This is a genomic window from Nonomuraea aurantiaca, assembly GCF_020215705.1.
In the GTDB taxonomy this organism is placed as follows: domain Bacteria; phylum Actinomycetota; class Actinomycetes; order Streptosporangiales; family Streptosporangiaceae; genus Nonomuraea; species Nonomuraea aurantiaca.
This window is the reverse complement of record NZ_JAIWNB010000009.1, coordinates 1-223,491: the sequence shown is the minus strand read 5'-3', so window position 1 is coordinate 223,491 and position 223,491 is coordinate 1. Positions and strand designations below refer to the sequence as shown.

At 70.1% G+C, this 223,491-nt stretch carries 214 protein-coding genes and 2 pseudogenes; 110 read left to right on the top strand and 106 right to left on the bottom strand.

Annotated elements, in window-relative coordinates; genetic code table 11:
* The first annotated feature begins 168 nt into the window (after positions 1-168).
* Complete coding sequence (locus LDL49_RS23040) at positions 169-648, top strand: ATP-binding protein (RefSeq protein ID WP_225293204.1); 480 nt, start codon at positions 169-171, stop codon at positions 646-648.
* Between the two features lie 141 nt (positions 649-789).
* Positions 790-1,614 carry a hypothetical protein gene (locus tag LDL49_RS23035; protein ID WP_225293203.1) on the top strand — a complete coding sequence of 275 codons (825 nt, stop codon included), beginning with the start codon at positions 790-792 and terminating at the stop codon, positions 1,612-1,614.
* A gap of 24 nt (positions 1,615-1,638) precedes the next feature.
* On the opposite strand, the gene LDL49_RS23030 is transcribed toward LDL49_RS23035, so the two are convergent.
* Positions 1,639-2,043 (bottom strand): STAS domain-containing protein, encoded by a 405-nt coding sequence (locus LDL49_RS23030; protein ID WP_225293202.1) that lies wholly within the window; start codon positions 2,041-2,043, stop codon positions 1,639-1,641.
* A 306-nt stretch (positions 2,044-2,349) separates the two neighbouring features.
* Between LDL49_RS23030 and LDL49_RS23025 the strand changes: the two genes are divergently transcribed.
* The gene (locus LDL49_RS23025; RefSeq protein ID WP_225293201.1) at positions 2,350-3,033 is read left to right on the top strand and encodes a PRC-barrel domain-containing protein; all 684 of its coding nucleotides are present in this window, start codon (positions 2,350-2,352) and stop codon (positions 3,031-3,033) included.
* Between the two features lie 151 nt (positions 3,034-3,184).
* Here the strand turns inward: LDL49_RS23025 and LDL49_RS58445 are convergent, their stop codons facing one another.
* Positions 3,185-5,533, bottom strand: coding sequence for a glycoside hydrolase family 6 protein (locus LDL49_RS58445; protein WP_308016174.1), 2,349 nt, complete (start codon positions 5,531-5,533; stop codon positions 3,185-3,187).
* 274 nt (positions 5,534-5,807) lie between these two features.
* Here LDL49_RS58445 and LDL49_RS23010 point away from each other — a divergent pair, with 274 nt between their 5' ends.
* Positions 5,808-8,735 carry a glycoside hydrolase family 48 protein gene (locus LDL49_RS23010; RefSeq protein WP_225293200.1) on the top strand — a complete coding sequence of 976 codons (2,928 nt, stop codon included), beginning with the start codon at positions 5,808-5,810 and terminating at the stop codon, positions 8,733-8,735.
* 233 nt (positions 8,736-8,968) lie between these two features.
* Complete coding sequence (locus LDL49_RS23005) at positions 8,969-9,226, top strand: cellulose binding domain-containing protein (protein ID WP_225293199.1); 258 nt, start codon at positions 8,969-8,971, stop codon at positions 9,224-9,226.
* A gap of 231 nt (positions 9,227-9,457) precedes the next feature.
* On the opposite strand, the gene LDL49_RS23000 is transcribed toward LDL49_RS23005, so the two are convergent.
* Both LDL49_RS23000 and LDL49_RS22995 read right to left on the bottom strand, forming a co-directional pair.
* Complete coding sequence (locus LDL49_RS23000; protein WP_225293198.1) at positions 9,458-9,982, bottom strand: hypothetical protein; 525 nt, start codon at positions 9,980-9,982, stop codon at positions 9,458-9,460.
* A gap of 21 nt (positions 9,983-10,003) precedes the next feature.
* The gene (locus LDL49_RS22995; protein WP_225293197.1) at positions 10,004-11,062 is read right to left on the bottom strand and encodes a lytic polysaccharide monooxygenase; all 1,059 of its coding nucleotides are present in this window, start codon (positions 11,060-11,062) and stop codon (positions 10,004-10,006) included.
* 259 nt (positions 11,063-11,321) lie between these two features.
* On the opposite strand from LDL49_RS22995, the gene LDL49_RS22990 reads away from it, so the two are divergent.
* Positions 11,322-12,704 carry a GH12 family glycosyl hydrolase domain-containing protein gene (locus tag LDL49_RS22990; RefSeq protein ID WP_225293196.1) on the top strand — a complete coding sequence of 461 codons (1,383 nt, stop codon included), beginning with the start codon at positions 11,322-11,324 and terminating at the stop codon, positions 12,702-12,704.
* Between the two features lie 323 nt (positions 12,705-13,027).
* Here the strand turns inward: LDL49_RS22990 and LDL49_RS22985 are convergent, their stop codons facing one another.
* From LDL49_RS22985 to LDL49_RS22975, 3 genes are all read right to left on the bottom strand, one after another.
* A complete protein-coding gene (locus LDL49_RS22985) occupies positions 13,028-14,446 on the bottom strand; it encodes a serine/threonine-protein kinase (protein WP_225293195.1) in 1,419 nt (472 codons plus the stop codon).
* Entirely contained in the window at positions 14,433-15,404 is a 972-nt protein-coding gene (locus tag LDL49_RS22980) for a LacI family DNA-binding transcriptional regulator (protein ID WP_225293194.1), read from the bottom strand. Before LDL49_RS22980 ends, LDL49_RS22985 begins: the two co-directional genes overlap by 14 nt.
* A gap of 141 nt (positions 15,405-15,545) precedes the next feature.
* A complete protein-coding gene (locus LDL49_RS22975) occupies positions 15,546-17,693 on the bottom strand; it encodes a transglycosylase domain-containing protein (protein ID WP_225293193.1) in 2,148 nt (715 codons plus the stop codon).
* Between the two features lie 61 nt (positions 17,694-17,754).
* Here LDL49_RS22975 and LDL49_RS22970 point away from each other — a divergent pair, with 61 nt between their 5' ends.
* From LDL49_RS22970 to LDL49_RS22960, 3 genes are all read left to right on the top strand, one after another.
* Entirely contained in the window at positions 17,755-18,372 is a 618-nt protein-coding gene (locus tag LDL49_RS22970) for a TetR/AcrR family transcriptional regulator (RefSeq protein WP_225293192.1), read from the top strand.
* Between the two features lie 243 nt (positions 18,373-18,615).
* Entirely contained in the window at positions 18,616-19,497 is an 882-nt protein-coding gene (gene folP, locus LDL49_RS22965; protein WP_225293191.1) for a dihydropteroate synthase, read from the top strand.
* A 15-nt stretch (positions 19,498-19,512) separates the two neighbouring features.
* Complete coding sequence (locus LDL49_RS22960) at positions 19,513-19,917, top strand: DnaJ family domain-containing protein (protein ID WP_225293190.1); 405 nt, start codon at positions 19,513-19,515, stop codon at positions 19,915-19,917.
* A gap of 25 nt (positions 19,918-19,942) precedes the next feature.
* Here the strand turns inward: LDL49_RS22960 and LDL49_RS22955 are convergent, their stop codons facing one another.
* Together LDL49_RS22955 and LDL49_RS22950 are read right to left on the bottom strand one after the other, a co-directional pair.
* Complete coding sequence (locus tag LDL49_RS22955; RefSeq protein WP_225293189.1) at positions 19,943-21,115, bottom strand: glycosyltransferase family 4 protein; 1,173 nt, start codon at positions 21,113-21,115, stop codon at positions 19,943-19,945.
* Entirely contained in the window at positions 21,112-21,942 is an 831-nt protein-coding gene (locus tag LDL49_RS22950) for a sulfotransferase family protein (protein ID WP_225293188.1), read from the bottom strand. Before LDL49_RS22950 ends, LDL49_RS22955 begins: the two co-directional genes overlap by 4 nt.
* Before the next feature lie 187 nt (positions 21,943-22,129).
* Between LDL49_RS22950 and LDL49_RS22945 the strand changes: the two genes are divergently transcribed.
* On the top strand, positions 22,130-23,227 hold the full coding sequence (locus tag LDL49_RS22945) for a sialidase family protein (protein WP_225293187.1): 1,098 nt from the start codon (positions 22,130-22,132) through the stop codon (positions 23,225-23,227).
* Here LDL49_RS22945 and LDL49_RS22940 read toward each other — a convergent pair.
* Positions 23,220-24,080, bottom strand: a complete 861-nt coding sequence (locus LDL49_RS22940) for an alpha/beta fold hydrolase (protein ID WP_225293186.1) — start codon at positions 24,078-24,080, stop codon at positions 23,220-23,222. The two genes, LDL49_RS22945 and LDL49_RS22940, sit on opposite strands and share 8 nt — an antisense overlap.
* A 141-nt stretch (positions 24,081-24,221) precedes the next feature.
* Here LDL49_RS22940 and LDL49_RS22935 point away from each other — a divergent pair, with 141 nt between their 5' ends.
* Positions 24,222-24,980 carry an IclR family transcriptional regulator gene (locus LDL49_RS22935; RefSeq protein WP_225293185.1) on the top strand — a complete coding sequence of 253 codons (759 nt, stop codon included), beginning with the start codon at positions 24,222-24,224 and terminating at the stop codon, positions 24,978-24,980.
* Positions 24,981-25,011: 31 nt separating this feature from the next.
* Here LDL49_RS22935 and LDL49_RS22930 read toward each other — a convergent pair whose 3' ends face one another.
* The 4 genes from LDL49_RS22930 to LDL49_RS22915 are packed head-to-tail and all read right to left on the bottom strand — an operon-like array spanning position 25,012 to position 29,373.
* Positions 25,012-25,830, bottom strand: a complete 819-nt coding sequence (locus tag LDL49_RS22930) for a carbohydrate ABC transporter permease (protein ID WP_225293184.1) — start codon at positions 25,828-25,830, stop codon at positions 25,012-25,014.
* Between the two features lie 41 nt (positions 25,831-25,871).
* Positions 25,872-26,804 carry a carbohydrate ABC transporter permease gene (locus LDL49_RS22925; protein WP_225293183.1) on the bottom strand — a complete coding sequence of 311 codons (933 nt, stop codon included), beginning with the start codon at positions 26,802-26,804 and terminating at the stop codon, positions 25,872-25,874.
* Positions 26,801-28,087 carry an ABC transporter substrate-binding protein gene (locus LDL49_RS22920; RefSeq protein ID WP_225293182.1) on the bottom strand — a complete coding sequence of 429 codons (1,287 nt, stop codon included), beginning with the start codon at positions 28,085-28,087 and terminating at the stop codon, positions 26,801-26,803. Before LDL49_RS22920 ends, LDL49_RS22925 begins: the two co-directional genes overlap by 4 nt.
* A complete protein-coding gene (locus LDL49_RS22915) occupies positions 28,084-29,373 on the bottom strand; it encodes an alpha-glucosidase/alpha-galactosidase (RefSeq protein WP_225293181.1) in 1,290 nt (429 codons plus the stop codon). The genes LDL49_RS22920 and LDL49_RS22915 overlap by 4 nt, the downstream gene beginning before the upstream one ends.
* 245 nt (positions 29,374-29,618) lie before the next feature.
* On the opposite strand from LDL49_RS22915, the gene LDL49_RS22910 reads away from it, so the two are divergent.
* From LDL49_RS22910 to LDL49_RS22895, 4 genes are all read left to right on the top strand, one after another.
* Positions 29,619-30,620 (top strand): endo alpha-1,4 polygalactosaminidase, encoded by a 1,002-nt coding sequence (locus LDL49_RS22910; RefSeq protein WP_225293180.1) that lies wholly within the window; start codon positions 29,619-29,621, stop codon positions 30,618-30,620.
* Positions 30,621-30,831: 211 nt separating this feature from the next.
* Entirely contained in the window at positions 30,832-31,596 is a 765-nt protein-coding gene (locus tag LDL49_RS22905) for an SDR family NAD(P)-dependent oxidoreductase (RefSeq protein WP_225293179.1), read from the top strand.
* A gap of 109 nt (positions 31,597-31,705) precedes the next feature.
* Entirely contained in the window at positions 31,706-32,851 is a 1,146-nt protein-coding gene (locus LDL49_RS22900) for an esterase-like activity of phytase family protein (protein WP_225293178.1), read from the top strand.
* Between the two features lie 64 nt (positions 32,852-32,915).
* A complete protein-coding gene (locus tag LDL49_RS22895; RefSeq protein ID WP_225293177.1) occupies positions 32,916-33,599 on the top strand; it encodes a hypothetical protein in 684 nt (227 codons plus the stop codon).
* 67 nt (positions 33,600-33,666) lie between these two features.
* On the opposite strand, the gene LDL49_RS22890 is transcribed toward LDL49_RS22895, so the two are convergent.
* From LDL49_RS22890 to LDL49_RS22860, 7 genes are all read right to left on the bottom strand, one after another.
* Positions 33,667-34,485 (bottom strand): ABC transporter permease, encoded by an 819-nt coding sequence (locus LDL49_RS22890; protein WP_225293176.1) that lies wholly within the window; start codon positions 34,483-34,485, stop codon positions 33,667-33,669.
* A complete protein-coding gene (locus tag LDL49_RS22885) occupies positions 34,482-35,429 on the bottom strand; it encodes an ABC transporter ATP-binding protein (protein WP_225293175.1) in 948 nt (315 codons plus the stop codon). Before LDL49_RS22885 ends, LDL49_RS22890 begins: the two co-directional genes overlap by 4 nt.
* Positions 35,426-35,794, bottom strand: a complete 369-nt coding sequence (locus LDL49_RS22880) for a lasso peptide biosynthesis B2 protein (protein ID WP_308016173.1) — start codon at positions 35,792-35,794, stop codon at positions 35,426-35,428. The genes LDL49_RS22885 and LDL49_RS22880 overlap by 4 nt, the downstream gene beginning before the upstream one ends.
* 53 nt (positions 35,795-35,847) lie before the next feature.
* The gene (locus tag LDL49_RS22875) at positions 35,848-36,108 is read right to left on the bottom strand and encodes a lasso peptide biosynthesis PqqD family chaperone (RefSeq protein WP_225293174.1); all 261 of its coding nucleotides are present in this window, start codon (positions 36,106-36,108) and stop codon (positions 35,848-35,850) included.
* Positions 36,108-37,940, bottom strand: coding sequence for an asparagine synthase-related protein (locus LDL49_RS22870; protein WP_225293173.1), 1,833 nt, complete (start codon positions 37,938-37,940; stop codon positions 36,108-36,110). The genes LDL49_RS22875 and LDL49_RS22870 overlap by 1 nt, the downstream gene beginning before the upstream one ends.
* 15 nt (positions 37,941-37,955) lie before the next feature.
* Positions 37,956-38,087 carry a lasso RiPP family leader peptide-containing protein gene (locus LDL49_RS22865; protein ID WP_225293172.1) on the bottom strand — a complete coding sequence of 44 codons (132 nt, stop codon included), beginning with the start codon at positions 38,085-38,087 and terminating at the stop codon, positions 37,956-37,958.
* A gap of 161 nt (positions 38,088-38,248) precedes the next feature.
* Positions 38,249-39,979, bottom strand: coding sequence for an IucA/IucC family protein (locus tag LDL49_RS22860; protein ID WP_225293171.1), 1,731 nt, complete (start codon positions 39,977-39,979; stop codon positions 38,249-38,251).
* A gap of 53 nt (positions 39,980-40,032) precedes the next feature.
* Here LDL49_RS22860 and LDL49_RS22855 point away from each other — a divergent pair, with 53 nt between their 5' ends.
* Positions 40,033-41,775 (top strand): IucA/IucC family protein, encoded by a 1,743-nt coding sequence (locus LDL49_RS22855; protein ID WP_225293170.1) that lies wholly within the window; start codon positions 40,033-40,035, stop codon positions 41,773-41,775.
* A gap of 12 nt (positions 41,776-41,787) precedes the next feature.
* On the opposite strand, the gene LDL49_RS22850 is transcribed toward LDL49_RS22855, so the two are convergent.
* Positions 41,788-42,828 (bottom strand): Gfo/Idh/MocA family protein, encoded by a 1,041-nt coding sequence (locus LDL49_RS22850; protein ID WP_225293169.1) that lies wholly within the window; start codon positions 42,826-42,828, stop codon positions 41,788-41,790.
* A 7-nt stretch (positions 42,829-42,835) separates the two neighbouring features.
* Positions 42,836-43,561 carry a ThuA domain-containing protein gene (locus tag LDL49_RS22845; RefSeq protein ID WP_225293168.1) on the bottom strand — a complete coding sequence of 242 codons (726 nt, stop codon included), beginning with the start codon at positions 43,559-43,561 and terminating at the stop codon, positions 42,836-42,838.
* 264 nt (positions 43,562-43,825) lie between these two features.
* Here LDL49_RS22845 and LDL49_RS22840 point away from each other — a divergent pair, with 264 nt between their 5' ends.
* Positions 43,826-44,479 (top strand): hypothetical protein, encoded by a 654-nt coding sequence (locus LDL49_RS22840; RefSeq protein ID WP_225293167.1) that lies wholly within the window; start codon positions 43,826-43,828, stop codon positions 44,477-44,479.
* 42 nt (positions 44,480-44,521) lie between these two features.
* Here the strand turns inward: LDL49_RS22840 and LDL49_RS22835 are convergent, their stop codons facing one another.
* Positions 44,522-45,484 carry a GlxA family transcriptional regulator gene (locus tag LDL49_RS22835; protein ID WP_225293166.1) on the bottom strand — a complete coding sequence of 321 codons (963 nt, stop codon included), beginning with the start codon at positions 45,482-45,484 and terminating at the stop codon, positions 44,522-44,524.
* Positions 45,485-45,582: 98 nt separating this feature from the next.
* On the opposite strand from LDL49_RS22835, the gene LDL49_RS22830 reads away from it, so the two are divergent.
* Complete coding sequence (locus tag LDL49_RS22830; RefSeq protein ID WP_225293165.1) at positions 45,583-45,969, top strand: hypothetical protein; 387 nt, start codon at positions 45,583-45,585, stop codon at positions 45,967-45,969.
* A 41-nt stretch (positions 45,970-46,010) separates the two neighbouring features.
* Positions 46,011-46,442 (top strand): nuclear transport factor 2 family protein, encoded by a 432-nt coding sequence (locus LDL49_RS22825; protein WP_225293164.1) that lies wholly within the window; start codon positions 46,011-46,013, stop codon positions 46,440-46,442.
* A 30-nt stretch (positions 46,443-46,472) separates the two neighbouring features.
* Here the strand turns inward: LDL49_RS22825 and LDL49_RS22820 are convergent, their stop codons facing one another.
* Positions 46,473-47,492, bottom strand: coding sequence for a LacI family DNA-binding transcriptional regulator (locus tag LDL49_RS22820; RefSeq protein ID WP_225293163.1), 1,020 nt, complete (start codon positions 47,490-47,492; stop codon positions 46,473-46,475).
* A gap of 167 nt (positions 47,493-47,659) precedes the next feature.
* Between LDL49_RS22820 and LDL49_RS22815 the strand changes: the two genes are divergently transcribed.
* Both LDL49_RS22815 and LDL49_RS22810 read left to right on the top strand, forming a co-directional pair.
* Positions 47,660-48,169: a SigE family RNA polymerase sigma factor gene (locus tag LDL49_RS22815; protein ID WP_225293162.1), complete on the top strand. Its 510-nt coding sequence runs from the start codon at positions 47,660-47,662 to the stop codon at positions 48,167-48,169.
* Entirely contained in the window at positions 48,166-49,359 is a 1,194-nt protein-coding gene (locus LDL49_RS22810; RefSeq protein ID WP_225293161.1) for a hypothetical protein, read from the top strand. Before LDL49_RS22815 ends, LDL49_RS22810 begins: the two co-directional genes overlap by 4 nt.
* A gap of 25 nt (positions 49,360-49,384) precedes the next feature.
* Here the strand turns inward: LDL49_RS22810 and LDL49_RS22805 are convergent, their stop codons facing one another.
* The 4 genes from LDL49_RS22805 to LDL49_RS22790 form a co-directional block, all read right to left on the bottom strand.
* Positions 49,385-50,338, bottom strand: a complete 954-nt coding sequence (locus LDL49_RS22805; protein ID WP_225293160.1) for a substrate-binding domain-containing protein — start codon at positions 50,336-50,338, stop codon at positions 49,385-49,387.
* A 14-nt stretch (positions 50,339-50,352) separates the two neighbouring features.
* Positions 50,353-51,303 carry an ABC transporter permease gene (locus LDL49_RS22800; protein WP_225293159.1) on the bottom strand — a complete coding sequence of 317 codons (951 nt, stop codon included), beginning with the start codon at positions 51,301-51,303 and terminating at the stop codon, positions 50,353-50,355.
* On the bottom strand, positions 51,293-52,789 hold the full coding sequence (locus LDL49_RS22795; protein WP_225293158.1) for a sugar ABC transporter ATP-binding protein: 1,497 nt from the start codon (positions 52,787-52,789) through the stop codon (positions 51,293-51,295). Before LDL49_RS22795 ends, LDL49_RS22800 begins: the two co-directional genes overlap by 11 nt.
* A 145-nt stretch (positions 52,790-52,934) precedes the next feature.
* Positions 52,935-53,867, bottom strand: a complete 933-nt coding sequence (locus tag LDL49_RS22790) for an alcohol dehydrogenase catalytic domain-containing protein (protein ID WP_225293157.1) — start codon at positions 53,865-53,867, stop codon at positions 52,935-52,937.
* 187 nt (positions 53,868-54,054) lie between these two features.
* Between LDL49_RS22790 and LDL49_RS22785 the strand changes: the two genes are divergently transcribed.
* Complete coding sequence (locus LDL49_RS22785; protein WP_225293156.1) at positions 54,055-55,086, top strand: LacI family DNA-binding transcriptional regulator; 1,032 nt, start codon at positions 54,055-54,057, stop codon at positions 55,084-55,086.
* Here the strand turns inward: LDL49_RS22785 and arfA are convergent, their stop codons facing one another.
* Positions 55,087-56,577, bottom strand: a complete 1,491-nt coding sequence (arfA, locus tag LDL49_RS22780; protein WP_225293155.1) for an arabinosylfuranosidase ArfA — start codon at positions 56,575-56,577, stop codon at positions 55,087-55,089.
* A gap of 117 nt (positions 56,578-56,694) precedes the next feature.
* Here arfA and LDL49_RS22775 point away from each other — a divergent pair, with 117 nt between their 5' ends.
* From LDL49_RS22775 to LDL49_RS22740, 8 genes are all read left to right on the top strand, one after another.
* Entirely contained in the window at positions 56,695-58,026 is a 1,332-nt protein-coding gene (locus LDL49_RS22775; protein ID WP_225293154.1) for an extracellular solute-binding protein, read from the top strand.
* Positions 58,023-58,946: a carbohydrate ABC transporter permease gene (locus tag LDL49_RS22770; protein ID WP_225293153.1), complete on the top strand. Its 924-nt coding sequence runs from the start codon at positions 58,023-58,025 to the stop codon at positions 58,944-58,946. Before LDL49_RS22775 ends, LDL49_RS22770 begins: the two co-directional genes overlap by 4 nt.
* On the top strand, positions 58,943-59,776 hold the full coding sequence (locus tag LDL49_RS22765; RefSeq protein ID WP_225293152.1) for a carbohydrate ABC transporter permease: 834 nt from the start codon (positions 58,943-58,945) through the stop codon (positions 59,774-59,776). The genes LDL49_RS22770 and LDL49_RS22765 overlap by 4 nt, the downstream gene beginning before the upstream one ends.
* 64 nt (positions 59,777-59,840) lie before the next feature.
* Positions 59,841-60,971: a sensor histidine kinase gene (locus tag LDL49_RS22760; protein WP_225293151.1), complete on the top strand. Its 1,131-nt coding sequence runs from the start codon at positions 59,841-59,843 to the stop codon at positions 60,969-60,971.
* On the top strand, positions 60,964-61,665 hold the full coding sequence (locus LDL49_RS22755) for a response regulator (RefSeq protein WP_225293150.1): 702 nt from the start codon (positions 60,964-60,966) through the stop codon (positions 61,663-61,665). Before LDL49_RS22760 ends, LDL49_RS22755 begins: the two co-directional genes overlap by 8 nt.
* Before the next feature lie 87 nt (positions 61,666-61,752).
* Entirely contained in the window at positions 61,753-62,481 is a 729-nt protein-coding gene (locus tag LDL49_RS22750) for an ABC transporter ATP-binding protein (RefSeq protein ID WP_225293149.1), read from the top strand.
* The gene (locus LDL49_RS22745; RefSeq protein WP_225293148.1) at positions 62,478-63,269 is read left to right on the top strand and encodes an ABC transporter permease; all 792 of its coding nucleotides are present in this window, start codon (positions 62,478-62,480) and stop codon (positions 63,267-63,269) included. Before LDL49_RS22750 ends, LDL49_RS22745 begins: the two co-directional genes overlap by 4 nt.
* Before the next feature lie 13 nt (positions 63,270-63,282).
* Complete coding sequence (locus LDL49_RS22740; RefSeq protein WP_225293147.1) at positions 63,283-64,008, top strand: ABC transporter permease; 726 nt, start codon at positions 63,283-63,285, stop codon at positions 64,006-64,008.
* Between the two features lie 47 nt (positions 64,009-64,055).
* Here LDL49_RS22740 and LDL49_RS22735 read toward each other — a convergent pair whose 3' ends face one another.
* The 3 genes from LDL49_RS22735 to LDL49_RS22725 are packed head-to-tail and all read right to left on the bottom strand — an operon-like array spanning position 64,056 to position 67,830.
* The gene (locus LDL49_RS22735; protein ID WP_225293146.1) at positions 64,056-66,356 is read right to left on the bottom strand and encodes a xanthine dehydrogenase family protein molybdopterin-binding subunit; all 2,301 of its coding nucleotides are present in this window, start codon (positions 66,354-66,356) and stop codon (positions 64,056-64,058) included.
* Positions 66,353-67,369 carry an FAD binding domain-containing protein gene (locus LDL49_RS22730; protein WP_225293145.1) on the bottom strand — a complete coding sequence of 339 codons (1,017 nt, stop codon included), beginning with the start codon at positions 67,367-67,369 and terminating at the stop codon, positions 66,353-66,355. Before LDL49_RS22730 ends, LDL49_RS22735 begins: the two co-directional genes overlap by 4 nt.
* On the bottom strand, positions 67,366-67,830 hold the full coding sequence (locus tag LDL49_RS22725) for a (2Fe-2S)-binding protein (RefSeq protein WP_225293383.1): 465 nt from the start codon (positions 67,828-67,830) through the stop codon (positions 67,366-67,368). Before LDL49_RS22725 ends, LDL49_RS22730 begins: the two co-directional genes overlap by 4 nt.
* Positions 67,831-67,953: 123 nt before the next feature.
* Here LDL49_RS22725 and LDL49_RS22720 point away from each other — a divergent pair, with 123 nt between their 5' ends.
* The gene (locus LDL49_RS22720) at positions 67,954-68,607 is read left to right on the top strand and encodes a TetR/AcrR family transcriptional regulator (protein WP_225293144.1); all 654 of its coding nucleotides are present in this window, start codon (positions 67,954-67,956) and stop codon (positions 68,605-68,607) included.
* Positions 68,608-68,609: 2 nt separating this feature from the next.
* On the opposite strand, the gene LDL49_RS22715 is transcribed toward LDL49_RS22720, so the two are convergent.
* Genes LDL49_RS22715 through LDL49_RS22700 form a run of 4 tightly spaced genes read right to left on the bottom strand, consistent with a single transcriptional unit; the run spans position 68,610 to position 72,167 of the window.
* Positions 68,610-69,836 carry an ABC transporter permease gene (locus LDL49_RS22715; RefSeq protein ID WP_225293143.1) on the bottom strand — a complete coding sequence of 409 codons (1,227 nt, stop codon included), beginning with the start codon at positions 69,834-69,836 and terminating at the stop codon, positions 68,610-68,612.
* On the bottom strand, positions 69,836-70,516 hold the full coding sequence (locus LDL49_RS22710) for an ABC transporter ATP-binding protein (protein WP_225293142.1): 681 nt from the start codon (positions 70,514-70,516) through the stop codon (positions 69,836-69,838). Before LDL49_RS22710 ends, LDL49_RS22715 begins: the two co-directional genes overlap by 1 nt.
* Positions 70,513-71,640 carry a peptidoglycan-binding protein gene (locus LDL49_RS22705; RefSeq protein WP_225293141.1) on the bottom strand — a complete coding sequence of 376 codons (1,128 nt, stop codon included), beginning with the start codon at positions 71,638-71,640 and terminating at the stop codon, positions 70,513-70,515. The genes LDL49_RS22710 and LDL49_RS22705 overlap by 4 nt, the downstream gene beginning before the upstream one ends.
* On the bottom strand, positions 71,640-72,167 hold the full coding sequence (locus LDL49_RS22700; protein WP_225293140.1) for a hypothetical protein: 528 nt from the start codon (positions 72,165-72,167) through the stop codon (positions 71,640-71,642). Before LDL49_RS22700 ends, LDL49_RS22705 begins: the two co-directional genes overlap by 1 nt.
* Positions 72,168-72,309: 142 nt before the next feature.
* Here LDL49_RS22700 and LDL49_RS22695 point away from each other — a divergent pair, with 142 nt between their 5' ends.
* Both LDL49_RS22695 and LDL49_RS22690 read left to right on the top strand, forming a co-directional pair.
* A complete protein-coding gene (locus LDL49_RS22695) occupies positions 72,310-72,966 on the top strand; it encodes a response regulator transcription factor (RefSeq protein WP_225293139.1) in 657 nt (218 codons plus the stop codon).
* On the top strand, positions 72,963-74,165 hold the full coding sequence (locus tag LDL49_RS22690; protein WP_225293138.1) for a sensor histidine kinase: 1,203 nt from the start codon (positions 72,963-72,965) through the stop codon (positions 74,163-74,165). The genes LDL49_RS22695 and LDL49_RS22690 overlap by 4 nt, the downstream gene beginning before the upstream one ends.
* Positions 74,166-74,229: 64 nt before the next feature.
* Here LDL49_RS22690 and LDL49_RS22685 read toward each other — a convergent pair whose 3' ends face one another.
* The 5 genes from LDL49_RS22685 to LDL49_RS22665 all read right to left on the bottom strand — a co-directional run bounded on the left by LDL49_RS22685 (position 74,230) and on the right by LDL49_RS22665 (position 78,159).
* The gene (locus LDL49_RS22685) at positions 74,230-74,748 is read right to left on the bottom strand and encodes a type II toxin-antitoxin system RelE family toxin (protein ID WP_225293137.1); all 519 of its coding nucleotides are present in this window, start codon (positions 74,746-74,748) and stop codon (positions 74,230-74,232) included.
* Positions 74,749-74,751: 3 nt separating this feature from the next.
* On the bottom strand, positions 74,752-75,060 hold the full coding sequence (locus LDL49_RS22680; protein WP_225293136.1) for a type II toxin-antitoxin system prevent-host-death family antitoxin: 309 nt from the start codon (positions 75,058-75,060) through the stop codon (positions 74,752-74,754).
* Positions 75,061-75,260: 200 nt separating this feature from the next.
* A complete protein-coding gene (locus LDL49_RS22675) occupies positions 75,261-76,313 on the bottom strand; it encodes a hypothetical protein (RefSeq protein ID WP_225293135.1) in 1,053 nt (350 codons plus the stop codon).
* A 257-nt stretch (positions 76,314-76,570) separates the two neighbouring features.
* Positions 76,571-77,548 carry a WD40 repeat domain-containing protein gene (locus LDL49_RS22670; RefSeq protein ID WP_225293134.1) on the bottom strand — a complete coding sequence of 326 codons (978 nt, stop codon included), beginning with the start codon at positions 77,546-77,548 and terminating at the stop codon, positions 76,571-76,573.
* A gap of 365 nt (positions 77,549-77,913) precedes the next feature.
* A complete protein-coding gene (locus tag LDL49_RS22665; protein WP_225293133.1) occupies positions 77,914-78,159 on the bottom strand; it encodes a GntR family transcriptional regulator in 246 nt (81 codons plus the stop codon).
* Positions 78,160-78,995: 836 nt separating this feature from the next.
* On the opposite strand from LDL49_RS22665, the gene LDL49_RS22660 reads away from it, so the two are divergent.
* From LDL49_RS22660 to LDL49_RS22640, 5 genes are all read left to right on the top strand, one after another.
* Entirely contained in the window at positions 78,996-79,466 is a 471-nt protein-coding gene (locus LDL49_RS22660) for a hypothetical protein (RefSeq protein WP_225293132.1), read from the top strand.
* Positions 79,463-79,816 carry a hypothetical protein gene (locus LDL49_RS22655; RefSeq protein ID WP_225293131.1) on the top strand — a complete coding sequence of 118 codons (354 nt, stop codon included), beginning with the start codon at positions 79,463-79,465 and terminating at the stop codon, positions 79,814-79,816. Before LDL49_RS22660 ends, LDL49_RS22655 begins: the two co-directional genes overlap by 4 nt.
* A 164-nt stretch (positions 79,817-79,980) precedes the next feature.
* Entirely contained in the window at positions 79,981-80,556 is a 576-nt protein-coding gene (locus LDL49_RS22650) for an HD domain-containing protein (protein WP_225293130.1), read from the top strand.
* A 147-nt stretch (positions 80,557-80,703) separates the two neighbouring features.
* Positions 80,704-81,171 carry an NUDIX domain-containing protein gene (locus tag LDL49_RS22645; RefSeq protein ID WP_225293129.1) on the top strand — a complete coding sequence of 156 codons (468 nt, stop codon included), beginning with the start codon at positions 80,704-80,706 and terminating at the stop codon, positions 81,169-81,171.
* Between the two features lie 151 nt (positions 81,172-81,322).
* A complete protein-coding gene (locus LDL49_RS22640) occupies positions 81,323-81,925 on the top strand; it encodes a hypothetical protein (RefSeq protein WP_225293128.1) in 603 nt (200 codons plus the stop codon).
* A gap of 248 nt (positions 81,926-82,173) precedes the next feature.
* On the opposite strand, the gene LDL49_RS22635 is transcribed toward LDL49_RS22640, so the two are convergent.
* The 8 genes and pseudogenes from LDL49_RS22635 to LDL49_RS22600 all read right to left on the bottom strand — a co-directional run bounded on the left by LDL49_RS22635 (position 82,174) and on the right by LDL49_RS22600 (position 88,564).
* Complete coding sequence (locus LDL49_RS22635) at positions 82,174-82,623, bottom strand: DUF1931 family protein (protein WP_225293127.1); 450 nt, start codon at positions 82,621-82,623, stop codon at positions 82,174-82,176.
* 5 nt (positions 82,624-82,628) lie between these two features.
* A complete protein-coding gene (locus tag LDL49_RS22630) occupies positions 82,629-84,284 on the bottom strand; it encodes an FAD-dependent oxidoreductase (RefSeq protein ID WP_225293126.1) in 1,656 nt (551 codons plus the stop codon).
* Positions 84,281-84,715, bottom strand: a complete 435-nt coding sequence (gene trxA, locus LDL49_RS22625; protein ID WP_225293125.1) for a thioredoxin — start codon at positions 84,713-84,715, stop codon at positions 84,281-84,283. Before trxA ends, LDL49_RS22630 begins: the two co-directional genes overlap by 4 nt.
* Before the next feature lies 1 nt (position 84,716).
* Positions 84,717-85,082, bottom strand: coding sequence for a ClpB D2-like domain containing protein (locus LDL49_RS22620; protein ID WP_225293124.1), 366 nt, complete (start codon positions 85,080-85,082; stop codon positions 84,717-84,719).
* A gap of 373 nt (positions 85,083-85,455) precedes the next feature.
* Positions 85,456-85,644: pseudogene (locus LDL49_RS22615) on the bottom strand (DnaJ domain-containing protein); the annotation flags it as partial.
* Positions 85,644-85,826 carry a nucleotide exchange factor GrpE gene (locus LDL49_RS22610; RefSeq protein ID WP_225293123.1) on the bottom strand — a complete coding sequence of 61 codons (183 nt, stop codon included), beginning with the start codon at positions 85,824-85,826 and terminating at the stop codon, positions 85,644-85,646. The pseudogene LDL49_RS22615 and the gene LDL49_RS22610, both read right to left, overlap by 1 nt.
* Positions 85,827-85,851: 25 nt before the next feature.
* Positions 85,852-85,992: a hypothetical protein gene (locus LDL49_RS22605; protein ID WP_225293122.1), complete on the bottom strand. Its 141-nt coding sequence runs from the start codon at positions 85,990-85,992 to the stop codon at positions 85,852-85,854.
* A gap of 79 nt (positions 85,993-86,071) precedes the next feature.
* On the bottom strand, positions 86,072-88,564 hold the full coding sequence (locus LDL49_RS22600; RefSeq protein ID WP_225293121.1) for a helix-turn-helix transcriptional regulator: 2,493 nt from the start codon (positions 88,562-88,564) through the stop codon (positions 86,072-86,074).
* A 169-nt stretch (positions 88,565-88,733) separates the two neighbouring features.
* On the opposite strand from LDL49_RS22600, the gene LDL49_RS22595 reads away from it, so the two are divergent.
* Together LDL49_RS22595 and LDL49_RS22590 are read left to right on the top strand one after the other, a co-directional pair.
* On the top strand, positions 88,734-89,162 hold the full coding sequence (locus tag LDL49_RS22595) for a DUF2267 domain-containing protein (protein ID WP_225293120.1): 429 nt from the start codon (positions 88,734-88,736) through the stop codon (positions 89,160-89,162).
* A 325-nt stretch (positions 89,163-89,487) separates the two neighbouring features.
* On the top strand, positions 89,488-91,275 hold the full coding sequence (locus LDL49_RS22590) for an MFS transporter (RefSeq protein WP_225293119.1): 1,788 nt from the start codon (positions 89,488-89,490) through the stop codon (positions 91,273-91,275).
* A 131-nt stretch (positions 91,276-91,406) separates the two neighbouring features.
* Here LDL49_RS22590 and LDL49_RS22585 read toward each other — a convergent pair whose 3' ends face one another.
* Positions 91,407-92,162, bottom strand: a complete 756-nt coding sequence (locus tag LDL49_RS22585; RefSeq protein WP_225293118.1) for an alpha/beta hydrolase — start codon at positions 92,160-92,162, stop codon at positions 91,407-91,409.
* Positions 92,163-92,247: 85 nt separating this feature from the next.
* Here LDL49_RS22585 and LDL49_RS22580 point away from each other — a divergent pair, with 85 nt between their 5' ends.
* Complete coding sequence (locus LDL49_RS22580; RefSeq protein WP_225293117.1) at positions 92,248-93,399, top strand: alginate lyase family protein; 1,152 nt, start codon at positions 92,248-92,250, stop codon at positions 93,397-93,399.
* A gap of 258 nt (positions 93,400-93,657) precedes the next feature.
* On the opposite strand, the gene LDL49_RS22575 is transcribed toward LDL49_RS22580, so the two are convergent.
* The 5 genes from LDL49_RS22575 to LDL49_RS22555 form a co-directional block, all read right to left on the bottom strand.
* The gene (locus LDL49_RS22575) at positions 93,658-94,665 is read right to left on the bottom strand and encodes a DUF8094 domain-containing protein (protein ID WP_225293116.1); all 1,008 of its coding nucleotides are present in this window, start codon (positions 94,663-94,665) and stop codon (positions 93,658-93,660) included.
* A gap of 107 nt (positions 94,666-94,772) precedes the next feature.
* Positions 94,773-95,438 carry a sensor domain-containing protein gene (locus tag LDL49_RS22570; protein WP_225293115.1) on the bottom strand — a complete coding sequence of 222 codons (666 nt, stop codon included), beginning with the start codon at positions 95,436-95,438 and terminating at the stop codon, positions 94,773-94,775.
* Between the two features lie 84 nt (positions 95,439-95,522).
* Positions 95,523-96,218, bottom strand: coding sequence for a GntR family transcriptional regulator (locus LDL49_RS22565; RefSeq protein ID WP_225293114.1), 696 nt, complete (start codon positions 96,216-96,218; stop codon positions 95,523-95,525).
* A 138-nt stretch (positions 96,219-96,356) separates the two neighbouring features.
* Positions 96,357-97,178: an SAM-dependent methyltransferase gene (locus LDL49_RS22560; RefSeq protein WP_225293113.1), complete on the bottom strand. Its 822-nt coding sequence runs from the start codon at positions 97,176-97,178 to the stop codon at positions 96,357-96,359.
* 62 nt (positions 97,179-97,240) lie between these two features.
* Complete coding sequence (locus LDL49_RS22555; protein WP_225293112.1) at positions 97,241-97,657, bottom strand: efflux RND transporter permease subunit; 417 nt, start codon at positions 97,655-97,657, stop codon at positions 97,241-97,243.
* Positions 97,658-97,858: 201 nt separating this feature from the next.
* Here LDL49_RS22555 and LDL49_RS22550 point away from each other — a divergent pair, with 201 nt between their 5' ends.
* Both LDL49_RS22550 and LDL49_RS22545 read left to right on the top strand, forming a co-directional pair.
* Complete coding sequence (locus LDL49_RS22550) at positions 97,859-98,149, top strand: hypothetical protein (RefSeq protein WP_225293111.1); 291 nt, start codon at positions 97,859-97,861, stop codon at positions 98,147-98,149.
* 14 nt (positions 98,150-98,163) lie between these two features.
* On the top strand, positions 98,164-99,297 hold the full coding sequence (locus tag LDL49_RS22545; RefSeq protein WP_225293110.1) for a bifunctional WXG100 family type VII secretion target/C40 family peptidase: 1,134 nt from the start codon (positions 98,164-98,166) through the stop codon (positions 99,295-99,297).
* 113 nt (positions 99,298-99,410) lie between these two features.
* Here the strand turns inward: LDL49_RS22545 and LDL49_RS22540 are convergent, their stop codons facing one another.
* Positions 99,411-99,614, bottom strand: coding sequence for a cold-shock protein (locus LDL49_RS22540; RefSeq protein ID WP_214640926.1), 204 nt, complete (start codon positions 99,612-99,614; stop codon positions 99,411-99,413).
* Between the two features lie 467 nt (positions 99,615-100,081).
* On the opposite strand from LDL49_RS22540, the gene LDL49_RS22535 reads away from it, so the two are divergent.
* Positions 100,082-100,651, top strand: coding sequence for a hypothetical protein (locus LDL49_RS22535; RefSeq protein ID WP_225293109.1), 570 nt, complete (start codon positions 100,082-100,084; stop codon positions 100,649-100,651).
* A gap of 171 nt (positions 100,652-100,822) precedes the next feature.
* On the opposite strand, the gene LDL49_RS22530 is transcribed toward LDL49_RS22535, so the two are convergent.
* The gene (locus LDL49_RS22530; protein ID WP_225293108.1) at positions 100,823-101,353 is read right to left on the bottom strand and encodes a GNAT family N-acetyltransferase; all 531 of its coding nucleotides are present in this window, start codon (positions 101,351-101,353) and stop codon (positions 100,823-100,825) included.
* Here LDL49_RS22530 and LDL49_RS22525 point away from each other — a divergent pair.
* The 6 genes from LDL49_RS22525 to LDL49_RS22500 all read left to right on the top strand — a co-directional run bounded on the left by LDL49_RS22525 (position 101,277) and on the right by LDL49_RS22500 (position 105,600).
* Entirely contained in the window at positions 101,277-101,825 is a 549-nt protein-coding gene (locus tag LDL49_RS22525; RefSeq protein ID WP_308016172.1) for a carbohydrate ABC transporter permease, read from the top strand. The two genes, LDL49_RS22530 and LDL49_RS22525, sit on opposite strands and share 77 nt — an antisense overlap.
* A 135-nt stretch (positions 101,826-101,960) precedes the next feature.
* Positions 101,961-102,710 (top strand): SDR family NAD(P)-dependent oxidoreductase, encoded by a 750-nt coding sequence (locus tag LDL49_RS22520; protein ID WP_225293106.1) that lies wholly within the window; start codon positions 101,961-101,963, stop codon positions 102,708-102,710.
* Positions 102,710-103,084 carry a carboxymuconolactone decarboxylase family protein gene (locus LDL49_RS22515; RefSeq protein ID WP_225293105.1) on the top strand — a complete coding sequence of 125 codons (375 nt, stop codon included), beginning with the start codon at positions 102,710-102,712 and terminating at the stop codon, positions 103,082-103,084. The genes LDL49_RS22520 and LDL49_RS22515 overlap by 1 nt, the downstream gene beginning before the upstream one ends.
* A 1-nt stretch (position 103,085) precedes the next feature.
* On the top strand, positions 103,086-104,315 hold the full coding sequence (locus tag LDL49_RS22510) for a Tm-1-like ATP-binding domain-containing protein (protein WP_225293104.1): 1,230 nt from the start codon (positions 103,086-103,088) through the stop codon (positions 104,313-104,315).
* 46 nt (positions 104,316-104,361) lie between these two features.
* On the top strand, positions 104,362-105,183 hold the full coding sequence (locus LDL49_RS22505; protein ID WP_225293103.1) for a phosphoenolpyruvate hydrolase family protein: 822 nt from the start codon (positions 104,362-104,364) through the stop codon (positions 105,181-105,183).
* A gap of 9 nt (positions 105,184-105,192) precedes the next feature.
* On the top strand, positions 105,193-105,600 hold the full coding sequence (locus LDL49_RS22500; RefSeq protein ID WP_225293102.1) for a cupin domain-containing protein: 408 nt from the start codon (positions 105,193-105,195) through the stop codon (positions 105,598-105,600).
* A 95-nt stretch (positions 105,601-105,695) separates the two neighbouring features.
* Here LDL49_RS22500 and LDL49_RS22495 read toward each other — a convergent pair whose 3' ends face one another.
* Positions 105,696-106,583: a CAP domain-containing protein gene (locus LDL49_RS22495; protein ID WP_225293101.1), complete on the bottom strand. Its 888-nt coding sequence runs from the start codon at positions 106,581-106,583 to the stop codon at positions 105,696-105,698.
* A gap of 426 nt (positions 106,584-107,009) precedes the next feature.
* Here LDL49_RS22495 and LDL49_RS22490 point away from each other — a divergent pair, with 426 nt between their 5' ends.
* A complete protein-coding gene (locus LDL49_RS22490) occupies positions 107,010-107,375 on the top strand; it encodes an ArsC/Spx/MgsR family protein (protein WP_225293100.1) in 366 nt (121 codons plus the stop codon).
* Between the two features lie 28 nt (positions 107,376-107,403).
* Here LDL49_RS22490 and LDL49_RS22485 read toward each other — a convergent pair whose 3' ends face one another.
* The 3 genes from LDL49_RS22485 to LDL49_RS22475 are packed head-to-tail and all read right to left on the bottom strand — an operon-like array spanning position 107,404 to position 109,256.
* Positions 107,404-107,973 carry a LysM peptidoglycan-binding domain-containing protein gene (locus tag LDL49_RS22485; RefSeq protein ID WP_225293099.1) on the bottom strand — a complete coding sequence of 190 codons (570 nt, stop codon included), beginning with the start codon at positions 107,971-107,973 and terminating at the stop codon, positions 107,404-107,406.
* Positions 107,974-107,976: 3 nt separating this feature from the next.
* Positions 107,977-108,879: a WXG100-like domain-containing protein gene (locus LDL49_RS22480; RefSeq protein WP_225293098.1), complete on the bottom strand. Its 903-nt coding sequence runs from the start codon at positions 108,877-108,879 to the stop codon at positions 107,977-107,979.
* 14 nt (positions 108,880-108,893) lie between these two features.
* On the bottom strand, positions 108,894-109,256 hold the full coding sequence (locus LDL49_RS22475; protein WP_225293097.1) for a YbaB/EbfC family nucleoid-associated protein: 363 nt from the start codon (positions 109,254-109,256) through the stop codon (positions 108,894-108,896).
* A 294-nt stretch (positions 109,257-109,550) separates the two neighbouring features.
* Here LDL49_RS22475 and LDL49_RS22470 point away from each other — a divergent pair, with 294 nt between their 5' ends.
* The 3 genes from LDL49_RS22470 to LDL49_RS22460 are packed head-to-tail and all read left to right on the top strand — an operon-like array spanning position 109,551 to position 112,412.
* Positions 109,551-110,693, top strand: a complete 1,143-nt coding sequence (locus LDL49_RS22470; protein WP_225293096.1) for a sugar ABC transporter substrate-binding protein — start codon at positions 109,551-109,553, stop codon at positions 110,691-110,693.
* Positions 110,686-111,654: an ABC transporter permease gene (locus LDL49_RS22465; RefSeq protein WP_225293095.1), complete on the top strand. Its 969-nt coding sequence runs from the start codon at positions 110,686-110,688 to the stop codon at positions 111,652-111,654. The genes LDL49_RS22470 and LDL49_RS22465 overlap by 8 nt, the downstream gene beginning before the upstream one ends.
* The gene (locus tag LDL49_RS22460) at positions 111,651-112,412 is read left to right on the top strand and encodes an ATP-binding cassette domain-containing protein (RefSeq protein WP_225293094.1); all 762 of its coding nucleotides are present in this window, start codon (positions 111,651-111,653) and stop codon (positions 112,410-112,412) included. The genes LDL49_RS22465 and LDL49_RS22460 overlap by 4 nt, the downstream gene beginning before the upstream one ends.
* 1 nt (position 112,413) lies before the next feature.
* On the opposite strand, the gene LDL49_RS22455 is transcribed toward LDL49_RS22460, so the two are convergent.
* Genes LDL49_RS22455 through LDL49_RS22445 form a run of 3 tightly spaced genes read right to left on the bottom strand, consistent with a single transcriptional unit; the run spans position 112,414 to position 114,305 of the window.
* Positions 112,414-113,196, bottom strand: a complete 783-nt coding sequence (locus LDL49_RS22455; protein ID WP_225293093.1) for a CPBP family intramembrane glutamic endopeptidase — start codon at positions 113,194-113,196, stop codon at positions 112,414-112,416.
* The gene (locus tag LDL49_RS22450; protein ID WP_225293092.1) at positions 113,193-113,786 is read right to left on the bottom strand and encodes a YciI family protein; all 594 of its coding nucleotides are present in this window, start codon (positions 113,784-113,786) and stop codon (positions 113,193-113,195) included. Before LDL49_RS22450 ends, LDL49_RS22455 begins: the two co-directional genes overlap by 4 nt.
* Positions 113,787-113,834: 48 nt before the next feature.
* Positions 113,835-114,305, bottom strand: a complete 471-nt coding sequence (locus LDL49_RS22445) for a VOC family protein (RefSeq protein WP_225293091.1) — start codon at positions 114,303-114,305, stop codon at positions 113,835-113,837.
* Between the two features lie 82 nt (positions 114,306-114,387).
* Here LDL49_RS22445 and LDL49_RS22440 point away from each other — a divergent pair, with 82 nt between their 5' ends.
* From LDL49_RS22440 to mmsB, 4 genes are all read left to right on the top strand, one after another.
* On the top strand, positions 114,388-115,356 hold the full coding sequence (locus LDL49_RS22440) for a helix-turn-helix transcriptional regulator (protein WP_225293090.1): 969 nt from the start codon (positions 114,388-114,390) through the stop codon (positions 115,354-115,356).
* A 120-nt stretch (positions 115,357-115,476) separates the two neighbouring features.
* A complete protein-coding gene (chvE, locus tag LDL49_RS22435; RefSeq protein WP_308016171.1) occupies positions 115,477-116,613 on the top strand; it encodes a multiple monosaccharide ABC transporter substrate-binding protein in 1,137 nt (378 codons plus the stop codon).
* Between the two features lie 4 nt (positions 116,614-116,617).
* Positions 116,618-118,156, top strand: coding sequence for a multiple monosaccharide ABC transporter ATP-binding protein (mmsA, locus tag LDL49_RS22430; RefSeq protein ID WP_225293089.1), 1,539 nt, complete (start codon positions 116,618-116,620; stop codon positions 118,154-118,156).
* Positions 118,153-119,415, top strand: coding sequence for a multiple monosaccharide ABC transporter permease (mmsB, locus tag LDL49_RS22425; protein WP_225293088.1), 1,263 nt, complete (start codon positions 118,153-118,155; stop codon positions 119,413-119,415). Before mmsA ends, mmsB begins: the two co-directional genes overlap by 4 nt.
* A gap of 46 nt (positions 119,416-119,461) precedes the next feature.
* On the opposite strand, the gene LDL49_RS22420 is transcribed toward mmsB, so the two are convergent.
* A complete protein-coding gene (locus LDL49_RS22420) occupies positions 119,462-120,319 on the bottom strand; it encodes a PaaX family transcriptional regulator (RefSeq protein WP_225293381.1) in 858 nt (285 codons plus the stop codon).
* Positions 120,320-120,447: 128 nt separating this feature from the next.
* Here LDL49_RS22420 and LDL49_RS22415 point away from each other — a divergent pair, with 128 nt between their 5' ends.
* Both LDL49_RS22415 and LDL49_RS22410 read left to right on the top strand, forming a co-directional pair.
* Positions 120,448-121,947: an acyl-CoA synthetase gene (locus LDL49_RS22415; RefSeq protein ID WP_225293087.1), complete on the top strand. Its 1,500-nt coding sequence runs from the start codon at positions 120,448-120,450 to the stop codon at positions 121,945-121,947.
* Positions 121,948-121,993: 46 nt separating this feature from the next.
* The gene (locus LDL49_RS22410) at positions 121,994-122,296 is read left to right on the top strand and encodes an ArsR/SmtB family transcription factor (protein WP_225293086.1); all 303 of its coding nucleotides are present in this window, start codon (positions 121,994-121,996) and stop codon (positions 122,294-122,296) included.
* 87 nt (positions 122,297-122,383) lie between these two features.
* On the opposite strand, the gene LDL49_RS22405 is transcribed toward LDL49_RS22410, so the two are convergent.
* Positions 122,384-123,286: a hypothetical protein gene (locus tag LDL49_RS22405; RefSeq protein WP_225293085.1), complete on the bottom strand. Its 903-nt coding sequence runs from the start codon at positions 123,284-123,286 to the stop codon at positions 122,384-122,386.
* Positions 123,287-123,425: 139 nt separating this feature from the next.
* Between LDL49_RS22405 and LDL49_RS22400 the strand changes: the two genes are divergently transcribed.
* Entirely contained in the window at positions 123,426-124,313 is an 888-nt protein-coding gene (locus LDL49_RS22400; protein ID WP_225293084.1) for an AfsR/SARP family transcriptional regulator, read from the top strand.
* A 34-nt stretch (positions 124,314-124,347) separates the two neighbouring features.
* Here the strand turns inward: LDL49_RS22400 and LDL49_RS22395 are convergent, their stop codons facing one another.
* Entirely contained in the window at positions 124,348-125,340 is a 993-nt protein-coding gene (locus tag LDL49_RS22395) for a GlxA family transcriptional regulator (RefSeq protein WP_225293083.1), read from the bottom strand.
* A 71-nt stretch (positions 125,341-125,411) separates the two neighbouring features.
* On the opposite strand from LDL49_RS22395, the gene LDL49_RS22390 reads away from it, so the two are divergent.
* Positions 125,412-125,726: a cupin domain-containing protein gene (locus tag LDL49_RS22390; RefSeq protein WP_225293082.1), complete on the top strand. Its 315-nt coding sequence runs from the start codon at positions 125,412-125,414 to the stop codon at positions 125,724-125,726.
* A gap of 16 nt (positions 125,727-125,742) precedes the next feature.
* On the opposite strand, the gene LDL49_RS22385 is transcribed toward LDL49_RS22390, so the two are convergent.
* The 3 genes from LDL49_RS22385 to LDL49_RS22375 form a co-directional block, all read right to left on the bottom strand.
* Positions 125,743-126,336: a DUF305 domain-containing protein gene (locus tag LDL49_RS22385; protein WP_225293378.1), complete on the bottom strand. Its 594-nt coding sequence runs from the start codon at positions 126,334-126,336 to the stop codon at positions 125,743-125,745.
* A 110-nt stretch (positions 126,337-126,446) separates the two neighbouring features.
* Positions 126,447-127,610 carry a pyridoxal phosphate-dependent aminotransferase gene (locus tag LDL49_RS22380; protein ID WP_225293081.1) on the bottom strand — a complete coding sequence of 388 codons (1,164 nt, stop codon included), beginning with the start codon at positions 127,608-127,610 and terminating at the stop codon, positions 126,447-126,449.
* Positions 127,611-127,725: 115 nt separating this feature from the next.
* Entirely contained in the window at positions 127,726-129,117 is a 1,392-nt protein-coding gene (locus tag LDL49_RS22375) for an FG-GAP-like repeat-containing protein (protein WP_225293080.1), read from the bottom strand.
* Between the two features lie 120 nt (positions 129,118-129,237).
* On the opposite strand from LDL49_RS22375, the gene LDL49_RS22370 reads away from it, so the two are divergent.
* From LDL49_RS22370 to LDL49_RS22325, 10 genes are read left to right on the top strand one after another with little or no spacing between them, the layout of a single operon-like run.
* Positions 129,238-130,005, top strand: coding sequence for a GntR family transcriptional regulator (locus tag LDL49_RS22370; RefSeq protein WP_225293079.1), 768 nt, complete (start codon positions 129,238-129,240; stop codon positions 130,003-130,005).
* A gap of 53 nt (positions 130,006-130,058) precedes the next feature.
* Positions 130,059-131,348, top strand: a complete 1,290-nt coding sequence (locus tag LDL49_RS22365) for a substrate-binding domain-containing protein (RefSeq protein WP_225293078.1) — start codon at positions 130,059-130,061, stop codon at positions 131,346-131,348.
* Between the two features lie 2 nt (positions 131,349-131,350).
* Entirely contained in the window at positions 131,351-132,262 is a 912-nt protein-coding gene (locus LDL49_RS22360; RefSeq protein WP_225293077.1) for a carbohydrate ABC transporter permease, read from the top strand.
* On the top strand, positions 132,259-133,059 hold the full coding sequence (locus tag LDL49_RS22355; RefSeq protein ID WP_225293076.1) for a carbohydrate ABC transporter permease: 801 nt from the start codon (positions 132,259-132,261) through the stop codon (positions 133,057-133,059). The genes LDL49_RS22360 and LDL49_RS22355 overlap by 4 nt, the downstream gene beginning before the upstream one ends.
* Complete coding sequence (locus LDL49_RS22350) at positions 133,056-135,074, top strand: GH36-type glycosyl hydrolase domain-containing protein (protein WP_225293075.1); 2,019 nt, start codon at positions 133,056-133,058, stop codon at positions 135,072-135,074. The genes LDL49_RS22355 and LDL49_RS22350 overlap by 4 nt, the downstream gene beginning before the upstream one ends.
* Positions 135,071-135,925, top strand: a complete 855-nt coding sequence (locus tag LDL49_RS22345; protein ID WP_225293074.1) for an ROK family protein — start codon at positions 135,071-135,073, stop codon at positions 135,923-135,925. The genes LDL49_RS22350 and LDL49_RS22345 overlap by 4 nt, the downstream gene beginning before the upstream one ends.
* Positions 135,922-136,686 carry a sugar isomerase domain-containing protein gene (locus LDL49_RS22340; RefSeq protein ID WP_225293073.1) on the top strand — a complete coding sequence of 255 codons (765 nt, stop codon included), beginning with the start codon at positions 135,922-135,924 and terminating at the stop codon, positions 136,684-136,686. The genes LDL49_RS22345 and LDL49_RS22340 overlap by 4 nt, the downstream gene beginning before the upstream one ends.
* A complete protein-coding gene (locus LDL49_RS22335) occupies positions 136,683-137,375 on the top strand; it encodes an SDR family NAD(P)-dependent oxidoreductase (protein ID WP_225293072.1) in 693 nt (230 codons plus the stop codon). Before LDL49_RS22340 ends, LDL49_RS22335 begins: the two co-directional genes overlap by 4 nt.
* Positions 137,372-138,589 (top strand): FAD-dependent oxidoreductase, encoded by a 1,218-nt coding sequence (locus LDL49_RS22330; protein ID WP_225293071.1) that lies wholly within the window; start codon positions 137,372-137,374, stop codon positions 138,587-138,589. The genes LDL49_RS22335 and LDL49_RS22330 overlap by 4 nt, the downstream gene beginning before the upstream one ends.
* Positions 138,586-139,530, top strand: coding sequence for a phosphotriesterase family protein (locus LDL49_RS22325; RefSeq protein ID WP_225293070.1), 945 nt, complete (start codon positions 138,586-138,588; stop codon positions 139,528-139,530). The genes LDL49_RS22330 and LDL49_RS22325 overlap by 4 nt, the downstream gene beginning before the upstream one ends.
* On the opposite strand, the gene LDL49_RS22320 is transcribed toward LDL49_RS22325, so the two are convergent.
* Positions 139,527-140,354, bottom strand: a complete 828-nt coding sequence (locus LDL49_RS22320) for an alpha/beta hydrolase family protein (protein WP_225293069.1) — start codon at positions 140,352-140,354, stop codon at positions 139,527-139,529. The two genes, LDL49_RS22325 and LDL49_RS22320, sit on opposite strands and share 4 nt — an antisense overlap.
* 75 nt (positions 140,355-140,429) lie before the next feature.
* On the opposite strand from LDL49_RS22320, the gene LDL49_RS22315 reads away from it, so the two are divergent.
* Positions 140,430-141,728, top strand: a complete 1,299-nt coding sequence (locus LDL49_RS22315) for a M28 family peptidase (protein WP_225293068.1) — start codon at positions 140,430-140,432, stop codon at positions 141,726-141,728.
* On the opposite strand, the gene LDL49_RS22310 is transcribed toward LDL49_RS22315, so the two are convergent.
* Complete coding sequence (locus LDL49_RS22310) at positions 141,716-142,345, bottom strand: TetR/AcrR family transcriptional regulator (protein WP_225293067.1); 630 nt, start codon at positions 142,343-142,345, stop codon at positions 141,716-141,718. The genes LDL49_RS22315 and LDL49_RS22310 overlap by 13 nt on opposite strands.
* Positions 142,346-142,475: 130 nt before the next feature.
* Here LDL49_RS22310 and LDL49_RS22305 point away from each other — a divergent pair, with 130 nt between their 5' ends.
* Positions 142,476-143,435 (top strand): YihY/virulence factor BrkB family protein, encoded by a 960-nt coding sequence (locus tag LDL49_RS22305; protein ID WP_225293066.1) that lies wholly within the window; start codon positions 142,476-142,478, stop codon positions 143,433-143,435.
* Here LDL49_RS22305 and rph read toward each other — a convergent pair.
* On the bottom strand, positions 143,414-146,047 hold the full coding sequence (gene rph, locus LDL49_RS22300; RefSeq protein WP_225293065.1) for a rifamycin-inactivating phosphotransferase: 2,634 nt from the start codon (positions 146,045-146,047) through the stop codon (positions 143,414-143,416). The two genes, LDL49_RS22305 and rph, sit on opposite strands and share 22 nt — an antisense overlap.
* A 219-nt stretch (positions 146,048-146,266) precedes the next feature.
* Here rph and LDL49_RS22295 point away from each other — a divergent pair, with 219 nt between their 5' ends.
* The 5 genes and pseudogenes from LDL49_RS22295 (at position 146,267) to LDL49_RS22275 (ending at position 150,719) form a co-directional block, all read left to right on the top strand.
* Complete coding sequence (locus LDL49_RS22295) at positions 146,267-146,860, top strand: TetR/AcrR family transcriptional regulator (RefSeq protein WP_225293064.1); 594 nt, start codon at positions 146,267-146,269, stop codon at positions 146,858-146,860.
* Between the two features lie 229 nt (positions 146,861-147,089).
* A complete protein-coding gene (locus tag LDL49_RS22290; protein WP_225293063.1) occupies positions 147,090-147,677 on the top strand; it encodes a PadR family transcriptional regulator in 588 nt (195 codons plus the stop codon).
* Between the two features lie 7 nt (positions 147,678-147,684).
* Positions 147,685-149,007 carry an FAD-dependent oxidoreductase gene (locus LDL49_RS22285; RefSeq protein WP_225293062.1) on the top strand — a complete coding sequence of 441 codons (1,323 nt, stop codon included), beginning with the start codon at positions 147,685-147,687 and terminating at the stop codon, positions 149,005-149,007.
* 328 nt (positions 149,008-149,335) lie between these two features.
* Positions 149,336-149,662 (top strand): annotated as a pseudogene (locus LDL49_RS59245) (glycosyltransferase family 2 protein); the annotation flags it as partial.
* Between the two features lie 190 nt (positions 149,663-149,852).
* Entirely contained in the window at positions 149,853-150,719 is an 867-nt protein-coding gene (locus LDL49_RS22275) for a lanthionine synthetase LanC family protein (protein WP_225293061.1), read from the top strand.
* A 4-nt stretch (positions 150,720-150,723) separates the two neighbouring features.
* On the opposite strand, the gene LDL49_RS22270 is transcribed toward LDL49_RS22275, so the two are convergent.
* Entirely contained in the window at positions 150,724-151,494 is a 771-nt protein-coding gene (locus LDL49_RS22270) for a sulfite exporter TauE/SafE family protein (protein ID WP_225293060.1), read from the bottom strand.
* A 151-nt stretch (positions 151,495-151,645) separates the two neighbouring features.
* Positions 151,646-152,608: a patatin-like phospholipase family protein gene (locus tag LDL49_RS22265; protein ID WP_225293059.1), complete on the bottom strand. Its 963-nt coding sequence runs from the start codon at positions 152,606-152,608 to the stop codon at positions 151,646-151,648.
* Positions 152,609-152,757: 149 nt separating this feature from the next.
* Here LDL49_RS22265 and LDL49_RS22260 point away from each other — a divergent pair, with 149 nt between their 5' ends.
* Entirely contained in the window at positions 152,758-153,540 is a 783-nt protein-coding gene (locus LDL49_RS22260; protein ID WP_225293058.1) for a DeoR/GlpR family DNA-binding transcription regulator, read from the top strand.
* Here the strand turns inward: LDL49_RS22260 and LDL49_RS22255 are convergent, their stop codons facing one another.
* On the bottom strand, positions 153,541-154,860 hold the full coding sequence (locus LDL49_RS22255) for a hypothetical protein (protein ID WP_225293057.1): 1,320 nt from the start codon (positions 154,858-154,860) through the stop codon (positions 153,541-153,543).
* 149 nt (positions 154,861-155,009) lie between these two features.
* Between LDL49_RS22255 and LDL49_RS22250 the strand changes: the two genes are divergently transcribed.
* On the top strand, positions 155,010-155,891 hold the full coding sequence (locus LDL49_RS22250) for an AraC family transcriptional regulator (RefSeq protein ID WP_225293056.1): 882 nt from the start codon (positions 155,010-155,012) through the stop codon (positions 155,889-155,891).
* A 155-nt stretch (positions 155,892-156,046) separates the two neighbouring features.
* Here the strand turns inward: LDL49_RS22250 and LDL49_RS22245 are convergent, their stop codons facing one another.
* The gene (locus LDL49_RS22245; protein ID WP_225293055.1) at positions 156,047-159,643 is read right to left on the bottom strand and encodes a glycosylhydrolase-like jelly roll fold domain-containing protein; all 3,597 of its coding nucleotides are present in this window, start codon (positions 159,641-159,643) and stop codon (positions 156,047-156,049) included.
* 306 nt (positions 159,644-159,949) lie between these two features.
* On the opposite strand from LDL49_RS22245, the gene LDL49_RS22240 reads away from it, so the two are divergent.
* Complete coding sequence (locus LDL49_RS22240; protein WP_225293054.1) at positions 159,950-161,860, top strand: APC family permease; 1,911 nt, start codon at positions 159,950-159,952, stop codon at positions 161,858-161,860.
* Positions 161,861-161,885: 25 nt separating this feature from the next.
* On the opposite strand, the gene LDL49_RS22235 is transcribed toward LDL49_RS22240, so the two are convergent.
* Positions 161,886-162,479, bottom strand: a complete 594-nt coding sequence (locus LDL49_RS22235) for a TetR/AcrR family transcriptional regulator (RefSeq protein ID WP_225293053.1) — start codon at positions 162,477-162,479, stop codon at positions 161,886-161,888.
* A 120-nt stretch (positions 162,480-162,599) separates the two neighbouring features.
* Here LDL49_RS22235 and LDL49_RS22230 point away from each other — a divergent pair, with 120 nt between their 5' ends.
* Both LDL49_RS22230 and LDL49_RS22225 read left to right on the top strand, forming a co-directional pair.
* Positions 162,600-163,424: an SDR family NAD(P)-dependent oxidoreductase gene (locus tag LDL49_RS22230; RefSeq protein ID WP_225293052.1), complete on the top strand. Its 825-nt coding sequence runs from the start codon at positions 162,600-162,602 to the stop codon at positions 163,422-163,424.
* Between the two features lie 86 nt (positions 163,425-163,510).
* Positions 163,511-165,238 (top strand): serine/threonine-protein kinase, encoded by a 1,728-nt coding sequence (locus tag LDL49_RS22225; RefSeq protein WP_225293051.1) that lies wholly within the window; start codon positions 163,511-163,513, stop codon positions 165,236-165,238.
* On the opposite strand, the gene LDL49_RS22220 is transcribed toward LDL49_RS22225, so the two are convergent.
* Both LDL49_RS22220 and LDL49_RS22215 read right to left on the bottom strand, forming a co-directional pair.
* A complete protein-coding gene (locus LDL49_RS22220; RefSeq protein ID WP_225293050.1) occupies positions 165,219-165,416 on the bottom strand; it encodes a hypothetical protein in 198 nt (65 codons plus the stop codon). The two genes, LDL49_RS22225 and LDL49_RS22220, sit on opposite strands and share 20 nt — an antisense overlap.
* A complete protein-coding gene (locus tag LDL49_RS22215) occupies positions 165,413-165,763 on the bottom strand; it encodes an MFS transporter (RefSeq protein WP_225293049.1) in 351 nt (116 codons plus the stop codon). The genes LDL49_RS22220 and LDL49_RS22215 overlap by 4 nt, the downstream gene beginning before the upstream one ends.
* A 227-nt stretch (positions 165,764-165,990) precedes the next feature.
* Between LDL49_RS22215 and LDL49_RS22210 the strand changes: the two genes are divergently transcribed.
* Together LDL49_RS22210 and LDL49_RS22205 are read left to right on the top strand one after the other, a co-directional pair.
* The gene (locus tag LDL49_RS22210; protein WP_225293048.1) at positions 165,991-167,202 is read left to right on the top strand and encodes a sensor histidine kinase; all 1,212 of its coding nucleotides are present in this window, start codon (positions 165,991-165,993) and stop codon (positions 167,200-167,202) included.
* A 103-nt stretch (positions 167,203-167,305) separates the two neighbouring features.
* Complete coding sequence (locus LDL49_RS22205) at positions 167,306-168,562, top strand: C39 family peptidase (protein WP_225293047.1); 1,257 nt, start codon at positions 167,306-167,308, stop codon at positions 168,560-168,562.
* Positions 168,563-168,565: 3 nt separating this feature from the next.
* Here the strand turns inward: LDL49_RS22205 and LDL49_RS22200 are convergent, their stop codons facing one another.
* Positions 168,566-169,582 carry an NAD(P)H-dependent flavin oxidoreductase gene (locus LDL49_RS22200; RefSeq protein WP_225293046.1) on the bottom strand — a complete coding sequence of 339 codons (1,017 nt, stop codon included), beginning with the start codon at positions 169,580-169,582 and terminating at the stop codon, positions 168,566-168,568.
* Positions 169,583-169,795: 213 nt separating this feature from the next.
* Between LDL49_RS22200 and LDL49_RS22195 the strand changes: the two genes are divergently transcribed.
* Positions 169,796-171,508 carry a CBM35 domain-containing protein gene (locus LDL49_RS22195; RefSeq protein ID WP_225293045.1) on the top strand — a complete coding sequence of 571 codons (1,713 nt, stop codon included), beginning with the start codon at positions 169,796-169,798 and terminating at the stop codon, positions 171,506-171,508.
* Between the two features lie 87 nt (positions 171,509-171,595).
* On the opposite strand, the gene LDL49_RS22190 is transcribed toward LDL49_RS22195, so the two are convergent.
* The 5 genes from LDL49_RS22190 to LDL49_RS22170 all read right to left on the bottom strand — a co-directional run bounded on the left by LDL49_RS22190 (position 171,596) and on the right by LDL49_RS22170 (position 176,133).
* Positions 171,596-172,504 (bottom strand): lytic polysaccharide monooxygenase auxiliary activity family 9 protein, encoded by a 909-nt coding sequence (locus tag LDL49_RS22190; RefSeq protein ID WP_225293044.1) that lies wholly within the window; start codon positions 172,502-172,504, stop codon positions 171,596-171,598.
* Positions 172,505-172,646: 142 nt separating this feature from the next.
* Entirely contained in the window at positions 172,647-173,033 is a 387-nt protein-coding gene (locus tag LDL49_RS22185) for a hypothetical protein (RefSeq protein ID WP_225293043.1), read from the bottom strand.
* A complete protein-coding gene (locus tag LDL49_RS22180; protein ID WP_225293042.1) occupies positions 173,030-175,432 on the bottom strand; it encodes a WXG100-like domain-containing protein in 2,403 nt (800 codons plus the stop codon). The genes LDL49_RS22185 and LDL49_RS22180 overlap by 4 nt, the downstream gene beginning before the upstream one ends.
* Before the next feature lie 3 nt (positions 175,433-175,435).
* Positions 175,436-175,738 (bottom strand): hypothetical protein, encoded by a 303-nt coding sequence (locus LDL49_RS22175; protein WP_225293041.1) that lies wholly within the window; start codon positions 175,736-175,738, stop codon positions 175,436-175,438.
* Positions 175,735-176,133 carry a YbaB/EbfC family nucleoid-associated protein gene (locus tag LDL49_RS22170; protein WP_225293040.1) on the bottom strand — a complete coding sequence of 133 codons (399 nt, stop codon included), beginning with the start codon at positions 176,131-176,133 and terminating at the stop codon, positions 175,735-175,737. The genes LDL49_RS22175 and LDL49_RS22170 overlap by 4 nt, the downstream gene beginning before the upstream one ends.
* Positions 176,134-176,290: 157 nt before the next feature.
* Here LDL49_RS22170 and LDL49_RS22165 point away from each other — a divergent pair, with 157 nt between their 5' ends.
* From LDL49_RS22165 to dgoD, 7 genes are all read left to right on the top strand, one after another.
* Positions 176,291-177,634 (top strand): ABC transporter substrate-binding protein, encoded by a 1,344-nt coding sequence (locus LDL49_RS22165; protein ID WP_225293039.1) that lies wholly within the window; start codon positions 176,291-176,293, stop codon positions 177,632-177,634.
* A gap of 65 nt (positions 177,635-177,699) precedes the next feature.
* A complete protein-coding gene (locus LDL49_RS22160) occupies positions 177,700-178,566 on the top strand; it encodes a carbohydrate ABC transporter permease (RefSeq protein WP_225293038.1) in 867 nt (288 codons plus the stop codon).
* Between the two features lie 29 nt (positions 178,567-178,595).
* A complete protein-coding gene (locus LDL49_RS22155) occupies positions 178,596-179,399 on the top strand; it encodes a carbohydrate ABC transporter permease (protein WP_225293037.1) in 804 nt (267 codons plus the stop codon).
* Positions 179,396-181,318, top strand: coding sequence for a beta-galactosidase (locus LDL49_RS22150; protein WP_225293036.1), 1,923 nt, complete (start codon positions 179,396-179,398; stop codon positions 181,316-181,318). Before LDL49_RS22155 ends, LDL49_RS22150 begins: the two co-directional genes overlap by 4 nt.
* Complete coding sequence (locus LDL49_RS22145) at positions 181,315-182,025, top strand: SDR family NAD(P)-dependent oxidoreductase (RefSeq protein WP_225293035.1); 711 nt, start codon at positions 181,315-181,317, stop codon at positions 182,023-182,025. Before LDL49_RS22150 ends, LDL49_RS22145 begins: the two co-directional genes overlap by 4 nt.
* Positions 182,025-182,705, top strand: a complete 681-nt coding sequence (locus LDL49_RS22140) for a FadR/GntR family transcriptional regulator (RefSeq protein WP_225293034.1) — start codon at positions 182,025-182,027, stop codon at positions 182,703-182,705. Before LDL49_RS22145 ends, LDL49_RS22140 begins: the two co-directional genes overlap by 1 nt.
* Positions 182,702-183,847, top strand: coding sequence for a galactonate dehydratase (gene dgoD / locus LDL49_RS22135; protein WP_225293033.1), 1,146 nt, complete (start codon positions 182,702-182,704; stop codon positions 183,845-183,847). Before LDL49_RS22140 ends, dgoD begins: the two co-directional genes overlap by 4 nt.
* Before the next feature lie 22 nt (positions 183,848-183,869).
* On the opposite strand, the gene LDL49_RS22130 is transcribed toward dgoD, so the two are convergent.
* Positions 183,870-185,918 carry a SufS family cysteine desulfurase gene (locus LDL49_RS22130; protein ID WP_225293032.1) on the bottom strand — a complete coding sequence of 683 codons (2,049 nt, stop codon included), beginning with the start codon at positions 185,916-185,918 and terminating at the stop codon, positions 183,870-183,872.
* Positions 185,919-186,113: 195 nt separating this feature from the next.
* Between LDL49_RS22130 and LDL49_RS22125 the strand changes: the two genes are divergently transcribed.
* Together LDL49_RS22125 and LDL49_RS22120 are read left to right on the top strand one after the other, a co-directional pair.
* The gene (locus tag LDL49_RS22125; RefSeq protein ID WP_225293031.1) at positions 186,114-187,253 is read left to right on the top strand and encodes a helix-turn-helix domain-containing protein; all 1,140 of its coding nucleotides are present in this window, start codon (positions 186,114-186,116) and stop codon (positions 187,251-187,253) included.
* A gap of 105 nt (positions 187,254-187,358) precedes the next feature.
* Positions 187,359-188,030: an alpha/beta fold hydrolase gene (locus tag LDL49_RS22120; protein ID WP_225293030.1), complete on the top strand. Its 672-nt coding sequence runs from the start codon at positions 187,359-187,361 to the stop codon at positions 188,028-188,030.
* On the opposite strand, the gene LDL49_RS22115 is transcribed toward LDL49_RS22120, so the two are convergent.
* The gene (locus tag LDL49_RS22115) at positions 188,027-189,202 is read right to left on the bottom strand and encodes an AI-2E family transporter (RefSeq protein WP_225293029.1); all 1,176 of its coding nucleotides are present in this window, start codon (positions 189,200-189,202) and stop codon (positions 188,027-188,029) included. The genes LDL49_RS22120 and LDL49_RS22115 overlap by 4 nt on opposite strands.
* A gap of 211 nt (positions 189,203-189,413) precedes the next feature.
* On the opposite strand from LDL49_RS22115, the gene LDL49_RS22110 reads away from it, so the two are divergent.
* Positions 189,414-190,244 (top strand): YihY/virulence factor BrkB family protein, encoded by an 831-nt coding sequence (locus tag LDL49_RS22110; protein ID WP_225293028.1) that lies wholly within the window; start codon positions 189,414-189,416, stop codon positions 190,242-190,244.
* A 105-nt stretch (positions 190,245-190,349) separates the two neighbouring features.
* Positions 190,350-190,526 (top strand): hypothetical protein, encoded by a 177-nt coding sequence (locus tag LDL49_RS22105; protein ID WP_225293027.1) that lies wholly within the window; start codon positions 190,350-190,352, stop codon positions 190,524-190,526.
* Between the two features lie 20 nt (positions 190,527-190,546).
* Here LDL49_RS22105 and LDL49_RS22100 read toward each other — a convergent pair whose 3' ends face one another.
* The 3 genes from LDL49_RS22100 to LDL49_RS22090 are packed head-to-tail and all read right to left on the bottom strand — an operon-like array spanning position 190,547 to position 193,933.
* The gene (locus LDL49_RS22100; RefSeq protein WP_225293026.1) at positions 190,547-191,206 is read right to left on the bottom strand and encodes a response regulator; all 660 of its coding nucleotides are present in this window, start codon (positions 191,204-191,206) and stop codon (positions 190,547-190,549) included.
* Positions 191,194-192,468 (bottom strand): sensor histidine kinase, encoded by a 1,275-nt coding sequence (locus LDL49_RS22095; protein WP_225293025.1) that lies wholly within the window; start codon positions 192,466-192,468, stop codon positions 191,194-191,196. Before LDL49_RS22095 ends, LDL49_RS22100 begins: the two co-directional genes overlap by 13 nt.
* A 16-nt stretch (positions 192,469-192,484) precedes the next feature.
* Positions 192,485-193,933: an RNA polymerase subunit sigma-70 gene (locus tag LDL49_RS22090; protein ID WP_225293024.1), complete on the bottom strand. Its 1,449-nt coding sequence runs from the start codon at positions 193,931-193,933 to the stop codon at positions 192,485-192,487.
* 73 nt (positions 193,934-194,006) lie between these two features.
* Here LDL49_RS22090 and LDL49_RS22085 point away from each other — a divergent pair, with 73 nt between their 5' ends.
* Positions 194,007-194,813: an alpha/beta fold hydrolase gene (locus tag LDL49_RS22085; RefSeq protein WP_225293023.1), complete on the top strand. Its 807-nt coding sequence runs from the start codon at positions 194,007-194,009 to the stop codon at positions 194,811-194,813.
* 8 nt (positions 194,814-194,821) lie between these two features.
* Here the strand turns inward: LDL49_RS22085 and LDL49_RS22080 are convergent, their stop codons facing one another.
* The 8 genes from LDL49_RS22080 to LDL49_RS22045 form a co-directional block, all read right to left on the bottom strand.
* A complete protein-coding gene (locus LDL49_RS22080) occupies positions 194,822-195,442 on the bottom strand; it encodes a YoaK family protein (RefSeq protein ID WP_225293022.1) in 621 nt (206 codons plus the stop codon).
* Positions 195,443-195,446: 4 nt separating this feature from the next.
* Positions 195,447-195,986: an RICIN domain-containing protein gene (locus tag LDL49_RS59240; RefSeq protein ID WP_372470405.1), complete on the bottom strand. Its 540-nt coding sequence runs from the start codon at positions 195,984-195,986 to the stop codon at positions 195,447-195,449.
* Positions 195,987-196,719: 733 nt separating this feature from the next.
* Positions 196,720-197,514, bottom strand: a complete 795-nt coding sequence (locus LDL49_RS22070) for a maleylpyruvate isomerase family mycothiol-dependent enzyme (protein WP_225293021.1) — start codon at positions 197,512-197,514, stop codon at positions 196,720-196,722.
* A 163-nt stretch (positions 197,515-197,677) separates the two neighbouring features.
* Complete coding sequence (locus LDL49_RS22065) at positions 197,678-198,244, bottom strand: carboxymuconolactone decarboxylase family protein (RefSeq protein WP_225293020.1); 567 nt, start codon at positions 198,242-198,244, stop codon at positions 197,678-197,680.
* A 65-nt stretch (positions 198,245-198,309) separates the two neighbouring features.
* Complete coding sequence (locus LDL49_RS22060; RefSeq protein WP_308016169.1) at positions 198,310-198,747, bottom strand: oligopeptide/dipeptide ABC transporter ATP-binding protein; 438 nt, start codon at positions 198,745-198,747, stop codon at positions 198,310-198,312.
* A complete protein-coding gene (locus tag LDL49_RS22055) occupies positions 198,740-198,955 on the bottom strand; it encodes an oligopeptide/dipeptide ABC transporter ATP-binding protein (protein ID WP_225293019.1) in 216 nt (71 codons plus the stop codon). The genes LDL49_RS22060 and LDL49_RS22055 overlap by 8 nt, the downstream gene beginning before the upstream one ends.
* Positions 198,956-198,995: 40 nt before the next feature.
* On the bottom strand, positions 198,996-201,083 hold the full coding sequence (locus tag LDL49_RS22050) for a beta-galactosidase (protein ID WP_225293018.1): 2,088 nt from the start codon (positions 201,081-201,083) through the stop codon (positions 198,996-198,998).
* Between the two features lie 76 nt (positions 201,084-201,159).
* Positions 201,160-202,203, bottom strand: a complete 1,044-nt coding sequence (locus LDL49_RS22045; protein WP_225293017.1) for a LacI family DNA-binding transcriptional regulator — start codon at positions 202,201-202,203, stop codon at positions 201,160-201,162.
* A gap of 353 nt (positions 202,204-202,556) precedes the next feature.
* Here LDL49_RS22045 and LDL49_RS22040 point away from each other — a divergent pair, with 353 nt between their 5' ends.
* The 3 genes from LDL49_RS22040 to LDL49_RS22030 are packed head-to-tail and all read left to right on the top strand — an operon-like array spanning position 202,557 to position 205,800.
* Positions 202,557-203,489: a carbohydrate ABC transporter permease gene (locus tag LDL49_RS22040; protein WP_225293016.1), complete on the top strand. Its 933-nt coding sequence runs from the start codon at positions 202,557-202,559 to the stop codon at positions 203,487-203,489.
* Complete coding sequence (locus LDL49_RS22035) at positions 203,486-204,406, top strand: carbohydrate ABC transporter permease (RefSeq protein ID WP_225293015.1); 921 nt, start codon at positions 203,486-203,488, stop codon at positions 204,404-204,406. Before LDL49_RS22040 ends, LDL49_RS22035 begins: the two co-directional genes overlap by 4 nt.
* Positions 204,407-204,420: 14 nt before the next feature.
* On the top strand, positions 204,421-205,800 hold the full coding sequence (locus LDL49_RS22030; RefSeq protein ID WP_225293014.1) for an ABC transporter substrate-binding protein: 1,380 nt from the start codon (positions 204,421-204,423) through the stop codon (positions 205,798-205,800).
* Here the strand turns inward: LDL49_RS22030 and LDL49_RS22025 are convergent.
* Positions 205,784-206,758, bottom strand: coding sequence for a diacylglycerol/lipid kinase family protein (locus LDL49_RS22025; RefSeq protein WP_225293013.1), 975 nt, complete (start codon positions 206,756-206,758; stop codon positions 205,784-205,786). The two genes, LDL49_RS22030 and LDL49_RS22025, sit on opposite strands and share 17 nt — an antisense overlap.
* Positions 206,715-207,038 carry a sensory rhodopsin transducer gene (locus LDL49_RS22020; RefSeq protein WP_225293012.1) on the bottom strand — a complete coding sequence of 108 codons (324 nt, stop codon included), beginning with the start codon at positions 207,036-207,038 and terminating at the stop codon, positions 206,715-206,717. Before LDL49_RS22020 ends, LDL49_RS22025 begins: the two co-directional genes overlap by 44 nt.
* Positions 207,039-207,189: 151 nt before the next feature.
* On the opposite strand from LDL49_RS22020, the gene LDL49_RS22015 reads away from it, so the two are divergent.
* On the top strand, positions 207,190-208,611 hold the full coding sequence (locus LDL49_RS22015; protein WP_225293011.1) for a PI-PLC domain-containing protein: 1,422 nt from the start codon (positions 207,190-207,192) through the stop codon (positions 208,609-208,611).
* On the opposite strand, the gene LDL49_RS22010 is transcribed toward LDL49_RS22015, so the two are convergent.
* Positions 208,612-209,967: an ATP-binding protein gene (locus LDL49_RS22010; protein WP_225293010.1), complete on the bottom strand. Its 1,356-nt coding sequence runs from the start codon at positions 209,965-209,967 to the stop codon at positions 208,612-208,614. It abuts the gene before it with no gap.
* 251 nt (positions 209,968-210,218) lie between these two features.
* Here LDL49_RS22010 and LDL49_RS22005 point away from each other — a divergent pair, with 251 nt between their 5' ends.
* From LDL49_RS22005 to LDL49_RS21990, 4 genes are all read left to right on the top strand, one after another.
* Entirely contained in the window at positions 210,219-213,812 is a 3,594-nt protein-coding gene (locus LDL49_RS22005) for a WD40 repeat domain-containing protein (RefSeq protein WP_225293009.1), read from the top strand.
* 78 nt (positions 213,813-213,890) lie between these two features.
* Positions 213,891-214,541: a hypothetical protein gene (locus LDL49_RS22000; RefSeq protein WP_225293008.1), complete on the top strand. Its 651-nt coding sequence runs from the start codon at positions 213,891-213,893 to the stop codon at positions 214,539-214,541.
* On the top strand, positions 214,541-217,219 hold the full coding sequence (locus LDL49_RS21995; RefSeq protein WP_225293007.1) for an NACHT domain-containing protein: 2,679 nt from the start codon (positions 214,541-214,543) through the stop codon (positions 217,217-217,219). Before LDL49_RS22000 ends, LDL49_RS21995 begins: the two co-directional genes overlap by 1 nt.
* A 147-nt stretch (positions 217,220-217,366) precedes the next feature.
* Positions 217,367-217,834: a hypothetical protein gene (locus tag LDL49_RS21990; protein WP_225293006.1), complete on the top strand. Its 468-nt coding sequence runs from the start codon at positions 217,367-217,369 to the stop codon at positions 217,832-217,834.
* A gap of 22 nt (positions 217,835-217,856) precedes the next feature.
* Here the strand turns inward: LDL49_RS21990 and LDL49_RS21985 are convergent, their stop codons facing one another.
* Together LDL49_RS21985 and LDL49_RS21980 are read right to left on the bottom strand one after the other, a co-directional pair.
* On the bottom strand, positions 217,857-219,242 hold the full coding sequence (locus LDL49_RS21985; RefSeq protein ID WP_225293005.1) for a serine hydrolase domain-containing protein: 1,386 nt from the start codon (positions 219,240-219,242) through the stop codon (positions 217,857-217,859).
* Between the two features lie 7 nt (positions 219,243-219,249).
* Positions 219,250-219,495 carry a hypothetical protein gene (locus LDL49_RS21980; protein WP_225293004.1) on the bottom strand — a complete coding sequence of 82 codons (246 nt, stop codon included), beginning with the start codon at positions 219,493-219,495 and terminating at the stop codon, positions 219,250-219,252.
* A gap of 235 nt (positions 219,496-219,730) precedes the next feature.
* Between LDL49_RS21980 and LDL49_RS21975 the strand changes: the two genes are divergently transcribed.
* A complete protein-coding gene (locus LDL49_RS21975) occupies positions 219,731-220,654 on the top strand; it encodes a GbsR/MarR family transcriptional regulator (RefSeq protein WP_225293003.1) in 924 nt (307 codons plus the stop codon).
* Positions 220,655-220,844: 190 nt separating this feature from the next.
* Positions 220,845-221,276 (top strand): hypothetical protein, encoded by a 432-nt coding sequence (locus LDL49_RS21970; protein ID WP_225293002.1) that lies wholly within the window; start codon positions 220,845-220,847, stop codon positions 221,274-221,276.
* A gap of 60 nt (positions 221,277-221,336) precedes the next feature.
* On the opposite strand, the gene LDL49_RS21965 is transcribed toward LDL49_RS21970, so the two are convergent.
* Positions 221,337-222,242 (bottom strand): RNA polymerase sigma-70 factor, encoded by a 906-nt coding sequence (locus LDL49_RS21965; protein ID WP_225293001.1) that lies wholly within the window; start codon positions 222,240-222,242, stop codon positions 221,337-221,339.
* Positions 222,243-222,508: 266 nt separating this feature from the next.
* Between LDL49_RS21965 and LDL49_RS21960 the strand changes: the two genes are divergently transcribed.
* Entirely contained in the window at positions 222,509-223,264 is a 756-nt protein-coding gene (locus LDL49_RS21960; protein WP_225293000.1) for an SDR family oxidoreductase, read from the top strand.
* Positions 223,265-223,491: the final 227 nt, after the last annotated feature.

The window sequence follows — 223,491 nt, the reverse complement described above, 5'->3', positions numbered from 1 at the left end:
CGCTCCTGGCCACAGGATGATCGAGGGAAACCCAGGCTGTTTCCTGGGGGAATGCCGGTTGACGGTGTAATGCCTGGAGCGACGGGCAGGGCGAAGGGTTGTCATGGGTCCTGAGCGAGGCCGGAGCGTCGACCTGGTCATACCCCCGACGGATACGAGGAGCTTGTCATGCGCACCCTGCTGGCCCAGTCCTTCACCCTCGATGAAGTGACCGGGCTACGCCAGTCCGTGGCGGAGCGGGCGGCGGACTGTGGGCTGAGTGGCGCGCGGCTGGAGGACTACGTCCTCGCCGTGCACGAGAGCGTCATCAACGCCGTGGAGCACGGCGGCGGGCGCGGCCACTTCACGCTGTGGACGGGTGACCGGATGCTCCACTCGGAGACCAGCGACGAGGGCTCGGGCATCCCTGACGAGTACGTCGACCAGCACCGGCGCCCGCCCGACATCGCCTACACCGGCCGGGGCATCTACCTCATCCGCACCCTGTGCGACGGCGCCAGCTTCCACACCGGCCCCACCGGCACCACGGTCCGGCTCATGATGTGGCTGCCGCGCCTGGCCCACAGCGCGCTGCAGCGCGTGCCGATCAGGCGGATCAGGGTGGCGGCCGCGAGCGCGAGGAAGCAGCACCACGGATTCCGGACGTAACTATTTATCCGATATCAACCAAAATTCAACCATGTCACAGCATGGTCATCCTCTGTGACTACGCAACAGCTCTCTCAGGAGCTTACTGATATCCCTCCTCGCCCTTCCGCGGAGGAGGAGGCGTCCGGCAGCGTCGTGGGGATGTTGGAGCTCATCGGCTCCGTGGTGGTACCGGTGGGCGTCGCGCTCTACGCGATGCTGTATCTGGGCATTCAGCAGATGTACTGGGTCTTCGACATCAATCCCGAACAAGCGGGGATCGACCAGTCCGTCCTGCTCGGGCGGCTCATGGGCACGCTGATCATGCTCCTGCTCATCCTGCTGCCCCTGATCGGGATCCTGGTGGCAGTGGGGTGGCTGCTCGACAAGGTGACGCGCGGCGCGGTGAACCGGCTCGTCCAGGCCGTCAGGCGGCGGCCGTGGATCGCGGCCGTCATCGCCGCCGCCTGGTGCGGGGTCACCTACCTCAGCACCTCCTACGTGCTCACGCTGGAGATCTCGCCGTTGCACGTGCTGGGCGCCTTGGTGCTCGGGGTTCTGGCCTTCGTGGTGCCGTTCCGGCTGCTGCGCCGCAAGCCGGTCGGGCGGGCCGGGATGAAGGTGCTCGTGGGCGCCCTCACCGGCATCGGGCTGGGCATGCTGCTCCTCATCGGGCTCATCATGGGCGCTGGGGACGTCCGTAACACCGGGCAGGCCAACGACCTGCTGAACATGGTGGGGTTCCAGGACCAATGGGTGGTGGTGAAGGACGGTGACGACAAGCCGCTGTACGACGGGCGCGACCTCATGCTGCTCGGCGAGAGCGACGGCACGTACGTCTTCTACGACTGCGACTACATGACCACGTTCCGGCGCCCGGCCGAGTCGACGAACCTGGGGGACATCCGCCTCGACCCCGAGCGGGAGCCGGGCTACACCTGCGGGAGCCTGGTCAAGGACGAGGAGGCCAAGCCCAAGAAGAGCTGACCCGTCCGGCCCCCGGCGCAGGCTTCAGGCCGCGCCGGAGCCGCCGTTGCCCGTGAGGGGGCGGCGGTGGGGCGGCTCGGGCGGGGACAGCGCGGCGGTGAGGGCGTCCTGGAGAGTGGCGTGGACCGGCAGGTGCTCGCCTATCCGGGTGACCTCGACGAGCCGGGCCGGCATGGGCTGCAGCGCCGCCAGGCGGACGCTGCCACCGTGCTGCCGGGAGAAGGTATAGGTGCTGAGCAGCAGCCGGAGCCCCGCGCTGTCCATGAAGTGCACTTCCGCGAGGTCGAACACCAGGTGGTCGCCGGGTCGCTGGCGGCACTCGCGGATGAAGGCGTCGAGCCTGCTCTCGTTCGTGGCGTCCAGCTCGCCGCCGACGGCGATCACCGTCGCGCCGGGCAGGTGCTGGCAGGCGTAGGTCAGCCAGGACATGGGGCGGTCCATCGGCCACGCATGGCAGCGAGCAGACGCGGCCGCATAGGGGGATAGCTCGCCATGCCTGCACGATAGCCCTTTCGTTGCGGGATATCGCCTTACTGACGGCTGAACGACTCCCTTTCTCTGAACAGTAATTAGCCCGTTCTTTAGCTATTTATCCATCCAAAGCACTGTCCAAGGTGGACCCAAACCTCGCGTAGAACGTGTGGTTTTGCGGGGTTTGGGGGTATTCGTTCACATTGAGCCCGGTCGGCGATGCCCGCCGGGCGACGGACGAGACTCGGAGGGATCGCCGTGGCCATGCAAACAGAGATCCGCAGCCTGCTCGGCAGCCGTGTCATTGGCGCGGACGGCGAGGAGATCGGAAAGGTGGGGCAGGTCTATCTCAGCGACAGCACGGGGGAACCCGAGTGGGTGACCGTGCGCACCGGGCTCTTCGGGGTGAAGCAGACATTCGTCCCCTTGATGAACGCCCGCCGGTCGGGAGAGGAGATCCGCGTTCCCTTCGACAAGGACACCATCAAGGACGCGCCCAACATCGACCTCGACGGCCGCCTCTCGCTGGAGGAAGAGGCCAGGCTCTACCGGCACTACGGCATCCGGCCCACGGGCGTGCCGTCGCAGCGCACGGCGGTCGAGCCCGGCACGGGGCTCAGTGGCCACGAGACGCACGACGAGGACGAGGGCGAGGGCGAGGGCGAGGACACGGCCGGGACGAGGACGGCCCGCGTACACATCTACAAGTACGTGGAGGTCGAGGTCACCGAGGAGACCGTGCCGCTCGAAGAGGACGAGACGGTGACCAGCCCCGTCGACTACCTGCGCAGCCTTCGCGGGAAGAAGCGGCCCGAGGAGACCGGCCCGGACCGCCGTGAGCGGATCGAGGCGGAGCGGATCGAGGCGGAGCGGCGCGAGCCGGAGCGCATGCCGCTCGACAGCGGCGACTACATGAACGAGCACGACGAGGACGTCCCGCCCCCATGACGGTGACGCGGGCAAAAGCGGAGAGTGAGCGAAGGCCCAGGCCGAAGATCGGCCTGGGCCTTCGTCATGGCCGCCGGGCGACGGACGGGCAGGCGTACGTCAGGGGACCGGCGGACGAGCGGCCGTCAGGAGACGGACGGGCAGGTGTTCATCAGGAGACGGGCGGATAGGCGTTCTGGAGCAGCTGGCGGAACTGGGCGGAGAACCACTGGCCGGACAGCGGCGCGTTGGGCAGCGCGCCCGTCAGGTTGTGGCCGTTGAGGTCGTTGCCGGTGTAGGTGGGGTCGCACATCCGGTCGAACTTCTTGCCTTCGTCGTTCGGGATGTCCGTGCTGGCGCCGTCCGACTCGCCGGGCGGCTTGACCCACACATACGCGTCCAGGCCGGCCTCGGGGCTGGCGGTCGGCCGCGCGCCGAGGCCCGCGCCGCTCTGGTTGCACCAGTTGCCGGCGTGGATGCGCCGGTCGATGCGTGACTGGTCGACGAAGGTGTTGACGTCCGTCGAGGTGCTCGGGCCGCTCGGGCGGGCGCTGCCGCCCCAGCCGTTGCGCGAGGTGTCGATCAGCATGCCGAGCCCCGGCTTGAAGCCCTTGCCGATCAGCGCGGTGCGCAGGCCCTGGGCGAAGGACAGCTCGTCCACGTACCAGTTCCAGTCGACCCACTTGGACTGCCGGACCGAGGTGCCGTTCACCGTGGTGTTGATGGTGAAGTACAGCTCCTTGGTCGCGGAGGTGTTGGCGGTGTTGACGATGAAACCGTCGACGCTGTCCACTCCGGCTGCGGCGCCGGCGACGGTGGAGTAGAAGAGGTTGACCGACGGGTTGAAGTTCGAGTCCCAGCCGAGCCACGCGTGGTGGGCGGCGTCGATGTAGGTGTAGACGTTCGACATCGCGTGCAGCTTGTTCAGCGCGTACTGGACGCCCTGGACGTAGGCGCCGGTGGAGTTGGCCTCGGCGCACTTGGGGAAGCTCAGGTTGGTGACCAGGTTGGGCAGCGAGTCGGGCTCGATGATCGTGACGATGCGCAGGTTCGCGTACTTCGAGTCGCTCATGATGGCGGCGATCGGGTCGATGTACTCGGTCTTGTAGCGGTTGAGCCCGTTCTCCGCGACGAGCAGCTCGCCGTTGGAGGCCAGCGCCGAGCAGTCGCGGTTGGGCAGGTCGTAGATGACGAACTGGACGGTCAGCGGCGCGGAGCCATTGGCGGCGTCCTGCGTGACGGCCGCGTCCAGATGCTCCCGCAGGCCCATGACCGACGAGCTGCCGGCGATGGCGGCGATGCGGTCCAGCCACACGGCGGTGGAGGTGTTGGCCACCGCGGCACCGCCCGGCTCGGCCGCGGCCCTGGCCTTCCAGTTGGGGTTGACGTAGCCGGTGGCGCCCGCGTACGGGTTGTCGACGTGCCCGGGGGTCGGCGTGCCGTCGTCATCCGCCTCGGTGGCGGTGACCGTCCGGCTGGTCAGACCGCTGGAGGCGACGGTGAAGGTACGCGTGCCGTTGGTGGTGTCGGAGTCCTGGGCCGCGCTCACGGTCACGGTCTGGGCGGTGTTCCAGTTGGCAGAGGTGAAGGTGAGCGAGCCGCCCGAGGTCACGGTGAGGTCGGCGTCGCCGCTGCCGGCCGTGGAGGTGACGGTCAGGTTCGCGGACGGCTGGATGGCCGGCTTGACCGTGTAGGTGGCGCTGCCGCCCTCCGGCACGGTCACCGCGGCCGGGGTCACGACCAGCGACTGCGTCTGCGTGGTGTCGTCGTCGACCTCGGTGGCGTTGACGGTGGCGGCGGTGACGCCGGTTCCGCCGACGCTGAAGGCCGCCGTGCCGTTGGTGGTGTCGGAGTCCTGGGCCGCCGCGAGGGTCACGGTCTGGGCGGTGTTCCAGTTGCTCGGGGTGAAGGTGAGCGAGCCGCCGGAGCTCACGGTCAGGTCCGTGTCGCCGCTGGAGCGGGTGGTGGCGACGGTCACGTTCGCGGTGGGCGCGGCCGACAGCTTGGCGGTGAAGGTCGCCGTGCCGCCCTCGTTGACGGACACCGAGCTCGCGGAGGTGACGACCGAGGGCGTCGTCGGATTGCCGCCGCCACAGGTCACGTTGTTGACGGTGAAGGCGGCCGGGTTCGGGTTGCTGCCGCTCCACGTGCCGTTGAAGCCGATGTTGGTCGAGGCGCCGGTGGCGAGATTGCCGTTGTAGGACAGGCTCTGCCCGGTGACGCGGGTCCCGCTCTGGCTCCAGGTGGCGCCCCAGCCGCTCGGGACGTACTTCTGCCCGGCGGTGGGGAAGTCGAAGGCCAGCGTCCAAGCGGTGAGTGGGTCACCGAGGTTCTTGAGTGTGATGTTCGCGGTGAAGCCGCCCTGCCCCGGACTCGTCGTCCACGTGTTGGGCGTGTAGGCGACGTCACAGGCGACCGCGGCCTGCGCGGCCGTGGTCTGGCCGGCGACGAGCCCTAAGGCCGCCAGGCCGGCGGCGGTCGCGGTCACGGCCCATCTGCGCAGGCCGCGGTGGAGTTTCACGAGCAATCATCTCCAGGAGCTAGAGCTGACGTTGTGGGAGCGCTCCCATACTGAGCCGTGCTCACGGGTGTGTACAGGGTGCGGTGAAGAGCGGCTGGGCCGCCGACCCGGCATGCTCGCTGTATGTCGTGGAACGGCCATGAAACTTTCATGCCACGCAGCCAGGTGGGAGGAAATATGCGGGACATCGGGACGGCATTCCGTTGACATCTCCATACGGCCACCCACAATCCATTTTGGGAGCGCTCCCACCCACTACTCCCATGGAGACCTCGTGTCGTACACAATGCTCGCGCGCCTGAGAAGGCGGCTCGCACCGGCTTTTGCGCTTGTCCTCATAGCCGGGGCGACCACCGCGCTGACGGCCACGCCCGCCAGCGCGGCCGTCGCCTGCGAGGTGACGTACACCACCAATGACTGGAGCCCCGGCTTCACCGCCAGCGTCACCATCAAGAACACCGGCGACCCGATCAACGGCTGGACGCTCGGCTTCAGCTTCCCCACGACCACGCAGAAGCTCAGCCAGGGCTGGAGCGCCACCTGGGCGCAGAACAACCAGGCCGTCACCGCCAAGAGCCTCGACTGGAACGGCAACCTGGCCACCGGCGCCTCCACCACCATCGGCTTCAACGGCACCTTCACCGGCAGCAATCCGAAGCCCACCGCCTTCACCGTCAACGGCGTCACCTGCGGGGGCGCCGGCGTCAATCAGCCGCCGACCGTGGCGCTGACCTCGCCGAGCGCCGGGCAGACGTTCGCGGCGCCCGCCACGGTGCCGATCGCCGCGACCGCGGCGGACTCCGACGGCACGATCGCCAAGGTCGACTTCTACCAGGGCACCACGCTGCTGAACAGCGACACCGTCGCCCCGTACGCCTACAGCTGGCCGAACGTGCCCGCCGGCAGCTACTCGATCACCGCCAGAGCCACGGACAACCTCGGCGCCACCACCACCTCCTCGCCCGTCGGGATCACCGTGACGGCCGACAACACGCCGGCGCTCGTGGTGAGCCCGACGAGCCTGGCCGTGCCGGAGAAGGGCACCGCGACGTTCGGTGTCCGGCTGTCGCGGGCGCCCACCGGCAACGTGACCGTCGCCACCGTGCGGACCAGCGGTGACACCGACCTCACGGTCAGTTCGGGCGGCAGCCTGACCTTCACCACCGCCAACTGGAACACCGCGCAGAACGTCACCCTGGCCGCCGCCGACGACGCCGACACGACCGCCGGCTCGGCCACCTTCACCGTGAGCGCCACTGGCTACAGCCCGATCACGGTCACCGCCACCGAGGCCGACGACGACCTGCCGGGTGGCGACAACGAGTACGTCAGGCGGTTCACCGAGCTCTACAACGAGCTGCACGACCCGGCCAACGGCTACTTCTCGCCCGAGGGCGTGCCGTACCACTCGCTGGAGACCTTCATGGTCGAGGCGCCCGACCAGGGGCACGAGACCACGTCGGAGGCGTTCAGCTACTACCTGTGGCTGGAGGCGGTCTACGGGCAGATCACCGGCGACTGGGCCAAGTTCAACACCGCCTGGGCGACGATGGAGAAGTACATCATCCCGGCCACGGCCGACCAGCCGACCAACTCCTTCTACTCCCCGTCGAAGCCGGCCACGTACGCCCCCGAGTCCACCTCGATCAACAACTACCCGTCACCGCTGGACACCAGCGTGAGCGTGGGCACCGACCCGATCGCCAACGAGCTGAAGAGCGCCTACGGCACCGGCGACATCTACGGCATGCACTGGCTGCTGGACGTCGACAACACCTACGGCTTCGGCCGCTGCGGCGACGGCACCACCAAGCCCGCCTACATCAACACCTACCAGCGCGGCCCCGAGGAGTCGGTCTTCGAGACGATCCCGCAGCCGTCCTGCGACCAGTTCAAGTTCGGCGGGCCCAACGGCTACCTCGACCTGTTCGTCAAGGACAACTCGTACGCCAAGCAGTGGAAGTACACCAACGCCCCCGACGCCGACGCGCGGGCCGTGCAGGCGGCGTACTGGGCGCAGACCTGGGCCAAGGCGCAGGGCAAGGAGTCGCAGATCTCGGCGTCGGTCGGCAAGGCCGCGAAGATGGGCGACTACCTGCGTTACGCGATGTACGACAAGTACTTCAAGAAGCCCGGCTGCACCAGCCCCTCCTGCGCGGCCGGCACCGGCAAGGACGCCTCCAACTACCTGCTGTCCTGGTATTACGCCTGGGGCGGCGCGACCGACACTAACGCAGGGTGGGCCTGGCGGATCGGCTCCAGCCACAACCACTCCGGCTACCAGAACCCGCTGGCCGCATGGGCCCTGTCGAACGTCGCCGAGCTCAAGCCCAAGAGCTCGACCGGCGTCACCGACTGGAGCACCAGCCTGACCCGGCAGTTGCAGTTCTACACCTGGCTGCAGTCGGCCGAAGGCGCCATCGCCGGTGGCGCGACCAACAGCTGGGAAGGCCACTACGGGACCCCGCCGGCCGGTCTGCCCAAGTTCTTCGGCATGACCTATGACTGGCAGCCCGTCTACCACGACCCGCCGTCCAACCAGTGGTTCGGCTTCCAGGCGTGGACGATGGAGCGGGTGGCCGAGTACTACTACGCCACCGGCAACGCCAGCGCCAAGACGCTGCTCGACAAGTGGGTCACCTGGGCGCTGGCCAACACCACGGTCAACGCGGACGGCAGCTACCAGATCCCGTCCACGCTGCACTGGACCGGTCAGCCCGCGAGCGACTTCAGCTCCGCGAGCGGCATGCCCGCCGCCAACCCGGGCCTGCACGTGTCGATCGTGGACTACACGCAGGACGTCGGCGTCGCCGGCGCCTACGCCAAGACCCTGATGTACTACGCCGCCAAGGCCAACCACACGGCCGCCAGGACCACGGCCAAGGCGCTGCTCGACGGCATCTGGAAGTACCGCGACGCCAAGGGTGTGTCGGTGCCGGAGACCAAGACGGACTACAAGCGCCTCGCCGACCCGGTCTACGTCCCGCCGGGCTGGAGCGGCACCATGCCGAACGGCGACCCGATCAACTCCAGCTCGACGTTCCTGTCGATCAGGTCCTTCTACAAGAACGACCCCGACTACGCGAAGGTCGACGCCTTCATCAAGGGCACGGGCCCGGCGCCGGTCTTCAACTATCACCGGTTCTGGGCGCAGGTGGACGTAGCCGTCGCCCTGGCCGAGTACGGACGGCTCTTCCCGTGATCCGTCCCTCATGATCGCCCCGCCCCGCCGCGTCCTGCCACGTCGGCGGGGCGGGTCACCATCGAAAGGCCGCCCATGAGAACCCGGCTCGCGGCGCTCGCCACGTTGTTGCTCCCGCTGCTCTTCCTCTCCGTGCCTGCGCACGCCGCCACCGGCATTCATGTAAGCGGTACGAAGTCACCCCTGACTGGACCACCGCCACCGCCAACGCGGTCAAGAGGAGCAGCGGGTACGTGGTGCAGCCCGTGACCTTGACCAACACCAGCGGCGCGGCCAGGACCAGCTGGACGGTGACGTTCACGCTGCCCGCCGGGCACGTGCTGACCGGCTCCTGGAACGCCGCGGTGACGGTGAGCGGGCAGACCGTGACGGCCAGGAACCTGAGCTACAACGGCGCGCTCGGGCCGGACGCGAGCACGGCCTTCGGTTTCCAGGCCGGCCGGCCGAACGGCCAGACCACCGTGCCGTCCGGCTACACCTGCGCGAACTGAACCCCCGGACCGGCCGGTGCGGCGACTACGCCACACCGGCCGGTCAACGCCACGAAGCAGCCGGATCGGTCGATCCGGCCGGTCTATGAGGAGGTGGTGCCGACAACCGTCACTGGTGCAACCGTTCCATGTCACCATCCCGCCCGGATGGCGTGGACGCGGCCGGCCGCGAGACCTCCCCCTCCTGCCGGCCGCGTCCGCATGCCGGGCGGCGGGTCGAACGCCACCAGGTCACCGGGCCGTCACCAGGGCGAACCTCTGGCGGGCCGCCTCGATCGCGTCCTGGTCGGCGAACTCGCCGAACGCCTCCTCCTGATACCGCTGGGGTATCACCTGCCGGACCCGCTCGGGATAACCGGCGCCCGGCGCGGGCACCCGTATCAGAGGTGGATCGCCGAGCCGGACGGCGAGCGGGCCCGAGGCGCGCACCGAGACGGCCCACCCGGCGCCCGGACCGGTGATGGCGCACATGTGGCGGGCGTAGACCCACTTCACCTGGGCCATCGTGGTCGCGGTCGGCGGGTCGTAGCCGAACGGGTCGACCGCGCACACGACGCGGCCGGCCTGCTCGCCGAAGTCGTGACCGTGGTCGTGGTGCTCGGCCGGCGTGGATCTCTCAAGGATGTCCGTGACTTGGGCGGCGAGCTGGTCGCGCAGGTCCGATCGCCCCGCCTGGTGCAGGCCCACGAACAGCGCCGCACCGGCGACGGGGATCAGGGCCACGACGGCGATCGCCGCGGCCCTTCTGGTCCTCATCTCTCCCAGAATGCGCATGACCTACGGGCTGGTGCAGGTCAGCGTGGGTGCGGGGGTGGGGGCGGTGCCCGTGGCGTTGAACCCGAACGAGGTGGACGCGTTCGGCGCGAGCTGCCCGTTGTAGGTGGCGTTCTTGACCGTGACGTTGGGCGGCTGCGCGCTCAGCACGCCGTTCCATGGCGATCCGTCCAGGCCCTGCCCGCCGCTGAAGGTCCACTTGACCGTCCAGCCGTTGAGCGAGGTGGTGCCGTTGTTCTTGACCGTCACGTCGGCCTGGAAGTGTCCCGGCCAGCCGGGGTTCTCGGTCGCGTGCCAGGTGGCGGAGCAGGCGCCGGGCGGTGCGGGAGTCGGGGTGACGGTGGGGTCGGGCGTGCTGCCGCCGGGTCCGACGCCGGTGACCTCGCCGTGGCCGCCGTCGAAGACGACGTCGGAGCAGCTGAAGAAGTTCTCGGCGCTGTCGGAGCGGACCCAGTCGACGTAGATCATGTGCCGGCCGCTCTTGCCGGACGGGAGCTGGACGTTCCAGTAGTAGTAGTTGAGCGCGCCGGGGCCACCGGTGGCCGGCGGGTTGGTGACGCTGCCGAACGACTCGAGGTCGGACCACTTGAGCGGGGCGTTCGGGTTCCAGCCGTTCTTGGTGATGTAGTAGACGAACGTGCCGGGGTGCTGGGCCCAGTTGCTGTGCCACATCTGGATGCTCGCGCCCGAGGTCAGGTGGGTGAGCGGCCAGTCGGAGCGGACGGCGTTGTAGGCGGTGAAGTCGTACGGGCCGCCGGTGCCGCCGCTGCAGAGCTGCCCATCGGGGATGAAGCCGCTGGTACGGCCGCCGGCGTCGGAGCGCAGCACGGCGAACCAGTTGTACAGCGGCGTGGCGCCGCTCTGCGCGACGGCCGCCGCGCAGGCCGGGTTATAGGGGATGATCTGCCCGTTGTCCCGCAGGCCGTCCTTCCAGCACAGGTAGGTACGGGCACCGGGGAACATCGTGACGCCATGCGCCTGCGCCTGGGGAGCCACCAGGGCGGAGGCGAGCAGTGTCGCCACCAGAGCGGCGGCGAAGGCCGCCGACCGGATGAATCTCATGGGGATTCCCTTGTTCGTGCGACAGAGATCCCGCCCACGACCTGCCCGCCCGGCAGCTAGACGGATTGAACCACGCGCCGGCCCGGCCGACAACGCGGCGTGAAACTTTCACCCCGTCCCGGTCAGGGTTTGCCTGGTCGCTCGCCTCACTGCGGGCGGTGGCACGGGCGGGCGCTTGCCGAGGGACCGCGTCGGCCATGATGCTGCTGTGTGGGAGCGCTCCCAATCCTCCTTGTCAGAGAAGCGGGAGCAACATGCCATGAGGCGCGTGCACATCAACCTGATCATCGCGGCGATCGGCTCGATCCTCGCCGCGGGACTGTTCGCCGTTCCGGCCCAGGCCGCCCCGGTGATCTGCGGGAAGATAGATTCCACCAGCATCCAGGGCAACAAGTACATCGTCCAGAACAACATCTGGGGAGCCGACACGGCGCAGTGCATCGACGTCGACCAGGCCGCCGCCGGCTTCACGATCACCCAGGCGGCGCACAACAAGCCGACCAACGGCGCACCCGCCTCCTACCCGTCGATCTTCGCGGGCTGCCACTACACCCTCTGTACGACCGGCAGCGGCCTGCCCATGCGGGCCGACGCGAGCGGCTTCCGCAACCTGCGCACCAGCGTCAGGATGAGCTACCCGAGCGCGGGCGTCTGGGACGCGGCCTATGACATCTGGTTCGACCCGACCCCGCGCACCGACGGGCAGAACACCGGGGCCGAGATCATGGTCTGGCTCAACAAGCAGGGCTCCATCCAGCCGGTCGGCTCGCCCGTCGGCACGGTGAGCCTGGCGGGCGGCACCTGGCAGGTCTGGTTCGGCAACACCGGCTGGAACGTGATCTCCTACGTCCGCACCTCGGCCACCTCCTCGCTGGACTTCACCATCGACTCCTTCCTCTCCGACGCGATCAGCCGCGGGTACGCCCAGCGGTCGTGGTACCTCACCAGCGTGCAGGCCGGGTTCGAGCCCTGGGTCGGCGGGACGGGGCTGGCCGTCAACGCGTTCTCGTACACCACATCGGGAGGCGGCACCGACACGACGCCGCCGACCACGCCGTCCGGCCTGACGGCGTCGGGCACCACGTCGAGCGGTACGACCCTGTCGTGGACCGCCTCCACCGACTCCGGCGGCAGCGGGCTGGCCGGATACGACATCCTGCGGGCGACGGGCAGCGGCGCCTTCACCCAGGTCGGCACGAGCACCACCACCTCGTACGCCGACAGCGGCCTGAACGCCGCCACGACCTACCGCTACCAGGTCCGGGCACGGGACGGCGCGAACAACCAGTCACAGGTGTCGAACACGGTCAGCGTGACCACCTCGGGCGGCGGGGGCGGTGGCTGCTCGGCCGTCGCGACCGTGCAGAACGCCTGGAGCAACGGCTACGTCGTGCAGCCCGTGACCGTGACCAACACCGGCACCGCCGCCAGGAACGGCTGGACGGTCACCTTCACGCTGCCCGCCGGTCACACCGTCACGGGTTCCTGGAACGCGACCCTCACGGTCAGCGGGCAGACCGTGACGGCCAGGAACCTGTCACACAACGGCGCCCTGGCGCCCGGCGGGAGCACCACCTTCGGCTTCCAGGCGAGCCGGCCCGACGGGAACACGCAGACGGCGTCGGGATACAGCTGTAGCTGACTGCGGGTGAGGGGTGCGGCCCGGCCCTGCAGCGCGTCCAGGTCGGAGAGGAGGTCTCGGACCGCCGGTCCGCCACCCGGATCGATCGTCGCCACGATGAAGATCGCCGCTCTGGTCAGCGGGCTCAGCACCTGCTGGGGGAGCGCGTCCGTGGGTTCCGCCATGCCGCTCCTCCCCAAGCGTTCCTGCTCATCGTAGCCCTGCTCAGCACCGACGACTGTGACCTGGGCAGGGCTTTCCGGCGTCGTGGCGGCGGCCGATCTGCCCGACGGCCAGTGTGGACGGTTCGCCGGCCGCGGCTCATCGCGGTCCGGCCGTACCCCTCACTGGGGGCCCAGTGCGGTGGCGATCTCGTCGAGACGGGCCTGGAGCTGTGTCCGGCAGGCCGGTGTGAGGCGGCCTTCGCGCTCGCGGTCGGCCAGCTTGCGCTTCAGCTTCGCCATGCCGGGCTCGATGGGGTCGGGGGAGTCGAGCACGCCCCGCAGGACCTGCTGGAGGTCCAGCGTGACGTCGTGTCCGGTGGCCCCGCACGCCCCGGCGCCTGACAGCGTTCCGTGGAACCCGTCCACCGCCTGCCGGGCCGTCCGCGCCTGGCCGACCGACCGCTGGATGGCGCGGGCGGATGGCCCCGTGGTGAGGGCCGGTTCCGCGGTGGCCGACGGTAACGCGGTGGCGGCGGGGCTCCCGGATGGCCCGGCCGTCAGGGCGCCATCGCCGGGCACTCGCGTGGCGGTGGTGATGTCGGACGTGCGCGGCGTGGCGATGGTGCCAGGCGCCTGGCCGGACGTCCGCGGCGTGACCGTGGTGCCGGCGGGGGGCGAGGGCGAGGTGGGAAGGTCGTCGACCGGGCGGTTGAGCCACAGCACCGAGGACAGCATCATCACGCCCGTCCCGGCGACGGCCAGGCCACGCCGTACCCGCCGGCCGAGCGCGGCGCCCGCGAGTGCGGCGGCCAGCGAGTCCGCGATCTCCGCCGCGGTCGGCCGCCGCGCGGGATCGTGGGCGAGGCAGTTCCGGCACAGTGAGGCGATGCCGTGCGGCACGCCGGTCACCCGTGGCGGCGGCGAGGTGCGGTGGGCGGCCTCGATCTGCTCCCAGGTGGTCTCCGGATAGGGCGTACGGCCGGTGAGCATGGCGAACAGCAGCACCCCGAGCGCGTACACGTCGACCGCCGGATGGGTGGGGGCACCGGCCAGCCGTTCGGGGGCGACGTAGGGCGGCGTGCCCCGGTCGTCGTCGGGGTCGCCGGAGGCGGCCGCGATCCCGAAGTCGAGCAGCTTCGGGCCGGACGCGGTGAGCAGCACGTTGTCGGCGGTGACGTCCCGATGGACCACGCCCCGGGCGTGCCCGTCGCGCAGCGCCCGCGCCAGCCGCAGGGCGATCGCCGCGGCCTCGGTCCAGGGCAGCGGCCCCTCGGCGATGCGCTCACCGAGGGTACTGCCGTCGAGCAGCGGCATCACCACGTAGGCCGCCACCTCGCCGTCTTCCGTCACGGTCTCGCCGTAGTCGTAGATGTCGATCACGTCCGGGTGGAGGAACCGGGCGGCGGCGCGGGCCTCGCTGCGTACGCGGACGCGCTCGCCGAGCCCGGCTTGGAGCGAGGCGGTCAGCACCTTGACCGCGACCAGCCGGTGCAACGACTGGTCGAAGGCCCGCCAGATCACCGACATGCCGCCGCGGGCGAGGGGATCCAGCAGCAGATATCTGCGGGCCAGGACGTCACCCGGGTCAAGCCGACTCACGGATGACCAGTTCCGTGGGGAGGACGGGGTCGATGCCGGTCGTCCCGGCCAGTAGTAATCGGGTGGCGACCATCGCGAGCTCCTCGACCGGCTGTCGGATCGTGGTCAGGGCCGGGACCGTACGCCGGGCGACGGGGGCGTCGTCGAAGCCGATCACCGCGACGTCCGCGGGGACCCGGCGACCGGCGCGGCGCAGGGCCTGGACCGCGCCGGCGGCCATGAGGTCGGAGGCGGCGAAGACAGCGTCGAGACCTGGGGCGTGCCGCAGCAGCCACTGCATGGCGTGGGTGCCAGAGGCGGCCGTGAAGTCGCCGTAGGCGACGGGCACCTCCGTCGCTCCGGCGGTGCGCAGCGTACGCACCAGGCCGTCGAGCCGGTCTCGCGCCCCTGGCAGGGACGGCGGGCCGCCGATGGCGGCGATCGTCCGGCGGCCCGACAGCAGCAGGTGCTCGGCGGCCTGCCGGCCGCCGTCGTGGTTGTCCACGTCCACGTACGGCAGTTTGAGGTCGTGCGGGGGGCGGCCGACGTTCCGCACCGGCACGCCCGACGTGCAGAGCTTGATGGCCAGGGGATGGCGTTCGCGGGCGCCGATGAGGAGCACCGCGCCGCCTAACTCGGGAAGCACCGAGGCGGTCGGGGTCACCGTCGTCACCATGAGCTGCGTGCCGTGCTCGGCCAGTACGGCACCGGCGGCCGACAGCAGCCTGGCGTAGTAGGGCTCGGAGAATAATCGGGGCAGATGATCACAGACCACCGCCGTCACCCCGGCGGCCGGTCCTTTGGCCCCCGATCCCCTGGGCGCGCGATGACGTACGTATCCCATGCGGGACACCGCGTCGTAGACCTGCCGACGGGTCGAGGTGCTGACCCGTACGGAGCCGGTGAGGACCCTTGAGGCAGTCGCGGGCGATACCCCCGCTTCGGCCGCTACCTGTGCCAGTGTGGGCTGCTCAGACATGGGAGCACCTCGCGGAAAAAGATCCTGGGAGCGCTCCCACGTTACCAATGTTTCGCCGCTGTTAACAGGGCGATTTGACAGTGTTGTCAGCACGAGACCCGCGAGCACGGCGGGCTCGCGGGTCTCAGAACGCCGGATCGGCTAGTTGGGGAGTGTGTTGTCGATGATGGGCCCGTCGTCGTCGGGGCCCGTGTCGGTCTTCTCGTCGTCGGTCGGCGTCCGTACGGGAGCGCAGCCCTGGCCGCAGCCGCCGAAGCGGGCGGAGTTGATCGGCTGGAACGAGGTGGGCTCGATGTCCTTCAGCGCCGCCAGCATGGTGTCCTTCCAGATCGGCCCCGGCACGCTCGCGCCGAACACCGAGCCGAAGTAGCGGCCGCCGATGGTGATGTTGTTGAGCTTGTATTTCTGGGAGCCCCGGATGTCGCCGATGCTCACCGCGCCGGCCAGGTCGGGGGTGAACCCGGCGAACCAGGCGGTGGCCTGGTTGTCGGTGGTGCCGGTCTTACCCGCGGCGTCCCGGCCGATGCCGCCGACGCCCCGCATCGTGCCCTTGGTGAACACCCCGCTCAGGACGTTCGCCGTGGCGTCCGCGATCTCGGGGTCGAGCGCCTGGCGGCAGTTGGGGTCGTACTTGGTGACCTTGCCGTCCCGGTCTGTGATCTGGGTGATGGCCATCGGCGCGCAGTACTTGCCGCGCGCCCCGATGGCGGCGTAGGCGTTGGCGACCGTGATCGGGTCCATCTCGTTGATGCCGAGCGTGAAGGTCTCGTATTCCTGCAGCCTGCCGCCGTCGGCCCGCTTGATGCCGAGCGACTGAGCGGTCTTGACGGTGTCGCAGAGGCCGACGCGCTGCTCCAGCGTCAGGAAGAAGGTGTTGACCGAGCCCCAGGTGCCGGTCTGCAGCGACTTGAAGCCGCCGCCGCCCTCGTCGTTGCTGACGGCGTGTGACGGGTCACCGATGTTCTCGCCCTTGCAGTTCTTGAAGGAGGAGTAGTAAGGGGCCGTGTAGGTGCTGCCGACGGTGAAGCCGTCGTTGATCTTCATGCCCTCCTTGAGGGCGGTGATCAGCGTGAACGTCTTGAAGGTCGAGCCGGGCTGGAAGCCGGTGCCGCCGCCGTGGTCCACGTCGGCCGCCACGTTGAGCGACAGCTGGTGCTTCCGCTTGGACGTGCCGTATGGCCTGCTGACCGCCATCGCCTTGATCGCCCCGGTGCCCGGCTGGATCAGGGCCTCGCTGGCGATCGGGTTGTCGGTGGCGAAGACGTGCTTCTTGATGGCCTTGTCGGCCGCCGCCTGCATCTTGGGGTCGAGGGTGGTCTTGATCTTCAGACCGCCCCGGCTGAGCAGCGCGGTGCGGACCTTCTGCGTCTTGCCGAAGATCCGGTTCTTGGTGATCTCGTTGCGTACGTACACGCAGAAGTACGGGTATTTACTGGCCTCGCAGCCGCCGGGCAGCGGGGTGCCCTTGTAGCCGAGCTTCTTGGCCTTGGCCGCCGTGGCCTCCTCCGGAGTGATCTTGCCGAGTTCGGCCATCCGGTTGAGTACGGTGTTGCGGCGGACCACCAGGCGATCCCGGAACTTCTTGCCGAGATTGGGGTCGGTCGAGTTGGGGTCCTGCACGGCGCCCGCCAGGGTGGCCGCCTGCGCCAGGCTGAGCTCGGAGGCGTGTACGCCGAAGAACCGCAGGGCCGCGGCCTCCACTCCGTAGGCACTCGCGCCGAAGTAGGCGATGTTCAGATATTTCTCGAGGATCTGGTCCTTGGTGTACTTCTCCTCGACGGCCATCGCGTAGCGCAGCTCGTTGAGCTTGCGCGCGTAGGTGGCCTCCAGCGCCTTGTTCTTGTCCTCTTCGGTGGTGGCGTTGTTGAGCAGCACCTGCTTGACGTACTGCTGGGTGATGCTGGAGCCGCCCTGCGCCACCCGGCCCGTCCCCAGGTTCTTCGCCAGCGCGCGGACGGTGCCCTCGATGTCGATCGGGCCGTGCTCGTAGAACCGGTAGTCCTCGATCGAGATGATGGCCTTCTTCATGAGGTCGCCCATGTCGGCCAGCGGGATGACCTTGCGGTACTGCTCGTAGAACTGCGCGATCTGGTTGCCCTTGGCGTCGAGGATCGCGGTCATCTCGGCCGGCGGCTGCTCGGGGAGATCTGTCGCCTTGAGATTCAGCTCGGCGGAAGCGGTCTTGAACAGCGCCCCCGCGCCGCCCACGGCAGGCAGGGCGATAGCGGCCACCAGCACACCCGCAGCCGCTCCCGCTCCGGCAAGACGCGCGATACTCCTGGTGATCACGTCAGTCCCCCCTATTGGTATTAGGATTAATCCTATAGCCGTTAGGGTTGCGGGGCGGACGATGCGTAAGAGACTAACGCGGCAGACGACGATAGACGGGGCGATCGCCTATGCCGATGAGCACGGCATCGACGCCCTGTCCATCAGCGCGCTGGCCCGCCATCTGGGGGTGGCCGCGCCCAGCCTGTACGTCCACCTGCCCGGCGGGCTGCGTGACCTTCGTATCGCCCTGTCCGTCAAGGGACATCGCGACCTCGCCGACCACTGCCGCCGCGCCGCCACCGGCCGCTCGGGAGCCGACGCCCTGAGGGCACTGGCTCACGCCCAGCGAGCATACGCGCGCGAGCATCCGGCCCTGTACGCGGCCACGCACTTCGCGGTGGACGGCTTCGACGACGAGGAAGTACGCAATGCCGCGGACGAGGCGGCGGCCGTCACCGTCGACGTCCTGGCCGTCGGCTCGCTGACCGGAGCCGCCCTGGTGCACGCCGCCCGCGGCATCCGCAGCGCGGTCCAGGGGTTCTGCGCGCTGGAGTCGGCCGGGGTGTTCGCGCTGCGCGTCTCGCTGGACGACAGCTTCGCCTGGCTGGTGGACGCGCTGGTGACCAAGGCGATGGGGGCCACCGCGCTGTCCACGGGGGCCACCGCCGTTTGGGAGAGTGGGCCTCGGCCAACCTGATGGGAGCGGCGGTGACGCCCCTCGTCGCGCGCCCCCTGCCAGGAGAGTTTGGTGTGCTCAGAGGGCCTTTGTCGAGCATTTCGAAGATTCTGAAAGCGGCCGCCACCGCGTGAGCCAGACCCTGGTCGGCCTCTGACAGCCGAGGCTCGATACTGGGGAGATGGTGATGGACGCGGCGCTCGTGGCCCGGCTGTTCGACGGGTCCATCGATCGCTGGGCGAATCTCCTGGAGAGTGCATCAACGTGAGCGACATCCTCTTCCCCGTCCGGCGCATCGGCCGCCGCGAGTTCGACTTCGCGCGCCAGGTCGCCATCATGGCGATCGTCAACAGGACGCCCAACTCCTTCCACGACAACGGCCGGACGTTCGAGCTGGGCAGGGCCGTCGAGGCGGCGCAGACCGCCGTCGCGGCCGGTGCCGACTGGGTGGATGTCGGCGGGTTCGCGTTCAGCGCCGATCAGGACGGCATCAGCGTCGGCGAGGAGATCGACCGGGTGGTCCCCGTCATCGGCGAGATCCGGGAGGTGACGGACGCCGTCATCTCGGTCGACACCCACCGCGCCGACGTGGCGAAGGCGGCCCTGGCGGCCGGCGCCGACGTCATCAACGACACCAACGGCCTGCGGGAGCCCGGCATGGCCGCGGTCGCGGCGGAGAGCGGCGCGACCGTGATCGTGACCCACAGCCTCGGCGGCCCGGGGAAGGCGGTCGTCCGGCCGGTGTACGGCGACGTCGTGACGGAGGTCGCGGACTTCCTGCGCGAGCGGGTCCGGTTCGCGCTCGACTCCGGCATCCCCGCCGAGCGGATCATCATCGACCCCGGCCACGACCTGAACAAGAACACCTTCCACTCGCTGGAGCTCATGCGCAGGCTCGACGAGATCACCTCGATCGGCTACCCGACCCTGGTCGCCCTGTCGAACAAGGACTTCATCGGCGAGACCCTCGACCGCCCGCAGCGCGAGCGGACGGAGGGCACGATCGCCGCGAACGTGACCGCCGTCCTGAAGGGCGCCCGGATCCTCCGCGTGCACGACGTCCCTGTCACGGTCGCGGCCGTGAGGATGACCGAGGCCATGCTCGGCTGGCGAGCGCCGATGGCGCCTCGGCATAATCTTGGGTGAGGAGAGGGGTCGCGGATGACAGAGCGCAAACCGGGTGGGATGAGCTTCGAGTCATGGATCGACCGGCAGATCCGGGAGGCGACGGAGCGCGGCGAGTTCGACAACCTGCCCGGCTCCGGCAAGCCGCTTCCTGACCTCGACAAGCCTTACGACGAGATGTGGTGGATCAAGCAGAAGGTGCGCAGCGAGGGGCTGTCGATGCCGCTGCCGCCGACGCTCGCCCTGCGCAAGGACGCGCAGGAGGCGCGCGCCGAGGCCGTGGGAGCCAGGTCGGAGACCGAGGCGCGGCGGATCATCGAGGAGATCAACGCGCGGATCCGCGAGGCGATCAGGACCGGGCTTCAGGGTCCGCCGCTCAACCTGATGCCCTACGACGTCGAACGCGTCGTCTCCGAGTGGCGCGACCGCCAGGGCCGCTGACCCCAGAACGCGCGTCGTTACCGCCCTACCGGGTCCAATAGCTGTCGATGATCGGCTCGCGGCTCAGCAGCTCAGCGAACAGGTCCTCCCACAGCGGCATCACCGAGTCGGGGTGGTAGTTCGCGGCCGTCCGCCTGGCCGCCGCCCCCATCCGCAGCCGCAGCGCCTTGTCGGACATCAGCCGGTCGAGCGCGTCGGCCAGCCCGGCGACGTCCCCGGGCGGCACCAGCAGCCCGTCCTTGCCCGAGGTGAGCACGTCGGCGGGCCCGGTGGGGCAGTCGAACGCGGCGATCGGCAGCCCCTGCCCCATCGCCTCGATCATCACCATCGGCAGCCCCTCGAAGCGGGACGAGAGCACATAGATCGACGCCCCGGCCAGCTTCTCCTCCAGCCGGTCCGTACGGCCCATCAACTGCACCCGGTCCTCCAGGCCGAGCTCGGCGATGAGCGCGGTGAGCTCGGCCTTCCTTGGCCCGCCGCCGTACACGCGCAGCCGCCAGTCCGGATGCCGCCGCGCCGCCTGCTGGAACGCCGGGATGAGCAGGTCGAAGCCCTTCTGCTTGACCAGCCGCCCGGCCGCCACCACGACCGGGTTCACCTGCTTGGAGACCGGCCCCGACCCGTGCAGCGCGTTGGGGATGCGCACGATGGGGGTGTCGGGCAGCAGGATGCGGTATTCGACCTGGTTCTTCGTGGTCAGCACGACGACCGCGTCGAAGCGGCCGTAGTGGCGGGCGATCTCCCGCGTGATCGTCTCGGGGTAGGCGCCCACGTTCATGTGGTCCTGGGCGACGCAGACGACGCTCTTGGGAGTACGGCGGGCGGCGATCAGGTTGAGCGCGGGCCGGGTCGTGACCAGGATGCCGCCTTCGAGGCGCGAGACGTAGTCGATGACCGCCTTCTCCACCCGTTCGGTGAAGTAGTCGGCGGCGAACTCCCCGAAGGGCACGATCTTGCCGCGCATCCTCCGCCACAGCTTGCGGCCCAGCGAATCGACCGGCACGCCGCCGCGCTGGTCGGCCAGCGGAACCAGCGTCACGCGGGGGTCGATGGCGAACTGGGGCTTGTCGCGCCGTCGTACGGCACTGGCGATCTCCACCTCGTGACCGAGCGCGACCATCGCGTTGGCCTGGTTGATGACGGTGCGGATCGTCCCGCCCTGCCCGTAGGCATGCAGCAGCAGATATCGGATCTTCATGAGTATCCCCAGCTCCGGCACATGGCCCGGAGCGTCTCGGGCACCTCCTCAGGTGTGGGAAGTTCGCGGCCCGGCTGCACGCTGCCGGAGCGGATCTTGTCTCGCCAGTCGCCGAGCCCCTTGGTGAGCACGTCGGGCCGGCCGTACGCGAGCATCTCCCGCTCCCAGGGGACGCCCAAGAACTCGCAGACGGCTCTCGTCTCGCGCTCGGGATCCGCGGTCAGGTCCTCGTAGCGCACGGTCAGGCCGGTGCGCGCCTTCCTGGCCCGCTGGACCGCCTTCATGTAGCGCAGCGCGTCGGCCGCGGCCGCTTCGCGGTCGCGCTTGTCCGGGGCGGCCTCGTGCCAGGAGGCGGCGATGGAGGCCGGGTGGCGCAGCAGGAAGACGAAGCGCGCGTCGGGCCAGCAGGTGGCGATGCGCTGGTGGGCGAAGGCGTTGGCGGGGGTCTTGTCCACGATGTGCCGCTTGCCGCTGCGAACCAGCTCGCGGTGGAGCACCCGGTCCCAGAGCAGGTGCTCCAGATCGGCCCGGTTGTGGCCGAGCGCCGCCATCGACCGCTCCGCCAGTGACGTTCCGAACTCGACCGCGAGCCTGCGTACGTGCAGCTCGTGGGGGGCGTGGACCAGGGAGTGGGCGTCGAGCATCGCGCGCAGCAGGGTGGAGCCCGATCTGACGGGCGACAGGATGAACACCGGCTCGCTCAACAGCCTGTCGGCGGCGTCGGCAGGCGGCCGTGCCGGGCTCTCCGGAGCCGCCTTGCTGACCCGCGAGAACTGGACGCCGGCGTATCTGCCGAGCTCCTTGTTGATCTTGTGCTGCCAGGTCATGCGCTTGGAGGTTACCCAGCGTTCCTGGTAATTGGCTGGCAGCGGACGCTCGGCGCGGGTCAGGTGAAGGGGGAGTTAACGCTGGTGCAGCAGTGGATGATCGCCTGCGGGCGGACAGGTGAGCGGGCCCGGCGGCCGTGCGTAGGCGCCATAGGGTCGCATCCGCAGGCGGACGAGGAGGAACCCGATGGCGCACGGCTACCTCACCTCGGTGCCCTACCGGGCGGGCACCGACGGCTACCACACCTTCCGCATCCCGGCGGCGGTGGTGACCAAGGCCGGCACGATCCTGGCCTTCGCCGAGGGGCGGCACGGCTCGGCCGCCGACTCGGGCCACATCGACATCGTGCTCAAGAGGTCGACCGACGGCGGTGCCACGTGGGACGGGCCGCGCGTGGTCGCCTCCGAACCGCACAAGGGCACCGCGGGCAACCCGGCCCCCGTCGTGACCCGCGACGGCCGGATCGTCCTGGTGTACGTGCGCAACGGACCCGCCGCCACCGAGGACAAGATCAGGCGCGGCCAGGTCGCCGCCGCCGACGGCCGCCGCGTGTACGTCCAGTCGAGCGACGACGACGGCGTCACCTGGTCGGCGCCCCGCGAGATCACCGCCGGCGCGAAGCGGCCCGAGTGGCGCTGGTACGCCACCGGTCCCGGCCACGCGGTCGAGCTGCGGCAGGGGCCGCACGCGGGCCGCCTCGTCGTCCCCGCCAACCACTCGGTGCCCCCGACCGGCCGCGACAACGGCACGGAGGGCAAGTACAACGGCGGCCACTGCCTGCTGAGCGACGACGGCGGCAGCTCATGGCGCATCGGGTACGTCGACGGCAACCCCGACGGCTACCTCAACATCAACGAGTCCACGGCCACCGAGCTGCCGGACGGCCGCCTCTACGTCAACTCCCGCACCGACTCCACCGCTCCCGGCAACCGGGCCGACGCCTATTCGGCCGACGGCGGGCAGACGCTCGAAGCGCCGTTCCGCCCGCAGGCCGGGCTGGTCTGCCCGGTCGTGGAGGGCAGCGTGCTGCAGAGCTACGCGCCGGACGTCCTGCTGTTCTCCGCTCCCGGGGCGCCCGACGCGAGGGCGGTGATGACGGTACGGGCCAGCGCGGACGGCGGCGTCACGTGGCGACCCGTGCACACGGTATCGGGCCTGCCCGCGGCCTACTCGGACCTGGTCAGGGTGGACGCGGACACGGTCGGGCTGCTGTACGAGACGGGTGACACCAGCGCCTACTCCACCATCGCCTTCCGCCGCGTCCCCATCGCCGAGCTCACCTGATCCGGCTCTCGAGCCAGGGCCGCAGGATCGGCAGGACGTTGGCGACCTGCATCGCCCGTACGTGGTCGAGGCCGTCGAGCACGCGCACCTCCCAGCCGAACGATTCGAGCTCGGCGCGCCGGTTCACCATCGGCCCGGCGATGTCCACGTCCACGCCGCCCCACCGCTCGCCGTACTCGATCTTGTCGGCCGAGCCCGCGAAGCACAGGCGCGGGCAGCTCAGGCTCGCCTGCGCCGCCCGGTCGTCGAAATCCTGCAGACCCTCGTAAAGGGTGACGAACTGCCTGGTCTGAGCCTCCGTCATGGTGACCTCCGCGGAGTCCCAGTCGTACTCGTCGGCCTTGGAGTCCTCGGCGTTGGGCTCCGTTGCCTTCTGCGGAGCGGGGTCCTGGCCGGACATCTCGTAGGTGGCCATGGTCACGCTGAGCATCTCCGCGTACGGTCCGCCGAGCGGCGGGTAGCCGCCCATGACGAGCGCCGACAGCCGGTCGGTCCTGATCGCCAGCTGCAACCCGCTGAGCGCGAGCCACGAGTAGCCGTAGTAGGCGAACCGGGCGGCGTCCACGGCGTCGGCGACGGCGAGCAGGTCGGCGGCGATGTTGGCCGGGGTCAGTGTGTCCGGCTTGGGCGTGGCCAGGACGTGGCCCTCGTAGTCGAAGGCGACGACCCTGAACGCGTCCGACAGCCCGTCGATGAGGTTGCGGCCGAGCGCCGGGTCGACGCCCCATTTGCGCATCTCGTCGGCCTTGGTGCCTTCGATCGGCACCGGGTTGACCGGCAGCAGCACTGTCGGGCCCTGGCCGTGCACCTCCAGGTGAATCGTGCTGCCGTCGTGCAGTTTCGCCTCGGTCATCAAGGATCTCCCTCTAACTCCATACGCTGTAAAGCAATCATCCACCCAATAGCTTATGCCGTAAAGAGTTTGGGGTGGCGACTAGCCAGGTTTCCGCAATGCGCGATAGCATTCCATTATTCGGAATAGCTAGGAGAATCCATGGCCGAGGCCCAGTCGCCGGTGGGCAGCGTCGACCGCGCACTGCTGATCCTGCAGGAGATCGGCAAGCACAGCCGAGGGGTGACGCTCGACGAGCTGGCCACCCGGCTCGGCCTGCCCAAGAGCTCGCTGCACCGGCTGCTCGGCGCGCTCAAGCATCGCGGCTTCGCCGCCCAGCCGGAGCCCAGCGGGCCGTACTTCCTGGGCACCGAGATGCTCGCCACGGCCTTCAGATTCTACGAGACCATGGACCTGCGCACGCTGGTGCGCCCGCTGCTGGTGCGGCTGAGCGAGGAGTTCGCCGAGACCGTGCACATGGCCATGCTGGACGGCGGCGAGGTCGTCTACCTGGACAAGGTCGAGGCGGTGCGGTCCATCACGATGACCTCCGTGGTGGGCGGGCGCAACGCGGCCCACTGCACGGGCGTGGGCAAGGCGCTGCTGGCGTGGACCTACCCGACCGACGAGGCGATCAAGGCTTGGGCGGACCGCTACGGCCCGCTCGCGAACAGGACCCGCAGCACGATCACGAACCCGGGCAAGCTGGCCACCCACCTCGACCAGGTCCGGCAGCGCGGCTACGCGCTCGACATGGAGGAGAACGAACCCGGCGTGCGCTGCGTGGCCGCCCCCGTCTTCCTGGGGCGGACGGCTCCCGTCGCCGCGGTGAGCGTGACCGCGATCAAGGACAGGATGTCGCCGGCCCGGATGGAAGAGGTGGGCCACAACCTGCGGCGGGCGGTCGCCGAGCAGGGCTGAGCCCGCGCCGGTGGCCCCGTGACCGCCCCGGTCAGCCCTTGACCGCGCCGGTCAGCGCCTGGACGAACCGGCGCTGGCCGAACAGGAACACGCCCAGCACCGGCAGCGTCGTCAGCACCGTGCCCGCCATGATCGCCGGCCAGTCGGCCCGGTGCTGGCCCTGGAACGACGTCAACCCCACCTGCACGGTGTAGTTGGCGTCCGAGTTGATCGCCACCACCGGCCAGAACAGATCGTTCCAGGCGGTGATGAACGTGATGACCGCCAGCGCGGCCAGCGCGGGCCGGGCCACCGGCAGCACCACCTTGAAGAACACCCCGTACCGCGAGCAGCCGTCGATCCGCGCGGCCTCCTCCAGCTCCCTCGGGAACGACTGGAAGAACGAGGTCATCAGGAAGATGCCGACCGCCGAGCTGAGCTGCGGCACGATGAGCGCGCCGAGCGTGTCGGTCAGCCCGACCTTGTTGAAGATCAGGAAGGTGGGGATCACGGTCAGCTGGAAGGGGATCAGCGCGGTGGCGATGACCAGGACCAGCGTGATCCTGGAGCCGGTGAACCTGATCCTGGCGAACGCGTAGCCCGCCAGGCTGCAGAGCGCCAGCTGGGCCAGCACGATGGCGCCCGACACGATCACGCTGTTGAGGAACCAGCGCGGGAAGTTCGAGCCGTTGAGCACCGTACGGTAGCCGCCCAGGTCGATGCCCTCCGGCCAGAACGGCGGCGGGAACCGGTTGAGCTCGCCCTGGGTCATCACCGAGCTGAGGATCATCCAGACGAACGGCAGCACGGTCACCACCGACATCGGCAGAAGCACCAGATGCCACTTGCTGGGCAGACGCAGCCCCTTCACGCCATGCCCCTTCACGCCAAGGTTCTTCACGCCAAGGCTCTTCACGCCATGGCTCCCTTCCTGCGCGCGATCAGGAAGCCGCCGACGATCAGCATGAGGGTGCCGACGAACAGGACGTACGCCACGGCCGCGCCGTAGCCGGCCGTGAAGTAGTTGAAGGCGAGCTGCCAGATGTAGTAGACGATCGTCACGGTCGCGTTCGCCGGGCCGCCCTTGGTCGTGGTCATGACCAGGTCGAAGAACTGCAGCGCGTCGATCACGCCCCAGACCGTGAGGAAGAGCGTCATCGGCCGTACGGACGGCACGATGATGTGCCGGAACGTGGTCCACCTGCCCGCCCCGTCGATCGAGGCGGCCTCCAGGATCTCCTTGTTGATCTCCTGGATCGCGGCCAGATAGATCACCACCGCGAACCCGAACCGGGTCCAGAAGAAGATCAGGGTGAGCACGAACATGGCCTGCGAAGGGCTGCTCAGCAACCCCTGCACCGGCAGCCCGAGCTTGACGAACAGCCCGTTCATCAGCCCGAAGTCCCGGTCGAAGATGTAGCCCATCAGCAGCCCGGCCGAGGTCGCCGAGGCGATGTACGGCACCAGGAAGCAGGTCCGGTAGAACCCGATCCCGCGTACCTTCCTGTTCAGCAGCACCGCCACGAGCAGGCCCGCGATCAGCGACGCCGGGATGTAGAGCACGACGAGCAGCCCGGTGTTGCGCAGCGCCTGGAAGAAGACGGGGTCCTCCAGCAGCGCCCGGTAGTTCGCCAGCCCCACGTTCCGCCCCGGCGTCTGCAGGTCGGAGTCGGTGAAGGACAGCGTGAGCGCCCACACCATCGGGACCAGCGAGAAGCCGAGAATGATCAGTGAGGCGGGACCGGCGAAGGTCCAGCCGGCGACGTTGTCGGCGAGTCTGCGGCGGTCGCGCGGCTGCCGGTGGCCGACGGCGGCCCGGCCCAGGGCCGGCGCGGTGCTGTTCACGATCCCGGTACGGCGAGCGCCGCGTCGGCCTTGGCGGCGGCCTCGTCCAGGGCCGTCTTGGGATCGGCCTTGCCGAGCAGGGTCTGCGCGATGGCCTCGGCCACGAACGCCGACACCCGCGGATATCTGGTCGTCGGCGGCCGGACCCGCTTGGCGTTGGCCAGGTTGGCGGAGATCACCTCGATGCCCGGATATTTCGTGAGGTAGTCCTGGTAGCCGGGCAGCTTGGTGATCGACTCGCGGATGGGCAGCGAGCCGGTGTCCTTCATCCACTCCAGCTGCTGCTCGGCGGCGGTCAGCCAGGTCAGGAACGTGGCGGCGGCCTTGACCCGCCGGTCGTCGTGCTTGAACACCACCCAGTTGTCGGGCCCCGAGACCGTCTCGTGGTTGCCGTTCGTGCCGGGGAGCTGGGCGACGCCGTAGTCGACCTTGGCGGCCTGCAGGTCGGGCAGCACCCACGGACCGGCCAGGAACATGCCGAGCCGGCCGGATTCGAAGAGCTTCTGGCCCTTCTCGGCCGGGCTGGAGTCGAGGTAGAGCGACTTGTCATCGATGGCCATGCCGCGCAGCAGGCCGAGCGCCTGCTGCCCGGCGGCGGAGTTGAAGACGGCCTTCTTGCGGTCGGGGGAGAGCACGTCGCCGCCCGCCTGCCAGACCAGCGGCCACAGGCCCCAGACGGCCTCCTCGCCACCGCTGATCGCCCAGGTGGTGCCGAAGGTGCCGGATCCGGCGTCGGTGGTCTTCTTGGCGATCGCCCGGAAGTCGTCCCAGGTCCAGTCGGGCTTCGGCGCCTCGATTCCGGCCTTGGCCAGCAGCTTCTTGTTGTACAGGACCACCATGTTGTCGACCACCGCCGGGAAGCCGATGACCTTGCCCTCGACGGTGGCCGCCGACCGCTCGCTCTCCCAGAAGTCCGCCCAGCCGACGGCCGGATCCTTCGCGTACTGGGTGAGGTCGGCCGTCTTCGGGTTCCTGGCCAGGTTGGGCGCCCAGGAGCCGTAGAGGTAGGCGACGTCGGGATAGGCGTCCGAGGTGAGCGCGGCGGTGAGCTTGGGCAGCATGCCGTCGGCGGTCGCGGCCCCGGACTCGAGGCTCACCTTGATGTCCGGATGGGCCTGGTTGAACTGGGCCACCAGCTTCGCGATCGACTTGGCGGCGGCGTCCGACTGGCCGTCCCAGACGGTGATCCGTACCGGGCCGCCCGCCTGCTCGCTCCCGGCCGCCGAGCCGCAGCCGGTCGCGAGCAGGGCGATGCCCGTGACGGCGGCCAGGGCGCGCCTCATCGGACGCCCTCGGGAAGGAGGTCGCCGTGGGCGGCGATCATCTCGTCCACGAGATCGTGGATCTGCTGGAGGGTGAGCGTGGCAGCGGCGTTCGGGTCGAGCATGGCCGCGTGGTAGACGTGCTCGCGACGGCCTTCGAGCGCCGCCCGCACCGTCAGGTCGCCCACGTTCAGGAACGTCTGGTTCAGCGCGGCGAGCTGGGGCGGCAGGTCGCCGATCCGGGTCGGGCGCATCCCCGACCGGTCGACCAGGCAGGGCACCTCGACGCACGCGTCGGGCGGCAGGTTACTGATCAGCCCGTCGTTGCGCACGTTGCCGTGGACCACCCTGCGGGTGCCGGTCTCGATCGAGTGGATGACCTCGGAGGCCAGCTCCATCGCGGGCTCGATCTCGACGCCCTCGCCGGCCGCCAGCCGCCGCCTGGTCTCCTCGTAGGTGTCGAGGTTCTCCTCCGACCAGCGCAGGTAGATGTCCACCGGTATACGGAAGTGCGCCACCTGGTCGTCATGGTGCAGGAACCAGGGCAGGTATTCCGAGCCGTGCTCGCTCGACTCGGTGGGGAAGTAGCCGAAGCGGCGGTACATCTCCACCCGTACGGTCCTGCGCAGGTCGGGATCCCGGGCGATCACGTCGTCGAGCGCCGGGTACAGATCCTGGCCACGGTGCTCGAACCGCAGCACGAACGCCTGGTGGTTGGCCCCGGCCGTGACGAAGGACACCTCGTCCTCGGGTACGCCCACGAGCGAGGCGAGGCGGGCCTGCGTGTCGCGCACGGAGTGGCAGAGCCCGACGACCCGTTGGAAGGCGGTGCCCTGGTAGACGGCCCGGGGGATCATCGCCATCGGGTTGGTGTAGTTGAGCAGCAGTGAGTCCGGTGCCAGCTCGGCCAGGTCGTTCCCCAGCCCGACCATGACCGGGATCGTACGGAGCGCGCGGAAGATGCCGCCGATGCCGAGGGTGTCGGCGATCGTCTGGCGCAGGCCGTAGCGGCGCGGGATCTCGAAGTCCACGCGGGTCGCGGCGTGCCCGCCGACCGCGATCTCGTTGATGACGTAGTCGGCGCCGTCCACGGCGGCGCGGCAGTCGAGGTGGGCCTCCACCTTGGCGCCGAGGCCGAGCGCGGCGACCATCCACTCGGCCATGGCCGTCGCGGTGGCGAGCCGCTCGGGGTTGATGTCATGGAGGACCAGGGTCGAGTCCCCCAGCTCGGGGAAGGTCAGGATGTCGGAGAGGACGTTCTTGGTGAACTCGACGCTGCCGGCGCCGATGAAGACGATGCGTGCCATGGGGCTCTTTCCCTCCACAGACCACGGCGGGCGTGGCGGCCCGCTGCGTGCGGCGAGTATAGCCATCTATCCACGATACAGACTAGCGTTCCGCTATACGGAAAGTACTGAGACGGTGGCCTGGCCGGGTTTTATGCCTTTTACGGGGAATTCTCGACATCGAGACAAGATTGACAACCTGTGATCTTGCCCGATTTCCTTGTGGTCGGAATGACATTCCACCACTCGGAATAGAAGGTGCGAGTATGGTCAACCTCCGATCGTTCTTCACCCGGTCCGCCGTGGCCGCGGCGCTGGTCATCGCGCCGACAGCGGTCCTCGGCGCCGCCGGATCGGCCGCCGCCGCCACGACCGCTCCCAAGGCCGCCGCCACGACTGCTCCCCAGGCCGCCGCCCGCGCGGCGATCTGGAAGCCCCCGCTGCGGAGCCGCTGGCAGTACCAGCTCCAGGGCAACTCCGCCTATCCCGCCACCGGCGGCGTCAACGTCGACATCTGCCAGGTCCCCCAGGCCGGGGGCGCCTGCGTGAAGCCGACGGTGTTCGACATCGACCTCTACGCGGACGCCGATGTGGTGGGCAACAACACCACGATCAACGCCGCCGCCGTCTCCGCCATCCACGCGCGGGGCGCCAAGGCGATCTGCTACGTCGACGCCGGCTCGATAGAGGAGTACCGGCCCGACCACCAGACGTTCGTCGACTGGGACAACAGCCACGGCCATTCCCTGCTGGGCAAGCCGTTCAGCGAGGAGTTCCCGAACGAGCGCTGGGCCAACATCAACAACGACAAGGGCCAGCGGGACTTTCTGCTGACGATGATGGCCGCCCGGGTCGCCAAGTGCGCCCAGGCCGGGTTCGACGGCGTCGAGTTCGACGTGGTGAACGCGCACGAGGAGGGCAAGTCGGTCACCGGCTGGACGGTCACCCCGGCCACCCAGCTGATCTTCAACCGGGCCCTGGCCGCCCTGGGCCATGCCAAGGGCCTGTCGGTGGCGCTGAAGAACGACCTCTCCCAGGTGTCCGACCTGGTGGGCGACTTCGACTACGCGGTCAACGAGCAGTGCTTCGAGTTCGATGAGTGCGGGGAGCTGACGCCGTTCATCCGGGCGGGCAAGCCGGTGTTCCAGGTGGAGTACCTGACCTCGCCGACCGGCTTCTGCGGCAAGGCGGCCACGCTCAACGTCAACGCCATCAAGAAGGCGACCGACTACTCCCTCAAGGATCTGCCCTACAAGCCCTGTAGGTAGGCGGCGAGGTGGCCCTCCCAGGGGTGGGGTCACCTTTCCGTGAAACAGAATGCTGTTCCGGCGCGCCCATGGGACGCAGACGCTGTGAGCAGGCGTCAGGGGCTCATGGAACATTCCCCTCGTCTGCGCTGCTTTCCGAGTAGCAGAACGCTCGTGCGCATGACGGAACAGATGCTACGTTCGGAGCCGGGTCGCGACAGTGGAGGGCATCATGCGGGGACTGGCCGGAAAGCGGGTGCTGATCAGTGGCGGCAGTAGCGGCATCGGCGCCGCCACCGCGCGCCGGTTCCTGGAAGAGGGCGCCCGGGTCGTGCTCGGCGGCCTCGACGAAGCCGAGGTGGACCAGGCGGTGACCGAGCTGGCCCCGCTGGGCGAGGTGCACGGGCTGGCGGGCGACATCAGCTCGGAGGGCGACGTCGCCCGCCTGGTGGACGGCGCGATCGCGGCGTTGGGCGGGATCGACGTCCTGATCAACAACGCGGGCATCGCCTGGCGCGAGCCCTTCCTGGAGATCACGCCCGACCACTGGGACCGGATCGTGTCGGTGAACCTGCGGGGGATGTTCCTGGTCGCCCAGGCCGTGGCCAGGCATCTGGTGGCGCGCGGCGCCGGCGGAGTGATCCTCAACATGTCGTCCACGAACGGGCTCGGCGGCGAGGCCGACTACGCGCATTACAACGCCTCAAAGGGCGGCGTGCTGCTGCTCTCCAAGACAATGGCCGTGGAGCTCGGAAAACATGGGATCCGCGTCAATTCCCTTTGTCCCGGATATATCAAGACTCCATTGAATTCCGCCATCTCGGCCGGGCTGGCGGACGATTTCGTGTCGGCGTACGAACGCGACCACATCCCGCTCGGCCGGGCCGGGCTGGCCGAGGAGGTCGCGGCCGGATACGCCTTCCTGGCCTCGGACGACGCGGCGTTCATCCACGGCACCGAGCTGGTCATCGACGGTGGGCAACTCGCCATCATGTGAGCACTTTTCTCGATGATCGCGGCTGAATCGCCGTTATTAATACGCGTGGACTTTCCGCAGAATCCGCGATCTCATATCCCCGCCGGTGTCGAAGAGTGGGGAGAGATTTATGCGGAGAACAGTGGGCATCGCCGCGGCCGTCGCGGTAACGATCGGGCTCGCCGCCGTGCCCGCAGCCACGGCGGCGAGTGCCTCGCCGCAGCCCGTCGAGATCACCCGTTTCCTCGGCGAGCAGCGGTTGCCGTACAAGATGCCCTACGCCGGTACCACGGTCGGTGGCCTGTCCGGACTCGATCGCGACCCGCTCACCGGCACCTGGTACCTCATCTCCGACGACCGCGGCCGCTACGGCCCGGCCCGCTTCTACACCGGGCGTTTCGCCTTCGACCGGACGACCGGCGCGTTCACCGGCGTCCGCCTCACCGGGGTCGACAGCTTCCTGCGCCCCGACGGGAGCACCTATCCCCCGTACGGGGAGCCCGAGTCCGCCGATCCGGAGACCATCCGCTACGACCCGTGGACCGGCCGGCTGCTGTGGGGTGACGAGGGCGACCGCCCGGACGAGGGGCACCCGGACATCCCGCCGTCCGGCCTGTACGTCCACCGGGCCGACGCCCGGGGCCGGCAGGTCGGCGAGCTGCCGATGCCCGCCAACCTGCGCATGACCGCCACGGACAGCGGGCCCAGGCGCAACTTCGGCATCGAGGGCCTGGCCCTCACCCCGCGCACGATCACGACCATCACCGAGGGCCCGCGTTTCGAGGACGGGGAGCCGCCGACCGTCGAGCACGGCGCGCCGGCCCGCCTCACCGTATGGAGCCGCTTCGGGAGCAGGCCGAGCGCCCAGTACGTCTACCCGATCGACCCCCTGCCCACCGCCCCCGTCCCGCCGACCGGGCACACCGACAGCGGGGTCTCGGAGATCCTGGCGATCGACGAGCACCGGTTCCTGGCCCTGGAACGCTCCTGGCTCGAAGGCGTCGGTTACCGGGTGAAACTGTACGAGATCGACCTGCGTGGGGCCACGAACGTGCTGGCCAGGAACAGCCTGACGACCGGCGGGCCCTACCGCCCGGTCACCAAGCGCCTGGTAACCGACCTCGACGAGGTCCGGACGCCGGTACAGAACCTGGAGAGCCTCGCCTGGGGGCCACGGCTGCGCACGGGTGAGTGCACGCTGGTGATCGGGTCCGACGACAACTTCGCCGCCGAGGAGGCGACGCAGTTCCTGGCCTTCGCCACCCGGAGCTGCTGAACTCGCTTCGCAAAAAAGTGAAGCGTCCCGGGGCGCCTGGGCACCCGAACTAGCCTGGCTTTTCATGACGTACCGGCCGCCGCAACAGCCACCGTATCCACCCCACCACCAGCAGCAGTTCAATGCTCCGTATCCCCCGCAGCAGCCCCCCGCCTTCGTCCCGCCTCCCGTGGTGATCGACGTCGGCGGGGACGCCAAGGTGAAGGCGTTGATCGGCGGCTCCGTGGCCGGGGCCATCGGGCTCATCACGATCGTGTCGTCGCTCACCGGCCAGGTCAGGGGCGGCGCCGGGACGACTGTCGTCGCCGGGCTGCTCGGGCTGCTCTTCCTGGCCATCGGGGCCCTCCCGATCATCACGTGGCGCAAGCTCAGCCGCCCTCGCAGGCTGGTCTTCGACGGCTACGGCGTGCGCTGGGACGATCCCCAGGGCAAGCCGTGGGCCGCGTCGTGGGCCGAGCTGTCGGGAGTGGGCATCTCGCGCACCCAGCAGCGCCGCGTCAAGCTTGCCGACTACATCATGCGCAAGGTGATGGTGCGCCTCGACCTCTTCCCCGCCGACCCCGGGTTCCGCGCCCGCCACCCGGAGCTGGAGCACCTGTGGGAGTTCCACACGGTCAAGAACGGTTACCGGCTGCCCCTTGGGTCCAACCCCAAGTACATTCCGGTCATCGAGCGGGCGATGCGGCAGTATCGTCCTGCGGCCTACCTGGGGATTCGCGATGAGGGGTTCATGGTCGGTCTGGTGTAGTGGCTCTGAGGGGGCTCGTCACCAGACGGGCCGTCGGGGAGGCGGTGCCGCGGGCCTCGGGGCGGCCTCAGCGGGGGCGGGAGAGGCGGCGGGCGGCCAGCAGGACGGAGAGCAGGCCGACCCCGGCGGTGACGGCGAGCTCCATGAGGACGGGCGAGTGGACGGCGGCCGGCTCCGGCCGGGCGAGGTAGGGGGCGATGGTCCGCCGGAGCAGGTCGATCACGTACGTGAGCGGGTTGGCCACCATGAGAGCGGTCAACCAGACCGGCAGGCCCGCGATCGGGAACAGCGCGCCCGACAGGAACACCAGCGGCGTCAGCACGCACCCCAGCGCCGCGTGGAAGGTCGGCGTCGGGGAGATGACCACGGCCAGCAGGGCGACGAACGCGGTCATGGCGAACGCGATCAGCGCCATCTCGGCGATGAGCGCGAGCATCAGCTCAGGCGCGTACGGGATGTGCGCCAGCCCCGCCAGACCCAGGACGAGCACGCCCTGACAGGTGGCCACCGTGGCGGCGCCCGCGCACCGGCCCGCCAGCAGGCTCACCCGGTGGACGGGCGCGACCAGCATCTCCCTGAGGAAGCCCGCCTCGCGGTCGACCGCGACGGAGGCGCCGATGGCGATCGCGGGCGCCTGGACGGTCATCAGCAGCACCCCGGGAAACAGGTAGGTGGGATAGCCGCCACCGCCCGGGAGCATGGCGCCGAGCCCGGTGCCGAGGACCAGCAGGTAGACGACCGGCTGGGCCAGGGTCATGATCAGGCGGGCCGGGTTGCGGGCATAGTGGAGCAGCTCGCGCTGCCACACCACGTGGGCGGCCCGCGTCTCCCACCAGAGCCGGCGCAGGAGACGTGACCATACGGAGGGACGGGCGTCCACGGTCACAGCGACACCTCCGGACGTGACGCGCCGTCCAAGGTCCGGCCGGTGTAGCGCAGGAACACCTCGTCGAGGCTGGGACGGCGTACCTCGATCGAGTGGACGGGCACCCGCAGCACGGTGCACACCCAGGGGATGGCGGTGGCGGCGTCGGTCACCTGGACGTACAGGCCGTCAGGCCCCCACGCGCTGGCCAGGCCCAGGTAGTCGGACAGCGTGGCGGCCGCGGCCTGGTCGTCGCCGGTGCGCAGATGGATGCGGTCGGTGCCGATCAGTCGTTTCAGCGCGGCCGGGGAGTCGTCGGCGACCACCCGGCCCCGGTCGACCATGGCGATGTGGTCGCAGTATTCGGCCTCCTCCAGGTGGTGGGTGGTCAGGAACACGGTGATGGCCCGGCGATGGCGCAGCTCGCGCAGGTGCTCCCAGATCTCCGCGCGGGCCTGCGGGTCCAGGCCCACTGTGGGCTCGTCGAGGAACAGCACCCCCGGCTCGTGCAGCAGCCCGCGGGCGATCTCCAGCAGGCGTCTCATGCTGTCGGACAGGGTGCGTACCAGCGTGTCGCCGCGGCCGGTCAGGCCCACGAGGTCCGCGGCCTCGGCCACGCGGCGGCGCGCGTCGTGCTTGCCCAGGCCGTAGAGGGTGGCGTGGAAGGCGAGGTTCTCGCGGACGGTCAGGTCGGTGTCGACGGTCGGCTCCTGGAAGACCAGCCCGATGCGACGGCGTACCTCCTTCGGGTCGTCGCGCACGTCGATGCCCGCGACGAGGGCCCGGCCGCCGCTGGGCCGCAGCAGCGTGGACAGCATCGAGATCATGGTGGACTTGCCGGCCCCGTTGGGCCCGAGGAAGCCGAACATCTCCCCGGCCTCGACGTTCAGGCTGATGCCGCACACAGCACGCATGCCCTGGTAGGACTTGCGCAGCGAGTGGGTGTGGATCGCTCCCGGCCTCATGGGGCGGTCGAGGGGGCCGCGACGGTCATGATCGGCAGGTAGTAGCCGGCCGGGTAGGGCTCGCCGACGGGCTGCCCGTTCACCTGTACCCAGGCGTGCGCGCGGAACGGCTCGACGCGCACCCCCGCGCACCAGGTGGGCCAGGTGCCCCGGAGCCGGCACAGGATGGCCGTCGCCAGGGAGCGCTGCAGGCAGGCGGGCCCGGCGCAGCGCGCGCTCACGGCGACCACGTCGTCCCTGGCGGCCAGGGCCTGCGCGGCCGTGGCGGCGACGGCGCCGCGCCGGATCATCCTCAGGACGCGCCGGATGCGGTACGGCCTGAGCCCGGCCAGCGGCCGGGCCGCGGCGACGGCCAGGAGCGCCACGGATGTCCTGGCCGGCGAAACCCGAGCGCGTGACTCGGAGGTCATCGGGTGGCTCACGGCATCACCAGTTCGGCTCGGCGCAGGGCCGCCAGCAGCTCGGCGACATCGCGGTCCGCCTGCTCGACGGACAGCTCCGGGTGGTTGCCGGTCAGCCTCTTGGCCACCTCGCCCGGAGAGGCGCCGCAGAGCAGGGCGCGCAGGACCAGCGTGGCGGTGGCGTTGAGCTGCCAGTAGCGGCCGGCGCGCTCGTCGAGCAGCACCATGCCGTCGATGGAGTGCGCGGTGGACACGCCGCCGCGCAGGCTGAAGGGCATCAGGAGTCTCCCGTGGTCATGGCCGGCATCCGGTGGGGGGTCAGTGAGCGCAGCCATATCTCGCAGGCGAGCGTCTGCGACAGGGGTTCCATGACGTGCGGCCGCGGGTGCACGCCGAGCAGGGCGGCACGCAGGGCGCCGGTGTCGATCAGGCCGAGCCGGGCGAGTTCGGACGCCTCGAACAACTCCAGCACGCTGTCACGATGGCGCCGCCAGCCGGCGTAGAAGTCGGCGCCGTATTCGCCCTTGGTCGAGCGCTCGAGCAGCTCGGCCGGCACCACGCCGTCCATCGAGGCCGCCAGCAGCGGCTTGTAACGGCCCAGGCCGGCGCGTTCGTCCGGCCGTACGGACAGGGCGGCCTCGATCACGGCGTCGTCCAGGTAGGGCGCGGCGTACGGCAGACCCAGGCGGGAGGTGGCCTGGTCGATCTGCCGCAGCCCGGCCCCGCCGGTGCGCGCGTAGAGCAGGGCCTGGTGCTGGGCGCGTCGCGGCGACAGCGGCGCCGGCCGCGCGGCGGCGATCCCGGCCAGTACGTCGCGGGCCGCGTGCACGGCGCAGGCGGTGGCCCATGGCGGCATGCGCAGCGGCGGTCCCCAGGCCATCGAGTAGGGGTCCGCGGCCGCGGGCGTGGTGCTCAGATCGGCGACGCAGCGCTCCAGCCAGGCCGGGTGGTCGGTGCGGTCGACCACCGCCCGCAGCATCCGCCACCAGGAGCCGCGCCGGCGGGCCCGGCGGGCGCGCAGGTGCGCGGGCGCCGTGAACGGGCGGTCTCTGACCAGGTCGTGGAGGTAGGGCGGCAGGGCCGAGAACAGCTCGTCGCCGCCGACCCCCATCAGATGCAGCCGGGAACCGGCGGTGCTCAGCCGCCAGGCCAGGTCGGCCAGCCGCGCCGCGTCGCGTACCCAGCCGGACGGCTCCTCCATCGACGGCTGGGGCTCGGTCAGACCGGCGAACCACAGCGGGAGCTCGTCGTGACCGATGACCTGGTGCGTCGCCGCCGGCAGGCCGGTGGCCGCGCGGAAGGCCCAGGCCGGGTCGTCGTTGCCGGGGTCCATGCCCTCGCAGTGCACGGTGATCAGGCTTGCCCGGCCGCGGGCGGCCAGGAAGCAGAGGCTGGTGGAGTCGATGCCGCCGGACAGGTCGGCGCTGATCGTGCCGCCGTCCGCGGTGCACGCGTCCACGGCGCCGGTCAGCGCCTCGCGGAGCGCCGTCGCCCCCTCAGCCAGGGGCAGGGCCGGTTCGGGTGGGTGCCACCAGGTGCGGATGCCGGTCATGCCGGTGGGCTCGATCAGCAGCGTGCGGTCGGGGGGCAGACAGCTGACGTCGCGCCACACACCGAGGTCCTGCAACGGGCCGACCACCCCGCTGGGCAGCAGCCGCGTGGCCAGCACCCGTTCGTCGATCCGCCCGCCGGTCGCCCACGCGAGCACGTCGGAACGGCTGGCGGCCACGGTCACACCGCGTACGCGGGCGTGGAAGACGCGGCGGACGGCCGAGGCGGTGCCGCGCACCGCCACCCTGCCGTCGATCGAGGCGACCAGGTGGAAGCTGCCCGGCAGTCCCGCGACGATCTGCTCGATCCGCTCCACGTCGGATATCCGAGCCAGCCGCAGGGCCAGGTCAGTGGCGGTGACCGGACAGCGCCCGATCACCGCCACCCGTGCCGCTCCCGCCGCCGCCAGACGGATCTGGTGGCCGGGCCAGTCCCCGATCAACCACGGCCGCCCGGAGGCGTGGTCGATCACCTGACTGACTCCCGGAAGCAGCACGCCTGCCGCGGCAAGACCCGCCTCACCGTCGGGGAGGACGGCGAACCACATCTCACCTAGCACCGATGCTCCCGCCCGTCAGCCGGAGAACCACTGGAACGGCTGTGGGGCCCACTCGAGGACGAAGCCTGACGGCAAACCGCGCGTCAGGTCGGCGAAATCGCCGACTTCGGCCAAGGCCGGCGGCTCGTACGCGGCAGGTGTGGGCATGACCTTCTCCTTTCAGAGATGATGTCGGTCACGCCTATGTCTATCTACCTCGCCTTGTAACTGACAGTAGCTATTTGGTTACTAATAGCGATGACCATGGTCACGGTTTCTGTGCCGACCGGCTACTGGCCGCAGGAGATCGGGCACGTGCACGCAGGGGGTTAGGTACGGCCCCGCAGGGGATTGGGGACGGGCACGCAGCGCATCTCGCCGCCGTCGGCGCCGAGCCAGCGCAGCAGCAGGTTGGCCTTGGCGGGCACGTGGTCGGCGCCCAGCAGGGCGCGGACCCCCACGTGGTCCGCCGCGTACCCGGCGAGCAGGTCTCTGGCCCGCGCCCACAGCTCGCCGCCGAGGCCCGGATGGCGCTCCTCGATCGCGCCGGCGATCTCCCAGAGATTGTTGGTGACCAGGCAGTAGACCAGCCGCTCCCAGCCGTACGCCGCGCTGACCCACGGTGTCGTGTCCTGGTGCCGGTCGGCGACCAGCTTGACGCCCTCGTGGTCACGGAAGATCACCTGCGCGGGGGTGCCGGTGGCGTCCACGCCGATCAGTACGTTCTGCAGGTGGCACTCCAGGACCACGCCGTGACGCAGGTACGCGTGCAGGGCCGGCGGTACGACGTGCTCCAGGTAGCCCTGCCACCAGGCGAGCGCCCGGTCCTCATCGAGGCCGTCGAGCGGGTTGCCGGGAAAGCCCTCGCTGATCCCCGCCGCCAGCAGCGCCGTCAGGCCGGGACGCAGATGCGCCCCCAGACCGTCGCGCACGACCACCGCCAGCGCCTCGCCACCGTCGCCATCGCCGAGGTCCACGGTGCGGTAGCCCCGGTCGGAGAGTATGGAGGGTTTCGGCAGGTGCGCGGGCAGGTCGTCGAAGACCTCCCGCAGCCGGCGGTCTACGGCGGTGAGCGGGCGCAGGTCGCGGGCCCAGAGCCGGCGGACGTCGTTCGTGATCCGGACGTCGAGACTGAACTTGCAGAACAGGTCCACGTCGGGCAGGTACACCGTGCGCAGCGAAGAGGTCGGCACGGCCATGACGGCGGTCTCACCCAGATACCGCAGTCGCCCGTCCCGCAGGGCGGCCGGGCCGCCCAGCAGGTCCAGCTGCCAGGGGTGGGCGGGCAGCAGGAGGCCGCCATCGGGCGGCGGCGGTCCGAGGGCATCCAGCGCGGTGGCGTCGCCCTCCTCCAGCACGATCTCGGGCGCTAGCCCGAGCAGGATCAGTGGGAAGCGGGCGCGGGCCTCGGGCGCGTAGGGGAGCCAGGCGTCCGGACCGAGCCCGCCACGGGCCTTGGGCGCCGGATGGTAGCGGTGCCCGGCGACCAGGGCCTGCTCGGACCGCAGGAACAGCTCGGTGGGTTCGATGAACGGCTGGGTGCTGGATGTGGGGGTGCGGCGGGTGGACAGCAGGGTGGCGACGACGTCCCTGCTGTGGCGGATCTCGCCTGCGAGGGTGTCGTTGGCCACGCCGGTGCACGCGGTCAGCTCCTCGGCGGTCAGCGCGACGAGGAGGTCCAGGGACAGGGGGAGCCAGCCGCCGGGTGTGTGCAGGGCGGGGTGCGCGGGGTAGCGTCCGGCGCGTACGCGCAGCAGGTGGCCGGTCGCGGGCAGACGGTAGGTCCGGTGGCCGTCGTTCCGGTCGCCCTCGGGGTTGGCCACTTCGCGGACCAGGCAGTTGAGGAGAGCCGTCATCGTGAGAGTGTCGGCGCGGTCGCGGTCGCGGTGGCTGTCGCCGTCGCCGTCGCCGTCGCGGTTCGAGTCCCGGTGCGGGCGCGGGTGTGGGTCCCGGTCGCCGTCCCGCTCGTGGTCGTGATCGTGGCCCCAGGCTCGATTGCGGTCCTGATCGGACCGTATGGTCACCTGTGCCGCGTCCGGCCCCTCAGGATGGTGCGCCATCGCCGACCCCTCACCACTCGTATCGGTGGTCATACACGGGGTAACTACCCGTTATGAGTATTGAATTGGAGAATCCCCCTCAAGGTCGGGCAGAAGCGGAATTTGCCGCAAAGCTGGCACAGGTCCGTCCCGGCCTGGCCGCCGCCTACGCCGACGCGTTGCCTGGGGCGCGGGCCACCATCCTGGGCCTGCTCTGGCGGGGGCTGCTGTACGAGCCGGTGCCCGGGTTGGCCGGGCGGGACGGCGTGGCCGGGCAGGACGGCGCGGCCAGGGGGGACGGCGCGCGCGGGCGGGTCCGGTTGGCCGATGGGCGCCTGCTCACCGGGCCCGCCCGCCTGGCGTACGACCTGGGGGCGGGGGATGACCCGGCGGTGCTGCTGGACGGGCGGGCGTACACGCGGCCGGGTGAGCTGCTGGCCGCTCTAGGACTGCCGGGGTCGGAGCGCTTCGGCGCCGATCTGGACCGCAGCGTCGCCTCGCTGGCGCTCGCGCGCGCCGGAGCGGGGCTGGGGCTGGGGGCGGGGGCGCAGGAGGGGTCGCTGGAATGGTTCGAGCAGAGTGTGGTGGACGGGCATCCGTACCATCCGTCCTGTCGTAACCGGCCCGGGGTGTCGGTGGCGGAGCAACTGGCGTACATGCCCGAGCACCGGCCCGTGGTCGATCTGGATCTGGTGGCGGTGCCGGCGTCGCGGTGCGTGGTCATCGGCGCCTGGCCCGACTGGCTGCGCGACGGTGACCGGCTGCTGCTGCCCGCCCATCCGTGGCAGAGCAGGCATGTGCTGCCGGAGCTGGGGTTCCGGCCGTTCGTGGCCGGCGGGATAGCGGCCCGGCCGCTGATCTGCGTACGTACGCTCGCGCCCGTCGGTGGCGGGCCGCATTTCAAGACGGCGTTCTCCACGCGGCTGACGTCCAACGTGCGGGACATCTCGCCGGGCTCGATCCGTGACAGCGCGCCGCTCTCGGCCATGCTGGTGCATCTGGCCCGGCGGCTGGGCGGACGGCTGCGGATCACTCGCAACCTGGCCGCCGCCTGCGCGGTGGTGAACGGCGAGCCCAGTGCCGATCTGGCGGTCCTGGTGCGCGAGTCACCGACGGAGTACGCGGGCGCAGGAGAGACTGTGCTTCCCGTGGCGGCCCTCATCGTCCGGCCTCCGTCCGGCGGCCCGCCCTTGATCCACGGCGTCGTCCGGTCTTCGACCGATGGCCCACCTTTCATCCATGGTGTCGTCCAGTCTCCGTCCGGCGGCGGTCCACCCCTGGGTGCGGCCGTGGAGTGGCTGAGGGAGTTCGCGCGGCAGGCGTTGGAGGCGGCGCTGGGGCTGCTGGCGTACGGCGTGACGCTGGAGGCGCACGGCCAGAACCTCCTGGTCGTCCTGGACCACCACGGCCGCCCGATCCGCCTCATCTACCGGGACCTGGCCGACATCCGCGTCAGCCCCGCCCGTCTGCGCCGCAACGGTCTGACGCCGCCGCCGCTCAGTCCCCGCCTCATCGCCGATGATCCGGACGAGCTGCACGCCAAGCTGTACGGCTCGCTCGTCGGCACCACGTTCAGCAGCCTCGTCTCGGCTCTCGGGCAGGGGGACCGGGAGGCGGAGGCGCGGCTGTGGGCGGTGGTGGCCGCGGTGGCCGACCAGGTGTTCGACGACCTGCCCGCCACCGCCGACACCCGCGCCGACCGGGCGGCGCTGTTCGGCGCGGAGCTGCCCGTCAAGGCGCACACGGTGATGCAGTTCGAGGGCGGCCCCACCGGCGACCGCTGGGCCCGGCTGCCGAACCCGCTGTCACGGACCTGACCCACACACCCCTCAGACGTCGAAGGCCACCGGCACCCGGCTCCCCGTGCGGGCCGACTCCAGGGCGGCCGTCACCATGGCCAGGCTCCGGATGTTGTCGTGGCACTCACCCTGCGGCGGCCGCCCGGTGCGCAGCCCGGTCAGGAACTCCTCCAGCCCCTCCGCCAGCCCGCTGTACCGGGCCCGCCCCGGGTATCGGTCCGGCTCGGGTGGGTGTCTGCGTACCTTGTGCCCGTTCGCCCCTTCCACCGTCGGCCGTCGCTCGCCGTCCCAGCGCGCTGTGCCGTGCGTGCCGGCGGCCCGCCAGCTGCCGGTCCAGGACGTCGCCTGGCCGGGCGCGGACCAGCTCCCCGTGAACGTGTAGCGGAGCCCGCCGGTCATCTCGAAGATCGCCGTCGCGGAGCAGGCGCCGGAATACCAGGTCCACGGCGGCCGGAACGACTCGCAGTACACGCTGACCGGATCGGCCCCCGACACCGCCCGGGCCGCGTCGAACAGGTGGATCGCCATGTCCTGTAACAGGGGGTGCTCCAGCGCGGCCAGGAACGGCGGCCCCTTGTACGGCATGAAGAACTCCGAGGTCAGCAGCCCGAGCGGCCCGAGCTCGGCCACCGTCCTGCGGAAGGCCACCAGGTTCGGCAGGAAGCGGCGGTTCTGGTTGACCGCGAACAGCCGCCGCGCCCGGTCCGCCGCGCTCACCATGCTCCGCGCCTCGTCCAGCGTGATCGACATCGGCTTCTCGCTGAGCACCGACACCCCGCGCTCCAGGGCGGTGACGGTCACCTCGCGATGGGCCCCGGGGACGGTGCAGTTGACGATGAAGTCGGGCTCCTCGCCGTCGAGCACGGCGGTGAGCGAGGCGCTGACGGGCAAACCGTCCAGGCCCAGGGCGGCGGCGGAGGCGCGGGCGCGCTCCTCGGCCACGTCCACCCAGCCGACCAGCTCGGTGCCGGGATGGGCGAGCAGTTCGGGCGCCCACTGACCGCCGATGAACCCGGCGCCGACGACCACGGCCCGCAGCGGACGGTCCTTGTCGAGGGTGATGAAGGTCATGCGGCTCCTACCAGGTGATGGGGGTGTGCGCGTTGCGCAGGGGATCGCCGACGCCGGCCGCGGGGGCGGCCCACAGCACCGCGTTGGCCAGCACGCGCCGTACGTCGGGGTGGTGGTAGACCGGATGCCCCTGGTCGCCGGGGCTGAAGTAGAAGATCCGGCCCAGGCCCCGGCGGTAGCAGCAGCCGCTGCGGAAGATCTCGCCGCCGCTGAAGTTGCTGACGAAGACCAGCTCGTCGGGTTCGGGGATGCCGAACGGCTCGCCGTACGTCTCCTGCTCGCCGATGACCAGCGGACGCGGCACGCCCTCGGCGATGGGATGGCCGGGGGCGACCGTCCAGACCAGCTCGCGCTCGGCCGCGTCGCGCCAGGTGAGCGAGCAGGTGGTGCCCATCAGCCGGCGGAAGATCTTCGAGTAGTGGCCCGAGTGCAGCACCAGCAGGCCCATCCCGCCGAGCACGCGCTGATGCACCCGCTCCACGACCTCGTCGGACACCTCCTCGTGGGCCATGTGCCCCCACCAGGTGAGCACGTCGGTCTCGGCGAGGTCCTTCTCCGACAGCCCGTGCTCGGGGTCCTCCAGGATCGCGGTGCGCACCTGTACGCGGTCGCCCAGCCGCTCGGTCAGGCCGGCGGCGATCGCGCCGTGAATGCCCTCCGGGTAGCGCAGGCGTACGTCCTCCTCGCGTGGCTCGTGGTAGTTCTCGCTCCAGACGGTGACCTTGATCGGCATCCGTGTGCCTCCCCGAGGGGCCGTGCGGCCCTCTGAACGTCGTGGTCCCTTTGTTGGATGGTTCTCGCCGCTATCGGCGGCGTTGAAGCCGGTTTCGGGGGAGAGGATGGCCACGATGTGCCTTCGTGGTGATTCAACGGCCAGGTGACTGCGCTGGCCGTAAAGCACGGCCACATCCGGCCGGTGGCGGCGGCGTCCGCGCTGATCCTCTTTCGCGGATGATGAGCTGAAGGTCGCAAAGCCGCATGTTGCCCAGGAGTGCCCATGTCCACGATTGAGACGCCGGAATCCCAGCAACGCCCCGCCGAGCCGCCGGTCATCGAAGCGCCGGGCCGCCGCAGGTGGGTGACCGCGGGGGTCGGCTCGGCCGTCGCGCTGGTCGCCCTGGCCGCGGCCGGGTACGGCATCTTCCAGACCGTCTCGGCCAAGCCCGCCCAGCCGTACGGCGGGACGCCGCCCTGGTCCGTCCCGGACGACCCGGCCCCCGGGATGAAGGCCGCCGGTCTCACCGCCGGGCCGATGGGCACCGCCGAGCACTACCACGCCCATCTGAGCCTCTTCGTGGACGGCAGGGCGGTGGAGGTCCCGGCCAACATCGGGATCGAGGGGGAGGACATGACCCCCGTACACACCCATGACGCCCGCGGTGTGATCCACGTCGAATCCCGCGCCAAGGGCGAGGTCTACACGCTCGGCCAGATCTTCAAGCAGTGGGGCGTCACCCTTTCGGCGAACCAGATCGGCGCGCTGCGGACCGGCAACGGCAAGGTCCTCACGACCCAGGTCGACGGCAAGCCGTTCACCGGCGACCCGGCGACCATCGTGATCAAGGCGCACGAGCAGATCTCGCTCGTGTACGGCGTGCCGAACCCGTCCTTCACCCCGCCGACCAGCTTCGCGTTCAAGGCGGACGAGTAGTCGCGTAAGCCGGACGAGTAGCCACGCGAGCTGGACGAGTGGTCACGCCGATCGCTGCGTCAGCCGGTAGCGCGACGGCGGGATCCCGTAACGGTCGACGAACGCCTGCCGCAGCGTCTCGGCCGTGCCGAAGCCGCAGCGGGCGGCCACGCCGGCCATGGGCAGGGTGGTCGAGGCCAGCAGGTGGGCGGCCGCCTCCGTACGGGCCTGCCGGACGAACCGGCCGGGCGTCTGACCCAGGTCCTTGAGGAACAGCCGGGTCAGGTGCCGCTCGCTCACCCCGGCGCCGGCCGCCAGCGTGGCGGTGGTCAGGTCGGCGGCCAGGTGGCTGGTGACGTACTCGGTCACCTGCCTGACCAGCTTGTCCTCGCCCGCCGGCGCGCCGGTGAAGATGCTCATCTGCGCCTGGTTGCCGGGCCGTTGCAGGTAGGTCACCAGGGTGCGGGCGACCTTCCTGGCCAGGGCCGGGCCGTGGTCGTCCTCGATGAAGGCCAGCGTGAGGTCGAGGGCGCTGGTGACGCCGGCCGCCGTGATGACGTTGCCGTCGCGGATGAAGATGGGGTCGGGGTCGAAGGTCACCGCGGGGTGCCGGACGGCGAGGTCGCGGGCCCACTCCCAGTGCGTGGTCACGCGCCGGCCGTCCAGCAGGCCCGTCGCGGCCAGGATGCCGGCTCCCGTGCACACCGACGCGACGCGGCGGCTCTCGCGGGCGAGGCGGCGCAGGTGCGCCAGGATCGGCTGGTTCTCCGCCGCTTCCTGGTGGCCGATGCCGCCGACGACGACGACCGTGTCGAGGGGGCCGGTGACGCGTTCGAGGACTTCCTGGGCTTGGAGCGTCAGCCCGGTGCCGCAGGTGATGGGGTTGCCGCCGAGGGTGGCGAGCCGCACTTCGTACAGGGGGCGGCGGGCGTGGTGGTTGGCCGTCACCAGGGCGGTGGTGATGCAGGCGATGTCGAGCAGTTCCGCCGCCGCGTATCCGATGACGATGATCCGCCGTACGGTCATGGCCAGACCCTACGCCGGAAGGACGGGGACCCCAAGTTTCCGGACCTGTCGATTTGCCCGCCTTCTCCAGGGGAGACGCGGGGTGGGACAGTCGGCGCATGACACAGAGATCATGGGGCCGATTCGCCTGGCATTACGTGGAGATGGTCATCGCGATGTTCGCCGGGGTGCTCGTGCTCGGCTTCCTGCTCGACGCCGTCGGGCTCGGACTGACGTACGAGCGGGATCCCGAGGCGGCCTACCTGCTCATGGCGTTCGACATGTCCGTCGGCATGGCGGCCTGGATGCGCTTCCGTGGTCACGGGTGGGCCGGCACGCTGGAGATGTGCGCCGCCATGTTCGTGCCGGTCGTGCCGCTGTTCCCGCTGCTGTGGCTGGGGGTCATCGACGGGATGGGGCTGATGATGGCCGCGCACGTGGCGATGTTCCCGCTCATGCTGCTGGTGATGCTGCGCCGGCGGGACGAGTACGCCCACGCGCACTGAACCGGCTGGCGTTTGTAGCAAGCGTTTGGTTGGATCACCGTATGGACGACCGTGAGATCGCCGACCGCCTCCAGATCGCCGACGTGCTGGCCCGCTACGCCCGCGCCGTCGACTCGGGGGACTGGGACCTGCTCGACGAGGTGTTCACCCCTGACGCGGTGATCGACTACCAGGCGGCGGGCGGCATCCGCGGCACGCGGGCCGAGGCCAAGACCTGGCTCGCCGACATCCTGGTCAATTGGCCCGGCCGGCTGCACCTGATCGGCGCCACGAGGATCGTCTTCGAGTCCGGCGAGGCCCGCGTGAGCGCGTCGTTCGCCGACACCCTCGCTCCCTCGCGCGAACTGGTCTCCGCCGACAGCAAGGGGCTGATCCAGGGCGGCGGCTGGTATCACCACCGGATGCTGTGCACCGCCGACGGCTGGCGGAGCCGCGAACTCGTCGAAGAGCAGTCCTGGCGCACCATCAGCTGAGATGGGTCCGGCGCTCGAAGCGGGTCGAGCTCACTGCGTGTCGATCAGCACGGCGCCGGTGCTGCCGCGCGGAGTCAGCCTGGCCGCCTGGTCCTCGAACGGGGGGACGGTCTCGCCCGCGATCAGGGCCAGCAGCCGCTGGGCGGCGTGCGCTCCGTACGCCGGGATGTCCCGGGTCAGCGCGGTGAGCGGCGGCCGGATGACCTGGGAGAGCGGCGAGTCGTCCCAGGCGACGATCGACAGGTCGCGCGGCACGTCGAGCCGCATCTCCTGGGCGACGGACAGGCCCGCCACCGCCATGATGTCGTTGTCGTAGACGATCGCGGTGGGCCGCGCCGCCGAGCTGAGCAGCCGCCTGGTCGCCCTGGCGCCCTCCTCGCCCGTGTAGTCGGTGTGCACGGTCACGTGCTCGGCCGCGCCCGCGCACGACTCCGCGAACGCCCGATCGCGTACGGCCGTGTGGACCAGCTCCGACAGTCCGGCGACGCGGGCGATGCGGCGGTGCCCGAGCGCGACGAGATAGGCGATGGTCTCGCGGATCGCCTCGCCGTCGTCGGACCAGACCGCGGGCAGCGGGCCCGACTCGGCGGGATGGCCGATCACCACGACCGGCATGCCCAGCTGCTCCATGGCGGGCACCCTGGCGTCGGAGTAACGCAGGTCGACGAGGAAGGCGCCGTCCGTGCGGCTCTCGCCCCACCAGCGCCGGTAGACCTCTATCTCCTGCTCGTGGTCGGCGACCACCTGGAGCATCAGGGCGTACGAGTGGTCGGCGAGCTCGCCCTCGATGCCGCTGATGAGCTCCATGAAGAACGGCTCGACGCCCAGGAAGCGCGCTGGACGGCACAAGGCGAGCCCCACGGTGTGGGCCCGGGCGCCGTTCAGCGCGCGGGCGGCGCTGTTGGGCCGCCAGCCGATCTCCTCGGCGATGGCGACGATCCTCGCCCGGGTGGCCTCAGACACCCCAGGCTGGCCGTTGAGCGCGTAGGAGACCGCCACCTTGGAGACTCCCGCACGGCTGGCGATGTCGGCGATCGTCGGTCGCTTCACGAGACCCTCCTGTGAACCGGTTATCTGCCCGAACCCTAGGTCATTGGCCAGGTGCCATAGTCCAAAAGCGCTTATCCGGTTCAGTCAGAAATAGTTTCCCTGGCAGAGGCATAGCGAGGCAGGCTCCCCGGCGTCTGAGGGCTGATATCAACCCTTTGGAGGTGGTCGTGGACGCTGCGGACGAGCAAGGCTTCCGCGAGTTCGTCTCTGCGCGCTCTCCCGCCCTGATGCGGCTCGGCTTCCTGCTCACCGGTGGTGACCAGCACGGCGCCGAGGACTTGGTCCAGACCGCACTGACGAAGCTGGCGGCGAAATGGCAGCAGGTCGAGGCGCCCGAGGCGTACGTCAGGCAGATCATGTACCGCCAGCAGGTGAGCTGGTGGCGCGCGGCCGTCCGGCGCGGCGAGGTCGTCCAGGCGGCCCCGCCCGACCTGCCGGGTGCGGACCGCACGCACCAGAGCGAGCTGCGCATGGTGCTGCGCGGCGCGCTGGCCAAGCTCACCCCGAAGCAGCGCACGGTGGTCGTGCTCCGCTACTTCGAGGACCTGCCCGACCACCAGGTCGCCCGCGTGCTCGGGTGCTCGGTCGGCACGGTCAGAAGCACCACGCACCGCTCACTTGCCCGGCTGCGGCTGATCGCCCCCGAGCTGGCCATGGAACTGGAGGCCGCGACATGAGCCGACTGCTTCGCGACACCTTGGAGGAGTGGGCCTCGGAGGCGCGGGTCCCGCACGACCTAGCGGACCGGGCGCTACGGAGGCGCGCCTGGCTGCCCATCGGCGCGACGGTGCTGGCGGTCGGGCTGGCGGTGGCCGTCGCCGTGTTCGCCTTCGGCCTGCGGGGCGACAACACGACCGTGCGCCCGGCGACCGACGGCGTGAGCGTCCCGGCCAGGCCGACGGTGACCTCGACCGACGTACGCGGCGACGAGGGGAACGCGCCGCCGCGGAAGCTGGTCGCGGCCGGGAACGTGGCCTTGTCCGCGTACTACGTCACCAAGACCGAGAAGCTGGAGGGCAACTGGGTACGGGACCGGCGCGTCTGGTCGCTCTACGACCCGCGCGATGACGCTTATGAGCAGACCCCCTGGGCCTGGGTGGACGTGGCGCCGGGACTCCAGCTCGCCGCGGTGGTCGAGGGCGACCTGATCGGAAAGAAGGTGGGCATCCTCGACATGAACACCCGGCAGATCAAGGCCTGGATCGGGCTGGAGCACTCCGTCGGGTCCGTGGTCTGGTCGCCCGACGGCACCAAGGTCCTGGCCACGGCCTACTCCGAGTACCCGGACCGGTGGCAGGTCTTGGGTAAGGATGCCAGGACGATTACGATGCCCGAGTCCACGCGGATCGGCTATTACGTCATCGACGTCGCCACGGGTGAGGCCGCCTACCACGAGCTCGGGCCGATGAGCGAGCGCGGGTCTCCAGGCAACTCGAACGCGCGCCAGGATCTCGGCTGGAGTCTAGACGGATCGCTGCTCTGGCAGCCCAGCAACACCAGGCCGGACAAGGTCTTCCTCGACCTCGACGGCAGGCAGCGGGAGGCGCCGGCCGGTGACCAGTACGTCTACTACACCGGCAGGTCGAAGGTCTCGCCCGACGGCAAGCTGGTCCTCGGCCGCGACGGCCTGCCGACCCGCATCACCGACCGGTCCGGAGCGGTCGTCGGCAAACAGAGCGTGCTCCAGCTGCTCGCCTGGGCCGACAACGACAACGTGGTCGCGCTCGGTTGCGCGGGGAAGTGTGGGAACGAGTTCGACAACGGTCTGGTGCTGGTCAGCGTCGACGGCTCCCGGATTACCCAGCTCACCGGTAGCCGTGACAGGAACAATGACCGCTGGAACTGGGTCCTCACGCCCAGAAACTAGCCATCTGGACGCCGGTCAAGGCCGGTCAGGAGATCTTGAACTCGTCGACGTTCTCCGTGGTCGCGACCTTCACCGGCACGGCCACGGTCTTTTCGATCTGCTCGCCCTTGGCGGCCTTGATCGCGGCGGCCACCGCCTGCTGGCCGAGCAGCGCGGGCTGCTGGGCGACGCTGGCGTTCATCGTGCCCGCCTTGACCGCCTTCAGGCCGTCGGGGGTGCCGTCGAAGCCGACGACCTTGACCTCCTTGCCCGCCTTGGCGCCCAGGGCCTTGATCGCGCCCAGCGCCATCTCGTCGTTCTCGGCGAACACGCCGTTGATGCCGGGGTTCGACTGGAGCAGGTTCGTCATGACGTCGAGGCCCTTGGTCCGGTCGAAGTCGGCCGGCTGCTGGGCCACGACCTTGATGTTCGGGAACGCCTTGATCCCCTCGGTGAAGCCCTGCCCGCGGTCGCGCGCGGCCGAGGTGCCGGCCACGCCCTGCAGCACGACGACCTGGCCCTTGTGGCCGAGCAGCTCGGCCAGCTCCTGGGCGGCCAGTTTGCCGCCCGTCACGTTGTCGGAGGCCACGGTCTGCGCCACCTCGGCGCCGTTGACGCCACGGTCGGCCGCGATGACCGGGATGTTGGCGCGTTCCGCCGCCTTCGCCGCGGGCGCCGCCGCGTCGGAGTCGACCGGGTTCAGGATGATCGCCTTCATGGCCTGACTGGCGAAGTTCTGGACCTGGTTCACCTGCTGGGAGGCGTCGTTCTGGGCGTCGGTGACGGTGAGCGTGGCGCCCGCCTTCTGGGCCTCGGCCTGCGCGCCGTCGCGGAGCTGGACGAAGTACGGGTTGTTCAGCGTCGACACGGACATGCCGATCTTGATATTGGCGCCGCCCGGTGAGCCGGAGGTGTTCGAGCCTGATGGGCCGGCGGAGCCACAAGCGGTGAGGCCGAGCGCGAGAGCGGCGCCGGCTATGACGAGCGCGGGAATCCGCATGATTTATCCCTTTCCTATGACATTCCCCTGCGCCGCAGCGTGTCGACGAGGACCGCGAGCGCGATGACCACGCCGATCACGACCTGCTGCCAGAAGGCCGAGACGGAGAGCAGGTTCAGGCCGTTGCGCAGGACGGCCAGGATGAGCGCGCCGACGAACGTGCCGAGCGCCCGGCCCTTGCCGCCGGACAGGCTGGCGCCGCCGATGACCACGGCCGCGATGGCGTCGAGCTCGTAGCCGGCGGCTGCCTGCGGCTGGGCCGAGGCCAGGCGGCTGGCCAGGACGATCCCGGCGACCGCGGCGAACCCGCCGGACAGCGCGTACGTGATGAGCTTCTGCCGGGAGACCTTGATGCCCGACAGCCTGGCCGCCTCCTCGTTGCCGCCGATGGCGTACATCGCGCGGCCCACATAGGTCCGGTTGAGGATCACGGCCGCGAGGGCGCCCATGACCAGCATTACGAGGACGGGGACCGGCAGGTAGCCGCCGATGGTGTCGCCCAGGTGGGAGACCGCGTCCGGCATCGGGATGGGGCTGCCTTGGGAGATGACCAGGGCCAGACCGCGGGCGATGCCGAGCATGGCCAGCGTGGCGATGAACGGCGGCAGCTTGCCGTACGCGATGAGAGCGGCGTTGACCAGGCCGCACACGACGCCGACCACCAGGGAGACCACGGTGGCCAGCGGCCAGGGCAGGCCCGGGACGGCGGCCGTCCACGCCAGGACGATCGCGGAGAGCGCGGCGACGGAGCCCACCGACAGGTCGATGCCGCCGGTGACGATGACGAACGTCCCGCCGAAGGCGAGGATCGCGGTGACGGCCGCCTGGACGCCCACGTTGAGCAGGTTCGTCACGCTGAGGAAGTCGGACGACAGCAGCGACAGCGCCACGACCAGCACGACGAGCGCCACGAGAGCGCCGTTCTCGGCCAGCCAGGACCGCCGGAGGAAGACGTTACCGACCACGGGGACCCGCCACCTCGGCGACCGCCAGCGCCATCACGCCGTCCTGCGTGGCCTCGGCCGCGGACAGCTCGCCGACCAGCCGCCCGCGCGCCATCACCAGGATCCGGTCGCTCATCCCGAGCACCTCGGGCAGGTCGCTGGAGATCATGAGCACCGCGTGCCCCGACGCGGTGAGCTGGTTGATCAGCTGGTAGATCTCCACCTTCGCGCCCACGTCGATACCGCGGGTCGGCTCGTCGAGGATCAGCACCCCCGCGTCGGCCTCCAGCCACTTGCCGATGACGACCTTCTGCTGGTTGCCGCCGGAGAGCGTGCGTACCTCCTGGGCCAGCCCGGTCATCCGGATGCCGAGCTGTTCGGCGACCTCGGCGGCGGCCCGGCGCTGCCCGCTGCGGTCGACGAATCCGGCGCGGGTGGCCCCGCGCATGGTGACCAGGCCCAGGTTCTCGCCGATGTCCGCGCCCAGGACCAGCCCTTGACCCTTGCGATCCTCGGGGACCAGCCCCAGGCCGGCCTCCATGGCCGCGACCACGTCCCCTCGCGCGGGCCGCCGGCCGCGCACGGTGACCTCGCCGGTGTCGTAGCGGTCGGCGCCGAAGACCGCCCTCGCGACCTCGGTACGGCCGGCGCCCACCAGCCCCGCCAGGCCGACCACCTCGCCCGCGCGCACCTCGAAGGAGACGTCCTCGAAGACCCCCTTGCGGCCGAGCCCGGTGACCTTGAGCAGCGGCTCGCCCGCCTGGCCGCGCTCGCGTGGGAACTGCTGGTCGATCGGGCGGCCCACCATGAGGCGAACCAGCTCGTCCTGAGGCGTGTCCGCGGGCACCTCGCCGACCGACCGGCCGTCGCGCAGCACGGTCACGCGGTCGCCGATCGCGGCGATCTCCTCCAGGTGGTGGGTGATGAACACGATCGCCACCCCCTCCTCACGGAGCCGGCGGACGATCGAGAACAGCTTCTCGACCTCGCCGGTGGTGAGCACCGCCGTCGGCTCGTCCATGATCAGGACGCGGGCGTCGAGGGCGAGCGCCTTGGCGATCTCCACCATCTGCATGCGCGCGATGCCCAGCCGGGCGACCGGCGTACGCGGATCGACGTCCACGCCCACCCGCGCCAGCAACTCCACGGCCCGCTCGTGCATCCTCTTGGTGTCGACGAAGCCGAACCTGCGCGGCGGCCGGCCCAGCGACAGGTTCTCGGCCACGCTGAGCTCGGGGACCAGGTTGAACTCCTGGTAGATGGTGGCGATGCCGAGCCGTTGCGCGTCGCCGGCCGTACGGATGTGTACGGCTCGCCCGTCGAGCAGCACGCGGCCCTCGTCCGGGTGGTAGGCGCCGGAGAGCATCTTGATGAGCGTGCTCTTGCCCGCGCCGTTCTCGCCCAGCAGGACGTGCACCTCGCCGGCGCGCACGGTCAGGTCGACGCCGTCGAGCGCCAGCACGCCCGGGAAGCGTTTACGCAGGCCCTCGGCCCTGAGAAGCTCCACCCCACGATGGTGTCCGCCACCGCGCCGACCATTCCGCGAACGCGCAGGTAAACGGCAGGTTTTTACGAGGAAAGTACCCGTCTGGCACGTCGGCCGCTCATGCCGGCCTTGGGACGCGTTCGCCGAGTAGACCTGTTCGAGTACGTCAGGGGATCAGGAGGGCCTTGACCGGGGTGGTGTGGCCGTTCATCAGGGTGGTGAAGATGTCGGCGCCCTGGTCGAGGGGGTAGGTGTCGGTCCAGCTGAGGTCCCAGCCGCCGACCAGGTCGATGGCGGCGGTGAAGTCGGCGCCCGTGTAGGCGAAGGAGCCGAGGACGCGTTTCTCGGTGCGTACGAGGTCGGTGGCGTCGAAGCCGGGGTCGGCGGCGGCCAGGCCGAGCCATACCGTCACGCCGCCGGGGCGCAGGTGGGTGAGGGACTGCTCGTGCGTGGCGGGGGCGCCGACGGCGTCGAAGATGACGTCGTACTCGCCGGTCAGCTCGGGGCCGGTGGTGGCGCCGAGCCGGGCGGCGATGGCCAGGCGTTCGGGTGAGCGGTCGGCGACATGGACGGACGCGGCCTTGCCGGCGAGGGCGGTGTGCAGGCAGGTGAGCCCGATGGCGCCGGCGCCGATGACACCGACGCGCGCTCCGGCGGGATGGCCGGCCAGGCGCCAGGCGTGCACCGCGTTGGCGGCGGGCTCGATGAGCGCGGCGGCGGTGCGGCCGACGCCGTCGGGCAGGGGGATGACGGCGGTGGCCGGGACGGCGACGCGCTCGGCGAAGCCGCCGGGCCGGTGGATGCCGAGGATCTTCCGGTCGCGGCAGATGTTGGGCTGCCCTTGGGCGCACAGGTCGCAGGTGCCGCAGGACAGGATGGGGTTGACGATGACGGCCTGGCCGTCGTCGGTGTGGCCGGTGAACTCATGTCCCATGATGAGGGGCGGGACCCGGAAGCCTGGTGTCCTGACGCCGTGCAACTCGCTGCCGCAGATGCCGGACGCGGCCACGTGGACGAGCACCTCGTCGGCGCCGACCGCGGGCTCGGGCACCTCGCGCAGCTCGACGACGCTCGGACCGGTGAACACCAGGGCCTTCACGCGCGCCCCTTTCTATTCCGTAATGTGGAACGCCATTCCGAATCAGCGCTAGCAGACCATTGCCGGGAAGGGGGTGTCAAGTGGCGAGCCGTCCTTCGGATCGCCCCGCTCGCGCGTCCACACTGCGGTCAGCGATCCACACCTCGTCGACCTGCCTGTTAGCGTTATCGCGGAGGTGGTGATCCGCATGGCTGGGGGATCGGACGGCAAACCGCGCAGCAGGCCCGCCGTGCTCGGCGATGTGGCCGCGCTGGCTGGTGTCTCGGCGATGACGGTCTCGCGGGTGCTCAACGCGCCCGACCGGGTCCGCGCCGAGACCAGGGAGCGCGTGCTGGCCGCCGTGCGCGAGCTGGACTACTGGCCCAACTCGGCTGCTCGCCAGCTGGTCACGGGCCGCTCGGGCGTGCTCGGGGTGGTCAGCATCGACACCACCCTGTACGGCCCGGCCTCGACCCTCTACTGCATCGAGCAGGCGGCCCGGCTGAGCGGCTACACCGTGAGCATCGCCAGCCTGAGCCTGCTCAACCGCAAGTCGATCGAGGAGGGCGTGCACCGCCTCCGGTCCCAGTCCGTCGACGGCGTGGTCATCGTCGCGCCCCACGAGTCGGCGGTCGACGGGCTGCGCTACCTGCCGCCCGATCTGCCGGTGGTCGCCGTCGACGCGGGCAAGGAGGTCCCGGTGCCGGTGGTCATGGTCGACCAGCGGGCGGGCGCCGCGCGGGCGACCCGCCACCTGCTGAGCCTCGGCCACGAGACGGTCTGGCACCTGAGCGGGCCGGTCGACTGGATCGACGCCAGTGGCCGCATCGAGGGCTGGCGGGGGGCGCTGGAGGCCGAGGGCCGGCCGGTTCCCGAGCTGTTACGCGGCGACTGGAGCTCCCGCTCGGGCTACCAGCACGGCAGGCGGCTGGCCGCCGACCCGTCGGTCACCGCCGTCTTCGCGGGCAACGACCAGATGGCGCTGGGCGTCCTCAGGGCGATGCGCGAGGCCAGGCGGCGCGTGCCGGAAGAGGTGAGCGTGGTCGGCTTCGACGACATCCCCGAGGCGGCCTACTTCTGGCCCCCGCTGACCACGGTCCGTCAGGACTTCGGCGAGGTCGGCCGCAGCGCCTTCCACCTGCTGCTCGACCAGATGGCCGGCACGAAGCGGGAGACCCAGCGGCTGGTGGAGCCCGAGCTCGTGGTCAGGGAGAGCACGGGCGCCAGCCGTACGAGGTGATCAGCCGAGGCGGATGACGTTCCAGGAGACAGGGGGCAGCAGCACGCGCAGGGGATCGTGCTGGACGTCCGGGTTCGCCCGGGGGGCGACCGTGTCCGGCGCCTCGGCCGTGTTGCGCGCGTAGACGTCGGGGCCCGACAGCGTGGTGGCCTCGACGACGCGGACGTCGCCCAGCGACCGCGCGTCGATCTCCAGGGAGAGCGGCTCGTCGGTCGAGCGGTTGACGGCGAAGATCACGGTCTCGTCGCCGGAGTGCGTGGCGACGGCGTGCAGCAGCGGCACCTCCCCATACTCCTTGGTGTCGTGGCTCGGGGAGGTCGCCTCGACGCGGAGCACGTCGCCGGCGGCCAGGCGGGACGCCTGCGCGAAGGGGTGGAAGGTGGTCTGCCGCCACGCCGATCCGCCGGGCGAGGTCATGATCGGCGCGATCACGTTGACCAGCTGGGCCAGCGAGGCGGAGGTCACCCGGTCGCTGTTGCGCAGCAGGGTGATCAGCAGGCCGCCGAAGGCCACCGCGTCCGCCAGGTGGTAGTGGTCCTCCAGCAGCGGCGGCGCGACCGGCCAGTCCCGCGGCGGCTCGGCGGCCTGGAAGCGGGACAGGTACCAGACGTTCCACTCGTCGAACGAGAGGTTGATCTTCTTGCGTGACTTCAGCCGGGCTCCGACGCTGTCGGCCGTGGACACGACCGACTGGATGAAGTACTCCATGTCGGTCGAGCAGGCCAGGAAGCTCGCCAGATCGCCGTCCTTCTCCTCGTAGTAGGCGTGGCAGGAGACGTAGTCGACCACGTCATAGGTCTCCTCCAGCACCGTGGCCTCCCACGCGCCGAAGGTCGGCATCGACGAGGCCGAGCTGCCGCAGGCGACCAGCTCCAGATCGCCGTCCATCGTGCGCATGGCGCGGGCGGTCTCGGCGGCCAGCCGGCCGTACTCGCGGGCGGTCTTGTGGCCGGTCTGCCACGTGCCGTCCATCTCGTTGCCCAGGCACCACATCCGGATGCCGTGCGGCTCCTTGGCGCCGTTGGCGATCCGCAGGTCCGACAGTGTGGTCCCGGACGGGTGGTTGCAGTATTCGAGCAGGTCGAGGGCCTCGGCGATGCCGCGCGTGCCGAGGTTGAGCGCCATCATCGGCTCCACCCCGGCCTTGCGGCACCAGCGGACGAACTCATCCACCCCGACCTCGTTGGTCTCGGTGCTGTGCCAGGCCAGGTCCAGCCGCCGGGGTCGCTCGGCGACCGGCCCGATGCCGTCCTCCCAGCGGTAGCCGGAGACGAAGTTGCCGCCCGGATAGCGGACCGTGGACACGCCCAGCTCGCGGGTCAGGTCGAGCACGTCCCGGCGGAAGCCGTCCTCGTCGGCCGTCGGATGGCCCGGCTCGTAGATGCCGGTGTAGACGCACCGGCCCAGATGTTCGACGAACGTGCCGAAGGTGCGGCGGCGTACCGGGGCCACGCGGAAGGCGGGGTCGATCGTGAGATGTGCTTCGTGCACTGTGCAGACTCCTCGAAAGTGATGCCTAGATTGTTAGCGCTCTCATAGACCTGGTCAAGGCTCTTGACAGCTCAGGTGTTACCGCAAACACTCGGGTAACCCGAAAAGAGGCCGCTCATGGAAGGTCCCTCGTCCGTCTCCCGCCGCCACCTCCTCGGTGGCGGCCTCGCTCTTCTCGGTGCCGGCGCGGCCGGCTGTGCGATCCCCGTCGGCCTGGGCTCGGCCCAGCGGCGGGTCCGCTACTGGCACTTCCTCGGCGCGAGCGACGGCATCATCATGAACCGGATGGTCGGCGCGTTCGCCAAGGCCAACCCCGACGTCTTCGTCGAGGAGAACGTGCTCGCCTGGGGCGAGCCGTACTACACGAAGGTCGCGATGGCCGGAGCGGGCGGGCGCTCGCCCGACCTGGCCACGTTCCACCTGGCCCGCCTGTCCGGGATCGGCGCCGGCCGGATACTCGACCCGATCAACGTCGACCTGCTCGCCAAGAACGGCCTGCGGGCCGCCGACTTCAGCCCGCCCATCTGGGAACGCGCCCATGTCAACGGCGAGCTGTACGCCGTGCCGTTCGACGCCCATCCCATGGTCCAGTACTACAACACCGACCTCTCCCGCCGCGCCGGCCTGCTCGGCGACGACGGCAAGCTGAAGCCGACCACCGGGACCGACGAGCTGCTCGCCATGCTGCGCAAGGCCAAGGACGCGCTCGGCGGCAAGCCGCCGCTGGTCTTCGACACGCTCGGCCTCGGCACCGTGGGCCCGTGGCGGGTGTGGGAGACGCTGTACGCGCAGAGCGGCGGCACGCTGGTGTCGGACGACGGCACCCGGATCACCCTCGACGACACCAAGGCGCTGACCGCGCTGCGGTTCATGCGCCAACTCGGCCAGGAGGGGCTCTGCAACCCCACCACCGACTACGGCGCGTCCGTCGCCGCCTTCACCAACGGCCTGGCGGCCTTCCTGTGGAACGGCGACTGGGAGACGACCGGGCTGAAGGAACGCAAGACGCCGTTCAGCATGGCCCGCTTCCCCAGCGTCTTCGGCAACGGCGCGGCCCAGGCCGACTGCCACTCGTTCGTGCTGCCGCACCAGCGCAGCCGGGACCCGGAGACCGAGGCGGCGACCTACCGGTTCATCGCCTACCTGGTCAAGCACAGTGCCGACTGGGCGGTGGCCGGGCACGTGCCCGCCTACCTGCCCGCTTTGGAGGAGCCCGCCTACCTCGCGCTGCAGCCGCAGTCGGAGTACCGCTCAGTGATCACCGAGGTGGCCCTGGATCCGAAGGTGTGGTTCGCCGGGTCCGCGTCGCGGTTGTGGATCGAGTTCGGCGGTGCCTTCTCGCCGGTCATCAGCGGGGCGCGGACGCCCGAGCAGGGCCTGGAGACGGCCAAGCAGGCGCTGCGCCGGCTCATGTCAGCCCCGAACCCCTTCCCCGCCAAGGAGGGATGATGGCCACCACCGCCGCCGCTCCCGTCACCGCCGCTCCCGTCGCCCACGCCCAGGTACGGCGCCGCTGGACCGAGCACGGACTGCTGTTCGTCGCGCCCTTCCTGGTGATCTATGCCGCCTTCCTGGTGTGGCCGACCGTGCTCGGCCTCCGCATGAGCCTGTCGAGTGTCAACATCGCGGGCGGCAACAACGAATTCGTCGGGTTCGCCAACTATGCCGAGGCGTTCGCCGACCCCAGAATGTGGCACTCGCTGTGGAACACCGTGGTGTTCACCGTGTTGAGCACGATCCCGCTGGTGCTGCTCGGGCTGGGATTCGCCCTGCTGGTGCACAACCTGCGCTTCCTGCAGTGGCTGTGGCGGCTGTCGTTCTTCGGGCCGTTCCTGCTGCCGTCGGCCGTGGTCGCGGTGCTCTGGCTGCAGATGATCTATCCGCCTGAATACGGCCTGCTCAACGGCACTCTGGGCACTGACGTCCTCTGGCTGGGCGACCCGGGCGTGGCGATGTGGTCGATGGTGCTGACCACCGTCTGGTGGACGGTCGGCTTCAACTTCCTGCTCTACCTCGCTGCCCTGCAGTCGATCCCCCAGCACCTGTACGACGCCGCCGCGATCGACGGCGCGACGGCCTGGACCAAGCTGCGCTCGATCACGCTGCCGCTGCTCGGCCGGACGACCGGGCTCATCGTGGTCCTGCAGCTCCTCGCGTCGCTGAAGGTCTTCGACCAGATCTATCTGATGACGAACGGCGGCCCCGAGGAGGCCACCCGGCCGATCATCGAGTACGCCTACGAGGTCGGCTTCTCCGGCTACCGCATCGGCTACGCCTCGGCCATCACCTACATCCTCTTCGTCCTGATCGTCATCGTGTCGCTGGGGCAGCTCCGGCTGCTCCGCAAGCGCGAGGAGGCCCTGTCATGACCAAGCGGTTCAGCCCCTCCCAGATCATCCTGCTGGTGATCGCGGCGGCGCTCGCCATCGTCTGGCTCGCGCCCCTCGCCTGGGCCGTCGCCACCTCGCTGAAGCCCGAGAGCGAGACCACCAAGCTGCCGCTCCAGTGGTTCGGCAGCGAGCTCACGCTCGACTCCTACCGCTTGGTGCTGGCGACCGGTGGCATCGTCAAGTGGGCGATCAACTCCACGGTCACCGCGGTCGTCGTCACCTTCATGACCGTGCTGTTTTCGGCGATGGCGGCGTACGGCTTCGCGCGCACGCAGTTCCGCGGCCAGCGGGTGCTCCTGGCGGTCATCCTGGCCGGGATCATGGTGCCGCCGCAGGTGCTCATGGCGCCGCTGTTCGCGGAGATGGTCGCGCTCGGGCTGGTCGACACCTGGTGGTCGATCATCCTGCCGCAGGTGGCGGCGCCGCTGATCGTGTACATCCTCTACAAGTTCTTCCAGGACGTGCCGCCGGAGCTGGAGCAGGCGGCCTTCGTGGACGGGGCCGGGCGCTGGCGGGTGTTCTTCACGATCGTCCTGCCGCTGTCGCGCCCGGTGCTCGCGGCCGTGTCGATCTTCACGTTCATCACGACGTGGAACAACTTCCTCTGGCCGTTCCTGGTCTCGACCGACCCCAACACGATGACGCTCCCGGTCGGCCTGGCCAACGTGGTGCAGGGCACGTTCGGGCTCCGGTACGCGCAGATCATGGCCAGTGTCGTGCTCGCCGGGCTGCCGCTGCTGGTGGTCTTCGTCCTCTTTCAGCGCCAGATCATCCGAGGGGTCGCCCACACCGGTCTGGCCGGTCAGTGACAGCGGGCATCCGCTCTTCCGCGCCCAGACGTGGGTCGCGCACCGGCCGGGCTAGGGTGAGCGGGTGGTCGAGCGCTCGTCCCCCTCTCGGCGAAGGTGGGGCTCCGCCGGGCTGGACGCCGGTGCGGCGATGGTGTGCGTCGTGGCGTTCTGGCTGCCCTTAGCCGGCCGGTTCGGGCCGTCCGTGGCGGGCGGGTTGGTCGCGCTGCTGATCGGCGCCATGCTGCTGCGTTCGTACTGGCCGCTCGCCGCGTTCGGTGTCGTCACCGCGGTCACCATCGCCGGTCTCGCCCTGGGATCGTCCAGCGATCCGTTCCTCGCCGCGGGGTGGACGCTCTACCCCGTGGCGGTGACGCGTGGCACGCCCAGATCGCTGTCCGTCGTGAAGGCGTCGATGGGCCTGATCGTCGTGGCGATCGGCCTGTTGGGCGCCGCCGACGCTCAGGGCGCGCTGCGGTATTCGCTGCTGAGCGTGCTCGCCCTGGGCGGGGCCTGGCTGCTGGGCGGTACGACGCGCCGGGCGACGCTGGAGAGCGAGCACGCGGCGCGGGCGGAACGGCAGGCGGCGGTGGTGGCCGAGCGGCTGCGCGTGGTACGCGAACTGCACGACGTCGTCTCACACTCGCTGGGCACGATCACGGTGACGGCAGGGGTCGCGACCCGGGTGAGCGCTGACGACCCCGGCCGGATGAGAGAGCGGCTGGAGCAGATAGAGGTGGTCAGCCGCAACGCGCTGGATGAGTTGCGTACCACGCTGGCGGCCGTCCGCGTCGGCGAGGAGGGGGCCGAGCGCCGGCCCCAGCCGGGTGCCGGCGACCTGCCCGCCCTGGCCGAGCGAGCCAGGGGCGGCGGCATCGCGGTGAGCATGACGGTGACGGATGCCGACGCTCTGCCGGCGGGTATCGGCCTGGCCGTGTACCGCGTCGTGCAGGAAGGGCTGACGAACGCGGTCCGGCACGCTCCCGGGACACGCTGCGCCGTGACCGTCCGCGGCCTCGGCGGCGAGGTCGCGGTCACCGTCTCGGACGACGGCGGGGAGCCGCGGACACCACCGGACGAGCAAGGCTACGGGCTGATCGGCCTGCGGGAGCGGGTCGAACTGCTCGGCGGCCGCTTCGCCGCCGGGCCGTGCCCCGGCGGCGGATTCGAGCTGCGCGCGACCATCCCGGTGCCGGCGGCGGTGGCGGATGAGTGAGCGTTTCACCGGGCAGGGGGGTGAGGGTACGGCCGGGCGGATCGGGGTGCTGATCGCCGAGGACGAGGATCTGCTGCGGACCTCGCTGTGCGAGCTCGTGGACAGCGATCCGGAGCTGGTCACCGCCGGTGCGGCGCGGGACGGGCGGGAGGCGGTCGAGGCGGCGGGGCGGCTCCAGCCCAGCGTCGTCCTCATGGACATCCGCATGCCGGTCATGGACGGTCTGGCGGCGACCCGCGTCATCTGCGAGAGGCAGCCGGCGGTCAAGGTCGTCATCCTGACGACGTTCGACCTCGACGAGTACGTCTACGAGGCGCTGCGCGCGGGCGCCTCGGGATTCCTGTTGAAGAACGCCGCGCCGGAGGACATCCTGCGGGCGATCCGGACCGTCCACGACGGCAACGCCATGCTCGCCCCCGAGGTGACCAGGCGCATGATCGCGGAGTACGCCCTGGAGAGGAACCGCCCGCGGCCGGGTCGCTCCCCGTTCGGCGCGCTGACCGAACGGGAGCGGGACGTCGTGGCGGCCATCGTCCAGGGCATGTCCAACGAGGAGATCGCCGCCGCGCTCTTCCTCAGCCGGGCCACGGTCAAGACCTACCTGAGCCGGTTGTTCCTCAAGCTCGGCGTCCGGGACCGAACCCAGCTCGTCATCCTCGCCTACGACTCCGGCTACGTGGACAGCCTCGGCTGACGGCCTCCGTGGACTGCCCCGGCTGTCTGCCGGATGTCAACCTTTGGCCGATGCGTCAGGCGCGGCCCGCTTGAAACGCTGGACACCATGATCGAGATCGTTGGCCTCACCAAAAGCCATGGTGCGCGGCTGGCCGTGGACGACGCCGGTTTCACCGCCGCCCCTGGCCGCGTGACCGGGTTCCTCGGCCCGAACGGCGCCGGGAAGTCGTCCACGTTGCGTATCCTGCTCGGCCTGGACCACGCCGACTCGGGCACCGCGCTGATCGGCGGCCGGCCGTACCGGCAGCTCCACAACCCGCTGCGCACAGTCGGGTCGCTGCTCGACGGGAGCGGCGCGCACCGGTCCAGGACCGCTCGGGCTCACCTGTCGTGGGTGGCCCGCAGCAACGGCATCCCGAAGGCGCGGGTGCGCGCGGTACTGGAGGAGACCGGGCTGGCGGACGTCGCCGGCAAGCGGGTCGGCACGTTCTCCCTCGGCATGGGGCAGCGGCTCGGTGTGGCCGCGGCGCTGCTCGGCGAGCCGGAGGTGCTGGTCTTCGACGAGCCGGTCAACGGCCTCGACCCGGACGGCATTCGCTGGATCAGGCGGCTGCTGAAGGAGTACGCGAAGGCCGGGCGTACTGTGCTCATCTCCAGCCACCTGATGAGCGAGATGGCGGAGACCGCCGACGACCTGGTGGTGATCAGCGCGGGCAGGATCGTCGCCCGGGGCCCGCTCGCCGAGGTCACCACCGGGTACGCCTCGCTGGAGGAGGCGTTCTTCGCCTTGACCGATCCCGCTCAGTCCTCCCGTGACGCCCGGAGCAGGTCGTGACCCTGGGGAACGCCATCGCCGCCGAGCTCAGGAAGCTGCTCACCCTGCCCTCGGCACTGCTCGCACTCGCGCTCGGCGCGCTGTCCACCCTCGGCTTCGCCGCCATGACCGCCAGTTCCTTGCGGGACCGGCTCGACAGCGGCGATTCCAGCGCGCTCGCCTACACCACCACGATGGAGACCGGCTTCAACCTCATCCCGATGGGCACCATCGGCACGGTGGTGCTCGGCGTCGTCATCATCAGCAGTGAGTACGCCGCCAACCGTAAGGACGCCGGCGGCGGCAGGCAGATCCTGGCCAGCCTCACGTGCGTCCCACGGCGCGGCGTGCTGCTCGCGGCGAAGACGATCGTGCTGATCCTCGTCTCCGGCGTACTCGGGGCCGTCACGATCCCCGCCACGATCGCGCTCTCGCAGTTCCTGCTCGGCGCGCACGGCAACTCACCGAGCGCGGTGGTGGCAGCGCTCGGCTGGCGGGCCGTGGGTGGGGTCGTGTACTGGGTGCTCATATCGGTGATCGCCTTCGCCGTCACGGTGCTGACCCGTAGCGGCATCGTGCCGCTGATCGCGTTCATCGCCAACCTCACGCTGGTGTCGGTCACCTTCATGCTGACCAAGCTGACCCCGCTGGCGAACTACCTGCCCGACGTGGCCGGGGCGGGGATGGTCGGGGTGTTCCATCTCACGGATGGGATGCTCGACCCGCTGCCCGGCGGACTCGTCATGACCGCCTGGGCCGCCGGGCTGCTGGCCATCGCCGCGCGCGTGTTCGCCCGGCGGGACGGTTGAGGAGACGGCCGCCATGACCAACGACTTCCGGAACGTCGTCGCGGCGGAGCTGATCAAGCTCCGCACCCTGCCCGCGACGCTGATCACCATCGCCGTGACCGTGGCCGGCGCGACCACGCTCGCCGTCACCTTCGCAGGGGGACGGCACCAGCTCGGCGGCTCGGCCTCCTCCGCCGAGGCCGCGCTGCGCGTCGTCGAGTACGGGCAGATCGGGTTCATCCTGCTCGGCATCCTGGCCTTCGCCACCGAGTACGGCGGCAGCCAGATCCGCGCCACCTTGACCGCGGTGCCCGGCCGTACGCTGCTCATGGCCGGGAAGGCGGCCGCTTACGTGCTGATCGCGGCCCCGACCGCGCTGCTGACCCTGGCTCTGTCGCTGCTGGGGGCCCGGCTCGTACCGGGCATGAGCTGGACCGGCGAGCACGTCGGCGCCCTGGTCGGTGCGGGCGCCTACCTCGTGCTGGTCGGCCTGCTCGGCTACGCCGTCGCCGCCCTCGTCCGCGACCTCATCGCCGCTCTGGTCGCCACGCTGGCACTCGTACTCGTCCTCCCGCCGGTCCTGGCGGGCGTCACCACGCTGACGCGCTACCTGCCCAGCCACGCCGGGACGCGCATGTACGAGCTCGCGCCCGCGCTACCGGAAGACCTCACCCCTGTTCAGGGCGCGGTCACCCTCACCGCGTGGCTGGTGCTCGCCCTCGTCACCGGCGTGGCCCTTTTCGCGAAGAGGGACGCATGAGCGCGGCCGCGGGTTTCGCGAAGAGCGCGACGGCGGGCCGCCGGTGATCAGAGCAGCTTGTCGAGGGTGATCGGCAGGTCGCGGACGCGCTTGCCGGTGGCGTGGTGCACGGCGTTCGCGATGGCGCCGGCGACGCCCGTGATGCTCACCTCGCCGATGCCGATCAGGCCCAGGGGCATGGTCGGGTCCGGCTCGTCCAGGTAGAGGATGTCGATCGGCGGGACGTCGGCGTGCACCGGGATGTGGTAGTCGCCCAGCCCCGGATTCATGACGCGCCCGTTACGCGGGTCGACGAGCGTCTCCTCCGACAGCGCCATGCCGATCCCCATCACGATGCCGCCCCGGAGCTGGCTGGCCGCCGTCTTGGCGTTGATCACCCGGCCCACGTCGAACACACCGAGCCAGCGTGACACCCGTACCTCGCCGGTGTCCGGATCGACGCGTACCTCGCAGAACTGGGCGCCGCTCGCGGCCTTGACCCAGCGCCGCTGGTCGTTGATGAACTTCGCCATGAACCTGACCTGCCCGGCCAGCGCGCCGAGGCCCGATTCGGAGCCAATAGCCGCCTCGACGGACGGCCGGCCCGCCCTGGACAGGATGGCCTCGTAGCTCTCGCCGGCGCCCGGCCGGTCGCGCCGGTAGAGCCCGCCGTCCCTGGCCTCGACCGCGGCGAGCCGCTGCCCGCGCAACGGCGAGTCGCCGGAGCGCCGGGCCAGAGCCAGCACCGACCCCTTCAGCTTCTCGCAGGCCGACAGCAGGCTCGCCGCGATGCTCGCGGTCTGCGCGGAGCCGCCCGCCATCGGCCCGGTCGGCAGGTCGGAGTCGCCGTACTCCACCCGGACCGCCTCGAACGGCACGCCCAGCTCGTCGGCCGCGATCTGCGCCTGCACTGTCGCGCCGCCCATGCCCATCTCCTGGAAGCCGCAGCGCACCACGACCGTGCCATCGGCCGAGAGCCGCACGGTCACGTTGGCCGTGAACTGCACCGACGAGTGGTAAGCCGTGGCCACCCCCATACCGACGAGCCACCTGCCGTCGCGCATCGAGCCGGGTTCCGGCGTGCGCTCGGCCCAGCCGAACCGCTCGGCGCCCAGCGCGTACGCCTCACGCAGCATCCGGTGCGCGAAGCGCTTGCCGTCGAGCGGGCTGCGCGCCGGCTCGTTGCGCATCCGCAGCTCGATCGGGTCGACGCCGAGCTCGCCGGCCAGCTCGTCGATCGCCGCCTCCAGCGCGAACGTGCCGATGGCCACGCCGGGCGCGCGCATGAACGTGTTGGGGAGCAGGTCCATCTCGACGAGGTTCTGCTGGATGAGGATGTTCTCGGCGTCGTAGAGGTGCCGGGCCGCCTCAGCCACCGACTCGGAGTTGCCGCCCACCTTTCCGGTCCTGGTGACGCTGGTCTGGATCAGCGCGGTCAGCCTGCCGTCCTGGCCGGCGCCGAGCGCGACGCGCTGGATCGAGGGCGTGCGCCCGCCGACCGTGCGGTAGACGCCCTCCCTGGTCAGCATCATCCGCACCGCTCGGCCGGTCGCCCGGGCGGCCAGCGCGGTCAGGATCGTGCCCGGCCAGACCGAGCCCTTGCCGCCGAAGCCGCCGCCGACGTAGGGGGAGGTCATGCGTACGTTCCGCTCGGGGATGCCGAACCTGTACGCGAGGTGCTTGCGCATCCAGGAGATGGCCTGGCTGCCCTCGTGCACGGTCAGCCGGTCGCCGTCCCAGACGGCCGTGGTCGCGTGCGGCTCGATCGCGTTGTGGTTGTGGGGCGGGGTGGTGAAGCGCAGGTCCACCGAGACCGGGGCCACCGCCAGGGCCGCCTCCGCGTCGCCCTTCTTGGCGCTGCCCGCCCCCAGCATGCTGTTCGGCTGCGGCTTGGCGTTCGCCTCCTCCGCGGCGAAGTCCACCACGGCCGGGAACTCCTGGTAGGTCACCTCGACCAGGCCCGCGCCGCGCTGCGCCGCCTCCAGGCTCTCCGCGACGACGACCGCCACCGGCTGGCCGTCCCAATGCACCTCGTCGGTGTTGAGGTAATTGACCGAGGTGGCGGAGACCATCGTGCTCAGGTCGAGCATGCTCCGAGCGGGCGCGGGCTTCAGCACGGGCGCGTTCAGATGGGTGAGCACCGACAGGACGCCCGTCACCGCCTCGGCCGCCTTGACGTCGATGCCGGTGATCCGGCCGCGGGCGACCGTCGCGTGCACCAGGGCGGCGTAGGCGAGGTCCGGGTACGGGAACTCGGCCGCGAACCGGGCCTTGCCCGTCGTCTTCTCCGGGCCGTCGACCCGGTCGATGCCCCGGCCCACGGCCCGCTCGCGCGGAGGGCTCTTCGTCTCGGTGGTGGTGGTGCTCATGCCCTGCTCCCGTCGCCAAAGCTCCCGTCGCCAAAGCTCCCGTCACTGAGCCGCCGCAGCGTAGCCACGATCGTCCGTTGGGCCAGCTCGATCTTGAAGGCGTTGTCCGGCCGGCCGACCGCCGGCTCCAGCTCCGCCTCGGCCGCCCGGCGGAACGACTCCTCGGTGGCCGGGGTGCCGAGCAGGACCGACTCGGCCTGGCGGGCCCGCCACGGCTTGGCCGCCACGCCGCCGAGCGCCAGCCGTACGTCCGACACGACCCCGTCCGTGACCTCCAGCGCCGCGGCGACCGACACCAATGCGAACGCGTACGAGGCCCGGTCGCGCACCTTGCGATAGCTGGAGGGCGCCGTCAGCTCCGGCACCTCGATCGCGGTGACCAGCTCGTCCGGCTCCAGGGTCGTCTCCAGGTGCGGCGTGCCGCCGGGCAGCCGGTGGAAGTCGGCCAGCGGCACGCGTCGCAGGCCGCGTACGCTCTCCACCTCCACGGTGGCGTCGAGCGCGGCGAGCGCGACGCACATGTCCGAGGGGTGCGTGGCGATGCAGTCGTCACTCGTGCCGAGGATCGCGTGGTTGCGGTTGAAGCCGCCGATCGCGTCGCAGCCGCTGCCGGGCACGCGCTTGTTGCAGGCCGACGCGCCGTCGTAGAAGTAGGGGCACCGGGTGCGCTGCAGCAGGTTGCCGCCCACCGTGGCCATGTTGCGCAGCTGCGCCGACGCGCCCGCGAGCAGCGCCTGCGACAGCAGCGGATAGCGGGTCCTGATCAGCCGGTGGGCGGCCAGGTGGCTGTTGCGCACCAGCGCTCCGACGCGCACGCCGCCGCCGGGCAGCTCCTCGATCTCGGTCAGCGGCAGCCGGGTGATGTCGACCACCGTGTCGGGCTGCTCGATGTCCTCGCGCATGAGGTCGACGAGGTTCGTCCCGCCGCCGAGGAACTTCGCGTTGGGCTCCGTCGCGATCGTGCGGACGGCCGTCGCCACGTCGGGCGCGCTGACGTACGCGAACGGCTTCATCGCGCCACCTCCTTGATGGCGTCGACGATCCCGTTGTACGCGCCGCAGCGGCACAGGTTGCCGCTCATGCGCTCCCTGATCTCGGCCTCCGACAGCCCGGAGGCGCCGGGCTCGGTGACCGCGCTGGGCATCCCCGCCCCGTGCTCGGCCAGCATGCCGATCGCCGAGCAGATCTGGCCGGAGGTGCAGTAACCGCACTGGAAACCGTCATGCTCGATGAACGCCTGCTGGATCGGGTGCGTGACCCCCTCGATGGTGGTGATGTCGCGGTCCTCGTACTGCACCGCGAGGGCCAGGCAGGAGTTGATCCGCTCGCCGTCGACCAGCACCGTGCAGGCACCGCAGGCGCCCTGGTCACAGCCCTTCTTCGTGCCGGTCAGGCCGAGGCGCTCGCGTAGCGCGTCGAGCAGGCTGACCCATGGTTCGAGTTCGAGCGAACGGGTTACGCCGTTCACCCGCATACGCAGCGTGACCACATTGCCCTCCGGGATGATGCGCGTCAGTTGAGGGCGACGTTAACAGGACGGTGTAATCTTAACAAGAGGACGGTGTTTCCTTATCTTGCTCGTATGCTTGGCTCAACCATGACGCGATCGGCGTTTCTCCGGGCCAGGCGCCCAGAGCACAAGCAGCAGCGGCGCGAGGAGATCCTCGCCGCCGCTCGTCGGCTTGCCTCCGAAGTCGGCGTGCGAAATGTCAGCTTGGGCGGTGTCGCGTCGGCGGTCGGACTGGCGAAGTCCAATGTGGCGCGATATTTCGGGACCCGGGAGGAGATCTACCTCGAACTCACCGTCGAGGAGTGGCTCGACTGGTCGGACGAGGTCGCCGCCCGGCTCGCCACGGCCGCCGGTCCGGACGACGTGATCGCCGCGCTGGCCGACACCTTGACCGAGCGGCCGCTCTTCTGCGACCTGCTGGGCCACGTGTCGATCACGCTGGAGCACAACATCTCGGTCCCGGCGGCCCGCGCCTTCAAGCGCGCCATGCTGGGCGTGGTCGACGACCTGGGGGCACGCGTCGCCCTGGCCTATCCCGGCCTGACCACCGGGGAGGGGGTCGAGCTGGCCGGGGCGGCCGCCGCGCTGGCGGGCACGCTCTTCCCGATGGCGAACCCGCCCCCCGCCCTGCGGGAGCTCTACGCCCAGGACCCCGACATCGCCGCCCGCTGCCTGCCGTTCCAGCCCACGATGCGGCGCATGCTCGCCGCCCTCGCCGTCGGACTGCCCACGCAGCGCTGACCTCAGGGGGTGGCGAGTGCCTCGGTCGGGGAGAGGCGGGAGGCGCGGATCGCCGGGTACAGGCCGGCGACGGCGCCGATGGCCAGGGTGGCCGCGAGCCCGCCGGCCGTCGCCCACGCCGGGATCACCGCGGGCCAGCCCTGGTACAGCGCGTACCCCATGGTGACGCCGGTGCCGAGGAGCACCCCGCCCGCCCCGCCGAGCGCCGAGAGCAGCAGCGACTCGGCGAGGAACTGCGTACGGATCTGCCCGCGCGTCGCGCCGAGCGAGCGGCGCAGGCCGATCTCGGAGCGCCGTTCGAGCACCGAGATGACCATGGTGTTGGCCACCCCGACCCCGCCGACCAGCAGCGCGACCGCGCCGACGCCCAGCAGCAGCCCGGTGAACGCCTGGCTGGTCGCCTGCTTGGCGGCCAGCGCGTCCGACGGCCGCGAGACGTCGACCTCGTTGGGCGCCTCCGGGTTGGCCGTGCCCGCCAGCACCGAGCGGACGGCCTCCAAACGGGCCTCCTCCGCGCGGGTGTAGAGGGTCGTCGGGTACCCGTCGAAGTCCAGCTCCGCCTCCGCGATGGGCCAGCCGACCAGCACCGCGGTGTCCAGTTCGTCGGCGAGCGGAACCGGGTCGAGCACGCCGACGACCGTGAACCGCTTGCCGCCCACGACCACCTGCGTGTCCGGCCCCGCCGCGCCCACCCCGAGCCGCTGGGCCGCGCTCGACCCGAGCACGGCGGCCGGGTAGCGCTGGGTGGCCGCGTTGAGCCAGGTGCCGCTGCGCAGCGTCGCGCCCACCGTGGCCGGCAGGTCGAGCCGGGCGGCGTAGGTGTTGATGCCGTTGGTCTGCGCCTTGGGCACCTCCTCCGACCGGTACACCTTGGCCGCGCCGACCCGTCCGGCCGCCGAGACGGCCTCGACGGGCCCGATCCGCTCGATCATCGCCTCCGCCTCGACCGGCATCTTGGCCGGCTCGCCCATCAGCGTCTGCCCGGAGGAGACGGTGAGCAGGTTGGTTCCGAGGGCTGAGAGCGTACGGTCGAGCTCGGCTCCCGACGAGGACGAGATGCCGACCACGCCGATCATGGCCGCGATGCCGATGGCGATGCCGAGCGCGGACAGGAAGGCCCGCAGCGGGCGGGTCCGCAGGCCGACGGCGCCGACCCGCAGCACATCCCCCGCCCGCATCCTGGCCGGGGTGAGCTTCGGCAGTCCCGCGTGCTCGGCAACGGCCGCCATCAGGCCACCCTCGCTTCGGCCGCGGAGTCGGCGACGATCTGGCCGTCGCGCATCCGCACCTGCCGGGGCAGGCTCGCGGCGATCTCCAGGTCGTGCGTGATGATCACGATGGTGGTGCCGGCCGCGTTCAGGTCGTGCAGCAGGTCCATCACCCCCGCGCCCGAGACGGAGTCCAGGGCGCCGGTCGGCTCGTCGGCCAGCAGGAGCGGGGGATCACCCGCCACGGCCCTGGCGATGGCCACGCGCTGCCGCTCGCCGCCGGACAGCTCGTGCGGCTCGTGGTCGAGGCGATGACCGAGCCCGACCCGCTCCAGCGCGGCCGCGGCCCGCCGCCGCCGCTCGGCGCGCCCGATGCCGGTGTAGACGAGGCCGTCGGCCACGTTGTCGATCGCCGGGATCTTGGCGGCGAGGTGGAAATGCTGGAAGACGAAGCCGATGCGGGTCGCCCGCAGCGCGGAGAGCCGGCCGTCCGACAGTTTCGCCACGTCGTAGCCGTCGATGCGGACGGTTCCGGAGGACGGGCGGTCGAGCGTGCCGACGACGTTGAGCATCGTCGACTTGCCCGAGCCCGACGGGCCGACGATCGCGACGAGCTCGCCGTGCTCGATCTCCAGGGACACCTTGTCCAGCGCGGTGACGCCGCCGGGGTAGGAGCGGGTGACGTCAATTAGAGAAATCATCGGGGCATCCCGACGCTCATGCCCTCGGTGAGGCCGTCGCCGGAGACCTCGACCCGGCCGCCGGAGAACAGACCTGTCTTCACCCCGACATATCGGGACTTGCCGCCTTCGACGACCTCCACGCCGTACCCGCCTTCCTGGAGCGCCACGAGCGCGGCGATCGGCACGGTCAGCACGTTCTTGCGCTTGGACGCCGTGAAGGTCACGTCGACCGCGGCCTGGTCGAGCCCCTTGGCGGCCCGCTGCTTGCCCAGAGAGACCAGCGCCTCGACCCGCGTCTCGGGCTCCGCGCCCTGCCCCTCGCCCGGTTCGATGATGGTGGCGACCTCGGTGACCTTGCCGGACACGGTCTTGCCGTCGGGCAGCTTGACCGACACCTTGGCGCCCTTCTTCGCCACCCGCCCGTCCTCCGTCTCCAGCTTGACGGTGATCACCTTGTCGGTGCCGGTGTAGGAGAGCACCTTCTGGCCCGGCGCGGTGGGCTGGCCGGCCTCGGCCGCCAGGCTGTCCACGCGTACCTTGCCGGCGGCGAAGACGACCCGGCCGAGCTCGACGACGCCGGTCTCGTCGAGGTTGCGGTCCTCCTGCCACTGCCTGACCGCGTCGGCCGTGGAATCGGTGTACTCGTCGTCCACGGTGAAGCCGTCGTAGCCGAGGGCCTTGAGGTTGCGTTCGAGCTGCTCGACGTCCTTGCCCTCGGTGCCGATCCGCAGGTCGCGGTAGGCGGGCGTGGTGCCGTACATCAGCACCACCGGCTTGGCGTCGAGCCGGTACAGGGACCTGCCCCTGCCGACCGTGTCACCGCTGTCCGGCAGCCAGGTGACCGTGCCCGGCTTCCTGCTCACCACCGTGGTGGTCGGTCCGTAGCCGAGGTCCCCGTCGGCCTCCCGCGTGTCGAGCAGCGTCTGCCTGGTCACCGTGGTGGTGGCGGGCGGCAGGGCGCTGGCCGTCTTGCCCGCCGCCCGGTCGCCGCCCAGGAGGCCCATGCCGTTCACGGCGACGCCGGCCGTACCGATGACGGCGACCGCGACGAGCAGGCCGGCGACCCGCCTGCCGCGACCGCGGCGGCGGCGCGGGCGATCCCCGCCCGCCGCCGCCTTGTCGTCGAGGGTGGCTGTGGACATCAGGAGCCGCCCTGGCCCATCTGGGGCAGGAACTCCTTCGAGCACTTCTCCTGCGCGGCCTTGAAGTCCGGGTCGTCGCCGGCCTCACCGGTCATGCGCAGCGCGCCGCCCTCAGGGTCGGGGAAGGCCTCGACGCCGTTGTCCCGCATGCACTGGGAGAACTTGCGCATCTGCTCGGCCATCTTGGGGTCCACCTTCCCGCCCGGTCCACCGCCGTTCGGCGCGTACTGCTTGCAGGCCTCCTGCGCCTTCCGCGCCGTCTCCGGGGAGATGCTCTTGTCCATCTTGAGCAGGACCCCCTTGCCGGGCTCGGGGTCGTCCATGGGGACGCCGTTCTCGCGCATGCACTGGGCGAACTTGAGCCCCTTCGCCTGCGGGTCCTGACTGGCCGAGGCGCTGGCGGCGGCGGCCGGTTTGCCGCTGCTCACCGATGCCACGTCGGAGCCGCCCGCGTCGTTCGCGCCGCAGCCCGCCAGGGCCAGCGTCAGCGCGAGCGGGATCGCGGCCAGGATGCCTCGTCGTCTCATGGTCTCCTCTTTCAGATCGGGTGTACGAGACGAGAGCCAACAGCGCACGCCGTTTCCGCGGCGTTTCCATGGGTGCTAACGCCGAACAAACAGCCCACCGGGCACGATCTCCCCAGTACATGACCGAAGGGACGAGGGCGCGATGCGGGTGCTGGTGGTCGAGGACGAGCGCATGCTCGCCGACGCGATAGCCGAGTGGCTGCGCGAGGAGACGCACGCGGTCGACACCGCGCACGACGGGGAGGCGGCGCTGGAGCGGCTCGCGGTCAACGACTACGACGTGGTCGTCCTGGACCGCGACCTGCCGCTCGTCCACGGTGACGACGTCTGCCGGGAGCTGGTGGAGTCCGAGTCGACCGCGCGGGTGCTGATGCTCACCGCCGCAGCCGAGATCGGCGACCGGGTGACCGGGCTCTCCCTTGGCGCCGACGACTACCTGTCCAAGCCGTTCGCCTTCCCCGAGCTCGCGGCCCGCGTGCTGGCGCTCGGGCGGCGCTCGCGGCCGGCCGCGCCGCCGGTGCTGCGGCGCGCGGGGATCACCCTCGATCCCGCGCGCCGGGAGGTGTTCAGGAACGGCAGGTACGTGCCGTTGTCGAAGAAGGAGTTCGCCGTGCTGGCCGAGCTGCTGCTCGCCGACGGGGCCGTGGTGCCCGCCGAACACCTGCTGGAGAAGGCGTGGGACGAACATGCCGACCCGTTCACCAGCGCGGTCCGCCTGACCATTCTCAAGCTGCGCCGCAAGCTCGGCGAGCCGCCGGTCGTGGAGACCGTGCCGGGCGTGGGATACCAGATTCCATGACCACTCCTACGCTGACCACTCCCACGCTCCGCAGCAGGCTCACCCTTGTGTACGGCACGCTGTTCTTCGTCGCGGGACTGACGCTGCTCGGCGTCACGTACGTGCTGTTCAACCAGCAGCTCGAGCAGAAGACGGTATCCATCATCGTCAGAGGCGGAGGCCCCGGCTCGCTGGACACCGACACGGGCTCGCTGGACGGCGACAAGGCCATGAACTGGATGAAGCAGCAGCAGAGCCTGCTGCGCGGCGCCGCGACCACCTCGCTGCTCACCCAGGGCGCGATCGCGCTGGTCGTGGTCGGCGGCGCGGCGTCGGGTGTGGGGTGGCTGGTCGCCGGACGGGTGCTCACGCCGCTCCGCCAGGTGACCGAGACCGCGCGGCGGATCGCGGCCGCGCCGGTCGCCGAGCGCGGCCTGCACGAGCGGATCGCGCTGAACGGTCCGGCCGACGAGGTGAAGGAGCTGGCCGACACCTTCGACACCATGGTCGAACGGCTCGACCACTCCTTCGACGGGCAGCGCAGGTTCGTCGCCAACGCCTCACACGAGCTGCGCACCCCGCTGACGCTGAACCGCGCGCTGGTCGAGCTGGCCATGCACCGCCGTACGGCCTCGGCCGACGTCAAGCAGCTCGGCGAGAGCCTGCTGGAGATCAATGCCAGGCACGAGCGGCTCATCTCCGGGCTGCTGCTCCTGGCCCGCGCCGAGCACGAGATCGGTGATCGGTCACCCGTCGACCTGGCCGACGTGGTGAGCCACGTGGTCGCGCAGGCCACCGCCGAGGCCACGGAGTCGAAGATCACCCTGCACGAGGCGGCCGGTCCCGCGCCGACCAGCGGGGACGCGCTGCTGCTCGAACGACTGGTGCACAACCTGGTCGAGAACGGGATCCGGCACAACATCGACGACGGCACCGGCTGGGTGCGGGCCGTCAGCCGCATCGCGTATGACGGCCGCGTCGAGGTGGAGGTCAGCAACACCGGTCCGGCTGTGCCGCCGTACGAGATCCCGACGCTGTTCAAGCCCTTCCGCCGGCTCGGCCCCGAACGCGTGGTGACGGCGAAGAGCGCGGGGCTGGGGCTGTCCATCGTGCGCTCGATCGCCCTCGCGCACGGCGGCGAGGTCTCGGCCCGCCCCCGGGAGGGCGGCGGCCTGATCGTGACGGCCACCCTGCCGTCCCAGAGCCCGGCCCACCACTAGACCCGCGCCCGCTCACTGCCCGGAGCAGCAGGCAGTGCTCCGCCTCAGGCAATAGATGTGCGACCTAACTTGGCTTCGACCGGTAATCAGCCCACAGGTCGACGGCCTCTTGGAGATCAAGAGCGGCAACGTCCTCGCGGGCCATCCCCACCGTGTAGATCAACCGGTCCGCAAGCCAATCTGGAACCGGTTCTCTAGGGGGCGCCTTCTCCATCCGAATGTGATCGGCGAGCGTGCCAAGACGCTCGATCACCTGGCCGAGCTGGACAATCTCCGGACGGCCGACATCCGCCTCGCGAACCCTCGCCGTCGCTTCAGCGTAGACTTCCGCGTCGGCCCGCTCACCGACAGCCCACACCTCACAGATCTCCACCGACTTGTCCTCGGTGATGCGGTAGACAACACGCCAGGTGTTGCGACCAACCACAAGCTTCCGGAAACCGGTCAGTTCCCCGCCGAGCGGGTAGCCGGCCTCGGGATTCTCCAGCAGGAGAAGGATTTTCTTGAGTACCTTGGGCGCCGCGTCTGGGCCGATGCGCCGGAGATCATCGACCGCTGGCGCTGTGAAGACGACGTCGGACACGTATCACTCGTCGTCCGGGAGGGCGGCCAGCGACTCGCGAGTATGCCCGAAAGCGGCGAGTACCTCATCGAGCGAGACGCGCTCTCCCGTATCCGCGACCGACCGGGCAAGTACGAGCGCCAAATCACGCAGATCGGCCGCCGCCTCCTCCAACTCGTTGAGCCGTCGGATGCTCACCACGGCCGCCACCGGCTGATGCCGACGGGTGACCACCAGATCGGTCCCCTGCTCCGCATCAGCCACCAGACGGGCAACTCCTCGCTGGGCCGCTTCTGTGACGCTCAGCTCAGTAGCGTCGTGCAGAACAGTCATACATCAACTGTATATCTTTCTGTACAGAACTGCGATCCCTTAACGAGCTGAGACTCGCGCCTCTCCGGGCGTCAGCATCACGAATGAGTTGTTCGTCCCAACAGCTCCGGACCTTAAGAAGCGGATCACTCGCCTTCACACTGAGACCGCCAAGGCTTCACCGCTGCCGCACGGCGCCCCAAGCCCGCTCGGCCGGATGGCTACAGCTTGCCGAACGCCACTTGCGGGTAGTCGGCCTCTCCGACCTCGATGGGCCGGACCTCGCCCGTCCTGACGTCGATCAGCCGATAACCACCGTGATGCATGCTCACAATCACCGCCGATGACCCGACCCACCGCTCCACGCCGAGGACGTTGTCATCCTTGAGGGTGAAGGTACGATCCCTTCCGCGGCCATCGATACTTCCCACATCCACCTTCGGCTGCCGGTCGTACGCGTGGGCGTACATCGAGCCGTCACTCGACACCAACATAGGGTCGGCGAGGTAGGTGTCGATCCGTTTCTTGGAGCCGTCCGGTCGCCTCAGCCAGCCGTTCTCCCGGTCATCGTCCATGGTCATCAAACCGCGCGAAGTCCAGCTCATGATCATTTCGTCCGGGTACCTGACCAGCTTCTCGGGATGGCGGAGATCCATCACGACGATGGGATCTTGGCCAGCCTGGTACGCGACGTAACGGCCGTCCAGGGAGAAGTCCAGCGACAGGCCGCCGAACCGCTCCGCTTGGAGGGGCAGCCTCTTGGTCCACCCGCTCGTCACGTCCATGAGTGTCAGCTCGCTCTTCTCGCTGTCATAGTGAGCGATCTTGAGACCGTCATGGCTGACCTTCAGGAAGGCTCCACGCAGGCCGGCCAGAACCCTGCGTTCCCCGGACACGGTCACGACCGCCCACGAATCCTGGTACCCAGTCTCGTTGTAGCGATCGACGAGGCGGTAGGCGTACCGGACAGCCACGCCAGGTCCCGTGGGGAGGTCTATGGCCAGGGTGGGTCTCACGTACGGCTGGGACGGCGGCGGGTACTCGGTTCTCGGGGGCGCCTCCGGCGACAGGAGAAACGCGGCTATGAACAGCGCTGTGACCGCACCCCCGACTCCGGCGCAGGCCGCGGCGAAGCGCCTTTTCCGGTAGCCCTCCACGAGCTCGCGAATCCGACCCGTTTCGAGTCCTTGCCGCGACTCCTCGACCGTCGAGGCCGAGGCATCTGCGGCGAGCCGCTCGACCTTTGCGACCCGCCATCCGAGCAGGTCGGCCACATTCTCGGCCGACCACCCGTCGTGACGCAGGCCAACCGCGGCGGCCCACTCACGCCGTGAACGTCGCCCAGCCACCACAGGTCGGCGCCAGCGGTGGAGGGGGGACAGGAAACGCCGGTAGAGACTGAAGTACGCGTCACGGGAGTCACCGCGACGCGCGAGCGCCTGGGCCGTCAGGCGCTGGGCCCGGTCCGGATCTCCAGTGAGTGCGAGGGCGGTCCGCCACAGCGGTTCCATCCAGGAACCGTCGACCGGCTCTACCACGGCAGCCTGCCCGAGCTGAGCCTTTTCGCGAACTCCAGACCGGGGGGACGCTCATTGTCCACCTCGTCCCGGGTCCCGGTGACGATGCTCACCACCTGGTAAGACTCCCCGTCCTCAGCAAGGACCCGACTGTCGTCCAGCCACGCGACGGCGCGCGACGATTGCGGAAGGGGCAAAGGTCCGAGTCGTTGGCCGGTTTCGACGTCGTAGAGGTTGCGGCCCGCGGAAAAGGTGACGCCATCGGGTGAGAGGCCAATGTCCACATGCTCGTTCTGCAGGTCGTCGAGCGGCTTGACCGATCCATCCTCGCGTACGACGACCACTTGGTTTGGTATGCCGCCTTCGCCGTGACGGCACCACTGATTTCCCACCAGGAGCTTCGCAGTGACCCCATGAACCACGCAGACGTTCGGAATCTCCCGCGCTTGACCCGTATCGAAGTCGGTCAAGATGGTTTTGGCATTTCCTATCAACGAGACCGTGAACCAACGGCCATCAGCCGAACTGGCGAGATTCGCCCATTTCCCCAGTTCCTCGCCGCTCAGCGGAGGAGTAAGCGCGCGGGTCTTTCTCGTGGGTAGGTCCATCGCAACGAAGCGATAGCTCGGCGCATCGAGATAGACCACACGGTGACCGTCCCGGCTGACCGCGAACTCGACTCTGTCCTTGTCGCCGTCGATCCCGAAGATCTCGGTCGCGGCCTGCGCGATGGTCACCACGCCGCTGTCAGAGCCGAGCTGCAGCTTCAACCCCGTACACAGGACCGTTCCCACAGGCTGAGCGCCTTCAGGGTTGCGGCACTCTTGGCGCTCACCGGACAATACCGGCACCGCCGTGGGCAATGAGGGCTTCACCCACCATCCTCTGACGTCACCCACAAGGATCGTCGCGAGGACGAGAACGATCAAGGCTGCGATGCGAAACCGCACCCAGCGGGCGTGGCGCGCCAGCCGGTGCCAATGGCGGATCACAGGCCAGAACTGTACAGATTCCGGACATCATGTGCTAGATCATTTTATCTACTGATATTCCCCTTCTTTTGGGCTTATCTGAGCATGTGGAGTCAATGAACTTGAGGTTGGGCTGCGAATCTCAGCACGGGGCGAGGCTTCTGCCGCCGAAAAGACTTCCCGGGGCTCGAACGTTCGCCCGGTATACATGAGCACTCGGGCGGCGACTGTTCACAGCGCCGCCGGCGAGCGCGCGGAGCCTGGCGGACCATCGCAGGCGGCACATCCCGAAATCCGGGCGACCAAGAGCCAGAATCCAGCTATCTCCGCAGACCCACGCCTTGCCGTCTGCCCGACCGGGCAGGCCACGCCGCCGTTCGGAGGTCTCAGTCGTTTCCAGGGGCCTTCTTGGACGCCACGAAGGAGCCCATGCCCGGGGTGGTGATGATGAGGCCGTCTTCGCGGAGTTGGGCGGTCACCTTGCGGATGGTCACGCGGGCGACGTGGAACTCGGACTCCATCTGAACCTCTGAGATGAGGTGGTTGGGCGGGTACTCGCCCGATTCGATGCGTGCGCGTACGACCTCGTAGATCTGCACCCACTTGGGGCGTGTCGGGTCGTAGTCGATCACGGGTGTCACTGTAGGCAGGCATAGCCGACCCGCCATAGAAGCTAATAGCTATAGACAGGTATAGAAAGGCTGTGTAGCGTGCATGAGGTGGACGACTTGAAGCGGCTGGCAGAGAGCTTCCCCGGCTGGTCGATCTGGCGCGCTCGCGGTGAATGTGGCCCTGGCGACTGGTACGCGACGCGGAAGGCCTACGCCATATCCAGCGCTGAGGTGAACGCTGGTCTGTGCATGACAGTGCACGCCTCAACCCTGGATTCCCTCGCCCGTGTCCTGGACGCTCAAGCTCAACGCCAGGGCCGCTGCTGATGAGGTCCGCGGACAGGGAGCCCTGCGCTCTGGCAGGTGATTCCGTTGACAACACTGCCGACTGGGAGTGCCCAGGCATGTCCGTTCACCCAGGGCACGTCCTTGCGCATTGCATCTCTCTGACCTGGCATGACCAGCCTCTCGGCCCGTACCGTGTGGTGGACCACACCTGTGCCTGCAGAGCTGTCGTCTATGAGCTGGTCACCATTGGCGGCACTTTCCAGATCCACAGACTCACGCAGTCCGAGCCGCCGCAGCACGCGTACGCAGGGAGTTGGCGCCGCGCGGAAGCCGCAACATGGTGGCTGCGCCTGCTGCTCGGCTCCGCTCGCTGAGCGATTCATTGCGATCCAGTTCGAGAGTGTCCATAGGCATCAACCTCTGTCAGAAGCGCCCCTCACCGTTTGATCGCTCCGTCGGATAGCGGAAGGCGGCCTGTTCGGTACGTGGACGGCCGTTTTACCGGCGTTCTGGCGTGTGGACCAGTCGGATCGCTGGCATCAGAACGTGTTCTGACATACGCTCATGGCGTGAGCACTAGCCATGCCGACGCAGTGACGTTTTCTGACTTGTCGAGAAATCCCCGAGCGGTCGCCGAGCGCGCGGCACGCCTGGGACGCGTGCGTGTCACACATCGGGATGCTCCGGATTTCTACTTGACCGCAGCGGATCGCGAAGAGGAACGCGAAGAGACGCTGGCCACCGCGTCCCGGCTGTTCCTTGCCTTGATCAAGCATGATCCCACCGCGCGTGCGCTGGTCATAGCCATGCCGGAGGTCTTCCCGTGGGTTCGCCACCTGTCCTCGGACGAACTGCGTGCCTTCACTCTGGAACTGGTCGAAGCGCTCTCCGACGCGGCCGAGCTGGACGTCGATGTCACCACCCGGGAGGTCATCGCGGGCTGGCGGGCCACTGCCAGAATCAAGGCCGATCCCGCGCACTACGCCGACGCTCGCAAGCCCACGAGTGGCGACTTCGGGCCGGTGCAGGTTTCGGCATGAGCCCGAAGCGCGGAGATCGGGTTACGGTGCCACCGCCGGATGGCGAGTGGGATGTCCGGTTTGGTACCGGCGCTGCGGTTGAGGGCTGGGAAGAGCTGTGCCGTCACGCCTTGGCCAACACGCGCCGATGCTTCGAGGTGCTGCGGGCTGATCCCCGTTCAGGCTCCAGTCGCGACCGGCAGCATCGCCTGCGAGGCGACCTTTCGACTCACCGTCACAACGGCAAGAATTTGGAGCAGTGGGAATTCGAGGTCACCAGCGGCGGGCGTGTGCGCTACGCCATCGATGACGCCACCCGCACTGTCTGGGTGATCTACGCATCGCCTCGACATCCTAAGGACACTGAATAACCGGCTATTGCTGCGCAAAACCAAGCGCTACCAAGCCCATGCACGGGGTGGTGGCGATGAGGCCGTCTTCGCGGAGCTGGGCGGTCACCTTGCGAATGGTCACGCGGGCGACGTGGAACGGCATAGCCGACCTGTCATAGACAGCTAGGTGAGAGGGGACTTCCATGGCGGAGGAACTGTCGAGGCTGGCGGGCCTGCTGTATGAGATCGGACTGCTCAAGCGCTACAAGCGCACGGGCTGGCTGGTCGCGGGAGTACGGGATCCTGAGAGCATCGCCGATCACTCCTTCCGGGCGGCGGTCATCGCGAGTGTGATCACGGCCTTGGAAGGTGGCAATCCTGAGCGTGCGGCGTTCCTGAGCCTGTTCCACGACACCCAGGAGACCCGCGTCACCGACATTCCCTACATCGGCAAGCGTTATCTGAAGGCGGCGCCGAACGAGGAGGTCACTGCCGACCAGGTGCGTGGCATTCCGGAGCCGGTCGCGGAGATGGTGGGCGGCGCGGTCGGTGAGTACGAGGAGAAGAGCACACTGGAAGCCGTCTGCGCCCGCGACGCCGACAAGCTCGAATGCTTGATCCAGGCCGTCGAGTACCGCGAGCAGGGCCACCAGAACGTCCAACCGTGGATCGACAGCTCGCTCGCCGCGCTGCGGACGGCGTCTGCGAAGCGCATCGCGGACGAGGTGCTCAGCACGGGATCGCTGGAGTGGATGACGCAGGTCCTCAACGGAGATTAAGTCCCCTGACGCTCATCGAAGCCGAGCAGTTCGTCTTCCGCCACCTCGACGCCGGGGACGATAGCCGACCACTAGCTGTCATCGTTCGAGCGAGTCTGGGCCGGAGCCGTTCCGTGGGCTGGCGCGGAGATCTGAAAGGCACCCCACATGGGACGAGTCGAATACTGGAACGACCCGAACGCCCCGAAGGCGAACAGTCTGGTGCCGGCCTGCGGGACGGTCACCGTGGACGACGCGGGCCGCATCCTCATGCAGCGCCGGCGGGACACCGGCCAGTGGGCGTTGCCGATGGGCAAGATGGAGATCGGCGAGACGCCCTCGCAGTGCGCCGTGCGGGAGACCGAGGAGGAGACCGGCGTTCGCGTCGAGCCGGTCGGCATTCTCGGGATCTACTCCGACCCCGGCCACATCGTGGCCTACACGGACGGGGAGGTCCGTCAGGAGTACGAGGTCATGCTGATCGCCCGTCCGGTCGGCGGTCGGCCCGAGGCAAACGACGAGGCGAGCGACGTGCGGTGGGTCGAGCCGGGCGAGTTGCACACGCTGGACATTCATCCGACTCAGTGGCGGCAGCTCAACGACTACCTGGAGCAGAGGCATTCCTATGTCGATTGAGCCCCAGTCAGCTGGGAGGACGCTGGGAGCCGCACCTGTCGCCATAGCTTTGTGAAGTACGGTTGAGTCAACTTTAGTTCGGTCAAGTATCCTTCGAGTCGTTGCCGCCGTCGCCGACGGCAACACGACGTCAGGGGGCATCGCCGGCTACGTGGGGCGGAAGTCCAACGAGATCGCGCACCCGCTTCGCGTCCTGGAAGACAGCCATCTCCTGGTCAAAGAGCGCGATCTCTTCCGGCCGAACCGCAGCTACTACCGGGTGGCCGAACCGCTCATCACGTTCTATCAGGCGATCATGGTCAGGGAGTGGGCGCGGTTGGAGCGCGGGGACGCGGCGACGGTGTGGCGGGGCAGCAGGGCACGCTTCCTGTCGCAGGTCGTCGGCCCCCACGTCGAGGTGCTCTGCCGCGAGTACGCCTTGCATGCCGATACCGCGGCCGGTGAGGTGGGGAGCGGAGTCGTACCCGATCCCGCCAACCGCACGCAGATCCAGGTCGATGTCGCTGTTCTGGCGCCCGCGGATCACGGACGCCCGCGACGGGTTCTCTCGCTGGGCGAGGTCAAGTGGGACAGGGCCATGGGAGCCGAGCATGTGGCCCGGCTCCGGCGCGCGCGCGATCTCCTCACGGCAAAGGGGTACGACACCCGCGACACGGTGCTCACGTGTTATTCGGGCGCCGGGTTCACCCGGGGACTCGGCGCCGAACCAGGGAGCGACGTGCGCCTGATCACCCTTGACGACCTCTACGGTTGATCGCCAGCTTGCAACGGTCATGTCCTGTGCGGCGCTCTAGCCTCTAACGCTCAGGTCAGAGTACGGATTTGCCGATAGAAGCCAGGTGGAGCGAATCGATCACAGTCGTCGGTCAGAAGCCCTTCGACGACGGGACGCTTTGCGAAGATTACTCCTGCCGGCTCTCGCACTGACCTTGCTCGCGGGCCGTTGCCGGAGCAGGGCACTCTCTCAGGAGAGTATCCGTCGCTCGCCCCGCCGCGTCACGCTCACAGGAGCAGGCCGAACAGCCGGGTCATGCGCTCCCAGTGCTCGCTGGAGGGGTTCTTGAGATCGGGTTCGACGATCTTGAACGCCTGGGCGAGCGCCATGGACAGCCCGCCCGCCACGGCCGGCAGTCGGGCCTCGGCGTCCACGCTGAGCGACAGGTCGAGCGGCGGCAGCTCGGTGAGCTGCGCCAAAATCGGCGTCAGCTTCAGCTCCTCGTCGAGGTCGCGGAAGTCGTGCATGTTCTCCTGCAGGCCCTTGGTGATGGGCAGGTCCCATGGCTGGATGATGTCGCGCCTGTTCTCCTTGGCCGCGGCTTCGGCGACGACGAGCATGTCGTACAGCTTGCTGTTGACGAAGTCGTTGAAGCGCTTGAGGTCGTTCTTGTCCACGTTGAGTCCCGCGGCGGCGCGGAAGAAGCGCTCGAACCTGGAGTGTGCCATGACCGGCATGTGGATCACCGTCCTCTCTGTCGATTTCCTGTGGTGGAGAACCGTTCGTACACCAGGCGTACGGCCATGGCGCCCTCTCCCACCGCGGAGGCGACCCGCTTGACCGATCCGCTGCGGACGTCGCCCACGGCGAAGACGCCCAGGTGGTCGGTCTCCAGGGGAAGCAGTGCGTTCCAGGTGGTGCGCTGTCCCGTGATGACGAAGCCGCGGTCGTCGAGCGGCACGGCGCCCTCCAGCCACTTGGTGTGTGGGTCGGCGCCGATGAAGACGAACATCGCCCTGGTGGCGATCTCCAGGGACTCCCCTGTGCGCTTGTTGTGGACGCGGAGGCCGGTCAGTGTGCCGTCGCCGATGAGCCGGCGTACCTCGGTGTTGAGCATGATCTCGATGCCGGGCGTGCGGTCGAGCTCGTCGGCGAGGTAGTGGGACATGCTGGCGCGCACGTCGTCGCCGCGTTCGATCACGCGCACCGACGAGGCGTTCCTGGCCAGGTAGAGTGCCGCCTGACCGGCGGAGTTGCCGCCGCCGACGATGACCACCGGCGAGTCGCTGCACATGCGCAGCTCGAAGGGCGTCGCCGCGTAGTAGACGCCGGATCCCTCGTACTTCTCCAGCTCAGGAACGTCGAGCTTCCGATAGCGGGCGCCGGTGGCGATGATCACGGCGTGGCCCTTGATGGTGTTGCCGTCCTCGACGAGGACGCCGTAGAAGCCGTCGTCCGGCTGCAGGCCGGTCGCCTCGGCCGGGACGGTCAGCGCCGCGCCGAACTTCCGCGCCTGGATGACGGCGCGCTCGGCGAGTTCGGCGCCCGAGATGCCGGAGGGGAAGCCGAGGTAGTTCTCGATGCGGGAGGAGGTGCCGGCCTGGCCGCCCGTGGCCACGGCGTCGAGTACGACGGTCGTCAGCCCTTCCGAGGCCCCGTACACGGCGGCGGCCAGGCCGGCCGGGCCGGCGCCCACGACGACCAGGTCGTAGACGCCGTCGCCGGGCACCGGGGCGGGCAGGCCGATCGCCTTCGCCAGCTCGGCGACGGTCGGGTTGCGCAGGACCTTGTCGCCGCGCCAGATCACCACTGGGGTGTCCGCGGCCGGGATGCCTAGCTCGCGCAGCAGCGTGTTCGCCTCCTCGTCTTCCTCCAGGTCGATCCACCGGTGCGGCACCCTGTTGCGGGCAGCGAACTCGCGCAGCCGCTTGCAGTCCGCCGAATAGCGGGAGCCGATGATGCGGAAGCCGGTGCCCAGCCCGATCAGCAGGGACCGCCGGGCCAGGTAGGCCCGCAGGATGAGGTCGCCGAGCGCCTGGTCGTGCGCCACGAGCGTGCGCACCTCGTCGGCCGGGACGGCCAGCACCTCGCCTGGCTCCTGGACGACGGCGGTCAGGAATGCCGCCTGGCCGGTGAGCAGGCTGAGCTCGCCGAGGAAGCGGCCCGGGCCTTGGACGGCGATCGTCTTCTCGTCCGGGCCGGAGCCGTGCCCCTCGACCATGGCCACCTTGCCGCTCAGCACGACGATGAACTCCGTGGTGGGCTCCCCCTCCCTGAACAGGACGTCGCCGAGCGAGACGGCCCGGCGCTCGCCGTGGGGCGAGAGCTCGGCGAGCTGCGCCTCGCTCAGCCGGGGGAAGGCGCCATATAGATCCGGCGTCTCGGGGATCGGCGTCATGTGCGCGTCCTGACCGCGTCCTCGACCCATCGGCGCAGCTCGTGGGCGGGCGAGGCGCCCGCCCGCTGGGCGACGACCTCGCCGCGGACCATCATCATGAGCATCGGAATGTGCTTGATCGTGAAGCGCTCGGACAGGCGGGGCGACCGGTCCACGTCGACTTTGACGAGTTTGACGCGGCCGGCCAGGTCTTGGGAGATCTGTTCGAGTGCGGGCGTGACCATCCGGCACGGCCCGCACCAGTCCGCCCAGAAGTCGACGATGACCGGCGGGCCGGCACGCTCGGCGACCTCGGCGAACGTGTCGTCGCCCGCCTCGGCGATCCACGGCAGCGGCCGGTGGCAGTTCCCGCACTGGGGCACGCCGTCGGCCGCGGCCGGGACCCTGTTCCGTTTGCCGCAGTTCGAGCAGGTGACGGTGGTCGAGATCATGTCAGCTCCCCGGTCCGGCGAAGGTGACGCTCAGCTCGCCGTGGTCGACGTCCACCGTCACGGTCGAGCCGTCGGGGACGTCTCCGGCCAGCAGTGCCCGCCCGATCCTGGTCTCGACCTCGCGGGCGATGAACCGGCGCAGCGGCCGGGCCCCGTACACGGGGTCGTAGCCCTGGTTGGCGATGAGCTTGAGCGCCTGGTCGGTGACCCGCAGCGTCAGCCGCCGGTCGGCCAGCCGCTGCCTGACGTCGTTGAACATCAGGTCCACGATCCGCTCGATCTGGGCCTCGGTCAGCGGCTTGAACAGCACGATGTCGTCGACCCTGTTGAGGAACTCGGGCCGGAAGTGCGTGCGCAGCTCGTTCATGACCGGTCGCGGGCCTCCGGCTTGATCTCGCCCCCTTGGGGATCGTGACGTCGAGCCTCCTGCCGCCGGGCAGCGTGATCGTGCGCCGCCCGCCCTGGTACGCCTCCTCGACCGTCAGAGGCAGTTCCGCCTCCTGGTCGGCGCCGGGCACGGGTCCCCAGCCGCGCCTGCCGCGGCCGCCGAACATGCCTCCGAGCAGGGCCTCGAGGTCGACGTCGGCGCCGAACCCGAAGTCCTCAGCACGCGCGGAGCGCCGCTGACCGCCGCCGGCCCGTGCCCCGGCTCCGGCGCGTGCCCTGCCGCGGGACCACTCCTCGGGATCCACATCGGGCGGCACCTGGCGGGAATCATGCCCGAAAGCGTCATACCTGCGGCGCGTCTGGGGGTCGGAGAGCACGGAGTACGCCTCCGAGATCTCCTTGAACCGGTCCTCCGCCCCGGGGCTCTTGTTGACGTCGGGATGGGACTTGCGTACGAGCTTGCGATAGGCCCGCTGGATCTCGTCGGCGTCGGCGTTCCTGTCCACGCCGAGCACCTCGTAGAAGTCCCGGCGGTCCGCCATCACGCCGCCTTCTTGGCCACGACCACCACGGCGGGCCGCAACTGCCAGGTCTCGGCGTCGCGGGCGATGCGCTTGCGGAGATTGTCCAGCTCGGCGACCGCGCGGAGCCGGCGCTCCTCCAGCTCCGCGATTTTCGCGGCCGCCTCCGGGGCCTCCTGTAGGTGCTGTTCGTAGGCGTTCATTTGACCTCGGTGAAGTCCGCGTCGATCACGTTGTCGTCGGCCGCGGCGAGCGATTGATACTTGCGAGCAGTTCTTCCGCGACCGCTCCCCAGAGCAGGCCCCGGAGAATCATGGCGATGGCGGTGGGCGCGAAGTCGAAGAGGCCGACGAGCAGCCCGATTTCCATGTGGCTCACACCCTTTTCCAGGCTTTCCCTGGCGCTCCGGGGTCACATCCCCCATGCGTGTAGTCCTGGGGCAAATCCCTCAGTCGTCGGTGTCGTCCCGCCCCTGGGCGATCACGAGGCGGGTCAGCTCGACGCGGGACTTGATCTGCAGCTTGGAGTAGACGTGCCGCAGGTGGAAGGCGACCGTGTGCGCGCTGATGAACATCTGCTCCGCCACCTTCCGGTTGGACCACCCGTCGGCGACCAGGAGCGAGACGTTCCATTCCGTCTCGGTGAGGCTGTCCCAGCCGGAGACCGGCCGGTCGGCGTAGCTCCAGTGCCGGTGGCGCACACCAATGGCGCGCAGCCGCTTGCGTACGCGGGCCGAATCCCTGACGGATCCGATCTCGTAGTAGATCGCGAGCGCGCGGTCGAGGCTTACCGCCGCGTCGTCGTGCCGCCCGCCGGCGGCCTGCAGCACGCCGAGGTCCTCCGTGGCGGAGGCGCGCCCCCACACGTCGTCGGCGCGCTCGGCGGCCCGGGACAGGGCTTCGCGATCGCCGTCGAGCAGGCCGCGCGCGTGCGCGGCGGACGCGGTCAGGGCCGGGAAACCCGGGTTGACGGCCGCCAGTTCCTCCGCGGTGGCGACGGCGGCCTTGGCCACCGCGCGGGCGTCCACGGCGAGGGCGACGCGGACCAGCCAGGCGCTCGCGGTGGGGTTGCCGGCGAGCATCGAACGTTGCCGTTCGAGCAGGTCGGCCAGCAAGGTCATCGCCTTCAGCGGTCCGTCGCACGCCTCGGTGACCTGGGCCACGATGAGGGCGTGTTCGAGTGAGTCGCCGGGCAGGTCGGCGGCGTGCCGGACGGCCGCCCGTACGTTGCCGCGCCGCAGCGCGACGGTGGCCAGGACGTTGGTGGCCGCTGCGGCGGACAGGGGCGTGGCCCGATCCGCGGCGAGGCTCAGCGCCCGCTGGGCTTCGCCGGCGGCGCTGTCCAGCCGCCCTTCGAGCAGCTCGGACCGGGCCGCGAGGGCGGACAGGTCGGCCTCCCATGCCTGGTGGCCGGAGTCGAACATGTCCTCGCGCGCGTCCTGGACGAGCAGCCGCGCCTCGTCCAGCCGGTGGACGTCGGTGAGTATCGTGGCGGAGATCAGCCGGGATTCGTACGGATGCACGGCCGACCCGTTCGCGCCGAACAGCCGCCTGGCGTCGGCGGCCAGCGCCAGCGCGTGGGACAGGCGGCCCTCGTCCCGCTCCGCCTGCGCCAGCGCGATCAGGGCCGCCGCGGTGGCCGCCGCGCTGTGCCGGGCGCCCGCCTCGATGACCTCGTGCGCGTACGTGCGGACGGACGCCTCGTCGCTGCGCAGGCGCGTCATGGTGTAGAGGCGCACGAGCAGCGCCCGGTCGCGCACGTGGTCGGGAAGGTCGGGCAGGGCCAGCACCGTCTCGGCCTCGCGCATGGCCTCCTCGAAGCTGCCGGTCAGGTACATGACGTCCGCAAGCACGCAGTGCAGCTCGGCCACACTGTGCGTCGAAGCGTGGGCGGAGGAGGGCTCGGCGAGGCCGCCGCGGACCAGCTGCTCGGCCGCCCGCAGCCGCCCCTCCACCATCGCGGTGTCGATGGTCGCGACGAGGTCGAGCCGGCCCAGCAGCGCCTGCCGTACGGGCGGCGGGACCCGCTCGGCGATGACAAGCCTGACCAGCTCGTGGCGGAAGGCGAAGTCATGCGCGGTGGCGGCCAGGATGCCCGCCGCCATGGACTCCTCCACCGCGGGCAGCAGCGCGGCCGTTGTCGTGCCGAGCAGCGACGCGGCCTGCTCGGGGGCGAACGACCGGCCGAGCACGGCGGCCGTCTCCACCAGGTTTCTGGCGACCGCGCTCAGGCCGCCGATCCAGTGCCGCACCACCCTGGTGAACCGGTCGGGGATGCGCAGGGCGGCGTCGCCGTCGAGGACCTGGCCTTCGTCGCGAAGGCCGGCGAGCAGCTCGGTGATCAGCAGCGGGTTGCCGCCAACGACGTCCACCAGAGCCAGCGCCGCCGGTCCCGGCGCGGCCCCGAGCATGTCGGTGGCCAGGGCGACGGCCGCGGCCGGGGACAGCGGCGAGAGCCGCACCCGGCCGGCCCCGTGGCGCTCCAGCAGGTCGAACAGGGAGGCGGACTGGTCCTGTTCCACACCGGTCGAGCGGCTCAGCAGCCAGCCGATCGGCCGGAATTCGAGCAGGCCGTGGAGGGTGCGCAGGGCGACCAGCGTCGCCGGATCGGCCCACTGCAGGTCGTCGAGCACGGCCAGGACCGGAGCCGTTGGCCATTCCTCGAAGCGCGTTCGCAACGCCTCCAGCGTCCGCGAGTCTGGGTCGAGCCGTAGGTCCAGGGCCTCGAACAGGATGCCGCACGGCACCAGCTCGCCCAGCTCCTCCAGCGCGCCCCGGAGCACGGCGATGCCGCGCTCGCCGGCGGTGGCGGCCGCCTCGTCGAGCAGCCGGGTCTTGCCGACCCCCGGCTCCCCGTCCACCAGCAGGGTCGCGCCCTTGCCCGCCTGAACGGCGTCGAGCAGGCCGTCCACGTCATGCCATTCCTGTTCGCGTCCCCGCATGTCAGACCGCCTCCCCGGCGAGCTCCCCGACGAGGAACGGTGAAGCCCATGCTCCTGGAGATCTTTCACGCCACTGCACGTTTCGGGGATGTGGCCGGGGAGCAGCCGGGACGAGTCTCGAGGTGATGGCCGGGAAAGGAGTTGGGCCCCGGGGAAAGGAGGTGGGGACATGGTGGAAACCGGCTACGCGCCGTTCAACCGGACAGTGGACAAGACCAACCGCATCCTGCACGAGATCGAGGAGGCCTGCGGCTGGCCCTCGGAGCGGCGCAACCACTCCTACGGCGCGCTGCGCGCCGTGCTGCACGCGCTGCGCGACCGGCTGACGGTGGAGGCGAGCGCCCACCTCGCCGCCCAACTTCCCCTGCTGTTGCGGGGCGTCTACTTCGACGGCTGGCGGCCGAGCAGCGTTCCGGTGAAGGTGAACCGCGAGGAGTTCCTCGACCGCGTACGCGCCGAAGTGACCTTCGACCACGACGGGAGCACGGAGGAGATGGTCAGGAAGGTTCTTGAAGTGCTCAAGAATCACATCACCGCAGGCGAGTGGGAGGACGTGAAGGCCGGCATGCCGAAGGACCTCGCCTCCTTGCTCCCATAGCGGCATTTCAGCTCCTCCGACTCCTTTCACGGAGGGCGCGGACGAGCCGCAGCGGCAGGAGCCCCACCAGGGGAGCTCGCCTGCCAAGATCGTCGCGGTCCTCCTTGTCGAAGGCGCGGGCGTAGCGGCGGGTGTCCCGGACGCTCGCGTAGCGCTTTGCGCCCTCTGCTCCGCAGCCGCGCTGACAATGCCAGCGCATCGTCTCCCCCTCGTCCTCGAAGCGGAAACGATGCCCGAAAACCCGACAAAGCAGCATTAAAACGACTGTACTGTCGGCATCCCTCCGGAGCACCGCTAAAGGACGTTCCGTGAAGGAGCTTTGACCATGACCGCAGAAGACCTTGGCATGATCCGGACCAACATCCCGGCCCGGCTGGATCGGCTGCCCTGGTCCCGGTTCCACTGGAGGGTGGTGCTGGGTCTGGGAACGGTGTGGATCCTCGACGGGCTGGAGGTGACGATCGTCGGCGCGGTCGCCTCCCGCATGACGGAGCGCGGCAGCGGCATCTCCGTCAACAGCGCCGACATCGGCACGGCGGCGGCCATCTACGTTGCCGGCGCGTGCGTAGGAGCGCTGCTGTTCGGGCAGCTCACGGACCGGCTCGGCCGCAAGAAGATGTTCATGTTCACGCTGGGCCTCTACATGGTCGCCACCGTGGCCACCACCTTCGCGTTCGAGCCCTGGTACCTGTTCCTCATGCGCTTCCTGACCGGGATGGGCATCGGAGGCGAGTACGCGGCGATCAACTCGGCCATCGACGAGCTCATCCCGGCGCGCAACCGGGGCCGGGCGGACCTGGCCATCAACGGCAGCTACTGGGTCGGGGCAGCCATCGGCAGCGTCGCCGCGCTGGCCTTCCTCAGCACCGCCCTCTTTCCGATGGACATCGGCTGGCGGCTGGCGTTCGTCATCGGCGGCGTGCTCGGGTTCGCCATCATGTTCACCCGCCGAAGCCTTCCGGAGAGTCCCCGCTGGCTGTTCATCCACGGTCGCGAGGAGGAGGCCGAACGTATCGTGGACCAGATCGAGGCCGAGATCGGCGGCGACCTGCCCCCGCCCAGGGGCGAGATCACGGTCAGGCAGCGCGCCGCCATCCCGTTCCGGGAGATCGCCAGGGTGGCCATGGAACGCTATCCGCGCCGCGTGCTCCTGGGTCTCGCTCTCTTCATCGGGCAGGCGTTCCTGTACAACGCGGTGACGTTCGACCTGGGGACGCTGCTGCACGGCTTCTTCGGGGTGGCGTCCGGGTCCATCCCGTACTTCATGGCCGTTTTCGCGGTCGGCAACTTCCTGGGGCCGCTCCTGCTGGGACGCTGGTTCGACACCGTCGGGCGGATTCCCATGATCGCCGGCACGTACCTGGTGTCGGCCGCCCTGACCGCGGTGATCGCCGTTCTGATGCTGAACCGGGCGCTGACCACGACCTCGTTCATGGTGCTCATCGCGCTGACCTTCTTCGTCGCCTCCGCTGGGGCCAGCTCGGCCTACCTCACCGTCAGCGAGATCTTCCCGATGGAGACGCGGGCGCTGGCCATCGCCCTGTTCTTCGCGGTCGGGACGGCGCTCGGCGGCATCACGGGGCCGGCGCTGTTCGGGCAGTTCATCCACAGCGGCAACCTGACGCTGGTGGCCGCCGGGTTCTTCATCGGCGCGGCGGCCATGGCGCTCGGCGGTGTCGCCGAGCTGATGTTCGGCGTCCGGGCGGAACAGCAGTCACTGGAGGACATCGCCCGCCCGCTGACGGCCGAGGAGGCCGGAGCCTACGCGGACGAGCGCCGTGAGCGCATCCACCGCCGCCACGAGCAGGACACCACGGGAGCGCGGCGGTTCCTGCTGGGGCCGGGGCGCACATTCCCCTCTCCCGGGATGGTCGGCGCCGGCGCGGCGAGCGGCCGCGTCACCGCCAGCGCCGACGAGCAGCTCGACTGGGAGATCGACGTCGTGACCCATGTGCTGGCCGAGCACGGTCCCGCCGACCGCGACACGCTCGCCCGGATGGTCCACGGCCGTGCCTGGGGGCCGGGGCGGTTCCGCGCCGCGCTGCGGCAGACGGTCCGGGAGGGACGCGGCCGTTCCCTTTCGCACGGCCGGTACGACTCGTCGCGGCACTGACCTCAGGGAGTTGGTCACCCAAACCGCTATGAGCGGCTGCTGCGCGGCAAGGGATGACCTGGCCGCACAGCCGGGACCGGCAGAGCCGCCACGGCCGGTCGCGCCGCTCGTCTCAGAAGTGCGGGCCGTTCTCAGGGGCGCGGGCCGAAGCCCTGGGCGGCGAGCCAGGTGGCGCAGAGGCCCGGCCAGGCGGACGCTGCCGGTTCGTCCTGGGCGAGCCCGAGCCCGTGCCTGCCCTCGGGAAAGACATGCAGCTCGTACGGCGTGCCCGCGCGCCCGAGCGCGTCGGCGAACAGCAGGCTGTTGGTCGCCGGAACCCCTTGGTCCGCCGCCGTGTGCCAGAGGAACGCCGGTGGCGTCTCGGCGGTCACGTTGAGGTGCGCGGACAGGGCCGTCGCCTGCTCCTCGGTGCCGTCGGGGCCGAGCAGCTGACGGCGCGACCCCGAGTGAGTGCCCCACCCGACGAGGTCGATGACCGGATAGCCGAGGATCAGGGCATCCGCGCGGTCCCCGTCCTTGGAGGTGGCGAGGGTGGCGGCTAGGTGCCCGCCCGCGGAGAACCCCATGACGGCGACCCGCCCGGCCCCGCGCTCGCGGACGACCCGCACCGCCTGGCGCAGGTCGTACAGCGGAGCCGGATGCAGCGGCTCGCGCCCCGGCTCGTCGCCGGCCACCCGGTAGGCCAGTACGTAGGCGTCGATGCCGAGGGTGACCAGCCAGCGGGCCACGTCCGCGCCCTCGTGCCCGGCCAGCCGGGAGTATCCGCCACCGGGGCACACCACCACCGCGCCCGTGGCCGGGCCGTCCGCCGCGTACAGGGTCAAGCTCGGGGACTCACCGGTGGCCGGCCCGGGGGGAGTCTCCGGCCAGAGGGGAACGTCGATCATGCCGGGCACTCTACTCCCCGGAAAAGTTAGGAAACTTTCCTAAGAAGGTTGACCAAGCCCCGTAACGCTCGTTGGATGAGCTGTCATGACCCCCCGTCTCATCGCCACCGCCGCCCTGGTCGCCTCCCTGGCCCTGCCGCTGCCCGCGGCCGCCGCCCCCGCGACCTTCACCCACCCCGGAGTGCTGCTCGGCCGGGACCAGCTCGACTTCATGCGTACCAAGGTCAACGCGGGCGCGCAGCCGTGGAAGTCGGCCTACGACCAGATGATGGGCCACTCGCTGGCCTCCCTCACCCGTGCGGCCAAGCCCCGCGCCGTCGTCGAGTGCGGCCCCTACTCCAACCCCAACAACGGCTGCACCGACGAGCGCCAGGACGCGCTCGCCGCGTACACGATGGCTCTGGCCTGGTACGTCACCAGAGACGGCAAGTACGCCAAGAAGGCCATCGAGATCATGGACGCCTGGTCCGCGGTGATCAAGGACCACACGAACAGCAACGCGCCCCTGCAGACCGGCTGGGCCGGCTCGGTCTGGCCACGGGCGGCCGAGATCATCCGCTACACCTACACGAGCTGGCCGAACGTCAACCGCTTCGCCACCATGCTGCGCACGGTCTATCTGCCGAAGGTCATCAACGGCTCCAACAGCAACGGCAACTGGGAGCTGAGCATGATGGAGGCGGCCGTCGGCATCTCCGTCTTCCTGGAGGACCGGACGAGCTATGACAAGGCGATCACCAAGTTCCGCGGCCGGGTGCCGGCCTACATCTACCTCAGCGCCGACGGCGAGCTGCCCAAGGGCGCGCCCGGCAGCGGCAACGACACCCGTGACGAGCTCGTCAAGTACTGGCAGGGGCAGACCACCTTCGTCGACGGCCTCACCCAGGAGACCTGCCGCGACTTCACCCACACCGGCTACGGGATCTCGGCCATCTCCCACGTCGCCGAGACCACCAGAATCCAGGGCCAGGACCTCTACCCGGAGGTCGGTGAGCGGCTTCGGTACGCGCTCGGCTTCCAGTCGAAGTACCAGCTCGGCGCGGCCGTGCCCTCCTGGTTGTGCGGCGGCAGCCTGAACCTGGGCCTCGGCCCGATCACCGAGGTCGGCTTCAACCAGCTCCACAACCGCCAGGGCATCCCGATGACCAACACCCAGCAGCTCACCGAGCAGCAGCGTCCCGCGGGCACCAACCAGCTCTTCGTCGCCTGGGAGACCCTCACCCACGCGGGCGGTTAAGCCGTTGGAGTGAGCCGCAGTTGCACGATCGTGGCAGGCCGTGTCGTTTGTGGCGGTACGGCGGATCGCCATCGCGCACCTTTTGTCACAATGCCCTCACCTACCGCACTCATTTCGAGAGAGGAGTGGCGCTCCTCGCCGAGGAGGACAAGGAGGAACGATGATGAGCGAGTTCGTGAAGTGGTCCGATGCCAAGGCCAAGCGAGATCGACCGGTGTCTCCCAGAAGCTCCTCGCCGAACGGATGGGTATTTCTCGTTCAGTCGCCCGTGACGCTGATCTGGGCGGTCCAGTCGGCGACGACGCGTGTTCTCTTCGACGGTGAGGAGGGGACGACGGCGGCGAACCAGGTGGCCTGGACGAGGATGACCCGGCTGCGGAACTCCTTCTTGCCGCTCAGCACGGCGGGCTCCGGCCGGGTGAAGGAGAGCGTCGCAGCCTTGGGCCGGGCGGAGAAGACCTGCTGCTCCCGTACGCCGTACCAGACGACGGCTCCTCCTCCGGAAGCGCGCAGGGCGTAGATCGTCGGGACCACCTGGGTGCGGTCGCGTACGTCCCACTGGCCGCGCAGGAGGCGCATGTCGGCGAGCCGCGCGGTGGCGGACTGGGTCGTGTAGGGGCCTGGAGCCAGGAGGCGCCTGGCCTCCGTGTCCTTGCCGTTGGTGGCCAGGGAGCGGGCGTGCGCGGCGGCCATCGCGCGGGGGGCGACGGCGAGGTTCGTGGTGTCGTCGCCGGCCACAGCGGTGGCCAGCCCCTCGTCGTCCACCGCGATGGGCAGGGCGGGCCCCTGGAGCGGGGTACTCGATCCGGCGACCAGGCGCCAGCCGTCGGCGGTCTCCTGGAGAATGAGCTGGGTCCGGTAGTCCTTGCCCTGCTCGGTGATCTCGGCCAGGAACCAGCGGGCGCCGCCGGGGTTCTTCGGGATCACGAAACGCGTGCTGGTGAGGCGGGGCAGCGTGCCGAGCCGGTCACCGCGCAGCCTGGCGAGCCGGAAGACGGCCCGGTCGAGCTCCAACGCCAGGCCGGCGCTCGTTTCCTGCAGTCCGGATCCATTCCGCTTCCTGGCCTGCTGCAGCCGCTCGCGGTAGCCGTTGAGGACGAACTCGGCCCCGTCCTCTGTCAGTGTGGGCTGCGCCGGGACGGCGCTCGCCCGGGGCCCGGCACTCACCGACCAGGCACCGGCCTGAGACGGCGTCCCGGAGGCGCTGCACGCGGTGACCATGGCCAAGGCCAGACCACTCACGAACAGCTGGCGATTCACCGGCACGGATACCTCCGCGACATGCCCGTGGGAGCGTCCTGAGCTGTCCTCATGATGTACGGCCCTGACCTGGCCCAGGTTCAATCCACCGGTATCGGCCCGTCCGGATCGCCTCAGACCCCGGCCGCGAGCCGGTGCGCCCGGAGGGTCGCGGGGTGCTCGTCGTACGCCGGGCGGGTCAGCAGCGCCTGGGCGAGGTTGGCCTTGATCAGGGCGGCGCCGCGTACGACCGGCACCAGCGTCAGCGCGAACAGGATGCCGAGCACGGTGTTGAAGACCACGAAGGTGGTGGTGTCGCCGCCGAGGCCGAGCAGCTCGGGCAGCCCGCCGTGGAACTCGGGCAGGCCGGCGATGATCCAGCCGTAGAGCGGGAAGGTCAGCCCGGCGATCGCCCCCGCCCACCAGACGATGGTGACGACGAAGGTGGCGATGGCGAGGGGGAAGGCGACGACGGCGTGCAGCATGTCCAGCACCGCCTGCCCGCTGGTCAGCGGGTTCATCGTGCGGCGGAACCAGCCGGCGTCCGAAGGAGCCTGGCGGTAGCGGGGACGCGCGACGCGGCGGCCGAGCACGTCGGGCAGCAGCACCCGCTCGACGTCGGCGAAGTTACGCGCCATGGCGGCGGCCGCGGCCAGGATCGGCAGGCCGACGAAGGCGACGGCACTGCCGGCTCCGGCGGCGACCCCGATCAGGACCAGGACGAAGGACATCACCGCGGTGGGGAAACCCAGCAGGACGTAGCGGGTGTCGGTGGCGATGCGGTGCCGGAGCGTTGTCATGCCGAGAACGTTACGAGTCGCCGCACCTCCAGATCGCTCCCGCTCACTGGCGTATCGAGGTAGTGCAGGCCCTACCCAAGTACGTCAGGTCGTGATGGCGTGCGACTCCATGTCGGCCACCGTCCACTCCTCGACCTCGTCCAGGTGGATCGCGGCCGCCGCCTGCGCCGCAGCGACGTCGCGGCCCGCCATGGCGTCGAGGATCTCCAGGTGGCGGCGGGTGGAGCCGGCGATCCGGTGCGGGCCCGTGGCGCCCAGCACACGCAGCCACTGCACGAACGGCTCCGTCGAGGAGCGGACCCGGATGAGCCGCTCGTTGCCGGTGGCCGCCACGATCTCGGTGTGCAGACGCGTGTCACTGACGAAGAACGGCTCGTAGTCACCCTTCTCCGCGTACGCCAGTGCCTCGACGACCTCGGCGCGGAGTTCGGCGATCCGGGGGAGCGGCATGACGGCGGCGGCGATGCCGGTCGCCAGCCACTCGATGCCCTTGCGCAGCTGGCAGACCTCGTGGACGTCGGTGACGTCCGGCCGGGCCACGAACGTCCCCGACCGCGGCCGCGTCTCGATGAGCTGGTCGTGCTCCAGGCGGGCCAGCGCCTCGCGGACCGGCGTGCGCGAGACGCCGAACTCCGTGGCCACCGAGTTCGGATCGAACCGGGAGCCGGGGGCGTACACCCCGCTGGTGATGCGGTCGCGCAGGATCCCGTAGAGCTGGGCCGCGATGGAATCCACGACCAGGGACGAACCCTTTGAGAGCTTGACGGACTGACCCGGCACGATCTCTCCCTGCAGATGGGTGACGACACCGTGAGAATACGCTCGTGCGGCTCCCAGGCGAGCGCGTGACAGCCGTCCTGGACGGCGCTCCACGGCTCGACGAGCGCGTCTGCCGTCTTTCAGCGTCGGACCGTACAGTTACGGGACGCGGGCGACGCCGCCCAGGACGCCGCCCTTGTCCAGGCTGGCCGGGATGTACTGCTCGTCGTTGCGCCAGTCCTGGACGGGTACGACGCCCGGTTCGAGCAGTTCGAGGCCGTCGAAGTAGCCGCGTACGGTGTCGCGGTCGCGCCAGGTCATCGCCCCCGAGCTGGTCTGCCGGTAGACGTCCTGGGCCTCGGCGAGCCTGGCCGGGATGCCCTCGTTCTCCTCGATGTACCCGTGCGAGATGATCAGGTAGCTGCCCGAGGCCAGTGGCTCGCGCAGGGTCTGGACGATGCGGGCCACCTCCTCGTCGTCGGCGAGGAAGTGGAACACGGCGACGACGAGGACGGCCACCGGCTCACTGAAGTCGAGGTGCGCGGCGGCGGCGTCCAGGATCGCCTTCGGGTCGCGCGTGTCGCCCTCGACGATCACCGTGTCCGGGTTGTCGGCGAGCAGGGCACGGGCATGGACCAGGACAATCGGGTCGTTGTCCGTGTAGACGACCTTGGCGTCCGGGATGATGCGGTGCGCGACCTGGTGCACGTTGTTCTGGGTAGGCAGGCCGGTGCCGATGTCGAGGAACTGCCGCACGCCCGCCTTGGCCGCCTCCTCCACGGCGCGGATGAGGAATCCACGGTTGGCCCGGGCGATCTCGCGGATGTCGGAGCCGGTCTCCAGACTGATCCGGATGATGTGTTCGGCCGCCTCGCGATCGGCGGAGAAGTTGTCCTTCCCGCCCAGGAAGTAGTCGTACATCCGGGCGACGCTGGGCACGGTCGGGTCGACCTTCCCCGCGGGCAGCTCGTGCTCGGTCACGCCTACACCTTCCTCGCTTATGCCCGCATCTTACGAGGAATCAGGTGATCTGTGGTGATCTGTCAGTCCGGCGCCCAGTACTTGACGAGAAACCGCTCCATCCGCTGTACCACCGGGGTCCAGGTGGTGGTCAGGGTGTAGCGGCTGACGCGGTGGCCTCGGTAGGTGAGGGTGTATTTGAGGAAGTCGGCTCCCTGCGGTTGGGCCTGGGAGTGGCCGAGGCGCAGGAGCTTCAGGTCGTGGTGGAGTTTGCGCTGCTCGCCGCGGGTGAGGCACTTGTTCACGGTCGGGCCGGTACGACGGCTCAGGCGTGCGCAGCCGTTGGTGTAGACGATCACCCGGTTGTCGAAGCCCGCGAAGCCGCCCTGCTCGCGCAGCTCGACCAGCACCTTCTTGGCGACGGGCGTGGCCGATGCGGCGGGTGCCATGGTGGCGCTCAGGGCGGTGCTCAAGAGCACGGTGAGCGCGATCCGCAACATTCTCATACTCCTAGGACGTACGGGGGCGGTGAAACGGCTCATCGTCCGAGACCCGCGTCCCGCGCCCGGACGATCGGGGTTGGGCAAATAATGGGCATTTAACGGTGAATTAGGGCCTTTCCTATACGATCAGCTACTTGTGGTGGATGCGCAGTTTGATGGGTGCGTCACCGTCGGTCCCGTACCCCTGGAGGATCGCTGATGGCGAAGGTCGACCTTCACCGCCAGGCGCTCGAAGACTGCCAGTCGGCGGCGAACCGGCTGTCCAAGGAGTTCGCCGACCTCGCGGGCGGATATCCGGCCAAGAGCGCCGACTCCTCGATCTTCGGTGACCTGACCGGCTCCTCCTCGCTGGCCGCACTCCTCGACAAGATCGAGACCGGGGTGGCGGGCGAGCTGGGACATGTCCAGAACAAGCTCCAGGGCGTCGAGCGGGCGCTGGAGAAGGTACGCGACAACGTCCACACGGCCAACCAGGCCTCGGGCGCGTGATCAAGGAGTGAAGCGTGGAGCTCGGCGACCTGCCCGGCGGTGACGGCCTTGCGAACATCCTCAAGTCCGTCAGCGGCGATCCCGGCTCGGTTCGCGGCGTGGCCAAGCGCTGGCGCGGGGCCGGCGGCAAGACCGGCGAGTACGTCGGCCGGCTCGGCACGGCCGTCAAGGGCGTCAACACGGCCTGGCAGGGCGACTCCGCCGACGCCTTCGACAAGTACATGCGCCGCTACTCCACGGCCGGCGGCGCGCTCCACGACGCCCTGACGGACAGCGCGACGGCTCTCGACGACGTCGCCCAGGCGCTGGAGACGGCCGCCTCGAAGGTACGCGGGCTCTGCGGCGACGTCCTCGACAAGGCCCGGGCCTACAAGACCAACAATCCGGACGCCACGCAGGCGGAGTTCGACAAGGCGCTCGCGTCCCCCGTCGCCGACGCGGTCGAGGACGCGAAAACGCACCTCACCGCGGTCAACAAGGTCGTGAACCAGGCCGTGAAGACGATCGGCGAGCACTGGAACGGGCGGGAGGCGACTTTCGCCGCCATCAAGGCGCCCGGCGACCAGACGTTCGTGCCGGCGCCGGGCCACACCGTCCACTGGGACCCGACGCCGCTTCCCGACTGGCAGAAGACGACACTGGCGAGTGCGGACGGCAACGGCAACGGCAACGCCTACAGCCCCGCCTCCGCGTCCGCCCCGGTGGCCGCGTCTTCCGGGCCCGGGGGATCTTCGGGATCCGGCGGGTCTGGGGGATCTGGGGGAGCGGTCGCCCAGGCCGTGCCGTACGTGCCAGGCGGCGGCACCGGCGCCGACATCGTCAACGCGGCGCGGCAGCACCTCGGCAAGCCGTACGTCTGGGGCGCCAACGGCCCGAACGCCTTCGACTGCAGCGGGCTCGTCTACTACTCGCTGAACCAGGCGGGCATCAAGATCGGCGACACCACGGCGGCCGGCTACCAGGCGAGCGGGCACCCGATCTCAGGGCCGCCGCAGGCCGGTGACATCGTCTTCTTCGGCGCCCCACCCGACCACGTGGGAATCTACATAGGCGACGGCAAGATGATCCACGCGCCGCACCCAGGGGCGAACGTCAGGGTGGGAGAGGTGGCGGTCCAGCACGGCCCGATCACCTACCGCCGCTTCTGAAGCTCGCCCTTCTGAACCCCCGCGCTTTGAACCACGCGGGATTTCGGGCCTGACACACGCGAACCGGGGCCCGCGTGTGCGGACCCCGGCTCGTCGTGGTTATGCGTCGTTGATCAGACCGGAACGATGTTCTCGGCCTGCGGGCCCTTCTGGCCCTGGGTGATGTCGAAGCTCACCTTCTGGCCTTCCTGCAGCTCGCGGAAGCCCTGGGCGGCGATGTTCGAGTAGTGGGCGAAGACGTCGGCGCCGCCGCCGTCCTGCTGGATGAAGCCGAAGCCCTTTTCAGAGTTGAACCACTTCACAGTGCCAGTCGCCATGTCGATCTCCTTTGATAGGCGCAGAGCCGGGACCCGCAGGTCACGAATCCCATGTCGCCGCAATGACCCATCCGGAAATGACCGGGTGAAACAACACGCCTTCGGGGTGGAACCCGTCGGGCGCGCAAAGTTCGTGGGTACCAAAACTGCAACAGCTGCCACGCTAGCACGTGGCCTCTCATACTCCCTCCCGAAAAATGGGAGATCTTGCCGTCTGCCTGCCGGAAGGGAAAATCCCCGCCTGGACACCGGCTCCCGACCGGCCGAGGAGCGCCTCCGGCCCCTGCCAGGCGGGCCGGAACCGGGCGGGCACCCGGGCGACCACAAAGTTTATGCCAACCCGACATAGATAAATCAAAGCGGCATATCAGACACCTCTCATGTGGCGTCGGCAGAGTTCAGGGCGTGCGGATGACCTTCGGGGGCCGAATTCATCGGGATGCGGCCGGGTCATCCAGGATTGGACGTTGATCTCAGTGCGCTTCCTGAAGCCCCTCACCGTGACCCTGGCCAGTGCCGCCCTCGTCGCCCTGCCGTTCGCGGGCGGCGCCTTCGCCGACAGCGGCCGGCCGCAGCCCGCCCCCACGGTCACCCCGAGCACCAAGCCCACCGCACCGGTCACGACCGGCCGTCCCACCGCGACGGACGAGAACACCCGGCCCAAGCACCCGGCCTCCACCGCGCCCAAGAGGGAGACCACGGTCTCCACCCTCGCGTTGACGCAGCACCGCCGCCCGTTCTCCCTCGATGTGTCGGTCAACCCGACCCACGTCAAGCAGGGCGCCTCCTACGGGGTGACCATCGTGGTCAGGGGCGCGTCGGCGGGTAAGGCGGCCACGATCACGAGTCCCGAGGGCAAGAGCTACCGTGTGTCGCTCGACCAGCGGACGGTCACGAAGACGCTGACCGTACCGGCCAAGGCCAAGCCCGGCGCCAAGACCGTAACGGTCAAGGTCGGCAACCGGACCGCCACCGCCCAGTTCACCGTCGTCCGCGGCGGCGACCACCGCGACGACCACCGGCACGAGGGCAAGTAACGCGACGACCGCCGCTATGAGGGCAAATATCGGGAGGCCCTCGTCGCGGAACCAGTCCGCGGGGTGGAATCGGCCCCTCCCCGTGACCGTTCCCACCCTGCGGGCACCGCGCCGCCATACCAGCTCATCTGGTACGGCGGCGCGGCCTTTTCGTGTCGGCTCAGCGTGGGATCACACGCCGAACGGCGGCGCGTAGCGGATCGTGCCCGCCGGCAGCGGGCTCCCGTCCAGCGACATGGCCATCAACGCCTCGTCGGGCACGTCGAAGGACACGCCGATGCCGTGCCCGGAGGCGATCGTGAAGCCGAAGCGCGGATAGTACTCGGGATGCCCGAGCACGATCACGGCACTCTCACCCAGCTCGCGGGCCGCCTGGAGCGCCGCCCGGGTCACCATCGCGCCCGCCCCCTGCCTCTGTACGGCCTGCGACACGGCCACCGGCCCGAGAGCCAGCGCGGGCGCCTGCCCGATGTGGCAGCGGGTGAGGAGGGCATAGGCGACGATCTCCCCGTCAGGGGCGACCCCCACCCAGGACAGGCCCGGAATCCAGGCCGGGTCGAGGCGCAGCGCCTCGACGAGGTCGGCTTCCAGCGGGGTGGGGAAGGCCGACAGGTTCACCGCGCGGATGGCAGCGGCGTCTTCGGGCGTTTCCGCCCGCGTTGTGATGTTGAACGGTGTGATGTCGAGCGGTGTGGTGTTCAACGGAACCCTTCATCGGAAGAGAGGGCTCCCACGGAGAACGGCCGAGCTCAGCGGCAGTGACCGGCTCCCGGGCAGCCCGGAAGGACAGAGGAGGAGATGCCGCGCACAGCGGCCACCCAACGGGCGGTCATACGCTCCTCGCTCCCTTCCTGCTCACTCACCGGCGCCTCAGCCGTCGTTTCCACCGACATCGATCAACGTATCGCGTGGCTGCCCGAAATGCTGCAAATCGTGGACCAGGGGCTGGCTCGGCGACCCGACCTTCGCCCTGTACGCGGTGATGGTGGCCTCGGTCTGGGCGACCGTCGGGCCGGCCTTCGTGATCTTCACCGCCGCGCTGCACAACGTGGACACCGACCTGCTCGACGCGGCCCGGATGGACGGCGCGAACGGCTGGCAGCGCTTCCGGCACGTGGTGATCCCGCAGCTGTCGAACGCGATCACGCTGGTCACCGTGCTGCTTCGTCGGTGAGTACAGCGTGGACCGGTCGATGATCGCGGCCGGGGTGACGCTCGCGAGCATCCCCATCATCGCCCTCTATCTCCTCCTCCAGCGGCACTTCATCCAGGGCATGACCGCCGGAGCACTCAAGTGAAGGGTTGCGGGATGAGGTTGGCAGGCAGGAAGGCCGTCATCACCGGCGCGGGCGGCGCCATGGGCAAGGTGTTCGCCCAGGTGCTGGCCAGGGAGGGCTGCGACGTCGCCGGGCTGGACGTGGCGGCCGAGGGGCTGGAGCTGTTCGGCGCGGCCGTACGCGAGACCGGGCGGGAGGCGCTGGAGCTCAAGGCCGACATCACCGACCTCGACGCGACCCAGGGCGCGATCGACGAGGTGGTCCGGGCCTGGGACGGGATCGACATCCTGGTCAACAACGCGGGCGGCGGCATGGTGCGGCCCTTCCACGAGATGACCGCCGCCGAGTGGCAGCGGATGGTCGCCGTCAATCTGACCAGCGTCTTCAACGTGACCCGCGCCGTCGTACCGTCCATGCTGGCGCGCGGCGGCGGGCGGATCGTGAACATCGCCTCCATCGCCGCCCTGCGCGGCGGGCGCCTGGTCCGGCACGCGAGCGGCTACGCCGCCGCCAAGGCGGGCGTGGCCGGCCTGACCAAGGCCCTGGCCATCGAGTACGCCACCGACGGCATCACGGTCAACTGCATCGCCCCCGGCGCCCAGCACACGCCGGGCCGCGACCGGGACACGCCCGAGCAGCGCGAGGCCCTGCTGGGCCAGATCCCCACCAGGACGCTCGGCTCCCCGGAGGACCTGGCGGAGAGCATCGTGCACTTCTGCCTGCCGTCCGCCGCCTACCTGACCGGCGTCATCCTGCCCCAGGACGGAGGTCACTCGATCTGATGTCGATGGACAGCGGCAGAGCGAAGTACGACGAGGTGTACGGCGAGGGCGCGGCCGACCGGCTGCTCGACGCGCTGTCGGGACCCGGCGCCGACCTCGGGCGCTACGGCGTGGAGTTCAACTTCGGCGAGATCTACTCGCGCCCCGGCCTGGACCTCAGGCAGCGGCAGATCGCCTCGATCGCCTCGCTGGTCAACATCGGTGGCGTCGAACCTCAGCTCACCGGGCACATCAACGCGGGGCTCAACGTGGGCCTCACGCCCGGGGAGATCGTCGAGGTGATCATTCATTGCGTCCAGTACGCGGGCTTCCCAAGGGCGATCAACGCGATCAATGTGGCGAAAAAGGTCTTCGAACAGAGGGGTGTGGCGTGAGATGCCGACCGTCGTACTGATCGGGACGCTCGACACCAAGGGCGAGGAGTACGCCTGGCTGCGCAACCGGCTGGTGGAGCTGGGCAGCGACGTGCTCGTGGTCGACGCGGGAATCAAGGAGCCCGGCGTGCCGCTGCTCGCCGACATCTCCAACGAGCAGGTGGCCGCGGCGGCCGGAGGTGACCTGCGGGCGCTCCAGGAGGGGGGCGACCGCGGGGCCGCCGTCACCGCCATGGGCGAGGGCGCGGCGGCGATCATGACCGGGCTGTACGCCGAGGGCCGGGTCGACGCGGTGTTGGCCGTGGGCGGCAGCGGCGGGTCGTCGATCGCCGCGCGGGCCGTCCGCGACCTGCCCATCGGCCTGCCCAAGCTGATCGTGTCCACGATGGCGTCGGGCGATGTGTCGCCTTATGTCGGGGCCAGGGACGTCACGCTGATGTACAGCGTGGTCGACATCGCCGGCGTCAACCGGGTCTCCCGGGCGATCCTCGGCAACGCGGCCGCCGCGGCGGCGGGCATGGCCAAGGCACACCAGCTGGCCAGGGCGGTGCGCACCACGCAGAGCGACGAACGGCCGCTGATCGGCGCGTCGATGTTCGGCGTGACCACGCCCGCCGTGGACGCGGCGCGCGAGCGGCTGGCCGAGCTCGGCTACGAGGTGCTGGTCTTCCACGCGACCGGGTCGGGCGGGCGGGCGCTGGAGGGACTGGCGGCGAGCGGGCTGCTGGCCGGGGTGCTGGATCTGACCACCACCGAACTGGCGGACGACCTGGTCGGCGGGGTGCTGTCGGCGGGGCCCGACCGGCTGACGGCGGCGGGCGCGAACGGCGTGCCGCAGGTGGTCGCCCCCGGCGCGCTGGACATGGTCAACTTCGGCCCGCGCGACACCGTGCCCGAGCGGTTCGCGGGCCGGCTGCTGTACGTGCACAACCCGACCGTCACGCTGATGCGCACCACGCCGGAGGAGATGGCCGAGCTGGGCGCCCGGGTGGCCGCCAAGCTCGGCGCGGCGAGCGGTCCGGCGGAGCTGTTCGTCCCGCTGGGCGGCGTGTCCGCCCTGGACGCGCCGGGCATGGACTTCCACGACCCCAAGGCCGACGCGGCCTGCTTCGAGGCACTGACCGCCTTTCCCGCGACCAAGCGGTTCGACCTGCACATCAACGATCCGGGGTTCGGCCGGGCGATGGCCGAGCGGCTGCATCGCCTGATCTCGGGAGAGGATTCCGCATGACCAGGCGGCTTGGAAGCGGATCCAGGAAGCTCGGAGGGGATCTCTCGTGACCAGGCAGGAAGTGCTGGCCAGGCTGCGCCGCACCGTCGCGGAGGGGCGGCCGGTGATCGGCGCGGGCGCGGGCACCGGCCTGTCGGCCAAGTGCGCCGAGGCCGGCGGCGTCGATCTGATCATCATCTACAACTCCGGCCGCTATCGGATGGCCGGGCGCGGCTCGCTGGCCGGGCTGCTGCCCTACGGCGACGCCAACCAGATCGTCGTCGAGATGGCCGCCGAGGTGCTGCCCGTCGTCGCCGACACCCCCGTGCTCGCCGGCGTCTGCGGCACCGATCCGTTCCGGGTCATGCCGCGCTTCCTCGACCAGCTGGCCGCGATGGGCTTCGCGGGCGTCCAGAACTTCCCCACCGTGGGCCTGTACGACGGCGTCTTCCGGCAGAACCTGGAGGAGACCGGCATGGGCTACGAGCTGGAGGTGGAGATGGTCCGGCTGGCCCACGAGCGCGACCTGGTGACGGCCCCGTACGTCTTCGACGAGGACCAGGCCCGCGCCATGGCCGAGGCCGGCGCCGACGTGCTGGTCCCGCACGTCGGGCTGACCACCAAGGGCAGCATCGGCGCGGGCACCGCCCTGACCCTGGACGAGGCCGTGACCCGGGTGCAGGCCATGCGCGACGCGGCGGCGGCCGTCCGGCCCGACATCCTCGTGCTCTGCCACGGCGGCCCGATCGCCGAGCCCGCCGACGCGGCCCATGTCCTGTCGCGCACCGAGGGCGTGGTGGGCTTCTTCGGCGCCTCGTCCGTCGAGCGGCTGCCGACGGAGCGGGCCATCACCGAGCAGGTACGAGCCTTCAAGGCACTGAACTTCTGAGGAGCTGCCATGCACGTCAGTCCGGACGCCGTACCCACGATGGCCTTCGACTGGGGGTCCATCAAGTGGTTCGTCACCCCGTCGGCCATCGAGGGGGCGAGCAGCACGCTGGGCGAGGTCATCGTCAATCCCGGGCAGGGACATGCCCGGCACAACCACCCGACGGCCGAGGAGATCATCTACGTCATCTCGGGTGAGGCGTCGCAGATGGTCGGCGACGGTGAGCCGTTCCCGATCAAGGAGGGTGACACCGTACACATTCCGGCGGGGGCCTACCACTCGACGTTCAACTCGACCTGGCGGCCGTTGCGGCTGATCGTCACGTACACGCCCGGTGGCGAGGAGAAGGCCCTGGAAGGGGCGCCCGACCTGCACCTGCACGAGCCCGGCAGCGTGGCGGAGTGGCGTCAGGCCTGACGAGCGAGCGGCCGGGTGGCCGGACGAGCACTGACACAGGTGATGCCCCGCGGCCGGGCGGCCGGCCGCGGGGCATCGTTCTGCTCGGGCGGCCGCTACTTGGCGGCGAAGTCCTGGGTCCAGTAGATCTGGCCCTTGGAGTTCTTGGCCGCGCCGACACCTATGAGGTTGTACTTGCAGTTCATGATGTTGGCCTTGTGGCCCGCGCTGTTCATCCAGCCGGTGACCACCGAGACCGGGGTCGGCTGGCCCATGGCGATGTTCTCGGCCCAGCCCGTTCCGCCGGTGAAGCCCGCCCCGCGGATGCGGTCCATGAAGCTGCGGCCGTCCTGCGAGGTGTGGCTGAAGTAGTTCTTGGTCGCCATGTCGGAGGAGTGGCCGAAGGCGGCCTTGTGCAGCTGGGCGTCGTGCTTGAGCGGCTTGCAGCCGCCCTTCGCCCGCTCCGCGTTGGTCAGCCGCAGGACCTCGTTCTCGTCGGCCGTTCCCACCACGTCAGCCGGCGGGTTGGCCGTGTCGGTGGGAGTCGGGGTGGGAGTGGTGGTGGCCGTCGGCGACGGTGATGGAGTCGGCGTGGCCGTGTCGGTGGGCGTGGGCGTCGGCGTGGCCGGCGTGCAGGACGACAGCCGGACCGGCCGCGACTTGCCGGAGTTGCCGGCGTAGTCGGTGGCGACCGCGTAGTAGACACCGGGGGCGCACAGCATCGAGATCGTGACCCGTGGGCTGATGCCCCTGCCCGACGCGCTCTTGACGATCCGGTCGGGGCCGGCCACCGCGCGCTTGATGCGGACGCGGACGAGGGCGGTGCCTTCGCAGCCGCGCCGGGTGGCGGATGTCTGGATCTTTCCGGCGGCGGTGACCTGCGGCTTGGCCACGGTCACGCGGCATGCGGGTTGCGGCACCGTCGCGGCGTGGGCCGTGGCGACCGGCGCACCGAGGGTGGCCAGGCTCACGACACACGCGAGTACCCCTAGGGGTCTACGCATATGGGTGTCCTCCGTATGGATGGACGGCGGGTGGGCGTTCCGCATTCTGTCGGTGCCAAGTGCCCTGTGTCATGAAATTTCGGACATTAATGTGTGATGGGGGTAAACCACTGGGAAGCTTGAGGCGTCTGGAACCCCTGCTCGGCGGGGGATTTGAGACGTATGATGGGGTTCGAGATTTTTACCTAAGCTGCGCCCGCTTCATCACACTCTGTAAGCGAAATGCGGTGTGAGCAGCGGCTCGGCGCGGCACTTGCCCGGGCGACGGAAGCCGTACAAGCGGTGTCGCAGATTGACGTGGTAATCCGTATGGCTAACACTTGCTAGTGAAATAGGGGGTTGGCCACGTCCAGTGCGCCCCCTGTTTCTCCATGGGACGCCGCGCCGGATGGCTCCGCGCTCCTCGCATCCCCAAAGGAAGTCAGCATGGAGATCTGGATCAACCCCGACTGCTCCAAGTGCCGCTCCGCGCTCGAACTCCTGGACACCGAGAACGCCGAATACACCATCCGCCGCTACCTCGACGACCCGCCCAACGAGCTCGAGCTGCGCGAGGTGCTCACCCGGCTCCGCCTCGAACCGTGGGACATCACCCGGTTCGGCGAGACCACGGCCGCCGATCTCGGCATCGCCGGCTGGCCCCGCGACGCGGCGAACCGCAACCGCTGGATCAAGGCGCTGGCCAGCCACCCGATGCTCATCCAGCGCCCGATCATCACCGCCGGGGACGGTGCGGCCGTCGTCGGCCGCACCGCGGAAGCCGTCCGCTCGGTGCTGTCGCGCTCGTCGTGACCGTCGCCAACCGCCCGTCCGAGCGCCGCTAACGGTGTGGCTCGCCCCAGATCGGCCGGTCAGGGTCAGGGGTGGGCAGCGCCGCGAGGACGGTGGTCACGTTCTCCCAGTCGGTGACCTCGGTCCGGTCGGCCACGAGCCGCAGCCGCTTCGGGACCTCGTGATGGGCGTCCTGGAGGACGTCGATGCCCTCGATGATCTGACCTGACACGGCCTCGTAGCCCATGCGGCCGCCTTCGCCCTTGAGGAAGGTGGTCCCCAGTTTGTCGTCGCCCCAGAAGTTGCCGATGGCGTTCAGCTCCGCCGCCGCGGCGTTGACGAACTCGCCGAGGTCGTGTTTCTCGGTGTCGAAGCCCGTGGCGGCCGACCTGATGTGACCCGGGTAGATCTCCATCGGAAGGCGGAGCCGCATGCCCGGCCGCACGGCGTTGGGGTCGTCGAGGATGTCACGGTTCGCCTGGTAGATGCGCTCCCAACGTGAGGGGTCCTCGAAGAGCCGCTCGGCGATCTCCCAGAGCGAGTCGTAGTCCCCGCCGGGGGGCGTCACGGTGACGGTCTCCGGCCGCTCCGGCGGCTTGGGGTCAGGTTCAGGAGCCATGCGTCATCCCGCTGGTTTGTGGGCCATCGTGAAATAGAGCAGCACCCTGCCGAGCGTCTGTTTCCAGGTGGGGACGAGGTCCCCGCCGCTCTCCCCGTTCAGGGCGTCGTACGTGGGGCCGTAGGTGGATCCGCCGACCATCCGGCTGATGAAGTACTGCACGTCGGCGTTCTTGCTCATCGCCCTGGCCGCCGGCATGGCGGCGTCGAACGCGCCGTAGAACGCGACCGACGCGGTGAACTCCTTCAGCATCTGCTTCCCGTTGTCGCTCCACGAGCCCGTGTCCTCGCCGCGCAGCGCGTTGACCCCGGCCACCACGCCCACGTCTCCGACCGCGAAGAAGGCGCTGCCGATGCTGTACTCGGTGAGCTTGCTCAGCACGATCCGGGCGATGTTGTGTTCGAGCAGTTTCGCCAGCAGGCCCGCCTTGGCGCGGTTCATGAGGATTTCGGTGATCTTGTAGGCGGTCCCGGCCTGCCAGGGGAAGGTGGTGATGAACATGAAACTGGCGAGGTTGGCCAGGGCGAGGGACCAGTACGCGTGCTGCGCCTTCTCGATGACCTCCGCGTACTCCAGGCACGCCTCGCTGCTCTGCCGGCAGCGCTGGGCGAGCTTGTCGGCGTAGCCCAGCGCGGGAGGGTTCGGATAGAGCCCGGCGGTCACGGCCTTCTTGTAGGCCTCGATCCCGTCGCCGCCGTTGCGTTTCCACACGGCCTCGGCGAACGGGTAGGTCCGGTTCTGGCTCTGCTCGAGCCGCTCCGCCAGCCGCGCCCAGACGGCGGCGGCCTGCCGGGCCTTCGCCGGATCGCCCTCGGGGTAGTCGACCGCGAGCATCTTGAACACGAAGGCGGCGATGCCGACCGAGCCGACACCATAGATCGCACCACGTGCGGGGCTGATGGCCATGGGAGATCAGCCGGCTACCGGCTGTCCCGGGGGCGGCGGGCCGACCCCAGGACGGTGTCCGCGATGAACGGGTCTACCAGATCCGTCATCTCCTCCTCCGCGTTCCGCGCCGCGGCCCCGGCCGCTTCGAGGATGGCGGCGGCCAGCTCGTCGGAGCCCAGCCGCATGGCGCGCGAATCGATCGTGAGGCCCACGAGCGCTCCGGTCGGCGCGGTCTCGGCGACCACCCGCCCGTCCGCCGCCTCGCCCCGGCCGCGCACCTCGCTGATCCGGTCCCTGAGCTGCTCCACCTGCGCGACGTCCGCGTTGAACTGTTCGAGCAGTCTCTCTATCTCCGGATCTCCGCTTCCCCGGAGCGCGTCTGCGGGCGATGTCATCGGGTCTCCCGGAGGTCGGTGCCGTCGACCCCTGGGCCGCCGGCAAGGCATGACATGGGTAAGTCCCCACAGGGCACGTCTTACCACACCGGCCCCGCGTGTCACATAGATCGTATCCCTTGTAAAGGGTAGTTTAGTGGTCGGAAAATAGGGGATTTGCCAACGCTCTCGGCAGAGCAGCCCAGGATGGCCCATTGACACCCTTCGAAATCCTCTTAGGTTTTTCATTGGGCGTGCTGACGGGGGGAAGCGACCACCCCTGGACCCATCCGTCAGGAACTAGAGGTCGAGCACATGGAAAAGATCCATCCCAAGGTCGAAGAGGCAGTCGAAACCCTCAGTCTCACCTCGGTCGCCCGGCGGCGGCTGCTCTCCGGCGCGGGTCTGGTCAGCGCCTCGGCCGCGGCGTCGGCGCTGCTGGCGGCGTGCACCTCCGGCCAGGGCGAACCCGCCGCGTCCGGTGGCTCGGGCGCTCACGGAGACTTTCCCGCCACGCCCAGGTGGAAGTTCGTGCTGGTCTGCCACGTCACCACGAACCCGTTCTTCACCCCCACCCAGTACGGGGCGCAGGACGCGTGCGCGCTGCTCGGCACCGACTTCCAGTGGACCGGCTCGAAGGACTCGATCGTGGCCGAGATGGTCAACGCCTGCAACACCGCCATCTCGGCCAAGGCCGACGGGCTCGCGGTGGCGGTGGTGGACAAGACCGCGTTCCGCCAGCCGGTCGCCAAGGCGCTGGACGCGGGGATCCCCGTGGTGTCGTACAACGCCGACGGCGCCCGTGACGACAAGGGCAGCGCGCGGCTGGCCTACATCGGCCAGGGACTCTACGAGTCCGGGTACGCCCTCGGCCAGCGGGCCATCCAGCAGGTGGACTCCGGGGAGATCGTCGGATTCATCGCCACCCCCGGCGCGCTCAACATCCAGCCGCGGATCGACGGCGCCCAGCAGGCGATCAAGGACTCCGGGAAGCCCGTCAAGTTCACCCCGGTCGGTACGAACGCCGACACCACCAAGGGCCTGTCGATCATCGACGCGTACGCCCAGGGCCACGCGAACCTGGCCGGGATGCTCGCCGTCGACGCGGGATCCACCCAGTCGATCGGGCAGACGGTCAAGAAGTACGGCATGCGGAGCAAGGGGCTCAAGGTCGCCGGCGGCTTCGACCTCGTACCCGAGACCCTGACGGCGATCAAGAACGGGGACCTCGACTACACCATCGACCAGCAGCCCTATCTCCAGGGCTTCCTGCCCGTGCTCTACCTGTACCTCTACAAGCTGTCCGGCGGGCTGCTCTCCCCCTCCGAGACCAATACCGGCCTGCTCTTCGTGACGAAGGGCAACGTCGACCCCTACCAGGTCACCAAGTCCCGCTTCGAGGGCTCCGACACCGCGCAGAAGCTCGTGCCACGCTCCGGTCCCATCCCTCATGCGTAGGATCCGCGAGGAGTTCCTGCGGCACCGGGAGGCCAGCGTCCTGGTGGTCGCGATCGGCCTGGGACTGTACTTCGTGTCGGTGACGGACGTCTTCGTCTCCTACGACAACCTGGTCAACATCTCCCAGGCCACCGCGCCCGCCGCGATCGTCGCGTGCGGCACGGTCCTGCTGCTGGTCAGCGGCGAGATCGACCTGTCGGTGGGTGTGGTGGCGGCGCTGGCGCCGTTCATGATGCACTACGCCATCGACTTCTGGGGGATGCCCGCGATCCCGGCGATCCTGCTGGCGCTGCTGACGGGCACCGCGATCGGGTTAGGGAACGGGTTCGTCACCGTCGTGCTGCGGGTGCCGTCGTTCGTGACCACGCTGGGGACCTTCTACGTGGTGACCGGAGTGGTCCTCACCACCTCTCACGCCTATCCGGCCGAGATCCCCGCCGCCGTGGACGGGACGATCGGGCAGTGGCTCGGCGCGGCGAACTGGGCGCACCTCGGCTGGGCCCTGGTCATCGTGACCGTGCTGCACATCCTGCTGACCAGGACCCGGTGGGGGCTGCACACGATCGCGGTCGGCGGCAACCTGCTGGGCGCCTCGGAGGCGGGCGTGCGCACCGGCCGCATCAAGATAGGAAATTTCATGATCGGCGGGACGTTGGGAGCGTTCGCCGGGCTGATCGAGGCGTTCCGCATCCACACCATCGACCCGAACATCGGCGGCGGCACCGGGCTGATGTTCACTGCGGTCTCGGCGGCGGTGATCGGCGGCACGGCGCTCGCGGGCGGGTCCGGGACCATCATCGGCTGCGCGCTCGGGGCGCTGGTGCTGGCCGAGCTCCAGAACGGGATGAACCTCATCGGCATCTCCGCCAACCCCTACTTCCTCATCCTGGGCGCCGCGATCCTGCTGTCAATGATCGCGAACGTCTCCCTGACCCGGTTGCGAAGGGCGGGACGGACATGACCGCGATCCTCCGTACCGAGTCCCTGTCCAAGCGGTTCGGGGCGGTCACCGCGCTACAGGAGGTCAGCCTGACCCTGGAGCAGGGAGAGGTGCTGGGGCTCATCGGCGACAACGGCGCGGGCAAGTCCACGCTGGTCAAGCTCCTGTGCGGGTTTCACCAGCCCGACTCGGGCCGTATCTTGCTCGACGGCGAGGAGATCGTGCTGAAGTCCGTACGGCAGGCGCGATCGCTGGGCATCGACATCGTCTACCAGGACCTCGCCCTGATCAACGAGCTCAGCGTCTATCACAACATGTTCCTGGGCCGCGAGCACGTCGGCTTCGGGCGGCTGCTGAGCAACCGGCGCATGCGCCGGCTGGCCACCGAGCACCTGGAGGCGATGGGGGTCCGCATCCCCTCGGTCGACGTCGAGGTGGCCAAGCTCTCCGGCGGGCAGCGGCAGGCGATCGCCGTGGCCCGCTCGGTGTACTCGCGATCGAGGATCCTGCTGCTCGACGAGCCGCTGGCCGCCATGGGCGCCAAGGAGGGCGCGCTGATCCTCGACCTGGTCAGCGACCTCAAGGCGCGCGGCGAGGTGTCCATCGTGATCATCGCGCACAACTACGCCCAGATCCTGGAGGTCTGCGACCGGGTCAACCTCCTCCAGCACGGCACGATCACCTTCGACAAGCCGACGGCGCGGACCTCGCTCCAGGAGCTCACGGACCTGGTCGTGGCGGAGTACCGCCGGGCCCGCACGAGAGGAGCGGGGGAATAGATCAGGGGAGCCAGCTCACCTTGCCGTGCAGGGCGGCGTACCCGGCGAAGGCGACGGCGTCGATGAGCGTGTGCGCGACGACGAGCGGCATGGCCCGGCCCCAGCGCTGGTACAGGCGGCCGAACACCAGCCCCATCACCACGTTGCCGACGAAACCACCGAACCCCTGATAGAGGTGGTACGAGCCGCGCAGCAGCGCCGCCACCACGACGGAGCGCCAGGGCGCCCATCCCGCCTGCTCCAGCCGGTGCAGCAGGTAGCCGCTGACGAGCACCTCTTCGAGCACGCCGTTCTGCGCGGCGGCCAGCAGCAGGACCGGGATCCGCCACCACACGTCGGGCAGTTGCCCGGCGACCACCGAGAGGTTGATCCCGATGGCGTACACGACCAGGTAGAAGGCCAGCCCGGTGCCGCCGATCGCGGCCGCGAGCAGGGCGCCGCGCACCAGGTCGCGGCGCGGCTCGCGGAGATCGACGCCGATGGTCCGCATCGACTCGCCGGAGCGGACCAGCAGGTAGGCGACGAGCGCGACCGGGGCCACGCTGATCGCGATGTCGACGAGCTGCAACGTCAGGTCCAGCCAGGGCCGCCCCGGAGCCAGCGACCGGACGAGCACGGCCTGCTGGCCCTTCAGCTGCTCAGGCGCCGTGAGCGCGCCGATCAGCCGGACGAGCGCGAGGAGGGCGCTGGCCCCCAGCGAGACGGAGAACACCACGAGGATCTCGGCCTTGATCAGCCTCGGCCCGAGGGTCGGCAGTGGTGTGGCGGGGGACTGCGCGGTCATGGCCGCGATGCGGGAGGTTGAGGAAGCGTCGGCCAGCTGTCCGGCCGCCCGCCGAAGTCATAGTCGTGGACCTCGATGTCGGCGTACCGGTCCGGCGTCAGGATGGCGCGTGCCGCGTCCTGGTCCGGCGCCCGGAGCAGCGCCGCCGTGCCCAGCCAGGTGGTGCCGTCGTCGGCCAGCAGCGGCCCGTACGCGATCAGCTCGTCCCGGTCGGCCGGCACGGCGAGATCGGCGGCCTGCCCCGAGCCGAGGCCGAGCACCAGGTATTTGCCGCCACCGGTCCGGCCGCCGGGGAAGTCCCACATGGTGCGCCCGAGCAGGTTGCGCCACCGTCGCAGCAGCACGTCACGGTAGACGCCGGCCTGGTAGTTGGGCTCGTCGAAGGCGAACGCGCGGGCGGCGGCGGAATCCGGCAGGTCGAGGATGTGCACGCTGCCGGTGGGCGTCTCGTCCTCGTCGGCGAGGAAGGTCGGGCCGCGGGCGATCATCTCCTTCGCGTACCCGTCCATGTAGGACCAGTGCTCCTCCAGCAGTTCGTCGCGCAGCGCCATCGAGCCGGGCCGATCGCGGTGATAGCAGAAGAACTCCATGCCCACAGTTTGTACCACCCTGACCGAGCCGGATTCCGATCTGCGTGGTCAGCGTGGGAAGAAGTCGGCGCTCTGGACATACTCCATCGCCTTGACGAACACCGGGTCGCTGAGACGCGCCTCGAGCTCTTCCGGCCCGACCTCTTCGACCCGGGTCTGGATCCACCACAGGTTGCCGAGCGGGTCGCGCACCCGCCCCACCTTGTCGCCCCAGTACAGGTGGGTGACCTCGGTCACCGAGGTGCCTCCGGCCGCGACGGCCTGCCGGTGTACGGCGTCGGCGTCGTCCACGTACAGGCGCAGGAACGCGGGCGTCGGCGGCCAGTCCGGCACCGCGTCGAACATCATCACCACCGCGTCGCCGATCCGGACCTCCGCGTGACCGATGCGGCCCTCCTCGTCGGTCACCCGGCCGAGTTCCTCGGCGGCGAACGCCTCCTTGACGTAGGCGATGAATCGGGCGGTGTCGCGGCAGGCGACGAACGGCGTCACGGTGGTGTAGCCCTCGGGAACGGCCATGATCTCTCCTTCGCAAGCGGGTGGTTCCACGCTAGAGGGCATGTAGGTCAGTTCCTGTCCCACATGCGGGCATGCTGGATCCATGACGTCCTCACGGCTGCTCGACCTGCTGTCGCTCCTGCAGATCCCGCGCGAATGGCCGGGCGGTGAGCTGGCCGAGCGGCTCGGCGTCAGCCGCCGCACGATCCGTCGCGACATCGACCGGCTACGCGACCTCGGCTACCCGGTGGACGCCACGATGGGCGCCGACGGGGGCTATCGCCTGGCCGCCGGTACGGCCATGCCGCCGCTGCTGCTGGACGACGACGAGGCCGTGGCCATCGCGGTCGGGCTGGCCACGGCCGCCAGGAACCCGGTGCGGGGCATCGCGGAGGCGTCGGTGCGAGCCTTGGCCAAGCTGGGACAGGTGCTGCCCGCCCGCCTGAGACATCGGGTGAGCTCGCTGACCGCCGCGACCGTCCCGCTGCCGGCCGCGGACGGCCCCGACCTCGACCCGGAGCAGCTGACCACGCTGGCCGCGGCGATCGCCAATCGCGAGCGGGTGCGGTTCGGCTACCCGTCCGCCGACGGGGCCGACAGTTCGCGGCTGGTCGACCCGTACCGGCTCGTCCCCGCCGGTCGCCGCTGGTATCTCCTGGGCTACGACAACGACCGGGACGACTGGCGCATCTTCCGCATTGATCGGATCTCCCGCCTGATGGCGACCGGCGCGCGCGTCACGCCGCGTGACCTTCCCGCCACGGACGCGGCGGCCTACGTCGCCGACCGGCTCTACTCGCTGGTCCCCACCTACGAGGCGGTCGTCACCGTGCACGCCCCTGCGGCGGACGTGGCCCGGCGCCTCGGCGCCGGCGTGGGGGAGCTCACCCCGATCGGTGAGCGGACCTGCCGGCTGCGTTGCCACGCCGACACCCTGGAGTGGCTGGCCTTCCGGCTGACCTTGCTGGCCTGTGACTTCGAGGTCCACGAACCTGCCGAACTCACCGGGCATCTGCGCGCGATCGCCGCGCGATTGACCCGCGCCGCAGGCCCAGGGCCACTTCAACTGTGAAGGTTGTGTTACGTCTACGTTATCGGCTGCGCTTGACACTGGAAATGTTAGCGATAACACTCGCGGGATCGGCTGTCTCCCGTGACGCACGGGCACCTCCCCATTTCCGCAAGGAGAAACATGAGATTTCCACGATTCGCGACCGTGGTCTCCGTCCTGGCGCTTGCCACGGTCGCGACCGCGTGCGGCTCGGCCGAGAAGACGGTCGACAAGGACACCGCCGCGAGCGCGTCGGCCGGCTCGGCCGGCGCCCTGGTGGGCGTGACGATGCCGACCAAGTCGTCCGAGCGCTGGATCCACGACGGCGACAACGTCAAGACCAGCCTGGAGAAGCTCGGCTACAAGGTCGACCTGCAGTACGCCGAGAACGACATCCCCACCCAGGTCAACCAGATCGAGAACCAGATCACCAAGGGCGCCAAGCTCCTGATCATCGCCTCGATCGACGGCACGGCCATCACCACGCAGCTCCAGGAGGCGGCCGACAAGAAGATCCCGGTCGTCGCCTATGACCGGCTGATCCGTAACAGCCCGAACGTCGACTACTACGCGACCTTCGACAACTTCAAGGTCGGCGTGCAGCAGGCCACGTCGCTGCTGGTCGGGCTGAAGCTGCTCAACGCCGACGGCTCCCCGGGCAGCGCCAAGGGCCCGTTCAACGTCGAGCTGTTCGCCGGTTCGCCCGACGACAACAACGCGACGTTCTTCTTCAACGGCGCCATGTCGGTGCTCAAGCCGTTCATCGACAAGAAGACGCTCACCGTCAAGAGCGGCCAGACCGACTTCAAGACCGTCGCCATCCTGCGCTGGGACCCGGCCACCGCGCAGAAGCGCATGGAAGACCTGCTGACCAAGACCTACAGCGGCGGCACCAAGGTCGACGGCGTCCTGTCGCCCTACGACGGCCTGTCGATCGGCATCCTGTCGGCGCTCAAGAGCAACGGCTACGGCACCGCCGGCCAGCCGTACCCGATCGTGACCGGTCAGGACGCCGAGCTGGCGTCGGTGAAGTCGATCATCGCGGGTGAGCAGTACTCCACCATCTACAAGGACACCCGGCAGCTGGCCGACGTGACCGTGAAGATCGCCGACACCGTGCTCAAGGGCGGCAAGCCCGAGGTCAACAACACCAAGGACTACGACAACGGCAACAAGGTCGTCCCGTCGTACCTGCTTCAGCCGCTGATCGTCGACAAGACCAACTACGAGAAGGAACTCGTCGACACCGGCTACTACACCAAGTCGCAGCTGGGCTGACGTCATGACTGATGACATCCTGCGGATGCGCGGGATCACCAAGACCTTCCCCGGAGTCAAGGCGCTGCAAGACGTCAACCTGTCCGTACGGCGGGGCGAGATCCACGCGATCTGCGGGGAGAACGGCGCGGGCAAGTCCACGCTCATGAAGGTGCTGTCGGGCGTCTACCCGCACGGCTCCTATGAGGGCGAGATCTTCTTCGAGGGAGATCCGTGCCGGTTCGCCGACATCCGTGACAGCGAGCACCGCGGGATCGTCATCATCCACCAGGAGCTGGCCCTGTGCCCGCAACTGTCCATCGCCGAGAACATCTTCCTCGGCAACGAGCAGGCCACTCGCGGCCTGATCGACTGGAACCGGACGAACCACGAGGCGGGTGAGCTGCTGAGCCGCGTCGGGCTGCGGGAGAACCCCGTGTCGCTCATCTCCGACATCGGCGTCGGCAAGCAGCAACTCGTGGAGATCGCCAAGGCGCTGTCCAAGCGGGTGCGCCTGCTCATCCTCGACGAGCCGACCGCGGCGCTCAACGACGAGGACTCAGCGCACCTGCTCGACCTGCTGCGCGGCCTGCGTGACGAGGGCATCACCAGTGTGATCATCTCGCACAAGCTCAACGAGGTCATCGACATCGCCGACTCGATCACCATCCTGCGTGACGGCCGGACGATCGAGCGGCTCGACATGGTCACCGACCAGGTCACCGAGGGCCGCATCATCTCTGGCATGGTCGGCCGCGCCCTGGAGAACCGCTTCCCGCCGCACGAGCCGAACATCGGCGAGGAGGCGCTGCGCATCGAGGACTGGACGGTCCACAGCCCGGCCCAGCGTGGCCGGGTGGTGGTCTCCAACGCCAGCCTCACCCTGCGCAAGGGCGAGATCGTCGGCCTGGCAGGGCTCATGGGGGCCGGCCGTACGGAGCTGGCCATGAGCGTCTTCGGCCGCACCTACGGCACCGACATCTCCGGCCGCATCTACAAGGACGGCCGGCAGATAGAGATCCGGACGGTGCAGGACGCGATCCGCCACGGCATCGCGTACGCCACCGAGGACCGCAAGAGGTACGGCCTCAACCTGATCGAGGACATCAAGCGGAACATCTCCGCAGCCGCGCTCCCGAAGCTGGCCCGCCGTGGCTGGGTCAACGACAATGAGGAGCACAAGGTCGCCGAGGGGTTCCGCGAGAGCATGAACATCAAGGCGCCCAGCGTGCTGAGCGTCACCGGCAAGCTCAGCGGCGGCAACCAGCAGAAGGTCGTCCTGTCGAAGTGGATCTTCACGGACGCTGACGTGCTCATCCTGGACGAACCGACCCGGGGCATCGACGTCGGGGCCAAGTACGAGATCTACTCGATCATCAATCGGCTCGCCGACGACGGCAAGGCCATTCTGGTCATCTCATCGGAGCTGCCGGAACTCCTGGGCCTGTGCGACCGGATCTACGCGCTGTCGGCCGGCCGGATCACCGGTGAGGTCCCGCGCGAGGAGGCCACGCAGGAGGGCCTCATGCAGTACATGACGAAAGGACAGGACGAGATCCGATGAGCAGCAGTACCTCATCCACCGCCGCGGGGGCGGCGCCCACCGGGCAGGAGCCGCCTCCACCGCGGGAACCGGGCAGATCGTCGTGGCTGTCGTTCAACGTACGGCAGAGCGGGATCTATGTCGCGTTCGCGCTGATCGTCGTGCTGTTCGCCTTCCTCACCAAGGGGGCGCTGCTCCAGCCGCAGAACATCTCCAACATCATCGTCCAGAACTCCTACATCCTGATCCTGGCCATCGGGATGATCCTGATCATCATCGCCGGGCACATCGACCTGTCGGTGGGCTCCGTCGTGGCCGTCACCGGTGCCATCGCCGCCGTGCTGATGGTCAACTACGGCGTGCCGTGGCCGCTGGCGCTGGTCATCACCCTGATCGCGGGTGGGCTCATCGGCGCGTGGCAGGGGTTCTGGATCGCCTACTACGGCATCCCGGCGTTCATCGTGACGCTGGCCGGCATGCTGCTGTTCCGCGCGCTCACGCTGACCGTGCTGGGCAACCAGGGCATCGGCCCGTTCCCTGACGCCGTCCGTACGCTGTCGAACGGCTTCACCGACGGCTACCTCGGCAACATCGGGCTCGGCCCGCTGGGCGGCGCCGACCTGTTCAGCCTGCTGCTCGGCCTGGTGGCGGTGGCCGGCATGGCCGCCAGCCAGTGGCGCAGCCGGAAGGCGCGGCAGGGTTACCGCCAGAGCGTGGACCCGCTGCCGATCTTCCTGCTGCGCATCGCCGCGGCCGCCGCGGTGATCCTCGCCGTGGTGGTGCAGCTGGCCAGGTTCAAGAACCTGCCCTGGGTGCTGATCCTGCTCGCGGTGCTGGTGCTGGGCTACTCGCTGCTGACCAGCCGCGCCGTGTTCGGCCGGCGGATCTACGCCATCGGCGGCAACCTGCAGGCGGCGCTGCTGTCCGGCATCAAGGTCAAGTCCGTCGTCTTCTGGATCTTCGTGAACATGGGCGTCCTGTCCGCGCTCGCCGGGATCATCTTCGCCGGACGGCTTAACCAGGCCGGGCCCACGGCGGGCAACTCCTTCGAGCTGGACGCGATCGCGGCGGCCTTCATCGGCGGCGCGGCCGTACAGGGCGGCGTCGGCAAGGTGGTCGGCGCGGTGACCGGCGGTCTGATCATGGGCGTCATCAACAACGGCATGTCGCTGGTCGGCGCGCCGAGTGAGCGGGTCATGCTCGTCAAGGGCGCCGTCCTGCTGGCCGCGGTCGCCTTCGACGTGTGGACCAAGCGCCGGGCGGCGGCCGCCACCCGCTGACCGGGTTCAGCCCACCTCGGCTGAGGGCCACCACCCGCTGACCGGTTCAGCCCACCTCGGCTGAGGTGAGATCGGGCCGGGCGGTGATCGCCAGCTCGTCCAGCACGGTGTCGGCCAGCGCCCTGGCGCTCGGCGCGTAGTCGCGGGCCAGGGCGCGGAACACCTGCTCGGCCCGGATCGCGGGCCAGTCGGCCGGCAGGTGTTCGGCCGGCAGGTGCGGGTCCTGGCGGACCAGCTGCAGCCAGTCGGTGTGCAGGAGAAGCTGCCGGGCCAGGTCGTCGGCCGCCGAGGGGAGCGGGCGCGGTGTGTCCCAGCGGTCGAGGAAGGCCCGGTAGCGGGCGGCGATCCGCTCGGTGCTGAACGCCTTCCGCACGAGGTCGGCCGTCTCGGTCGGCTCGAACGCCCGCGCCGTCAGAACGGTGATGTGATCGCCGAGTTCGAGCGGGGCGAGGATGCCCGCGACGTCCTTGACGCCCGGCGCGATCCACAGCCCGCTCTGCAGCAGCCCGAACCCGGCCCAGATGAGCTGGGAGCGGAGGTCGTGCCGGGTGCTCCGCCGGCTGTCGGGGATCGAGAAGCCCACCAGGGTCCAGGCGCCGTCCCAGTCGCGGTTGACCGCGCCGGTCTCCCAGACCCGGCGGCGCCCGTCGTCGAGCACCTCCGCCGCGTGCTCGGTGAGCCCGAAGTACATCCTGCGCCCCTGACGGTGCCGGGCCAGCAGGTTGCGCTTGACCATGCGGGTGAGCGTCGAGCGCACCGCCTCCTCGGTGACGCCGAGCCGGGCGAAGACGTCGATGACGCTGCCCGAATAGACGGCGGTGTCGCGCCCCAGCACGTAGACGCCGAGAAAGCTGAACATCAGGGACTGCGGACGGGCCGTCAGCGCGTCTCCTTCGCCGAGCATCACAGCAAGAGGGTAGACGGATCCGTCACGGTCGGCAAAACTCTGACTCAGGTTGAGAAACTGCCCCATGTCTGCGGGGTAGGTGGCACGTATGGACCGGACTCATCGATGCGAGAGGCCGTACGCCCATGGAGAACGCGGGACTGGGAGGGTGGCCGGCTCGCCGGGCCCAGATGACGCCGGACCGTACGGCGTTCGTCTTCGAAGGCCGGGCGGTCACCTACGCCGAGGTGCACACGCGTACGACGAGGCTGGCCGCGCGCCTGCGCGAGGCCGGGGTGGGAGCTGGAGACCGGGTCGCCTACCTCGGCCCGAACCACATCGCTCTCGCGGAGACCATGTTCGCCACGCACCTGCTCGGCGGGATCTTCGTGCCGCTGAACTTCCGGTTGACCGCGCCCGAGATCGGCTACATGCTGGACGACTGCGGCCCCGCCGTCCTGATCTTCGCGCCCGAGTGCGCCGAGGTGGTCCGGGCGCTCTCCGGCACCACCGCCCTGCTCGTGCCGCTGGAGCCGGACTACGAGAGCCGGCTGGCCGAGGGTGATGCCGCGCCGATCGACGTACGCGTCGGGCTGGACGACCTCGCGCTCATCCTCTATACCTCCGGCACCACCGGGCGGCCCAAAGGCGCCCTGCTCAGCCACGCCAACCTGGTGTGGAACACCTTCAACATGCTGATCGGCGTCGACGTGGCGAGCGACGAGAAGACGCTGATCAGCGCGCCGCTCTTCCACGTCGCGGCGCTGAACCAGACGCTGCTGCCGACGTTCGCCAAGGGCGGCTGTTCGGTGATCATGCCCTCTTGGGACGTGGACGGGTGCTACGACCTCATCGAGAAGCACGGCATCACCTGGATGTTCGGCGTCACCACGATGTTCGCCGCGTTCGCCCGGTCGCCGAGGTGGGCCACGGCCGACCTGTCGTCGCTGCGCAACCTGATGTCGGGCGGAGCGCCGATCCCGGCCGCGCTCATCCGCACCTACCAGGAGCGGGGGCTGGTGTTCTGCCAGGGCTACGGGCTCACCGAGACGGCGCCGGGCGCGACCTTCCTGGAAGCCGGGCAGAGCGTACGCAAGGTGGGCTCGGCCGGGGTCCCCGTGTTCTTCACCAATGTGCGGGTGGTCCGGCCCGACCTCACCGGCGCGGCCATCGGCGAGCCGGGCGAGGTGCTGGTTCAGGGGCCGAACGTGACCCCTGGCTACTGGCGGAACCCCGAGGCCACCGGCGCGGCGTTCGTGGCGGGCGGCTGGCTCCGTACGGGGGACATCGGCGCGTTCGACGGCGAGGGGCACCTGTACCTCGTGGACCGGGTCAAGGACATGTACATCTCGGGCGGGGAGAACGTCTATCCGGCGGAGGTCGAAGGCGTGCTCTTCGAGCACCCGGCCGTGGCGGAGGTCGCCATCGTGGGGGTGCCGGACGCCGCCTGGGGCGAGGTCGGGCGGGCCTTCGTGGTCTGCCGGGCGGCCGTCACGGGCGAGGAGTTGCGGGAGTTCCTCGACGGGCGGTTGGCCAGATACAAGATCCCGCGTTACTTCGACCTGGTGGACGACCTGCCCCGGACCGGCTCGGGCAAGCTCCAGAAGGCCGAGCTCCGGGGCCGCCCGCTCAACCGCTCAGGCTGACGATGGCGCTCTCGACAGGCAGTTAGCTAATTGCCACAATGCCTTCGTGGTGGATGTGGACCTGGTCAAAGCGCTGGCCAATGACAAGCGGCTGCTGATCCTCGAATGGCTGCGTGAGCCCGAGCGGCACTTCCCGCCGCAGCGTGACGGTGACCTGGTCAGTGACGGGGTCTGCTCGCTGTTCATCGCGGAAAAGCTCGGGGTGAGCCAGCCGACCTGCGGCGGGCATCTGAAGGTGCTCAGCGCGGCGGGGCTGGTGCGTGGCAAGAAGATCAAACAGTGGGTGTTCTACCAGCGGGACGAGGGGCGCATCGCGGCGGCCAAGGAGTCGCTGGGCGGCGATTGGTAACCCGCGGGGGGCATCGCCTGCTGATGGGTCGGACCGGGGAGACACGTTGTGAGCGATCACCCCGGCCCGACTCAACGCGGCACTCCGTCACGGGCAAGGGACGATCTGGTCGGCTGGACCGCCGATCTGGGTCCAGTTGGTGCCGACGCCGGTCCATCTGTAGACGGCGCTGCGGTTGGGCGCCAGGCCGTAGATGGCGTTGTCGCTGACCGCCCAGCTCCAACCGGGGCCACCTATGTGTTGCCAGTTGAAGGGCGAGTTCAGGTAGGCCCAGATGCTGCTGCCGTTGGGTGAGGTGGCGAATACCCCGAAGCCTCCTCCATAAAGCCAGTTGGCTGGGCCGCCGATCTGGGTCCAGTTGGTGCCGACGCCGGTCCATCTGTAGACGGCGCTGCGGTTGGGTGAAAGGCCGTAGATGGCTTGGTTGGTGACCGCCCACGTAGCGCCGGGGCCGCCTATGTGTTGCCAGTTGAAGGGCGAGTTGAGGTAGGCTCGGATGCTGCTGCCGTTGGGTGAGGTGGCGAATACCCCGAAGCCTCCTCCATAAAGCCAGTTGGCTGGGCCGCCGATCTGGGTCCAGTTGGTGCCGACGCCGGTCCATCTGTAGACGGCGCTGCGGTTGGGTGAAAGGCCGTAGATGGCTTGGTTGGTGACCGCCCACGTAGCGCCGGGGCCGCCTATGTGTTGCCAGTTGAAGGGCGAGAGGTAGCGGTGGATGCTGCTGCCGTTGGGTGATGTGGCGAACAGGCCGACGCCTCCGCCGTACAGCGTCCCAGCTGGGCCGCCGATCTGGGTCCAGCTGCTGCCGAAGCCGTTGTAGCGCCACACGGACGTGCCACCGGGGGCCAGCTTGCAGACGGTGTAGGTGGCGGCGGTGGCCGGCGTCGCGACCAGCCCCACCATGGCCATGACCAAGGCAAAAAGCCCGGCAAATGTCCGGATAATGCGTGTCTTGCCGGAAGCCGGACCGGGGTTGAATGTCACTCTCATGCTGATCCTTCCTGCTTGGAACTCCGTCAGGTTGGCATCACGGGCTGTAACGGAGCTTCAACCAGGCTGGAATGCGCTATGACGCCGTAGACATAGCGCGTGAAGGCCGACGGGGTTGGTGTTGGAGAGGGGGATCGGAATGCGAGTGAGGCTGCTGGGGTCGGTCGATGTGCTGGTCGACGACATTCCGCGACCGGTGCGGGGACTTCGCCGCACGGCCGTGCTCGCCGCGCTGGCGCTGCGGCCTGGTGCGGTGGTCAGTGTCGACCGGCTGGTCGATGCGGTCTGGGGTACGGCTGCGCCGGCCTCGGCTGCCACAACGGTGCAGTCCCATGTCTCGTACCTGCGGGGCGTGCTGAACCGCCGGGAGGCGATCACGGCCCGCAGGCCCGGCTATCTGCTGGACCTCGACGAGAGTGAGCCCACCGACGTCCAGGCCGCCGAGCGCCTCATCCGGCAGGGCATGGAGTCTGCCGCGGCGGATGCGCGGGCCAGCCGGCTGCAGGCCGCGGTGGCGTTGTGGCGGGGGGCGCCGCTGGCGGAACTGACCGGGCTGGCCTGGTTCGACGAGCAGGCCCAGCGGCTGGAGCAACTGCTGTTGCAGGCACGGCACGCGCTCATCGACGCCCGGATGGCTCTCGGACAGCATCTCCAGCTCGTCCCCGAGCTGTCAGACCTGAGCAGGCAGTATCCGCTGCACGAACAGGTTCACGCGCAGTTGATGCTCGCGCTGTACCGGGCCGGCCGGCAGTGCGAGGCTCTGGCCGTGTACCAACGGCTGCGCCATACCCTGGCGGACGAGCTGGGCATCGATCCCAGTCAGCCGCTGCGGGAGCTGGAGATCGCTGTGCTGAGACAGGATCCGGTTCTGGACTTGCCTTCTTCGCTGTCGCCCGCCTACCTGACGCGAAGCCCCGCCACGGCTGCCAACTGCTCCGGTCGTCCTGGTGATCTCGGGCACGGCTGGGGTCGGAAAATCCGCCGGTGCCCCCGTAGACGCGGCATAGGTCATCCGCACCCTTCGTGACGCGAGCGGATCCCGTCCGGTCTGGGGCTCAGATTCAGTCTCCCCGGTCGGACAGCGGAATGGTCTCAGGCTCGGTACGCGTGCGCAGACGGAAGGCGCGCCGGTAGGCGGCGGGGGTGGTGCGCAGGACGTCGTGGAAGCGGCGGCGGAGGTTCGTGGCCGAGGAGAGGCCCACCCGGGCGGCGATCGCGTCCACGGACAGGTCCGTCTCCTCCAGGAGCGCCCGCGCCCCGGCGATCCGCTGGGCGAGCACCCACTGCCCGGGGCTGGTGCCGAGCTGGGCGGTGAACATCCGGGCCAGCGTCCGGGTCGACACACCGCCGCGGGCCGCCAGGTCGTCGACGGTCAGCGGCGCGCCGAGCCGCTCCGCCGCCCACTCCAGCAGGGGCGCGAGCGAGTCGGGCACCCGGTCACGCGATGGCGTGATGGCGTACTGGAGCTGCCCGCCCTCCCGGTGCGGCGGCATGACCATGTGGCGGGCCACCTTCGCGGCGTACGCGGCGCCGTGGTCGGTCCGTACGAGGTGCAGGCACAGGTCGATCCCCGCGCTGGTGCCGGCGCTGGTGGCGACGTCGCCGTGGTCCACGTAGAGCACGTCGGGATCGACCGCGACGGCGGGGAAGCGCTCCGCGAGCTCGGCCGCCAGCCGCCAGTGGGTGGTGGCCCGCCGCCTGTCGAGCAGCCCGGCCTGCGCCAGGACGAACGCGCCCGAGCAGATGGCGGCGATCCGCGCGCCGCGCCGGTGCGCCTGGCGGAGCGCGGAGAGTACGGACCCCGAGGCCGTGCGGGTCTGCCAGCCGGGGATGACGACCGTGTCGGCGCTCTCCAGCGCGGCCAGGCCCTCGGTGACCATGATCGAGTAACCGGCCATCGTGGGCACCGGTCCCGGCGTCTCGGCGCAGACGCGGAAGTCGTAGGGGCGGGCCAGGCCCGGCCGTACGGTGGCGAACACCTCGGCGGCGCAGCTCAGCTCGAACGTCGCCTGCGGCGGGCTGGCCAGCGCGACGACGCGATGCTCTGACGACATGGCAGAAAAGTACTCCATGACGTCTTTTCTGGCACTGGGTGGGTGCCTGTCGTGCTCGCCAGGATGGCGGCATGGAAACGGACCGGCAGGCATTGCACATCGACGACGTGGAACCGCTGGAGGTGGCGCCCGGCATCGTCAGGAGGCGGCTCACCGCGACCGGCCTGGCGCGGGGCTGGCTCATCGACTTCGCTCCCGGCACGCAGTGGCCCGAGGTGGACGTACACGAGGGGGAGGAGCGTTACTGCGTGCTCAGCGGCGAGGTGATCGAGGGCGACACGCGGTACGCGGCGGGAAGCTACGTGGTGTTCGCCGCGGGCAGCCGTCACCAGCCGCGGACCGAGACGGGGGCCCGCATGCTCGGCATCAACCTCCTGATCGGCTGAGGTGGCCGGCCCAGCTTCAGAGACGGTCGACGATCGTCTGGAGCTGGGCGATCTCGTCCCGCTGGTGGGTCGCCATGTGCGTGGCCACCTTCTTGACCTTGGGGTCGGCCCCCTCGGCCTCCTCGGTGCGGACCATCTCGATCGCGCCGTTGTGGTGCACGATCATGTGCCGGGCGAACAGCTTGTCGAACTCCTTGCCCTTGGCCTTCTTGAGCCGCCCCATGGCCTCCTCGGAGATGAGACCCGGCATCTCATGTCCCGCGTGGCTGGACATCTCGGGCTTGTTCCACGCCGTCAGCCAGCCCTTCATGGTCTGGATCTCCGGCTCCTGAGCGGCCTTGATCTTCTCGGCGAGCTCCGTGACCTCGATGTCGCTCGCCCGCGAGAGCGCCAGGCCGGCCATCTCCACCGCCTGCTCGTGGTGCGGGATCATCATCTGCGCGAACATGACGTCGGCGTCGTTGAACACGACCGACGGTGACGCGGCCGTCGTGGCGGCGGCGAGCGCGCCGCCCGGCCTGCCGTCCTGGCCGCTCATGTCGTTGCCGCCGCACGCCGTGAGCAGGGCGAGTGTGCCCGTGGCGGCGGTGTAGGAGATCTTGCGTTTCATGCGCACCGCGACATGATCCCTTCTCGGTCCAGTCGGCTTACTGGTAGGGCGTAGTGCCGCGCCCGGGTGGACGGGCGCGGCACCACGAATGTGGGGTGACCGCCGGTGAGTCAGGCGGACAACGGGTTCACGGCTCGATGGTGCAGGCCGGTGACGGGTATCTCGTGCAGGCTGCCGGAGTACAGATACTGGGTCATGCCGACCAGTAATCGCCGTACGTCCTCCTGCGGCCGGACCACCAGGCGCAGGAACTGGCTGGTCGTGCCCAGCTTGTTGCCGCACTCGCGGACGTACACGCCGTGCTCGGAGAGCAGGTGGTCGCGCAGCGGCACCCCGTCGTGCCCCGGGGGCAGCTTCACCAGCAGGAAGTTGCCCTGCGAGGCGTAGACGGACAGCTCTGGCATCGCGCTGAGCTGGTGGTACATCGCCCGCCTGTCCTGGGCGAGTCGCCTGAGGCTCTCCTGGTACTCGGGCCGGCACTGCTTCATCATGAAGACCACGACCTCGGCGAACGAGTTGAGGTTCCACTTGGGCAGCGCGTCGCGTACCTTCCCGGCCAATGCCGGGTTGGCGACCATGTAGCCGAACCGGATGCCGTGCAGCCCGAAGTTCTTGCCCAGGCTGCGGAGCACGATCACGTTGGGCCGGACGGCGGCCTCCGCGGCCACACCCGGGTACGGCTCGGCGTCCACGAACTCGCCGAACGACTCGTCGACGATCACCAGGTCCAGGTCGATGAGCAGGTCGAGCAGCCGCAGGACCTCGTGCTTGGGCAGGTACCCGCCGTCGGGGTTGTTGGGGTTGCAGATCACCGCCACGCGGGAGCCGCGCATGCGGACGAAGCGCACGAAGTCATTGACGTCGAGGGCGAAGTTGCGGCTCTCCATCAGCGGGTACATGTCGACCCGCTTCCCGGTCTCCATCGGCTGGTCGGTCCAGCGGCCGAAGGTGGGGATCGGCACCGCCAGGCTCTCCTTCACCAGCAGGTGGTCGATCCAGGTGATCAGCTCGGTGGACCCGTTTCCCATCGCGACCGTCTTGGGGTGGAGCCCGAGCGTGGAGCAGAGCTCCGCGGTGATCGTGTCCGCGTCGCTCGGATAGAACTTGAGGATCGTCTCCAGGTTCCTCCCGAGATGCTCGAATATTTCCGGGGTCGGGAAGTAAGGGTTACACGGAATGCAGAAGTCCACCGGGGCAAGCTGTCCCGATGATCCGCGCAGCAGTGAGAAGTACGAAGGGCTGTGCGCCTGCGCTCGCAAAAGGCTGAGCTCCACGACACCTCCTGGGGCACGTGTCCGGACGTGAGTAGGTACGCGGGGCTTTGGGAGTCGGTTCAGCCGAAACTGATCTTTCGGCCCGTGCCTTGGCCGAGGAAGCGCGCTGCCGGCTCTATTTTGCGGACCACATTCCCAGGTGGGAGCCCGTGTCGGACGCCTGGATGGCGGCCGGGTCGAACGAGCGGGCGCCGTCGGTGGTCAGGCCGCTGGTTGAACCGGGCAGCACCCAGGCCGCGCCGGTCTTCACAGCTTTGCCGTCTTCTCCTGGGGCGCCCACGCCGAGGTCGGCGCGGCCGTCGCCGTTAAGGTCGCGCAGGCTGACGGAGGCGCCGAACCGGTCCCCGTCCTCGGCGGTTCCCGGGATGCCCGGACTGGCCTGGGTGAACAGGCGTGCCCCGGTCGGGCCGCTCCTGCCGCCTCTGAGCAGCAGCACGGCGCCGCCGCCGGTCTTGCCGGGCAGGCCCGCGGCGATGTCGGCGTACCCGTCGCCGTCCACGTCCCCGGCGGCCAGGTCGAAGCCGAACTGGTCACCTCGCGCGCCGCTCCCCGGCACGCCGGGGCTGTCCTGGGTGATGGTGCGGGTGCGGCGGCCGGGGCCGTCCGGCGAGCCGTACAGGACCTTGATCGTGCCTTCGTCGGCCTTGAGGGTGTCGACGAAGCCGCCGGGGATGACGCGCATCACCAGGTCGCCGTAGTGGTCGCCGTCGAGGTCGCCCACAATGCCGGTGGCGGCCGCGTCCAGCCGGCGCGGCCGCCCGGCGAGCCCCTGCGGGCCGCCCTTCCAGAACAGCGACGGCTCGGCAGTCTCCTCCCAGGCGTGCGTGCTGACCAGGTCGTCCTTGCCGTCGCCGGTCAGGTCGCCGGCGACCAGCCTGGTCGGATGCTCGTAGGACCCGTCCAGGACGACCTTGCGGGCCGGGCGGCCGGTACGCGGGAACGGGCCGTGGAAGACGTTCACCAGCCCCCGCTCGCTGGTGGCGGCCAGGTCGTCCTTGCCGTCGCCGTCGAAGTCGCCGGCGACCATTTCCCTGCCCTCGGTCCGGTCGACCAGGTCCGGCGGGACGTCGGTGCGCGGGGGGTCGATCAGCGGGGTGCCCAGCGCCAGCCCGTCCTTGCCGCCCCACAGCAGGGTGACGAACCGCCGGTCCAGCTCGAAGGGATTGTACGAGCCGACCGCCAGGTCGGTGTAGCCGTCGGCGTCGAAGTCACCGGCGGCCGTGCGGGCCCCGAACGCGTCCCCGGCCACGGGGTCGTTGGCCACGTTGGAGCTGTCGAGGTGCAGGATCCGGCGCCGGGCGGGATCGACGCCACCGGCCGCGCCGTACAAGATGGCGATATATCCGGCCTTGAGGGTGTGGCCGACCGTGCCCGCCGGGGCTGAGACCGCGTAGTCCTCGAAGCCGTCGCGGTTGAAGTCGACCTTGGCGGCGGTGAAGTCGACCGTAGGGGCCGGCTGGGAATCGCCCCCTCCCCACACGAGGGAAGCGCAGATCACCGTACTCATGAAGCCCCGCACAGATCCTCCACCGGCGCTCGACCTCAGCACGATACACAACGAGTGGTTGACACCATCCGGGTTGAACGGAAAAGATACGGTCGTCCGTACAACTTAGGACGTGAGCGTATGACCGACTGGGAACGCCGGCTGGCCCTCGACCCGTCAGCCGTGGTGCCGCTCTACTACCAACTGCGCGAGCGCCTGAGGGCGGCCATCCGCGACTGTGAGCCCGACACGCCCATCCCCGCCGAGAAGGACCTCATGGCGTACGCGGGCGTGAGCCGGGCCACGGCCCGCCGGGCGATCGGCGACCTGGTGCAGGAGGGCCTGCTGGTGGCCAGGCAGGGCAGCGGCACCTACACCGCGCCGCTGGCCGTGGCCCCCGAGCTGGGCGCGGGCCCCGTCGGCTTCACCGAGACGATGGCGCGGCTCGGCCGCAGGCCGACGACGCAGGTGCTCAAGGCCCATCTGCAGCCGGCCGGCGCCGAGGTCGCGGTGGCGCTCGGCGTTCAGGAGACGCAGGAGGTCGTCTTCGTCGAGCGGCTGCGGCTGCTCGAAGGCGCGCCCTGCATGCTGGAGAGCGCCCACCTGCCCGCCGAGCTGGTGCCCGGCATCCTCGACGAGGACCTGACCGGCTCGCTCTACGACCTGCTGCGGGTGAAGTACGGACTGGCCCCCGCCAGCGGCAGGGAGACGATCGGCGCGGTCAACGCCGACTACCGCCTCGCCCAACTGCTGCATGTCCCCATGGCCGCGGCCCTGCTAGCGACCGCCCGCAACACGTGCACCGAGAGCGGTGTCGCGCTCGAATACACCATCCGCCACGCGCGCGGCGACTTCGCCGTGTTCTCCGTGGAGCTCAACGACGCCAAGAACGCCCTGATGGGCCAGTAACACCCCCCAAACAGTCATCTACCTGGACGGCATCGCCGTTCCGGAGGTTGAGCATGTCCATGATGACCCGGCGCAACTTGCTCAAGACAGCAGCGCTGACCACGGCGTCCGGCCTGCTGGCCGCCTGCGGCTCCGCCGATCCGGTGGCCACGGTGCCCGCCGACGGGGTGCCGCGCGGGAAGATCTCCGTCTGGCTGCACCAGACCAAGGCGTACGACGCGGTGTTCACCCCGCTGCTGCGCAGCTACATGCAGGAGTTCGGCGGCGTCGACATCACCCCGCTCTACGTGCCCGTGGACAAGCTCGACGCCAAGCTGCTGACCGCCTTCGCCGGTGACGTGCCGCCCGACCTGTTCAGGATCGGCGGCTGGACCATCCCGGGTCACGCGCGCAAGGGCCGGCTCGCGCCGATCATCCCCAAGGCCATGGGTGTGGCCGACGAGAAGGCGCTGGTCCAGGACTACGACGAGCACGCGATCAGCTCGCTGTCGTACGAGGGCAGGCTCTACGGCGTCCCCACCGACTACGAGATCTGCTACCTCTACTACCGCAAGGACAGGTTCGCGGCAGCCGGCCTCGATCCGGATAAACCGCCCACGACCTGGGAGGAGGTCGCCGAGTACAGCAAGCGGCTGACCTCGGCCGACGGCAAGAAGGTAGGCCTGCAGTGGATCCTGGGCAATCCGCAGTGGACGCTGATGCAACTGCTCGCCCTGGTCAAGGGGAAGGGCGGCACGATACTCAGCCCCGACGCCGGCAAGGCGACGCTGGCCACTGACGCGGGGGTCGAGGCGCTGCGCTACTACGGGAGCCTGGGCAACGCGAAGCTGTCGAACCCGCTGTCCGGCTTCGGGCTGTTCGCCACCGGCGAGGCGGCCATGCTGGTCTCCGGGCTGTTCGCGATGGACCTGTTCCCCTCGCTGAACCCCAAGCTGACCTTCGGCGACGTCTTCGACATCGCCCCGATGCCGCGCTGGGACGCGGGGAAGCCGGTCGCCCCGGCCTACACCTGGGGCTGGGCGGTGGCCAAGCAGTCGAAGCTGCCGTACACCGCCTGGCACTTCGTCGACTACCTCCAGCGCCAGGACGTCGCGGCCAAGCAGCTCAAGGACGCCAGCATCCTCACGCCGGTCAAGGGCTGGGAGAAGTTGCCGGGCGCCGACCAGAAGGCGCTGGACATCATGGCGGCCGCGGCCCCGTACGCCGACTTCGGCCCGCAGACGCCGGTGTGGAACGAGATGGCCAAGGCGCTGACCGACGCCGCCGACGCGGTCGCCTTCGGCAAGAAGACGCCCGAGCAGGCCGCCGCGGACTTCGACCAGGCGATGCGGATGACGCTGTGACGATGTCCTTACGGCTGGTGCCGCCCGTCGCCCAAGTCTCGGGCAAGGGCCAGCGGTGGGCGGAGGCGCGCACCGGCGGCCTGCTGGCCCTGCCGGCGGCGGTCTACTTCCTGGTCTTCTGGCTCGTGCCGTTCGTCGCGGCCGTGTACCTTAGCTTCACCAGCTACGACTTCGCCGGGACGCCCGAGTGGACCGGCCTGGACAACTACCGCAGAATGCTCGGCGACCCCGGCTTCTGGAACTCGGCCCGGGTCACCGCCGCCTACACGATCGGGTCCGTGGTCCCGTCGATCGTGCTCGGACTGGCGATCGCGGTGCCGCTGAGCAAGCCGGGCCGCTACAACGCCTTCCTCCGCGGGCTGGTGATGATCCCGGCGGCGATGCCGCTGGTGGCCACCTCGATGGTGTGGTCGGTGATCTTCGCCGACAAGGGCCTGGCGAACGCGCTGATCGGGCTCGTCGGCGTGGAGCCGAAGCCGTGGCTGACCGACGAGGGGCTCGCGCTCTGGGCTCTGGTGATCATGACGACGTGGAAGCACCTAGGGCTGTTCGTGATCATCCTGACTGCCGGGCTGCAGGGGCTGCCGCTGAGCGTGTTCGAGGCGGCCGCGCTCGACGGCGCCGGTCCGATACGGGTCTTCTACCGCATCACGCTCCCGCTGCTGCGCCGCACGCTGCTGTTCGTGCTGGTCATCGCGGTGGTCGGGGCGATGCAGTCGTTCGTGCCCGCCTTCCTGCTCACCAAGGGCGGCCCCGCGGGCGCCACCGAGGTGCTGCCGCTCTACCTGTGGGCGACCGGTTTCGGGTTCGAGCGCATGGGCTACGCCTCGGCGATCGCGATGGTCCTGCTGGTGGCCATGCTGGCGCTCTCGCTCGTGCAGTTCAGGGTGCTCAGGGGAGGCGAGGACGGGTGAAGGCGGTCCGCAACACCCTGCTGACGCTGGTCGTGGCCGTCCTGCTGCTGCCGGTGTACGCGATGTTCGCGGTCTCGTCGGCGTCGGACGCGACCGATCTCGGCGGGTTCGGCTTCGACGTCTCCCAGCTGGGCGCGCACGTCTCGCAGCTGTTCGACCAGGGCGGCTTCCCCCTCTACCTGCGTAACAGCCTGATCCTCGCGCTCGGCATCGGCGTCCTCGAAGTGATCTTCTCCTCGGCCGCCGGCTACGCGCTCGCGCAGCTCAGGTTCCCCGGCAGCCGGGTGCTGTTCGCGGTCATCGTGGGGACGCTGTCGCTGTCGCCGATCGTGGTGCTCGTGCCGATGTACCTCATCGTCAAGGAACTCGGCTGGATCAACTCCTACCAGGGGATGATCGTGCCGTTCATGATGAGCGCGTTCGGGGTGTTCCTGGTCCGCCAGTTCGCCTTGGCCCTGCCGCATGAGCTGCTGCTGTCGGCGCGGGTGGACGGCGCGAGCGAGTTGCGGATCTTCGTCCGCATAGGGGTGCCGCTGCTGCGGCCCGCCCTGCTCACGCTCTTCCTGCTGCAGTTCCTCGCGCAGTGGGACAACCTGCTGTGGCCGCTCATCGTGGCCAACGATCCCGGCCTCTGGCCGCTGCCCGTGGGGCTCTCGCAGCTCCAGACGGAGTACGACTTCAGCATCGGCCTGGTCAGCACCGCGGCCCTGATCACGGCGGTGCCGCCGCTGGTGCTGATGTTCCTGCTGCAGCGCTACTACGTGGCGGGGCTGACCCTGGGAGGGGTACGGAAATGAGCGCGTTCGGGGCATGGACCACCGCGTACGGGCTGCCCGCCTTCGCCTACACGATGGACCAGGAGAGCGACCCGCGCGCGGAGTGGGATCCCGTCCTGGATCCGCTCACCCGGCGGCACTTCGTCCATGTCGGGAACCGGCGGATCACACTGGTCACGGACAACTACGGGCTCAGCGACCTGTTCGACGAGCACACCGGGCTGCTGTGGCTCACCCGTGGCACGGGAGTGACGCGCGTCGGCGCCCTTTCCACCGATATTTCGACATCGGAGCGGGTCTTCGGGCCGACGTTCGCGATCGTCCGGGTCGCCGACGACCGGGTGGCGCTGGACCGCACGGTGCTGTGCCCCGAGGGCGAGCACCCGTGGGTGCTGATCCGGCTGCGCGTGCGCAACCTGCTCGACGAGCCGGTACGGCTGGAGCTGACCGAGGAGTGGACGGCCGGGGCGGCCCGGGTCGAGCTCATCAGCGGCGCGAAGCCGAGCGAGGATCCCGGGCTGGAGCTGGAGCTGGAGCTCGTCGGCGGCCCGAGGACCGGGTCCGGCCGCCTGACCGTACCCCTGGAGCTGGAAGCGGGCGGTGAGTGGCTGCTGGAGCTGAGATACGGGCTGCTGGGCGACGAGACGGACGGCTGGATGAACGGCCGGGTGGGCGAGGTGACGGGGTCGTTCGCCAGTAGCCTCGCCGCGCTGCGCGAGCGGCTGCCGAGGGCGGTCGCGGCGCGGGCGCCCGAGGCCGAGCGGGAGGTCCCGTGGCACGCGGCGCTGCTGACCGGCGCGGCCTGCGCCGACGGCGTGCTCGGCGGGCACACCCTCGACCAGGGCTCGTGCTACTCCTTCCGGCACGGCTTCAACGGCGCCGCGCGCGACCCGCTCCAGCACGCGCTGCCGTTGGTCTACATCGAGCCGGACCTGGCCCTGTCCGTGCTGCGCAACACGTGCGCGTGGGGTGGCCCCGACGGTGACCTGCCTTATGCACTCGGACCGGACAAGCAGCCATGGACCGACCTGTTCCGGCCCTCGGACCAGAACCTGTGGGCCCTGTGGCTGGCGGCCGAATACCTGAGCGCGACGGGTGACCTGGCGGCCTTCGGCGAGCCCGTGCCGTACCACCCGGTCCACGGGGCCACGCCGGTGTCGCTCGGCGCGAACCTGCGCCGGCAGTTCAGGTTCCTCACCGACGTGGTGGGCCGGGGAGAGCACGGCCACCTGCGGATACTGAACGCCGACTGGAACGACATGGCCATCACCGAGAGCGGGGTGGACCGCGAGGTGATGATCTCCCACGGCGAGTCGGTCCTGAACTCGGCCATGGCCGCCTGGGTCCTGCCCCGCTACGCGGTCCTGGCCGAGCGGCTCGGCGACGACGCGACCGCGGCCGAGGCCCGCGAGCTCGGCGAGGAGCTGCGCGACCTGGTCGCGGGGGAGTGGAACGGCCGGTGGTACCGGCGCGCGTACGGCCCGGGAGCCGTCGTCGGCGAGTCCGACCTGTGGCTGGAAGTGCAGCCTTGGGCGATTCTGTGCGGCGCCGCGCCACCTGAGCGGGCCGTGGAGCTGTTGCACACGATCGAGCGGACCTCCGCCGCCGATTCGCCGCTGGGCGCCCGGCTGCGCTGGCCCGATCGGGGCGCCTACGGCCCCGGCGGGGTCGGCACGATCTGGTACGCGATCAACATGACGCTGATCTGGGCCGCCGCCCAGCACGTTCCCGAGCTGGGCTGGCAGTGGTGGCGCCGGATGTCCCTGGCCGCCCATGCGGCTGCCTATCCGGACGTATGGGAGGGCACGCTGTCCGGCCCCGACGCCTACCTGGCGCCCGAGACCGAGCGACCGGGGCGCACCTGGGACCTGGCCGAACTCGGCGTGGCCATGCAGGCGTACCCCGTCGCCAACCTGCACAGCCACTCCCAGCCGCTGCTGGCCTACCTGCGGCTGCTCGGCGTCGAGCCGTTCCGTGCGGTCGCGGCGCCCGAGGACGCCGGATTCGCGTCGCGAGTCCTGAAGGTGGGGCTGTGACGCGGCTCGGGATCGACGTCGGCGGCACGTACACCAAATGGGTGGTTTTGGATGGCGAGACGGTGGTCGGTGCGGGCACCGTCCCCACGCCGCCGGACCCCGACGAGACGATGACGTTCGTGGCCTCGCTGGCCGCCCGCCGGGTGGAGAGCATCGGGATCGGGCTGCCCGGCCACGTGGACCGGGACACCGGGACCGCGCTGTTCGTGCCGAACCCGCCAGGCGAGTGGAACGGCTATCCGGTCGGCTCGCGGCTGGGCGCCCTGACCGGGGCACCGGTGACCGTGGTCAACGACGCCCGCGCGTTCGGGCTCGCCGAGCTGCTCCTCGGGGCGGCTCGCGGGCTGCCCGACGTGCTGTTCGCGGTGCTCGGGACCGGGGTGGGCGGAGCGGTGGCGCTGCGGGGCGGGATACTCGTCGGCCCGCGCGACAATCTCGGCGAGATCGGGCACGTGACGGTCTCTCCCTGGGGGCCGGTGTGCTGCTGCGGCAACCGGGGCTGCGTGGAGACGTTCGCCGGCGGGCCGGGCATCGTGCGGGCCTTCGGCTCCGGCTCGCCCAAGGAGGTCGCCGAGGCCGCCAGGGCAGGCGACGGGCGGGCGCTGGGCGTGCTGTCCAGGGCCGGCTGGGCGCTCGGCATCGCCCTGGGCGACGCGGCGGCGTTCTTCGGCGTCGGCACGGTGGTCGTGGGCGGCGGGGTCTCCGGCGCGCTCGATCTCATGCGATCCGCCCTGGACACGGAACTTGAGCGGCGACGCCCGCTTATTGGGGACATCGCGGTGCTACCTGCCGTACTCGGCCCGATGGCCGGGGCGATCGGCGCCGCGCTCTACGGGAGGAGATCTGGATGAAATGGATACGGCGCGCGATGGAGCTGCTCGGCGAGATCGAGCGGACACAGGAGGACGCGCTCGCCGCGGCCGCTCGGACGGCCGCCTCGGCCATCGGCGGCGGGGGCGTGGTGCACACGTTCGGGACCGGACATTCGCGGATGGGTGTGGAGGAGATGTTCCCCCGCTACGGCTCCTATCCCGGCTTCCATCCCATCGTGGACCTGTCGACGACGTTCTACACGCAGGTGGCCGGGTCGAACGGGATGCGGCAGGCGATGTTCATCGAGCGGGTCCAAGGGCTCGCCGACGCCATCCTGGCCAACTTCGAGCTGCGGCCGACCGACGCGGCCATCGTGTTCAGCGTCAGCGGCCTGAACGCCGTGCCGATCGAGATGGCGATGGGGCTGCGCAAGGCGGGACTGCCCGTGGTGGCCGTCACGTCGATGCGGGAGACCACGGCCGTCGAGCCCGGTCACCCCAGCGGGACCCGGCTCGCCGACCACGCCGACGTGGTGATCGACCTGTGCACCCCGGTCGGCGACGCGCTGTGCTCCGTCGACGGGCTGGCCGAGCCGGTCGGTCCGGGCAGCACGCTGGCCGCGGTCTCCGTGGTCAACGAGATCAAGGTCCGTACCGCCGAGCTGCTCGTCGCGGGCGGCTGGGTCCCGCCGGTCATCTCCAGCGCCAAGCTCGTCGGCGGGCCGCGTTCGGAGGAGCTGTTCGAGGCCGCCTACCTCGAACACGCCCGCCGCGCCGCCGCCGTGCTCAGGAAGCCATGAGCGCCGTACTGGTGGCCGGCTCGGACGGCGGCATCGGCCGGGCCTGCGTGGCGGCGGTCGAGGCCACCGGCGGGGCCGCCTTCGGCGTGGACCTGGCCGGCGGGATCGACATCACCACGCCGGGGCACGCGGAGAAGGCCCTGGCCCAGGCGACGGCCGCGCACGGGCGGATCTCCGGCGTCGTGCACGCGGTCGGCATGTCGGGCCGCTCGCTCGGCGACGGCGGCGTGGTCGAGTGCACCGACACGGCGTGGCACGAGGTGCACCGGGTCAACCACGAGTCGGTGTTCCGGCTGCTGCGCGCGGCGATCCCCGCGATGCGGGAGGGCGGGTCGATCGTGGTGATCGGCTCGGCGCTGGGCTCCTCGCTCGACGACGACTTCCGTACCGTGGCCTACGCCTCGGCCAAGGGCGCGCTGATCCCGCTGATCAGGACCGCCGCCCGCGAGGCGGCGCCGCACGGCGTGCGGGTCAACCTGATCTCGGCCGGGCTGGTGGCCACGCCGATGAGCCGCCGCGCCCAGACCTCCGAGGCGATCAAGGCCAAGCTGCCGTCGCTGATGCCGCTCGGCGCCGAGCTGTGCCAGCCGGAGGAGGTCGCCCAGGCCGTGCTGTGGCTGCTGTCCCCGTCGTCCGGACGGACCACGGGCGCGGTCATTCCCGTCGACGGAGGGTGGCATCTGCGGTGAACGTCCTGTGGGAAGGCGACGTGGTGGTCGCGGGCGGGGGCAGCGCGGGGTGCGCGGCCGCTGTCGCGGCGGCGCGTGCCGGGGCGTCGTGCCTGCTGGTGGAGTCGGCGGGCTTCCTCGGCGGTACGGGTGCCGCGGTGCTCGACACCTTCTACGGCTTCTACGCCCCCGGCCCCGTCTCGCGACGGGTCGTCGGCGGCGTCGGCTGGGAGGTGTGCGAGCGGCTCTTCGAGGCCGGTGCCGCCTTCGAGCGGCCCAACACCTATGGCGCGGGCACCGGGGTGACCTACGAGCCCGAGGAGCTCAAGCTGGTCTGGGACGCGCTGGTCCCGGACGCGCTCCTGCACGCCAGGGTCTGCGACTTCGTGCCGGGCACCGGCGTCGTCGTGGAGACCGTGGCGGGCCGGTTCCTGGTCAAGGCCCGGGTGGTGATCGACGCCACCGGGGACGCCGAGGTGGCCTGGCGGGCCGGGGTCACCCTCGAACGCCCCGGGATGCGGCTCCAGCCGATGACGGCCACGTTCCGGCTCGGCGGGGTCGATCTGTCCGCCACCAGCACGGCGGAGCTGCACGCGCTGATGGCCGACGCCGACCTGCCGAGGCGCGAGGGGTCCGTGCACCGGACCGTGAACGACGGGATCGTGCACACCAACCTCACGCGGGTGACCGGCCTGGATCCGACCGACCCGGTCGAGCTGGCGGAGGCCGAGCGGGTGGGGCGGCGGCAGGTCCGCGACTACGTCGCCTTTCTGCGGGCGAAGGTCCCGGGGTACGGCTCCGCGGTGCTGCTCAGCACGTCCGTACGTATCGGTGTACGGGAGTCGCGGCGCCTGGTCGGACGATATGTCCTGACTTCTGATGATGTGTTGGCCGGGCGGGATTTTCCCGACACGATCGCGCGGTGCGGCGCGCCCATCGAGGACCACGACTCGGGGGCCGCCACCCGCTGGGAGTACGTCCACGACTTCGGCACCTACGGCATCCCCTACCGGTGCCTGCTCCCCGTCGAGGTCGGCGGGCTGATCGTGGCCGGGCGCTGCCTGTCGGCCACGCACGACGCCCACGCCTCCGCCCGGTCCATGGGGCAGTGCATGGCGATGGGGCAGGCGGCGGGGACGGCCGCGGCGCTGGCCGTACAGGCCGGGGTGGAACCCGCGGCGGTGGACGTGGAGCTGCTGCGCACGCGGCTGCGAGAAGAAGGAGCGCTTCTGTGACCGTCCGTACCGTGCTGGGGGATGTCGAGGAGCTCGGCATCACTTATGCGCACGAGCACCTGTTCATGACCGGCGGCTGGCCGGTGCGTAACGAGCCGGACTACCGGCTCGACTCCCTCGACGCGGCCGTGGTGGAGGTGACGGAGGCGCAGCGGCTGGGCCTGTCGGCGGTGGTCGAGATGACGCCGCTCGGCTTCGGCCGCAGTCCGTCCCTGATGAAGGAGCTGGCGGAGCGGACCGGGCTGCACGTGATCGCGGTGACCGGGTTCCACAAGAGCGGTTACTACAGCGACGCGCACTGGATGCACCGCTACTCGGCCGACGAGATCACGGAACTCCTCGTGGCCGAGATCGAGCAGGGCATGGACGAGTACGGCTTGGTGGGGCCGCTGGTGCGGCGGTCGTCGGCCCGCGCGGGCGCCATCAAGATCGCCACGGCGTACCACTCGTTCGGGCGGGGTGTGGCGCGGCTGGTGGGCGCGGTGGCCGCCGCCGCCGGGCGGACCGGCGTGCCGGTCGTCACCCATTGCGACAAGGGCACGATGGGACACGAACTGCTCGACGCGCTGGCCTCGGAAGGGGTGGCGGCCGATCGGGTGGTGCTCGGGCACATCGACCACAATCCCGACGCCGGATATCTCGCCTCGTTGGCGGAGAGAGGGGCCTATCTGGCCTTTGACCGGCCGGGCCGCGTCAAGTACGGCCCGGACAGCGAGATCGTCACGCTCGTCGCCGAGCTCGCCGGGCTGGGGCTGGCGGATCGGGTGCTGTTCGGGATGGACCTGGCGCGCAGGTCGTACTGGCCGAGCCTGGGCGGCGGGCCCGGCCTGACGTACCTCCTGGAGCGGTTCGTGCCCCGGCTGGAGGCCGCGGGGCTGGGTGAGGTGGCCAAGGCGGCGCTGATCGACAACCCGCGCGCCGCCTTCGCGCTGCGTCGTTAGGGCAGGTTCTTCTCCACCTGGTTCTGCCAGCCGGCGTTGGTGTTGAGCTCCGGTGTGGTGCCGGCGAAGGCGCCCCTGGCGTAGGTGTCGCCCTGGAGCTGGTACATCAGCCAGGCCGTCACGTAACCGAGGAAGCCGCCGCCCGTGCCCTGGATCGTGTTGTGGTCGGCGCCCTTGAGCTGCGCCTTCGCCGCCGCTCCCGGGACCTGGCCGTAGTACGTCTGCAGGGCCGAGTTGGGCGAGATGAGGGTGTCGTTGGCGCCGCTGACGAACAGCACCGGGCAAGTCAGCTGGTCGACATAGAACTTGTCCCCCGAGCTCACCCAGATGGGCGCGGGCAGCGCGATGGGGACGACGGTGTCGATCAGGCCGCCGGACTTGGTCGCGGTGTTCACCGAACCGCCGGCGCCCTGGGAGTGGCCGACCGCGCCGACCTTCGTCACGTCGAGCTTGCCGTAGAAGACGCTGGAGCTGTCGGTGTTCCTGGCGATCAGGTACTGGGCGGCGGCGATCATCTCCGACCCGGTGCCGGTCGTGGTGTCGGTCGAGGCGACCACGGCGAAGCCCCAGGAGGCGAGCTGGTTGAGTAACCCGGAATACTGCGTGGGCACGGCGTTCGTGCCGTTGCCCCAGGTGATGATCGGATGCTTGACGCCGCCGGCGCCGAGGTCGGCCGGGTAGTAGAGCTTGTAACCCGGGGCGTCGGCGGTCGTGACCGCCCATGGGCCCGCGACCTTGTAGTGCGCCTCGATGGTGTCCGCGGCCTGGGCCGGTCTGGCCATGATCCCCAGCAGGACCATGATGACGGCCACGACGAGCTTCATACAGCCTCCACAAGTTGTACGGATGACCGAAACTGTCGCTTCACAAAGCACTGCTGTCAATGGTTGGATCAGCCCATGGATCACGTGCCTTCCGCCGCCGAGATGCTCGGCTGGATCGAGACCGTCGTGTCCCGGGGCATCCGGCGGCCCGGCTATCCGGCGGACGCGTGGACCGAGCGGTGGCTGGCCGAGCGGCTGACGGAGTTCGGGCTGGAGGTCTCGCTGGAGCCGGTGGAGGTGCCCCGCTGGCAGCCCGGCACCGGGGTGCTGCGGCTCGACGACGGCACGGAGCTGACCGGGTTCCCGCTCCCGCACACCCTGCCGACGGACGGCCTGCGCGCCAGGATCGCCCCGCTCGCCGACGCCCGGCCCGGCGACATCGCGGTGGACGAGCTGGCCTTCACCGAGCTGCCGCAGTCGTACGTCAGCACGCTGGCCACGTCGTCCTACGACCCGGAGGGCGTCTTCGACACGCTCGTCCAGACCCTCCCGTTCGGACCGCGGATGATGGAGGTCGTCGAGCCCGCGCTGGAGGCGGGCGCGGCCGGCTTCATCGGGGCGCTGACCGGGCTGCCGTGGGAGACGCGCGACTACTACGTGCCCTATGACGCGATCGAGCGGCCGATTCCCGCTCTGTGGCTGTCCGCGTCCGACGCCCGGCGGCTCCTGGCCCGGCTGCCCTGCACGGGCGAGCTGGTCGCCCAGTCGGTCACCGACACGGTGACCACGCACAACGTGGTCGCCACGCTGCCCGGCGGCTCACCGCACACGGTCATCGTCGGCTCCCACCACGACGGGCCGTGGGCCTCGGCCGTCGAGGACGCCTCCGGCATCGCGCTCGTCCTGGCCGCCGCGCGTCACTGGGCCGCTGTGCCCGTCTCGGCGCGGCCGCACAACCTGACGTTCCTCCTCACGTCCGGGCACATGGCGCACGCGGCGGGCACGAGGGCGTTCATCGAACGCCACCGCTCGGCGCTGGCCGACGTCGTGCTCCAGCTGCATCTCGAACACGCGGCGCTGCGCTGCGAGACCGTGGACGGCGAGCTCGTGCCCACCGCGGACCCCGAGGTCAGGTGGTGGTTCACCAGCCGGGTGCCGCGGCTGGAGAAGCTGGTCGCCGAGACGCTGGCGGAGGAGGGGCTGCGGCGGTCCTTCGTGCTGCCGCCCGACGTGTTCTCGCCCATGCCGCCCACCGACGGGGCGTTCTTCCATCCGGAAGGGGTGCCGCTCGTGCACTTCCTGTCGGCGCCGATGTACCTGTTCGACTCGGCCGACACCCTCGACAAGATCGACGTGGCTGGGTTGGAACCGCTGGCCCGCGCGGCCGTGCGCATCGTGGCCGGGACCGCCGGGTGGGCGCCTCAGCCTCGTTGATCGAGGGCGGCCTGCGCCTTGGCGGCGTCCTCCAGGCTGAGCATCGGATGCGAGTAGATGTCGATCAGGGTCTTGGCGAGCAGTTTGTCCCCCTCCGGGCTCAGCACCTCGACGCCCAGGGCCCGGGACATGTGGTGGCGCAGGACGGTGACCGACAGCGCCATCGCGGTGCCCACCGCCGCCCGCGCCTTGCGGGGCACCGGAGAGGGATCGGGCCGGGCCCTGTCGTACTCCTCGATCCACTCCTCGCTCAGCCGTACGAGCTCGTCGAAGACGGCCTCGGCCCGTCCCTCGGCCAGGGCCCGCCCCACATACGCTTGGTAAGGCCCCAGGAGGGTCCGGGCGACGGCGACATAGTTCACGTCGCTCGGCATGGGGTCGCTCCGGACCTGGTCGTTGATCCGGCGGATCAACTTGGCCAAGTGCTCGTCGCAGGCGTCGCGCAGCGCCTCCTTGGAGCCGAAGTGGTGGCGTATCAGCCCGGAGGACACACCCGCGGTCTCGGCGATACCCCGGATCGTGGCCCGCTCGAAGCCGTGCTCGCCGAAGTGCCACAGAGCCGCGTCGCGGATCCGGGCGCGGGCGGTGAGGTCTTCGGGGTCCGGAGCGATCGTCACGCTGCCACCGTTCTTGTATAGCTCGCTAGCTGCAGAAGAAGCCTACTATGCGCGCGTATAGCGGTCGCAGGCATAGGGATGGAAGGCGAGGGTAGCCGCCACGCCACTACAAGCTGAGGGCGGGAAGATCGTGACACAGGTAGCCGAAGGGCCTGCGGAGCTGTCCAGGCGCTCCTGGTGGGGAGTGCTCAAGCGGACCGTCAAGGAGTTCAGGGACGACAAGGTCACCGACTGGGCGGCGGCGCTCACTTATTACGCGGTCCTATCGATCTTCCCGGCGCTGCTGGCGGTCGTCTCGCTGCTCGGCGTGTTCGGCCAGTCGGCCACCCAGCCACTGGTGGACAACCTGAGCGCGATGGCTCCGGGGCCCGCGCGGCAGATCATCGACACCGCGCTCCAGGCGTTGCAGCAGAGCCCGCGCGCCGCGAGCCTCGCCACCGTCATCGGCCTCGCCATCGCCCTGTGGTCGGCCTCCGGCTACGTGGGGGCCTTCATGCGAGCCGCGAACGTCATGTACGAGATGCCGGAAGGCCGGCCCGTCTGGAAGACACTGCCGCTGCGCCTGGCCATCACCACCGTGCTGGTGGTCCTGATGGCGGCCGGCGCGGTCGCCGTCGTGTTCACCGGCGGGCTCGCCGACCAGGCGGGCCGGATCCTCGGCATCGGCCAGACCGCTCTGACCGTGTGGGGCATCGCCAAGTGGCCGATCCTGGTCCTCGTCGTGACGTTCGTGCTGGCCCTGCTGTACTGGGCGGCGCCCAATGTCGTACACCCCGGCTTCCGGTGGATCACCCCCGGCAGCCTGCTGGCCGTCACGGTGTGGATCGTCGCGTCCGCCGTGTTCGGCTTCTATGTGGCCAACTTCGCCACCTACAGCAAGACCTACGCCGCGCTGGCCGGTGTCGTCGTCTTCCTGATCTGGCTGTGGATCACCAATATCGCGGTGCTGCTCGGCGTGGAGTTCGACGCCGAGCTCGCCCGCGAACGCGCCATCGAGGCCGGTCAGTCCCCTGGACGGGAGCCGTACGTCGAGCCGCGCGACACCACGAAGATCGACCGTGCGGACGATCAGGACAGTAGCTCCACATAGCCCTCGGTTCCGTTCACCCGGATGAGCTGCCCGTCCTTGATGCGCCGGGTGGCGCCCTCCACGCCGACGACCGACGGCAGGCCGTACTCCCGCGCGACCACCGCGCCGTGCGTCATCACCCCGCCGACCTCCATGACGACTCCCTTCACCGAGACGAACAGCGCCGACCAGCTCGGGTCGGTGAAGACCGTGACCAGGATGTCGCCCTCCTCCACCTCGGCGTCCGCCATGCTCAGGACGACTCGCGCGCGGCCCTCCACGACGCCGGACGACACCGGGATGCCCGCCAGCGCCCCCTCGGGCCGGTCGCCCGCGTCGTACTCACCGTTGATCACCTCGCCCTCCGAGGTGATCACTCGCGGCGGGGTCAGCTTCTGGTACGACGCGTGCGCCTCCCGCCGCTCGGTGATCACGGCGTAGTCCAGCCGCCCGCTGCTGACCACCTCCCTGAACTCCTCCAGCGACAGGAAGTAGACGTCCTCCGGCTCCTTGATCACCCCCTGGGCCACCAGCTTCCTGGCCTCGCCCATCAACGCCTGCTTGTACAGGCCGTAGCGCTGCAGGCACGCGTGCTTGGAGTACTCCCGGTACCCGATGAAGTGGCGTACCAGGCTCATCTGCCGCGCCGCCTTCTTCGCCTTCCGGCCGCCCACCCTGCTTCTCAGGCGGTCCATGAGGTCGTTCATCGAGCGCTCGGCCTCCGTGCGTCCCTGCTCGACGCGGCGCTCGCGCTCGCCGGGCGGGAAGTTCTTGATGTTGCCGAGGATGAGCGGGACGAGCAGCGTCGGGTCCTCGCTCCATCGCGTCCGGGTGATGTCGATGTCGCCCTGGCAGTGCATGCCGTACTTGTGCAGGTACTCCTCGATGGCCTGGCGTACGACGTCGCCGCCGTCGAGGCCGGAGAGCCCGGTGAAGAACGTGTCGCGCTCGGCGCGTGCGCTCAGATGGTCGACGACGGCCGGGTACTGCCGCACCACGTCGGAGACGTCCAGCAGGTCGAGCCCCATGGCCGCCACGACGTTGTGGTCGGCCGACTGGCTGACGGCGTCGGCGGCGTTCTTCACGCCCAGCCAGGTGTTCATGTGCTTGTTGACCCAGTTCACCGACTGGATGCCGAGGAACGCCGCCGCCACGCTCCGCGGCTCGAACATGAGGTCGGTCAGCTCGCGATGGTCCTCGATGATGAACGCGAACACGTCGTCACCGGACTTGCCGGCGATCGCCTCCTGAAGCCTGGCCACCGACGCCTCGTTCTGCGCGATGAGCTCGGGGACCACGCGGGGGTCGTCCTCGCGGGACAGCTTGAGGTATTGGCGGGCCATCGGCAGGGGACCGCCCTTGCCGAAGTTCATCAGGCCGGACTTGCCGTGGGCCAGCGACTTGACGAAGTCCTTCCTGCCCAGCACGGTGCGCAGGGCGTTGGCCATCAGCACGTCGACCTGGCCGAGGCTCTTGATCGTGAGCGGCCGGGCCCACGTCGACGAGAGCTCGTGGGACATGTCCTTGTAGAACCGGTTCCCGGCCACCGCCATCTTCGGGCGGCCGAGCCACTCGTCCAGCAGGAGGAAGAACGACAGGCCGAGCGGGGTGAACGCGTCGGTCATCATCTGGCGGTGCCCGTACGAGATGTAGACGTGGTTCTTGCCGTCGTCCGAGGCCGGAACCGGGTACAGCGTGGTGATGGGCCGGCTCTGCAGCACGTGGAACACACCGTCGGACAAGCCCCACTCGATGTCCTGCGGCCGGCCGAAGTGGGCCTCGATCCGCCGCCCGAGGGTCTCCAGCTGAAGGATCTGCTCGTCGGCCAGCGTCTGCGCGTTCTGCCGCGCGGCCTCCACCGGCCGCTCCTCCGTGCCGCTGTCCGCCGAGGCGCGCAGCTCCATCGTCTGGACGGAGATCACCTTGTCGATGATCTGTCCCGCCTTGACCCGGTAGGTGTCGGCGTTGACCAGGCCGGAGACCAGCGCCTCGCCCAGGCCGTAGCCCGCGTCGATGGAGACCACCGTCCGGTTGGACGTGACGGGGTCGGCGGTGAACATGATGCCCGCCGCGTCGGGGAAGACCATCCGCTGCACGACCACCGAGACCTGGACCGCGCGATGGTCGAAGCCGCTCCTGACGCGGTAGGCCACCGCCCGGTCGGTGAACAGCGAAGCCCAGCACCGCCTGACGTTGTGGACCACCGACTCGGGCCCGCGGACGTTCAGGTAGGTGTCCTGCTGGCCGGCGAAGGAGCTCGACGGCAGGTCCTCGGCGGTGGCGCTCGACCGTACGGCACAGGGGACGTCGCCGAGCCCCGCCAGATGGGTGACGATGTCCCGCTCAATCTCCGCGGGCACGGCCAGCGCCTCGATGGCCGTACGAAGGCGGGCACAGGCGGCGGCGATGCCCGGGCGGTCGTCGGCGCGCAGGCCGGTCAGCCCGTCGATCAGTGCGCTGACCGTGGGATCCCCCTCCACGACCGCCCGATACGCCGCAGTGGTCACGCAGAACCCGTCCGGCACGCGCACTCCGTCTATGGCGGACAGCTCGCCGAGGTTGGCGCCCTTTCCGCCGACGAGGGGGAGCCGGGTCTTGTCGATCTCGTGGAAGCCGAGTACGTAGGCGCTCATCGCTGATCCCATCTGCCCTCTCATGCGGAGGGCTTCGAGCCACTAGCAATACAGTACAGTACTGTATTGAAATGGAAATCGCAGGAGGCCCCATGCCCTTCGATCGCCCCGGCTCACCGCTCGGGCCGGCCCGGCGCCACGCGGCTAGAATGCGGTCGTGTCTCGCACCTTCGTCGGCGCGGAGGGTCTGACCGTGGCGGCTCTCCCCGAGCGGTCGACATGACCGGCACCGCACCCGCCCAGCGCCCGGCCGGTCGGCCGCGCAGCCAGGAGGTGGACGAGGCCATCCTCGCCGCCGCGCTGGACCTGCTGATCGAACGGGGCGCCGTGCTCACCAGCATCGAGCAGGTCGCCCAGCGGGCCGGCGTGACCCGGGCCACCGTCTACCGGCGGTTCCCCGACAAGACCTCACTGCTGATCCAGGCCATCGAGTCGGTTCACCAGGCGCCCGAGTCCGAGGTCCTCGACTGGCCGGACATCGACCGGATGCTGACCGACTGGGCCACCTATCTGAGCATGCCGCGAAACCGCTGCATGCTCCGCAGGCTTTATGGCGCCGTGGACGACTATCCTGAGCTGCTCCAGACGTACCGCAAGTCCTATGGCGGCGGCCGTGCCTCGGCCGAGGTCACGACACTGAGCCGGGCCCGCGACAACGGCCAGCTACCGCCGGACAGGGACCTGAACATCATTCAGCAGGTGCTCACCGGCGCGATACTGCACCACCTTGGCGCCTACCCGGACTCGACGAGCGCGGACGAGGTCAAGACGTACCTCACGGCCGTACTCCAGCAGATCGGCTACCACCCCTGACAAGCAAGGACTTCCCTTTGGGCGCTTCGCGCTATGGACCCCGTCCAGTTACTTCGGCGGTCGAAAGCGAACAGCGCAGGCCGTGAAGGCGGAGCTCGCGCAGTCGTACCCGCGTACCGCGGTCGTCGGCTCGGATTACCACGCCGAGTCCATCGAGCTGGCCCACTGAGGCGCATGACGTGAGCCCTCATAGTTGTGCATCAGCGAGTACTCATGTTTTAGTACTCATATGCGATCAACTCGCCTGTTCATTCTCGGCGCACTGGCCGACGGCGGCCCCATGCACGGGCACAAGATCCGAGCCGCCGCGCAACTCGACCGGGTCGAGCTGTGGGCGGACATCAAGCCCGGATCGCTGTACGGCGCGCTACGCCGGATGGCGGACGAAGGCGTCGTCGAAGTGGTCCGCACTGAGCAGGAAGGCAACCTCCCCGCCCGGACGGTGTACGGGATCACCGACAAGGGCCGGACCGAGCTGGTCTCGGTGATCAGGTCGGTCCTGACCGACACCGGGTTCCGGCCGGATCCGATCCAGCTGGTGCTCCTGCACGTCGGCGAGATAGGCCTCGATGAGTTGCGTACCGCTGCCCAGCAGCGGCGCGACTCGTACGCCAAGCAACTGGACTTCTGGCGCAATCTGCGCGGCCAAGCCGAGCCGTACCTCAGCAGGCTGGAAGCCATCGCCTTCGACCAGACCCTGATGCGGCTCGAGACGGAGGTCGGCTGGCACGACCGCCTGCTGGCGGAGCTCGCGGACATGGTCGGCGAACTTGACGGCACGGGCTCGCCTGACAGCGCGCCCCTTAGCGGAGAGTAGGAACTCCATGTCTCCTCGGCGTTTGGACGTCGCCGTGATCGGCGGCGGCATTGGCGGGCTCTGCCTGGCGCAGGGCCTGAAGCGGGCCGGCGTGCGCGTCACCGTGTACGAACGGGACCGCACGGCCGACTCACGGCTCCAGGGTTTCCGGCTGAACATCGAGCCGACCGGAAGCATCGCCCTGCACGCCTGCCTGCCACCCGTCTTATGGGAGCTGCTGGTGGCCACCGCGGGCGATCCAGGGCCCGGGATCGGCTTCCTCGACGAGCGGCTGCGGCCGCTCATCCTCATCGGGCAGGACGGCCCGGATCGTGATCCCCTCGACCCCACGGTGAGCGAGCACGCGGTCAGCCGCGTCACACTGCGCAAACTGCTGCTGGCCGGCCTGGACGACGTCGTCCGCTTCGGCAAGGAGTTCACCGGCTTCGCTCGGGCGGGCGACGGGACGGTCACCGCGAAGTTCGCCGACGGCACCACCGCGACCGCCGATGTGCTCGTCGCGGCCGACGGCGCCAACTCCCGTGTGTGGGCGCAGCTCCACCCGGCGGCCGGCCACACCGCGCTACCGGCGGCGGCGGTCGCCGGCAAGCTGTTCCTCACCGAGGAGAACCGCCGATGGCTGCCGGAGCGGGTGCTGGCCGGCAAGAACGTCATCTGGCCGCACAGGGACTTCCTGTTCACCGCGATCTTCCGCAGGCGCGAGGACCCTGCGGCGATCATCGCCAGACTCGGTGACCGCATACGCGTGCTCGGGCTCGACCCGGAGCACCTGCTCGCGGACTCGCGTGACGACGACTATGTCCTGTGGGCGTTCATCACGCACCGCGACTCCCTCCCGGCGAGCTTCACGTCAAAGGCTCAGGACGATCCGGCCCTGGTGCGGGAGTTGCTGGCCGAGCGGACGGCCGGGTGGCATCCCGACCTGCGCCGCATCGTCACCACCTCGACCCCGGACACTCTGTACCAGACCGGGTTCAGTGCCGCCGAACCCCTCGATCAGTGGGAGACCGGCAACGTCACCGGGCTCGGAGACGCCGTCCACCACATGCCCCCGGTCGGCGGGCTCGGCGGCAACACGGCGCTGCGCGACGCGCACCGGCTCTGCGCCGCGCTCACCGCGGCCGACCACGGCGAGGAGTCGTTGCCGCAGGCGTTGCGCGCCTATGAGGCGGACATGCTGCGCTACGGGTTCGAGACGGTTCGCGAGGTCGTGCGCAACACCGAAGGAGCGATCACCAGAAGCGCGCTGAAGCGATCAACGGCTCGCTGGTTCTTCCGGACCTGCGGAGCCGTCCCGCTCCTCGGCCGTGCGGTGTTCGGGGAGCGCTGAGTCCCGCCGTGCTGGACCTGCTGATCGAACGGGGCGCTCTGCTCCATGGAACCGGTGACCACAGCTGTTCGCGGGCTGCGCGGACGTTGACGACGCCGGGTCCCCGATCACGCGGCGCGACGCGCTACCCGATCGGCCCCGCTGCCCCGTCATCGCCCATTAGGGTGGACTGTCCGTAGTGTGACGGCGACATGACGGCGTGGTGAGTGGTAGACGAACATCTCACCTGTGACCATGACGTCGTCGGTACCAGCGCGCCTGAGGTTGCAAAGGAAGACCGGTGAACACTGGCACCTCGCGCCCCACGGTCGGCGCCGTGGTCCTGACCATGAACGATCGCCCCGAAGAGTTCCCCATCGCCATGAACTCCCTGCTGTCTCAGGAAGGCGTCGACCTGGACTTGGTGGTGGTCGGCAACGGCTGCGTACCGGACCAGGTGCCCGATGGCGTGCGGACCGTTGAACTGCCGAAGAACGTGGGCATTCCCGAGGGACGCAACGTCGGCGCCGCCAACGTGAAAGGCGACTTGATCTTCTTTTTCGACAACGACGCCGCACTCCCCGCTCCCGATGCGCTGCTCCGCCTCGCGGCGCAGTTCACCCCTGACCCACGCCGCGCCTTCGTCCAGCCGCGCATCGCCGACCCGGTCACCGGCCGCACCCTGCGGCGCTGGGTGCCCCGCCTGCGCACCTCTCACCCCGACCGGGGCGGCACGGTGAGCCGCGCAGCGCACCGGCCGGCTGCTCGACTCCGCGGAGCTCGTCGAGGCCGGGAGCGGCCTGCTCCGCGACCTCGCCCGGCAGCTCATCGGAGTGGCGGAGGGCGGGGGACAGCAGCACGGCCTCATGTCCGGTGTGGTGGAGGGCGGAGAGCAGGAGTACGACCTCATGTCCGGGGCGGCCGGGGCCGTTCCGGCATTCGCCCTGGGATACCGGTGCACCGGCGACGAGCGGATGGCCGAGGCGGCGGTCACGGCGGCCCTATGGCTGGGGAGGTCCGCCAGGAAGTCCCGTACCGGCTGGTCCTGGCGCTCGCCCGGCCTGCGTAACCAGCGCGATCTCACCGGACTCTCGCACGGGGCGGCGGGTGTCGCCGTGGCCTTCCTGGAGGCGTACCGGCTGACCGGCGAGGAGATGTTCGCGACGGGCGCCCGCAACGCGATGCGGTACGAGGACCGCTGGCTGGACGCTGGGGAGGGCAACTGGCCGGACTTCCGGGAGAACACGGCCGACCGCCGCGCCCGTACCTTCGTGAGCCTGTGGTGCCATGGGGCGCCGGGCATCGCCCTGTCCCGGCTGTACGCGTACGAGCTGCTTGGCGAGGCGCGGTGGCGGCACGACGCGATGACGGCACTCGCCACCACGGAGCGGGTGACGCGCCCGCTGACGAACGGCGGTGGAGCCGACTTCTCGCTCTGCCACGGGCTCCCCGGCAACGCGGAGCCCTTCGAGGAGGCCCGCGAGGTCCTCGGGCCCGTCGGCACGGGCATCCCGCGGCTCGGCGCCGACGCCGTCGGTATGGACATCCCGCGGCTCGTCGCCGACCACGGTATGGAGCGGTACGCGCGCACCGGCGTGAGCTGGCCGTGCGGGACCCACTCCGGGGAGACCCCGAACCTGATGCTGGGTCTTGCCGGGATCGGCTACTTCTACCTGCGGCTTGCCGTGCCGCAGGTCCCGTCCGTGCTGTTGCCCGTGCGGTGGGACCGGTGATCGATCACCGCCACAGCAGCAGGCGGGCGATGGTGACGGTGCCGATCGCCACGATCAGGGTCCGTAGGACGGCGGGGCTGAAGCGGCGGCCGATGTGGGCGCCGAGCTGGCCGCCGAGAGCGGATCCGAGCGCGATGAGGACGACGGCCGTCCAGTCGAAGTCCGCGACGAAGAGGAAGAAGAGCACGGCGACGGCGTTCACGACGGCGACCAGAACGGTCTTGATGGCGTTGAGGCGTTGCAGGGTCTCGTCCAGGAGCATGCCCATCAGGGACACGTAGATGATGCCCTGGGCTGCGGCGAAGTAGCCGCCGTAGACGCTGGCCAGCGTGAGGCCGATGTACAGCAGCGGACCGCCGTCCCGGCTGCCGGGGTTGCCGTGCGGTTCGCGGCGGCTTCGTACGTACCTGCTGATCAAGGGCTGGAACGCGACCAGGACGAGGGCGAGGCCGACCAGGGCCGGCACGATCGTCTCGAACGCCGTGGCGGGCAGCGTCAGCAGGAGCATGGCGCCCGCGAGCCCGCCCAGCATGGCACCCACGCTGAGTTTCAGGATGCGACGGCGCTGACCGCTGAGTTCGGCCCGGTAACCGATGGCTCCGCTGATGGAGCCGGCGATCATGCCGAGCGCGTTGGAGACCGTGGCGGTGACCGGCGGCAGGCCCGTGGCCAGCAGAACGGGAAAGGTGATCAGTGTCCCGGAGCCGACCACGGTGTTGATGGTGCCGGCGCCGACCCCGGCCACGAACACCGCGAGCATCTCTCCCGGCGTCACGCCGTGCGTCCCGGCACCGCATCGCCGCCAGAGCCAGAGCCAGAGCCAGAGCCGGACAAGATTTCCATGCGGGCGACCTTATGCGGCGAACGCTTCGCCGCTCACCGAAGGATGTAGGCGCCACCACCCCGCGCGGACGTTTGAGGACTTTCTAGGCCGGCAGCTGTTTCCGCGCCGTTTCCGCAGGCAGTGCGGTGGCGGGCCAGGCGACGCGCAGCCGTTCGGCCTCCTGTTCGGCCTGCGCGACGCCGGCGTGGAAGGCCGGTTGCCAGGACGCCATGTTTGACATGTCGGAGCCGAACGCCTTCAGAGAGGGGGCATCGGGGCTGACCGCCACAGTCGTGTCCGCGCCGAGCCCGTCGAGCGGCTCGCGGGGGAACAGGTGTGCCAGCGGCTCGACGAGCAGCACCACGCGGGCGCCGGTGGCCAGGGCGGCGTTCGTGCCGCCGGCCAGGGCGCCGTCGATGTACCGGTGGCCGTTGATCGTGATGGGCGGGTAGGCGCCCGGCATGGCGGAGCTGGCCGCCACCGCGGCTACCAGCGGGGCGCCGCTGTCTCGGTCCCAGACCTCCGGCTCGCCGGTCTCGGCGTTGACGGCGGTGATGAGCAGCCGCCGGTCGGGCCAGCGGCGCGCGGTGATCAGGGACTCCATCAGGGCGATGCGTTCCGCCTCAAGCATGGTGGGCGCTTCGATGGCGATGCGGCCGACCCGGCGCAGGGCCTCCTGCGGTTCCAGAGTGGGGTCGCCGAGCACGGTGAAGACCTCGGCCATCCGCGCCGGGTCCGTTCGCGCGTCCGTCTGCGGGCCTGGCTGCGAGGCGGTCGAGCGCCCGTCCCGCTCCTGTCGGAGGTCGAGGTCGAGGGCGAGGTCGGGGTCGGGGTCGGGGTCGGGGTCGAGGTGGGGGGCGGGACCTGTACGGGTGGCGAGCCGGTCGAGGTCTTGACCGGTCGCCAGCATGGCGCCGACGATCGCCCCGGCCGAGGTGCCGACGATCAGGTCGGCGTCCGCGAGATCCACTCCGCGGTGCCGCAGCCCGGCGGCCAGGCCGGCCATCCAGGCCGTGCCGGGGACGCCTCCGGGTCCGAGGACCAGTGCCCGCGAAGTTCTGCTCATGACTTCCTCCCCTTTGGATCGGTGCGGGACTAGTCTCGGACCTCAACCAAGGTTGAAGTCAAGTCGGCTGGTCGCTCCTCGCGGTGCCGGTGGTGTGAGAGATTAGAAGGATTCGTGAAGGTCTCACCGATGCATGGGGAGTGCTGTAGGTGAAGTCACGCGCGGCCGGTGGGGCCACCAGGCGCCAGGCCATGGCCGAGCATGTCCTGCGGCATGGCTCGGCCTCGATGACGGAGCTCGCCGAGACGTTCGGCGTGAGCGTGATGACCGTCCACCGTGACCTGGACCAGCTGGAGAGCCAGGGCATGGTGCGCAAGTACCGCGGTGGCGCGAGCGCCCAGGCCTCCAGCATCTTCGAGAGCAACATCGCCTACCGCAAGACCGCCCAGACGGCCGAGAAGGAGGCGATCGCCCGGCATGTGGTGGGGCTGATCGAGCCGGGGAGCTCGGTCATCATCGACGACTCCACGACCGCGCTGGCCGTCGCGCGCCATCTCGACGAGGTGGCTCCCCTGACCGTGGTGACCAATTTCCTGGAGGCGATCAGGCTGCTCGCCCCCATGCCGGGCATCCGGCTCATGGCGCTCGGCGGCGAGTACTACCCGACGCACGACTCCTTCCTCGGCGTGGCCTGCGTCGACGCGGTCGAGGCGATGAACACCGACACGGTGGTCGTCTCCACCTCGGCCATCTCCGACCGGCACGCCTTCCACCAGGAGCAGGAGATCGTCCTGGTGAAGCGGGCGATGCTGGCCGCGGGCACGCGGTGCGTCCTGGCGGTCGACCACACGAAGCTCGACCGCGTGGCCTTGCACCGGGTCGCTCCTCTTGACGCCTTCGACGTCATCGTGGTCGATTCGCACGCGCCGCCCGAGGCCGTGCAACGGCTCCGCGACCGCCACCACCGGGTTGACGTCGCTGAGGTCGAGTAACTAGGGAAGCGCGGTTCGGGGGACGGCGAAGATGGCTCGGCCGCAGCTCAGCGGCGTGGCCGTCTCCGTGGCGCACTGGTTCTTCGTCCATTCGGTCAGCGACCAGACCAGGCCGGTGGCGTAGTCGTAGGTGAGGGACTCGGGATGCATCCCCCAGCACTCGTAAGCCGAGCTGTAGGGGTTGGCGCAGGTGTGGGATCTGCCGGTGGAGGTGTTCAGGGCCCATAGCTCGCCCGCCTCGTCCTGCCAGCTGTGCGCGACGTACCAGGTGCCGTTCCAGGACAGCACCCCCTGCATGTTGCCGACCCGGGTGCGGTACGCCTGGGCCGCCGGGGTGTAGCCGCTGGCGTTGGCGCTGAGCAGGAAGTTCGCGCCGCCGAGGTTGTAGCGGTAGACCCTGCCGTGCAGGGCGGCGTCGTTGAAGTACTCCACGGCGGTCAGGGAGTCGGGGGTGGTGCTGCGGTCCAGGGAGATGGAGGCCAGGCACGGCACGCCGGTGTCGCTGCTCATGGTGCACGTGCCGCTGGCGTAGCTGTAGAAGCCGACCTCCGGCATGACGTACTGGTAGCCGTACGCGGCGTACCCGCTGCTCGTCTTGCCGATCGCCGAGCTCGCGTCGTTCACCCGCAGGATCTCCGACATGCTGAACACCCTGATGCCGGTGGAGTTGGCGCCCGTCGCGCTGACGTACAGCTTGTCGCCGTACCAGACCATGCCGCCCATGTGCGCCTTGGCGGGGCCGAAGGTGTTGTTGGCGTAACTGGTGACGTTCGGGTTGGCGGTGCCGTCCGTCGGCGCGACCAGGTAGACCCAGCGGTACTCCGGCGCCGACGGGTTGGTGTAGTCGATGAAGGCGACCCTGGCGTCGTTGTTGCGGGCGCTCGCCCCGCATTCGGTGGAGTTGCAGTGGTTCCAGCCGCTGAGGAGGGCCTTGTACGAGCCCCAGGTGCCGTCGTCGTCGGCGTCGCCGGAGGTGGTGAGGCTCTGCGGGATCCACGTCTCGGTGCTCGCGTCACCGCTGTCCCAGCACCAGCTGACCGTGGCGGCCGGCTTGATCGGCAGTCCCGCGGCCTCGGTGCTGTCGCAGGTACGCATGGGATGGTTGGCGCTGGTCATGACCTCGGCGAAGTCGGCCTGGGTGAGGCCCGGCTGCGCCTTGAGCGTGCTCAGGCCGGTCGTCGGGTGCCAGATGACACCGGCTCCGGAGACGGCGACGAGCGGTGTTCCGTAGGCGGAGTCGTCGACGGGGTCGGCGTGCGCCGGGGTGGCGACGGCGAGGGGGAGGGTGAGTAACAGAAGGATGGCCACGAGTCTGGACAAGAGGGTGTCCTCTCTAACCGGCGCATGTCCCCACCTGTCGAGGGGGGACAGCAGAAATCATGAAATCCGGAGCAGGCCCGCAGATAGCACTAAACACGTCTGAATCGGACGAAATTGCTGTCATCCGGATGACTAGGGTGGCGGCTGTGATGGCCACCCCGTTGAAGTTGTCCCGAGGTCTGCTCTTCATCGCCGACGGCTCTCCCGCCTACGCGCGGCGCTACACGCACCAGGGCGAGGAGCCCGTGCACGCGCACAGCTTCGTGGAGATCGCCGTCGTGGTCGCCGGCACGGCCGTACACCTCTCCTCCTCGGGACGGCAGGAGCTGCGGGCCGGGGACGTCGTCCTGCTGCGTCCAGGTGTCTGGCACGGTTACGAGGACTGCGCGCGGCTCGTCCTGTACAACTGCTGCGTCGGCACCGACCTGCTCCGCAACGAGCTGTCGTGGACGCGCGAGGACCCCCTGCTGGGCTACCTGCTCTGGACCGGGCCGCACTCGTTACAGCGCCGCGGCCTGCTGACCACTCATTTGGCGGACCCTGATCTGCGTACGTGCCTCGGCTACCTGGAGGCGCTCGACGAGCTGCGCGACCGCCGCGTCCAGCGGCACCGGGCCGACGTCATCGGCTGGCTCTCGCTGTTCCTCGGGCACCTGTCGCGCACCGTCGACACCGGCCAGGACGAGGCGGCGGCCGACGGCGCGGCGACGCATCCGACGGTCATGCGCGTGGTGGGCATGGTGGAAAAGGACCTGGCCCACGACTGGACGCTGAACGAGCTGGCCGGGGCCGTCGCGCTCAGCCCCGCCTACCTGGTGCGGCTGTTCAAGTCGGCCACCGGGCTGCCGCCGATGGCCTATCTGGGCCGGCTGCGGGTAGAGACCGCGGCCGACATGCTGCTGCGTACGGAGGAGCCGGTGACGTCGATCGCCCGGGCGGTGGGCTGGCCGGACCAGAGCCACTTCGCGCGCCGCTTCAAGGCGTACTTCGGACTCAGCGCGACCACCTACCGCAACCGGTTCCGCACCTAGTTCGGTCGGGTACCCCCGGCCCCCTGATTCTGCTGGGGCCGGTCGTTGTGGGTGCCAACGGACACAGGCAGCAAGGTCGACCGTTCCGGTAGCGGGAACGACCTTCCACACAAGAGGTGAAACGCTCGGCCTCTTAATCCGCAGCGACCGGAGCGCTAGCCGAGCAGCAGGCGCGCCGGGCCGTGCAGGCCGCTCACCCGCTGTCCGGGGAAGACGAAATGCGTGGGGCTGACCGCGTCGAGGTGCGGCGCGAGCGTGCCGTACACCTCGACCTCGATGGTGTTCTCACCGTCCCGCAGCGCCGCGCCGACGTCGAACCGGTACGGCGAGCACACCCTGACCCCGCACGACCGGCCGTTGACCCGCACCTCCGCGGTGCCGCGCACCCGGCCGAGGTCCAGGAGAGCGGTGTCCGGGCGCTCGTCGAGACGGACGGTGCGGCGGTAGCGGACGCCGCCGCTGTACTCCGGCAGGCCCGAACGCTCCCAGTCGCCCAGCTCGATCGGGCCGGGCCCGGTCTCGATCTCGATGGGCCCGGTGAGAATAGCGCCGCCGGTGTGCCCGGCCTCGGTCACGACGCGGAGCAGGGCCTCGCGCGGCCCGGCCCGGCCGTCGAGGGAGACCTCCAGGCGGCCGGTGCCGTCCGCCGCCGGCCGGCCGTCGATCAGCAGCTCGGCCGCGCCGCGCAACGGCACCCGGAGGGCGGTGGCGCCCGGCGGGACCTGGAAGCGCAGCCATTCGACCCGCCCCGCCGTGTCCGGCTCGGCCAGCACGGCCGGCAGCACGACCGAGGACACACCCATCTGGTCTCCTGACAGCCAGGAGGTGCCGGGGAGGGGGTGCGGGCGGCGCGGCAGGTGCAGGGCGGCGGGGTCGCGGTACTGCGTCCGGTGGATCTCGGCCGCGACGCGCTCGCCGTCGTGCACCGCCCACCAGCCGGGCCCGGAGGTGACGCAGCCGTCGACCAGGACCGGCTCGGCGCCGTCGCCGACCCGGACGGTCACCTCGTTCGCGCCGGGTCGCAGCACCCCGGCCAGGTCGTAGCGGCGGACGCGGGCCTTGCGGTGGTCGGCGTACGGGTCGAAGCCGCCCTGCCGGCCCACCTCCACCCCGTTGACCAGCACCTGGCAGGCCGCCATCGAGGCCACCTGGAGCACCGTCCCCTTCGGCGTGAACGCGGCGGTCAGCTCGGCCGGGCCCGCCGGACCGATGATCCATTCCGGGCGTAGGTAGGGTTCGGGGTCGGTCACGACGGCGACGTGCGCGCGCAGCCACCCGTCGTCCTCGGGCACCAGCCGGACCTCCAGCAGGTGGCTGCCGGGTGAGAGGGGCAGGCGGGCCAACGCCAGGTAGCCCCGGTCGTCCAGGTCGACGTCATGGCCGTCGATCCGCACCGCCTTGGCGGCCGCGGCGCCGACGGCGAGGAACCCGTGCTCCGGCACGGTCAGCTCGGCCCTGAACCAGGCGCTCCGCCCCATGGCCACCTGGCCGAAGTCCAGGAACTCCTCCGGTACGTGCCCCTTGGGCCCGAGGTCGGGGCGGTGGATGGGGTCCTTCCTGATGCCGCGCGAGGTCGAGTACACCGCGGGCCGCCACTCCGCGCCGTCGATCCGCAGGCTGCCGTGCGAGCCGAACGTCGCGTACGCGGGCCGCCACTCCAGGCCGTCGACGCGGTGCTCGACCTCCCAGCGGTGCAGGACCGGACCGGAGTGGCCGAGGTCGCCCCAGGTGTCGTCCAGGGTGGGTACGAGCTCCATCTCCCAGCCGGTGCCGAGATCGAGCTCCCCCGTGGGGGACGCGGCCGGTTCGGGATCCACTACTTGCTCGCCCGTGAAGACGAGCAGTGCGGCGGGGCCGGCGTCGAACGGCACGACGACCTCGGTGTGCTCGCCCGCCACGGTGTACGGCAGCGCGCGCACACCGCCGCCGAACGGGTCCACCAGCAGCGGGGTCCCCGAGACGCCGCGCACTCTCACCGGCATCTCGGCGGCGTACCGGGCGGGGTCGAAGTCGATGGTGGCCGAGTCCCAGCCCTGGTCGATGCCGCGCTCACCCGGCCGTTCGACCGACACGTGGCTGGCCATCGGGAAGGTGGCCTGGAGGTAGACGATGGTGGCGCCGTCGACCTCCCGTACCAGCGGGGGGACCGGCGCCTCGACCCGGCGCAGCGGCGACAGCAGCGGACCGAGGTCGGCCGTCGTCGCGGCGAAGCGGACGCGCGAGCGCAGCGGCCCCTCCGGGCGCGCGCCGACGGCGACGACCAGCCCGCCCCGATCGGCGAACGCCAGGAGCGCCTCCTCGGTGGCCGGGTCGAGCGTCGTGCACGCGGGCAGCACGATCGCGGCGTAGGACTCGTCCGCGACCTCCAGCCGCGCGCCGTCGGACCGGCCGGGTCCGATGGTGGCCCGCTGGAGCGAGTCGTCGTCGATCACGTCGGCGTCCAGGCCGAGCCGGTCCAGGACGCCGGGAACCATCCGGAACCAGGCCATGTCGCCCACGATCTCGCGGTAGACCTCCTGTGCCCGCGCGGCCTCCGCCCCCACCCCGTCGAGCCGCGTGTCCGCCTGGGCCGTCGCGGTGGGCATGAGGACCGCCAGGTCACAGGCGTGCCGGCCCAGCGACAGCGCCGCGCACAGCCGGGTGACGGCGTCGGCGAAGACACGGTGGTGCCGCCAGTACGGCTGGCGCCAGTCCGTGGCCGGCGGTGCCCACTCCCACCACCCCGCCTTGGTCGTGTAGTAGACGGCGTGCGGGTTGTACAGGGTGGCTCCGGCCCGCAGCCAGGGCAGCAGCCAGTCGAAGGTCTCCTCCAGCGTGCCGCCCCATCCGCTGGAGTGGAACGCCTCGATCCAGGTGCGCGGCCGGTCGTACAGGTGGGCCAGCGAGGAGTGCACCCGCGCGTCACCGTGGTGGTCGGAGCCCGGCGCGCTGAACCAGCGGTGCGTGCGCGCGTAGTCGGCGTACAGCTGCACGCCCTCCACCGGATGACCGGCACGGGCCGGATCCTGCTGGTCGCAGCCGCTCAGCAGGCCGTGGCGGGCGTGCCACTCGGCGAGCGGCCGGAAGAACGCCTCCTCCGCCAGCTCGGCGCGGGTGCGCTGGTAGTCGCGGCGGATCTCGCCCGCCCCCGCGCCGTCCGACCACAGCAGCGGCAGGTGCGGGGTGAGGTCATAGCCCCGGCGCTTGGCGAACTCCTCGGTGAAGGCGTCGGACCAGGTCGGGAGCGCGGGCAACTCGTCCTGGAAGGAACCGGCGATGACCCCGCCCAGCCGGTGCCCCAGCCGGCGCTCGAACTCGCCGTGCACCCGGTCGATCAGTGCCGCGCACGCGTCCGCGGACAGGTAGTCGAAGCCGCGCGTGGTCACCGAGCCGTCGGCGGCCAGCCAGCGGCCGGCGAAGCGGGGCTCCTCGTCGACCAGCCGGGCCTGGAGGTCGGCGCCCGAGAAGCCGAGCTGGTCGTAGAACCACAGGGAGATCCCCAGCTCCTCGGCGTCGGCGCACACCTGCTCCAGCAGCGCCCACCACTCCTCGGAGAAGAACGGCGGGTCGTCGGCGTCGGAGCCGAACATCGGTCCCGACGGCGCCAGGTTGAGTATCACGAGGTTCCACACGCCGCCCTCGGCGAACCGCTCCAACTGCCAGCGCAGCCGGTCGCGTCTCAACCGCTCGCCGCTCCACCACCAGATGGCCGCGGGCGAGTACGCCCGGGGCGGGTCACGCAGGATGTCGGCGAGCGCGGCGGGCAGGGTCATGGCAGCTCCAAAGGGTACGCGGCTGCGGAAGCGGCCTAACATTGGCATGTGATTCTCACATTGTCCAGCGTTACAAAGGGGCCTTCCGGGTAACCTCCGGTCCGGCTTCTTCGACCAGTGCTGCCCAGCTCAAACGGGCCATAAGCGGCTCGGCGGCGGCTGTGTTACGTGGGCGGTGGTTTTCACATCCGGCCTGGTGGCCGGTCCGGCGCGATATATACGTTTTCTTGACGCCCTCACCAGGCGAAACACCCATCTGCCGTCACTAGTGTGCGTAGTGCGCGATGTTGATGGAGGGTGACCGGGATGGTGCTGGCGAAACGGCCGGTCGCTACTGAGGGAACACTGCGGTCGTGGCTGCTCGAAGGGCTGCAGACCGACCGCAAGCAGATCGAGCACGGCCCGCACGTGAAGCACTCGTGGTGGCGGGTGATGTGCCTGACCGGTGTCGACTACTTCTCCACACTCGGCTACCAGCCGGGCATCGCCGTGCTGGCGGCGGGGCTGCTGTCGCCGCTGGCCACGCTGTTCCTGGTGGCGCTGACGTTGCTGGGCGCGTTGCCGGTCTATCGGCGGGTGGCCGCCGAGAGCCCGTACGGGCAGGGCTCGATCGCGATGCTGGAGAAGCTCGCCCCGCAGTGGTGGGGCAAGTTCTTCGTGCTGGCCCTGCTCGGGTTCGCGGCCACCGACTTCGTGATCACGATGACGCTGTCGGCGGCCGACGCCACCGCGCACCTGCTGGAGAACCCGTTCATGCCCGACTTCCTGGCCGGGCAGCGGGTGATCGTCACGCTGGTGCTGCTGGCGGCGCTCGGCGGGGTGTTCCTGATGGGGTTCACCGAGGCGATCGCCATCGCCGTCCCGCTCGTCTTCGTCTATCTGGGACTGAACGCGGTGGTGGTGGGGACCGGGATCGTGCACGTACTCCAGGCACCGCGGCTGGTGTGGGACTGGGAGAGCGCGCTGAGCGTGAGCTACAGCAGCCCGCTGGCGATGATCGGGCTGTCGCTGCTGGTGATGCCCAAGCTCGCGCTGGGCATGTCCGGGTTCGAGACCGGCGTGGCGGTGATGCCGGTGATCAAGGGCGGCATCGGGGAGCGGATCGTCGGCGCCAGGCGGATGCTCACCACGGCGGCATTGATCATGAGCGTGTTCCTGATCTTCTCCAGCTTCGTGACCACCGTGCTCATTCCGCACCAGGAGTTCGCCGAGGGCGGCAAGGCCAACGGGCGCGCGCTGGCTTACCTGGCCCACGGCTATCTGGGCAACTGGTTCGGCACCGTTTATGACATCAGCACGATCGCGATCCTCTGGTTCGCCGGCGCCTCGGCGATGGCGGGCCTGATCAACCTGGTGCCGCGATACCTGCCCCGGTACGGCATGGCGCCGGAGTGGACCGGGGCCGTGCGGCCGCTCGTGCTGGTCTTCTCGGTCATCGCGTTCGCCATCACGATCATCTTCGACGCCGACGTCGACGCCCAGGGCGGCGCGTACGCCACCGGTGTGCTGGTGCTCATGCTGTCGGCGGCGGTCGCGGTGACACTGTCGGCGCGGACCAAAAGGCAGCACGCGGCGACGGCCGGGTTCGGCGTGATCTCGGCGGTGCTGGCGTACACGCTGATCGACAACGTCTTCGAGCGGCCGGACGGCGTGAAGATCGCCTCGTTCTTCATCGCCGCGATCGTCAGCCTGTCGGTGATCTCGCGGGCGACGCGCTCCACGGAGCTGCGTGTCACCGAGGTGCACCTGGACCCGCTGGCCGAGGAGTTCGTCAACGAGGCGTGCGGCGACATCCATGTGATCGCGAACGAGCCGCACCGGCGCGACCAGGCCGAGTACAACGACAAGCTGCGCGAGACGTGGATCACCCACCGGCTGCGCAGCAACGAGCCGGTCCTGTTCGTCGAGGTGACGGTGCCGGACGCATCGGAGTTCGAGACCGAGCTGCACGTCCAGGGCGAGGAGCGGTACGGCCACAAGATCCTGAAGATCGAGAGCTCGGCGGTGCCCAACGCGCTGGCCGCGCTCCTGCTCTACCTGCGTGACCGGACCGGCGGCATACCGCACATCTACTTCCACTGGACCGAGGGCAACCCCGTCGTGGCGATGCTGCGTTACCTGGTCTTCGGCGGCGGCGACGTGCCGCCCCTCACCCGCGAGGTCCTCCGCAAGGCGGAGCCCGACCCGGTACGCAGACCGCGCGTCCACGTGGGCTGAACCGCCCTACGGGAGGCCCGGGCGGTCAGGGGTGGAACGCCTTGAGGGTCAGCTCCACCAGGGCGTCGGCGTACTCGGGCGTGAGCGGCCCGGAACGGTGCAGCCAGCGCTGGTAGAGCGGGGCGTAGAGCAGTTCGAGCGCCAGGTCGAGGTCGGCGTCCACGGCGAACTGGCCCGCCCGTTGCGCACTGCGCAACCGCTCCTTCTTGACCTCGTCGACGGGGCCGGCCAGCTTCTCGCGGTATTGGGCGGCGAGCTTCGGATCGTGGATGATCTCCGTGTTGAGCGCCCTGATCGGCGCCTCGAAGGCCGGATCGGCGAACTCGGCGACGGTCGCCCGCATGACCACCTTGAGGTCGGCCTCGATGTCGCCCGTGTCGGGCAGCGCCAAGCCCTCGGCTCCCTCGCTGAGCGTCAGGAAGGAGTCGAAGATCACCGCGCCCTTGCCCGGCCACCACCGGTAGATCGTCTGCTTGCCCACCCCCGCCCGCGCGGCGATGGCCTCGATCGTGACCTTCGCGTATCCCACCTCGGTGACGAGCTCGCGCGCCGCGTCGAGGATCGCCTGGCGCGATCGCTCGTTGCGGCGGCCGGGGTCCGGCCGCTTCGCGTTGGACATGCCGGTGAGGATAGCAGCCTATCGAGACGAGACGTACCGTCTTGACGAGTCGCGGAGGCTGGTGCAGACTGCCACTTGCGAGACGAACCGTCTCGTCTTGAAGGTGAGGAGGTGGGGCCTGTGACGACGAGCACCCGAGTGTGGTTCATCACCGGCGCGTCCCGTGGTCTGGGCCGGGCGTTCGCGGAGGCGGCGCTGGCCGCCGGAGACCGGGTCGTGGCGGCGGCGCGCAACGTCGATCCGCTCGCGGAGCTGGCCGAGGAGCATCCGGGCCGCCTCGTAAGCCTGGCGATGGACGTCTCCGACCGCGCGGCGGTGAAGGACGGCGTGGACCGGGCGGCGGCCGCCTTCGGCAGACTGGACGTCGTGGTCAACAACGCCGGCGGGTTCCTGTTCGGCATGCTGGAGGAGGCCACCGAGGAGCAGATCAGGGCCCACTTCGACGTCAACTTCTTCGGCGCCATCTGGGTGGCCCAGGCCGTCGTCCCCCACCTGCGCAAGCAGGGCTCCGGCCACATCCTTCAGGTCACCTCGATGGGCTCCGGTGGGGGATTCGCCTCGGTCGGCCTGTACGCGGCGGGCAAGTCGGCCCTCGACTCCGTCAGCCAGGCGCTGGCGATGGAGGTCGAGCCGTTCGGGATCAAGGTCACGATCGTTCAGCCGGGCGGGTACGACACCGGACTGTTCACGGTCGGCACCACGGTGACCGAGCACCTTCCCGAGTACGAGCCCCTGCGGACGAAGCTGGCCGAGATGTGGGGCGACGACGCCGGACCCGCTCCGAGCACGGCCGCGCCCGTCATCATGGAGCTGGTCGATCTTCCTGAGCCGCCGCTGCGGCTGATCGTCGGCGGCCACTCCTATGACCTCGTCCAGCAGATGGACCAGGCTCGCACCGAGGAGTACCGCGCCTGGGAGCACCTCAGCCGAAAAGCACCAGGTTGAGCGGCCGGTGAACACCGCTAAATATCGGAAAATCCGTATATGAGACGGCCCATCCTGGGCCAGGCCGACAGCGTACGCTGCTCTGCATGCGCAGACGGGTGATCGACGACCGGTTCGAGCTGGTGGAACGGCTCGGCGGCGGCGGCATGGGCCTGGTGTGGCGGGCCTGGGACGTGGCCCTGCACCGGGAGGTCGCCCTCAAGGAGGTACGCCCGCCCGACCCGGACATGGACGAGCGCGATCCCGAGGGCGCCCGCGAGCTGCGGGCCAGGGTGCTCCGCGAGGCCCGCGCCCTGGCCCGGCTCAACCACCCGCACGTCGTGACCATCCACCACATCGTGGACCACGGCGACAGTGGCTATCCGTGGCTCGTCATGGAGCTGGTCTCCGGTGGATCGCTCCAGGAACGCCTCGAACGCGGCCCGATGACGCCGCACGAGACCGCCCGCCTCGGCCGCGAGATCCTCTCCGCGCTGCGGGCCGCGCACGCCGTCGGCATCCAGCACCGCGACGTCAAGCCCGCCAACGTCCTGCTGCGGCCGGACGGCCGGTCGGTGCTGACCGACTTCGGCATCGCCGCGGTACGCGAGTCCACCAGCCTGACCGCGACCGGCTCGTTCATCGGCTCGCCCGAGTACATCGCGCCGGAACGCATCAACGGCTACGAGGGCGACCCGTCCTCGGACCTTTGGTCGCTGGGGATGCTGCTGTACGTCGCCGTCGAGGGCCGCCATCCGCTGCGCCGGGCCACCACGCTGGCGACGCTGGCCGCGGTGCTCAACCAGGACGTGCCGCCGCCGCAGCGGGCCGGACCGCTCGGTCCCGTGCTCGGCTACGTGCTCACGCGCGACCTGGCCGCCCGGCCCGACGCCGAGACGCTGGACCGCATGCTCGCCTCGGTGACCGACGCCCCCGCGTCGATGCCGCCCGCGCCGCCGGCCTGGGCCCCGGGCCCACCGCTCCCGCAGCCGCCCATGGGCCCGCAGCCGACCGGCGGCACGCCGTACCCGCATTCGCCTTTAGGCCCGCACTCGCCTATGGGCCCGCACTCGCCCATGGGCTCGCGGCCGACCGGCCCGCAGTACGCCCAGATGAACACCAGCCCGCCGCTCCCGCGCTCGGTCACCGGCGCCACCCGCCGATCGAAGCGCGGCGCGCACCCGGCCATGGTCGCGGTGTCCGCCTCCGTGGTCGTGGTGGTCGGCGTGCTGGTGTGGACGTTCCTGCCCCCGATACTGAACGGCGACGCCGCCGGCGACCCGCGGTCCACCGAGTCCGGGCAGCCGACCAGCACCGCCACCAAATCCGGGCGGAAGCCCAAGACCACGCCCAAGGCCACCCCCGAGGACACCGAGACGGCCGCCGCCGACCCGGGCAACCTGCTGACCCCGGCCGGGATCCGGACCGCGATCGCTAAGCTGAAGCCGGTGATAGGCGGCACCAAGGTCATCAGAATGGTGATCTACCCCGAGTACGCGAGCGTCCAGGCGCCGGTCAAGGGCGAGAAGGGCGTCTACGAGAACTTCATGTACCGCGACGGCCAAGCCGCTCCCCAGATCGGGGGCAGCACCACGGACGAGGATCCGGTGGACCTGAGCAAGTTCAACTGGGACGCCCTGCCCGCCCTGCTCCGCAAGGCGGACCAATCTCTGGGCATCCGCAAGCCCACCACCCACTACATCGTCGTTGACCCCGCCTTCGCGTTCGTGGGTGCCCGCGAGTCGCTGCTGGTCTATGTGGGCGACAAGTACAACCGGTCGGCCTATCTGGTGGCCGACACCCGCGGCAAGGTGATCAAGACCAATCCGGCGTGAGCGCGATGTCCCGCTGCCGTCGCAGCGGTGAGAACACCAGCCAGAGCACCGCGAGCCACGAGCAGGTCACCGCGACCGCCAGGGTCGTGCGGGCGCCGAGCCACGCGCCGAGGGCCCCCGCCAGCAGGCCGCCGAACGGCATGGCGCCGCGGATCAGCCACCGGATGCTCGCGTTCATCCGGCCGAGCAGTTGCCCTCGATGAGCCGCCGCCGCGACAGCAGGACCGGCAGGTAGCTCTGGCAGGCGATCTCGAAGACGACGTTGATCGAGCCCACGAGGAAGGCCATCGCGTACAGGTGGACGATCGTCAGGTGGCCCAGCGCCGCCCCGACGGGGATCGAGGCCACCACCACGCCCCGCGCCACGCCGCAGCCGATCATCAGCGGGCGCTTGGCGACGCGGTCGACGACCGTCCCGGCGGGCAGCGTCATGACCAGCCAGGCGGCCGTGGCGCAGGCGGTCAGCACCCCCACCTGGAAGGTGGTGGCGCGGAGCATGGTGACGGCCACGAGGGGAAACCGCAAGCGTCGTCACCGCAGCGCCCAGGTCGCTGACGCTCTGCCCGGTCCAGAAGAGCATGAAGTCGCGATTCCTGAGGAGTGTGCCGTCCTGCTCGGATGCCTGCCGGTTGATGGTCACGTCATCGACCGTACGGAAACCGGGACGGTCGGCGCGGAGAACGCGGAACCGGCTTACTCCGGGCTGACACGTGGTCCGTCATCCTCTAGGCGGAACGGAAGGGGTGCTGGTCGTGACCGATCCTGACGGCCCTGCCGCGGGTCGCGTGCGCCCATGGAACCGGCTGGGGCTCCGGATGCGGCTCGCGCTCCTGTACGGCGGCTCGTTCTTCGTGGCCGGATCGCTGCTGCTCTGGTCGACGTACCTGATCACGGGACAGGCCCTGGACCAGCAGTTCCCCGCGAAGGCCATGAGGATCGTCGGCGAGAAGGCGGCATCCGTGCAGGAGGGCGACACCCTCAAGAGCGACATGGTCCTTGAGAAGGTGAACGTCCAGCAGCGGGCGGACGGCGTGCTCGACGAGATGCTCCGGTCCTCGGTCGTGATCATGATCGTGATCGGGGTCATCGCGTTCGTGCTCGGCTATCTGGTGGCGGATCGGGCGTTGCGGCCGTTGGATCGGGTGACGGAGACGGCGCGGCGGTTGTCGGAGAGTACGTTGCATGAGCGGATCGGGTTGCGGGGTCCGCAGGATGAGGTCAAGCGGTTGGCCGACACGTTCGACGCGATGCTGGATCGGTTGCATCGGGTGTTCGAGGCGCAGCGGCGGTTCATCGGTAATGCGTCGCATGAGTTGCGGACGCCGTTGGCGATCAACCGGACGATTTTGGAGGTGTCGTTGGAGGAGCCGGCGGCGTCGCCGGATTTGAAGGCGCTGGCTCGTGCGCTTTTGGGGACCAACGCCCGTTATGAGCGGTTGATCGAGGGGTTGCTGCTGCTGGCCCAATCAGAGCAGGAGCTCGCCATCCGCAAGAGCGTCGACGTACGCCAGGTGATTCGGGCCGTGGAGGAGCAGCTCGACCTGCAACCCCGCAAGCGGCCGGTCACCCTCCACCAGGACCTGAGCGCCGCCCTCGCGATGGGCGACCCGCTGTTCCTGGAGCGCTGCGTGTTCAACCTGCTGGAGAACGCGATCAAGTACAACGTCCGCGGGGGCGACGTGTGGCTGCGTCTGCGGCAGGAGGGTGACGAGGCGGTCGTCGTAGTGGAGAACACCGGCCCGCAGGTGTCACCGTACGAGGTGGACGACCTGTTCGAGCCGTTTCGCCGGCTGCAGGGCGACCGGGTGCGGTCGGCGCGCGGGGCGGGGCTGGGACTGTCGATCGTCCGGGCCATCGTCGACGCGCACGGCGGCACGGTCACCGCCGAGGCGCGGCCGGCGGGCGGTCTCACCGTCACCATGCGGCTGCCCCGGCTGGAACGCCGAGCGGCCGTGCGAGCCTGAGCCTAGTTAGCGGACAGTGCGCGTACGTACATTTTCCGATGCGTTGTATGCCCTCTATGTCTACTGTCTGCCGCATCGAGCGCCGTCCAAGCAAGGTAGGTTCATGCGCGCGCTGACCGTCCTCCTCTCCACCGTCCTGGTTTCCGCGACCCTGGCGGCCCCCGCGACCGGCCTCGCCGCCACGCGACCCGCGGCGGCCACGGTGGACGTGGTCTATCAACGGGCCGACTTCGCCGCCGGTACGCCCGAAGGGACGGTCATCGGCGAGGGCCTGTCGTTCGGCGCCCCGGCCGGCACCACCACCTACACCGACGCGCTCGGCACCAAGAGCTGGGAGTACGCCCGCTGGACCGGCCCGGAGCGGCCGATCGGCTTCCCCGCCACCCAGCTGATCGCCTCCTGGACCGCCGACCTCCCGGCGGGCAGCTGGTTGCAGGTCGAGGCGCGCACCCGTCACACGGCCGGGCTGAGCAAGTGGTACGTGCTCGGCCGCTGGGCGTACGGAGAGGGCGACATCCGCCGCACCTCGGTGTCCGGGCAGGCCGACGCCGACGGCACCGTCTCCGTGGACACGTTCGTCGCGGCGGCGGGCAAGCAGGTCAACGCCTACCAGCTACGCCTCACCCTGTACCGCACGCCCGGCTCCGTCGTGACGCCGACCGTACGGACACTGGGCGCGATGGCCTCGAACGTGCCCGAGCGCAAGACCGTGCCGGTCAGCCCGGGCGGCGGCGCGTGGGGCACCGAGCTGGCCGTGCCGCGCCGTTCCCAGAACGTGCACGAGGGGCACTACCCGGAATGGGACGGCGGCGGTCAGGCCTGGTGCAGCCCGACCTCGACCACGATGGTCCTGGGCTACTGGGACAAGTGGCCCAGTGCGGAGGACACCTCCTGGGTCGACCCCTCCGATCCCGATCCGGAGGTCGACTACGCCGCCCGCTTCTCCTACGACCACGCCTACCAGGGCGCGGGCAACTGGCCGTTCAACACCGCCTACGCCGGACGCTACGGCATGGACGGCTTCGTCACCCGCCTGCGGTCGCTGACCGAGCTGGAGCGGCTGATCACCGCCGGAATCCCGGTCATCACCTCGCAGTCCTTCAAGAAGGGCGAGCTGCCGGGCGCCGGGTACGGCACCAACGGGCACATCATGGTGATCGTCGGCTTCACCGCCGAGGGCGACGTGATCGCCAACGACCCCGCCTCCGCCGATGACGACGCCGTGCGGCACGTCTATCCGCGGGCCGCGTTCGAGAACGTCTGGCTCCGCAGCTCCAGCAGCGGCGGCATCGTGTACGTCATCCACCCGCCCGGCCACGCCCTGCCCGCGACCACGCCGGGGTTACCCGCCAACTGGTGACTCTCAGGACGCCCTCCGGTAGCGGTCGAGGGCGGCGCGGGCCTGCGTGGTGATCGTGTCGATCACCACGGCCGCCGGTTCGATCGAGTCGACCAGGCCCACGCCCTCGCCCGCGAGCAGCGCCATCTCCTCCAGGTCGCCGGTGGTCAGGCCGCGCATCGGGACCAGGAACGAGAACTTGCGCATCTCCACGGGCTCCCCGTTGACCACCGTGTGCCCGATGACCTCCAGCCCTGAGGTGTCGCGCGGCACCTCGTCCGCCCGGTCGTGCCATTCGCGGACGACCCGGTTGCGCAGCACCCGCGCCGGATTGAACGCCGGATGCTCCGGGCCGAACACCGGCGTGCGCGCGGTGTCGGTGCCCCGTGCCGTCACCAGGCGGCTCTTGTAGCCCTCGTGCGCCGCCGACTCGGTCGTGGCTACCAGCCGCGTACCGATCCAGGCGCCGTCGGCCCCGAGCATGAGCGCGGCGGCCAGCCCCCGGCCGTCCGCGATCCCCCCTGCGGCCAGGACCAGCGCCGGGGCGACCGCGTCGACCACCAGCGGGACCAGCGCGAACGTCGGCAGGGTCGCGTAGTTGTGCCCGCCCGCCTCCAGCCCCTGCGCCACCACGACGTCCACCCCGTCGTCCACCGCCCGCTTGGCGTCGTCCACCGAGCCGACCTGCTCGAAGACGCGTACGCCCGCGCCGTGCAACTGGCCGATCCAGCTCTTCGGCGGATGCCCCCAGTGGAAAGACGCCACCGCGACACCGGCCGCGCAGACCGCGTCGATCTGCTCGGGCTTGGCGAAGGGGGTGACGAAGTTGACGTTGAACGGTCCGGTCGTGCCGGCCCGTACCGCGCCGATGGTCTCGACCATGGCGGCGGTCGGCATCAGCCCCACCCCGAGCGACCCCAGCGCGCCGGCGTCGCTCACCGCGACGGCCAGCTCCGGCAGCATCCCGGCGAACGCCATGCCGGCCTGCGCGATCGGGGTGGTCAGACCGTACGCCTCGGTGAAGCGGGTCCGCAGTTCCATGTGGGCGCCTTTCCCCTGTGTGGCGATATCTCCTGACAAAGGGGCGTTCCATGCCGTTCCAAGTGGACACATCCGACCTATTGACTCGCCTGACTCGCAGTGGTCATATCAAGAAATATTAGGAAAGTTTATTAACGAGCGCACGTCACAGGGAGCTGCGCCATGTCCAGAACGGTGCCTGTCTTAGGCATACTCGCCCTACTGGCGACACTATTGATCGGAGGTATAGCGCAGGCGGCAACAAACCGCTATGAGGCGGAGGCCGCCACCATCTCCCAGGGCGTCCTGGAGACCACCCACACGGGCTTCTCCGGCAACGGCTACGTCAACGGCGACAACGTCTCGGGCAGTTACCTGGAGTTCGCCGTCACCGCCCCTTCGGACGGCAGCGCCACCCTCGACCTGCGCTACGCGAACGGCACCACCACCAACCGCCCCGCCACCATCGCGGTCAACGGCACGGCGATCGCCACCGGCCACGCGTTCACCAGTACGGGCACCTGGGACACCTGGACCACCGCCACGCTCACCGCGACGCTGCGAGCGGGCGCCAACACGGTCAGGGTCACCGCGACCACCGCCAACGGCAATCCCAACCTGGACTTCCTCGACGTCACCGCCTCCAGCACCCAGGACATCGCCTACCAGGCGGAGAGCGCCGTACTCTCCCAGGCGGCGGTGGCCACCAACCACACCGGCTTCACCGGCACCGGCTTCGTCGACTACGTCAACACGACCGGCGGCTACGTCGAGTGGACCGTGAACGCGGCCGAGGCGGCCACCGCGACGCTGACCCTGCGCTACGCCAACGGCACGAAGGAGAACCGCCCACTCGACATCTCGGTCAACGGGACCGTGGTCGCGGCCGGCAAGGCGTTCAACCCCACGGCGAACTGGGACACCTGGGTGGACCTCGCCATCACCGCCCCGCTCAACGCCGGGGCGAACACGGTCAGGGCGACCGCCACGGCCAGCACCGGCGGCCCCAACCTCGACAAGCTCACCGTCTCCGGTCCCATCGACTCCCACCCGCCCACGGCCCCCGGCCAGCCGAGCCAGACGGCCATCACCTCGGCGAGCGTCACGGTGACCTGGGCGGCCTCGGCCGATGACGTGGGCGTCGCCTTCTACGACCTGTTCGGCGACGGGCGCGCGTGCGGCACCGTCTCGGGGCAGACCACCACGGGCACCTGTACGGGCCTGAGCGCCGACACCGACCATGTCATCCACGTCGTCGCGCGGGACGCGGCCGGCAACACCTCCCCGCCGAGCCCCGATCTCACCGTCCACACTCCCGTCGCGCAGAACCCGTACGGCGACCCGTACCTGGTCTCCATGTTCGACGGCACCACGCTGAACGGCTGGACCCCGCACGCGGCGGCCGGCTGGACCGTGCGCGACAACGCCATCCACGGCACCGGTACGGCGGGCCGAGGCTGGATCTACTACAACAAGCAGCAGACCGGCACGTTCCGCTGGATCTTCAGCGTCCGGCAGGTGTCCGGCGACCACGCGCCGACCGTGCTGATCTGGGGCACCACCACGCCGATCAGGGACGCCCTCAGCGCCATCCAGTTCCAGCCGCCCAACGGCGGCCACTGGGACTACCGCCCCGGTCACAACAACGGCGGCGGCAGCCTGTTCACCCAGTTCCCGCACACCAAGTGGGACATCCACAACTGGAGCCAGTGCGAGCTCGTGGCCAACCAGAGCACCGGCGAGGCGAAGATGGCCTGCTGCCCGATCACCGCGGGCACGCCCACGTGTACGGCGGTGAAGGTGCTGGCCTTCAAGGACACCACCGCCGGGCAGGCCGGACCGCTGGCCATCCAGATCCACAACAGCGGCATCCAGGACGAATACCGTGACCTCTACCTGGAGTCCCCGGTGGTGGTGAACCCGGACGGCTTCATCACCACGGGCTGACCGGACGGCGTCCCGGCTTCCCGATCACCTCGGGAAGCCGGAGACCCGAGGGATCCTCTCCTTAGGGCGGCGGGCGCTTCTCGTCCCCTACCTAGGACGGCGGCCCTTCGCTCGGGTCAGGACGACGATCGCCCCGGCCGCGGCGGCGAGAAGTGCCACACCGCCGACCGCCCACGGCAGACCGCCGCTCCCGCCGCTCCCGCCGCTCCCGCCGCTCCCGGCGAGAGCGGCCGCGGGCTCGGCGGTCACCGGCTCGGATGCGGGCTCGGCAGCCGCGGACTCGTCGGCTGTGGAGTCGGTGGGTCCGGGCTCGGACGGTACCGGCTCGGACGGTGCGGCGGCGGCCTTGGCGGTGCCGAAGACCACGTCGGAGCAGGAGTAATAGGTGTCCGGCGTGTCGGAGTTCTGCCAGATCGTGTAGATCAGCTGACGGCCGCTCTTACCGGCGGGCAGCCGCCCTTTCATGACGTACGAACCGTCCGCCATCGCCGGGTCGGTGACCTTGAGGAAGGGCTGCTTCTCCAGGTCGGACCACTTGAGCGCGCGAGACGGGTCGTAGCCGTCCGTCGTGACGTACAGCCGGAAGGTCCCCTTGTGCGGGATCGTGCCGCGATATTTGAAGGTGAAGCCCGCGCCGGCCGTCAGCCGGGTGGCGGGCCAGTCGGCACGGGCGAGGTCGAGGCCGCCGAAGCCTTCGATGCCGCCACTGCACAGCTTCCCGTCGGGGATCACCTCGCGGTCCCGGCCCGCGACGTCCGCCACCCTGAGGTTGTCCCACTCGTCGGGCAGCGCCGTACCGCTCACCGCCAGGGCGGCCGTGCAGGCGGGGGACTTCTTCGACAGCGGGCTGTCGGCGCCGCAGGCCGCCGCCCGGCTGAGCGGGTTCTCCAGCGCCCCGTGGGCACTGGCCGGTCCGGCGGGCAGCACCAGCCCGCCGGCGAGCAGGCCGAGCGCGGCGACGGCCACACCCGCGATCCGGCGACGACGCACGCCCACGTGGCAGACCTCCTCGGCTCGCGACAACCCGTCCTGCGTACAGGTACGGGCGGCCGGCCACACCGGTTCACCCGAGCGACTTGTCCGGAGCCGGCGGAGAACTCCGATCGGCTGACCGGAGCGGCCGGAGAGCCGCGATCGGCTATCCGGACTCGGCGGAGAACCGGTAGAACTCCTGGAGGACCCGCGCGGCCGCGTCCTCGCCGACCTCGGGGCACACGTACCCGCCGGCCGCGATGTGCGCGCACAGCTCCGAATCCGGCCGCAGATGGTGGGCGCGCAGGTAGTAGGTGACCGTGTCGGTCCAGACGTACGTCCCGTCGGTGCGGAAGCTCAGCGGCACCACCTCGCCACGCTCCGGTTCGACCCGGTCCACGTCCAGCCCGGTGGTGCCCAGGATCGGCGTGCCCGCCTCCAGGTAGCCGGCCAGGCGTTCGCGTTCGTGCGGGCTGTCCACCAGCGGATGTCCGGGTTCGAAGTACGGCACGCCGTCCCGCACGCCGTCGAACACCCGAGCGACCACGATCATGGCCTCTTCCTCTCCGTGCTGTACCTGCCGAGCTTCGCCTGCGCCTGGTCGAAGGCGGGCGGGTGGGAGCCGCCGAAGTGGTGGACGGGCTCATGGGACAACGGCACGTCACCGGTCGCGTGGTCGGCGATCTGGTACAGGCGGTCGAGCACCTCGTCGTGCCACGCCTGACGACCCAGCCGCTCGAACTCCGGCCGCAGTGCCTGGATCCGCTCGGTGAACACGTCGATGTCCTCGCGGGTGAGCTGGTTGTCGATCCACTCGCCGTCGTCGTCCATGTAGTGCCAGGCGAAGTCGTTCTGGGCGTACTCGATCTTGTCCAGGCCGAACGAGAAGGACCTGCTGAGATCGATCCCGCCCACGCCGTCCTTCCCGTGCGCGAGCCAGTTGCCGCCTCTGCGGTCGGTGTTGCCGATCAGGGCGTCGAGCAGGCCGAGCCGCCTTCCCCCCGTGCTTTCGTGGAAGGGCAACAGCTCGCCCCTGATCTCGGACGGGTCGACACCGTGCATGAACTGCATGTAGACGGCGTCCCGGTTGAACGGATCCCTGATGACGTGCGGCACGGGGGCGCCGATCATCCGCCCGACGAGGGAGGCGAGCAGGTCTTTTTTCACCGTGACGTGCCCATAGAGATGAAGTTTCCGGATCAGGACGGTGCCGTCGCGGAACCGGACCGTCTGCACCACTCCATGCTGGCCACTGTCCAGGAACTGGGGCTGCGGCTTCTCCTGCTCCAGCTTCGCCTTCAGCGTCTCCTCGTTGAGCGCCCCCCGCGGAAGCTCGGGGCTCGGCCGGGCCATGTCCGCCGGGACGGTCGGCTGCTGGTGCGGCTGCTCTGGCCGGGTGGTGTGCCACTGGCCGTCGTCGCGGAAGATCGGCCGGCCGTCGGCGCGGTATTGGGGGATGCTCCCGGTGTGCGCCTGCCGGTCGGCGCCGATGTAGACCAGCTTGTCGGCCGCGAGGATCTCCCGGCCGGTGAGGTCGGCGAGCTGTCGCACCGCGACGCGACTAAGGTCGAGGTCGCAGCCCAGGAGGCGCAGCTTGGCGGTGGGGTCGGCCCGTATGGCCGGATCGTGGGCGAGCATGGTGCCCACGTCGCGGCTCGACAGCCGCTCGTCGCCGATGTAGAACCCGTGGCGGTCGGTGCGGATGCCCACGTTGATGACCCCGGGCGTCTGCCGCAGCAGCCGCATGTCCGCGCTGGGCATGACCGCCCGGCCCGGATCCCGGTACCAGACGCCCGCGGCGACCTCGTGCCGGCTCTGCCGGATGAGCTCCCGGTGCCTTGGCGTGAGCACCGGCACGGCCGTCCCGCCGCCGCCGGTTTCGGCCCGTCCGGTCCCCTCGGGCGGCGGCCGGCCCGGGCCGTCGTGCGGGTCCTGGCCGAAGTGGTACGCGGGCGCCTTCTGATCAGTCGCACGCCGGGTGCCCTCCAACCGGGTGCCCTCCAGCCGCGGGGCCTCTCCCAGGCGTGGCACGCGCAGGCCGTCGGCGGCGCGCGGGCCCGCGTAGCCCGCCCGGCCGTCGATGCCGCCCACGAAGCCCGCCACCGCCGCCTTGGCCAGCATCTCCGGAGTGAGCTGGCCGCTCTCGTAGAGCATGGGGATCGAGCCGATCACCGAGGCCACACTGCTCTGGGTCGCCACTCCGCCCACGGTCTGGGTCAGGAACGCGGCCACCCGCTCGCGCGCCGTCAGCTCCTCCTTCAGCACGACGCCGCCCAGCAGCCGCGGACCGCCGATCTTGGCGATGATCCCGCCCAGCCCGGCGAACGCCAGCCCGGTCAGCAGCCCGCCCTCCACCGCCGCGGCCGTCTTGCCGCCGTCCCATTCGTCGCGCTTGCCCTCGGCGAACTGCCAGAGCTGGGTGCCGCCGTCCAGGCCGACCATGAACGCGATGCTCAGCAGCAGCAGCTTGGCGATCGTCCGGACGTTCAGTCGGGCCATTGAGCAGGCGGGCCCGATGGACAGGAACGAGGCGCCGCCTGTGGCGGGCCCGAACGCGTAGGACCGCAGCAGCAGGAAGGCCAGCAGGATCAGGCAGAGCGCGATGTACTTCTGCGTGTAGTCGGTGTCCAGGCCGTATGCCTCGAGCTGTTTCGCCGCCGTCTCACAGGCCTTGGCCAGCTCCTCCACGTACGCGGGATCATCGGTGGTGAACTTCTCCCAGTAGCCGCACAGCGCGGTGGCCGCGGGGCCGACGGCGTAGGCCAGCACGTGGTCGAGCGCTTCGTCCCCCTGGTCGCCCGCCGTGCGGCACATTCCGGCCGCACTGCGCAGGTCGGCGGCTCGCGCCAGGCTCTCCTCGCCGTCACCCTCCGGGTAGTCCATGCCGACGACCCAGCCGAGTACCGGTTCCACGTACGGGAACGCGGGGCCGAGCAGGGCCTTCAGATCCACGCCTCAGACCTGCGGATACAGGTGATTGGCCCGCTCGTAGTTGCGGGCCGCCGTGTCGACCTGCTCCGTCAGGTCGTCGATGCTCTTCGCGCCGTGGTGGCAGTCGTCGAGGAGGTCCTCGAGCTTGCCGGTGAACCGGGCGGCGAACTGCCGGCCGTACTGGTCCTGTCCCCACGGGGCGCTGTCGAGCACGGACTGCACGAGCCCCCTCGCCTCACGCAGGGTGGCGGCGGGAGCGCACCAGTCCGTGCCCGCCCTGCGCATCTGGCCCCAGGCGACGTCGAATCCCGGCGCCCACTCGCTCATCGGCTCTCCCCGCGCTTGGCGGGACCCTGGAGGGGCGTGTCCGGCAGCAGCCGGTCGAGGTCGAACTCGCCGCCGAACAGCTGCTCGGCCGACATCCCCTCGGGTACGAGCGGCGCCATCAGCTTCCGCGACTCCTCGGCGACCCGCGCGTTGGCCTCGGTGATCTGGTCGAGCACCGCCTGGGCCAGTTCCGACGGGGGGAGCCGGGTGTAGACGCGGGGATGGAAGGTGATCTCGTCGATCCTGCCCTGCGGACCCGCCGTCACGGTCACATTGCCGTCGGAGGCCGTGGCCGTGACCTCCCGGAGCTGGGCGTGTGTCTCCCGGACCTGGCTGACTTGCCTGCCGAACTCCGCCACCAGACCCTCGATGGCCGCCTGCAGGTCATCGTGCATTCAGCACCCCTTCACTACCGAGACCCCATAGTCCCATACGTCACAGAAAACCGCAGGAAACCGCCCAGCAACACTCTTGTATTATTAATAAAATACCAATAATGTCTCCCCTCAACCGGAACCCGCAGGTCAGGCGTTCCGTTGGAAGGGAGTCAGCATGGGACCGAAGATTCCCAGGGCGGCCCGACTGGTCGCCGCCGTCGTCGCGATGGGGCTCGCGGCGGCTTGCGGGGGCGGTTCGAGCGCGCCCGCGGGCACCGCGGCGAGTGGCGATCCGGCCCAGCCGGTCACCCTGACGTTCTGGTCGTGGGTGCCGGACATCCAGAAGGCCGTCGACGCCTTCAACACCGCCCACCCCGGCATCAAGGTCAAGCTGGAGACCATCACCCCGGGTCCCGACGGCGGATACGCGAAGATGCTCGCGGCGGTCAAGGCGGGCAACGCGCCCGACGTGGCGCAGGTGGGCTACGACTCCCTGCCCTCGTTCCTGGTCAACGGAGCCCTCCAGGACGTCACGCAGTACGCGAAGGACGACGCGGCCAAGTTCGTCGACTGGCAGTGGCAGACCGGCGTCTTCGGCGACAAGGTGTACGCCATTCCCCAGGCCAGCGGGCCCATGGGGTTCTACTACCGCAAGGACCTGTTCACCAAGTGGGGCCTAGAAGCGCCCAAGACCTGGGACGACTTCGCCGCGGCCGCCGCGACCATCAGGAAGAAGGACAAGAGCGCCTACATCTCGACCTTCGCCGCCAACCAGGCGCCCTGGATGATCTCGCTAGCTCAGCAGGCCGGGCAGCAGTGGTTCCGCACCGAGGGCGACGCCTGGAAGGTGACGATCGACAACCCCGACACCCGCAAGATGGCCGCGTACTGGCAGAAGATGCTGGACGACAAGCTGGTCAAGACCGAGGCCGACATGTCCAACGCCTGGTACAAGGACCTGCAGACGGGCAGCATCGTGGGCTGGATCGGCGGCTCGTGGGGCGACGCGATCATCCGCGGCAACGCGCCCGGCACCTCGGGCAAGTGGGCGGTCGCGCCCATGCCCCAGTGGGCGGGCGCCGCCCAGTTCACCTCCGCGAGCTGGGGCGGCGGCTCGGCCTCCGCCATCCTGAAGGGCACCAAGAACCCCGGCCCGGCCACCGACTTCGCGGTCTGGCTCAACAGCGCCCCCGAGAGCGTCAACACCCTGCTGTCGGCCGGGTACGGCTGGCCGTCCGTCAAGGACACCAGCCAGATCACCAACCTCCAGAAGGACGACACGGTCTTCCCCTTCTACGGCGGCCAGAACATCTGGGAGGTCTTCAAGCAGGCCGACGCCGCCGTGGCGACGGACTGGCGCTGGCCCCCGGTGAGCGACGCGCTCTACTCCTCGCTGACCGACAACGCCAAGGCCGCGGTCCAGGGTGACGGGACGCTCACCGACGCCTTCGCCAAGACCCAGCAGGCGATGGTCGACCAGCTCAAGGCCAAGGGCCTCAACGTGGTGACGGGCGGTTGACGGTGACCGGGGTGACGCGGGGGGCGCGCGCGAACTCGCGGCGCCCCGGTCGGCCGAGGACGCACGTGGTGGTCCTGGTCGCGCCGTTCTTCGTGGCCTTCGCGCTGTTCTTCCTCGCGCCGATCGGCTACGCGATCTACCAGAGCTTCTTCAAGCTCACCAGCAGCGGGCTCGGTCTGACCGAGCCGGTGCTGGAGTTCGCCGGGCTCGGCAACTACGTCACCGCGCTGAGCCAGGAGGCGTTCGTGGCGAGCATCGGCAGGGTGCTGGTGTTCAGCCTGATCGAGGTGCCGACCATGGTGGTCTGCGCCCTGGGGCTGGCCCTGCTGCTCGACTCGGCGAGAGCGCGCTTCCAGCCGTTCTTCCGCGTCTCGTTCTTCCTCCCGTACGGCGTGCCCGGGGTGATCGCCTCGCTGCTGTGGGGCTTCCTCTACGTACCGCAGACCAGCCCGCTCATCGACGTACTGGCCGCCATGGGCCTGCCGCACGACTTCCTCGGTCCCGACACGATCCTGCTGTCCATCGCCAACATCTCCACCTGGCAGTTCGCCGGCTACAACATGCTCGTGCTGATCGCCGGGCTGCAGGCCATCCCCCGGGAGCTGTATGAGGCGGCCAGGGTGGACGGCGCGAGCGAGTTGCGGATCGCCTGGCACGTCAAGATCCCGCTGGTCCGCGCGCCGCTGATCCTGATCACCGTGTTCACGCTCATCGGCACCCTCCAGCTGGTCGTCGAGCCGCTGATACTCAAGCCGCTCACCACGGCGATCAACAGCGACTACACGCCCAACCTGGCCGCCTACAACCAGGCTTTCGGCCAGGCGGATGTCCATCTCGCCTCGGCGGAGGCCACACTTATCGCGATCATGGCATTCGTGATCTCCTTCGGCTTCCTCCGATTGGTGAACAGGAAGGGGAACAGAGCGTGGTGAACCGGTGGAGACCGGCCACCGTCGTGGTCATGGCGTTGCTCCTCGCGGCGGCGGTCTACTTCCTGCTACCGGTCGTCTGGGTGCTGGTCGCCGCGACCAAGAGCACCGCCGACCTGTTCGGCACCTTCGGTCTGTGGTCGCCGCACCCGCAGCTCGGCGCCAACCTCGGCCGGCTGTTCGGCGACGGGCTGTTCGGCCGGTGGATACTCAACAGCTTCCTGTACGCGGGTGCCGGCGCGCTGGCGGCCACGGTGCTGTCGGCCGGGGCGGGCTACGCGATGGCCAAATTCCCCTTCCGGGGCCGGGAGGCGCTGTTCAACCTGGTGCTGGCCGGCGTGCTCGTGCCGTCCACGGTGCTGGCGCTGCCCACGTACCTCATCTTCAGCCAGGCGGGACTGACCGGATCGTTCTGGTCGGTGCTGCTGCCCAGCGTCGTCAGCCCGTTCGGCGTCTACCTCGCGCGCATCCACGCCAACGCCGCGATCCCCGACGCGCTGCTGGAGTCGGCGCGGCTGGACGGCGCGGGGGAGTATCGCATCTTCTTCAGCATCGGCCTGAAGATCATGAGCCCGGCGCTGGTCACGATCTTCCTGTTCCAGTTCATCGGCATCTGGAACAACTACTTCCTGCCCCTGGTGATGCTGTCGGACCAGAACCTCTACCCTGTCACGTTGGGCCTGGCCCTGTGGAACTCCCAGACCTTCAGGAACCCGGCCTACTTCGAGCTCACGGTCACCGGCGCAGCGGTGTCCGCGCTCCTTCTCGTCATCACCATGGCCTCGCTGCAGCGATTCTGGCGGGCGGGCCTCACCGCAGGGAGCGTAAAGGGATGAAGCACGACCGAGTACATTTCGGCGCCGACTACAACCCCGAGCAGTGGTCGCCGGAGGTCTGGCGCGAGGACATCCGCCTCATGCGCGAGGCCGGGGTCACCATCGTCACGCTCGGCGTCTTCTCCTGGGCCCTCGTCGAGCCCGAGCCGGGGGCCTACGACTTCGCCTGGCTGGACGAGGTCATGGACCTGCTCGGCGACGCGGGCATCGAGGTCAGCCTGGCCACGGGCACCGCGTCACCGCCCGCCTGGCTGTCGCGCCGGCACCCCGAGACGCTGCCGGTCACCCGCGAGGGCGTGCGCCTGTCGCCGGGCTCGCGCCAGCACTACTGCCCCAGCTCACCGGTCTACCGCGAGGCGGCCGTGGGCCTGGCCGTCCAGCTGGCCAAGAGGTACGGCGGGCATCCCGCGCTGGGCATCTGGCATGTCGGCAACGAGTACGGCTGCCACGTCCAGGAGTGCTACTGCGACGTCTCCGCCGCGGATTTCCGCACCTGGCTGCGCGAGCGCTACGGCGACCTCGACACGCTCAACGCCGCCTGGTCCACCACGTTCTGGAGCCAGCGGGTCACCGACTGGGCCGACGTGCTGCCGCCCCGCGCGACCCCGACCCTGCGCAACCCCGCGCAGGATCTCGACTACCGCCGCTTCAGCTCCGACGCGCTGCTGGCCTGCTACCGGGCCGAGCGGGCGGTGCTCCAGGAGCTGACCCCCGACGTGCCGATCACCACGAACATCATGGGCATGTGGGAGCCGGTCGCCGACTACGCCTCCTGGGCGGCCGACTTCGACGTGGTGGCGCTCGACATCTACCCCGAGCCGAAGGACCCCGGCGCGCACATCGACGCGGCCTTCTTCCACGACCAGATGCGCTCACTGGGCGGCGGCCGGCCCTACCTGATGATGGAGACCGCGACCAGCGCGATCAGCTACCGCCCGCCGAACCGGCCGAAGCGGGACGGACTGAACCGGCTGTGGAGCCACCAGGCGGTGGCCCGGGGCGCCGACGCGGTCATGTACTTCCAGTGGCGGGCCTCGGCGGGCGGCGCGGAGAAGTTCCACTCGGCGATCGTCTCGCACGGCGGCGCGGACAACCGGATCTTCCGCGAGGTGGCCGGGCTGGGCGCCGAGCTGGCCGCGCTGTCCGAAGTCGCGGGCTCGCGGGTGCGCGCCGAGGTGGCGATCGTGCACGACTACGCCAACTGGTGGGCGCTGGAGCTGGACGCCCGGCCGGGCGAGCTGAAGATCCCCGAGCGGGTACGCGCCCACTACGCGCCGCTCTGGCACGAGAACGTCACAGTGGACGTGGTGACCCCCGAGGCGGACCTGTCGTCGTACAAGCTGGTCGTGGTGCCGAACCTGTACCTGTGCACCGACGCGGCGGCCGCCAACCTGCGCGGCTACGTCGAGGGCGGCGGGCACCTGCTGATGTCGTTCTTCAGCGGGATCGTGGACGAGTGCGACCGTATCCGGCTGGGCGGTTACCCAGGCGCCTTCCGTGAGCTGCTCGGGCTGCGGGTGGAGGAGTTCTGGCCGCTCAGTGAGGGCGAGAGCGTGGGCCTGACCTCGGGCGGGAGCGCGGACCTGTGGGCCGACCACGTCGTGCCGGAAGGCGCCGAGGTCCTGGCCGCCTACATCGGCGGGCCGCTGGCCGGGTCGCCGGCGATCACCCGGCACGCCTTCGGCCTGGGCGCCGCCACCTACCTCGGCACGCGCCCCGACGAGCGGGCCATGCGCGAGCTCGTCCGCGACACCCTGCGGCTGGCGGAGGTCCCGCCCGTCCTCCAGGGGCTGCCCGACGAGGTGGAGGCCGTACGGCGTGGGCGGCACCTGTTCCTGCTCAACCACGGCGACCGGCCCGTGAGCGTGGCCGGGGTGGAGCTGGCTCCCCATGATGTCGTCGTATCGGCCGAGTCATGAGCGGGCGCTTCGCGGGCAGGACGGCCGTCGTGACCGGCGGCGCGTCGGGGATCGGCGCCGCGACGGCGGCGCGGCTGACCGCTGAGGGCGCGTCCGTCCTGGTCGTCGACGTCGTCGCGGAACGGCCGCCGACGGGCGCCGGTTACCTGCGCGGTGACGTGGCCGAGGAGGAGACCTGGGACCGGGTCGCCGAGTGGGGTCCGATCGACGTGATCGTGAGCAACGCGGCCGCCGCCGAGGTGGCGCCCGCGCACCTGACCACGCTGGAGTCGTGGAACCGGCAGCTCGGCGTCGGCCTGACCGGCACCTTCCTGGCCGCCCGCAGGCTGCTGCCCGACCTGGCCGCCAGGGGCGGCGCCATGGTGGTCACCTCCTCCGTGCACGCCCTCGTCGGCCTGCCCGGACACCCCGCCTACGCCGCCGCCAAGGGCGGGCTGACCGCGCTCACCCGGCAGCTGGCGGTCGAGTACGGCCCCGCCGTCCGCGTCAACTGCGTACTCCCCGGGCCGATCATGACTCCGGCCTGGGACCGGGTGGACGAGGCAGGCCGGGCGGACAGTGTCAGGGCCACCGTGCTCGACCGGTTCGGCACCCCCGAGGAGGCGGCCGCGGTGATCACCTTCCTGGCCTCGCCAGAAGCCTCGTTCGTCACGGGAGCCTGCCTGGTCGTGGACGGCGGCTGGAGCATCGTGAAGGACTCGGCGTGATGGCGGCCTACAGCGGGCGCGGGCTCCACGGGCAGACGGTCGAGGCCATCGCCTCGATGATCTTCGGCGGGGAGTTCAAGTCGGGCGACAGCCTCGACGTCACCGTCCTACAGGAACGGCTCGGCGTCAGCTCGACGGCGCTGCGCGAGGCGATGAAGGTCCTCACCGCCAAGGGGCTCATCGGGGCCAAGCCCAAGCTCGGCACCTATGTACGCCCGCGCGCCGACTGGAACCTCCTCGACGGCGACGTGATCCGGTGGAAGTTCGCCGGGCGCCCCGACCCGGGATTCCTGCGCGACCTGCACGAGCTGCGCTCGATCGTCGAGCCCCAGGTCGCCCGGCTGGCCGCGCTGCGCCGTACCCCCGAGCAGCTCGACGCCCTGCGAAAGGCGCTGGACGCGATGGCGTCCGCCGCCGACCCCGTCGCGGCCGACCTGGACTTCCACCGGGCGCTGCTCGCGGCCGGCGACAACGAGCTGCTCATCCGCATGGAGGTCGTCATGGGCGCGGGCCTGGCCGAGCGCGACCGGCTCGTCCACGGCTCCAGCGGCAGCGACGACCCCGTGCCCAGTCATCTGGCGGTTCTGACGGCCATCGGGAACCAGGACGGCGAGGCCGCGGAGGCGGCGATGCGGGACCTGCTCGACAAGGCGTGGCGCGACCTGGAGGACCTGCTGTGAAGATCACCAGGATCGAGACGTTCCCGGTGCCGCCGAGATGGCTGTTCTGCCGCGTGGAGACCGACGAGGGCGTCGTCGGCTGGGGCGAACCCGTCGTCGAGGGACGGGCCGAGGTCGTGCGGGCCGCGGTGGAGGTACTCAGCGAATATCTCCTCGGCCAGGACCCGCTGCGGATCGAGGACCACTGGCAGGTGCTCACCAAGGGCGGCTTCTACCGGGGCGGCCCCGTACTGTCCAGCGCCGTCGCGGGGCTCGACCAGGCGCTGTGGGACATCGCCGGCCGGCACTACGGCGCGCCCGTGCACGCCCTGCTCGGCGGCCCGGTCCGCGACAAGGTCAGGGTCTACGCGTGGGTCGGCGGCGACGACCCGGGCGAGCTGCGGGAGGAGATCGACAAGCAGGTCGAGGCCGGGTTCACCGCGGTCAAGATGAACGGCTCGGGCCTGATGCCGCGCTCGCTCACCGCCGCCGACCTCGCGTCCGTGGTGCGCCGGGCGGAGGTCGCCAGGTCGGCACTCGGCTCCGGCCGCGACTTCGCGATCGACCTGCACGGCCGCGCCACGACCGCCAACGCCAGACGCGTCCTGGCCGCCGTCGCCGACCTGCACCCGCTGTTCGTGGAGGAGCCGCTGGCCCCCGACCACCTGCACCGGCTCCGCGACCTGACCGCCGCGACGGACGTGCCGATCGCGCTCGGCGAGCGCCTCTACTCCCGCACCGACTTCCTGCCGCCGCTGACCTCCGGCCTGGCCGTGGCCCAGCCCGACCTGTCCCACGCGGGCGGCATCTCGGAGGTCAGGCGGATCGCCGCGCTCGCCGAGACGTTCGACGTGCAACTCGCCCCGCACTGCCCGCTCGGCCCGATCGCGCTGGCCGCCAGCCTGCAGGTCGGCTTCGCCACGCCCAACTTCCTCATCCAGGAGCAGAGCGTGGGCATCTACCACAACCGCGGCGCCGAACTCCTCGACTACGTCCTCGACCCCGCCCCGTTCACCTTCACCGACGGCCACGCCCACCGCACCACGCTGCCCGGCCTGGGGGTGACCATCGACGAGCAGGCGGTACGGCGGGCCGCCCGCCATCCGCACGCCTGGCGCAACCCGGTCTGGCGGCACGACGACGGCTCGATGGCGGAATGGTGAGACTCGCGCATGTCTCTGACGGTCAGCCTCGGGCGGTCACCACGCTCGCCGAAGTCTCCGCGTGCACGCCATCCCCGTCCGTGCAGTGAGCCAGGTTCGCGCGGACGGCGGCGTGGAGGTCCTGGCGATGGCCGGAGATGTGCGGGCCGACCGCCGAGAAGTCGAAGAGGCAGCACAGGGCGTCCGGTCCGCCGGGGATGGTGACCGGCACCGTCCACTCGCGCAGCTCGACCTGGCCGAAGCCCGCCTCCGCCACCAGGGCGGCGACCTCCTCCCCGCCCAGCGACCACGGCTCCTCGAACAACGCGGCCGGTCCGGGGCCGAGCACGGCGCCGACCGCGTCGTGCAGGGCGCGGAAGAGCGGGTTGCGCGGGAGCGGCGACCAGGTGGCGATGGCGATCCGCGCGCCGGGACGGGCGGCCCTGCGCATCTCGGCCACCGCGGCGCGCCGGTCCGGGACGAACTGGAGCACCTGCTGCATGGTGATCAGGTCGAACGCCTCGTCGGACACGTGCAGGGGAGCGGCGCCGCACTCGACGTACTGGATCGGGGCCCCGCTGACGGGCGGCTCCTCCCGCGCGAGCGCGAGCATGGCCGGGCTCGGGTCGGTGCCGACCACGGCCCCGCCGTCGCCCACGGCCGCCGCCATGACACGGGCCACCGTGCCCGGCCCGGTGCCGATGTCGAGCGCCCTGGCTCCCTGCACGGGGGCCAGCTCCTCGACGAGCCGGTACGCCCAGGGCCGGAAGATCCCCGGCACCAGGACCTCCTGGTAGGGGCGGACCTGGCGGGTGCCGGCGGCCTCGTACACCGTGGCCGGAGCGCCCTTGCCCGGCCGGGAGCCACGCGCCTGTTCCAGGGCCGTGGCCAGGACGTCGACCTCGTCGGGCGAGTTGTACAGGTAGAAGGAGGCGCGGATGGCCGCCGGGATGCCGAAGCGGCTGCACGCGAGCTGGGCGCAGTGGTGACCCGAACGGACCGCGATCCCCGCCTCGTCCAAGGCCGTGCGCACCTGCTGGAGCGGCATGCCGTCCACCACGAAGGAGAGCAGCGGCAGCCGGTCGCGGGTGTCCGCCGGTCCGATGAACCGGATGCCGGGCACCTCGCCGAGCCGGTCCAGCGCGTACTCGATCAGCGCCTGGTCGTGGGCGGCGACCGCGTCCATCCCGATCTCTGAGAGGAAGTCGCACGCGGCCCCCAGGCCGACCGCCTGCGCCACCGGCGGCGTCCCGGCCTCGAACTTGAGCGGCGGCGCGGCGTAGTGCATGGCGTCCACGCTGACCGTCTCGATCATCTCGCCGCCGCCGAGGAAGGGCGGCAGCGCCGCCAGCAGCTCGTGCCGGCCCCACAGCACGCCGATCCCGGTGGGCCCGCACATCTTGTGCCCGGAGAACGTCACGAAGTCGGCCCCGAGAGCGGCGACGTCCACCCCCAGATGCGGCACCGACTGTGCCGCGTCGACGACCAGCAGGGCGCCGACCTCGGCCGCGCGGGCCGCGATCGGCGCGATGGGGTTCACGGTGCCCAGGATGTTCGAGGCGTGCACGACCGCCACGACCTTGGTCCGCTCCGTGACCAGCTCGGCCAGGCGGGACAGGTCCAGGCGGCCGTCGTCGGTGATGCCCAGATAGCTGACCTTCGCCCCCACGCGCTCGGCGAGCAGCCGCCAGGGGATGAGGTTGGAGTGGTGCTCCATCTCGGTCAGGACGATCTCGTCGCCCGGACCGACCCGGAGCCGCCCGTCGCCCCATATCAGCGTGTTGGCCAGGAGATTGGTGGCCTCGGTGGCGTTCTTGGTGAAGACGATCTCATCGGCGCGCGGCGCGTTGACGAAGGCCGCGACCTTGCGCCGGGCCCCTTCGTACAGCTCGGTCGCCTCCACGGCCAGGCGGTAGACGCCACGGTGCACGTTGGCGTTGGCGCGCGTGTAGTAGTGGTTGAGGGCGTCGAGCACCACGGCCGGCTTCTGCGTGGTGGCGGCGCTGTCGAGGTAGACGGGTGGACGGGAGCCGTCAGCGGCTGTCTCGAAGAACGGGAATGCCTTCCGCGTCGACTCGACGTCGATCGTCATCGTGGTCTCCTCCTGCCGAACGGTGTCGCGGCAGTCTCACCCCGGCCGGGCCGCCCGGATCCAACTGGAGTTGCGCGACGGCATCCCACGATTCTCCGAATAAGATAGCGGCTTTTTCTTCGGCGCCCGGTGGCAGAAAGCGGCGGTCATTTATGGCCGCCGGTGGCCGTCGAATTCATCGCCTAATCTGGCGGCATGGCCAGCGATTTCTTGGTCGACGGCGGCCGGATCATGGCCATGCGCCGCGCACGCGGCCTGTCCCGGCGTATTCTGGCGAACCTCGTGGGCTGCAGCGAGGAATGGCTCCGGCTGGTCGAAAAAGGTGCCAGGCCGCTGGACCGATTATCCACCATCATGCGAATAGCCGATGTGCTCCGCGTCAACGACCTTTCCGAACTCATCGGCGGCCCCATAACACTGCCGGCCACGGGCGACCACGGCGAATGCGATGACGTCGGCCGGGCGCTGCTGTTCCCCCGGCTGTGCGCCGACGGGGTGGCCGAGAGCGTGCACCGCGTCCATCGCCACGTGTCGTCGGCGTGGGAGATCTGGCAGCGCTCGCCCAGGCGCTACACCGAGCTGCGCCGTCGCCTGCCCGCCCTCCTGCTGATGGCCGACACGTCGGCGGAGCAGGCGAAGACCGAGGACCGGGAGGCGGCCGCCGCCGACCTCACGGACGTCTACCGGCTGTTCGCGACGCTGCTGCGCGGCTGCGGCCACCACCCGCTCGCCCTGCTGGCCGCCGACCGCGCCGTGGCCGCCGCGCCCGCCGACCGCCTCCTGCCCGCGCTCACGCGGGCCGAGCTGGCCGAAGTCCTCATCCACCTGGGCCGGTACGCCGACGCCCGCCGCCTGTGCCTGGCCGCGACCGAGCTCACGGACGACCCGCCGACCATCGGCACCTGCTACCTGACGGCGGCGCTGGCCACCGCCGAGGAGAACGACCTCCTCCGCACCGAGGAACTGCTGAACCGCGCCCGCAAGCTCGGCGACCGGCTCGGCGCGGACTTCATGACCGAGGTGGACCTGCACACGATGGTGGTGGCGGTCCGCATGGGACGGTTCCGGCAGGCCATCCGGCTGGCGGCGGACGTTGACGCGGACCGGTTGTACGCCAAGGACCGGCAGGCCCGCTACTTCCTGTCCCTGGCCACGGCCCACGCCATGGACCGCAACCCGGAAGCCGCCACCGCCATGCTCAGGAAGGTGGCGGAGAGCTGTCCCGAGGAGCTCAAGTACAGCCCCCAGGCCGGCCGGGTGGTGGACCAGCTCCGGCGGCTGGACTGCGAGACGACTCGCGGCGAGCTACGGCAGATCGCCCGGCTCACCGCGTGAGTGCCCATAACTGTTCCTTCTGGTAAGGAGACGTACTATCTCTTGGACTTCTGGCTCGCTCTGCTGAAGGCTGGGGACATAAGCCACCTACCTGAGGAATCCCAGATGACCACCTTCGTACTCGTTCCCGGCGCCTGCCACGGCGCGTGGTGCTTCGAACCGCTGGCGCGCCGGCTCCGGCAGCACGGCCACGAGGCGTACCCGATCACGCTGACTGGGCTGGGCGCCAGGAAGCACCTGCTCAACGCCTCGGTCAACCTGGACACGCACATCGACGACGTGGTGAATCTCCTGGAGGACGAGCAGCTCACCGAGGTCGTCCTGGTGGGGCACAGCTATGGCGGAATGGTGATCACCGGCGCCGCCGACCGTGTCCCCGAGCGCGTCGACGGTCTGGTCTATGTCGACGCCTTCGTACCCGTGGACGGGGACTCCTGCTGGACCCTGGCCACGGACGACCAGCGGAACTGGTACATCGGTGACGCCCACACGAACGGCTACGCGACCGCGCCTCTGCCCTTCTTCGATCCGCGGGCCACGCCGCACCCGCTGGCCTCCCTCCTCCAGTCGATCCGCCTGCGCGGCGGGCTCGACCGGTTCCGGAGCAAGGACTATGTGTACGCGACCGAGGGCGAGGGGGAGTCGGCCTTCAAGCCGGCCTACGAGCAGGCGCTCGCCGATCCGTCGTGGCGCGCGCATGCCCTCGCGTCCAAGCACAACGTGATGCGGGACGCGCCTGACGAGCTGCTGAAGATCCTCCTGGCCACGAGCGCCTAGTCCCGCCGCGCATCATCGCGTCGCCCGGTAGGCAGCGTTGGTCCGCCGGCGGTCTGGGCGGGTTTGCCGTGGTGTGGCGGTGGTTCCGCCTCCGGCACAGGTGGGAGCGGGAGCGGTTCGTCCCGGAAGAGCTCGGGCACCGACCGGTACAGGATCGCGGCGATCGGCACGGCCACGATCGCGCCCGCGATCCCCGCCAGGATGCCGCCGACGGAGAGCACCATGATGATCGCCAGTGGGTGGAAGTGGAGCGCCCGGCCGACGATCAGCGGCTGGAGGACGTGGTTCTCCAACTGCTGCTCGACGATCAGGATGCCGACGAAGACGAGCGCGTAGATCGGACCCTTCGCACCGAGCGTGACCAGCGTCGCGACGGCTCCGGCGAAGAAGATGCCGACGATCGGGATGAAACTGGCCAGGAAGATCAGCACGGCGAGCGCCGCCCAGAGCGGGACGCCCATGACCGCGAGCACGATGCCCATGAGGATGCCGTGCACCGCCGCCACGGCCACGGTGCCCTGTACGTAGTGCGAGAGTGTGACCCAGGCCGTGCGCCCGGCGCGATCGACCCGTGGCGCGACCGTGCCGAACTCCTTGAGGAACCACGCCCAGATCCGGTCCCCGTCCTTGAGCAGGAAGAACGTCACGAAGAGCAGCAGGACGGTCGCGGCCAGCACTTCGAGCAGCACGACGGTGCCTGCGAGCACGGTCGTGGTGATCTGCCGCTGCTGTTCGGTGACCAGGTTGGCGATGTCGTCGACCCAGTTGCTGAGCTGGTTCGGCCTGACGTGCAGCGGGCCCGTGTAGAGCCAGCCCTCCATCGTCTTGGCGGTCCGCTGCACCTGTTTGACCAGGCCGGGAAACTCCTCGTTGGCCCGTACGCCGATGACCCAGCCGGTCCCGCCCACCACGGCGAACGCGACGAGCATGGTGACCCACGTGGCGTAGATCGGCCGCAGACCCATCCCGCGCAGCCGCCTGGTGAGGGGGAACAGCAGCGCGGTCAGCAGCAGGGCGACCGCGACCGGCAGGGCGATGAGGTGCATCAGCACCACGATGCCGACCACGTAGTTGGCCACGACGCCGATGAGGATCAAGCAGGCGCACCAGGCGGCCAGCTTGGCCAGCGTAGGTGGCACCAGCCCCCAGAGGGGTCCCCGATCCGGCTTCACGTCTTCCAGACTCTCATCTCCGCTCCTGATAGGCACGGATCCCGGCCGCCCAGTAAGGTGCGGCCAGGATGATTCGACGCACGCCCGGGTAGAGGCTCAGCCTGAAGATCGAGCGGTTTTGGACGGTACGGTGAGCAAGCTCGGACGGTTGCCGGCGGCTTGGGCTCGGGCGAGAAGTCGTCATGGCTGGCTGGATCATCTCGTCCGGGCCGTGATCCGCTACGACAAGGTGGACGCCGGCCGGCTGTCGGCCGCGCTCACGTACTACTCCTTCTTCGCCACCTTCGCGCTCGCACTGCTGGGGTTCGCCATTCTCGGCCGGTACCTGGACTATCCGCCGGTGCTGATCGCGGTGCAGCACTATCTGAGCGAGAACTTCCCGCGACTGGACGTTCAGGCATTGATCGACGCGCGGGCGACGGCCGGGGCGGTGGCGTTCGTCGCGCTGCCGTTGACGGGCCTGTTCTGGATGGACGCCCTGCGCTCGGCCAGCAGGGCGATCTGGCGGATCGAGGAATATCCGGGCAGGTTCATCCTGCGCCAGCTCATCGACCTGGGCGTGGTGGCCGGGCTCGGTGTGCTGCTCTTCCTGTCGATCGCCCTCGCCTTCGCCGCCGAGTGGCTGCTGAGCTGGCTGGCCGTCCACACGGTGGGCACGGACGCCGACTGGGCCCAGTGGATGCTGTCCGCAGCCGCGTTCGTCATCGGTCTCGGCATCAACACCCTGCTGGCCATGGCGTTGCTGACCGCCCCGCCCCGGCTGCACCTGCCGCTGCGCAGGGTGATCGGCCCGGCGCTCGTCATCACGATCGGCCTGGAGATCCTCAAGACCCTCGGGCAGGTCTACCTCAACCTCACCGCGGCCAACCCCGCCTACCAGGTGGTCGCGGGAGCCGTGGGGATGCTGGTGTTTCTGAAGATTCTCAACCAGCTCATCCTGTTCGCCGTCGCTCTGGCGGCCACCAGCACCACCGGCCAGGTCAAGGACCTGACCACCGGCGGTCCTCCTCTCCGAAAGTCGCCGAAGGTTCCTCTTCAGTGACAGACGGTGGGAAAACTGCCCGTTTCCTCGGCCTCGCCAGGGGGAGAGACTGGTGACCAAGGCCGGATGATGGAGGTAGAACCGATGCGCTTAGCGTCAGTAGTGGTGATCCTTTGGCTGATCGTCGGCGCCTTCGCGGCGGGCCAGCGTGACTACTACTCAGGACCGGTCGACAACTGCAACAAGTTGGCCACCATCGCCGTGACGATCGTGGCCGGCCCTCTCAACTATGTCGGCATGAACCCGAAGATCGCCTGCGAGACACCCCAGCCCAGCAAGTGACGCCGGGCCGGGCGGCCGGGTCAGACCCGGCGGTTGGCGTCCTCCAGGTAGTGCAGGACGGCGGTGACGCGCCGGTCCGCCCGGTCGGTGGGCGCCAGGTCGAGCTTGGCGAAGATGCTGCGGATGTGCTTGTGCACGGCGCCATCGGTGACGAAGAGCCGCTCGGCGATGGCCGCGTTGCCCAGACCTTCGGCCATCAGGGCCAGCACGTCGCGTTCGCGCGGGCTGAGGCGCTCCAGCCGGGTGTCGGGCCGGGTGCGTACGAGCAGCTGCGCGACGACATCCGGATCGATGGCCGTACCCCCGTCCGCCACCCGATGCAGCGCGCTCAGGAACTCGTCCACCCGCCCGACCCGCTCCTTCAGCAGGTACCCGAGGCGGGAGCTGCCATGGGAGAGCAGCTCGGTGGCGAACGCCTGCTCGACGTAGGCGGACAGCACGAGCACGGCCAGGTCCGGCTGGCGCCGCCGGGCCTCGACGGCCGCGACGATCCCCTCGTCGGTGTGGGTCGGCGGCATCCGTACGTCGACGATCGCGACGTCCGGCTGGTGGACACCGACGGCCTCCAGGAAACCGCCGGGGTCACCGGCGGTGGCCACGACGTCGATCCCCTCGGCGCGGAGCAGCAGCGCGAGCCCTTCGCGCAGGAGCGGATCGTCCTCGGCGATCACGATCCGCATGGCAGGCTCACGGTCACGGTGGTGGGCCCACCGGGCGGGCTGGTCAGCATGAATGTCCCATCGTGTGCTTCGGTACGGCGGCGGATGCCGACGAACCCGGACCCGTTGCGTTCGTCCGCCCCGCCCTGGCCGTCATCGGTGATCCGCAGCTGGAGCCGGTCGTCCTGGAGGCGGACCAGGACATCGGCGCGCCCGGCACGGCTGTGCTTGGCGATGTTGGTGAGCGTCTCGGCCACCACGAAGTAGGCCGTCGCCTCGACCGAGGAGGCGCACCGGACGGGCAGGTCGGCGTCGATCCGGCAGGGCACCGGGCAGGCCGTGGCCAGACCGGTGAGCGCGTCCGAGAGGCTCCGGTCGGTCAGCACCGGCGGCAGGATGCTGCGGACGACCCCGCGAAGCTCGGCGAGTGCCTGCTCGGCGGCGTCCTGCGCGCGTTCGAGAATGGCCTCGGCGCTGGCCGGGTCGCGGGTCAGAGCCCGGCGCGCCGCGCCGAGCAGGACGTTGACGGCGACGATCCGGTTCTGTGTCCCGTCGTGCAGCGACCGCTCGATGCGCCGCAGCTCGGCGGAGTGCGCGTCGAGCGCGGCGGCGCGGGTCGCGGTGAGCTGTACGACGCGCAGCGCGAGGTCGGTGCCGGAGGCGGGCGCCAGGAGCCGGCGGCCGGGCCAGGCCTGCAGCCGCGCCATACCCGGGGTGATCGTGGCGGTGATGACGATCCAGCCGATGCCCAGCAGGGAGACGGCCAGGGCGCTGGGCCAGCCCTGCACGGTCCAGAGCCCACTGGCCGACGTGGCCGCCACGTCCGGTGGCAGCAGCCGCCAGTACAGCGGGAAGGGGATGTCACGCACCGCGTAGAGGGGCAGCGAGAGACCGATCGCACCGACAAGCAGCCCGAAGACGGCATGCGTCGCCACCCAGCCCACTTCCCCGCGTACGGCCGAGTCCGCGAGGGCGGCGCGCAGCCCGTGCGGTATCGGCTCCGGCCCGACGACCTCCGGACCCCAGCGGGAGAGCCGCCCGCGTTCCCGATCGGCGACGACACGCACCACGCGCAGCGTGACGGGCGCCAGCAGCAGGCCCACGCCGACGAGGCTGGTGACCGCGGTGGCGATCACCAGCGCGAAGGCGATCAACGCCAGGAACGATGTGCCGAATCCGCCGACGAGGTGTTCGAGTGCGTCAAAGACGACTCGGGCACGGGCGAGGGCGAACGCGTCCCAGCGGGCCGCCGGCCGGCCGGTCGTGGGGTCGTCGGTCGGCATGCGGCACCTCCTTGGCCTAGGAGATCGCCCGGCGGCGCCTCCTCAGCCCAGGACAATAGGGCATCATTTGGTCGGTCGGCAGATCATCGGCCGAGGAGTACAGCCTGCTGTACCCGGCTTGTCCCGTTGGTGGGATCGTCGTCAGCGGTGATCGTCCGTAGCTTCGATGTGTGACAGCCCATCGAGTGAGGAGCACCCCATGTCCGACATCCTGAACATCTCCGAGGCGTCCCGTCCGGCACCGCCCGCCGACGCTCGACGCGGGATGCTCCGTCCCGTGCTGTGGCTCCTGCTCGCGATCAGCGCCGTCCTCAACATCGTGACCTCGAACATCGGCCCCAACGTCTTCGTCGGTATCGGATTCGGGCTCGCCACCATCGCGTGCGCCGTCGCCCTGGCCGTCCACCACTACCGCCACCGGCGCCCCTGAGCATCTCAGGGCAGTGAGGCGGGCAGCCCGAAAGACGTGAAGTGCTCGGCGCCGATGAACGAGGTGACCTCGCGGATGCGCTCGCCACGCAAGGTCAGTACGTTGATCGACCAGGCGAGGTGCGCCCCGGCTCCGTCGTTCCGGAGGTAGCAGGCCACGGCGGGCTGGCCGTTCGCGGTGACCGGGAGGTGCCGCCAGCTGCCGCAGGAGGTCAGCGGGATCCGCCTGGCGAAGTCGGCGACGGCCTCCAGACCGTGATACCAGTGCGGCAGCGGCGGCGTCCTCGGTCAGGAGCGCGACCAGGGCGTCGGCGTCGCCGCGTTCGAGCGCGGTGGAGTAACCGGCGACGATCTCCCGCACCCGGGCGTCGTCGATCTGGCGCAACGTCCGCTGCTGGGTGGGCGCGGGCACCTTCTCCGCGACGATCTTGCGGGCGCGCGCCAGGGCGGAGTTCACCGACGTGGTGGAGGTGTTCATCGTGGAGGCGATCTCGGCGGCGGAGAACCCGAGGACCTCGAAGAGCAGCAGCGCCGCGCGCTGGTTGCCCGGCAGGTGTTGCAGGGCGGCGACGAAGGCGAGCTCGACGGCCTCGCGCTGCTCGTAACGGGCGGCCGGTCCGCCCGCGCCGAGACCCGCGTCGGGATAGGGGCCCAGCCAGGCGACGTCGGCCAGCGGGGCGTCGCCGAGCACGGCGCGGTCACTGGACGGCCCGAGGTCCATCGGCAGGGCTCGCCTGCCCCTGGATTCGATGGTATCCAGGCAGGTGTGGGTGGCCACGGTGTACAGCCACGAGCGCAGCGAGCTGCGGCCCTCGAACCGGGCGAGCCCCCGCCAGGCCCGCAGCAGGGCGTCCTGCAGAGCGTCGTCGGCGTCGTGGGTGGAGCCGAGCATGCGGTAGCAGTGGGCGTGCAGCTCCCGGCGCAACGGCTCCACGAGCCGGTTGAACGCGGCGTCGTCCCCGGCCCGCGCCCGGCCCAGGTCCTCGGCGTCCTCCGCAGAGGCGCCCTCGGACGTGGCGGAAAAGACTTCGCTCACAAGCGACGATTCTGCCCCATCACCGGAGTCACCTCTTCGACCGACCACCAACCTCCAGACCAGGAGAACTCCGATGCACAACACCCTTGAGATCCCTGACGCGACCCTCTACTACGAGGTACGGGGCGAGGGCCCCCTGGTCGTGCTCGTCGGCGCCCCGATGGACGCCGACTCCTTCGCCCCGGCGGCCGAGCTGCTGGCCGCCGACCACACCGTGCTCACCACCGACCCGCGAGGCATCAACCGCAGCCCCCTCCACGACCCCGGCCAGGACTCGACCCCGCAGCTGCGCGCCGACGACCTGTCCCGGCTCCTGAACCACCTCGACGCCGGACCGGCCGCGATCTTCGGCTCCAGCGGCGGCGCCGTCACCGCGCTGGCGTTCGCCGAAGCCCACCCCGAGCAGGCCCACACCGTCATCGCCCATGAGGCCCCGGTGGTCGACCCGCTGGAGGACCGCGAGCAGCTCTATGCCGGGACCGACGACCTGATCGCCACCTACCTCGCCGGCGATGTCACGGGGGCCTGGCGGAAGTTCATGGCCCAGGCCAACTTCCCCATCCCGGACGACGCGATCGGGATGATGTTCGGCGGGGAACGCGACCCGCGGCAGGTCGCCGACGAGCGCCGCTGGTTCGCCCACGAGATGCGCGCCACCATCAGCTGGCGGCCCGATTTCGCCGCCCTGCGCGCGGCGAGTACCCGCGTCGTGATCGGCATCGGCGAGGACTCGGCCGGCCAGCTCTGCGACCGCACCTCGATCGCGCTCGCCGCGGCACTTGGTGTCGAGCCGACGATGTTCCCCGGCGGCCACATCGGCTTCGTCGACGACCCGAAGTCCTTCGTCGCCCGGCTGCACGCGGTCCTGTCCGAGAGCTGATCGGCGCGTCAGCCCGTACCGGTGATCAGCGCGAGGGCCACGGCCAGCAGCGCGATCACCGGAGCCGCCGCGGGGAGCAGGCGCAGGCTCACCGTGGCGGCGGCCGCGCCGAGCGCCAGGGCGAGGAGCACGGCCACCAGCTCGGGAACGTGCGCCTGCCCGTCCTCGGGAGTGAGGAGGCGGGAGAACGAGCTGGTCATCGCGCCGGTGATGAACGTCGTCGAGCCGATGAAGGTCCGCAGACGATGGGTCACCGCGCTCTGGACGCCCATGGCGAGGGCGGCGGTCGCGATCAGCGGGAGGTGCGGGCCGGACAGGGCCCAGGCGATGGCCAGCGCGATCAGCAGGCCCAGCTCGGCGACCAGGGCCAGCCTGATGCGGGCGACCCAGCCGGTGGCCGAGCCGGTGAACCGGAACGCTGCGACCAGGCCGCAGGTGAAGGCGATCAGCGCCACCAGCGAACCCAGGGCCTCGGAGAGGCGGCCACGGCCGGCTGACACGCCGAGCAGGACCAGGTTGCCGGTCATGTTCGAGGTGAAGACCTGGCCCAGGGCGAGAAAGGTGAAGGCGTCCATGGAGCCCGAGGCCAGCGCCAGGCTCAGGACAGGCAGGCGGTTGGTGGCGGGCATCCCCTCATGGTCGGGCGCCCCCCCGGCCTCCGGCTGGAGGCGCGCTGGGCGGGTTCGCCGCTCCGGGATGGGTGGGCGTGTTGGGTGGGTTCAGCCAGTCGGGGGTGCGCCACTGCTGGACGTTCGCGCGGGTGCACGGGTGCAGGGACAGCGACTGCCCGTCGGGCTCCAGTTGCAGGCACAGGCCGCTGGCGACGTGCTGGACCTCCCAGTAATGCCAGCGGTTGTACGCCGAGCGGTAGGTGAAACGCCAGAGCTGGCCGGCGGAGTCCGAGCAGGGCTCGCGGGACGGGCGCCGCCGGTCCGGTGGGCCGGTGGCGGTCAGGCAGGTGCCCATGCTCGTGATCGTGTACGCGCCCTGGGCGTTCCGCCGGTAGCCGAACGCCTGGTTGACGCCGCCGTGGCAGGTCCACGTGATCAGGTCCGCGGCGCCCGTGGCGTCCAGGCAGACGCCGTTCTCCGAGCTGGCCAGCGAGCTGCCGAGATCCGGCGGGCGGGTGGTGACCAGCCAGCGCTGGCCGGGCCGGTCGGCCGCGCAGGCCAGCAGGATCAGCGGGGTGCCGGAGTCGGCGATGCTCTGTTTGGGCTCGGCGCACAGGTTCCCTCGGGGGAGGCGATGCTGTGCCGATGACCAGCCTCTTGCGGCGGGCGGGCCGGGACGGCCGGGGATCGGCCAGCCGGCGGTAGGACTGCAGCCACCTGTCCGCCGCGGCGTCCGGCAGGTCGTGCACCAGGAGGAAGGCCCGGATGACCGGCTCGGCGCCCTTGACGTCGTTGAGCCAGCCGGTGCCCTGCTTGGTGACCTTCTCCAGGTCTGCCCGGTCGAAGGCGAGCTCCCGCCGGGCGGCGCGCGCCTGGAGCTCGGCGAACCTGGGCGTGCGCGCCTCCCTGCGCAGCTCCTTGAGCAGCCGCTTGAACGTGGGCAGGTCGTGCGCGGTGAACGGATCGGTCGCGGTCGCCGTGCGGTTGGCCCAGCGTGACTGCAGGAAGCCGCCCAGCGGCGGGAGCGCGGCGGCCAGGCAGGCGAAGACGATCGCGGGCAGGATGTGCGCCGGGTTGAGCTGGGGCTGGCCGTCGGTGGCGAAGTTGACGTAGATGCCGGCCAGCACGGTGAAGACCGCGCTGAGCACGGCCACCGCGCCGATCACGAGGGCGAGCTCGCGTGGGGGATTGCGCATTTGCTCCGTCCGGCACTGTGTGTCGGCCTAGGGTAACGGAACGTACGCGCGTCTATCGGGCAATGGCCGTGCTTCCCGGTAACCGAATCAGCGGCCGGGTCAGAAGCCGGGGAAGATCCGCCGCAGATCGTCCAAGGTGAGGGTGTCGCTCGTGAGGGTCACGACGCTCGGAGTGTGCTCGGGGGAGTGGCGGCCGGTGGTGAGGCGCAGCCACCACTCGGCCGGCGCGCTGAGGACGGCGTCGGGCTGAGCCGGCTCGTCGGTGAGGCTGACCGCCTCCCCTACGGCGAGCCCGAAGGAGCGCTCCGGAGAGGTGGTCCGGATGGCCACACTGACCGGGCGCCCGGCGAGGGCGTCGGCCTTGCCGACGAAGCCGATGAGCATGCCCACCTGGTCGAGCAGCAGCTCGGCCGCGGCGGGGGCCAGGGTCGCCGCCGGGTCGAAGGCGACCTCGACGTCCCAGGAGTGATGGGTGAACTCGCTGAGCCGCAGCCCCGCCGCGGTCGCGACGTCCACGGGGACCGGCAGGAAGCCGAGGTCGATCCGCAGCTCTTCGCGCGTCTGCGCGTCGAGGCTTTCGTAGCGGCTGACCAGCGCCTCGTTGGCGGTCAGGAAGCCCTCGGCCCGCTCGGCCGGGGACATCGCGTCCCAGCGTGCCCAGACCGACTTGTTGAAGTCCCCGCCTGGGGCGGCGGTGCCGCTCAGCGAGGCCTCCAGGCCGGCCAGGTTGATCTCGGCGCCGCTGCCCAGGTGGCTGAGCACCTGCGACAGGTCCCACTCCGACGCGCCGGACGGCCGGGTGAGGTCGTCGGCCGCGAGGCCGCGGACAAGGGTGGCCAGGTGATCGTGGCCGCTGCGCAGCGCGTCGATGATCTGGTCGGCACGATCGGTCATGTTCGTCTCCAAGGTGGGGACGCGGAGATGTCTACGGTCCGCCGCGTTGCGAATTTTGTTGACGGGTCAAGAATACGTCCGGCGAGGAAGCTGAATGCTCCCCCGCGGCGGCGAGTACCTGTCGGCGCCCCGGCCACCAGCGATCCGAAGGCGCCGACGAGGCTCATGCGGACGTGTCCCGGGGCTGGAAGGAGTCGAACACGGTCATTCCCGAGGCCGGGTCGAGATCGGTCTCCGTCACCTCGGTCAACCGTGCCATGGTCATGTAGAAGCCGATCACCAGGATCGCCTCGACGATCTCCCGCTCCGAGAAGTGTCGTCGAACCTCCGCGAACACGCCGTCCTCGACCCGGACGGCCTCGATCACCTGCTTCCCGAACGCGAGCAGCGCCCGCTCCGCGCTGTCGAAGACCTCGCCGGCGAGATTCGCCTGTTCGATCGCGTCGATCTGCGCTTGCGGGACGCCGACTCCCAGGGCGATCGGGACGTGCTGCCGCCATTCGTAGGCGCCGCCCTCGATCCGCGCGACGAGCAGGATCAGCAGCTCGCGCCGTCGGTGCCCGAGATCAAGACTGCTGAGGATGGCCGTGCCCAGCCGCACCTGCGGGAGCACACACGACTCCGCATGCGCCAGCATGCGGAAGATGTTGAGCTTGACCGGCAGGGACGCGAGCACTTTGGCCGCGTCCCCGGTCGCGTCGTCAGGATGGATGAGGGTCAATCTCGCCATCGATACCTCCGGCTGTGTCATCGGGTGACCGAGCGCCTGAGAGTCTCACCCCCGCAACGGCCTCATCAACCCGGTTTCGCGACCTCCAGGAGCGGCAGGTGACACGCGGCCGAGTGCAGCGGCTCGCCGTCGGACGGCTCCAGGGGCGGTACCACTTGAGCGCAGACGTCCTCAGCCTTCCAGCAGCGCGTACGGAACCGGCATCCCGACGGCGGATCGAGCGGAGAGGGCACCTCCCCCTGCAGCAGGATCCGCTCCCGCCGAGCCCCCGCGGTGACGTCGAGGACCGGCGCCGCGGACATGAGCGCGGCGGTGTACGGATGGCGCGGCTGGTCGAACACCTGCTTCGTCGAGCCGAGCGTCTCGCCGCGGGCCAGCCGCAGGTCGACTCCGTCCAGCGCGCGCAGCCGGTTGCCGCCCGAGGCACCGCGGGCCACGTGGAAGGTCTTGCTCACCCCTCCCGCGTCCAGCAGGGGCGCCTCCATAGCGGATGTGTCAGTCATCGGTCAGCTCCTTCCAGTGATGACACGCGGACAGGCGACCGGGTCCGGCCTCGACGAGGACGGGACGCTCCGCCGCGCACACGTCGCTCGCCATCGGGCAGCGCGCGCGGAAGGCGCAGCCCGAGGGCACCGAGTGCAGGTCGGGCGGGCTGCTCCATCCCTCTCGTCCGCCTTGATCCCGACCGTGAGGAGGCGATCGTGGCCGCACTGCTCCGGGCTCGGGCCCGCATCGTCCGCTGAAGGGACGTCTAGTCCCCTGCGCGGAGCACGGCGACGCCCGAAGGCGGCAGGGTGACGGTGGCGACGCCCTCGTCCGACGGGTCCAGGGCGTCGGTCCACGCGCCGCTGAGGGCGATGTCGTGCTTGTCGCCGGTGTGGTTCAGCAGGATCAGGAAGCGGCGGCCGGCTCCCGCGCGGACGCTCGCCTGGACCCCTGCGGGCAGCCCCTCGACGACGGGGGTCGCTCCGGCTTCGGCGAGCGCCCGGCCGAGGACCGCCCGCATGGTGACCGCGTCGAGGCGGGTCGAGAGGTAGCGGGCGATCCCCGCGCCGAACTCGTGCCTGGTCACGGCCGGGCGACCGGCCCAGTCGGCCGAGTCGAAGACGACCTCCGGCTCGGCACCGGCCAAGTGCAGGTCCTCTCGCCACAGGTCGGCGACCCCTTCGAGGTGCGAAAGCACCCCGTGGCCGCGTACCGGGAACCGCTCGTGCTCGGCCGCCGGGCAGAACTCCTCGACCCGGACCCCGAGGACCTCGCGCAGCGGCGCGGGGTAGCCGCCCAGGTGGACCCGGTCATGCTCGTCCACGATCCCGCTGAAGAAGGAGACGGCCAGGGCGCCGCCGCCGGCCACGTACGACGAGACGCGCCGCGCGTCCTCGCTCGACAGGAGGTACAGGTTCGGCACCACGACGAGCGCGTAGCCGGTCAGCTCGGCCGAGGGCGGCACCACGTCCACGCCGACCCCGAGGTCGAACAGCGGGCCGTAATGGTCCAGCAGGCGCTCCTCCTGCCGCACGCCGTCCGAGGGGTGGGAGTCGAGTTCGAGCGCCCACCAGCTGTTCCAGTCGAGTAGGATCGCCACCTGGTTGCTGACCCGCGTGCCGGGCAGGTCGGGCACCGCGGCCAGCTCCCGGCCGAGCGCCGTGATCTCACGGAAGACCCTGCTGTCGGCCCCCGCGTGCGGCACCATGCCCGAGTGGAACTTCTCGGCGCCGCCACGTGACTGCCGCCACTGGAAGTACAGGATCGCGTCGGCGCCCTGCGCGACGGCCTGCCAGCTCCACAGCCGCATCTGGCCGGGCTGCTTGATCGCGTTACGGCCCCGCCAGTTGACCGCGCTCGGCGCCTGCTCCATCAGGATCCACGGCTGCCCGCCCCCGGCGCCGCGCATCGTGTCGTACACCAGGCCAGGGGCCAGATGCGGCCGCTGGTCGTGGGGGTCGGGGTAGGAGTCGACCGCCACGACGTCCAGCCGCGGCGCCCAGTCGAAGACGTCCACGGCCTTCAGGCCGCCCAGGAAGTTCGTGGTGATCGGCACCTCGGGGGTGACCCGCCGCAGGATGCCCGCCTCCAGGTCGAAGCAGTCGCGCAGCGTCTCGTTGGCGAAGCGCGTGTAGTCGAGCTGCTGGGCCGGATTGGGGTACGTCGGAGCCGCGCGGGGCGGCTGGATGTGGTCGAAGGACGCGTAGCGCTGCGACCAGAAGTCCGTCGACCAGGCGTCGTTCAGCGCGGCCAGGTCGTCGCCGTAGCGCTCCCGCAGCCAGCGGCGGAAATCGGCGGCCGACACCTCGCAGTAGCAGGCGGCGATGTGGCAGCCGTACTCGTTGCCGACGTGCCACAGCCCTAGGGCCGGATGGTCGCGGTAGTGCGTGGCCAGCCGCTCCACCAGGAGCGCCGCCCGTTCCCGGTAGACCGGGCTGGAGGGACAGAAGTGCTGCCGCCCGCCGGGACCCAGCACGGTCCCGTCCGCGGTGACCGGCAGGATCTCCGGGTGCTCGTGGACGAGCCAGGGCGGTGGGGACGCCGTCATGGTGGCGAGGTCGGCGGTGATCCCGTGCGCGTGCAGGTCATCTAGAACCTGGTCGAACAGGGAGAAGTCGTACGCGCCGCGCGCGGGCTCCACGCGCGCCCAGCCGAACACCCCGACGGTGACGAGGTTGACCCGGGCCTCGGCCATGAGGCGCAGGTCCTCCGCCCTGGTCTCGGCCGGCCACTGCTCGGGGTTGTAGTCGCCGCCGAAGGCCACGCCGCCGAGCCGGCGCCAGAACCGGTCGCCCGGGGACGGGGCGCCGGCAGTCCCGGAGACCGGCCTGACATCGTGAGGTACGGCGTTCATCGTCGGCGCGGCGGCCTCGGCGGGCGAGGGCCACCGCTCCTCCCTTCTTCGGTGGGGCGTGCTGCGGGTGGTCGGATCAGCCGGTCGGCGGCGCGCTGGTGCTCTCCCTGACGATCAGTTGGGGAGCGACGAAGGTGGTGGCGGCGGGGGCCGTACCGGTCTCGATCTGGTCGATCATGAGCGACACGATCCGCTCGGCCACCACGTCGAAGTCCTGCCGGACGGTGGTGAGCGAGGGGGAGAGGTAGGCCGACTCCTCGATGTCGTCGAAACCGACGATGCTCACGTCCTCAGGGATGCGACGGCCCGCCTGGATCATCGCGCGCATCACGCCCAGGGCCATCTGGTCGTTGGCGGCGAAGACGGCCGTCACGCCGGGCCGCCGGGTCAGGACGCGGCCGGCCTCGTAACCGCTGGCCGCGGTCCAGTCGCCGAACAGCATCTGGGGAACCGCCGCGTCCGCTTCCTTGAGCGTCGCGTGCCAGGACTCCGCCCGGCGCCGCGCGGCATAGGAGTCCTCGGGCCCGGCGACGTGCCAGACCGTCTCGTGGCCGAGGTCGAGCAGGTGACGGGTGACGAGCCGGGCACCGAGGGCCTGGTCGGTGTCGACCATCGGGTGGCGGAGGCTGACGTCGCCGTCGGCCATCACGACCGGCACGTCCGGCGGCAGTCGCAGCGCCGGTGTGTCGAGGATCTGCGCCTCGATGACCACGATGCCGTCGACCGCCTGCACCGTCAGCTGGTCGAACGCCTCGTGCACGGCCCGCTCGGTCTGCGACTCGACGGCGATCATGTTCACGGTGTAGCCGGCTCGCTGCGCCGCCTTGGTGACGGCGTCGACCGTACGGGCGTTGCCGAAGCTGCCGAGCCCGAAGCTGATCAGGCCCAGGGTGCGGAACTGGCCGGTGACCAGGGCGCGGGCGGCGGTGTTGGGCCGGTAGCCGAGGACGCGCATGGCCGACAGGACGCGCTGGCGGGTCTCTTCCTCCACGTTGCTGCGGTTGTTGACCACCCGGGAGACCGTCTGACTGGAGACCCCGGCCATCGCGGCGACGTCGGCCATGGACGGTCGCTTGGGCGAGCGCCGTCCCGCCGCGGGTTTCTGGGTCGCCCCGTCCACTGGCACCTCTGGTCATCCGATGGGCTTGCTGTCGTGCAAACTCTCGCACGATGTTTACGCGAACATGACCCATTCGTCAATGGGGCCTTGCCTCAGCCGACATCTAGTAACAAACAGTGATAAATCAGGCATTGGTGTTAACTTTGGGTTACCTATTGACATGTTCTGACGGCGAATGGAGACTACGGGACATCTTCGCCATGTTTACGTAAACACGGAGTCTCGCGATCGCTGCGCCGAGCGCTCCACGGTGGCGTAGGTAATCGGGCGGTCCGTGGATCGCCATGCCCCGACAAGGAGAGTTCAGTGCCAGTCTTCGTGGCAGCGCGAACATCCCACGGCAGGAGCACGGGATGACCGCGCCCGCCGGTCTCGCCGGGCCGGTGAGCGCGCCCGCCGGTCTTGCCCGGCCGGCCCTGCGCCTGCGCGTCGCCGGCTACGCCTTCTTCCTGCCGTTCTTCGTGGTCTTCCTGGTCGCGGTGGTCGCGCCGCTGGCGTACGCGATCTATCTCAGCTTCTTCCAGGAGCGCATGATCGGCGGCACGGTCTTCGCCGGCGTGGCCAACTACACCCGCGCCATCGGCGACGCGCTGTTCGGCGCCGGCCTGCTCCGCGTCGCGCTCTTCCTGGTCGTGCAGGTGCCCGTCATGCTGCTCATCGCCCTGGGCTGCGCGCTGGCCATCGACAGCGGCCGGCTGCGCTGGCCGTCGATGTTCCGCATCACGATCTTCATGCCGTACGCGGTGCCGGCCGTGGTGTCGGCCCTCATGTGGGGCTACATGTACGGCGACCAGTTCGGCCTGGTGGGGCAGATCGGCGAGGGCCTCGGCGTCGCGGTCCCCGACCTGCTCTCGCGCTCCTGGATGCTCTCCTCCATCGGCAACATGGTGACCTGGGAGTTCGTCGGCTACAACATGATCATCCTGTACGCCGCGCTGCGGGCCGTACCGGGCGAGCTCTACGAGGCGGCCGAGATGGACGGAGCGGGCGCCATCCGCATCGCCTGGAGCATCAAGCTGCCCGCCCTGCGTCCCGCGCTGCTCGTGGCGACGATCTTCTCGATCATCGGCAGCTTCCAGCTCTTCAACGAGCCGAACATCCTCCAGAAGCTCGCACCCGCGGTGATCGGGACGAGCTACACGCCCAACATGTACGCCTACAACCTCGCGTTCAACGGCCAGCAGATCAACTACTCGGCCACCGTCGCCGTGGTGCTCGGCGTCGTCACCATCATCGTGGCGTACGCGGTGCAGATCATCACGGCGAGAAGGGAGAAGACGCTGTGACGGCCGTCGCCGAGGCGAACCGCACCACGGCCGGACATGCGGCGCGCCGATCCACCAAGGCACGGCGCCGGGGGAAGAGTCCCACCCTCACGGTGATCATGCTGGTGATGTTCGCGTACGCGGTCCTGCCGCTGTTCTGGCTGCTGGCCAACGCCAGCAAGAACGGCGGGGACCTGTTCTCGACCTTCGGGCTCTGGTTCGGCGGGGACTTCCACCTGTTCGCCAACATCGGCGAGACCCTGAGCTACAACCACGGCATCTTCGTGCGCTGGTTCGGCAACTCGGTGCTCTACTCCGTGGTGGGCGCGGGCGGTGCCGCCCTGCTGGCCACTCTCGGTGGTTACGCGCTGGCGAAGTACGAGTTCCCGGGCCGCAAGCTGCTGTTCGCGGTGGTGCTGGGCGGCATCTCCATCCCGGGCACGGCCCTCGCGGTGCCGACGTACCTGCTGTTCAGCCGGGTCGGAATCGTCGACACCCCGTGGGCGGTGCTCATCCCGGCGCTGTGCAGCCCGTTCGGTCTCTACTTGATGCGCGTCTACGCGGCCGACGCGGTGCCCGACTCGATCCTGGAGTCGGCCCGCATCGACGGCGCGGGCGAGTTCAGGATCTTCCGCACCATCGCGCTGCGGCTGCTCGCCCCGGGCTTCGTCACCGTCCTGCTCTTCGCGCTGGTCGCGACGTGGAACAACTACTTCCTGCCGCTGATCGTGCTGAACTCGCCGGACTGGTTCCCGCTCACCGTCGGCCTCAACCAGTGGAACGCCCAGGCCAACAGCGGCACCTCCGGTGCCGGTGACGCCACCTACTCGCTCATCCTGACCGGCAGCCTGCTGTCGATCGTGCCGTTGATCATCGCTTTCCTGGGGCTCCAGCGGTTCTGGCAGTCGGGCCTCGCCACCGGAAGCGTCAAGCAGTGACCAAAGGAAACGCCATGAAAACCCTTCCCTCACGGCGCGGTGTCATCCCCGCCGGGATCGCCGCGGCCCTGTCCCTGGCCCTGGCCGCGTGCGGCGGCGGCTCCGGTGGCGGTGCCACCGCCGCCCCGTCCGCCGCCGCCCCCAGCGCTACGGCGGCCGTACAGGACGCGCTGTCCAAGCCCGCCGAGCTGACGTTCTGGACGTGGGTCACGGGGATCGAGAAGACCGTCGCCCGCTTTACAACGAAATATCCGAACATCAAGGTCAATGTGGTGAACACGGGTCAGTCCGCTGACCAGTACACCAAGCTGCAGACCGCGATCAAGGCCGGCTCGGGCGCGCCCGACGTGGCGCAGATCGAGTACTTCGCGCTGCCGCAGTTCGCCCTCGCCAAGCAGGTCGTCAACCTGGCCGACTACGGCGCCGCCGCGCTGAAGGACAAGTTCGCCGACTCGGCGTGGGGCCAGGTGGCGATCAACGGCGGCGTCTACGGGGTCCCGCAGGACACCGGCCCCATGGCGATGTTCTACCGCAAGGACATCTTCGACAAGCTGAAGATCAAGCCGCCGGCCACCTGGGCGGAGTTCGTCGACGCGGCCAAGAAGATCAAGGCCGCCGACTCCGGCTCGTTCATCACCTCCATCGACCCCGGTGACGCCGGCGGAGTGGACAGCCTGATCTGGCAGGCGGGCGGCGCGCCGTTCAAGACCTCGGGCGAGAGCTCGGTCAGCGTCAAGCTCGACTCCGACCCGGGCGTCAAGCAGTGGGTCGGCACGATGAGCACCCTGCTCGGCGAGAAGCTGGTCGACCCGCAGCCCGGCTGGACCGACGAGTGGTGGAAGGGCATGGGCTCGGGCAAGTACGCCGTCTGGCTGACCGGCGCCTGGGCGCCGAACGGCATCATCAACTCCATCCCCAAGACGAAGGGCAAGTGGGCGGTCGCCCCGATGCCGCAGTACGACGCCGCCAAGCCGATGAACGCCGAGAACGGCGGCTCCTCGGTCGCGGTCATCCCGCAGAGCAAGAACATCCCGGCCGCCGTCGCCTTCGCGCAGTGGCTCAACTCCGACCCGGAGGCCGTCAAGTCACTGAACACCGAGGCCGGGCTCTTCCCCGCAACCAAGGTGCTGCTCGACGACCCGGCCTTCCGTGACGCGCCGCAGGAGTTCTTCGGCGGGCAGAAGATCAACCAGGTCCTGGGCGACGCCTCGGCCGCCGTCCGCCCCGGCTGGCAGTACCTCCCGTTCCAGGTGTACGCCAACAGCATCTTCAAGGACACCGTGGGCCAGGCCATCGACAGCGGCGGTGACCTGTCGGCCGCGCTGAAGACCTGGCAGGACCGCATCTCCGCCTTCGGCACCGAGCAGGGCTTCACCCTCACCAGCGGCGGCTGACCCCCGGCGCGTCCGGTGCGATGATCCGCCAGGCCGATGGGCGCAGCGTCCAGGCGTAGGAGGGCTGGGCAGGTCCCAGCTCTCCGTCGGCATTGGCGGGGGCCGGCTCGCCGTCGACGGCGATCGAGCGCCCCTTGAGGGTCACGACGTCGTCCCGCGTACGCTGCCTGCCGAGCCGCAGCAGCACCCCGAAGGCCAGGCGTGCCCAGGGCGACACGGCGAAGGAGACGACCACGTCCGCCAGGCCGTCGTCCGGCCGCGCGTCCGGTGTCAGCGGCGTGCCGCCGCCGATCGAGGTGCCGTTGCCGACGCCCACCATGAGGATCCGCCGCCGGCCGTCGGCGACGGTCTCTCCGTCCACCCGTACGCCCAGCCGCCATCCCTTGGCCCGTAAGCCGGCGAGCAGCGCGCCCACGGCGTACGCGGCGCGGCGCAGCCATGGCTTGAGCGGGGTCGCCTGCTCCGAGGCCAGCGCGCCGACGCCGACGTGCACGGCGTTCACCACGATCCCGCCCTGATCGTCGACGAGCAGGTCCATCCTCCGCTCCCGCCCGCGCAGGACGATCGTCGCGGCCTCTCGGGGATCGAGCGGAATGCCCAGGGCACGGGCCATGTCGTTGCCGGTGCCCATCGGGACCAGGCCCACCGGCCGCGTGGCCAACTCATCGCGCGCGAGCAGTGCCGCCACCAGCGTGTGCAGGCTGCCGTCGCCACCGAGGACGACCGGCACGCGATCGGCGTGCTCCTCCAGCGCCCGCTCGATGTCCGCCGGCCGCTCCGTCACCTGGACCACGACGTCCGCCTCACGACCCAGGATGTCCAGCACCGCCTGGCGTGTCGCGTCGTCGGCCCCGCCCGCGGCCGGATTGCCCATCACCACCAACCTGCGAGCCACCGCGCCCCGCTCCAAGCGGTCAGGCCGCCGATCGGCGCCGGTCAGGTACGCCTGGGTGAACATGGGTGAGTTGCACGATCACCGGCATGTCCGAGACGACCACCACCGAGTAGGGGGTGCTGGGGGACAGGGCGTCGGAAGCCGCCAGGTCGTCCAGGCTCAGGTCGCTGGTGCGCTGCGCGGGCACCGTCGCGCGGTACGGGCCGAGGGGCTCCTCGCCCGTCGCGCAGAACGTGAGCTCGACGTGGGCCTTCTTGGGGCTGACGTTGAACAGGCAGAGCCGGTCGCCCCGGACGCACCCGTCGGTGATGGCCATCTTCCAGTTTCCCACCAATGTGCTCATACGCGACTCCCGTCCTTTCCTGCGACAGTCGTCCAGCTACCCCGACAAGAGCGGATATATCGGATTAAGAGCCGGTGACTGGCCGGAGACGACATCGGCGAGCATCCGTGATCGTATTGTCGGGGATCACCGGCGGTGTGAAGATCGGGGAATGTCTCCTTCAAGAGCCGTTCTCTCCGCGCTCGCCGTCGCCACGTCCGCGTTGCTGATCAGCGGAAACGCCGAGGCGGCAGCGGATGTGCCGTTACCCTCGGCGATCTTCCGCGCCACGCACAACAGCTACTCGGGCAACGTCACCGGCGCCAAGAACTCGATCGCCTACCAACTCGACCACGGCATTCGCTTCCTCGAACTCGACATCCACGACAACGGTTACGCCACCTCGCACGACTACTCCGTCGGCCACGACTCTCCCGGCAGCCAGGTCGACCACACCGGAAACCCCGCCTCGAACCTCCTGCGCGACTGGCTCGGCGTGATCAACACCTGGTCCGCGCAGCACCCCACCGCCGCACCGATCGTCGTCGCGCTCGACATCAAGGACGACCTGACTGACAACACCTCGTACGCCGCGGGCAACCTGGCCGCGCTCAACCAGGAGCTCACCTCGGTCTTCGGCTCGCGGCTGTTCTGGGCCAAGGACTACCCGGCGAGCCCGCCGTCGGTGGACGCGCTGCGCGGCCGGGTGCTCCCCGTCATCTCCGGCGACGGCACGACCCGCGCCCAGTACAAACGCGACGTCGGCTACCACCCGGCCGTCGCGATCAACGGCCGCGGCCAGGTCGTCGAGGTGCACGACTCGGGTGCGGGCGCGCTGTGGTACTGGAGCGGCACGTACGGCGCCGACGGCCGCGTGACCTGGCTACGCCACGGCAGGTACGACAGCGGCGTCACCCCGTCCGTCGCGCTGAACGACAACGGCGACCTGGTCGAGGTCCACCAGTCCCAGACCGCGACCACCCTGTGGTACCGCGTCGGCCGCCTCGACGCCGGCGGCGAGATCACCTGGTCGGCCAGCCACCAGTACGACAACGGCGTCCTGCCGACGGTCAGGTTCACCGACGCGGCGGGCACCCGGCTGCGCGAGATCCACCGCAGCCAGAGCAACAGCCAGAACTGGGACTGGGACGGCGTGCTCAACGCCGCCGCGGCGACGGTCTCCTGGAGCGGTAACGCCAAGACCTCCGACGCCCGCTACGACGCGACCACCTCGACCAGCGGCTCGTCGCGCGTGCACGTGTGGACCGGCGCCGACGGCCCGACCCCGGCCCAGACCCTGCGCCTGGACACCGACAGGGTCGCCGGCGAGCGCATCCGCTACCAGCAGACCGCCTTCGACGAGTTCCAGAAGGGCGACAGCGCGGAGCTCCAGCAGGGCGCGCTGTTCTACGCGGCCTCCGCCGGCGAGTCCTCGTTCATCACCGCGGCACGGCAGGCGGGACGGCTCGTGCGCGGCTGGGACTTCGACTCCGAAGACGACGCCACCGACCCGCTGGCCAACTATCCGGCGTCCAACCACCCGTACGACACCTGGTACCAGGATCTCCTCACCCGCTCCGGCGCCATCGAGTAGTCAAGCGGAATTCGCCCGAGCGGTCTCGCACGGCGTGCGGTGAAGCAGGACCGAGACGTGGTCGCGCACCAGATCATGGAAGCGGTACCGGCAGGGTGCGGGCTCCTGCAAGAGGTGGACGTCCAGCAGCTGATCCAGCTGCCGCCTCGCCCGCACCACTGTCGTGTGCTGCACGGCCGCGGCCTCGTCGACGCCGAACTCGGTGCCGGCCTGCGAGCCCAGCAGCCGGTACACGCGTCGCTGGTCCTCGGGTAGCCGCTGATAGGACAGATCCAGGGCGGCGGTGACGCTGTGCCGCCCGGTCGTCAGCTCGGACAGCCGATCATCGTTCAACCGGTCGAGCAGATGCCGCACGCTCCAGGTCGGATGCGCCCGAAGCCGGACGGCGGCGATGCGGATGGCGAGCGGAAGCCGCCCACACCGCTCCACGGTCTCCGTCAGCACACCCTTCGGCGCGTCCCCGACCTGCTCCCGCCCGGCCGTGCGGATGAACAGGGCGACCGCCTCCTCCAGCGGCGGGACGTCCAGCGACAAGGTGCGCGTGTCGTCCAGGCCGATCAGCCGGCGGCGGCTGGTGACGATCAGGAGGCAGCCAGGTCCGGCGGGCAGCAATGGGCGGACCTGATCCTCGTCGGCGGCATTGTCCAGCACGATCAGGAATTTTCGGTCGGCCACAATGCTGCGATACAGCGCCGCGCGGTCATCGATATGCCCGGGAACGCGCTCATCAGAGACGCCGAGTGCGCGAAGCATGCGGGCGAGCGCGTCACGCGGATCGACGGGTGTCGTTTCCCGGGTATGACCGTGGAGGTTCACGAACAGCTGGCCGTCGGGAAACCGGGAGCTGAGCTGGTGAGCGGCGTGAACGGCCAGCGCCGTCTTTCCGACTCCGGCCATGCCGTCAATGGCGATGATCGTCGCCGTGTTCACATTCTGGTAATCCGACAAAGCCGTCAGTTCACGCTTTCGGCCAACAAAAGCCGCAACATCGGCTGGTAGCTGTCGCGGAACGGTCACCGCTGCCGGCGCCGGGCCGGTCTCTTCCGGATCGCCGCGTTCGGGGGAGGCCGACGGGCCGCGAGCGACGGCGGCCAGCATCGCGCGCTCCTCGTCGTCCAGCTCCAACGCCTCCGCCAGCAGCAGGATCGACGTGATGCGCGGATGCTGCAGCACGTTGTGCTCCAACCGGCGGACGGTCCGGACATTGAGGCCGGTACGTTGAGCCAGTTGCTCCTGAGTCAGCAGCGCACGCCCCCGCCATCCGCGTAGCAGCGCCCCCAAAGCCAACTCGGCCTCGGGACACCGTATGACCTCCGTCGGTAGGGAAGTGGTCAACCGAACGTGATTGTCGTTCATTGATTTGTGCTCCTATCCAGGGAGCCGCCCCGTTTTTTCTCGCCGCCCCTGCCGGCGAGATCCCCACGTACATCGAAAGCGCTTTCCAGCTGTTCACGCCACCGTTGGACGAAAGCGAACGGAATCGGACGGCCTTGGGACGGACGGGACGATCGCCACCTGCGGTTATCTCTCGGACTCGCCCGCGACAGATGCCTTCGCGGTTTTAAGGCAATTGATGAGCATCGCCGGAATTGGCCAGAATGAAGGCCATGAGCGACGGGGACGAAGGCGGCAACGGCCGATCGCAGGCCCAGGTGCCGTCGCCGTCCGACGACGGGGGCGAGGTGTGCCCCTACCAAGGACTTGTGCCGTTCGAGAGGGAGAAGACCGAGTTCTTCTTCGGCCGCGCACGGGCGACCCACAGCCTCGTCGACCGCCTGGGCGCGCGCCTGGACGGGCACGGGACCGTCCTGCTGGTCTCGGGGGCCTCGGGTGTGGGCAAGTCGTCGCTGTTGCGGGCGGGACTGCTGCCGGCGCTGGCCCAGGAGATGCTGCCGGTCGCCGGCTCGCGGCATTGGCCGCGCCTGCTCATCACGCCGACCTCGACACCGCTGCGGGCACTCGCCGAAGAGTGGGCGAAGGCGTTCGGCGAGCACGTCGAAACGGTGTACGAGCGGCTGCGCGACGATCCGGGACGGATGGCGCCCGAGGTTCTCCCGCCGGACGGCCGGCTCATCCTGGTGGTCGATCAGTTCGAGGAACTGTTCACCCTGGTGAGCGACGAGCAGGAGCGCCAGGCGTTCGTCGGGGCGCTGCACGCCCTGGCCGAAGGCCCGCGGGGCGCCGGAGTGATCGTCGGTGTACGCGCGGACTACTGGGACCGCTGCGCGGCCTATCCGCAGCTGGCCGAGGCCATCCAGGACGGCCAGGTCATCGTCGAGCCGATGTCGGAGTCGGATCTCCGGCTGGCCATCACCGGTCCCGCGGCGGCGGTGGGCCTGGAGATCGAGCCCGGTCTGGTGGAGACCATCCTGGGCGAGTTACGCGTCGATCAGGCCACCGGGGGCGGCTACGAGGCCGGCGCCCTGCCCCTGCTTTCGCAGGCTCTGCGCAACACCTGGGAGAGACGTGAGCACGGCCGGCTGACCGTCCGGGGGTACGAGGAGTCCGGCCGGGTCCGCGACTCCGTGCGGCGTACGGCCGACGAGATCCTCGAACGGCTGTCGGCGGAGGACCGCAAGACCGCGCTCAGAGTCTTCCGGCGCATGACCTTGATCACCGCGGGCGGCCGGGTGGCCCGGCGCAGGGCCACGCTGACCGAGATCCACGCCGCCGCGTCGGCGCTGTCGGCGGATCGGCGCGGCCAGGTGGCGTCGTTGCTGTCCGCCTTCGCCGACCAGCGCCTGGTCACGCTGCACGAGGACGCCGTCGAGATCGCCCATGACGCGCTGCTGATCGCCTGGCCGACCCTGTGCCAATGGCTCGAGCCCGACTTCACCGCACAGACGGTGTACAGCAGCCTCATCGACGACGCCGCCCAATGGGCCGAACACCACCGCGACCCCGCCTTCCTCTACCGGGGCGCCCGGTTGCTGGCGGTTCAGGACAGCCGGCACCGCTGGGACCGCGACCCTGACAGCTTTCCACCGCCCGGCCCGACCGCCGAGCGCTTCGTCGCGGCATCGACCCGCGCGGTGCTACGGACCGGCCGCCGCCGCCGGCTGGTCATGGCCGGTCTCGCGGCGCTGTCGGTCCTCGCGCTCATCGCAGCCGGCGCCGCCGTCAACGCCGCGAACGAGGCCGATCGGCAACGCGGGGCGGCGACCTCCCGCCAGGTTGCGGCGCAGAGCGAGATCACCGGCGACGTCCCCCTGTCCTCGCTGCTGGCCGTGGCGGCGTGGCGGATCGCCGAGACCGACGAGGCCCGCAACCGCGTGCTGGTCGCGGCGACCCGCACTGGCCGGGGGACCCTCACCGGGCACACGAGAGGCATCACGGATCTGGCGTTCAGTCCCGACGGTTCGTTCGTCGTGACAGGAAGCGACGACGGCACCGCGCGGTTCTGGGACATAGCGACGCGGCGGCAGCTCGGCGCCCCGATCACCCGTCCGCAGTACGAGTGCTCAGCCGTCAAGCTGGCCCTGAGCCCCGATGGCCGTACGCTGGCCACGTCGTGTCTCGACACCGTCCGGTTCTACGACGTGGCCACCCGTCGCGACCTGGGCGCCCCGCTGGATCACGAGGAGGTCGTGTCGGCACTCGCCTACAACCCGGACGGGAAGACCCTCGCGACCGGCGACTTCAGAGGCATCGTCCGGCAGTGGGACGCGACCACGCACCGTCAGCACGGGACTCCGCTGGGCCGCGCCGACTACGGACAGGACCTCTCGTCCATCATCAGGGCGGTGGCGTTCAGCCCGGACGGAAAGACGCTGGCCGTCGCGAAAAAGAAGAGCGCACAGCTCTGGGACATCGCCACCTCCGGCCGGCTCGGCGCCCCGCTCGCCGGGCACACCGACACCATCACCAATCTCGCCTTCAGCCCGGACAGCACGACCCTCGCGACCGTGAGCTGGGACCACACCGCCCGGCTGTGGAAGGTGGCCACGCGGAAGCAGACAGGTGCGCTCAGCGACCGCCGTACCGCTTTCAACGCGATCGCCTTCAGCCCGGACGGCACCCGGCTCGCCACCGCCGGAGACACCGGCCGCACCGTCCTGTGGGACACGGCCAGCCGCCGGCAGCTGACCGCGCTCGCCGACAATGGCATGGGTGTCGAGCGCGTGGCGTTCAGCCCGGACGGGAAGCTGCTCGCCGCCGCCGGCGACGACGGCGTCGTACGGCTGGCCGACCCCCAGATCCACTTGCAGGTCGGGACCTCGATGCCCGCACAGGCCGCCGTCGCGCTGAGCCCGGACGGACGGATCCTGGCCACCGGCGTGGCCGACCCGATGGACCCCGCGATCCAGCTGTGGGACGTGGCCACCCAGCGTCGCCTCGGCCCGCCGCTACGTCCCCGGGGCGCGCGCCGATCCGTGTACACGATCGAATTCACCCGCGACGGGCGGACGCTCATGACGTCCAGCTCGGACGGCCTGCGGCTCTGGGACGTCGCGAGCCGCCGCGAGCTCGTCCATGAGGCGACGCTCAAGGGCTTGGCCAGGCTCAGCCCCGACGGCAGGTACATCGCCGTCCAGCAGGACAAGGCCGTCGCGTTCTGGGACGTCGCGAGCCGCCGGGAGACCGGGCCGCGCATCAGCGTCCCCGACCACACCGACGTCCTCACGGCGATGGCGATCAGCCCCGACGGCTCGACCCTGGCGACCACGGGCTACGACAACCAGGTGCGGCTCTTCGACGTGGCCACCCGCCGCCCGATCGGGGGCTCGCCGCCCGCGGCCAACGCCGGGTTCGTCAACGACCTGGCGTTCAGCCCCGACGGGCGGACGCTGGCACTCACGGCCGCCGACTCCAGCGTCCGGTTCTGGGACGTGGTGCGGCACCGCACGCTCGGCATCGCCCTGATCGCCGAGGACGGCGCGATCAACACCTTCGCCTTCAGCCCGGACGGACAGATCCTCGCCACCGGCTCCGCCGACGTGGTGCGGCTGTGGGACGTGCGCAGCCACCGGCAGCTCAGCACCCCCTTGATCGGCCACACCCGCGCCGTGACCGCGATCGCCTACAGCCGGGACGGGACGGCCGTCGCCACGGTGGCCGGTGACGGGACCGCGCGGCTGTGGAACGTCCGCCTGCCCGCCGACCCGGTGGCCGCGGCGTGCGCCAACGCGGGCCGCTCGCTGACTCGCGACGAATGGGAGAGCTACGTACGGGAGGAGACGTACCGGCAGACGTGTCCATGACCCAGGGACCCCCACCGGAACCCACTGGGTTCCCCCTGGGGTCCACCACTGGAATCCACCACGGAGAGAGTAGCGAGCATGTTCCTGCGAGGTTTCCGGCGACGGACGGGCAGGCCCGTCCCGGAACTGGCCGCGTTGTTCCGCTCGATCGTCGCGGAAGGCCGGGAGATCCACCCGATGGCGTCCGACTTCCTGGAGCACTTCATGGACGGTGCCGGTGCCTCCAGGACGATGTGCCTGCGCTGGCTCCGCTCGTTCAAGGTGATCAAGAAGGCCGAGCAGAAGAACCAGCACCGGTTCGAGCGGCAGCTCGTACGAGAGGCGAAAGGGTTGGGCGACGGCGCCTCGACCTGGCTGCACGATTACTGGGACGCCCGGATCAACGCGTTCATCGGCACGGAGCTCTTCTACGTCAGCCGGATGAGCCTGCTGCGCTCGCAGGGCTCGTTCGTCCTGACCCGGGCCGGTCTGGAGGTGCGGATGTCGGGCACGGTCCGCCACCACTGGTTCGATCCCTATGACTGGGACCGCGGCCGATGGGTCTACATCCCCCGGCACGGGTTCGTGCCCATCGCGGTCGGCCGGGAGCTGGTGGAGTCCGATGAGGCGCGCGACTTCCTGATGGAGTCACGTCATGTCCAGACGCTGGCGGGCACCTACCTGGACGGCCGGTGTCCCCGGCGTGGCAGGACCCGATTCGAGTGGTCGCTGGTGAGGACGAAGCACTGATGGCCGCAGACCACCCCCGTCCACCCGATCCCACCGAGGCCGCCAGCGCCGCGGACTTCGTCCGGTCGCTGGCCCGGCTCAAACGATGGGCGGGCGAGCCGTCGCTGAGCAGGCTGCGCTCTCTCGGCGGCCAGACGGTGACCTCGGACGGAGCCACGATCGACGCGTTGCCCAAAAGCACGACCTCGTATGTTCTCCGACAGACCGACCGGCTGCCACGGTGGGACTTCGTCAAGGCGTTCGTCACCGCCTGCTTCCGTTACTGCGACTATCCGGCCGAGCTGATCCCCGGCGAGCTCGAACGCTGGCGGGTGGCCAGGACCGCCTTGGCCGGGCCGGTCCCTCGCACACCGCCCTCTTCCGGCATCGAGCGGCGGACGTCCTCGACGATCGCGCCGCAGGCGGACCCGGCGGCGTCCACGGCGATCGCGGCCGAGATGCTCGCGGCGGAGGCGTTGTCGATGGTCGCTGCGGAGGCGGTCGCGGCGGTCGCGATGGGCGGGGTGGTCGGGATCGCGGCGACCGACGCGGAGACCACCGGTGGCCTCGGGCGGGACCCCGCCGCCGAGCTCCTGGCGCGGCGGGTGGCCCGGGAGGAGGACAGGGCCCGTAAGGGGCTGCTCGGCGGCTACACCATCGCGCCGGTCTCCTTCGGCCCGTACGAGGACCCCGTCCGTCTGGACGACGCCACCGGCGAGACGAACGACGCCATCGGCCAGATGAAGGACGGCCCGCAGTCGATCGGCCGCTTCTTCAGCGGCCTGCAATCGCGGCGCCTGCTGATCGTGGGCGAGTCGGGAGCGGGCAAGACGGTGCTCGCCATAGAGCTGGTGCTGCAACTGCTGGAGCCCTTCCTGACCGGCGCCGAACAGCCCGGCCACCCCCAGCTGGTCCCGGTACGCCTGGACGCCGCCCGATGGACCTTGGGCAGCCCGTTCGAACCATGGCTGGCCGAACAGCTGGTGCAGGACTTCGGGCTCGCGGCCAAGGACGCGGAGCGGCTGGTACGGGACCGCCAGGTGCTGCCGGTGCTGGACGGGCTCGACGAGCTGGACCCCGAGCCGCCCATGGGGCCGCCCCGCCGGGCGATCGGCCTGCTGACCGAGCTCAACCGCTACAGCGACCTTTCCGGCCGGCGGCCGGGGGCGGTCGTCGTGACCTGCCGAGCGGCCCGCCACACCGAGCTGTCCCATGTCCGCGCCGGGCTCGACAACGCCACCCGGATCCACCTGTACGACCTGACCATCGACCAGATCAACGCGTACCTGCGCACCCGCTGGCCGGACGGCCATCCCTGCGACATCCACCGCGACGGCCTGCACGCCGCGCTGTCCGGACCGTCCGGGAGGGCCGTGCACGCCGCCCTGGCCACGCCGTGGCGCCTGTTGCTGACCGTGACCGCGGTGGAGTCCGGTGCCGACCCGGACGACCTGCTCCGTGTCGACCCGGATCCCGACCCGCGCGCGGCGGCGGCGCGGATCGCCCGCAGGCTGCTCGGCGCGTACGTGCCGGCGGCGACCGCGCTGGCTCCACGCGCGGCCCACGGCACTCCGTACCGTCCAGAACAGGTGCGGTCCTGGCTGGAGAACCTGGCCGCCCACCTGCGATGGCAGGCCACCCGTACCACCGAGACGGATCGGCCGCCGCCCGGTATGACGCCGATCGACATCGTTCCGCACCTGCTGTGGCCGATCGGCGGCCAGCGCCGGGTACGGGCGGTGCACTGCTTGTGCTGCGTGGTCTTCGCCGTCGTCGCCATGCTGGCGTTCTGGGCCGGGTCGGCGGTCGACCGGCCCGGTGACCCGCGCGACTGGCTCGGGGAGGGACTCACCTTGTCGCTCATGGCGGGCTGGGTGGTCATCGCCACCGGCCTGTCGATGTCGCAATGGCCGACCGCGTCCGGTGGGCGGGCCAACGTCCCTCGCCGGCGACGCGTGATCGGCGGTCTGTTCGGCGCCCTGGCGGGCGGCCCGGTCGGCGCGCTCTGCGGCCTGACCGGGCTCGTGCTGACCGAAGGCCGGGTCTTCGGTCCCGGCTTCGCCATCGCCGCGGGGGCGGCTGGGGGCGCGGTGTTCGGCGCGGTCATCGGACTGACCGCCGCCGCCCGGCAGGGCGAGCGCATGACCATCTCCGAGGCGGTCCGCGCGGAGCCGGTCACCCTGCTGGGCTTCGGGCTGTGCGGCGCTCTGACGGGACTGCCGCCGCTGCGCCTGGCCGGCGCCGGGCCGGTGGCACTGACCGCGGAGATCATCGGAGCCTTCGCCCTGGCCTTCGCGCTCGGGGTCCTCTTCAAGATCACTACGGGCGGCTGGAGCGAGGACGCGGAGCTGGCCCACCCGCGAGAGGCGCTCCACCGCAACCCGATGATCGGCGTGGCCTTCGGGCTCACCGGCGGTGTCGCGGCCTTCCTGGTGTTCGTCATGAACCAGGGCGTCGTCCAGTCGCTGGCCTGCGCGCTCATCGGCGGGGTGACCTTCGGCCTCGCCTTCGGCGCGGTCGCCTGGTCCCGTACCATGATCGGCCTGATCATCGCGGCCGCGCGCGGGGTGCTTCCGTTGCGGCTGTGGACCTTCCTCGACTGGGCCTGCGAGGCCCGGCTGCTGCGCGTCAGCGGCGCCACCTACCAGTTCCGGCACCGCGAACTCCAGGACTTCCTGACACCGCCCGAGACCGACTGACCCTGCCCGAGACCGGTTGACCCTGCCCGAGACCGGTTGACCCGTCCGAGATCAACCGGCCCGTCCGAGGCCGGCGCGACGTAGGGTCCAGGACAGCAGCCACTTCACGGCCGACCGGCGTCGGTCCTGGCGGAGATGGGAGCCTTCATGACCGTCACTCCGGCGCAGCTGCGCGCCCTCGCGAGTCGCGCCGAGGCGCTCACCGCGGAGGTACGCGCGCTCTGCGGCACCGCCCTGAACGGATCGCCGGAACGCGAGCACCTCGCCGGGGCGTGGCAGGCCGCGGACTGGCTGGCCCGAGGCGCCGAGGATCTCCAGCAGGCGGCCGCGGACCTGGCCAGGCTCCAGGACCGGCCGTGCGGCCTCCCCTGGGGCGTCTGCCCCGAGCACGGCAACACCCTGTCGGCAAGCGCCGGTGTCTCCACGTGCCGGGTATGCCGTCGCACCTGGACCGGCGACCTGCTCGGCCGGCCGTGCCGGGAGCCGGTGACGTGGAAGGTGATCGACCGGGCCGGGACGGAGACGCGGATGTGCGACGGGCACGTTCTCGGCGCCCGCGCGGCCGCCGCGGGCGCCACCTTCATCCGCCTCGACGAAGCGGGCGCGCCGATGTGACGCTATTGCCGGACCCGTGGATTCACCCGGCAACCCGTGGATTCACCCGGCAATTGGTGTGGAGATACTGGGCGGCGCCATTCTTGAAGTCGTAGATCGCGACCGTCTGGGTGTCTTCCAGGGGATCGTCGGAAGGCATCAAGAAGTGCGTGTCACTTACCGGGAGCAGGTCGTACGTGACGCGTTCTGGTTTGCCGAGGAAGCTCGCGTGCATGGGGTTCAGGACGAAGGTGAGCGAGAGCTTTCCGTCCTCGGCCGCCACCTCGTAACGGGTGCCGAGCTGCCCGTACGTGCCCTCGTACCTGGACAGGTCGAGGTTCAGAGAGGGGTCGGGTTTCGGCAGGTCCGGGATGGTGACCGCGCCGAGCTCGGCCAGGATGACGTTGAGCGCCTGCTTGTAGAAGCCGTCTCGCGGTCCCGCGTTCGCCAGCATCGAGATGGCGATGTTCGAGTCCGGGAGAATACGCAGCCGGGCGCTCTGGCCGATGGTGCTGCCGTCGTGGGCGTAGACGGTCTCGCCGTGCCAGTCGCACACGATGAGCCCGAGGGCCCACTCCGGGCCGTACATGTACGGGTCGGGAATGGGGACGCGAGATTCCATCATCTCGCGGATGATCTCGGGCCCGACGATGCGCGTGCCGTTCGGCGCCTTTCCCCCGTTGAGAAAGACGTGCGCCATGGTGAGCACTTCCCGGGCCGTCGAGTTCACGTTGCCGCCGGGGCCGAAGGAACGCGGCAGATGACTCACCGGTGAAAGGACGGGTCCCTCGTCAACGGACCGGATCACGTGGCCCGTCGCGGCCCGGCTCGGGTCCACCTGCTCGTGCCGGCTGGTCGTGGAGGTCAGTCCCAGGGGGCCGAAGAGACGATCCCGCATGATGTCGTCCCACTTTTTCCCGTCGATCACCTCCATGACGCGGGCGAGGATCGCGTAACCCAGGGCCGCGCTGTAGCCATGGGTATATCCGAGGGGGTGCACCTGGGGCGCGCCGGCGATGTTCGTGACCATGCGCTCATATACGTCGTCGTCCTCGCCGGGGTCGCCGTAGTCCTCCTCGATGCCGTTCGTGTGGTTCAGGAGCTGGCGGGGCGTGACTTGGGCGCTCACCTCCGGGTCGGCGACCCGGAAATCGCGAAGGTACGTCCGCACCGGCTCGTCCAGGCCGACCTTTCCCTCATCGACGAGCCGCATGAAGGCGAGGGCGGTCCAAGTCTTGGACAGGGAGCCGCACTGGTAGATGGTGTCGGTCGTCGCGGGTTCTCGCGTTGACACCTCCTTGACGCCCAAGGCGAAGTCGGTGATCTCCCCGTCCTGGAGGATGCCGATCGCGGCGCTCGGGACCTGGTATTTGGCAAGGAGCTCGGCCGTACGAGCCGTGATCCGCGTTATGTCCAGCCCTTTGGTCATGGGGGGCCTACTTCGGGAGGCCGACCGCGTTGGCGGCGTCGGCCTCGAAGTATTCGGTGGTGGCGAAGGGGCCGGTGTACTCCTCGAAGAAGCCCTTAACGCCGTCGACCGACTCGTGCACGATGACGTTCACCGCCTTGGTCCCGTCGGTGCTCGACACCGCCAGGCTCCATTTCGCGCCCTTGGGCAGCTTGCCGTACGCCTTCTTCAGTGAGTCCCAGAACCCGGCCTCAGAGACCGTGGAAACCGCCATCACATGCATGCTCGTGTCCTCTCCCAAATGTTTCCGAATGAGAAAAGGCTACGTTGCGTTTGACTTACTGGCAACGCCGTAGTCGGCTAGCCATGCGATTGACCTGCTAGACTATCCAAAAATCGTTGCAACAGCATTGTGGAGAATGCAATATCGGCCCGACCAGCCGTTGCAATGTCCTGTGGATGAACGCACACTGGGACCCCGCGGACCGGTCACGACAGGAGAGGCGCCGATGCCCGGAGGCAGGCTGACCCATCAGGATCGCCGGCGGATCGCGACCTGGCTGGCCGAAGGGCTGGGCTACGCCGAGATCGCCAAGCGGCTCGGCAGGCCGACCTCCACGATCAGCCGGGAGGTGGCGCGCAACGGCACGTCCGGCGACTACCTGCCGGACCGCGCCCAGCAGGTCGCCGCCCGGCGCGCCCGCCGCGCCGGGCCGGTCCAGGCGGTGGAGCCGCCCGAGGGGCAGCCGACCGAGGCGGCGCGCGGCTTCGTGGACCAGTTCGCGGGCCTGCTGGCCGCGACCGGCCTGCAGCGGATGGCCGCCCGGGTGTTCGTCTGCCTGCTCACCTCCGGCGGCGGGAGCCTGACGGCCGCCGAGCTCGTACGCCTGCTCCAGGTGAGCCCGGCGTCGGTGTCCAAGGCCATCGGCTACCTGGAGGCCATGGACCTGGTCGGGCGCGAAGCGGATCCCGGCGGGCGCCGCGAACGCTACGTGATCGACGACGACACCTGGCTCCGGGCGTGGCGGACCGACACCGGAGCGCACGCGGCAATCGCGCGGGCCGCGCAGCGCGGAGTCGCCCTCTTCGGCGCCGACTCGCCCGCCGGGACCCGGCTGGGCCAGATGGGCCGGTTCTTCGACTGGCTCGGTGGCGAGATGAGCGGCAGCGGCCTGACCGACACCGTCATGCGCGACGCGCTGACGGTGCTCGCCGCGCTGGTGCACGCCGCCCGGCCGCTCGCCGTGGACGAACTGGTCAGGGCGTTGGGACTGCCCGTGGAGCGGGTCGCCGATGCCCTGGCCGCGATCGAGGAGCACCCGTCCGTCGCCGACCCGCTCGCGCTGCTGCGCACCGAGTCCGGCACGTACGCCCTCGCCACCAGATCGGACCGCCTGAGCCCGGCGCAACGCGACGCGCTCGCACCCGGCTGACCAAGCCGGTCATGCCACGCGGCTCACGGCGGTGCTGGTCCAGGCGTGGTGAGCGGCCTCCAGGAGATCATCTTTGCCGTGTCGGCACGTGACTCTCCGTGTCGGAAAACTACAGTGAGTGCTGGCTCTGGACCGGCTGGAAGATCATCGCCCGGCCTGATGAGCAGCCCTGTGTCCGTACAGTCAGTCCTTGCTCGAAAAGAGAACCAGCATGCCGCGCATCAAGCAGACCGCTATGGCCGTCGCCGTGACCCTGGCCTCCTGTGCCGGCGCACTCGGCGCCTTCGCCGTCCCGGCGCTGGCCGATCTCGGCGGCGCCTCCGGCCCGGGGGTCCGCGCCGCCGCCATCGTCAACGCCAACGGCTTCGTCGTCCGCTCCAAGGGCGTCACCGGGGTGCGCAAGATCGCCACCGGCCAGTACTGCGTCCGGCTCGACGCCGACATCAACGCCGCCACCACCGTCCCGGTCGCCACCACCCAGTGGACGGGCTCGCCCTGGGACTCCAGCATCTTCGTCCGCCCCGACGGCAACATCGTCTGCGGGGACTCCCGCGACATCTTCGTCGGCACCGGTAGCGCCGCCGGCGCCCGCGACACCGGCTTCCACGTGATCATCCCCTGACCGAAGCCATCCTTTGAGCGGCCGACCGGTTCGCCGCCTGGGCGAACCGGTCCCCGTGGCTTACGGCGGGTCGGACACGGGGACCACAGCGGTGATCTTGGCCGGGTTCATCATCCACAGCACCTGGTCGATGCCCTGCTCCGAGGCGTTGACCGTGAGGACGGCGAACACCTCTCCGTCGCGGCTCAGCAGCGCGGCGCTCTGCCCGTTCGCGCTCGTGTACGCCACGTCGACGCCGGCCCAGAAGCGGCTCGCGAACGCCCGGAGGTACTTCGCCACCCGTGTCGCCCCCACCACGGGAAAGCGGGAGGCGCGCACGGCGCCGCCGCCGTCGGAGTAGCTGGTCACGTCCAGGGCGAAAAGCTCTTCCAGCGCCGCCAGGTCGCCCGCGCGGGCGGCGGCGACGAAGGCCGTCAGCAGCCTGCGTTGCTCGGCCTTGGCCACGGGCGTACGTCGTTCGACCAGCACGTGCTTGCGCGCCCTGCTGACCAGTTGCCGTACGGCAGGCTCGTTGAGCCGGATGATGTCGGCGATCTGCCGGTAGGGGTAGTCGAAGGCCTCCCGCAGCACGTACGCCGCCCGTTCGGTGGGCGTGAGCCGCTCCAGCAGGAGCAGGACCGCGAACTCCAGCGCCTCACCGCGCTCGGCGCCCAGGTGCGGATCCGCGCCGGTGTCGACGGGTTCGGGCAGCCACGGGCCGATGTAGGTCTCCCGCCGGGCGCGCGCGGACTGAGCGGCATTGAGGGCCAGCCGCGTGATCGTCGTCGCCAGGAACGCGGGCGGGTTCTCCACCGTGGCGCGGTCATAGCTCTGCCAGCGCAGCCAGACGTCCTGCACCAGATCCTCGGCTTCGGTGGCGCTCCCCAGCATCCGGTACGCGATCCCGAACAGGCGCGGCCGCACGCCGGCGAAGTCCACCGCGGCCTGCTCCAGATCCTCCGGACCGCCCGATTCGGTGTCCGCCACTCCCATCGCCCCCGCTGAAACCCTTCGCACCGGGATGGCCCACGGTGGTCCCACCGACGGTACCTTCCGGTCCACTCGTCCCGAGGACCCACCCCACGCACAGCGGACTTCGAGTCCTTTGCCAGGTGGGGTGCGCAAGAAGAGACTGCAGGGGAAGGAGGGCCCTGGGAAAGATTGGCCGGGGCTGTCATAGGCCGAGAGGCTGCCCTGTCTTAGCCGGCGGACCGGCCGGCACACGGGTGCCCCGGCGGGCAGGAAGGCGCATCATGAAGATCGTGGTAATCGGTGGCACCGGGCTGATCGGCTCGAAGCTCGTGACGAAGCTGGGAGAGCACGGTCACCAGGCGGTGGCGGCCTCGCCGAACACCGGCGTCAACACGCTCACCGGTGAAGGGCTGGACGAGGTGCTGACCGACGCGTCCGTGGTGGTCGATGTGTCGAACTCGCCGTCGTTCGAGCGGGCCGCGGTGCTGGAGTTCTTCGAGACCTCCACCCGCAACCTGCTCGCCGCGGAGGCGGCGGCCGGGGTCGACCACCACGTCGCGCTGTCGGTCGTGGGCACCGAGCGGATGCCGGAGAACGGCTACTTCGCGGCGAAGATCGCGCAGGAGCAGCTGATCGAGAAGTCGGGAATCCCGTTCTCGATCGTGCACGCGACGCAGTTCTTCGAGTTCGTCCGCGGCATCGCCGACGAGTCGACGGACGGCGACAAGGTGCGGATCGCGCCGGTGCTCTTCCAGCCCATCGCGGGCGACGACGTCGCCGAGGCGATCGGCCGCGTCGCGGTGGGCTCGCCACTGAACCGCCGGGTCGAGATCGCCGGGCCGGAGCAGTCGCGGATGGATGAGTTCTTCCGCGACGCCCTGGCCGCTTGGGGCGACCCGCGCGAGGTGGTCACGGACCCGCACGCGCACTACTTCGGAACGGAGCCGGGCGAGCGGACGCTGGTCCCCGCCGACGGCGCGAGCCTCGGCCGGATCCACTACCGCGACTGGCTGAGCCAGAACGCCGCCGGGAAGTAGCGCGCCGCCCACCCCAGATCAACCCGCCGACCACCGGATTCTTTGTCGTTATGCCTGCGCGGGCGTGATGTCGGTGTGGGGGAAATCTTCGCCTTTGAACGGGTCTGGTGCATTTGCTGGGGAGCGGTCACGGAGTGCGATTTCCAGGTGCGAGTGGGGCCGGGGCCGCATGGAGGGTGGTAGCGATCGCGTAACGCGTTGCGCGTGAGAACGGCCGTTCTGTCACG

Excerpts from the sequence above, each read along its gene's own strand:
- LDL49_RS23040 (WP_225293204.1), top strand. The coding sequence starts at position 169 with ATGCGCACCCTGCTGGCCCAGTCCTTCACCCTCGATGAAGTGACCGGG.
- LDL49_RS23035 (WP_225293203.1), top strand. The coding sequence starts at position 790 with ATGTTGGAGCTCATCGGCTCCGTGGTGGTACCGGTGGGCGTCGCGCTC.
- LDL49_RS23030 (WP_225293202.1), bottom strand. The coding sequence starts at position 2,043 with ATGTCCTGGCTGACCTACGCCTGCCAGCACCTGCCCGGCGCGACGGTG.
- LDL49_RS23025 (WP_225293201.1), top strand. The coding sequence starts at position 2,350 with ATGCAAACAGAGATCCGCAGCCTGCTCGGCAGCCGTGTCATTGGCGCG.
- LDL49_RS23000 (WP_225293198.1), bottom strand. The coding sequence starts at position 9,982 with ATGAGGACCAGAAGGGCCGCGGCGATCGCCGTCGTGGCCCTGATCCCC.
- LDL49_RS22995 (WP_225293197.1), bottom strand. The coding sequence starts at position 11,062 with ATGAGATTCATCCGGTCGGCGGCCTTCGCCGCCGCTCTGGTGGCGACA.
- LDL49_RS22990 (WP_225293196.1), top strand. The coding sequence starts at position 11,322 with ATGAGGCGCGTGCACATCAACCTGATCATCGCGGCGATCGGCTCGATC.
- LDL49_RS22980 (WP_225293194.1), bottom strand. The coding sequence starts at position 15,404 with ATGTCTGAGCAGCCCACACTGGCACAGGTAGCGGCCGAAGCGGGGGTA.
- LDL49_RS22970 (WP_225293192.1), top strand. The coding sequence starts at position 17,755 with ATGCGTAAGAGACTAACGCGGCAGACGACGATAGACGGGGCGATCGCC.
- LDL49_RS22960 (WP_225293190.1), top strand. The coding sequence starts at position 19,513 with ATGACAGAGCGCAAACCGGGTGGGATGAGCTTCGAGTCATGGATCGAC.
- LDL49_RS22955 (WP_225293189.1), bottom strand. The coding sequence starts at position 21,115 with ATGAAGATCCGATATCTGCTGCTGCATGCCTACGGGCAGGGCGGGACG.
- LDL49_RS22950 (WP_225293188.1), bottom strand. The coding sequence starts at position 21,942 with ATGACCTGGCAGCACAAGATCAACAAGGAGCTCGGCAGATACGCCGGC.
- LDL49_RS22945 (WP_225293187.1), top strand. The coding sequence starts at position 22,130 with ATGGCGCACGGCTACCTCACCTCGGTGCCCTACCGGGCGGGCACCGAC.
- LDL49_RS22940 (WP_225293186.1), bottom strand. The coding sequence starts at position 24,080 with ATGACCGAGGCGAAACTGCACGACGGCAGCACGATTCACCTGGAGGTG.
- LDL49_RS22935 (WP_225293185.1), top strand. The coding sequence starts at position 24,222 with ATGGCCGAGGCCCAGTCGCCGGTGGGCAGCGTCGACCGCGCACTGCTG.
- LDL49_RS22920 (WP_225293182.1), bottom strand. The coding sequence starts at position 28,087 with ATGAGGCGCGCCCTGGCCGCCGTCACGGGCATCGCCCTGCTCGCGACC.
- LDL49_RS22915 (WP_225293181.1), bottom strand. The coding sequence starts at position 29,373 with ATGGCACGCATCGTCTTCATCGGCGCCGGCAGCGTCGAGTTCACCAAG.
- LDL49_RS22910 (WP_225293180.1), top strand. The coding sequence starts at position 29,619 with ATGGTCAACCTCCGATCGTTCTTCACCCGGTCCGCCGTGGCCGCGGCG.
- LDL49_RS22905 (WP_225293179.1), top strand. The coding sequence starts at position 30,832 with ATGCGGGGACTGGCCGGAAAGCGGGTGCTGATCAGTGGCGGCAGTAGC.
- LDL49_RS22900 (WP_225293178.1), top strand. The coding sequence starts at position 31,706 with ATGCGGAGAACAGTGGGCATCGCCGCGGCCGTCGCGGTAACGATCGGG.
- LDL49_RS22895 (WP_225293177.1), top strand. The coding sequence starts at position 32,916 with ATGACGTACCGGCCGCCGCAACAGCCACCGTATCCACCCCACCACCAG.
- LDL49_RS22885 (WP_225293175.1), bottom strand. The coding sequence starts at position 35,429 with ATGAGGCCGGGAGCGATCCACACCCACTCGCTGCGCAAGTCCTACCAG.
- LDL49_RS22875 (WP_225293174.1), bottom strand. The coding sequence starts at position 36,108 with ATGCCCTTCAGCCTGCGCGGCGGCGTGTCCACCGCGCACTCCATCGAC.
- LDL49_RS22865 (WP_225293172.1), bottom strand. The coding sequence starts at position 38,087 with ATGCCCACACCTGCCGCGTACGAGCCGCCGGCCTTGGCCGAAGTCGGC.
- LDL49_RS22860 (WP_225293171.1), bottom strand. The coding sequence starts at position 39,979 with ATGGCGCACCATCCTGAGGGGCCGGACGCGGCACAGGTGACCATACGG.
- LDL49_RS22855 (WP_225293170.1), top strand. The coding sequence starts at position 40,033 with ATGAGTATTGAATTGGAGAATCCCCCTCAAGGTCGGGCAGAAGCGGAA.
- LDL49_RS22850 (WP_225293169.1), bottom strand. The coding sequence starts at position 42,828 with ATGACCTTCATCACCCTCGACAAGGACCGTCCGCTGCGGGCCGTGGTC.
- LDL49_RS22845 (WP_225293168.1), bottom strand. The coding sequence starts at position 43,561 with ATGCCGATCAAGGTCACCGTCTGGAGCGAGAACTACCACGAGCCACGC.
- LDL49_RS22840 (WP_225293167.1), top strand. The coding sequence starts at position 43,826 with ATGTCCACGATTGAGACGCCGGAATCCCAGCAACGCCCCGCCGAGCCG.
- LDL49_RS22835 (WP_225293166.1), bottom strand. The coding sequence starts at position 45,484 with ATGACCGTACGGCGGATCATCGTCATCGGATACGCGGCGGCGGAACTG.
- LDL49_RS22830 (WP_225293165.1), top strand. The coding sequence starts at position 45,583 with ATGACACAGAGATCATGGGGCCGATTCGCCTGGCATTACGTGGAGATG.
- LDL49_RS22825 (WP_225293164.1), top strand. The coding sequence starts at position 46,011 with ATGGACGACCGTGAGATCGCCGACCGCCTCCAGATCGCCGACGTGCTG.
- LDL49_RS22810 (WP_225293161.1), top strand. The coding sequence starts at position 48,166 with ATGAGCCGACTGCTTCGCGACACCTTGGAGGAGTGGGCCTCGGAGGCG.
- LDL49_RS22805 (WP_225293160.1), bottom strand. The coding sequence starts at position 50,338 with ATGCGGATTCCCGCGCTCGTCATAGCCGGCGCCGCTCTCGCGCTCGGC.
- LDL49_RS22785 (WP_225293156.1), top strand. The coding sequence starts at position 54,055 with ATGGCTGGGGGATCGGACGGCAAACCGCGCAGCAGGCCCGCCGTGCTC.
- LDL49_RS22775 (WP_225293154.1), top strand. The coding sequence starts at position 56,695 with ATGGAAGGTCCCTCGTCCGTCTCCCGCCGCCACCTCCTCGGTGGCGGC.
- LDL49_RS22770 (WP_225293153.1), top strand. The coding sequence starts at position 58,023 with ATGATGGCCACCACCGCCGCCGCTCCCGTCACCGCCGCTCCCGTCGCC.
- LDL49_RS22765 (WP_225293152.1), top strand. The coding sequence starts at position 58,943 with ATGACCAAGCGGTTCAGCCCCTCCCAGATCATCCTGCTGGTGATCGCG.
- LDL49_RS22755 (WP_225293150.1), top strand. The coding sequence starts at position 60,964 with ATGAGTGAGCGTTTCACCGGGCAGGGGGGTGAGGGTACGGCCGGGCGG.
- LDL49_RS22750 (WP_225293149.1), top strand. The coding sequence starts at position 61,753 with ATGATCGAGATCGTTGGCCTCACCAAAAGCCATGGTGCGCGGCTGGCC.
- LDL49_RS22740 (WP_225293147.1), top strand. The coding sequence starts at position 63,283 with ATGACCAACGACTTCCGGAACGTCGTCGCGGCGGAGCTGATCAAGCTC.
- LDL49_RS22735 (WP_225293146.1), bottom strand. The coding sequence starts at position 66,356 with ATGAGCACCACCACCACCGAGACGAAGAGCCCTCCGCGCGAGCGGGCC.
- LDL49_RS22730 (WP_225293145.1), bottom strand. The coding sequence starts at position 67,369 with ATGAAGCCGTTCGCGTACGTCAGCGCGCCCGACGTGGCGACGGCCGTC.
- LDL49_RS22725 (WP_225293383.1), bottom strand. The coding sequence starts at position 67,830 with ATGCGGGTGAACGGCGTAACCCGTTCGCTCGAACTCGAACCATGGGTC.
- LDL49_RS22720 (WP_225293144.1), top strand. The coding sequence starts at position 67,954 with ATGACGCGATCGGCGTTTCTCCGGGCCAGGCGCCCAGAGCACAAGCAG.
- LDL49_RS22715 (WP_225293143.1), bottom strand. The coding sequence starts at position 69,836 with ATGGCGGCCGTTGCCGAGCACGCGGGACTGCCGAAGCTCACCCCGGCC.
- LDL49_RS22710 (WP_225293142.1), bottom strand. The coding sequence starts at position 70,516 with ATGATTTCTCTAATTGACGTCACCCGCTCCTACCCCGGCGGCGTCACC.
- LDL49_RS22705 (WP_225293141.1), bottom strand. The coding sequence starts at position 71,640 with ATGTCCACAGCCACCCTCGACGACAAGGCGGCGGCGGGCGGGGATCGC.
- LDL49_RS22700 (WP_225293140.1), bottom strand. The coding sequence starts at position 72,167 with ATGAGACGACGAGGCATCCTGGCCGCGATCCCGCTCGCGCTGACGCTG.
- LDL49_RS22695 (WP_225293139.1), top strand. The coding sequence starts at position 72,310 with ATGCGGGTGCTGGTGGTCGAGGACGAGCGCATGCTCGCCGACGCGATA.
- LDL49_RS22690 (WP_225293138.1), top strand. The coding sequence starts at position 72,963 with ATGACCACTCCTACGCTGACCACTCCCACGCTCCGCAGCAGGCTCACC.
- LDL49_RS22680 (WP_225293136.1), bottom strand. The coding sequence starts at position 75,060 with ATGACTGTTCTGCACGACGCTACTGAGCTGAGCGTCACAGAAGCGGCC.
- LDL49_RS22655 (WP_225293131.1), top strand. The coding sequence starts at position 79,463 with ATGAGCCCGAAGCGCGGAGATCGGGTTACGGTGCCACCGCCGGATGGC.
- LDL49_RS22650 (WP_225293130.1), top strand. The coding sequence starts at position 79,981 with ATGGCGGAGGAACTGTCGAGGCTGGCGGGCCTGCTGTATGAGATCGGA.
- LDL49_RS22645 (WP_225293129.1), top strand. The coding sequence starts at position 80,704 with ATGGGACGAGTCGAATACTGGAACGACCCGAACGCCCCGAAGGCGAAC.
- LDL49_RS22635 (WP_225293127.1), bottom strand. The coding sequence starts at position 82,623 with ATGCCGGTCATGGCACACTCCAGGTTCGAGCGCTTCTTCCGCGCCGCC.
- LDL49_RS22630 (WP_225293126.1), bottom strand. The coding sequence starts at position 84,284 with ATGACGCCGATCCCCGAGACGCCGGATCTATATGGCGCCTTCCCCCGG.
- trxA (WP_225293125.1), bottom strand. The coding sequence starts at position 84,715 with ATGATCTCGACCACCGTCACCTGCTCGAACTGCGGCAAACGGAACAGG.
- LDL49_RS22620 (WP_225293124.1), bottom strand. The coding sequence starts at position 85,082 with ATGAACGAGCTGCGCACGCACTTCCGGCCCGAGTTCCTCAACAGGGTC.
- LDL49_RS22610 (WP_225293123.1), bottom strand. The coding sequence starts at position 85,826 with ATGAACGCCTACGAACAGCACCTACAGGAGGCCCCGGAGGCGGCCGCG.
- LDL49_RS22605 (WP_225293122.1), bottom strand. The coding sequence starts at position 85,992 with ATGGAAATCGGGCTGCTCGTCGGCCTCTTCGACTTCGCGCCCACCGCC.
- LDL49_RS22600 (WP_225293121.1), bottom strand. The coding sequence starts at position 88,564 with ATGCGGGGACGCGAACAGGAATGGCATGACGTGGACGGCCTGCTCGAC.
- LDL49_RS22595 (WP_225293120.1), top strand. The coding sequence starts at position 88,734 with ATGGTGGAAACCGGCTACGCGCCGTTCAACCGGACAGTGGACAAGACC.
- LDL49_RS22590 (WP_225293119.1), top strand. The coding sequence starts at position 89,488 with ATGACCGCAGAAGACCTTGGCATGATCCGGACCAACATCCCGGCCCGG.
- LDL49_RS22585 (WP_225293118.1), bottom strand. The coding sequence starts at position 92,162 with ATGATCGACGTTCCCCTCTGGCCGGAGACTCCCCCCGGGCCGGCCACC.
- LDL49_RS22580 (WP_225293117.1), top strand. The coding sequence starts at position 92,248 with ATGACCCCCCGTCTCATCGCCACCGCCGCCCTGGTCGCCTCCCTGGCC.
- LDL49_RS22570 (WP_225293115.1), bottom strand. The coding sequence starts at position 95,438 with ATGACAACGCTCCGGCACCGCATCGCCACCGACACCCGCTACGTCCTG.
- LDL49_RS22555 (WP_225293112.1), bottom strand. The coding sequence starts at position 97,657 with ATGTTGCGGATCGCGCTCACCGTGCTCTTGAGCACCGCCCTGAGCGCC.
- LDL49_RS22550 (WP_225293111.1), top strand. The coding sequence starts at position 97,859 with ATGGCGAAGGTCGACCTTCACCGCCAGGCGCTCGAAGACTGCCAGTCG.
- LDL49_RS22540 (WP_214640926.1), bottom strand. The coding sequence starts at position 99,614 with ATGGCGACTGGCACTGTGAAGTGGTTCAACTCTGAAAAGGGCTTCGGC.
- LDL49_RS22525 (WP_308016172.1), top strand. The coding sequence starts at position 101,277 with ATGGCAGCGGCGTCTTCGGGCGTTTCCGCCCGCGTTGTGATGTTGAAC.
- LDL49_RS22520 (WP_225293106.1), top strand. The coding sequence starts at position 101,961 with ATGAGGTTGGCAGGCAGGAAGGCCGTCATCACCGGCGCGGGCGGCGCC.
- LDL49_RS22515 (WP_225293105.1), top strand. The coding sequence starts at position 102,710 with ATGTCGATGGACAGCGGCAGAGCGAAGTACGACGAGGTGTACGGCGAG.
- LDL49_RS22510 (WP_225293104.1), top strand. The coding sequence starts at position 103,086 with ATGCCGACCGTCGTACTGATCGGGACGCTCGACACCAAGGGCGAGGAG.
- LDL49_RS22500 (WP_225293102.1), top strand. The coding sequence starts at position 105,193 with ATGCACGTCAGTCCGGACGCCGTACCCACGATGGCCTTCGACTGGGGG.
- LDL49_RS22495 (WP_225293101.1), bottom strand. The coding sequence starts at position 106,583 with ATGCGTAGACCCCTAGGGGTACTCGCGTGTGTCGTGAGCCTGGCCACC.
- LDL49_RS22490 (WP_225293100.1), top strand. The coding sequence starts at position 107,010 with ATGGAGATCTGGATCAACCCCGACTGCTCCAAGTGCCGCTCCGCGCTC.
- LDL49_RS22485 (WP_225293099.1), bottom strand. The coding sequence starts at position 107,973 with ATGGCTCCTGAACCTGACCCCAAGCCGCCGGAGCGGCCGGAGACCGTC.
- LDL49_RS22480 (WP_225293098.1), bottom strand. The coding sequence starts at position 108,879 with ATGGCCATCAGCCCCGCACGTGGTGCGATCTATGGTGTCGGCTCGGTC.
- LDL49_RS22475 (WP_225293097.1), bottom strand. The coding sequence starts at position 109,256 with ATGACATCGCCCGCAGACGCGCTCCGGGGAAGCGGAGATCCGGAGATA.
- LDL49_RS22470 (WP_225293096.1), top strand. The coding sequence starts at position 109,551 with ATGGAAAAGATCCATCCCAAGGTCGAAGAGGCAGTCGAAACCCTCAGT.
- LDL49_RS22465 (WP_225293095.1), top strand. The coding sequence starts at position 110,686 with ATGCGTAGGATCCGCGAGGAGTTCCTGCGGCACCGGGAGGCCAGCGTC.
- LDL49_RS22460 (WP_225293094.1), top strand. The coding sequence starts at position 111,651 with ATGACCGCGATCCTCCGTACCGAGTCCCTGTCCAAGCGGTTCGGGGCG.
- LDL49_RS22455 (WP_225293093.1), bottom strand. The coding sequence starts at position 113,196 with ATGACCGCGCAGTCCCCCGCCACACCACTGCCGACCCTCGGGCCGAGG.
- LDL49_RS22450 (WP_225293092.1), bottom strand. The coding sequence starts at position 113,786 with ATGGAGTTCTTCTGCTATCACCGCGATCGGCCCGGCTCGATGGCGCTG.
- LDL49_RS22445 (WP_225293091.1), bottom strand. The coding sequence starts at position 114,305 with ATGGCCGTTCCCGAGGGCTACACCACCGTGACGCCGTTCGTCGCCTGC.
- LDL49_RS22440 (WP_225293090.1), top strand. The coding sequence starts at position 114,388 with ATGACGTCCTCACGGCTGCTCGACCTGCTGTCGCTCCTGCAGATCCCG.
- chvE (WP_308016171.1), top strand. The coding sequence starts at position 115,477 with ATGAGATTTCCACGATTCGCGACCGTGGTCTCCGTCCTGGCGCTTGCC.
- mmsA (WP_225293089.1), top strand. The coding sequence starts at position 116,618 with ATGACTGATGACATCCTGCGGATGCGCGGGATCACCAAGACCTTCCCC.
- mmsB (WP_225293088.1), top strand. The coding sequence starts at position 118,153 with ATGAGCAGCAGTACCTCATCCACCGCCGCGGGGGCGGCGCCCACCGGG.
- LDL49_RS22420 (WP_225293381.1), bottom strand. The coding sequence starts at position 120,319 with ATGCTCGGCGAAGGAGACGCGCTGACGGCCCGTCCGCAGTCCCTGATG.
- LDL49_RS22415 (WP_225293087.1), top strand. The coding sequence starts at position 120,448 with ATGGAGAACGCGGGACTGGGAGGGTGGCCGGCTCGCCGGGCCCAGATG.
- LDL49_RS22405 (WP_225293085.1), bottom strand. The coding sequence starts at position 123,286 with ATGAGAGTGACATTCAACCCCGGTCCGGCTTCCGGCAAGACACGCATT.
- LDL49_RS22400 (WP_225293084.1), top strand. The coding sequence starts at position 123,426 with ATGCGAGTGAGGCTGCTGGGGTCGGTCGATGTGCTGGTCGACGACATT.
- LDL49_RS22395 (WP_225293083.1), bottom strand. The coding sequence starts at position 125,340 with ATGTCGTCAGAGCATCGCGTCGTCGCGCTGGCCAGCCCGCCGCAGGCG.
- LDL49_RS22390 (WP_225293082.1), top strand. The coding sequence starts at position 125,412 with ATGGAAACGGACCGGCAGGCATTGCACATCGACGACGTGGAACCGCTG.
- LDL49_RS22385 (WP_225293378.1), bottom strand. The coding sequence starts at position 126,336 with ATGAAACGCAAGATCTCCTACACCGCCGCCACGGGCACACTCGCCCTG.
- LDL49_RS22375 (WP_225293080.1), bottom strand. The coding sequence starts at position 129,117 with ATGAGTACGGTGATCTGCGCTTCCCTCGTGTGGGGAGGGGGCGATTCC.
- LDL49_RS22370 (WP_225293079.1), top strand. The coding sequence starts at position 129,238 with ATGACCGACTGGGAACGCCGGCTGGCCCTCGACCCGTCAGCCGTGGTG.
- LDL49_RS22365 (WP_225293078.1), top strand. The coding sequence starts at position 130,059 with ATGTCCATGATGACCCGGCGCAACTTGCTCAAGACAGCAGCGCTGACC.
- LDL49_RS22360 (WP_225293077.1), top strand. The coding sequence starts at position 131,351 with ATGTCCTTACGGCTGGTGCCGCCCGTCGCCCAAGTCTCGGGCAAGGGC.
- LDL49_RS22350 (WP_225293075.1), top strand. The coding sequence starts at position 133,056 with ATGAGCGCGTTCGGGGCATGGACCACCGCGTACGGGCTGCCCGCCTTC.
- LDL49_RS22340 (WP_225293073.1), top strand. The coding sequence starts at position 135,922 with ATGAAATGGATACGGCGCGCGATGGAGCTGCTCGGCGAGATCGAGCGG.
- LDL49_RS22335 (WP_225293072.1), top strand. The coding sequence starts at position 136,683 with ATGAGCGCCGTACTGGTGGCCGGCTCGGACGGCGGCATCGGCCGGGCC.
- LDL49_RS22320 (WP_225293069.1), bottom strand. The coding sequence starts at position 140,354 with ATGAAGCTCGTCGTGGCCGTCATCATGGTCCTGCTGGGGATCATGGCC.
- LDL49_RS22315 (WP_225293068.1), top strand. The coding sequence starts at position 140,430 with ATGGATCACGTGCCTTCCGCCGCCGAGATGCTCGGCTGGATCGAGACC.
- rph (WP_225293065.1), bottom strand. The coding sequence starts at position 146,047 with ATGAGCGCCTACGTACTCGGCTTCCACGAGATCGACAAGACCCGGCTC.
- LDL49_RS22295 (WP_225293064.1), top strand. The coding sequence starts at position 146,267 with ATGACCGGCACCGCACCCGCCCAGCGCCCGGCCGGTCGGCCGCGCAGC.
- LDL49_RS22290 (WP_225293063.1), top strand. The coding sequence starts at position 147,090 with ATGCGATCAACTCGCCTGTTCATTCTCGGCGCACTGGCCGACGGCGGC.
- LDL49_RS22285 (WP_225293062.1), top strand. The coding sequence starts at position 147,685 with ATGTCTCCTCGGCGTTTGGACGTCGCCGTGATCGGCGGCGGCATTGGC.
- LDL49_RS22275 (WP_225293061.1), top strand. The coding sequence starts at position 149,853 with ATGTCCGGTGTGGTGGAGGGCGGAGAGCAGGAGTACGACCTCATGTCC.
- LDL49_RS22265 (WP_225293059.1), bottom strand. The coding sequence starts at position 152,608 with ATGAGCAGAACTTCGCGGGCACTGGTCCTCGGACCCGGAGGCGTCCCC.
- LDL49_RS22250 (WP_225293056.1), top strand. The coding sequence starts at position 155,010 with ATGGCCACCCCGTTGAAGTTGTCCCGAGGTCTGCTCTTCATCGCCGAC.
- LDL49_RS22245 (WP_225293055.1), bottom strand. The coding sequence starts at position 159,643 with ATGACCCTGCCCGCCGCGCTCGCCGACATCCTGCGTGACCCGCCCCGG.
- LDL49_RS22240 (WP_225293054.1), top strand. The coding sequence starts at position 159,950 with ATGGTGCTGGCGAAACGGCCGGTCGCTACTGAGGGAACACTGCGGTCG.
- LDL49_RS22235 (WP_225293053.1), bottom strand. The coding sequence starts at position 162,479 with ATGTCCAACGCGAAGCGGCCGGACCCCGGCCGCCGCAACGAGCGATCG.
- LDL49_RS22225 (WP_225293051.1), top strand. The coding sequence starts at position 163,511 with ATGCGCAGACGGGTGATCGACGACCGGTTCGAGCTGGTGGAACGGCTC.
- LDL49_RS22220 (WP_225293050.1), bottom strand. The coding sequence starts at position 165,416 with ATGAACGCGAGCATCCGGTGGCTGATCCGCGGCGCCATGCCGTTCGGC.
- LDL49_RS22205 (WP_225293047.1), top strand. The coding sequence starts at position 167,306 with ATGCGCGCGCTGACCGTCCTCCTCTCCACCGTCCTGGTTTCCGCGACC.
- LDL49_RS22200 (WP_225293046.1), bottom strand. The coding sequence starts at position 169,582 with ATGGAACTGCGGACCCGCTTCACCGAGGCGTACGGTCTGACCACCCCG.
- LDL49_RS22185 (WP_225293043.1), bottom strand. The coding sequence starts at position 173,033 with ATGATCGTGGTCGCTCGGGTGTTCGACGGCGTGCGGGACGGCGTGCCG.
- LDL49_RS22175 (WP_225293041.1), bottom strand. The coding sequence starts at position 175,738 with ATGAGCGAGTGGGCGCCGGGATTCGACGTCGCCTGGGGCCAGATGCGC.
- LDL49_RS22170 (WP_225293040.1), bottom strand. The coding sequence starts at position 176,133 with ATGCACGATGACCTGCAGGCGGCCATCGAGGGTCTGGTGGCGGAGTTC.
- LDL49_RS22165 (WP_225293039.1), top strand. The coding sequence starts at position 176,291 with ATGGGACCGAAGATTCCCAGGGCGGCCCGACTGGTCGCCGCCGTCGTC.
- LDL49_RS22155 (WP_225293037.1), top strand. The coding sequence starts at position 178,596 with ATGGCGTTGCTCCTCGCGGCGGCGGTCTACTTCCTGCTACCGGTCGTC.
- LDL49_RS22150 (WP_225293036.1), top strand. The coding sequence starts at position 179,396 with ATGAAGCACGACCGAGTACATTTCGGCGCCGACTACAACCCCGAGCAG.
- LDL49_RS22145 (WP_225293035.1), top strand. The coding sequence starts at position 181,315 with ATGAGCGGGCGCTTCGCGGGCAGGACGGCCGTCGTGACCGGCGGCGCG.
- LDL49_RS22140 (WP_225293034.1), top strand. The coding sequence starts at position 182,025 with ATGGCGGCCTACAGCGGGCGCGGGCTCCACGGGCAGACGGTCGAGGCC.
- LDL49_RS22130 (WP_225293032.1), bottom strand. The coding sequence starts at position 185,918 with ATGACGATCGACGTCGAGTCGACGCGGAAGGCATTCCCGTTCTTCGAG.
- LDL49_RS22125 (WP_225293031.1), top strand. The coding sequence starts at position 186,114 with ATGGCCAGCGATTTCTTGGTCGACGGCGGCCGGATCATGGCCATGCGC.
- LDL49_RS22120 (WP_225293030.1), top strand. The coding sequence starts at position 187,359 with ATGACCACCTTCGTACTCGTTCCCGGCGCCTGCCACGGCGCGTGGTGC.
- LDL49_RS22100 (WP_225293026.1), bottom strand. The coding sequence starts at position 191,206 with ATGCGGATCGTGATCGCCGAGGACGATCCGCTCCTGCGCGAAGGGCTC.
- LDL49_RS22095 (WP_225293025.1), bottom strand. The coding sequence starts at position 192,468 with ATGCCGACCGACGACCCCACGACCGGCCGGCCGGCGGCCCGCTGGGAC.
- LDL49_RS22085 (WP_225293023.1), top strand. The coding sequence starts at position 194,007 with ATGCACAACACCCTTGAGATCCCTGACGCGACCCTCTACTACGAGGTA.
- LDL49_RS22080 (WP_225293022.1), bottom strand. The coding sequence starts at position 195,442 with ATGCCCGCCACCAACCGCCTGCCTGTCCTGAGCCTGGCGCTGGCCTCG.
- LDL49_RS22070 (WP_225293021.1), bottom strand. The coding sequence starts at position 197,514 with ATGACCGATCGTGCCGACCAGATCATCGACGCGCTGCGCAGCGGCCAC.
- LDL49_RS22065 (WP_225293020.1), bottom strand. The coding sequence starts at position 198,244 with ATGGCGAGATTGACCCTCATCCATCCTGACGACGCGACCGGGGACGCG.
- LDL49_RS22060 (WP_308016169.1), bottom strand. The coding sequence starts at position 198,747 with ATGACTGACACATCCGCTATGGAGGCGCCCCTGCTGGACGCGGGAGGG.
- LDL49_RS22050 (WP_225293018.1), bottom strand. The coding sequence starts at position 201,083 with ATGAACGCCGTACCTCACGATGTCAGGCCGGTCTCCGGGACTGCCGGC.
- LDL49_RS22040 (WP_225293016.1), top strand. The coding sequence starts at position 202,557 with ATGACCGCGCCCGCCGGTCTCGCCGGGCCGGTGAGCGCGCCCGCCGGT.
- LDL49_RS22030 (WP_225293014.1), top strand. The coding sequence starts at position 204,421 with ATGAAAACCCTTCCCTCACGGCGCGGTGTCATCCCCGCCGGGATCGCC.
- LDL49_RS22025 (WP_225293013.1), bottom strand. The coding sequence starts at position 206,758 with ATGTTCACCCAGGCGTACCTGACCGGCGCCGATCGGCGGCCTGACCGC.
- LDL49_RS22020 (WP_225293012.1), bottom strand. The coding sequence starts at position 207,038 with ATGAGCACATTGGTGGGAAACTGGAAGATGGCCATCACCGACGGGTGC.
- LDL49_RS22015 (WP_225293011.1), top strand. The coding sequence starts at position 207,190 with ATGTCTCCTTCAAGAGCCGTTCTCTCCGCGCTCGCCGTCGCCACGTCC.
- LDL49_RS22010 (WP_225293010.1), bottom strand. The coding sequence starts at position 209,967 with ATGAACGACAATCACGTTCGGTTGACCACTTCCCTACCGACGGAGGTC.
- LDL49_RS22005 (WP_225293009.1), top strand. The coding sequence starts at position 210,219 with ATGAGCGACGGGGACGAAGGCGGCAACGGCCGATCGCAGGCCCAGGTG.
- LDL49_RS22000 (WP_225293008.1), top strand. The coding sequence starts at position 213,891 with ATGTTCCTGCGAGGTTTCCGGCGACGGACGGGCAGGCCCGTCCCGGAA.
- LDL49_RS21995 (WP_225293007.1), top strand. The coding sequence starts at position 214,541 with ATGGCCGCAGACCACCCCCGTCCACCCGATCCCACCGAGGCCGCCAGC.
- LDL49_RS21990 (WP_225293006.1), top strand. The coding sequence starts at position 217,367 with ATGACCGTCACTCCGGCGCAGCTGCGCGCCCTCGCGAGTCGCGCCGAG.
- LDL49_RS21985 (WP_225293005.1), bottom strand. The coding sequence starts at position 219,242 with ATGACCAAAGGGCTGGACATAACGCGGATCACGGCTCGTACGGCCGAG.
- LDL49_RS21980 (WP_225293004.1), bottom strand. The coding sequence starts at position 219,495 with ATGGCGGTTTCCACGGTCTCTGAGGCCGGGTTCTGGGACTCACTGAAG.
- LDL49_RS21975 (WP_225293003.1), top strand. The coding sequence starts at position 219,731 with ATGCCCGGAGGCAGGCTGACCCATCAGGATCGCCGGCGGATCGCGACC.
- LDL49_RS21960 (WP_225293000.1), top strand. The coding sequence starts at position 222,509 with ATGAAGATCGTGGTAATCGGTGGCACCGGGCTGATCGGCTCGAAGCTC.